Source organism: Stenotrophomonas sp. 22385, assembly GCF_052045085.1.
Taxonomy (GTDB): Bacteria; Pseudomonadota; Gammaproteobacteria; order Xanthomonadales; family Xanthomonadaceae; genus Stenotrophomonas.
On the sequence record NZ_JBQEOG010000002.1, the window covers coordinates 56446 to 283366 of the forward strand.

Here is a 226921-nt window from a genome sequence, read left to right on the forward strand (position 1 = left end):
CGACCGCGCGCTTGCCCGCCTCGCGCTCAGCCTGAACGACTCAGGCAACTGGCCGCCGCCGGAACCGGTGTTGGCCAAACTCCGCCTGCTCGCCATCACCAGCGACTTCGCCCTCGACACCCTGTGCCGGCAGCCGGCGCTTCTGTCGCAATTGACCCAAACCGACTGCCCGCCGCTGCCGCTCCCGGAACTGGATCCGCTGCAGCCGGCCGACTGGCCCGCGCGCCTGCGCCGCTACCGCACCGCCTGTTCCACCCGGCTGATCTGGCGCGACCTCGACGGCCTGGACGACGTGCCCGCCACCCTGGCTGGCGCCACCCGCCTGGCCGAGGAATGCCTGGGCCTGGGTCTGGCGGCGCTGGAGCAGGAATTCGCCACCCGCCACGGCGTGGTCCGTGCCGCCGATGGCAGCGCCCAGCAGCTGGTGGTGTTCGGCCTGGGCAAGCTGGGCGGTGGCGAACTCAACTTCAGTTCGGACGTGGACCTGGTCTACGCCTACCCGCAGGGCGGCGAATCCGATGGCCCGCGCCCGCTCGCCGCCGAGGAGTACTTCGCCCGGCTCGGCCAGCGCCTGGCGCGCCTGCTCGACGAAACCACCGTGGACGGCTTCAGCCACCGCGTCGACCTGCGCCTGCGCCCGTTTGGCAGCGCCGGCCGCGTAGCGCTGTCGTTTGCCGGCATGGACCAGTACTTCCAGCGCGAAGGCCGCGACTGGGAACGCTATGCCTGGCTGAAGGCGCGCGCCGTGGCCGGCGACATCGCCGCCGGTGAAGCCTGGCTGCAGACGCTGCGCCCGTTCGTCTACCGCCGCTACCTCGATTTCACCGCGCTCGATGGCCTGCGCGAAATGAAGGCGGCCATCACCGCCGAAGTCTCGCGCCGCGACATGTTCGACGACATCAAGCGCGGTCCCGGCGGCATCCGCGAAATCGAATTCCTGTCGCAGGCCCTGCAGCTCATCCGCGGTGGCCGCGAAGCCAGCCTGCGAGAGCGCCGCCTGCTGCATGCGCTGCCCGCGCTGGTCGCCTGCGGCCAGATGGCAGCGGAAGATGGCGCAGACCTGCTGCACGCCTATGGCTTCCTGCGCCGCCTGGAAAACCGCCTGCAGATGCTGCGCGATGCCCAGACCCACGCGCTGCCCGCCGACCCCACCGACCGCCTGCGCATCGCCTGCGGCCTGGGCTACGCCTACTGGGACGCGCTGCTGGCCGCACTCGATGTACAGCGCGACCGGGTGAGTACCGAATTCGCCGCACTGCTCGCCCCGCGCGCCGGCCAGGCCGCCCCCGATGCACTGGCCAATTACTGGCGCGGCCTGCCCGACAGCGGCGATGCCGAGGTGCTGGCCAACGCCGGCTTCCACGATCCCAACGGCGCCGACCAGTCGCTGCGCGACTTCGCCCAATCGCTCGGCGTGAAGTCGCTCAGCGACAACGCCCGCGCACGCCTCGACCGCGTGCTGCCCGCGCTGCTGCATGCGGCCACCCGCTCACCGCACCCGGACGCCGCGCTCAAGCGCGTGCTCGGCCTGCTGCAGGCCATCCTGCGCCGTACCAGCTACCTCGCGCTGCTCGACGAACAGCCCAGCGCACTCGCACGGCTGGTGGACGTGCTCGCCCGCAGCGCGCTGCTGGCCGAACGCATCGCCGCCTACCCGTTGCTGCTGGACGAACTGCTGGACGTGCGCGTGTCCGGCCCGATGCCCGACGCCGCCGCCATGCAGGCCGAGTGCGATGCCGCGCTGGCTGTGGACGACCCCGAAGCCGCGCTGCGCCTGCTCAATGAAACCCGGCTTGCGCTGAGCTTCCGCATGGCCCTGGCCACGCTGGACGGCCGCCAGCGCGCCGTGGACAGCACCCGTCAGCTGGCCCAGCTCGCGCAGGCGGTGGTGGTCACCGTACTGGCAATGGCCGATGCGGACATGCGCCGCGCGCACGGCGAAGTGCCGGGCGGCCGGTTCGCCATCATCGGCTACGGCAGCCTGGGCGGGTTGGAACTGGGCTTCGGCTCGGACCTGGACCTGGTCTTCCTGCACGACCACCCGGCCGACCAGGACAGCAGCAACGGCGCCCGCCCGCTCGACCCGGGCCGCTGGTATGCGCGCTTGGCGCAGAAGGTGATGGCACTGCTGGGCGCGGTCACCGCCGCTGGCCGCCTGTACGACATCGACGTGCGCCTTCGCCCGGATGGCGGCAAAGGCTCGCTGGTGTCCTCGCTGGCCAGCTACACCGAATACCAGCGCGAGCGTGCGTGGACCTGGGAACACCAGGCCTTGGTGCGCGCACGTGGCATCGCCGGTGATGCCAGCCTGCTGGCCGATTTCGAACGGATCCGCGCTGCCACGCTGGCGCGCCCGCGCGAACGCGACGTGCTGTACGCCGATGTGGTGAAGATGCGTGGCCGCATGCGCACCGAACTGGACCGCAGCGATGCCGCGCGCTGGGATTTGAAGCAGGGCGCCGGTGGCATCGTGGACCTGGAGTTCCTGCTGCAGACCGGCGTACTGGACAGCGCCGGCACGCACCCGCAGGTGCTGGAGCCGCGCGACACGCCCAGCCTGATCGACCAGCTGGCTGCCATCGCATGGCTGCCGGGTGGCACACGCGACGCGCTGCACGAAGCGCACGCCGCGCTGCTGGACGTGGGCTTGGCCTGCACGCTGGACAGAAGGCCGCGCCTGGCGGTCCTGACCCCCGCGTTGGAAGAAGCCCAACGCGTAATCACCGCCACCTGCGAAGCAGCAGCGCTACCCTTCGGAACGGTCGGTTCCCAAACCACCACCGATACCGGTGCAACGTTCGGTAACGCATGACCTCGAACAAAAACAAACGCCGTCCCCGCCGATGTTCATGCCACAACCGAACGCGGGCAACGTAACGGCGGTCGATTGGGATGCGACCCTACGCCGTGCGCGGCGCCATCTTCCACAACAACGCGCGGAACGGCGCCAGCAAAAACACACCGATCGCCAGCTTCACCGTCAGGTCGCCCGCCGCCCAGCTCACCCACGGCAGACTCGAGCCGGCAAACGCGATGCTCCAGAAAATCGTCGTATCCAACGTCGCACTGCACGTGGTCGCCACCATCGGCGCGCGCCACCAGTGCCCCCGGCGCAGCCGGTCGAACACGGTGATATCCAGCAGCTGCGCGGCAATGAACGCCAGGCACGATGCCACCGCAATGCGCGGCGTCGCAATCCAGATCGACAACAGCACCGCCAGCGCAAACCCCGCCCACGCCACCCGCCGCGCCGCCGCCGGGCCAAACCGGCGGTTGATCAGGTTGCTCACCAGGAACGCCACCGGGTAGCTGAAAGCGCCCCAGGTCAGCCAATCGTTGATCGGGTACTGCACCAGTACGTTCGAGCCCAGCACCACCGCGCCCATGGCCAGCACCGCCAGCAGCAGCGAGCGCAGGGTCAACGGGGCAAACACAATGGCAGGGCGCGCGGTCATGGCGGCGGATTATCCCGGCTTGGGGCGACCACAGCCACCCCGCGCCGGTTCACTTACCAGCGTTCGCTCAGGTTGCTGGCCGCCGCATCGGTGGTGGGCAGGAACGCCAGCTGCGTGCCCTGCGCATCGGCCACCATCCACCCAGCACCGGCCTCGGTGGGCGTGAAGGCCAGCACATCACCGGCTTTCAGCGCCTGTGCGGGGTTGTCGTCGCGCGCAGGCCACTGCACCACGGCCAGGTCGGCGGGGGCCTCGGGGTTCTTCAGGGCCACCTGGTAAGCGCCGTCAGCCTGGCGCTCCACCTTCTCAACAGTGAGCGGCGGCAACGGGCCGGCTTTCGCCCCGGCAGCGCCGGCGCCCTTATCCTTGGCCGCACTGCGCCGCTCCGAACCCTTGGCCGAGCCCTTGAAGCCCGCCGCCGTCAGCCAGATTGGCGCGGTGACCACCGCGATGCTCACATACGCGCTCAGCGCCGCGTAGCTCACCGACTGCTGGCTCGGGGTGAAGTTCTGCGCACCGGCCTGCGGTGCTGCAATGGCCACGCCCAGGGCCACCGCCAGAATCGAATAACGCTTCATGCCAACTCCTTCTGCAAAGGGAAAAATGCTTACGGCTTCGGCGCCGCCATCCCGGCCACCGGCACGTGCGCCACGCTCAGTTCCTGCGCCAGCGCCTTGCGCCGCTGCAGGAAATCGAACACCGATTCCACCGTCACCACCGAATAGTCGCCGGAAATGCGCTCACTGGCCGGGTGGTCGGTGGTGGCTGCATTGGCCGAGAAGAAGCGCGCGCCCAGGCGCTTGCCCACCCCGATGTGCAGCGAGCTCGGCTGGTAGCGCTGTTCCTTCAGCCACGCCTGCACCTGCGCACGGCGCACCAGCAGCGTGCCATCGCGCGATTGCGCCATCGCCGCCGCCAGCACTTCCAGCACCCACTGGTTGGAGTTCTGGTATTCAACGCTGAAGGGGTAGGCCACCACGCTGTAGCGCGGCTCATGCAACGCCTTGGCCTGGATGCCTGGCGCGGTGAGCATGGCCTTCAACGCCGCGCGCACCGCAGGCGTGGGCACGCCCACGCGCAGATCGGTATGCGTGCCGGTTTCGCCGATGAAGTTGCTCAGGCCTTCATGGAACAGCGAAGACTGCGGCGACTTGCAGTGGTTCAACAGATGCACCGCGCGCCAGCGGCCATCGCTTTCGCGCACCGCGAAGGCCAGGTGGCTGTGGCGCAGGCCGTACCTGCTGAGGTCCTGGCCGCCGCGCGCGATGATCACCACATCCACGTCGTCGAGCGCTTCCAGTGTTTCATCGGCGCGCTGGGCCACATCGAACATCGAAGCGAGCGCAGCCGGGGTAGGGTGGCGCTCCATGCATTCGGGCTGTTGGGATTGCGCGAACGCCGCAGGCGCGGCCAGCAACAACGCCGCGCACAGCAATGTCGGCAGCGCGATGCGCTTCAACGGCGGGTGCTCAGGCAATCCGGGGCAGGGCAGATCCATTGCGATTCAGTCTCCAGCGGTACGGGGCCGCGTCGGCATCATAGCGGTATCAGGCCGTGTGCCGACTAACAGTCGGCGCTACCGGGTTCATGCCGACTTATACGCTGCGTTACCGGCTCAACTCCCGCGCACAAGGCTCGCTAACCGGCGCCGGCTGATCCTCGGGCGGCCACCGCTCCTTCTTCTGCTCATCCGTGCGCGGCGGCTGGTTCCGGTACGCGGTGAGCTCCTTATGGCAGCTCCACGACAGCGCATCCTGCCCGGCAGGCATGCTCGAACACCCCGCCATCAACGCAACCATCAACGCCGCTACAGCACTGCGCATACGCACGCTCCTTCCCTGGTGAACCCCGAATCTAACGGCATCACCGCCGCATCGGTAGCCAAGCGCCCATCGCCGTTAAGCCGGGATACCCAAAGCCCCGCGCACCTGCGCGGCAATCCGCCCGGTCTCGCGAAGCGGCTCGATCGGCCCGGGATAACCCCAATCCAACCAGCGCTCCTGCAACCGCCCGCGTGCGCGCAGCGCCTGCTGGAACTGCACCATCCGCCCCTGCGCCTGCTGTTCGAGCGCTACCGCCACCGGCAGCCGCGTGCCGCACGCTTCAGACAGCAGGTTCACCGAATCGGGCGATACCACGATGCGGTCGGCCCAGCCCAGCAGCCCCGCATACGGGTTCACCCCATCGCCGCCATCGCCCCAGATCACCCCGGGCACATCGGCGAATGCGCTGCGCAGCGCGCCCACCAGCGCCGGCGGCGTGCGCCGCGAGGTGGTGGCCAGCAGGCTGCCGCCCTCGGCGCGCAGCTGCTCGGCCAGCTGCTGGAACACCTTCACCATGTCCGGCTCATGCCACGGCGCGTGCGCGGTGGGCCCGCCCACCAGCAGCGCGGTGCGCGGGCCGGGCAGGTCGCCGAAGTGGGCAAAGGCCGCGCGGCCCACCGTGAGCCAGTCATCGTCCACCGGGTTCAGGCTGCCCAGCAGGGTCAGTACGTTGCCGCCACGCAGGGCATCGTGTTCGGGCACCACCAGCAGGTCCCAATGGCGCGTGCCCAGGCGCGGGTCCAGGATCTGCACCACCTTGCTGCCGCGCCGGCGCAGCTCGCGCAGCGCGCCGGCGGCCTGGCGGCCACAGCCCACCGCCAGCTCGGGCGGCTGCGCGGTCAATGTCGCGAAGGCCTCGCCAAAGCCCTGGGCCATGCCCGGCAGCCAGCGCGGCGCCACCCATTTCCAGGGCGCGCGCGGCAGCAGCACCAGCGGGCGATGCACCCCCAGCTTCAATGCCGTGGCCAGGGCCACTGCCTGCCGCACATTGCCGGCACGGCCGTCAGTGATCGTCCAGGGCGGACTCCATCGTTTCACGTGTGGCATTAATTCGTTTCAGCCAAGCTGGGTGTTGCAACAGTCGCGACACTCTACACTGCCAGCCTTCGCCGACCGCGCAGTGCCCCGTAAAGGTAGCGCACGGCGTGCGGGATTCCTTCTTCATCCAACGTGTTCTTCTGGAGGCTTCATGTCCGACGTGCTCAACGATGCTGCGCTTGACCAGTTGTTCCGTACCGCCCGTACCCAGAACGCTTTCCTCGACAAGCCGGTCGAAGACAGCCAGCTGAAGGCGCTGTACGAACTGCTGAAGTGGGGCCCCACGGCCGCCAACGGCAGCCCGGCGCGTTTCGTGTTCGTGAAGTCGCCCGAAGCCAAGGCCAAGCTCGCCCCCGCGCTGTCCGAAGGCAACCACGACAAGACCCTGGCCGCCCCGGTCACCGTCATCATCGGCTTCGACGAAGACTTCCACGAAAAGCTGCCGTACCTGTTCCCGCATACCGATGCCAAGGCATGGTTCGACGGCCCGCGTGAAGGCCGCCATGAATCGGCGTTCCGCAACAGCAGCCTGCAGGGCGCCTACCTGATCCTGGCCGCCCGCGCGCTGGGCCTGGATGCCGGCCCGATGTCCGGTTTCGACCCGGCCAAGGTGGACGAGGCCTTCTTCAAGGGCACCGCCATCAAGTCGAATTTCCTGGTCAATCTGGGTTACGGTGATTCTTCGGGCCTGTTCCCGCGGCTGCCTCGCCTGGCCTTCGACGAAGCTGCCCGCATCGAATAAGCGTTTCCGCCGGATGTGGCCCGTCCGTGCGGACGGGTTGTTTCCTTACTTTTCCCTTTTTCCCTACGAATTCGAGAGAGAACCGACATGACCGTGACCCGCAAACTGCTCCTGCCGCTGGCCCTGACCCTGGCCATCGCCGCCTGCTCCAAGCCGGCTGAAGAAACCGCCGCCCCGGCCGCCGACGCGACCCCGGCTGCTGCCGCCACCACCCCGGCCGCCGAAACCGCTGCCCCGGCCGCTGCCGCCCCGGCCGCTGAAGCCATCCAGATCGCCTCGGGTACCTACAAGCTCGACCCGAGCCACACCGACGTGCTGGCCCAGTGGAGCCACTTCGGCTTCTCGCACCCCACCGCGCACTTCGGCAGCGCCGAAGGCACCCTGGTGTACGACGCCGCCGACGTGACCAAGTCCACCGTGGAAGTGAAGCTGCCACTGAGCGGCCTCAACAGCTTCACCGCCAAGTTCGACGAGCACCTGCGCAGCGGCGATTTCTTCGACGCCGCCAAGTTCCCGGCCGCCACCTTCAAGAGCACCAAGGTTGAAGCCGCGGGCACCAACAAGCTCACCGTGACCGGCGACCTCACCATCAAGGACATCACCAAGCCGGTGACCCTGGATGTGACCGTCAACGCCGGCGGCGAGCACCCGATGGCCAAGGTTCCGGCCGCCGGCTTCGACGCCACCACCACCATCAAGCGCAGCGATTTCGGCGTGGGTGCATACGCCCCGAACGTGAGCGATGAAGTGAACATCCGCATCACCACCGAAGCCACCGGCGAAAAGCCGGCTGCGTAAGCGGTAACGATGTTGAACGCAGAAATCCCGCCGAAAGGCGGGATTTTTGTTTGTGCCCAATGCTCGACGGGGTGCAGCATTGGTAGGGTCGGTTCCCAAACGACTGCACGTAACGGTGCAACGTTCGGTAACGCATGACCTGTGCCGAAGCAAAAGCCGTCCCCGCCGATATTCATGCCCCAATCGAACGCGGATGATTCCACGGCGGTGGTGCTCCTCCGCGTCCTGCGGCCGCACCACTCGTGCATCCATGCACATCGTCGATCGTGATGCGACCCTACCGCCCTGCGTGCCACACGTTATTGGCGCGGGTGCATGGCGCCCGCGCCCACGGCGTTACGCCGTGGCGATCTTCGCCAACCAACCCGTGGCGAAATCCGTTGGCAGCCGGCGTGCCGGGGCGGTCAACCCGCTCTCGCGCAGGAACGCGTGCGTGGCCTGGGCGAAATTCTGGCGGGCAATCAGCGCCGTCTGCTTCACCGCGCCCTGCTGCTTGCGCAGCTGCACGATCTGCAGGCTCGGCTTTCCGGGCAACGCGTACTTCTGGTAACGGCGCAGCTCGTCGGCCACCAGGGTGATATCGGCGTTGGCCTGCAGCAGCGCCAGCTGGGCGCGGGCCAGCGGCAGCACCGCCTCGCGCATGGGCACGGTGGCCTGCGGGGCGATGTCGGCCAGGGTGGCGTCCAGCGTGGCATCGGCGCGCTCCAGGCGCGCGATCAGGTCGGCCAGTGCCGAAAGAGAAGCTGCTTGCATCGAAAGGCACCGGCCCAAAACGCGATTGTCGCATGGCGGGGGTCACGACCAACGGTCGTGACCTACCGGGCGGTTGGGATTGCGGAGGTCACGACCAACGGTCGTGACCTACCGGGAGGGGCGGGGTCACGACCCTCGGTCGTGATCCACCGGGGTGCATCCGCGGTAGCGCACGACCGTTGGTCGTGCGGCGCGAGGGAACTCAATCCCCCTCGTGCTCCGGATGCGCCTTCCAATACCCCTTCGAGCGGATCCACTCCTTCGGCGCCCCCAGATGCCCCTCCACGTACTTGCGCATCATCCGCGCCCGGCGCGATTCGGTGGCGATCCAGTAGAACGTATCGCCCTCCGGCTCCTCGAAATCGGTCAGCACGTCCTCCAGCAGGGTGCTGGTGGCCGCATCAAACCCGTTGCGCTCCAGCCACGACACCCGGATGCGTTCATCCTCCGGCAGCTCCTGGCGGTCATCCGCTTCCGGAATCTCGATGTACACATCCGCCCGGGCGCCTTCCGGCAACGTCTCCAGCCAGCGCCCAATGGCCGGCAGCGCGGTTTCATCGCCAAACAGCACATAGGTATCGAAGTCATCGGCGGTGATATGCGAGCCACGCGGCCCACCCACGGCAATAGCATCGCCGGCCATGGCATTGGCCGCCCAGCGCGACGCCACGCCATCGCCGTGCATCACGAAGTCGATGGCCAGCTCGTTGGCCTCCAGGTCCCACCAGCGCGGGGTGTAATCGCGGGCGGGCGAGGGCTCCTGGCCTTCCGGGTAGCGCGGGCCGTCCGGGGTCATGGTGGGCACCACGAACTGGCCTTGCGCATTCGGGAAGAACAGCTTCACGTGGTCATCCGGCGAAGGCGACTCAAAGCCTTCCAGCGCCTCACCGCCCACGATCACCCGGCGCATGCACGGGCTGATTTCCTCGGTGCGCAGCACCTGCAGTGGGCGGAACTTCACGGTGTGGCGCACCAACTTGTTTTCATGCAGAGCCATGGCGATGTACCTGTTTCAAAGCCGCCGCAGCGGCGTAGGGGGAAAGACCTGGCTGGCGAAACGCGGGCGGGGTCGAACAAGGGGAAGAACGGTTCAGCGGCCCTGCGCGCGTATCTGCGCAGCGGCCTCACGCAGCGCCTGGGCCACCGCCACCGCGTTGTCGTCCTGCCAACGGGCGTGGTGGAGGCCCAGCGCCTGCTTCAGCTCGCGCATCGCATCGCGCACCACGGGCGGCAGGTTGGCCTTGGCGATCGAGCGCGCGCTGTGGCGCACCCGGTGCAGCGCCGCGTCCACCTCCTCGCGCTGGGCCGCCAGCTCGGCCTGGCCCAGTGCGGTGAGCTGGTAGCGCTTGCGCCCGGCCTCTTCCAGCGCGCTCACCCAGCCAGCGGCCTCGAACTGCGCCAGCACCGGGTAGATCGAGCCCGCGCTGGGGGTGTACACCCGCACGAACATCTCACTGATGCACTGGATCAGCTCATAGCCATGGCGCGGCTGCGCCGCCAGCAGCGACAGCACCAGCAGGCGCAGGTCGCCACGGCTGAGCGGGCGGGAGGTCAGCGGACGGGCAGGGCCATCCAGATCACGGGGAGCGGTCATTTCGATATATCGAATGAAGTGCGCAAACGATATATCGAAAACCCCAGCCGGTGTAGAGCCACGCCCTGCGTGGCTGCGCAACGGTTCAGCAAACCGGTGCCCCAGGATGGACCGCGCGCAGCCAAGCAGGGCGTGGCCCAACCCCAAGCCGGCCACCACAACGCTTCGTCCCCCAGGTAGAACACTCCGCACGTTCCACGCCCACCATGACAGCGCTAGCCAACGCAGGCGCCTTGAAACCGCCCGTGGAACCCCCTCAAGACAGCACACCACTGTCGCCTCATGTCCCCAAGACACAACCGCACCCACTCCATACGCACCCGTAGCGAAGTAAGCAAACCCATTGGTGCGCTACACTTTGCGGCTAGAAATCTAAAACAGTCGCGCGCGTGCGTGCGGTCATGGGAGCGCTAATGAACTGGTTGAACGAGGTGCTGAACAACGACCCGAATCCTGTGGAAACCCAGGAATGGATCGAGTCGCTGAAGGCCGTTATTGATGTCGAGGGCCCTGAGCGCGCGCATCAGCTGTTGGAAGGCATGGTGGAACTGACCCGTCGTTCGGGTGCTTACCTGCCGTTCTCTCCCACCACCGAGTACGTGAACACCATCGCGCCGAACCTGGAAGCCAAGAGCCCGGGCAACGCCGAACTGGAATGGCGCATTCGTTCCATCATCCGTTGGAACGCCATGGCCACCGTGGTGCGCGCCAACCGCAAGCCGGGCGACCTGGGCGGCCACATCGCCAGCTTCGCTTCCGGTGCCACCCTGTACGACGTGGGCTTCAACCACTTCTGGCGCGCCCCCAGCGACAACCACCCCGGCGACCTGCTCTTCATCCAGGGCCACAGCGCCCCGGGCATCTATGCGCGTTCGTTCCTCGAAGGCCGCATCGACGAGCAGCAGCTGGACAAGTTCCGCATGGAAGTGGACGGCGGTGGCCTTTCCAGCTACCCGCACCCGTGGCTGATGCCCGATTACTGGCAGACCCCCACCGTGTCGATGGGCCTGGGCCCGCTGGCCGCCATCTACCAGGCGCAGTTCCTGCGTTACCTGGAAAACCGTGGCCTGATCGAAAAGAGCGACCGCAAGGTGTGGTGCTTCATCGGCGACGGCGAATCGGACGAACCGGAAACCCTGGGCGCCATCGCGCTGGCCGGCCGTGAAGGCCTGGACAACCTGATCTTCGTGGTGAACTGCAACCTGCAGCGCCTCGATGGCCCGGTGCGCGGCAACGGCAAGATCATCCAGGAACTGGAAGGCGTGTTCCGTGGCGGCGGCTGGAATGTCATCAAGCTGCTGTGGGGCGGTTACTGGGATGCCCTGCTGGCCAAGGACACCAACGGTGTGCTGCGCAAGCTGATGATGGAAACCGTCGACGGCGAATACCAGAACTGCAAGGCCTTCGGCGGCGCGTACACGCGCGAGCATTTCTTCGGCAAGTACCCGGAAACCGCCGCCATGGTGGCCGGTCTTTCCGACGACGACATCTGGCGCCTCAACCGCGGTGGCCACGACCCGCACAAGGTGTACGCCGCCTACCACGAGGCCGTGAACACCAAGGGCATGCCCACCGTGATCCTGGCCAAGACGGTCAAGGGCTACGGCATGGGCAGCGCCGGTGAAGCGCTCAACCCGACCCACCAGACCAAGAAGCTGGACGACGAAGCGGTCAAGCACTTCCGCGACCGCTTCAACATTCCGGTGACGGATGCGCAGCTGGCCGATGGCCAGGTGCCGTTCTACCACCCGGGCCCGGATTCGCCGGAAGTGAAGTACCTGCAGGAGCGTCGCGCCGCACTGGGCGGTTACCTGCCGCAGCGCCGCCGCAAGGCCACCAAGAGCTTCAACGCACCGAAGCTGGAAACCTACGAACGCCTGCTCAAGAGCAGCGGCGAGCGCAGCTACTCCACCACCATGGCCTTCGTGCAGAGCCTGAACATCACCCTGCGCGACAAGGAACTGGGCCCGCACATCGTGCCGATCGTGGCCGACGAAGCCCGTACCTTCGGCATGGAAGGCCTGTTCCGCCAGATCGGCATCTACGCCCCGTTCGGCCAGAAGTACAAGCCGGTCGACGCCGACCAGCTCATGTTCTACCGCGAAGACCAGAGCGGCCAGGTGCTGCAGCAGGGCATCAGCGAGCCGGGCGCCATCAGCTCCTGGATGGCCGCCGGTACCAGCTACTCGGTTTCCAACGTGCCGATGCTGCCGTTCTACATCTACTACAGCATGTTCGGCTTCCAGCGCGTGGGCGACATTGCCTGGCAGGCCGCCGACATGCGTACCCGCGGCTTCCTGCTCGGCGGCACCGCCGGCCGCACCACTCTCAACGGCGAAGGCCTGCAGCACGAAGATGGCCACAGCCATCTGGCCGCTGGCGGCATTCCGAACGTGCGCAGCTATGACCCCACCTTCGGCTTCGAAGTCACGGTCATCCTGCAGCACGGCACCAAGCGGATGATGGAAGACCAGGTAGACGAGTACTACTACCTGACCCTGATGAACGAAAACTACACCCACCCGGAAATGCCGGAAGGTGCGGCCGAAGGCATCGTCAAGGGCATGTACCTGCTCACCGACGCCGGCAAGCCGAAGAAGGGCGAGCTGCGCGTGCAGCTGATGGGTTCGGGCACCATCCTGCGCGAAGCCATTGAAGCGGCCGCGCTGCTGGAGAAGGACTTCGGCGTCACCGCCGATATCTGGAGCTGCCCCAGCTACAACGAACTGCGCCGCGATGGTTTCGACGCCGAACGTTGGAACCGCCTGCACCCGGAAGAGCCGCAGCGTAAGGCCTACGTGACCGAGCTGCTGGAAGACCGCCAGGGCCCGGTGATTGCCGCAACCGACTATGTGCGTGCGTATGCGGACCAGATCCGCGCGTTCGTGCCGGCCACGTTCACCGTGCTGGGCACCGATGGCTTCGGCCGTTCGGATACCCGTGCGAACCTGCGTCGCTTCTTCGAAGTGGACCGGTACTACATCGCGCACGCCGCGATTGCGGCACTGGCCAAGGACGGGAAGATGACCGGGAAGGATGTGGCCCGGGCTATCAAGCAGTACAAGATTGATCCTGAGAAGGCTAATCCTGTCGGGGTTTGATCCCCATACGGCTGGGCAGCAACATTAGAGGGGCGGGCCGCAAGGTCCGCCTCTTTTTTTGGCCAGCAAAGCACGCATGGCACATCCTAACACCTGTTAATAGAGTTGAAGCGTGCGTGAAATAAGTGGTATATAGCCGAAGACGGCGGCCCACGTTAAGTGTCTTCAAGCCATCTCTCAACTCAAGACAATATCCAAAGCTCATTCAGTGCTTCGAACTAAGGGTTTTGCGCGAGACGTCGTCCCGCACGTGCACAGTCATAGCTATGGATGGCAGGTCACACTTATCAATAGGAGGATTCGAAGCCAAATAGCAGGATACGTCTAAAGGGGCGTGACCCGTAACGCTTCGCTTCGAGCAAGTGCCGCTAAGAGTCTCGCCCGCAGTGATTGAAGCAAAAATCGTCAACTTTGATGGAACAGGTGGGGGAAGTTATGGATATGGATATGCCTCAAGCGTTGCAGCCTCTGCGCGCAAAGTGTCGTTCTTACTCAGACTTAAGCCGGTTTCTAATAACGCGAACTAGTGAGGTCCCAAACTTTACGCTGTTGTTAGGTGCTGGATGTTCCGTTACGTCAGGGGTGAGAAGCGCTTCCCAGCTCACTGCTATATGGAAGGGCGAGTTGTATCGCTCAAGCCACGCAGGGGTGACGGAATTCTCAGATGCGGATGTGAAGCAATACTTGACCAAGGAAGAGTCGAGTTGGTACATCTCCACTAAGGAATACTCAAGTCTGTTCGAGCGACGTTTTGATCTTCCTCGGCAGCGAAGAATGTTCATTGAGGCAGAGGTCGCTGACAAGTCTCCCAGCATTGGCTACGCTTATCTGGTGAGGCTAATTGAAAATGGATACTTCAACACTGTTTTCACCACAAACTTCGATGATCTGATCAACGAGGCATTCTTCAGATTCTCGGACATGCGTCCAATTGTTTGCGCACACGACTCGTCGGTCGGAAGCGTTAGCGTTACATCTAAGCGACCGAAGATCATCAAGTTGCACGGAGACTATCTCTTCGACGACATCAAATCGACGGTGCGCGAGACGGAGTCTCTGGAAGAAAATACGAAGCGAAAGTTCATTGAGTTCAGCCGCGAGCACGGACTGATTGTTGCAGGCTACTCAGGCGCTGACCGCTCGATCATGGACGTACTTAGCCACCTTCTTCGGAGCGAGGAGTACTTCCGTCACGGCATCTATTGGTGTCTTCGAAAGGGTGATGAGCCCAGCGAAGAGCTACTCAAGCTTCTGTGGCGCGATCGTGTGTACTTCGTTATCGTTGATGGATTCGACGAGCTGATGGCGCAGTTGCACGGCGATGCTATTGGCGACAGTTTGCCGGTCGAGACCAACCTCATCTCAGACAAGCCGCGAAAGATAATTAGCGCGTTCTGTGAAAGTAAGGAGCTGGCACTTTCTAGTTCGAGCATCATTGTAAGAGACATTGAAAGACTCAAGCGAGCATTTGACCGGGAGAAGCTGCTGGATGCAATCAGGAGCGCCTCTGATCGAGAATCGCAAGCTGCCGTAAAGCCTGCCAGCAGAATGACCGACAGCGAAGTGGGTTGCTTGATTTCGGTTAAGCAATTCATTTCATCGGGTGACTACGAGTCAGCCCGGAAGCGGCTTCTTGTGGCGGTTCGCGATGCATCAAGCTGGCAGGCAAAAGAGGAGTTCTTGGCACTCTCTGCCAAGAATGAGGAGTCGAGTGGCGATAGAGCAGCAGCATGCCACTTCCTCGATGAGCTCATGAAATCTGATCCTAAGGAAGAATCATGGCCAATCTGGAAGTCATCCATGCTCAGGACCGAATCAGAGCGGTTAGCGATGATCGACCTCGCGCTCCAGATCGACCCATTTAGCTCGGATGCTTGGAACGAGAAGGCGAAGCTGCTCATAGATAGATTGGATTCTGGGTTCGATAGGGCGTCGGATATTCACGAATCGATCAAGACTTGCTTGTCGACTGCCGTGCGGCTTGATCCATCAGTCGATGCGGATGCCTGGACGACATACCGTCATTATCTTGTGAAGGCTGTTAAGGAAGGAGGGCAGGGTAAGGAAGAGTTGGATAGATTGGTCAGTGCCGGTCTGGAGCAATCTCCGAGGGCGATCAAGGTTTTGGCTGCGCTAATGGATTCCATTTCAGCTCGGGACGCCAAGCCGGCGCGCGCGGACGTAGATGCATTTATTGACCGGGTCAAGGCGGCGAGAGAGGCTGCAAACCGGCACTCGGTTCTTGCCTATGAGCTTCTTTTGTTGGATGCCTATGACAAGTTCGACCGTCATAACGAGTTGGCGGAGAAGATCGGTGATCTTTCACAGAACGCTGTCTACATGAAAAGCAGAAACTTCCTCTATAGGCGTGCCAAGCACAATTTGAAGAGGAATTCTGACTTGGTTTCCGCTGTTGACGACATGAACGTTGCAGTGAGCATGAATGGCGATGCAGTGCACGTGCTTTGGCTGGCCGACGTGCTCAAGTACTCGGGAGATTTGAGCGCCCTAGAGAAGCTCGCGGAATCGAAGTCTACTGTGCTGACGCCGATTGAACGGCTGGAAGTGCAGGGTAAGATCTGCGAGGCGCGTAAAGACTTTAAAGCGTATCTGGACGTAGTAAGGGCTATAAATTCATTTAAGCCTTACGAGACAATTGTGGGGGTGGTAGAGGAGTCTCATGCGCTTCTTCTCTGTGGGAATCACAGCATGGCAGAGGTAATGTGCAAGGCGGCATTAGAGAAGATCAGCTACAGCACTGCCAGTCCTGCGCTGATTATCAATTACGAGCTTTCAAGAAAGCGCTGTGGCTCTAAGCCAAATGGCGGGAGACTTGGCAAGCTAGTTGAGGCGTCCGATGACGCTAAAGCCGTAGCGTGCGCGCTATACCTACTTGACGACATTGAAGCAGCGAGAGGCAAATTCGCGAAGTTGCTAGAAGAAGATGGAGAATTGATCTACGTCATCTCGGAATGGGCAATTTTCCAGGACTCTAGGGGTCGCGACTTCCTAAAGTCCTGCGTCCCCGACATTCAGAGAGAAGTCATGAATAGGAATGCTGCGTAGGGCTATCACGGTCTTAGCTGGGAGGCTGGGCTCATGGTGTCAACTGGGCCCAGTCCTTTTCCAAAGGGTGACAGCTTTCTTGATCAGTGCCAGAACATGGTGCCGCCAATATCAGTGGTGCACCAGACCGTGGGGTTGGGGTTAGGGCATCCTCAGCTACCAAAGCAAGAGAGCTTAGTCGGCCCTACCACACGCACAGAGCTCAGTGTATCTACAGTTGGTATCTGTCCACTGCGAATGTGTCGGTTGCGGTACCAGCGAGCGGTCTACCACCTAGCTTCTCGTAGCTAGATCCTGCGAGCGAGGGAGCGACGCAGATCCGCATCGTGGATGGTTGGACGCCGACGAGGTTAAGGTCAAAGAGGAACGTCCGCCCCAGCAGAAGGCCGTTAGAGACGACGTTGGTCTCCTTTCCCATGTAGCGATGGATGTGGGCTGCTTCAAGGACGTCGACCACCCCGCAACCCGTCATCGCGCATTTGCTCCCATAAGCCTCCAGTAGGGCGGCCCGAAACTCTCCTTGACCCTGGCGCTGCTCGATGGATCTAAGGACCCGATCTCTCTCATCTTCGACTTTTTCTGGAAGGAAGAATCCAGACGCATCATCGAGCTGACGCAGCTCTTCTAGTCGCGTCAAGGTGGCGGGAGGGACATCCGTGGGCGGCCCAATCTTCAGCAGTTTGATTGGTGTCCCAGTGACCTCTGGCCCAACATTCTTCGCGGGCTTCAGGCCGTCAATCCAGTCATCGTTGAGTTCGTGCAAGACATGCGAAATTTTCTGCATCCGGTATTCCCAGGCCCCAGGACTACGACCGTGTTCGCGGGCGAGGTCGCGGTAGAGCCGCGTCTTGTTCATCTTCAATCCTTCAGCCGTACGTACCTGCATCCAACGGTACGCCCCAACAGCGGCAGCAAGCTGCTCGTGGGTCCAATCGTCCGTGCCGCCTTCCTCTCGCCCTGTGCGAATCGCCGATTCGATGGGATGAGAGTATGCCGTAGGCGACGACCTGTGTCGCAATCCGCCCGTTAGGTGGTGCGCCCCAATCCCGGGCTCGGCCAGAACGCGTCAATCCGGCACATAACGTAGTCTTGCCCGTAGGCCAACGCAGCATCATCAGGCGGTAGATCCGCGTACCAGGACAACTCTCTCTCATCCATTCCTGCCTCCGCATGATCGATGGCGAAGAAGCCCAGCATCGCCTCATCAAACTCCCGCAGCCAGTCAGCGTCGATACGATTCATTTTTTCTACTGCCCTCTCCGCGATTTCCATAGATTGCGTGCACGCTATCCCAAATATTGAGACCGTAGCGAGCCGTTTACGTCAACTGTTAGGCAGCGCCTACCAAACAGCTGAAATCAACAGGAACAAGCGATTTCCCATCCGCTGACCACTCCAGCAGAGTGGTGACCGGAGCGTAGAAACTCCTCTAGAGAGAAAATGTTGGACGTACCTTTGTCGGGAGGGTGGCTAATACAACACCCCCTGTGGAAATACGCCCGCCGGCACTCTCTAGACGGTTTCTAACCTCCCGACCCCCTCGCCATCCCGGCGAGGGGCGATCCTTACAGGAGGTCCAACATGCAAACGCACTGGGACGACACGTCCTTCGATGAACTGCCCTCACGCCGGCGCGCGCGCCGGGCACATCTCTCCGGCACCGCAAAGCCTGCAGCCTGCTCGCCACCGCCCGAGTTCCACGAGGAGCTGAAGGTGCCCTACCTGAAGATCCGCGGCCGCTGGCTGCGGCAGATGGGCTTCAACGTGGGCCGCAAGCTGCAGATCGAAGCCTGCGCTGGGGTGATCACCATCAAGCTGCTGGGCCCGCCAGCGGTGGAAGACCCCCGGGTGCCCCGATTCGTGGAGCGCACGATCTACCACGGTGAGATCAATTCCGAGTCGGGGCAGTTCGTCCCCGAGGACGTGATCCAATGAAGAAGCAGGTGTACATGAGGGTGAAGCTGGACCCCGATCTACGCCGCGCGTTTCAGCTTTCGGCGTGGCGTAGCGAGCGTTCGCCTACGAACGTGCTGCGGTCGTTGATCCAGGACTGCGTGAACCTGGATCGGAGCGCCCAAGGCGTTGATCTCTACGTTTGGGGGGATTCGTTCCCCGGTGGGGAGCGAAGTACCGAAGGGGCAGGGCAGGCCCCGCTGAGCGGGTGGCGGGCCGGCCTGCGCCACCGGCCCTGATGGGTAATTCCGCGAAGCCATGTGCACGTGGCTTCCGGAGGGATGTTCGCCTCACCCCATTCGCATGCTGCGGGCTTCCAGTTCCTGCTGGTTCTGCTGCGTGCGCTGTTCGGTCTGCATGGCCAAGGCCTGCCGTTCCTGAGCAGCTTCATCCAGCCGCTGCAGCGATTGCTCCACCGGCGTCTGCACGGCGGTTTCAGTGGCCATGGCAGCGCGCTGCTGTGCCGGGTCATGCAGGTTGCCCTGCACCACGAACACGTTGCGGCCGGCCGCACCCTCTGCGGTGGCTTGGCTCAGTACCACGTGGTCAGCCCGGTCCAGCTTGTTCTCCACGGCCAGCGCGGTGAGGCTGGCGGTCAGCCGTTCGCTGGTTTCATCGAAGCTGCGCCCGTGTTTGGCGTCCAGCGCGGCCACGTGTTCGCGTATCTGCTGGTAGAGCGGGTAGTGCGCATCGCCGGGGCGCAGTGCCAGGCGGGTGTTCGGGTCCTGGCCGTGCAGGTCGTTGAGCACCACCTTCGGGGTTTCAATGCGCTGCCGGTACGGGTCGTCGGGGTGGAAGTGGGTTGCCTTCTCCTCGCGCTCCAGGCGGACCTCGCGGGTATCGTTCAGGCCTTCCAGCACGCGTGGGTTGCGTTCCTGCATGGGGAAGCCGCCTTCGGTGTGGTGCGACCAGGTGCCGGCCTTCGGGTCATACACGTGGTACGAGCTGCGTATGCCAATGACGTTGGGGTTGGTGCTGGGCAGCGACTGGTCGGCCATGCTCAGCTCATACACACCCAGCTTGGCTACGTAGGCGGTGGCCTGGCCCCACGGCATGGCGTCGTAGGCATGGCCGGCGGTGTTCCAGGCCCGCGCGGTGCCCCGGTAATCGTTGTTGAGCATTTCCTTCCAGACGTTCTCGGCGGCGTCTTCGCTCAGGTTCTTGCGGGTGGCTTCCAGCAGGATGCGCGGGGTCCAGCAGTTCGGGTCCAACCCGTGCTGGACGAATGCTTTGTCATGGGCAACCTGCACGTCGCGGCCGGGCAGGTTGAGTGCCAGGTCTGGCCTGCGTGCACCCATCCAGTACTCGCGGCGCTCAAGGTCCCGGTCGAGCAGGGTCTGGCCGAAGTCCTCCCACTGGCGCTCTGTCAGCGTGCGGTTCTGCAGCCTGGGGTTGCGGTCGTGCTGGTCGCTGGCCTCGAGCTGGGCATACGCGTTGGCGACCTGGCCGGGCAGGTTGTCGTTTCGCACCACGCCCAGTGCCAGCAGGCCATAGCCGTCGGAGCCTTCCTTCTGTGCCAGGTAGTTCCAGTACAGCTCCCGGTTCCCCTTGGAGGCGTACTGCTGCAGGATTTCGATGTCCTTCTGATTCAAGCCGCTCATGCGTTGTTCCTCCTGAACATTCCTGGGTTACCGGACCTTGTACTTTGCCAGCGCCGCGCCGGTAGCTTCTTCCATGGCCTGCCAGTCCTTCAGCAGCACGCGTGGGTAAAACAGGGTTATGCCCAGGTTGTCGTTGGAGTCCACGAAGTAGTGGGTGCAGCTTGAAACCTTGACTGACTCATCGGGCACCAGTCTGTCGCCCTGGATCGCCAGGCCCTCGTTCCCACCCTCAGGCTGATCGCACTTGATGAAGGTGGCCAGCTGCCCATTGGCGGCGCGGGCGATGTACCACTCGTCTTCTTTGCGCGGGTTACGGGTAACGGGCTCGCCAAACTGCTTCTGGTACTCCTTGCCGAACAGCGCCATGCGCTCCTCGTCGATGGCGTAGGGAGTGAGGCCGAACCGCTCGGCACCCGCCTTACGCAGATCCAGTCGCCGGCGCGGGTCGTTGCGGTTGACCGAGCCTGCTTCAGTGGTGGCTTCGGTGTCGCTCAGCCGGGGCAGCAGCTCTGATGCGGAGACCGCATCGAGGTAGTCGATTGAAGCGGTGACCGTGCGGTAGTGGTCTTCCATGCTGCGCGTGGGACGGTCGCCGGGAGCGGCTGCCTGCAGTCCGGGCCAGATGAAGCTCAACGCAATGCCGCCGCCCACCGATGGGCCAATCTGGTCATCGTAGAAGTTGGCCGGGAAAGCGTAGCGGTGCGGGCCGAGCTGGGCCACTACCGGCGCGGTGGTGTAGGTGTAGCCATCCACCGTGCGGCTCTGGCTGGCGTCTTCAGACATGGCAGGTTCCTTGTTTCCCTTCTCCGTGGGTGGGACCTTGGCGCAGGCGCTGGCGCTCAGGGCGACGGCGAGTGCAACTGTGAGGCACCGGCCGGATGACATCACGCTCATGGGCCATTCCATTGCAGTGGTTGGGGTCAACTATAGGGAATGTGGTGTCAACGGGAGAGGAATGGGGGCGGTTTCGCTTGCCAAGCATGGCCGCTAAGCGAACCAGCGGCGACGCCCTCGCTATGATTCTTGGTGTGTGGTTTTCGTCGGCGGGTTGTTCGCACAGGCACGGCTCACCCAACGTTGTATGCATTCAGCACGCCGAGCGCGGCAGCTTCGATGGCCTTCCAGTCCTTCAGGAACACCCGGGGATAGGAGAGGGTCACCGAAAGGTTGTTGTCGGCATCTACGAACTGATGGGTGCAGCCGGAGACCGGGACACTTTCGTCGATCTCAATCTGGTCGCCCTTCAGCGTCAGTGAGTCGCGCCCGTCCTGGAGCTTGTCGCACTTGATGAAGGTTGCCAGCTCGCCGCCAGGGGCACGTGCGATATACCAGTCGCTTTCCACGTTGGTGTTGCGCTTGGCTGGCATGCCGGTCTGCTTTTCGTACGCCTGGGCGAACTCAACCATCCGCGCTTCATCAATGGCGTAGGGCGTCAGCCCGAACTGTTCGGCGCCCGGGGTGCGCATGTCCAACCGGCGGCGCGGATCCTTGCGGTAGGCCGAGCCTTCCTCGCTGGTGGCGTCGGTGCTGGTCATGCGGCCCAGCAGCTCCGTGATCGGCACGCCGTCGATGTAGTCCACCGACATGGACATTGCGCGGTGGTGGTCGGCCATGGAGCGGGTGCCGCGCGTGCCCGGGGGGGCTGCCTTGAGCCCGGGCCACATCAGGGTCAGGCCAACGCCGCCGCCAATGGCCGGGCCAATCTGGTCATCGTAGAAGTTGGCCGGGAACGCGTAGCGGTGCGGGCCGAGCTGGGCCACTACCGGCGCGGTGGTGTATGTGTAGCCATCCACCGTGCGGCTCTGGCTGGCGTCTTCAGACATGGCAGGTTCCTTGTTTCCCTTCTCCGTGGGTGGGACCTTGGCGCAGGCGCTGGCGCTCAGGGCGACGGCGAGTGCAACTGTGAGGCACCGGCCGGATGACATCACGCTCATGGGCCATTCCATTGCAGTGGTTGGGGTCAACTATAGGGAATGCTGCGTCAACGGGACAGGAATGGAGCGCGCGCGTGGCTACACCACCAATGCCTTTTTGGCGGTCGATCCGTTTGTGGTCTTTGGGGCCAGGCTCACCTCCCAGTGGCCATTGGAGCCCTTACTAGCTTTGAGATCGGAATACGTGTTCACCATTTTCGCCATCGTGGAGTGACCATAGGCATTCGGCTTGAAGGTAGGTCGAGTGCGTCGTATCTCATCCACCAGCGCGTTCAACGTCACCCGGCCATTGGGGAAGGACGGCAACAGCGTCTCTACTGCCTTCACCACGAATGGCGGGCTGTGCTTCGGGAGGGGGCTGGCCGCTGGAGCCTTCTTCGACGCCTGCTTCTTGGCCTTCGCCACGGGTGCAACGGTGGGCTTGGCCACCACGTCGGCAACCTTTTCTACGGGCTTCGCTACGGGCTTTGCTACCGGCGTCCACTCAAAGAACTGATCGCACGCCTTTCGGAGTGCTTCCGGGCTATTGGCCGCGCCCGCAATGTAGACAGTTGCACCACGTTCCCTGAGCTTGCGGCACAGGTAGGCGAAGTCGCTGTCACCGGTGACCAGGCAGAAGGTCTGTGCACGTTTGTCCAGCAGCAGCTCAAGCGCGTCCAGCGACAAGGCAATGTCGGTGCTGTTCTTCCTGGGTGCGTAGGGGTACTGCAGGCAGCTGGTAAACGACTGCCGGACCAGAACCTGTTCCCAGCCCTTGTTGATGGTGTTCGGGTTGCCGTAGCCCCTGCGAACCGTCACCCGCCCTGCCTGTGCGGCTCGCTGCAGCGCGAACTCGGCGATCTCCGGCGGCACGTTGTCGCAATCAATCAGGAGGGCGACAGACGCTTCCTGGGTGGGGAGGGCCATGGCAGTTCCTTGTGCTGGGCCGGGGTGCCGGTAGGCTAACTATAGGCAATTCCTCAGCCCATGCGCATCGCCAGGGACTGCGTTTCCCGCACCCGGGTGTCCTGTTCCTGCTGCTGCGCCTGGGCCAGAACCTGCTGCTGGCGCTCCTGGCCTGCCTCCTCCAGCCGCTGCAGCGATTGCTCCACTGGCGTCTGCACGGCCACATCCGTGGGCATGGAGGCGCGGCGGTGCGCCGGGTCGGCCAGGTCGCCCTGCACCACGAACACATTGCGCCCGGCCGGGCTGTCGGCGGTCTGGTGGCTCAGCAGCACGTGGTCGGCGCGCTCCAGCCCGTTCTGGCGGGCCAGTGCCACCACGCTGGCGGTAAGCCGTTCGCTGTTCTCATCCGGGGCGCGGCCCTGTCTGGCGTCGATGGCGGCCACGCCTTCGCGTACCTGCTGCACCAGTGCGTAGTCCGCATGGCCCGGGCCGATGTCGGCCAGGCGGGTGGGGGCTTGCTGCCGCTCCCCCGGCGTGCCGTCTAGCGAGGCCGTGAACGGGCTGCGGGTGATGGTGCGGTACGGGTCATCCTCGTGAAACTGGGTGGCCTTCTGCTGGCGCTCCAGGCGCACGGCGCGGGCGTCGTTGAGTTCGGCAATGCGGCTGGGGTTGGTCTCTTCCCGCATGGAAACGTGGCCGCCGCCGGTGCTGACGTTCGCCCACTTCTGGTCCGCTTCGAAGTACATGGCGTAGTGGCTGTTGCCGCCAATGACGTTGGGGTCCACGGCCGAACGGCCTTCGAGGAACTGGGTGGCCTCAATGGCGGTGAGCTTGGCCAAGTACTTGCCTCCCTCCGCCGCGCCCATCTGGGCAAACGTGTCGTAGCTGGTCTTGCCGACGCGGACTGCGCCTGCGTAGCCGTTATCCAGCATGTTGGCCCAGATCTGCTCAACCTTTTCGGGGCCGCTGTTCTCACGCGCGGCCTGGAGCAGCACGCGGGGCGTCCAGCAGTTGGGGTCCAGCCGGTGCTCCACGAAGGCCTGGTCATGTGCCAGCATGACGTCCTTGCCGGGCAGGTTCAGTGCCAGGTCGCCGCGCCCGGCCTGCAGTTGCTGCGAACGCAGTTCCAGGTCCTTCTTCAGCAGCGTCTGGCCGAAATTTTCCCATTCGCGCTCGCTCAGGCTGGCGTTGGCGAACTGCGAGCCCGAATCGCCCTGGCTTGATGCGTGTGACTGGGCATAGCTGTTGGCCACCCGGCCGGGCAGGCTGTCGTTGCGCACCACGCCGAGCGCCAGCGTTCCGTAACCATCGGCGCCGGGCAGTTGGGAGAGGTAGTTCCAGTACAGCTCGCGGTTGCCGGTGGTGGCGTAATGCCCGAGCACGCGCAGGTTGTCTGCAGTCAATCCACTCATGGAAAACTCCTGTATCTATCGGGACTACTTGACCTTGGAGCGGTTCAAGACATCCCGTACGGCCACTTCCATGGCCTTCCAGTCTTTGAGGAACACACGGTTGTAGTGGAGGCTGATTGACAGGCTGTTTTCGGTATCCACGATGTAGTGGGTGCAGCTGGCAACCGTCCTTGAATCGGTGTTGACGACCTCGCTGCCGTTGATCTGCAGCCCGTCCTCGCGATGCTTGCGGCTGTCGCACTTGATGAAGGTACTGAGCTGGCCGGCTGCGTCGCGGCCGATGTACCAGTCATCTTCATATGCTGGGTTGCGGGGATGCGGAGCGCCATGTTTGGCCTCATAGGCGCGCGCATACTCGGCCATCAGCGCTTCGTCGATGGCATAGGGGGTCAGCCCCAGCTGCTCGGGTTGGGCAACGCGCAGATCGAGCCGCTTGGAAGGGTCACTGCGCTCCAATGAGCCTTCCACGGTGATGGCGTCGTTGCTCACCTGGCGCTGCAGCAGGCTCTCGATCGGCACCCGGTCGATGTGGTCAACCAGGATCCGGATCTCCTTGCGGAAATCATTGGTGCGGGGGTTGGCACGGGCGCCCGGCGGCGTGGGTTTCATGTCCGGCCATTCGATGACCAGGCTGACACCCTCGCCGGGCCACGGTGCGATCTGGCTGTCCAGGTAGTTGGCGGGAATGCGGAAGGTATTCGGCCCCAGCTTCACGTCCACCGGTGCATCGGTGTAGGTGTGGCCGTTGAGGGTGCGACCGGTTTCTGTTGCTTCCGACATGTTCGAAGTCCCTTTGTGTTCGGTGGGCGGCGTCCGTGCGCAGGCGCTGGCGCTCAGGGCGACGGCGAGTGCAACTGTCAGGCACCGGCCGGATGACATCACGCTCATGGGCCATTCCATTGCAGTGGTTGGGGTCAACTATAGGGAATGCTGCGTCAACGGGACAGGAATGGGGTGCTTGAGGCTGCCCTTCCGTGGTATTCAACCGCTGTAGCCGCGATGGCAAAGGGAGCCATGCACCATGGATGGAAGAGCCAGACTCTGGTTGGCGGTTGGCACGGTCGCCGTGCTGGCGGGAGTAGCGCTGTGGCCGGTGGTTCCAGCGACGCAGCGTGACGCACCGGGAAAGGCAGCTCAGGCGGCACAGGTGCCCGCTGCGGCCGAAGTGCGCGCCCATGGAACCGTAGCCCGTCCCAGCCACGCCCGCCCTGCCGAAGTAGACCGGGTAAAGGCCTTCGAAGACCTGAAGCAGCGGGCCAAGGCGGGTGATGCCGTGGCCCAGCGCCTGTTGGCCGATACCTATGAAGGCTGCTACTTCGTCAATATCGACCGCGACAAGTTCATGGGCAGTCTCGACTTCAACAAGCAGATGATCAGGCCACCCGCCCAGCTCTCTGTGCTGGAGCAGGTAGCGGACGAACGTTTTGCACAATGCGGGGCAGTGGACGGTGGCGCCATCGTGCCGATGCAGCTCGTGACGGGCTGGTACGCGCAGGCCGCCGAAAATGGTGACCTGGCTGCCCGGCTGATGGACAACGCGTTCAAGCGGAAGAGGCTGGATACGGCTGAAGCTGCCGAGCAGCTTGAAGAGGTATTGGGCTCCAATGATCCAGCGGCCGTGTTTGCCATGGGCAGCACGTTGCACAGCAACTACCCCGCCAGCGCGGAAGGCCCGGCGGCGGGCTTGATGACCGGGGAGCACGCCGGCGAGGCATGGTTGGTGGCCGGCTGCCGCATGGGGTACGACTGCGGGCCTACCGGCAAACTGATGGGAACGCTTTGCCTGATTCAGAACGCCTGTACGGGAGAGGACTTCGAGTCCTACCTCAAGCGGGAGATGATGAACGAAGCGCAGCGAAGGGACCTGGAGCGCAGGGTGACGGAGATACTGCGGTTGATCGAGGGGTAACCCTCGCGCCGTCGTCCACTGCGCTCAGCTGTTCAACGCCAGCCCCATCGGCGGCCACAGCGGATTCATCCGGTCCAGGTCGTAATCATTGCCGAAGGCCAGCGCCGCCTCACGCGGCTCCAGGTCGTAGTAGCTCACCAGCAGCTGCTCATCCATGCCGGCGTCGCTGTGGTTGATGGCATACAACCCGAGCATGGCCTGGTCGAACTCTTCCAGCCAATCAAGGTCGATCTTGTTCATGTTGATCCTCCGAAGCGGATCGCAGGATCGCGCACGGGCGTCTCATGGCGTGGGACGGAAGAATCCAGCCGCCGGCCACCCCTGTTAAGATGTCCGGGCCAGCCAGCCTTCCCACGTCATTCGACCGTGTGGTTGGCCGCTCCTCCCAGCGGCCACGCGAGCCAGGATCCTTCCTCTGCCTCTCACAAGGACGCTCGCATGCACCCTCGTTCCCTGTTCCGTTCGGCCGCCCTGGCGCTGGCCATCAGCCTGACCCTTGGCGCCCCGTCTGCCTTTGCCGCTGAAAAGGCCGCAACCACCGCCGCCGCTTCCTCCGTTCAGCGCGCCGCCGTTGCCCAAGGCCTGTACGAGCTGGCCTTCAGCCCTACCCAGAACGCGCTGTTCGTGGCCTCCTCCGGCGGCTTCGGCGATGCCGCCGGCCCGGCCCAGGTGCTGCGCCTGAACCCGGATTCGCTGGCGGTGGAAGCCAGGATCCCGCTGGAGCGCAAAGCCTTCGGCGTGGTGCTCGATGACGCCCACAACCGCCTGTACGTGGGCAACACCGTGGATACCTCGGTGACCGTGGTCGACACCGCCTCCAACAAGGCCGTGGGCATCGTGCAGCTGATGGAGAAGAAGGTCGGCAAGGATGGCAAGGCCGGTTACACCCACGACCTGCGCGAGCTGGTGGTGGATTCCCCGAACAACCGCCTGTACGTCACCGGCCACTCCGGCGAAGGCAGCGTGCTGTTCGTAGTGGACACCCAGTCGCTGAAGCTGATCAACACCATTCCGGGCCTGGGCAACGCCAAGGCGCCCGGCCTGACCCTGGATGCCGCCAACAAGCGCGTGCTTACCTCCAACCTGTTGGGTGAAGTGGTTACCGTGGGAACCGAAACCGGCAAGGTGGAACAGCGCTTCAACATCAGCGCCGAGCAGCCGATGAACCTGGCGCTGGACCCGAGCGGCAAGCGCCTGTTCGTGACCGACCAGGGCCTGGAGATGATCCGCAAGTACCAGGCCAGCAGCATTCCGGGCTTCGTCTCCAAGCACCCGGGCCAGCGCGTGCTGGTGCTGGACCCGGCCACCGGCAAGGAACTGGCCAGCATCGCCACCGACGCCGGCCCGCTGGGCCTGCTGCTGGACGCACCGCGCAAGCGCCTGTACGTGACCAACCGCGAAGCGGGCACGGTGACGGCGTATGACAGCGAGAGCTACAAGAAGGTGGGCACCTATGACGTGCCGACGCACCCGAACAGTTTGGCGCTGGATGCGAAGAAGAACGTCCTGTACGTGACCATCAAGAATGGCGACAAGGACGAGAAGGGGAGTGAGGAGTCTGTGGCGCGGATTGCGCTGTAAGGGCCGACCGTTCGCGGCATATCAAGTCGTAACATGATTTTTTGCTGTAACACGCGCTGCGTTACAGCGAAATTTCATGTTACGACCCAGGAGCCGAGAACCGGAGTGCTGCCTGACGTTGGAAGCGGGCACGCTGCGGCTGGTTGATCCCGCAGGAGCGGGTGGCTTCGTTTCTGGTCATGCCGCAACCGGTTGGTGCACTGCTGCGTGCAGTCGACTGGGGTGCGACCCTACCGGTTGGATGCCACCGCGTGACATTGGGATTGTGCGCGCAGCCAATTGCGTGCTGTTTGCTCGGCATCCGCTGCGTTGCTCACAGTGACATCCGGCTGCAGCTTCCCGCCATCGCCTTTGAGGTTCCGGTCAACTGACACCGAGCCTGTGAGCAACAGAATGCTGCCGTCCGGCAGACGCGTCGGAACGTTGGCCGTGGAGTATCCAGCGCTGGGCTGCCCGAAGCTGCGTGTGGCAGGGCGACCCCTGAACGCCAATGCCACTGCTTCACCGGAACTGGCAGTCTTTGGACCGATAAGCACCGCTACCGGTGGAGCAGGGTGGCGCAGGGAGTACGCCGGAGAATCCAATGCCACGGGGGCCCGCTCATCCAGCAGCACCAGACCAGAATCGATGCTCCAGATCTGGTGCTCGGGCCCACCGACAAATGCGCCGATCACCTCTCGATGCTTTGGATCCGTGGACAGCAGCGGTGCTATGCCGACCAGCATGGGCCACATGTTGCCGCCTTGGTTCTGGCGAAGATCCACGATCCAACCGCAGCGATCTCGCTCATCCTCCTTTCGGAGCTGAGACTGCAACTGTCGCGCGAAGGCGAGTCGCTGCTGGTCCCGGACCGCTGGGGACGCTGTGGAGCTTTCCTTGAACGCGGAAATGGAGATCCATCCGATGGGGTCGGCTTCATCTGTGCGGACGGGCCCTTGACCGGAGGTCGCTTCCCGCCCGTGTGGACGTTGTCCCTCTTCAGCGCGTGCGATGCGCTTCATGCCTCCAGATGGACTGGACACCTGCGATTCGCGGATCCAGCGGCCGTGGTTGCCTGTGCTGCTTGCGATCAGCTGGTCCAGGATCTTGTCGGCCTCGGCGGTTCCGCTGGCTTGTTGTATCTGTTGGCGCGCGGCGGGCCAATCGATCTTGTCCCGGTAGAGGGCGCGTTGTTCCAGGAGCTGCAGGATGCTTTCGCGTACGTCAGGCCATGCGGAAGCACTGGGAGGAGTGGCTGCGATTGCTGTGAGAATGCTTCCTGCTGCTAGGGCTGCGCTGGCGCCCAGCACTGCTAGTCCTTTAGCCGTTGCCACGTGTTGCTCTCCGTATTTTCTGAAACGTTGGCGCCTTCGTTTGGGGTCATGCCGTAATCGATTGTTGCACACTGGTACGTGCAGTCGACTGGGGTGCGACTCTACCAGAGCGTCAGGCGCCCGGTGTGGGCGCCCGACAATGCATGCGCTGAAAGCGCTGCGTTGCGACTTTAATCTTACCGTGTGGCGCTCAGGCGTTTACATCCACCACCAAACGCCCGCGCACCTTGCCTTCCAGGAATGCCGGGAAGATCTCCAGCACGTCCTTCAGGCCAATCACTTCCACGGTGCTGGCGAGCTTGCCCAGGTCCAGATCGGTCGCCAGTCGCTTCCAGGCTTCTTCGCGCACGTTGTGCGGCGCCTGCACCGAATCGATACCGGCCAAGGTCACGTTGCGCAGGATGAAGGGCAGCACCGACGTGGTCAGGTCATCGCCCTGCGCCAGCCCGGCCGCGGCCACCACCCCGCGATACCTGGTCTGCGCCAGCGCGTTGGCCAGCGTGTGGCTGCCGGCCACATCCACCACGCCCGCCCAGCGCTCGGCATCCAGCCCACGCGTGCGCGGGGCGGCCAGCGTGGCGCGGTCGATGAGCTCGGCGGCGCCCAGGTCCTTCAGGTACTGCGCGTGCTCCGGCCGGCCGGTGGAGGCCACCACGCGGTAGCCCAGCTTGGACAGTATGGCCACGGCGATGGAGCCCACGCCGCCGTTGGCGCCGGTCACCAGGATGTCACCGTGCTCGGGCTTCACCCCGCCGTGTTCGAGCGCCAGCACGCACAGCATGGCGGTGTAGCCGGCTGTGCCGATGGCCATGGCGTCCTTGCTGCTGATGCTGTCGGGCAGCTTCACCAGCCACTGCCCGGGCACGCGCGCGCGCTGGGCCAGGCCGCCGTGGTGGGTCTGGCTGAGGCCGTAGCCGTTGAGCACCACGCGCTCGCCCGCGCGGAAGCCTGCGTGGCTGGATTCGAGCACGGTGCCGGCCAGGTCGATGCCGGGAATCATCGGGAAGCTGCGGATGATCGGCGAGCGGTTGGTCATCGCCAGTGAGTCTTTGTAGTTCAGCGTGGAGTAGTCCACCTGCACCAGCACATCGCCTTCGTGCAGGTCCGCTTCGTCAAAGCTCACCAGCGTGGTGGATACCTGGCCATCGTCTTTGCGGGCCAGCAGGGCATTGAATTTCATGGGCGTACATCACCTTGGGGGGACATCAGCTGCATGCTATGGTCGTGCCGTGGATGTCACAAGAACTATGCTTTTCCATAGGTACTACGTTTTTCAGGAGTATCCCGTAATGGCACGGCGCGTATATGGCAAAACCGGCTGCAGCGTAGAGGCTACGCTTTCGGTCATGGGCGGCACGTGGAAGCCGGTGATCCTGTTCTACCTGGTGTCCGGCACCAAACGCTTCATGGAGCTGACCCGGCTGATTCCCAACGCAACCCAATCGATGTTGACCAGCCAGCTCCGCGAGCTGGAGGCCGATGGCGTGGTGGTGCGGCACGTTTATCCGGAGGTGCCGCCGAAGGTGGAGTACCGGCTTTCGGAGCTTGGGCAGACGCTGGTGCCGGTGTTGCTGGCGATGCGGGATTGGGGGACGGCGTACAAGAGGAAGAACCGGGAGCAGGCGGCGAAGGGGGCCGATGGCGACGCGGCTGAACTGTGACGTGGCTCAAGCTGTGAGTAGGGCTTTTCCTATTCTTCAGCGTAGCCGCGTGCCCCAGACTACGAAGGCTGGATCAGCCGGATCAGGAACAGACATGACCACGATGCTTCGGGCCACCCGATCGATGCTGTTGAGCGCCGCAACGCTGCTTGCGCTTGCCGGCCTTGCCGCGTGCGGGCGGGAGGCGGATACCGCCAAGCCCAGCCTGGAGGTCAACAAGGAGAACCCTGCGATGCGAACCGAAGTTCCGCTTACCCGACCGATTGCGTTGGACGAGGCCGGCGAGGTGGTGAATGTAGAGTTCGAACTTCCACCGCCCGGGCCCAATGCCTCACCGGACTTGATGTTGGGCATGCGGTTGGTCAGGCCGGATGCCGAGTCCGGGACAGCACTTTCCATGCGCCTGGTGGAGGCAGAGATCGCTGCCAAGGTGAATCTGATCCGCATTGAGGACGGTGCAATCAAGAGGGTGCCCCTGACAAGGGATGCCCCGAATCTTCGTGGCAGCTTTCAGGTCTCCCCTGACGGAGTGGTACCTGGCTTGACCATGTCGGGGGTTGACCCCTCACTGCTGCACAGTGCAGGCCTTGTTGATGCAGCTGTCTACTACGACGTGCTTCAGTTTGCTTACGCAGAGAACATCCAGCCCGGGCACTACCGTCTCACCGTTGAGTTGACCGGCGATCACCCGGAGTTTCGCGGCGAATCGGCTGAGCTGCTTGTCGCTTACTTCAAGAAGGCGAAGTGACCCATGAGCAAGGACGCACCCTATACCGTTACCGTATACGTGGCCGCCCCCGGGACGCCGCTGGCCGGAGGAGGAACATCAGCCGCAGGCCACATGTATCTGTCGGTTGAGCACGGCGAGTGGTCACGCAGTTACGGCTTCGCACCGATCAAGCACGGCGCTACCAGCGGCCCTGGGGCGATCACCAACCGCGACAGCCTGGATTACCAGAATCCTTTCTACGCCCGGACGATGGAGATCACCAAGGAACAGTTTGATCGGATCGTTGAGTACGGCAAGAACCCGTCCAAGCATGGCTTCAGCATGGAGTACGGCGGACTGTCCAACAGCTGCATCGATTTTACCTGGGGTGCACTCAATCACGCCGGCCTGCACCGTCAAACAAAATCGGGTCAGGATCTGGGCTTCGAGGGCGCGATCAAACCGCTGAATAACAAGCGTGAGATCGAGAGCATTCCGGATCCCATCCCCGGCAGCAAGCTCAACACCGAGATCAACAACGACCTGCCGAAGCGGTCGCTCCTGCAGCGCCTGATCTCCGAAAATGATTCGTACGAAGGCATCAGGGGCGACCCCATGCTGTCACAGATCCAGGAGAAGGTGGCGGAACTGGACGCGGCCAACGGCCGAACCTTCGACCCCACCAGTGAGCGTGTCAGCGCAAGCCTGTATGTGCTCGCCAAGGAAAATGGCCTGTCCCGCGTGGACCACGTGATCCTCAGCGAGCGCACCCCGAATGCGACGGCCGCGGAGCACATCTTCGTCGTACAGGGCGAGCGCTACGACCCCGGGCATCTGCGCGCATCCATGCCCACCGCACAGGCGGCGCAGACCCCGCTTGAAGCTTCGTTGGAACGGGGCGAACAGCTGGCCAATGCCAACCATCAGACCCAGCAGCTGGTGGCCCAAGCCGAACAGACCCAATCTCAGGAGCGTGAGGCAGCGGTTCGGCGGATGGGGTGATTTCCCGCCCGTTACGTCCGCTTCCGCACATACCGCGCCCGGCCTTCGCCATGCACCACGCTAAGCGCATTCACCTGTCCACGCGCATCGCGATGGAACTCAATCTGCAGCCCATCGATATCCGGTGATACGAACCGGTTCGGGGTGAGCGGCAGCAGCTGGCCGTCGCGCGGGGTGCCGGCCATGCCCACCCGCACTTCGCCGTTGGCTACCTTGACCTGCAGCGCGGGAATGTCGAAGAAATCGGCGAGGGCGCGGCGCTGGTCCATGGGAATGGTGTCGTCACGCTCGAACACGCCGGCGTAGTCGGCGTAGCGGGCATCGCGCAGGTCCAGCGCCACGGTGCGCACCGGTGGGTTCACGCCACGGCCGAGGGCATCGCTGAGGGCGTTGCGGATCTCGGCGGCCAGCTCGGCGCCGTTCTCGCCGTTGGTGAGGATGACAAAGCCATCGCCGGTTTCCAGATAGCCTTCGATCCACGCGCGGTAGCTGTCGTTGGAGCCGCCGTGATGGAAGATGCGGGTCTGCCCGGCACCGTCCAGGCGCGGGCCCAGGCCGTGCCAGCTGGGCGAGACCTCGCTCATCATGTCCGTGGCGATCGCGCGCGGCAGGAAGCTGCCCTCGCCCCGATAGCTGGCGGTGAGCGCGGCCACGAAGGCGGCCAGGTCGTTGGCGCTGGTCCACAGGCCCGAGGCGCCCTGCTCGGGGAATGACTGCCAGCCGCGCGGCAGGGCGGTGAGCGTGCCGTCGGCGTCGTGGGCCTTGGCGATGTTGCCAGTGCCCGGCTGCGCGTCGCTGTAGCGGCTGCGCTGCATGCCCAGCGGCGCGAAGACCTGCGCGCGGGCGATGGTATCCAGCGGCTGCCCGGTGGCATCTTCCAGCACCTGCTGCTCCACCATCACGCCGCCACCGGAATAGTCGCCTCGCTCGCCGGGTGTGTGGACCAGTCGCACGGGTTTGTTCTTTGCAGGGGCAATGCCGTCGAGGGTCTGCAGCAGGGTGGGCAGCGGCTCGCCCGGCAGGTAGTCAGCGAAGCCATGCACGCCCAGCCCACTGGTGTGCGACATGAGCATGCGAAGGGTGAGTTGCGGGGCGGGTACGGTGTCGGTGGCCGGCACCTTCCAGCTGCGCAGGTAGGTGGCGATGTCTTGATCCAGGGCGAGCTTGCCGTCGGCGGCCAGGCGCAGCGTGGTGGCGGCGGTAACGACCTTGCTTACCGAGCCGACCGAAAACAGGGTGTCAGCGTCGACTGCGCTGGCGGTACCTGCTTCGCGGGTGCCGTAGCCGGCGCTGTGCACCAGCTTGCCATCGCGCAGCACGGCGATGGCCACGCCGGGCACGTGGTGCTGGGCCATGCGCGCCTGCAGGGACCAGTGTGGAAGTGCGGCACCGGGTTGCAGTACGGTGGCGCGCAGCCCGTTGCCGAGTGCGGCTTCGATCGCGGGATCCTTGCGATCGGCAGCGAACGCCGGTGCGGTGAGCAACAGCGCCATCGCGCTGCACAGGGTGCGTGCCAGCAGTGACGAAGCGGCGCGGCGGCGAGCGGCGGCGGTGAAGGGGGAGGTGGGGGCGTAATCCATGCGGGGCCTCTCGGGGTTGGGCTGCGTGAAGCGGAGGCGTGCGCGTGCACGCCGTGGGGTAACGGTTGGATCGGGGGCAGCAGTGAGCCAACGGTGGCCGTGGTTGGCCACCGGGTGGGTGTGATGCAGGAGGGCGCGCTGTGCGCCGGTGGAATGTAGCTTAGCGGCGGGCGGTGACCGCGCCGCGTTGCACGAGGTAATCGCGCACGCGCGGGTTGCGCGCCTGGTTGAGCGGGGAGCGCCACTGGCCGGCATCGGCCACCACGCCCAGGTTGACGTCAGCGCCGTGGTCGATGAGGAAGGCCACGGTATTGACGTCCCCGGAGCGGGCGGCGTTGATCAGCGGGGTTTCATCGAAGGGCACGATGCGGTTGACGTCGGCACCGGCAGCCACGAGGCGTTCCACCACCGGCAGATGACCCCGGCGCGCGGCGGCGATGAGCGGGTTGCCGTCGCCGATGGCGTGCAGGTTGGGCTGGGCGCCCAGCGCGAGCAACGCGTCGACGGCGCCAAGCTGGCCGTTGCGTGCGGCGGTGATCAGGGCGGTGCCTTCGCCACCCACCGGGGTATCTACGGCGACGCCTGCGTTGATCAACTGCTGCACCTGTGCCACATCGCCTTCAGCTGCGGCGTCGATCAGACGCCGTTCCTGCGGCGACACGCTGTGCTCGGGTTCGTCATCCATGATCCGCATCGGCGCGGTGCCCAATCGCGGGGTGGCGGCGACGGTGACGCTGATGTGCGCTGCAAGGGCGAGCACGCACAGCGCGCTCCACAGCAGTCGGGTGGCCCAGGCGGTGCGGGCGGTGTCCAGGCGCAGCAGGCTGTCGATGCGTTGGGACAGGCCACTGCGGCTGCCGGACATGGCAACGGCCAGCGGTGCGTTGCCACGCGTGTTGCGGAGCAGGCCGTTGATGCCGGTGAGCAGCGAGTTGGCGTAGCCGCTGCCGCTGCCGCTGAGTGCGGCGGCGCGGGTGTCGCAGGCGATTTCGCGGGCCAGGTCCACGCGCTTGCCGAGCAGGTGCAGGAACGGGTTCCACCAATAGATGGCGAGCAGCACGCGTTGGGCGGCTGCTACCCACAGGTCATTGCGCTGGATGTGGGCGGCTTCGTGGAGCAGCAGGTCGCGCAGAGCGATGGGGGACAGCGTGCCGGCGAGATGCGTTGGCACCAGGATGCGCGGGGAGACCAGGCCTACGACCATGGGGCCGGAGGCGGTGTCGGAGAGGGCGACGGTGGCATGGTAGGGCAGGTCGCGGCCAAGCAGGGCGTTGAGGTGCGGGGCGCGGTGGGAGCTGCGGTGCAGGCGGGCCGCTTGGCCGATGCCGCGCAGGAGTTGCAGCAGGGCGTAGGTGGTGCCGAGGAGCCAGAGCAGGGCGGTTGCGTTCAAGGCAACTGCGGTGGGCGAAGGGAACGAATGTTGTTGCGTTTCCGTGGGCCGACCAACGGTCGGCGCTACCCGGGCGTCGGGCGATGTCAGGGCCGATGCGGCGGCCGTCGCCGTTGCCGTGGTTGCCTGACGCCCCGGCGTTGCTGAGGGCAGCAGGACCAACATCGGGGAGATCGCGGCCAGTGCGAAGGCAGCGCAGAGCAGCCAGGAGCGGGCTTCGGCGCTGAGGCGGCTGCGGGCGAGCACCAGTGTGGCCAGCGCGAACAGCAGGGCGCTGTGCCAGAGATGCTGCACGGCGAAGGTGGCGAGGACTTGGGTCCAGTGCACGGTCATTTCGGCTTCCCCGGTTTGGCGGCGTCGTCCACGCGCTTCTGCAGCGCCTGCAGTTCGTCCATGTCCATGTCGTGTTCTTCGATCAGGTGCTGGGCCAGCACGCTGGGTGAATCGTTGAAGAACGATTTGAGCAGGTTTTCCAGCGCCTGCTTGCGCGCCTCGCTCCGGCTGATGGCGGCGCTGTAGATGAAGGCGCGGCCTTCGGCGCGATGGTGCACCAGGCCCTTCTTGTCCAGCACTTTGAACATGGTGAGGACGGTGGTGTAGGCCACCGGTTTTTTCTTCGACAACTCGTCGGCCACCTCACGCACGGAGGCTTCCTTCTTCTTCCACAAGACCTCGAGGATGCGGCGCTCGGAATCGGTGAGCGTCGGCGAAGGGGGGCGGGCCATGGGCTGTCTACTGGTTTATTAGTTGATGGCTTGCATCCTGCTCCCGGCGGGCGTGAAGTGTCAACTATGTAATTAGTAATGGGCGGGTGGTGCAGGACGGCCCCGGTGCATGTGCAGGCCATGTCATCGCAGTGGCGGAATTGTTCACGGGCACGGTGCGGAAGTTTCTCTATGGTCATCCTTCATTCGCGCTACAAAGGTACTTACGATGACTGCACCCCGCGTTCGCCTGCACGTTGAAGATTCCGGTGGTACCGGCCGCCCTGTTGTGCTCATCCATGGCTGGCCGTTGTCGGCCGAATCGTGGGAGGCGCAGGTGCCTGTGCTGAAGGCCGCTGGTTATCGGGTAGTTGCCTATGATCGCCGCGGTTTTGGGCGTTCGGACAAGCCTGCCGATGGCTATGAGTACGACACGCTGGCCGATGATCTGGCCGGTGTGATCAACGACCTGGACCTGCGCGATGCCACGCTGGTGGGCTTCTCGATGGGAGGTGGCGAGGTGGCGCGTTACATCGCCCGGCACGGCGAGGAGCGGCTGCATAGCGTGGTGTTTGCGGCGGCCGTTCCGCCTTATCTGCTCAAGACCGCTGATAACCCCGAGGGGCCGCTTACCGAAGAGAAAGCCGAACAGATGCGGTTGGGGCTGGAGAACCACCGCGATACGTTCTTCGATGGGTTCACCAAGGACTTCTTCAGCGCCAAGGGTGTGTTGAAGGTCAGTGAAAAGCAGCGGCAGGAGGCGATTGCGCTGTGTGAGCAGTCCGACCAGACCGCTGCGCTGGGGTGCATGAAGGCGTTTGGGACTACCGATTTCCGCGAGGATCTGAAGAAGGTGACTGTGCCTACGCTGGTGCTGCATGGTGATAGCGATGGGACGGTGCCGTTCGAAGGTTCGGGAAAGCGGACGCATGCTGCCATTGCCGGTAGTACGGTGGTGGTGCTTGAGGATGCGCCGCATGGGTGTAATGCGAGTCATCCTGAGCAGTTCAATGCGGCGTTGGTGGAGTTCCTGGCGCGGTAAGATTTCGGCTTCGATCAGCCACGCAGGGCGTGGCTCCACGCGTCTATGGGAATTGCCGTGAAGAAGAGCACGACGCCGCCTTGGAAGAAGCCCAGTCCGAAGAAGGCCGGAAAAGGGCAGCCGCTGTCCGCGTCGCAGAAGGATGCGGCGCGGCAGCGGGCCGAAGAGAATGGGCGCGCCTATCCCAATCTGGTCGATAACATGTGGGCAGCAAAGCTGCCTCGGGGCGACTGATTCATCGAACGATGCGGTGGCGATCCACCGCATCGCGCTTGGTATGCCGGTCAGCGCAGGGCGTCTTTCGCTTCGCTCAGTGCCTGGTCGGCACGCATGAAGACCGCAGTGTTGGATTCGGCCGTGGTGGTTGAGGCTGCGCCGCGCAGCAGGGTAGCGCCGGCGTTTTCCTGGAGATTGCGGGCGACCTGGTTGAACCTTGCCAGCGTGTCGCCGGGCTCGCTGGTGCCGAGCACGGCAATGAACTCACCGCTGCCGGTGACACGGTTGATGCTGTCGCCGCGGGCAGTGTCCACGCACTGTTCCAGCGCATGGTCCAGCTGCTGCAGCTGGCGTTCCAGCATGCGCTCACCGAGACGCTGGGCCAGCTCGGACAGGTTCTGCAGTTCCAGAATGACCACGGTGTAGGCACCTGCAGCGTCTGGGGCACTAGCGGCTTCTTCCGCTACGCCATGGTCCAGGATGGCTGCCACCTGCTGCTCGCGTTCGCGGCTGCGGCCTTCCATCAGGGTCATGGTCAGGCGGGCCAGCGCCTGCAGGGCCTCGCGCTGGGTCGCGTTGAGCTCGCGCGGGTTGAGGTCCACCACGCACACGCTGCCTACGGCGGCGCCGCTTTCGGTCACCAGGGGCATGCCAGCGTAGAAGCGGGCGCCGAGGTCCTTGAGCATGGGGTTGTCGGCGAAGCGGGCGTCCTGCGAGAGGTCACCCACTTCCATCAGTTGCGTGGGCTGGCGGATGGCGTGGTCGCACACGGCCACGTTGCGCTCGGTCTGGATGCCTTCCAGCCCGGTGCGGGCCTTGAACCACTGGCGGTCGCGGTCGATCAGGGTCACCAGCGCCATTGGCGTGCCGCAGACGGCGGCGGCGACTTTGACGATGTCGTCATAGGCGGGTTCGGGCAGGCTGCCGACGATGTGCAGTGCATCGAGCGCACGCTGGCGTTCGGCTTCGTCGACAGTGGCGGTGCTCTGGGTCATGCAGTTACCTGTGGCGCGTGGAACCAGACAATAGCGTAGGCCAGCCGCAGCGGCGCTGGGTTAAGCCGGGGTGGACGCGGGTCGAACGGTTCACCCACGCGTGCGGTGGGTGCGTTTCAGCGCTTGACCGCGAGCACGCCATCCAGCGCCAGTTCGGCCTTGAAGCCGGCCTTCTCCAGTCGCTTGGCCACTTCACGCGGCACGTCGCGGCCACTGGTGAGCTTGTTGGGTGCGCCGGTGTAATGGAACATGCGCCCGCCCTTGCGGATCACCCGCGCCAGCTGGTCGTAGAACACCTGCGAGTACAGCTCGCCGGCGATGCCGAAGCGCGGCGGGTCATGCAGGATGGCATCCACCGAGCTGCTTTCCAGCGCCTCAATGGCCTGCGACACATCGCCCTGGGTGAGCGAGAGCCGGCCGCCGCTGCTGGGCGCATCCGGGTCGGGCGACCACGGGTTGAGCGTCCGCAGCCACAGCACATCGGGGTTCTTCTCGAACGATTGGATGCGGGTGACCCCGGCTTCCAGGCAGCAGGCGGCGAAGTAGCCCAGCCCGCCGCAGGTATCGAGCACCGTTTTGCCGGCCGGGGCAACCAGTGCCACCTTGCGGCGCGCATCCTCGTAGGGTGACACCTGCGCGCTGGGCAGCATCTTGATGCCGTCGATCTCGAAGGTGGGCGCGTCCCACTCGGTGGGCACCAGCTTGATCAGCGCCGAGCCGAACCGCGATACCGCCAGGAACTCCTCGCCATCCCAGTAGTACAGGGTGCGGTCCTTGGTCTTGCCCGGGTAGGCATAGGTTTCGCCCTTCCACTGCCAGGTTTCCGCGCCCAGCGTGGCCGTGCCGGTGGAGCGTGCCAGATCGAGCGAGCCGGTCCACTCGGTGGCGCCGGCATCACGGGCGCGGACCAGGGTTTCGGCAAGGAGGCGGGTGAGCAGGGGGCCGGTGTAGTGCGTCACGGGATCAGGGCGGACCGCGCTGCGGGGCAGCCGGCCGACGGGCAGGAAGGGGTGGGCATCGTAACCGAGATGGCCGCCGGGCTGGTTCACGCAGGTCTAGAATGCGGCCATGACTCCCTCGATCCGTACCACGTTGCGCCTGTTTGCCGGCAGTCCCGCGTTGCTGCTGGTGGCGTGCGCCGTGCCGGGCGGTGGGTCGCCACCGGTTGCGATAGACAACGTGCGCTCGGTGGAGATCCAGTACCAGTACAGCGGCTGGAGCCGTGCCGACGAAGTCCACCGGCTGCAGCGCAGTGGGAGCCAACGTGCGTTTACCCGTACCTCGAAGGTGGAAACGGCCGAAGGCGTGCAGACCACTCAGGCTACGGTCCCGGCGCAGCGGGTGGGCGAGCTCGTGTGGGCGCTGTCGGCGCGTCCTTGGCCGCGCGAGCGGGCGGTGCAGGTAGTGGCACGCCGGGTGCCGGCGGCGTGGATGATGGAGAACGCGTTGATCTCCGCACGCGGTAACGTGCCCGGCTGTGACACGGAAGAGGAGATCCGCAACCGCATGTTTCCGCATCTGAGTGGTGCTGCGTTGCGTACCCAGTTGGATGCTTACTACCGGGGGATGCCGTGGACAGACGATTACCCCGGGATGCGGGTGGTGATCTCGTTCCGCCATGGGCCTGACCGGGTGATCTCCTCGAAATCGCAGGCGCTGCTCATGCTGCCATGGACGCTGGGTGAGCTGCCTGTGCCGGGACCCGCGAACGCGGGCCCGCACAGCTGGTCGGTGCCTGTCAGTGACGCGCTGCGCCGGCTGCTGCCGAGCACCTCGCAGGCTGCCCAGCGGTTGGCGATGGACGCCGACATCCATCTTGCGTCGATGGTGGCTGCTGCGGCGGAGCAGGAATGTGTGAAGGAGCTGGCTGGCGCGCGCGCTGCGCCCTGAGCATGCCCCAGCCTGACGCCTGGTCAGGTGTCACGCCGACACGGCCGCACGCACTGCCCTGATCGTTCGCATCCGCGCAGATTTGCACACTGCGCGCATGGCTACTGAACACCTCTCCTGGCAACCCGGCAGCGCGTACTTCTTCAGCGCGCATCTTCGTGATCGCTACAGTCGCCTGCTGGTGGAGCACGCGCAGGTACTGGGGCTGGCATTCCGGGTAGCGCAGCAGGCGCGGCCGTTCCGGATCAATGCCATCGTGGTGCTGCCCGATCATCTGCATGGGGTATGGACCTTGCCGGATGGGGACGAAGACGGCCACCGGCGATGGCTGCAGATCCAGGCAGTGTTCGACCGCCAGCTTCCGGGCCACCCACCCCGCGCTATGGTGCGCCGTGACCGCACGGTTCGTCCGCTCTGGCACACCGACTTCCGCGAACGTCGTCTGCTCGACGCTGAGGACGTGCAGCGCCACATCGCCTACGTGCACAGCTATCCCGTGCAGCACGGGTTCGTGCGCGAGGCCTGCCAGTGGCCCTACAGCTCCATCCACCGCCGCTGCGCCAGGGAGGGCGGGCCATGCTGAAGTACGGGCGGGCCGTGCCGTGCGGCGTGCGTTGGATGGTGGGAGGCCGACTCGGATGGCTGGCGCGTCCTGTGCGCTGGGATTCGCGCCGCCGTATGCCGCTACCGGGTGTGGCCGTGCAGCGAGGGCGTACGTGGCGTTGGCCTGCTGCGCCCGTGCAGGCAGGCTCCACTGCCAGCGCGGGCCGGCCGTACAGGGGAGCGGGAGCACGGCGGCACATGCGCCGCTACGTGCGGAAGTCACACCGGGGTTTGGTGCGGTGGGGATCCGCACCGACGAGGAAACCCCGGCGGCAACTGCATATCCGTGGTTCGCCGCAGGGCTGCGCCGCCAGCAATGCCGCCCCCCCTCGTAGCAATTGGCACCTCGTGATCCGATATGTAGCTTGAATCGTGAGTTGGAGTTTAATCGGAAACTTCGATGCCCAATGCATCAATAGCCGCGCAGTGGCACAAAAGCTGTTGAGGAGGAGCGGGAGAATAGGTCGTCAACTTTCAAGAGGGTTCTCCATGAAGAACTTGAGTCTTGCACTCCTGGCGCTGGCCAGCTGTGCTGCATCAGCCGCAGCAGCGACAAATAATCAGGGTTACTCCGATCACGTGGAGTTTGACAGAGCAGGTTTCCCCGTAACGGTCCGTACGAGTGAAGCGCCTGACCTGAAGGGGGGCAAGATGCGAATCGAGCAGCGCCTTGATGCCATCGATGCAGAGTCGTTCGTCTACGACTATCATTCGCAAAGCGCGGAAACCAAAAAATATCACCGCGAGTTTTGTGCGGAGCGCGGCATGGAACCAGCGATGGATGGCGATTCTGTACTTTCCAATGCTGTCAGTGGTTGGGTTTGTCGTAAGGACATGACAGTGCCTTCGGGCCAGGAGCATGAAGCCGGCAGCACCAGCAGCCTTGAGTCGTCGAAGGCAGTTGATTACGTCGTTGTGAGAGCGCCGTCCGGCACAGTCAGAGTTGGTGACAACTTTTATGCAGAAGGTCAGGCCAGGGCGCAGAGTAGCCGAGCGGGTGCGCTCAATACGACCGTCGTCGTCGACAATCGTTGTCGACACAATCGAGTGGAGCACCATGGGGGACCGTTCTCCACCCAGTTCTTCATTGGGGTGAACTGTATTATCGACCAAGCCCGCTCTGTACCAACGCGCATGGAAGCCTGCATTCCAGATCAATGCGGACAAGCGTCAGGCTCGGTGACGGCGCGATAGAGCCTGAATGGGCCGGTGGTTGTGTGCATTGTACTAGCCACCGTGCCTTATCGATTCAGGAGCACTGGACTGGGAACACCGGGCCAGCACCGATCAGGACCAGCGCCATGTAGTCGCTGTCCTTGTCCTTGCCCTTGAGGGTGGCGCCTGGGTTGAAGTGGAAGATGCCGAAGCCGCCGGTGGGGCGCACCAGCGCCTTGTCGATCTGGTCGGCGTCATCCTTGAAGAAGCGGGCGATATCGGCGCGCGAGGAGAGCTGCAGCGGCGTGGTGTCGCGCTGCCATTGCTCGTCGCGGTTGAAGGAGACGAAGTACTGCCCCTGCTGCTGTTCGATGCGGAATTCGGCCGGCTTGCGGGGGTGGGTGGCGAAGCAGCCCAGCAGCGGGTCGGAAGAGAACACACCGGCGGTGTTGTCATGGTTGCGGCAGGCTGAGAGCAGCAACAGGCTGGGCAGCAGAAGCAGGAATGGCAAAGAGCGCATGGCGGATCCCCCCCAGGGACAGGTTTGCCGGCATCGTGAGCCTTTGCCTGCGCAGGCGGTGTGTACGCGCTGCGTTGGGTGTACGGTTGGGGAGACCTACGGAGCAAGTCCATGCCACAACCCACTTCCCCATCGCTGCACAACCGTGTCGATTCCCCTGGTGCAGGCCGACGGTGGCCGCTGCTTGGCACCGCCAGCTGGCTGGTTGCGCCCGCGATCCTCGCGGCGGCCTATGCGGTAGCGCAGGCAGCACCGGAGATGGGGCGGCTGCTGGTCGGAAGTGCCGGGGTGGCGGTGGGTGTGCTGGCGTCGTCGGTACTGGGCCTGCTGCTGACCATCGGCTCGCGCGTACGCCGCGAGCGCTGGCCATGGGTGGGCATTGTAGGCGCGGTCATCAGCGCGCTGCCGCTGCTGTTGTTCCTCGCAGGAATGTTGTTCCGGCTGTAATCTCGGCTTCGCCACGTAGGGCCACGCCTTGCGTGGCTGGATTGTTCGCAGGCCAAGGGTGCCCGACGGTCCAGCCAGGCAAGGACGTAGCTCTACCAAGTAGAGGAGACACCTTACTCATGCGACGATTTCTCTTGATTGAACCGGTCAATCAATCGTTCACCAGCGATTGAAAACTGGATATTTGTAAGTGGTCTTAGGAGATCCAGAGCACAGACCTGGCGATCGAGCCACGCGAATCTAGCGACTCCTATCGCTACAGATTGTCTTTCTATGAAGAAACGCATGTACTTGATGATCGCATTGGTCGTCCCGTTCTCTCTGCACGCGATGGATCAGCCCAAGTTTCAGGACAGAATGGAGTTCGACGCCTCCGGAGGCCGGGTCATTGTGCGAAGTGCACTCTGGCCTGATTCGAAACAGAGCATGGTGGGAATCGAACAGCGCCTCCAGGTCAACGCTGATGGAAACCTTCGATACGAGTTCGAAGAGCAGGATGAAAGGACGAAGGCCTACCATCGGGCGTACTGCGCAGCTTCTGGTCTTTACCCGTTCGTTGATGGCGAAGTCATCTTTACCCCCGAAGCCGCCGGGTGGCACTGCAGCAAAGACCAGCTGCACGGTACTGGAGCACCACTCCCCGCGGAACCTTCCAGCGGCGCAATACTGGCTGACAGAGTTGAGAGGGGCAGATTTGGCAACGAACTGGTAGTGAGAACAAGTGCGCTCGATGACTTGCGCGGTGGGGTAATACACGTTGAACAGCGACTAGAACGCGTCGGTACCGCCAACTATAGATACAGGTACGAAGACCAGAGTGAGGGAACCAGAAAGTATCACTGGGCGTACTGTGAGGCATTGGGAATGGAACCGGACCAGGAAGGTGAAACCACCTTTGAAGGCGCGTCCAGTGCATGGGTATGCGGACAGACGACCGGGGAGAAGGCGCTGGACGCCGTGATTGCTACTGCACCGTCCGGGTCAGTTCCCTCAGGGACGAATTTCGCCGCCCACGGCCATGTAAAGTTTCGGAGCAGTCAGGCGGGAGCTGCCAGGGCGTTCATGGTGGTCGACAACCGCTGTCGTGTTGACTGGGTCCGCAACTTTGGCAGTGCCTTCAGCGACCAACGTTTCATGGGCGTAGCCTGCCTCGCACACGATTCCCGATTTCTTGCGACACGCCTCGATGCCTGTGTCCCCAGGGTGTGCGGGTATGACACAGGCACCATAGCAGTGCGCCCCTAGTGTTAAGCGTGGCCCGCTCGTATCGCTCAATGACGGTGGCGGCGCCAGGCGTTCCAGATGTGGGTGGTGGCGAGGAGCAGGCTGCCGGCTACCGTCATGGGGGTTTCGGCATCGTGGCTCGGCCAGCCTGCTGCACCTGCCAATAGCAGCAGGAGGCCTGCCGCTGCGGTCACGCCGGCCACGGCCGGCAGCGGCTGCTGGCGGTGGGCGCGCCATAGCGCGAAGCCGGTGGTCGGGGCGGCGATGGCCACGAACACGATGTGTATCCACTCCGCTTCGGCCCATACCCCCATCAGCGGCAGGGCGGCGGCGAGCAGCGGCAGGGCCAGGCAGTGCAGCAGGCACAGGCTGGAAAGGGCGATGGCGCTGGCGTCGAGCAGGGCGTTGGTGGTCTTCATGGGGGGAAGGGGTCTGGAACGGCGGATGTTATATAGTAACATTTAAGTCCACTTCCACGCTTTCGCCACCATGACCGCCTCTGCCACCTCTTTCGACTCCCGCCTGCCGGTTACAGTGCTGTCCGGTTTCCTTGGCGCGGGCAAGACCACCCTGCTCAACCAGCTGCTGCGCAACCGCGAGGGGCTGCGGGTGGCGGTGATCGTCAACGACATGAGCGAAATCAACATCGATGCGCAGCTGGTGCGCGGCGGCGGGGCGGCACTGAGCCGCACCGAGGAAACCCTGGTGGAGTTCAGCAATGGCTGCATCTGCTGCACGCTGCGCGATGACCTGCTGCAGGAGGTGAAGCGGCTGGCGTCCGAAGGGCGCTACGACTACCTGCTGATCGAATCGACCGGCATCGCCGAGCCGTTGCCGGTGGCCGCCACGTTCTCTGTGCGCGATGACGCCGGGTTCTGCCTCAACGACATCGCGCGGCTGGATACGCTGGTGACGGTTGTGGATGGGCAGAACTTCCTGCGGGATTTCAGCAGCAACGCGCTGCTGGCCGACCGAGGCCAGCAGGCCGGGGCGGACGACACGCGCGGGGTGGTGGACCTGCTGGCCGAGCAGATCGAGTTCGCCAACGTGATCGTGGTGAGCAAGGCCGATCTGGTGGACGATGACCTGCTGCAGCAGACGCTGGCGGTGCTGCGCGCGATGAACCGCGATGCGCGGCTGCTGCTGTCGCGCAACGGTGATGTACCCGCGCATGAGCTGTTGGATACGCGCCGCTTTGATTTCGTGCGCGCGCAGCTGGCGCCGGGTTGGATGCAGGCGCTGCGCGGCGAGCACACGCCGGAAACCGAGGAGTACGGCATCACCAGCTTCGTGTATCGCGCGCGCAGGCCTTTCCATCCGCAGCGGTTTGCGCACCTGCTGGAGCACGGGTTGGGCAGCGTGATCCGCAGCAAGGGCTTCTTCTGGCTGGCCAACCGCATGGACTGGGTGGGCGAGCTGTCCAGCGTGGGTGCGGCCACGCGCACCCAGGCGGCAGGTTTCTGGTACGCGGCGCGGGAGCGGGTAGAGGCCGGGCTGGAAGACACGGTGCCGTTGTTGCCGCCGCCACGCGTGCCGTACACCGATGTGGGCTGGGTACGGCAGCAGGCCGGGTGCTGGACCGCGCCCCTGCCCGGCGTGCATGAGGTCGCCGATGCCGGCGAGTACCAGGCCATGCGCCGGATCTGGCACCCGTGGTGGGGCGATCGCCGCCAGGAGCTGGCGGTGATCGGCGTGGGGCTGGATGAGCAGGCGGTGCGTGCCGAGTTGGATGCGTGCCTGCTGGATGACGGCGAGATGCAGGCAGGCCCGATGTTGTGGCAGCTGTTGCCGGAGGCATTTCCCGCTTGGGCGCGTGCTTGAGGTACGCGACTACAGCAGCTGCAACTGCCACCCCTCCTCGCCGGCATCCAGATGATGGGTCAGCTGTACCGCATCCAGCAGTGCCTGGTCGTGCGAGACGACCACCACGCTGCCGCGGTACTGGTTGAGCATCTGTTCCAGCGCGGCCAGCGAAGCCAGGTCCAGGTGGTTGCCGGGCTCGTCGAGCAGCAGTAGCTGCGGCGGGACGTCCGCATACAGCACGGCGGCAAGCGCGGCCTTGACCCGTTCGCCACCGCTCAGGCTGGCCAACGGGCGCAGGCTGCGCTCGGCATCCAGGCCAAGCAGGGTCAGCTGGGTGCGCAGGGTGCCCTCGCTGGCCATCGGGTTCGCGCGCTGCAACAGCTGCAGCGCGGACTCCTGCGCGGGCAGCGAGCACAGGGTCTGGTCAAGCAGGGCGACGCTTGCCGCGCGCTTGACCTGCCCACGGAGCGGCGGCACTTCACCGGCCAGCACGCGAAGCAAGGTGGACTTGCCACTGCCGTTACGGCCACGCACGCCGATGCGGTCGCCGCGCTGGAGGTGCAGGGTGATGTGCTGCCAGGGCGCCTGCACCCACGGCAGGTGCACGTTGCCAAGCGTGGCGACCTGCTGCGGACCGGGCGCGGCCAGGCTGGGCCCGAGCATCGCAATCGGGGTGGCCTCCTCCAGCCCCGCTGCCGCCTCCCGTACCCGGCTGTCCGCCGCCGCGCGCCGTTCAAGCTGCTGCGTCTGCAGCCGGCCGGCGCTGTTTTCGGCGCGGTTCTTCATGCCGCCTAGCAGGATCGGTGCCTGGTTGGCGGCGCGGGCATCGCGCTGGGCGCGTGATTGGCGGTGTGCCTGCCGCTCGCGCTGTTCGCGCACTGCGGCCTGTTCCTGCCGGCGCTCGCGCTTGCGCAGGGCCAGCTCGGCTTCGGCGCTGGCCTGTTCGGCCTGCTTCTGCCCGGCGTACAGGTCGTAGTTGCCGCCGTAGCTGCGCAACCCGCCGGGCGTGAGTTCGACAATGCGCTGCATCTCCCGCAGCAGTGCGCGGTCGTGGCTGATGACGATCAGCCCGCCACGCCACTGCGCCAGCGCCTCGATCAGCCGGGTTCGATGTGTGCTGTCGAGGTGGTTGCTGGGCTCGTCCAGCACCAGTGCATCTGCGTCTGATAGCAGGGCACCGGCCAACGCCACCTGCATGGCCTGCCCGCCGCTGAGGGTGGCGGCCGGTTGCGCGGGATCCAGTGCGGGCAGGCCAAGCCGCTGCCATTGTGCCTGCAACTGCTCGCGCAGGGTCCAGCGTTCGCCCACCACGGCGAAGTCGCGCGGGTCCACGCTGCCGGCTTCGATCCGGTCCAGTGCATCCAACTGCGGCGCCACGCCCGCCAGGTCGGCGATGCGGCCGGGCAGCACGCCACTGTGCTGGGCGAGCAGGTGTACGCGGCCTTGCCGCTGGATGTGCCCGCTGCTGGGCTGCAGCTGCCCGGCCAGCAGGCGGCCGAGCACGCTCTTGCCCACCCCATTGCGACCAACCAGGCCGGTGGGGGTGGTATCGAACGAAGCAGAAAGCTCGGGGAACAGCCCACGCCCATCGGGCAGGGTGAATGTCACGCGGTCGAGCGTGAGGGTGAATGCGGTCATGCGACCTCCAGCAATGCCAAGGACTCCCCCTGCGAACAGGGCGGGAAGGAGACTGGCCGTCAAACGACGGCGGCATTACTGGCGCATGCAGGCACACCTCATTACGGGGACGGCTGAATGCCGTGCGCCCATTATAGGACGGCTTTCCAACCCGCCGATGAATCCGCTAGTCGGTGATGCTGTTGGGGTTCTGCATGTCTTCCGGTGCCTTCCCATACTGCGTACGTCGCTGCTCATGGAAAGCAATGAACTCCGGCCCCGGCAGCGGCCGCGAGAACAGCCAGCCCTGCCCGAATTCCACCTGCCGCGACTGCAGATAGGCGAGCTGGGCGGACGTCTCGATGCCCTCGGCCACGGTGAACAGCCCCAGCGTCTTCGCCATGTCGATGATGTGCGAGGTGACCGGGCTGGTCACGCTGTGGGTGCCGATGGAATCAATGAACGACTTGTCGATCTTCAACGCGTCCAGCGGCAGCTGCTGCAGGTACTGCAGGCTGGAGTAACCCACGCCGAAATCGTCGATGGCCACGCAGTGCCCGGCGCGCCGGGCGGCGGCAAGTGACGTGCGTGCCCCCTGGATATCGAGGAAGCCACGTTCTGTCGCTTCCAGCCAGATCTGCTGCGGGTGGATGCCGCTGCCGACCAGTTTGCTGGACAACACCTTCAGCGCCCGCCCGCTGCTGACATCGCCGGCAGACAGATTGATGGCGATATGCGCACTGCGGTCGTGGATGAGCAGCTCGCGCATGTCGCTGATCACCAGATCCATCACGTGGTCGGTGAGCGCTTCAATCAGGCCGGTTTCTTCGGCAACCGGGATGAACAGATCCGGGCGCACCTGGGTGCCGTCTGCGCGCGACCAGCGCACCAGCGCTTCGGCGCCTACGCAGATGCCGGTGTCCAGTTCGATGATGGGCTGGTAATCCATGCGGAACTCGCGGCGACGCACCGCGCTGGCCAGTTCGTTGCGCAGCGACAGGCGGCGGCGCGAGAGCCAGATGCCGGCCACGGTGGCAAGTACCGCGCCCACCACGCCCAAGGGCACCAGCTGCCAGAACTGCTGCTGGAAGGCGGCCATCAGACCGATGCGCGGGGCGAGGGCGATGGCCAGCCATTCCTGGTCCTGCGCGCTGACAAACAGCGTGCGGGCAGTGTGCCCGTTGTGCGGTTCGCGCAGCAGACGCTGCAGCAGTTCCGGGTCGGCCATCGGTTGCTGGGCGATCAGCCGGCCATCGGGGGTCGCCACGGCCAGCCGCACGTTCGGTTCGGCGATGACGTCCACGAACCGGGACGGGTCCACGAGGATGTCGTGGCGGCCCAGCTGCAGCGAGAGCAGCGACGCGGCACCATCGCCGGCGACCGGCCGCACGCCCAGGGTGATGGAGGCGCCATCCGCAGTGATGTGGTCCGGGGTGGGTTCGGGCACCAGGTCTTCGACCATGCCCCAGGAGGTGCAGCGCAGCCGGCCTTCCTCGAAGTAGCCCACCTGTTCGGCCGAGGTCGTGCCCAGCGCCAGGCTGCGCATCAGCTTCAGATGTTCGGGTGAGCAGCCGGGCAGCTGGGCCTGATTGAGCTTGCGCAGGGCCAGCAGACCGGCCTCGTAGGCGCGGTGGGCACGCTGCAGGGTACGTTCGGCGGTGCGCTCGAGACGGTCGGTTTCGGTCACCTGAGCGCGGCTCCAGCTGATGTAGACCAGCGCGGCCACGGGCAGGAGGGCCCCCAGAAGGGCGGCAAGCGCGATGGCGGCGATGGTGCTGGCGCGCTTCAAGCGGACCTCTCTGCCGGTGGGGCGTGGGTTGAGTCCTATATGACCATCTCGAACGATGGTTTGGAACAGGGCTTCACGTAGATTCCTGTCGGGTTTTCCCCAGTGTCCGTATCAGGCCGCGTGAAGGGGGTGAAGCCGTCGGTGGATTCACCTGCAGTTCGCACCCCGGGCCGGATGATCGCGCCACCCCTCGATCTGGCCGCCCCCGGTGGCCCCGGAGCCATGAAGCCTCTGCTGCCTGCCGTGCTGGCCCTGTTGCCGCTGCTGTTGCCCGGCACGGCGGCCGCGCGCACGGTGTACCGCTGTGTGCAGAACAACACGGTGAGCCTGGCCACGGCGCCCGAACCGGGTTCGAAGTGCAAGGCGCAGCAGATCGACGATAACGCGGTGCAGGCTCCCAACCTGTGGGGCAACATGGGGGTGTTCAGCGGCACCCTGTATGAGCGCGAGCAGGACGGGCAGCTGGTCTACTCCACGCGCAACCTGCCCGGCTCCCGGGTGTTCCTGAAATTCACCGTGGCCACCCCGCCAGGCGAACCGGCGCACGAAGGGCTGGGCAAGGTCGGCGCGCCGCAGCTCAGCCGGCATGCGAAGCAGTTCAAGGCGGCGGCAAAGGCCACCGGGGTGGACGACGCCTGGCTGCGCGCGATTGCCCATGCCGAAAGCGGCTTCGATGCCGGTGCGGTGTCGCCCAAGGGCGCGCAGGGCGTGATGCAGCTGATGCCCGATACCGCCACCGAACTGGGCGTGTCCGATCCGCTGTCCGCCGAGCAGTCGATCAATGGCGGCGCGCGCTACCTGAAGGCGCTGCTGGCGCGCTACAAGGGCGACCGTACGCTGGCGGCGGCCGCCTACAATGCGGGCATCGGTGCGGTGACCCGCTACAAGGGCGTGCCGCCGTACGCCGAAACGCTGGCCTACGTGGAGAAGGTGGGCACGCTGTACGCACGCTACCGCGAGGCGATGGGGTTCAAGGCGGAAACCCCGGCGCGATAGCCGGGGAACCGCACGTCACTCGTTGTAGAGCGGGTAGCTTTCGACCCGGCCGACACGGCGTATCGCCTTCTTGACGTCGGCACGCTGCGCAAACTGTTCCCAGCGTGCATTGGACTCGATATCACCCGGCAACAGCGGCGACATGCGGGTGTCCTGCAGCTCCAGCAGCGCGGTACCGCGTTCCATCGGGTCGTCCAGGCGTGCGGTCAGTGCCGCCACCGCTTCGTCCAGGCGGTTGTCGGCCACCAGCCCGGCCATGTAGTGGGCGGCGTCCGCTTCCCGCGCAGCAAACAGCGCATCGCGCGCTTCCTGCGCAGCGGCTTCATCCTTGAGCTGCAGCGCGGCCAGCAGTTGCACCAGCTGCCGGGCACCTTCGCCGAGCGCGTTGAGGTGCTGCAGGTCCTCGACCTGCTGCCGGGCCATCGACGGGCGGTGCAGGCCGATGTACAGCACGGCCAGGCCCAGTGGCTGGTTGGCAAGGCCGCTCTGCGAGGTCATGCGCACGGCAAGCTGCTGGGTTTCCACCGCATCATCGATCTGGCCCAGCTGCTGCTGCGCACGCGAGCGCAGGTCCAGCAGCCAGCCGATCGACTCCACCTCTTCCGGGGCGGGCACGGTGGTGGCGTTGGGTGCGAAATCGGCCAGCCATTGGGTCATGCCGATCACTTCCTGCGGCTTGCCGGCCACCAGCAGCGAGTAGGCCAGCTCCACGGCCACCTCATCCAGCGCCGGCGCCAGCATGCTCTGCACGCGCAGGCGGTCGATATGCCGTTGCGCCGACGCCACCGGATCGAAGCGGGGATCGGTGCGCGGCAGGTAGCGGTCGAAGCGCTTGTCGCTGCGCAGGGTGATCAATGCCAGCGGCTGGTCGATCCGCTCCAGCGTGGCGCGCACCTTGTCGCGCTGCCCGGCTTCGACCTGCAGCGTGGCCAGGGTGACCCACAGTGCGGCCGGATCGATGTCGTCGTTCTTCCAGTTGCGGTCGAACAGCGCCTGCAGCAGGTCCAGCCGGGTCGCTGGGGTGTCCTTCAGGAGCAGGTCCAGCTGCCAGACCATGTCCTTGTGCAGGTCCGGCACGCCGTCGGTATCGTCGAGCGCACGGATGATATTGCGCGCCGAGGCTTCCACTTCGTTGTCGACCAGCTGGCCGCTGGCCAGCAGCAAGCGTGCGGTGGCGTTGCCCGGATGGATCGACAGTGCGGTGTTCAGACGCTGCGCGGCCAGCGCGTCCTGCCGTTGCAGCCCGGCCACCCTCGCCGCGGCCAGCCACACGTCACTGCGTTGCTCGGCGTCCAGCTGTGCGAGGCGTGGATCGGCAAGCAGGCGTTCGAAAGCGAGGGACGCCCCCAAGCTGTCGCCGCGGTCGCTCTGTTCGCCAGCCGCTGCCACTTCGGCCTGGAAGCCAGCGTCTGCGGCAGGCGCGGTACCGGCAGCGGCATCCACAGTGCCATGCGCGGCCGCGTGTGCGTCGGCCATCGGCAGGGCGAACAGCGACAGCAGCAGGGCAATCAAGGTGCGGGTAGGGCAACTCATGCGGTGGATCCTTCCTTGGCGTAAGCCTCGATTGAAACCGGAACCCGGCATCCACACAAGTCGATCCGGATACACGCAGGGTTTGCAGGCAGGCGGCGAGCGGCTAAGGTCGTGGCCGGAACGGGCAGCAGGCAAGGACAGCGATGACGCGCGCACGATGGGTACTGGTGGCGCTGGTGGGCGTGGCGGTGGCAGCGGCACTGGCGTGGACCTTCGTACGCGAACCGGCCGCACCGGCTCCGCCGCCGGGCCCGGTGGCCACGGTGCTGGGCTGGACCCCGCAGGTCAGCCTGCTGGCCGGTGACGGCGTGGGCGGGCTGCGCGATGGCGCAGCGGCGAAGGCGCGGTTTGCCGATCCCTACGGCGTCGCGGTGGATGTGCACGGCGTGCTGCACGTAGCCGATGCCGGCGACAACAACCGCATCCGCCGCGTGTTTCCCGATGGGCGGGTGGACACGCTGGCCGGGCAGGGCGAGGGCTGGCGCGATGGCCCGGCGCTGCAGGCGCAGTTCAATACACCGTCGGGCATTGCACTGGATGCGGCCGGCAACGTGTTCGTGGCCGACACCGGCAACCATGTAATCCGCCGGATCGGCACCGATGGCGTGGTCAGTACGATTGCCGGTGATGGCACCCCTGGTTACGCCGATGGACCGGCCGCACAGGCGCGCTTTGATGGGCCGATGGGCGTGGCGGTGGATGCCGGTGGCCGGGTGTTCGTGGCCGATACCTGGAACGACCGTATCCGCGTGATCGAGCCAGATGGCCACGTGCGTACGCTGGCCGGCGGTGATGCGCCGGGCAACGTGGACGGTGCAGGGGTGGGCGCGCGGCTGGATACGCCGGTAGCACTGGCGTTGGATTCGCACGGCAACCTGCTGATCGCCGACCTGCTCAACGGCGCGATCCGCCGGCTGGCGCCGAACGGCACGCTGGATACGCTGCTGGCGCGCGGCAGCCTGCTCAACGGACCGCTGGCGCTGGCGGTGACCCACGATGACGTGGTGTACGTGAGCGATGTCGACGGCAAGGTGGTGCAACTGTCGGCGCTGGGCCATGTGGTGGACCTCACCGGTGCGTCGGCGCAGCCGCGCTTCTCGCGGCCGAGCGGGCTGGCGCTGGATGCCGAAGGCGGGCTGTACGTCTCCGATGCGGCGTCGTACCGGGTGCACCGCCTGCGTGCGCTGGCGGCCGGCGCCACGCCGGCGCCGGCATTGATTGGCCCGGCCGCCGATGCCGCGCTGCCCGACACAGGCGGGCGCTGGCCGCTGGCGCCGCAGCTGGGCTGGCATGAGGTGGTGGGCACGCTGGGCGAAGTGCGCGGCAACTTCAGCGGCGAGAGTCGCCACCACCTGCACGACGGCTTCGATATCCGTGGCGATGTGGGGCAGACGGTGCTGGCGATGACCGATGCGAAGGTGAGCAGCCCGTTCCCGAGCTGGTCGGTGGGCGGGCAGGCCGAAGGGCTGTCGCTGGATCGGCTGCGCTACATCCACATGAAGGTGGGCCGCGATGCGCGTGACCGTGCGTTCGACGCGCGCTGGCCGCAGCTGCGCGACCTGGACGGCAAGCTGGAGCGGGTACGCGTTCGCCGGGGAACGCGCTTCAAGGCCGGTGAGCCGCTGGGCAGCATCAACCGCATGGCGCACGTGCACCTGAGCGTCGGCGCCGGTGGCTTCCAGCGCAATGCGGTGGCGCTGGGCTTCGTGGGCTACGCCGACAGCTTCGCGCCACGTATTACAGACGTCGCGGTGCTGGATGACCTTGACCAGCCCATCAAGGCCGGGGCGAACGGGCGTGTGCCGGTTCCGCGCGTGGGGCCCGGCGTACAGATCGTGGTGGAGGCGTGGGACCAGGTGGACAACAACCTGCCGCGGCGGCGCTTGGGGGCGTACCAAGTGGGGTATCAGATCCTGGATGCGGCTGGCACGCCGCTGGCCGGGTACGAGCAGCCGCGCTTCAACATCGTGTTCAACCGCATGCCGCGCGAGGACAGCGCCACGGTAGTGGCGTATGCGCCAGACAGCGGGATCACCGTACACGGCAGTGCGGTGACGCGGTTCCGCTACCTGGTGACCAATACCGTGCGCGACGGGTTGGTGGAAACCGGGCGCTGGCAGCCGGAGGCGTTGCCAGCGGGGGATTACATCATTCGCGGGAGTGCCCGGGATTACAGCGGGAATGAGGCGATTGGGCAGCGCGAGTTGAAGGTTACCGTGTTGCCGTAATTACCAGGCAACAGCGTGGGTTGCACTGGGCGATGCGTTAAAGCGATTGCGCGATGTGCGTGCAGTCGTTTGGGAACCGACCCTACCAGGAGCGCCGTCTACGTGCAGGGCGTCAGGCGCCTACGCGGCGGCGTTCGGCTTCGAAATCGGCTACGGGGCGAACCTCTATGCTGCCGTAACGGGACCACGGGAATGCCTGGGCGATGCGCAGCGCTTCGTCGTGGTCGCGGGCGTTGATGAGGTTGAACCCGGCGAGCAGTTCGCGGGTTTCGGCGAACGGGCCGTCGGTGATGCGGGCATTGGACCCGCGCGTGCGCAGGGTGCGCGCCCGGGCAACCGGCTCCAGCTGTTGCGAAGCGACCAGCGTGCCTTCGGCCTTGAGCTTGTCAGCGTGCTGGATGCAGCCGCGCATCATGGCGTCGTATTCCTCGGCGGGTACGTCCCGGATCAGGGCTTCGTCGATATAGATCAGCAGCAGGAATTGCATGGCCGGCGCACCGCGGGGCAGGGGATGCCCATGATGCCCCAGCCTGCGCTGCAGGCCTGTTGCAGTGCAGCGGCCGGGGCCTGTTCATGGCCGTGGCCGTCACCTTCTGGCGGCATCGGAATTTTTTTTGGCAGGCATGTCGATTTCCGTTCCACTGGGGCGTCGTAACCAGTGAAGGGCCCGCCAACCGGGCCGACAACGAGGACAAGCCGATGAAAGTCATGGTGATCGTGAAGGCGACCGAGGCGACCGAAGCCGGGGTGCTGCCCACCGAGGAACACTTCAAGGCGATGGGCGCCTTCAACGAGGAACTGGTCAATGCCGGCATCATGCTGGCCGGCGACGGCCTGCGCCCCAGTCGCCACGGCCGCCGGGTGGCCTATACCGGCGCGGCGCCGCAGGTGATCGATGGGCCATTCGCCGAAACCCGCGAGCTGGTGGCCGGGTTCTGGCTGTGGCAGGTGCGCTCGGTGGATGAAGCCACCGAATGGCTCAAACGCGCCCCGTTCCTGCCCGGCGACGTGGTGGAGATCCGCCCGTTCTACACCGAGGAAGATTTTGGCGAGGTTTTCACCCCGGAATTACGTGCGCAGGAACAGCGTCTGCGCGAGCGGATCGGCCAGGCCGACTGACCCACCCCCGTGCTTTTCAGGAGATTCCCATGAAACTGATTCCCTTCCTTGGCTTCAGCGGCCAGACCCACGAAGCCATGGCTTTCTATGCCCAGGTGCTGGGTGGCAAGGTCACCTCGGAAACGAAATACAGCGACATGCCGCCCAGCGACATGGAAGGCTGCGGCGACAACGCCGGCCCGGCCGATCCGAACCTGATCGCGCACAGCCAGCTGGAAGTGGGCAGCGCGATTCTGATGGCCGCTGACGGCCCGTCGTCCTCGAATGGGGGCGGCACTACGATCAACATCGAAGTTGAGACCGAGCAAGAAGCCGAGCGTGTGTTCGAGGCGCTGGCCGAAGGCGGGACGGTAACGTTTCCCATCGGGGAAACGTTCTGGGCCAGGCGCTGGGGCATGTTGGTGGACCGCTACGGCAAGCCGTGGATGGTCAACTGCATGAAAGCGTATTGATCCTGCCCCCACCCGATAGCGCCGGCCGTTGGCCGGCAGAACGCCAAACGATTGCAAGGACCCTGCAATGACCGATACACCCCAGATGATTTTCGTGAACCTGCCTGTCCGTGACCTGGAAAAGAGCAAGGCGTTCTTCACCGCGCTCGGCTTCACGCCCAACCTGACCTACACCGACGACAAGGCCGCCTCCTTCAACATCAGCGACACCATCATGCTGATGCTGCTGGTGGAGCCGTTCTTCGCCACCTTCATCAATCGACCCATCGCCGATGCCCGCAAGCAGGCGCAGGTGATCCTCGCGTTGTCGTCGCCCAGCCGCCCGGCCGTGGATGCCACCCTGGAAAAGGTACTGGCCGCCGGCGGCAGCGAACCGACCCCGGCGCGCGATTACGGCTTCATGTACCAGCGCAGCTTCGAGGACCTGGATGGCCACCTGTGGGAAGTGGCATACATGGATGGCGAACCCGGCTGATGCCCGCTGCCGCGCCGCCGCTTGTGCGGCGCGGTAACCGATGCTCTCATTCGCCGCATGGAAGCAGCGCTGACACAACGACTGGATACCCTCTGGCGCATGGAGTCGCCGGCGCTGATCGCACGCCTGGCGCGGATGCTGGGCGGCGATATCGGGCGTGCCGAAGAACTGGCCCAGGACACCTGGCTGGCCGCGCTGGAGCGCTGGCCCACCCAGGGCGTCCCGGATAATCCGGGAGCGTGGCTGATGACCACTGCACGCAATCGTGCCATCGACGTGCTGCGCCAGCACCAGCGGGTGGCCGGCCAGCATGCGCAATGGGGCAGCGAGCTGGAACCGCAGCCCTTGCCGCTGCCCGATGACAGCGACGCCCTGCAGGACGACATTGGCGATGACCTGCTGCGGCTGATGTTCGTGGCCTGCCACCCGGTGCTGTCGGCCGATGCACGGGTGGCATTGACCCTGCGCCTGCTGGGCGGGCTGACCACCGATGAAATCGCGCGCGCGTTCCTGCAGCCCGAACCGACCATTGCCCAGCGCATCGTGCGCGCCAAGCGCACGCTGGCCGACAGGCAGGTGCCGTTCGAGGTGCCGCGCCAGGCGGCGTTGCCGGAGCGGCTCGGCTCGGTGCTGGCGGTGGTGTACCTGATCTTCAACGAAGGCTATGCGGCCAGCAGCGGCGATGACTGGATGCGCCCGGCGCTGTGCGAGGAAGCCCTGCGGCTGGGCCGGGTGCTGCAGCAGCGCCTGCCGACCTGGCCGCAGGTGCACGGCCTGCTCGCATTGATGGAACTGCAGGCTTCGCGCGCGGCCGCGCGCGTGGACGCGCACGGCAACCCGATCCTGCTGCCCGACCAGGACCGCAGCCGCTGGGACCACCTGCAGGTGGCACGCGGCCAGGCGGCATTGCAGCAGGCCGTGGCGCTGGGTGGGGCCGATGATGGCTACGTGCTGCAGGCGTCCATTGCCGACTGCCATGCGCGCGCACGCCACGTCGACGCGACCGACTGGGCGCGCATGGCCGCGCTGTATGCGCGGTTGGCGGAAGTACAACCGTCACCGGTGGTGGAGCTCAACCGTGCCGTGGCGGTATCCCGTGCGGAAGGGGCGGCAGCGGCATGGCCCTTGGTAGAGCAGCTGGCCGATGATCCCCGGTTGCGGGACTATGCGCCGCTGGCGGCAGTGCAGGGTGACCTTTTGTCGCAGATGGGCCGTCATGCAGAAGCGGCCGATGCCTTCGCGCGGGCGGCGCGGCTTACTCCCAACGCGCGTGAACGCGCGCTGTTGCAGGCGCGGGCCGCGCGGCTGCAACCGGGCTGACACAATTTTCCGCTTGCCGGAAATCTGAACAGGCACTATGGTGGCGCCTCACAAAAGTGACCAGGCGCCTTGCCGGGTCCGTTCGAGAAGGATTGCGGGACGATGGTTTCAGGGAAGAAGCGTACGCGCGCGCGTAGCGCGTGGCTGTTGTTGTGCGGGTTCGTCTTGGTGGGCACTGCCACCTTCGCCACCGCCGCCCAGGCCGCCGACAAATCGCAGCAGGCCTATTGGGCCGGTTTTGCCTATACCGCCGACCAGAGCGCCGTGGAGGCCAGCACCCCGCGTGCGGCCGCCGTGCTCAAGGCGCGTGGCCTGGCGCCGCTCAACCAGGCCCTGTGGGCGCGGCTGCAGGCACAGCGTCCGGCCAGCCTCGAACTGATTGACCAGCCGCTGGCGATGCTCGATGGCACCACCAGCGCCACGGTGCTGGCCACCGCGCTGGACCGCGAGCTGGTCTCGATCGAACCGATCGGTGGCCAGTACAAGGTGCTGGTGGAAGTGGCGCTGCAGGCGCTGTTCTTCGATTTCCGCGAACGCCAGGTGGTGGCGTCGTACCCGATCACCCTGCAGCGCATCGACGTGATGGAGTTCCTGCCGGACGAGGACGACATCGACGCGATCGTCGCCGATCTGCTGTACGGCAGGGCCGCCACCGGCCTGCCGCAGGTGCTGGCCGATACGCTGGCCAAGGCGCAGCTGCCAGCCGCGTCCACGCGCCGCCTGCAGGTGGGCGAAGTGACCTTGTCCGACGCAGTGCGCGCCAAGCTGCCCGACGCGGTGGATGAAAAGGTGCTGCGCGCCACGCTGGCCCACGAACTGTCCAAGACGTTGTCGTCCAACACCGGCATTGGCCTGCTGCCGCCGGCCACCGGCCAGGCGATCGGCGGGGCGATGGCCGCGCGCTTTGCCGACGGCAAGGTGTACCAGTTGAAGATCCCCGAGCCGGATTACGTGGTGAAGCTGCGCCTGGATGCGCTGAAAAACGGTGTGGTCAATGAAACCCCGGCAATGAAGACGATGCTGTTCGGCGCGTTCTTCCAGGCCACGGTGGTGGAGCCGTTCTCGGGCAAGGTGTTCTTCGACCAGCCGCTGCGCAAGGGCGCCACCAAGGTGGTGCCGTCGACCCAGTGGCACGTTGACCAGTGGTCGGCCAGCTACGAAACCACCCTGGCCGGCCTGGACGCCTTCGCCGGCGCCGCCGCCAAGCGCGCGGATTCGAAAGCATGGCTGGGCGAACAGAAGCCCGGCGGCAAGCCGTTGCAGCAACAGACCCAAGCCCTCCAGGAGTTGATCACCTCATGCCGTTGATTCGTGCCGTACTGCTGATTCTCATTGCACTGATGGTTGCCGCGCCGGTGTCGGCGCAGACCGCCAGTTCCCGTGGCACCGGTTCGGCCAGCTATGGCCTGCGCCTGAGTGCCGATACCCGCGCCCAGGCCCTGAACAAGGCCAAGGTCAACGCACTGGAGGCGTACATCGCCGAATCCGGTGCGGCCAAGCTGCGCCTGTTCGAAGACCGCCGCGCCGAGTTCATCGGCGAAATCGACCGCTATGTGCTGTCGGCCGTGCCGCTGTCGGATACCGAGGACAAGAAGGCCAAGACCTACACCGTCAGCATCCGCGCCGAAATCAACGCCACCCTGCTGCAGACCAAGCTGGATGCCGGCTCGGCCACCGCCGGGGCGCGTGGCAACGAGCGTTCGTTGCTGACCTTCCTGTTCATGGCGCGCTCGCAGGACACCGTGCAGTCGTTCCAGGACAAGGAATACCGCCGCGTCGACGCCAGCCAGAGCTACGACGAGAAGACCCGCGAAGGCGACAGCTTCCGTGGCAACTCCGTAAGCACCAATGGCAGCATCAACCAGAACGCATCGGTGTCGATCACCTCCGGTGGCAGCACCACCGCGCGCAGCGACAACATCAGCTGGAAGGTGGCCAACGCCAACGAAGTGAACACCGCCATGACCGGCGCCTTCAGCGCGGCCGGCTATGAGGTGGTGGAAGCGGAATACGTGGAAGGTGAATCGCGTGGCCTGCTGAGCATCGAGCGCATCCGCAAGGACTTCAGCACCGGCAACGACCTGTCGGCCGCCACCCTGCGTGACACCGCCAACGGCATCAAGGCCGCCAACATTCCGTACCTGGCCGTGGGCACCCTGGACGTGGGCATGCGCGATCGTGATCCGGTCAGCGGCAACACCCGCGTGTTCGTCACCGTCACCGGCAAGGTGCTGGACGTGAGCGGCCGCTTCCCGAAGACCGTGTCGTCGGTGGGCCCGGTGCAGTTCTCCGGTACCGGTCCGAACGAGACCGTGGCCCGCACCAATGCGCTGCAGATCGCCGCCGAAAAGGGCGCGCAGCAGATGATCAACGAATTGAACGTCAAGGCCGTGCGTTAAGGCGTACCGACCAACGGTCGGTACCTGCCGGTTTGCGCCAACATTTTCCAACAAGGACACACCATGATCCGCAAGACCCTCATCGCACTGGCCATCGCCACCACCTTCGCCGCCCCGGCGCACGCTCAGTTCGGCAAGCTGAAGGACCTGGCTGGCGGCGGCAACAGCACCGCAGCCGCCTCGGCAGGCGCCCCGGACGAAGCCGCGCAGGAAGCGCTGGTGCGTCGCTTCGTCGCCTCGCAGTCGCATTCGATCGACGCGCAGACCTCTTTTGCCAAGGCCTTCGGCCTGGCCGAGCAGGTAAAGCTGCTGGAAGCCGAGCGCATGGCGCTGTCGTCCGGCTCGGTCAACGTGGACCAGATGAAGAAGTCGGTCTCGGTCAGCGAAGCCGCCCAGGCCGCGATCGACGAGCGCGTGGCCGCGCAGCCGGAGCTGAGCGCTGAATCCAAGCAGCACTACACCACCGGCCTGGTGGCGCTGGTCGCGTCGGCTGCCGAAGGCCAGAAGCTGAGCGGTGAAGCCAGCAACTTCGCCAATGGCATGAAGAACCTGAGCGGCACCCAGCTGGTCACGGTGGGCCGCAAGTTGGCTGCCGGTGCGTGGGTGGCCAAGGAATCGCCGGGCTACCTGAAGGGCCTGTACTCCTCCTCGAAGGCCGCACTGACCTTCGCCCGCGCCGCCAAGATCAAAGTGCCGGGCAACGCCGAGTCGATGCTCGACAGCCTGTAATAGAAGGAAACGCCGCGCATGCAGACCTCATACCGACTGTTGAGCCTGGCCCTCACCGCTACCCTGCTTGCCGCCTGCGGCAAGCAGGAGGCACCGGTGGAGACCACGGCGCCGAAGGCCGAATCCAGGCTGGATGCACCGGCTGAAAAGCCGCTGCGCGATGCACCGGATTTCGGCGGCACCACCCAGGTGGCGCGCGAAGCCGAGGGAATCGGCAGCACGCCGGAGCTGGCAGTGCTGGCAGCGCTGCAGTCGGCGGTGGCACAGGTCAATGGCGTGCGTGTCGCCAGCCAGATGCAGAGCCTGCGTGCGGGCCTGCATGTGGACGTGGATGGGGAACACGTCGGCGATATCCGCGCCGACGCGTTTTCCCAGCAGATGATTGCCGCCTCCCAAGGGGCGGTGCTGGGCTACGAAATCCTCTCGCAGGAAGAAGTCAGCCAGCTGGATGAAGAAGTGATTGCCCGCGTGCGCGCCAGCGACGCCGGCTACAGTTATTCGGCGTCTGCCTCGGCCAGTGGCTCGGCGCAGGCGCAGGCCGAGGCAAGCGGGGGCGGCGGTTCGGCCTCGGCAAGCATCAAGGAAAGCTACAAGGAACAGGCCAGCGTGGACGCCAAGCGGGGCGCGCAGTCGTTCGAGTCCGATGTCAGCCGCCGCACCATGCGCAGCTACTGGAAGGTGCGCGTGCGCGCCGACATCGCCAAGTACCGTGCCCCGGACGAGCAGGGCCGGCCGAAGATCGTGGTGGCCCAGCCGCACGTGCGCAGCGGCACCTACGCCGTCGGCGATGGCCGCGTGGCCAGCGATGAAGTGGCCGCGGCCATTCGTGCGCGCCTGAACGACACGCTGACCCAGACCAAGCGCTTCATCGTGCTGGACCGTGAGTTCGGCGAGGAGATGCAGGCCGAGATCGACCACATCAACAGCGGCAACGTGCGGCTGCAGGACACCGCGCGGCTGGGCCAGCAGCTGGCCACGGACCTGATCCTGATTCCGACCATCGAACGCTTCGAGTACCCGCGCAGCGTGCGCAACCTGCGCATGTCCGACCGTCAGGTCACCTCGTATTCGGGCGGTGGGCGCATCACCCTGCGCCTGATCAACGCCACCACCGGTGAGGTGGTGATGTCCGACAGCTTCGACCACCAGCTGGCCTCGACGGGCCCGAGCACCCTGCCGCGCGTGGTGGATGGCAAGGGCATGGCGGCGGCGATGATGGATTCGCTGTCCGGGCAGATCGGCACGGCGATCATCACCGAGATCTTCCCGGTGTCGGTGGTGGCCATGACCGGTGACCAGGTGGTGCTGAGCCAGGGCGGCGAATCGCTCAAGCCCGGCCAGCGCTGGCAGGCGGTGATGCTGGGCGAGGAACTGAAAGACCCGCAGACCGGGCGTTCGCTGGGCCGCAATGAAAGCCCGTGCTGCACGATCCGGGTGGACCGCGTGGCGGCGCAGACCTCCTACGGCACCATCGAAGGCGGCGCGGACCTGGGCGGGGCGAACTTCAAGCCGGGTGCGATCGAGCTGCGCCAGTTGGCCGGTGCGGCGAAGCCGACGGCTGCGGCGGCGACCGCAGCGAACGGGGGGGGCGCGGCCAAGCCGAAGCCGGCGCCGGCGCGCGCGGCTGCACCGAAGGCGGCTGCGCCGGCGGAAGATCCGAACTGGTGATTCTGTCGGGGGCTCACGACCAACGGTCGTGAGCTACCACGGATGGCACCTGGACCACGGATGGCACCCGGAAACGGGAATGGCGGCTGCCCTGCCGGTAGCGCACGACCGTTGGTCGTGCGGCGGCCCACGGCCGGCGCCCTTCGGGAATGGGTATCATCGAACGATGATGTCCCTGCCCCGGAGTAAGCAATGAAGCGAGTGGTTTTGAGCGTGCTGGCACTGTCGGTGTCCAGCGCCCTGATGGCGGCGACGCCGAAATTCGATGGCGCGCGGATCTCCGCCGACGTCAAGGAACTGGCCTCCGACGCCTATGAAGGCCGCTCGCCCGCCACGGCCGGCGAAGCGAAAACCATCGCCTTCCTCAGCAAACAGTTCGCGGCCGCCGGCCTGCAGCCGGGCGGCGACCTGAAGGACGGCAAGCGTCTGTGGACCCAGGCCGTGCCGCTGCTCAAGGGCGATATCGTCGGCGCCCCCAGCCTGGCGCTGTCCAGCAAGGGCAAGCCGCAGTCGCTTACCCAGGGCCAGGAAATCGCCGTGCGCGCAGCCATGAACGGTGCCTCCGAGGTCGACATCCAGAACGCCCCGCTGGTGTTCCTGGGCTACGGCGTGAACGCACCCGAGCGCAACTGGAACGACTTCAAGGACGTGGACCTGAAGGGCAAGATCGCCGTGGTGCTGATCAACGACCCGGACTTCGAAACCGGCGAAGGCGACTTCGACGGCAAGGGCATGACCTACTACGGCCGCTGGACCTACAAGTACGAAGAGGGCGCCCGCCAGGGCGCGCTGGGCGTGCTGATCGTGCACGAAACCGCGCCGGCCTCCTACGGCTGGGCCACGGTTGCCGGCTCCAACACCAACACCATGTTCGACGTGGTCCGCGACAACCCGGCCGAGGCGCACCCGCTGCTGGAAGGCTGGATCCAGCGCGACCTGGCGGTGGACCTGTTCAAGCGTGCCGGCCAGGACTTCGAGGCGCTCAAGAAGCAGGCGCAGCGCCGCGACTTCAAGCCGGTGGAGCTGAAGGGCGAAACCTTCTCGGCCAAGTACGCGGTGAAGACCGAGGTGATCACCTCGCACAACGTGGCCGCGCGCCTGGAAGGCAGCAAGCACCCGGATGAAACCGTGGTGTACAGCGCGCACTGGGACCACATCGGGGTGGGCAAGCCGGATGCGAACGGCGACACCATCTTCAACGGCGCGCTGGACAATGCCAGCGGCACCGCCTCGCTGGTGGAACTGGCCCGTGGCTTCGCCAAGGGCAAGCGCCCGGAGCGCTCGGTGCTGTTCCTGGCCGTGACCGCCGAAGAGAAGGGCCTGCTCGGTTCGGAATATTACGCCAGCCACCCGCTGTACCCGCTGGCCAAGACCGTGGCGGTGATCAACATGGACGGCATGGCGCCGTTCGGCCCGTCGCGTGATTTCGGCATCTACGGCTCGGCCAAGCTGGAACTGCTGGACCAGCTGAAGGACGTGGCCCAGGGCTGGGACATCCGCTACACGCCGGACCCGAAGCCGGAAGCCGGCCTGTTCTTCCGTTCCGATCACTTCCCGTTCGCCAAGCGCGGCGTACCGGCGGTGTCCTACTCGGCCGGCCAGGACTGGGTGGACGGCGGCGTGGCCGCAGGCAAGGCGGCCTCGGACGACTACACCGCCAAGCGCTACCACCAGCAGGGCGACGAGTGGCAGCCGGATTGGAAGTTCGCTGGCGCCGCCCGCGATCTGGAAGTGCTGTACACGCTCGGCAATCAGCTGGCCAATTCCCGCAGCTGGCCGAACTGGAGCGATGACTCCCAGTTCCGCGCACCACGCGACGCGTCGGCCGCCGACCGTAAATGATCGAAGCCACCCCGCCGGCGCTGCCGGCGGGGAATGCGGCGCCGCAATGCTGCCGGCGCGGAACGGGTAGTGCCGACTGTTACTGAAGATTCCTCCTTCACCACCGTTTTCAGGGCTTTCGTCGCATCCCGCTTGTTCCCCCGGGCGGCAGGGCTATCCTCACACCATCCCATCGTGAAGACGCCGCCGTGTTTGCCAGCCTTTCCCTGATTCTCCGTATTCTGGTGGCCTGGGCCGCGGCGATCGTCGTGGCCGGGTTCGTGTGGAGTGGCTTCTTCCACGGCATGGATGAAGGCCCGGGCTGGGTGTTCGGACTGCTGGCGCTGTTCCTGATGATCACCGCGCTGGGCAGCTGCATCACCCACCTGCGTCGCGTCTCGACCCTGGCCGGGCACTTGGACGCGGCCACCCTGTCCAGCCGCCAGCGGCGCCAGATCGAACTGCCCATGGATGCCGGCGAGGCCTTCAGCCTGGTCGAACAGGCGATCAAGGAACTGCCGCGCGTGGAAGACATCGAAAGCGCCGCCGGCAGTCTGCAGGTACGTGCCTACGTGCGCCGCGTGGACCCTTACAACGGTCGCCCGCCGTCGCGCTGGAACCTGCCTGCGCGGCTGGCGATCAAGCGCAACAGCGTGCTCGCCACGGTGACCCCGGGGCAGGGCACCAGCAGCGTGACGCTGGTGTTTGAACCCGATGCCGGGGTATGGGCCGACCTGCTGGCGGTGGATGAAGGCAGCAACTACGAGAACGCCGAAGCGGTCAGCCGCGCGATCACCCGCCGGGTGTCCGAACAGCGCCGCGACGAGCAGGCCGCAGCCGAACAGACCGCCACCGAAAAGGAACTGTCGGTAGCCCGTTTGAACCTGCTGCATGCGCAGGTGGAGCCGCACTTCCTCTACAACACGCTGGCCAACGCGCAGGTACTGACCCGCACCGACCCGCCGCGCGCCGATCAGATGCTGGGGCACCTGATCCAGTACCTGCGCAGTTCACTGCCGAGCGTGGACGAATCGATGTCCACCCTGGGCGTAGAGCTGGAGCGCACCAAGGCCTACCTGGAGATCCTGAAAATCCGGATGGGCGCGCGGCTGGCGCTGCAGGTGGACGTGCCGCCGGCGCTGGAAACCCTGCCGCTGCCGTCCATGGCGCTGCAGACCCTGGTCGAGAACGCGATCAAGCACGGGCTGGAACCCAAGCCGGGCGGCGGCACGGTGTGGATCATCGCGCGCGCGTTCGATGACCACGTCACCCTGACCGTGGCCGATGACGGTCTGGGCTTCGGCCAGGGCAGCAGCGGTACCGGTATTGGCCTGAAGAACCTGCGCGAACGGCTGCGCCTGACCTGCGGCGAACGCGCCGGCGTGGCCATCGTGTCCAACTTCCCCAGCGGCGTGGCGGCAACGATCACCCTGCCGCGCGATGCACGCGAGGCGATCCATGCTGCTTGATGCCCTCATTGCCGAAGACGAACACCTGCTGCGCCAGTCGCTGGTGGCCCAACTGCAGCGCTTGTGGCCGGAACTGCGGCTGGTTGCCGAATGCGAGGACGGCGCCAGCGCGCTGGAACGGCTGGCCGAACTGAAACCGGACCTGGCCCTGCTCGACATCCGCATGCCGGGCATCAGCGGCATTGAAGTGGCGCGCGCGCTGCCCGAGATCAGCCCACGCACGCAGGTGGTGTTCGTGACCGCCTACGACCAGTACGCGATCGATGCGTTCGAGCAGGGTGCGATGGACTACCTGCTCAAGCCGGTCAGCGATGAGCGCCTGCTGGCCACGCGCGAGCGCATCCTCGCGCGCATGCAGCTGGGACGGCCGGACAACGCCATGCTGGAACAGCTGCTGCAGCGCCTGGGCCAGCAGCCGGGGATGCACTCGAACGCACCGCCGCTGGCGTGGATCACCGCCAGCAATGGCCGTGATACACAGCTGATCATGCTCGAAGACGTGGTCTATTTCCGCGCCGACAGCAAGTACACCACGGTGGTGACCGAGGCCGGCGAGAGCCTGCTGCGCACCCCGCTGCGCGAACTGCTGGACGTGCTGGACCCGCAGCGGTTCCGCCAGATCCACCGCTCCACCATCGTCAACATGAAGGCGGTGGCCGCGGTCAGCCGCGACGACAGCGGCCGTGGCCAGCTACGCCTGAAGCAGCGGCCCGAAGTGCTCAACGTGAGCCAGCCGTTCATGAGCCTGTTCCGCGGCATGTAGAAAAACAATGCCACCGTGTTCGCGCACGGTGGCATTGGGATCCCCCTGGACCTCGTGGGGTCAGAAAGCCGGTTGCAGGTGCAGGTTCTGGCCGGGGTCGGGTTCGCCGATGTGGTTGAGCTGGCCGACCAGTTCCGAATGCTGCTTCATGCGCCCGATCTCACGCATGATGCGGATGTCTTCGTGGCGCAGCTCGCGCCTGGCGGTGACCGCCTGCTTGTAATCGAGCACTTCCGGGTAAAGCTGGGCCATGTCCAGCGCTTCGGCCACGCATTCCACCGTATCGGCATCGGAGGTGATCCGCGCGCGGCTGTTGAACGCCTTCATCCAGCGCTCGAAACCGGCGGTGTGGTCGAACATGTTGGCCATGAACCAGATTACGAACAGGATCGAGACCCACGAGCCGAACACGATCACCACGCGGGTGAAGGTGATATGGAAGTCGTCCTTCCACAGGTAGTTGGCGATCAGGCCGAGGATCAGCAGCGAGGCCGCCTGCCAGCCGACGATGGACGCCATGAGCCATTGGCCCTTGGCCTTGGCCAGGGTGGCCACTTCTTCGCGGATCTGCTGCTCACTCTTGTTGCGCCAATGCGCGACCTGCTTTTCGAACGGGCTGCCGTAGAGCTCGTTGTCCTGGAGCAGTAAACCCAAACCTTTGAACAAAGCGATCATCACGGGCTCCTTCGGGAACGTGCAGCGGCGCATTTGGACGGACGGTGAGGCGGCTTCAGTTCTAGCACTTTCATTTCGCTTGGCAATGGGCAGTGCGACAAAACGCCGCAGGGGGGGTTAACTGAATAGGGCGGCCGCAAACTTTTTGCGCGATGCATCATTAAAAACTTCCCGAAAAACCGAAAAACCAGCCCCGTTTTCTGCTGCACCCGCACAATTCAAAGGCGGGGAGGCCCGGGCGCGTGGCCCAGGCGTCGTAGATCACGCAGAATTGACGCAACCGCGCAGGATCGCGGCCCTTTCGACCCCCTGGAAGCCCCCTGATGTCGTCACTGCTGCACCGTCTTACCGCCCCTGCCACCGTGCCGATCCGGCGCTGGGTGCTGGGCGCCTTTCCGCGCGGGCAAAGCGGCATCGATTACGACCATCCGCTGGGCGACCCGGGCTGGTTCGGGCCGGACAGTGTTACCTGGCGGGTGCATGCCGAGTTTCCGGGGATGCTGGCCGGTGGGCTGTGCGCGCTGATGCTGCAGACCCTGCACCCGCTGGCGCTGGCCGGGGTGTACGACCATTCCAACTTTCGCGATGACCTGGTGGGGCGGCTGCGGCGGACCACGGCGTTCGTGGCGTGCACCAGCTACGGGCCCACGGGCGAGGTTGAAGCGCTGGTGGCGAAGGTGAAGCGCATCCACGCGCGGGTGCGTGGGCAGACCCCGGACGGGCAGGCGTACTCCGCTGACGATCCTGCACTGCTCACCTGGGTGCATGTGACCGAGGCGTACGGGTTCCTGCAGGGCTACCGGCGGTATTGCCGGGACGTGCCCGCGGAGATGGCGGACCGCTACTACGATGAGTACCGGCGCGTGGCTGAAGCGTTGGGTGCCACCGGGGTACCGGCATCGGAAGCGGATGTTGCGGCATATTTCGCACAGCAACGCACGATGCTCCGTTTCGACACACGCTCGCGCGAAGTGCTGGAGGTGCTGTCAAGCATCCGCCTGCCCGTACCGATGGCGGGGCTGTCGCGCGAACTGTTCCTCGGCGCCGGTGCCGCACTGCTTCCCGAGTGGGCCACCACGATGCTGGAACGCACGCCGCTGCAACGCACCCAGGCACGCGCCTCGGCGCGCTTGCTGCAGGGCATGTCGCCGCTGTTCCGCCGCGCGCTGCAGGATGGCGTGGCGGCACGTGCCTGCGCACGCGTCGGCGTGCCAGCAGGCACGCTCGCCCATTGGTGAACCGGAACGCATCGGCGTTGGGATCAATGACTCATCGGTGCACGGATCAATGACGCATCTCAACGTCATGCGTCACCGCGCCGATCATTGTTATCGGCAGTCGTTTGGGAAACGGGCGCCGAAGCGCCCGTCTTTGTCACCACACCTTGACCCGCTTTTCCGGGGCCAGGTACAGCTTCTGCCCTTCCTTCACCTCGAACGCGGGGTACCACGCGTCCAGGTTGCGCACGGTGAGCGCGCGGAACTGGCCAGGCGCGTGCACGTTGGTCAGCAGCGAATTGCGCAGGGCCTGCTCGCGCGCCTTGCTCCGCCATGCCTGGGCGAAGCCCAGGAAGAAACGCTGGTCCGGGGTGAAGCCTTCCAGGGTCTGGCCGGGCTTGCCCTGCAGCGACAGCTGGTAGGCGTCGTAGGCCGTGGCCAGACCGGCCACGTCGGCGATGTTCTCGCCCAGCGTCAGGCGGCCGTTCACCGACACGCCCGGGAACGGCTGGTAGCTGCTGAACTGCGCAGCCAGTGCATCGCCGGCGGCGTTGAACTTCTTCAGGTCTTCGGCCGTCCACCAGTTGTGCAGCCTGCCGGTTTCATCGAACAGCGCACCGGCGTTGTCGAAGCCGTGGCTGATCTCGTGGCCGATCACCGCACCGATCGCGCCGTAGTTCACGGCATCATCAGCGGCCCCGTCGAAGAACGGGGGCTGCAGGATCGCGGCCGGGAACACCAGGCGGTTTTCCAGCGGCACGTTCATCGCGTTGATGGTCTGCGGCAGCATCGCCCATTCGCTGTGGTCCACCGGCTGGCCCAGCTTGGCCAGGTTGCGGCGGTATTCGAACAGGCCGGCGCGTTCGGCGTTGCCCAGCGCATCGTCGCGCTTCACTTCCAGGCCGGTGTAGTCGCGCCACTTGTCCGGGTAGCCCATGCCCACGGTGAGACCCTCGACCTTGGCCTTGGCGTGTGCCTTGGTTTCCGGCGACATCCATTCCAGCGCGTCGATGCGCTTGGCGAAGGCGGCGATGATGTTCTTTGCCATCTCATCGGCGCGCGCCTTGGTGGCCGGGTCGAAGTGCTTGTCGACATACAGCTTGCCGATCGCTTCGCCCACGGCGCTGTTGCTCTCATCCACCGCACGCTTCCAGCGCTCGCTCTGCTGCGGGGTGCCATTGAGGGTGGTGCCGTGGAAGGCGAAACGCGCATCGGCCAGTGCCTTGGGCAGGTACGGCGCGGCGCGGTCCAGCGCGTGGAAGGTCAGGTAGTCCTTCCACACATCCAGCGGTTCGGTGGCGACCAGGCGCGAAATACCGGCCACCGCCTTGGGCTGCCACACGATGAAGTCGTCCTGCTTGTCCAGGCCGGCGGCGGCCAGGAACGCGGCCCAGTCCATGCCCGGCGCCTTGGCGCTCAGGTCGGCCTGCTTCCACGCGTTGGCACCCTTGGCCACGTCGTTGGTTTCTTCCTGGGTGGCGTGCGCCTGGGCGATGCGGGTCTCCAGCGCCAGGATGCGCTGCGCCTTGGCGGCCGGGTCGGCCACGCCGGCCAGCTGCAGCACCTGGGCGATATAGGCCTGGTACTGCTTGCGGATCTCGGCCATGCGGCCGCCCTGCAGGTAGAAGTCACGGTCGGGCAGGCCCAGGCCCCCCTGCACCAGGTACGGCGCGTTGCGATCGGGCTGCAGCAGATCCACCGAGACCCAGGTGCCGAACAGGCGGTCGGTGTAGAAGTTGGTGGCGTTGAGCAGGTCGACGTCGGCGCGCAGGGTGCCGCCCAGGGCGGTGGCCAGCGCGGCCTTGTCGCCGATGCCGCCGATGGCGTCCAGCTCGGGCTTGATCGCGCCCATGCCGCGCGATTCGATTCCGGCCTCATCCATGAAGGCGGCGTAATAGTCGCCGATCAGCTTGGTTTCACCGCTGGCCTGGGTATCGGCGGCGGCGCCTTCGAGGATGGCGCGGGTGTCGGCCAGGGTTTTCTCGGAAATGACGTTGAAGCTGCCGTAGCTGGAACGGTCGGCCGGGATTTCGGTGTTCTTGACCCAGCTGCCGTTGGCGAAGCCGAAGAAGTCATCGCCGGCGGCGACACTGCGGTCCATGCCGGCGGTATCGAAGCCGAAGCTGCCCAGTTGCGGCTTGGGTGCGGCGGGCGGGGCGGCGGCATCGGCGGCGGGCGGGGCGGTCGGCGCGGCCGCATCGCGGTCGCAGGCGGCCAGGCCCAGCGACAGGCTGGCGGCGATGGCAAGCATCAGGGTGGGGCGGCGCAGCTTGGACATGAACTTCTCAGGCGACGGGGAAACGCCAAGTCTAATCCGCGGCCCGGCCCTGGAACCGGCCGGATCTGGCGGGAATTGTGGCCGCATTCGGCTCCGTCAACATGTGACGGCTATCGCACCCCTTCCCGCGCCGGGCGGGCTGGTGCATGCTGGGGTCACGGCGCTGGGCCAAGGCCTTGCCCGTGGGAAACGGGCAAGACAGACGTCAAGAAACTGCGACGTCGGCCGCTCAGGTTTGGGGAAACCAGGAAGCGTTTACATGAAGTCAGGCCGTCACCGGGGTAGAGGTATGCGATGCCCGCATTGAGCCAGCCCATGGCGCGGCCGCTGCGGACGATCGTGTGGCTGGGCATCGGCCTGGGCCTGCTGCTGGGCGCCGGCCTGGTGGTGATGCTGCTCAATGATTACCAGCGCCGGCTGGAGGCCGCGCAGCGGCAGAGCACGGCGCTGGCCACCGGTTCGCAGCGCCTGCTGCGGCTGGAGCTGCGCAACCTGGAACGCGCCATGCGCGGCATCGCCGCCGACGGCGCGCAGCTGTTCGAGCGCGTGCCGGCGCAGGCGCCAGACCTGCTCGACGACGCCATCGATGGCGTGCTGCAGCGGCATGCCGAGCTGGAAAGCATCGTGGTGGTGGACCAGTTCGGCCGCGCCCTGACCAGCGGCAGTGGCGATCTGACCCTGCCCCTGTGGGCGGTGGAGCCGCATCGCGGTGCAGAAAGCCTGCTGTACCTGGGTCCCCCGCAGGACCTGGGCATGCGCCGCTGGGTGCTGCCGCTGGCGCTGCGCATGGGCGAGGACCGTTGGCTGCTCAGCCGGCTGCATACCAGTGAACTGCAGTCGATCATCAGCGGGCTGGATATCGGGCTGCGTGGCGTGCTCTCCATCAGTGATGTCGGCGGCCATGTGCTGGCGCGCAGCCCCGACAACGACGGCCTGACCGGCCAACAGTTCAAGCTGCAGCGGCGCGACCTGGTAGGCAGCGACTCGGTGCTGCCTCTGGGCGTTGAAAACAGTCCCATCGACAAGGTCGAGCGCATCACCACCCTTACCACCCTGGCCGAGTACCCGCTGGCGGTGTACGCCGGGCTGGGCCGGCAGGACGTGCTGGCGCCGTGGTGGCCTTACGTGCAGGCCTCGATCGGCCTGTACCTGCTGTACTGGGGTGCGTTCGCGCTGGTCTACACCAGCCTGCGCCGCGCCACCCGCCGCCAGGATGCGATGAGCGAGGAACTGCGCACCGGCCATGCCGAACTGCGCATGGCCCACCAGGTCGGCAAGATCTGCACCTGGACGGTGGACGAGGATGCCTCGGTGCTGCGTTGGTCGCCGCTGGCGCGCGATGTATTCGGCATCCACCTGGATTCGCTGCCGGTGGCCGAATTCTTCAACCGCGTCCACCACGAGGATGTGCAGCGGCTGCAGGCCGCGTTCGACGATGCGTTCGCCGGCAACGGCGTGCTCGACGAGATGTTCCGCATCGTGCTGCCCGGTGGCACCACGCATTGGGTGTCCGCGCGCGGCCAGCAGGTGGGCGCCAGCGACCGCGAGCGGCGCATGATCGGTGCCCTTACCGACGTGAGTGAGCGGGTCCAGGCGCTGGCGCGCGCGCAGCAGGCCGAGCGCCAGTTCCGCCTGCTGTTCGACCGCAACCCGGCGCCGTTCTGGGTGTTCGACCCGGACACGCTGCGCTTCCTGGAAGTGAACGAAGCGGCGGTCCGTCAATACGGTTACAGCCGCGACGAATTCCTGGCAATGAGCATCCTCGATATCCGCCCGCGCGAAGGCTGGGAGGAAATCCGCGGGGCGATCGCCAATGCCGCCAACGGCGACCTGCAGGATGCCAAGGTGCGCCTGCACCGGCGCAAGGATGGCACCGTGTTCGAAGTGCGTGCGCACCTGGCGCGGCTGGACTTCGACGGGCGCCAGGCCTGCCTTGTACTGGCCGAAGACATCAGCGACCGCATGGCCTATGAGCGCGACCTGGCCTACCATGCTACCCACAACCCGGCCACCGGCCTGCTCAACACCCGGGCGCTGGCCGCGCAGCTGGACGAGGAAGGCGGCAGCTATACCATCGCCTATGTGCAGTTCCGTGGCCTGCAGCTGGTGGCCGACACGCTGGGCCGCGAAGTGGGCGAGGTGGTGCTGCAGGCCATGGCCAAGCGCCTGGGCGGGCTGGGGGTGCGCTATGGCTTGCTGGCATTCCAGCCTGCCGAGGATTTCATCTTCGCCATCCGCGACGACCACGAGCGCCAGACCGCGCTGGATACGCTGGTGCAGACGGTATCCGAACCTGTGCGTGGGCAGGACTGGCTGCATCAGTTCGAGCCGCGCATTGGCGTGGCGGTGAAGTTCGACGGCGATGTGGTCAGCGCCGAGCAGGTGATCGGCATGGCTGCACAGGCCGCGCATGCCGCGCGTGACGAGGGCAGCGTGATTGCCTGGTTCGACAGCGCGGTGAGTTCGCGGCTGGCTGACCGGCTGCGCCTGGCCGGGCGCATCCACAGTGCGATCGATGCCGAATTCGCGCTGTATTTCCAGCCGATCTGCCACGCCAGCGACGGCAGCCCGGCCGCGCTGGAGGCCCTGCTGCGTTGGCCGCAGGCGGATGGAAGCTTCATTCCGCCGGGCGAGTTCATCCAGCTGTGCGAAGACACCGGGTTGATCCTGGCGCTGGGTCGCTGGGTGATCCGCGAAGCAGCGCGGGCGCAGCGGCAGCTGGTGGATGCCGGCTGGAACCTGCCGATCGCGGTGAACGTATCTGCGGTGCAGTTCTTCAACAGCGACCTGGTGGCCGAGTTCAGCCGCGCCAGCCAGGAGTTCGGGCTGGCGCGCGGGGCGCTGCACGTGGAGCTCACCGAAAGCAGCCTGATGCGCAAACCCGGCCAGGCCAAGCAGACCATGCAGCGCATGCACGAGCAGGGCATCTGCATTTCGCTGGATGATTTCGGCACCGGTTATTCGAACATGTCCTACCTGCAGCACCTGCCGCTGGATATCCTGAAAATCGACCGCAGCTTCGTGGCCGATGTGGAAACCAATCCGCGCAACGCCTCGATCTGCCGCGCGCTGTTGTCACTGGGCCACAGCATGGGCCTGACCGTGATCGCCGAGGGCGTGGAAACCCCGGGCCAGTACGAGTGGCTGGCGGCGCACGGCTGCGACCAGGTGCAGGGCTTCCTGCTGGGTCGCCCCGCGCCGCTGCTCGATGTGATCGGGCGGTTGGAGCTGGCCGCAGTGTGAAGGCGCTTGTTCCGTATGTGGAACTAATATCTGTTTTTTTTGGCAATTTAACTTCACTGATATTGGCAATAGGCTGACCTTCTGGATTCCCGGAGCTCCGCCATGAACCGCCTGCCGTCGCTGTACATCTCCCATGGTTCGCCGATGACCGCCCTGACTCCCGGGCTGGTGGGCGTGCGCCTGGCCGAGCTGGCCGCGCAGCTGCCGCGCCCGCGCGCGATCGTGATGGCCTCGGCGCATTGGCTGACCCGCCAGCCGGTGGTGGGTGGGCACCCGCAACCGCCGACGATCCATGATTTCGGTGGCTTCCCGCAGGCATTGTTCGACCTGCAGTACCCGGCGCCAGGCGACCCCGCCCTGGCCGGGGAGGTCGCGCAGCGGCTGGCCGCGGCCGGACTGCCTGCCGCGGTGGACCCGACCCGTGGGCTCGACCACGGCGCGTGGGTACCGCTGCGCCTGCTCTACCCGCAGGCCGACATCCCGGTGGTGCCGCTGGCGCTGCAGCCGCTGCAGGGCCCTGCCCACCAGTTCGCGCTGGGCCGCGCGCTGGCACCGCTGCGCGGGCAGGGCGTGCTGCTGATCGGCTCGGGCAGCATCACCCATAACCTGCACGATTTCCGCGAGTACCAGCGCGGCGGCGAAGCGCCGTACGTGCGCCCCTTCATCGAATGGGTGGAGCAGCGCCTGCAGGCCAACGACAGCGCCGCGCTGCTCGACTACCGCCGGCAGGCGCCGCATGCCGAACGCGCGCACCCCAGCGACGAGCACTTCCAGCCGCTGCATTTCGCCCTCGGCGCGGCCGGCGGTGACGTGCTGGGTGCGCAGCGCATCGATGCCGGTATCGATGCGGGCATGCTGGCGATGGACATCTACCGCTTCGATGGCGAGGCGGCCTGACGTCGCCGCTGTAGGGCGCGGTTCGGGGTGGGTGTGGTAATTTTTTTCCAGGCTCTCTGGAAAATGCATGCATACGATTGAAGTCGTCCTGGCGATGCTGGTGGCGGTTGTTGCCAGCGGCTACCTGGTCCGCGTACTGCCGTTGTCGTTGCCGCTGCCGCTGGTCCAGATCGGCCTGGGCGCGGTGATTGCGGGGGTGTTCAACCGCGGGCACGCGCTGGAACCGGAGATGTTCTTCCTGCTGTTCCTGCCGCCGCTGCTGTTTCTGGATGGCTGGCGCATTCCCAAACAAGGCCTGTTCCGCGACAAGGGCGTGATCCTGGAGCTGGCGTTCGGGCTGGTGGTGTTCACCGTGATCGGCGCCGGCCTGCTGATCCACTGGATGATTCCGGTGATGCCGCTGGCGGTGGCCTTCGCGCTGGCGGCGATCATTTCGCCGACCGACCCGGTGGCGGTCAGCTCGATTGCTTCGCGCGCGCCGATTCCCAAGCGGCTGATGCACATCCTGGAAGGCGAATCGCTGTTGAACGATGCGTCCGGCCTGGTCTGCTTCCGCTTCGCGGTGGCCGCGGTGATGACCGGTACGTTCTCGCTGGCCACGGCCTCGGTGACCTTCCTGTGGGTGGCGGCGGCCGGCCTGGCGATCGGCGTGGCGGTGACGCTGGGCGTGTCCACCTTCCAGCGCTGGCTGTGGCGGCGCTTCGGTGAAGAGCCGGGCGCGGCGTTGCTGGTGAACCTGCTGATTCCGTTCGCGGCCTACCTGCTGGCCGAAGAAGCCAACGCCTCGGGCATTCTCTCGGCGGTGGCCGCCGGCATCACCATGAGCTACGTGGAGCTCACCGGGCGGGTGTCGGGCAGCATGCGCGTGCAGCGCATGGCGGTGTGGAACATGCTGCAGTTCTCCTTCAACGGCATCATGTTCGTGCTGCTGGGCGAGCAGCTGCCGGGCATCGTGGAACGCGCCATGACCACGGTGAGCGAAAGCGGGCACCACAGTGCCTGGTGGCTGCTGGTGTACGTGGTGGTGATCAACCTGGCGCTGGTGCTGCTGCGCCTGGCCTGGGTGTGGTTGTCGCTGCGCTGGAGCCTGCTGCGTGCGAAGCATCGCGGTGAAGCGCGGCAGGGAACCTCCTGGCGGATCGTAGTGGCCACGTCGCTGGCCGGCGTACGCGGTGCCATCACGCTGGCCGGTGTGCTGACGCTTCCGCTGTTCCTGCCGGATGGCAGTGCGTTTCCGGCGCGCGACCTGGTGATCTTCCTGGCCGCGGCGGTGATCCTGGTATCGCTGGTGGGTGCCAGCGTGGCGTTGCCGCGCCTGCTCAAGGGGCTGGAGCTGCCGGCCGATTCGGGCGAGCGCAAGGAAGAAGACCTGGCGCGGCGATTGGCCTCCAAGGCCGCACTGGCCGGGGTGGAGCGCATGCGCCAGCAGCTGGTGCAGAACCAGACCACCGACAACGTGCAGCTGTACAACGATGCGGCCTCACGGGTGAGCCTGCTGTACCAGCGCAACCTGGAAAAAGACCAGGGCCCGGATGCGGATCCGGAAAAGGTAAAGCGCATGGAGCAGGGGTACCGCCAGCTGCGCAGTGCCGGTTTGACCGCCGAGCGCGAAGAACTGTTCCGGTTGACCCGGCGCGGGCGGATTTCCGACGAGATCTCGCGCAGGCTGATCCGCAACCTGGACCTGCTGGAAACCCGGCAAAGGGATTGACGGCGCAGCCGTCAATCCCGGGTCGCAACCGACCGTGGGTCGGTTGAGTGATTATTCCGGCTTCTGGTCGAGGTAATACGCCACCACGGTGCCCTTGACCTTGATGGTCATCGGGTTGCCACGGCGGTCGCGGGCCTTGCCAGCCTGCACGCGGATCCAGCCTTCGCTGACCGAATACTCTTCAACGTTGTCGCGCTCGACATCGTTGAAGCGGATGCCTACGCCGCGCTCCAGCGCCGCGGCATCGTGGAAGGGGCTGGCCGGGTTGATCGCCAGGTGGTCGGGAGGGGTATCGCTCATGGTCATTGGATGCTGACAGCCACCACGGCCATCTTCAGGCGCACAGGATAACCGTAGGGTGGCCGTGGCAGAATGCCTGCCTGTCTCCAGGAATACCGGCCATGCCCGACAACAGCGACTATTTCGACTTCGAAGAAGACGAACGCGATTTCGACGAAGACGATTTCGAGGCCCGGATCTGGAATCTGTTCGTGCTGATCAACCCGGGCGATGAAGAGCTGGGCCTGCAGCAGTTCAACCGCTGGCGCGAGGCGCTGCTCGAGAATGGCGAGGAAATCGACGAGGACGCCGACTGGCTGCCGCCGTTGATGACCGCCATTGCCTGGCAGTCCGGCTTTGAGGTGGAGCGTGAGGACACCGATGCGCTGGTGTCGGCGGTGAACGAACTGGCCGCGCGCTGGAACCTGCAGCTGGATTGGGGTGGCGACCTGGACGACGAGGATTTTGCCGCGGATGTGGACGCGCCGAAGCTGATGGGCACCGCTTACGACCGCCTGCGCGAGCACAACTACTCGCTGTGGAGCGTGGATACCGGCAATGGTGGGCTGGCCGGCTGGATGGCGCTGCAGCGCGATGATGACGCCATGCTGGCGCTGTGTTCGCTGCTGGGGGTGGAAGTGCGGCCGGGGTCGGATCCGTTCTGATTCACCCGAGCAACGGTCGGGTGCTACCCGTGGAGTGCGACCGGCGGGGGCGTTACGCGGTGTATTGCGATCTGGCGTTGGCGATGACGGCTTTGACCAGGTCCCGATCCGTGTGCCGGGAGATGGCGGTCGCGCCCAGCGCGATGGCCTGCAGGCGCAGGGGCGCGGGGACGTCGTAGTGGGCGCCGCTGCGGCGGTTCTGGAACGCCCGCCGCGGAATCCCGAGCTGCGCCGCCATGGCGTGCAGCTCGGGCAGGGTGTCGGCCATCAGATGCGCCCAGCGCTCGCCGCGCCAGGGGTGGACCGCATCATCGATATAGACCGTCACCGGGTGGCCGTGGCTCAGGCCTGCGGCTTGTCGTCGCTGGCGGCCGGGGTGGCCTCGGCGGCGTCGGCAGCCGGTTCAGCGGCCTCGGCGTCTTCGGCGGTGGGTTCAGCGTCCTGGCCTTCTTCGCCTTCCACGCCTTCGAACTCGGAGACCAGCTGGCTCAGGTACTCGTCGGCGGTCTTGCCTTCATCGGCGGCCAGGTCGTCGATCAGCTGCTGCAGCTGGGTCGAGTACTCCAGGGTGACCTTGCGGCCCTCCTTCTCCTGCACGTTGGAGAGGTGCTTGAGCATGGCCAGCATCGGCACCGGGTTGTCGGCGTTGCCCATGGTCTGGCCGCCGATGGCCAGCAGCCATTCGGTGCCCTGCAGCCCGATCGCGGCGACCACCTGGCCTTCCTCGTTGGTCAGCACGGCGTGGTTCTGCACCGGCTGCTGGGCGTTGAGGCGGTTGATCGGGCGCTTGGGCTGGAGCTTCTTGCGCTTGTCGCGCTTGGCCTTGGACTGCTTGGACATGGAATCGGTCTGTCTGGAGGAGAAAGACCGCCATTGTAATGGGGGATCGGTGGGGATGCTGGGAAGGCCCGTTCGCGCGAACGGGGATGCCGCGATTTTCGGGTAGGTAACGACCGTTGGTCGTTACCCTCTGGGCCGTCAGGGCGAGGCGGAGGCCGGCGCTGCGGCCGGGGCCGGGACGCCCTGGGCCGCCTGGATGTCGGCGTCGTGGACGGTGGGCGACAGCGCCACTTCCTGGCCCGAACCGGCCAGGGCGGCGGCTTCGGCGGCCTTGGTCATCACCACGATGCTGATGCGGCGGTTGATCGGGTTGTCCGGCTGAGTCTTGTCGAACAGCACCGACGAGGACAACCCGACCACGCGGGTGACCTTGTCCTCGGCCATGCCGCCATCGAGCAGCGCACGCCGGGCGGCGTTGGCGCGGTCGGCGCTGAGCTCCCAGTTGCTGTAGCCGTGTGCGGCGTTGTAGGCCGTGGTGTCGGTGTGGCCGGTGATGCTGATCCGGTTCGGCACGTGATTGATGAACTGCGAAAGCTCGCCGAGGATGTCGCGGGTGTAGGTTTTCAGCGCCGCGCTGCCCATGTCGAACATCGGCCGGTTCTGCTTGTCCACGATCTGGATGCGCAGGCCTTCCGGGGTCAGGTCCAGCAGCAGCTGGTCCTTGAAGGGTTCCAGCGCCTGGCTTTTGCTGATCGCTTCTTCCAGTTCCTGCTTGAGCACTTCCAGCTGCTTCTTTTCCCGCTCGCGCTCGTCTTCCTGCGGCACCGGGCGTTCGGCCTGCTGGTTCTGGAAGGGGTCGTTGCTGTTGCCGCGCGAGACATCAGTGGCGCCGCCCAGTTTGATCATCGACGTGCTGGCGCCGCCCGGGCCGGCCATGCCCGGCGCGGGCGTGGGGCTCTGCCCGGTGAGCGGGCTGGGGTTGCGGAAATACTCGGAAATGGAGGCACGCTCGGGTTTGGTGGTGGCCGCCATCAGCCACAGCACCAGGAAGAACGCCATCATGGCGGTCACGAAGTCGGCATAGGCCACTTTCCAGGCGCCACCATGGTGCGCGCCGTGGCCGCCCTTCTTGACCCGGCGAACGATGACGGTGGGTTTGTTCTCGGCCATGGCGCTGCCTTACTTGACCGTCTTGAGATGTTGTTCGAATTCGCTGAAACCCGGGCGCACGTTGGACGGCAGGGTCTTGCGGGCGAACTCCAGCGCGATCTTCGGGTTGTAGCCGCGCAGGCAGGCCAGCAGCGCGGTCTTGACCGATTCGTAGATGCGGCTGTCCTGCTCGGCGCGCGCTTCCACCGCCGCGGCCAGTGGACTGACGAAGCCATAGGCCAGCAGGATGCCCAGGAAGGTACCGACCAGCGCGCCGGCCACGTGTGCGCCCACTTCGGTGATTTCGCCGCCGATCGAGCCCATGGTGATCACGATGCCCAGCACCGCGGCCACGATGCCGAAACCGGGCAGGCCGTCGGACACCTTGTTGAGCACGGCCGAGGGCTGCATCGCTTCGGCGTGGTGCTTTTCCAGCTCCATTTCCAGCAACGGTTCAAGCTCGTGCGGTTCGATGTTGCTGCCGATCATCAGGCGCAGGCAATCGGTGATGAAGTCCACCAGGTGGTGGTCGGCCTGCACCTTGGGGTAGTTGGCGAAAATGGCGCTCTCGCCCGGGCGTTCGACATGGTCTTCGAGCGCCATGAAGCCCTCGCGACGCGCCTTGTTCAGCAGTTCGTAGAGCAGGCTCAGCACATCGATGTAGTCCTGCTGCTTGTAACGCGGGCCCTTGAACACGCCCACCGTGGCCTGCAGGGTCTGCTTGACGGTCTTGACCGGGGTGCCGACCAGGAACGCGCCCAGCGCCGCGCCACCGATGATGACCAGCTCATAGGGCTGCCACAGCGCGCCGAGCTTGCCGTGCGCGCCGACATAGCCGCCGAGCACGCTGAGGATGACGATCAGGAAGCCAACAATGATGAGCATGGGGCGGACGCGGCGGTGGGGGATATCACCATGTCGGCCTGGCGCGCGCGTTCTGAAGGGGGGCGTGGTCGGACGTCACACTTTTGGCTGGCGCGTCATACCCACCAACGGTGGGTATCTAGCAAGGAGCCGGCCCGGATGTGACCCGGGCGCGGGGCCGGCCTGGCGCGGTAGGTGCCCACCGTTGGTGGGCACGCGGTCTGCGCGGGCTCAACCCGCTGGCTGGGCCTCGGCGCCACCGCGCTGCAGCGGATCCGGATACGGCTGACCGTTGGCGGTGAACTGCAGCGAGACCGAATTCAGGCAGTGCCGCTCGCCGGTCGGTGGCGGGCCGTCCGGGAAGACGTGGCCAAGATGGCTGTCACAGCGGGCGCACACGATTTCAGTTCGCACCATGCCATGACTGACATCACGGATTTCGCGCACATGGGCCGGGTCGAACGGGGCGAAGAAGCTCGGCCAGCCGGTGGCGGAGTCGAACTTCGTGCTGGAACGGAACAGCGGAAGGCCACACAGGCGGCAGCCGTAGACGCCGTCCTGCTTGTTATCCAGGAATACCCCGCAGAACGGGGCTTCAGTGCCGTGCTGGAGCAGGACGCGGCGCTCGTCGGCGCTGAGCCCGTCTACGAGGGCGGCGCGTTGGGCGTCGCTGGGCGGGGAGAGATCGAATGCGGTCATGGGCAGTCCTCGTGGGGATGACAGGAAAATGGGGGCGGCCGCCGCCGGGGGCAAGCGCTGACGACATTCATGGTGCTGACACGCACGGGGGCGCAGGGTGAACGCATGTTCCCTCGTGAGTCTGCCGCCATGAAACGTTTCTTCTGGGGTGCCGTGTCGCTGGCCGTGCTGGTGCCGTTGGGCGCAGCCGCACAGATGCCCGCGCCCCGCAAACCCACCGAGACCCGTCCGGTCACCACCCCCGTGCCCGCGCAGGCGCCGATGCCTGCACCGGTGAAAACCCCGGCGCAGACCACGCAGCAGCTGCGCACCCACCCGATCCAGAGCCAGGGACCGGCGCAGGTGGTACCGCCAGCACCGCCGGCCACCACTGCCCCACCCAAGGTGTATGACCGCCACGGTCGCATCGTGCCGGGCATGAAGCAGGCCGGCCCGAACCGCGTGCTGGACACCCGCACCGGGCGCTACTACGACGCGGTGCCGACCGGCGATGGCCAGCGCATCAAACCCTGATGCATGAACGTTTTACAACCGATGCCCGCAGTCATCGGTGTCAACGCCGCAGCTCACTGCAATTTCGCCTGCGATTAACTGCTTTTCGCCGAGTCTGTACGTGCGCCGCAACAGCGCGCATCCCCAAGCTAAGAAGGTGCAGTCATGGCTAATCAGCAGAAGGGCAATCCCGGCAAGATGCCGCAGGAACAGCAGGGCCAGCAGAACCAGAAATCCGGCCAGCAGAACCAGCAGCAATGGGATCAGCAGAACCAGAAAGGTGGCAAACAGCAGGACCAGCGCCACCAGGACCAGAAACAGCAGCGTTGATGCCTCTGGTCGGCAGCTACACGGGCGGTGCGCGCAAGCGCGCCGCCTTTTGCGTTTGGCGGGTCAGTCCGGGATGGGCAGGGTCAGCGTTTCCTTGACCTCTTCCATCACGATGTAGCTCTTGGATTCGCGCACGTGCGGCAGGGTCAGCAGGGTGCTGCCCAGCAGCTTGCGGTAGGACGCCATTTCGCTGATGCGCGCCTTGAGCAGGTAATCGAAATCGCCCGATACCAGGTGGCATTCCAGCACGTTGGGCAGCTTCAGCGCCGCGCGGCGGAATTCCTCGAAGATGTCGCCGGACTTGTAGGCCAGGCTGATCTCCACGAACACCAGCAGGCTGGCCTTGAGGTACTGCGGGTCCAGCCGCGCGTAGTAGCCGGTGATGGCGCCATCGCGTTCCAACCGCCTTACCCGCTCGGTGCATGGGGTGGTGGAGAGCCCCACGCGCTCGCCCAGCTCGGTGAAGGAAATGCGGCCTTCATCCTGCAGGATCCGCAGGATCCTGCGGTCGATCTTGTCCAGCTCGCGGGCACGTGCGGCCATGGTGTCAGCTCCCCCGGGGTGTTGGCGCGACAATAACCTGCCTGAGGCGCCAAAAACAGCAAAATTGCTTGGTTTGGCCGGAATATACTTCCTCAATTATGGTCCCGGCACGCGCCAGTGCAGGGAATGATCGGGTTGGAGAGGTCTCATGCGCGTTCTAGTCCTTGGCAGTGGGGTAATCGGCACGACCAGTGCCTGGTACCTGCGGCAGGCCGGGTTTGAAGTCACGGTGGTGGACCGCCAGCCCGGCCCGGCGCTGGAAACCAGCTTTGCCAACGCCGGCCAGCTGTCGTTTGGCTATACCTCGCCGTGGGCCGCGCCGGGCGTGCCGCTCAAGGCAGTGAAGTGGCTGTTCTCCGAACACGCGCCGCTGGCGATCCGCCCCGGGCTGGACCTGAACCAGTACCGCTGGCTGGCCCAGATGCTGCGCAACTGCACCCACGAACGCTACGCCATCAACAAGGCGCGCATGGTGCGCATGTCCGAATACAGCCGCGACTGCCTCAATGAGCTGCGCGCGCAGACCGGCATCGAATTCGAAGGCCGCGACCTGGGCACCACCCAGCTGTTCCGCACCCAGCAGCAGCTGGATGCCTCGGCGCAGGACATCGAAGTGCTCGCGCAGTACGGCGTTCCGTATGAAGTGCTGGACCGCGCCGGCATCATCGCCCACGAACCGGCGCTGGCCAGCGTGGCCGACAAACTGGTGGGCGCGCTGTGGCTGCCGCGCGACCAGACCGGCGACTGCCAGCTGTTCACCCGCCGCCTGGCCCGGATGGCGATGGATGCCGGAGTGGAATTCCGCTTCGACCAGGATATCGCCGGTCTTGAAACCGACGGCGACCGCATCACCGGCGTACGCATCGACGGCAAGGTTGAAACCGCCGACCGCTACGTGGTGGCGCTGGGCAGCTATTCACCGTCGCTGGTGGCCCCGCTGGGCATGCACCTGCCGGTGTACCCGCTGAAGGGCTACTCGCTGACCCTGCCGATCACCCAGGCAGCGATGGCGCCGACCTCGACCATCCTGGACGAGAGCTACAAGGTGGCGGTAACCCGCTTCGACGACCGCATCCGCGTCGGCGGCATGGCCGAAGTGGGCGGGTTCGACCTGTCGCTGTCGCCGCGCCGCCGCGCCACCCTGGAAAAGGTGGTGGGCGACCTGTACCCGGACGGCGGCGACCTGTCGCGCGCCGAGTTCTGGACCGGGCTGCGCCCGGCCACCCCGGACGGCACGCCGGTGATCGGCGCCACCCCGTACCGCAACCTGTTCCTCAACACCGGCCACGGCACGCTTGGCTGGACCATGGCCTGCGGCTCGGGCCGCTACCTGGCCGACCTGATGAGCGCGCGCCAGCCGCAGATCAGCACCGAAGGCCTGGACATCTTCCGTTACGGCGGCCACACCGCCGCTTCCGTCCAACACAGTGAACCGAACGCATGCGCCCAGCCCGCGCGTTGATCGACCTGGAGGCGTTGCGCTCCAACTTCCGCCTCGCCCGTGAACTGGCCGGTGGCCGCAAAACCCTGGCCGCGGTGAAGGCCGATGCCTACGGCCACGGTGCGGTGGCCTGCGCGCGGGCGCTGGATGGGGAAGCGGACGCGTTCGGGGTGGCCTGCATCGAAGAAGCGCTGGAACTGCGCGCGGCCGGCATCACCTCGCCGATCCTGCTGCTGGAGGGGTTCTTCGACGCCGACGAACTGCCGCTGATCGTGCAGCACGACCTGTGGTTCGCGGTGGCCGCGCCGTGGCAGGTGGACGCGGTGGAGGCGTTCCGGACCGATGCCACTCTGCAGATCTGGTTGAAGCTGGACAGCGGCATGCACCGCCTGGGCCTGGCCCCGGCCGAGTTCCGCGCCGCGCATGCGCGGTTGTCCGCGCTGCCGCAGGTGGCGCCGATGGTGTTGATGAGCCACATGGCCCGCGCCGACGAATTGGACAGCCCGCGCACGCGCGAACAGGCCGATTTGTTCGCCGCCACCATCGACGGCCTGGCCGGCGAAACCAGCCTGTGCAATTCCCCGGCGCTGCTGGGCTGGCCGGACGTGCGCAGCGACTGGGTGCGCCCGGGCCTGATGCTGTACGGGGCCAACCCGTTGCAGAAGCACAACGCCTTCACCGAGCGCCTGCGCCCGGTGATGACCATGCAATCGAAGATCTTCGCCATCCGCGAAATCGCCGCCGGGGAACCGGTCGGCTATGGCGCGCGCTTCGTGGCCGAACGTCCCACCCGGGTGGGCGTGGTGGCGCTGGGCTATGCCGACGGTTACCCGCAGTTCGCGCCGAACGGCACTCCGGTACAGATCGATGGCCAGCCCGGCCACCTGATTGGCCGCGTCTCGATGGACATGCTCACCGTTGACCTGACCGACCTGCCGCACGCCGGGGTGGGCAGCACGGTCACCCTGTGGGGCGAGGCGCCGCGCCTGGACGTGCTGGCCCCGCTGTGCAATGTCAGTGCCTACCAGTTGCCCTGCGCGGTGAAGCGCGTGGCGCGGGTGCTCAGCGGCGCGTAGGCGTCAGCAGCTTGCGCAGCCAGTCGTCCAGCATCTGTTCCTCGTAGCGGAGCGGATCGCTGTTGCTGCGCAGGCCGACGCCATTCTGCAGGTAGTTCAGGCCGACCAGCTTGACGTCCTTGCCCTCCTGCAGCACGCGGCCACCTGCATCACGCAGGGTGAAGTCGAGGGTGATCCGCGGCGGATAGACGTCGCGCATGATCCGGATGTCGTTGGCGCGTGGACCGTGCTGGGGCTCGAAGTCGCCCGCCCGCTTGATGTCGGTGAACCGCACCTCCAGCGTCTGGCCCGGGGGCAGGCGCTTGACGGCGCTTTTGCGCAGCGCCTCGGCCAACTGGTACACCCAGTTGCCGCTTTGGGCCTCGAAACGGTTGGAACTGCTGCGTATTTCCGTGAACTGGGCCGGGTCGGTCCAGCTCACCTGCACCGGGCTGTCGCCGCTCAGGGCGCGCGGTGCGTCGGGGGCGGTCACCGTGCGCGGTCCGGCGGTTGCACACGCCGCCACAAGCAGCATGACGCAGCTGAGAGCACCAGCCAACAAGGGTTTGCGGTTCATGGCGTTGCCTCGGTCGGGGTTGCGGAAAGAGGGTGACCCGCAGTGTGATCCTGATGACGGGCGGGAACAATTGCCTATGGCGATCCCCAGCATCGGCGGTGGGAACGAATTCACTTACGTCAAATCCCTACCCCGTGCTTGACGCTACGAATACGCGGTCTGGAAGATGCTGTATTCCTCCGTTCCGCCAGTTGCCCCTCTTGACGCCCTTGCCCAGCCTGCCTGCCTCCACCCTGGAACGCGCCCCGTTTGCGGCCCCGGCCTCGGATCCTTCGCTGCATCGCGCGGTACTGGAAGGCCTGAGCGCGGGTTTCTGCATCATCGAGGTCCTTATCGAGGACGGCGTCGGGGTGGATTACCGTTTCCTGGAAGTCAATGACGCCTTCGAGCGCAACACCGGCCTGGAGCGCGCCTCCGGCCGGCTGATGAGCGAACTGCAGCCGGCGCACGAACCGGAGTGGTACCGCGTCTACGGCGAGATCGCGCTGACCGGGCGTTCCCAGAAGTTCGAACTGGAAGCGCGCGCGCTGGGCCGCTGGTACGCGGTCGAAGCGATGCGGGTAGGCCAGGCGCATGAGCGGCGGGTTGCGGTGCTGTTTTTCGATATCACCAACCGCAAGCAGATCGAAGTGGAGCTGGCCGAGAGCGAGGCGCGCTTCAGCGCCCTGGCCGATGGCCTGCCCATGCCCGTATGGGTGTTGGACGAGCGCGGCCATGCGCGTTTCGTCAACAGCGCGTTTACCGAATTCTTTGGTGGTGACGAACAGCGCGTGCCTGAAGATGTCTGGCGTGGCGTGGTCCACCCCGATGATGTTCCCGTGTTCGACTACGAACTGCAGGCTGCGCTGAAGGCGCAGCGTTCCATGCAGGTGCTGGTGCGCGGGCTGCGTGCCGATGGCCAGTGGCGCTGGCTGGAAATGAACGCCCAGCCGCGTTTCTCGCGCATGGGCCGCTTCATCGGCCTGGCCGGCAGCAGCACCGACGTCACCGACCGCCGCGAAATCGAAATGGCGCGCGAGGAACTGCTGCAGTCCGAGCGCGCCGCGCGCAATGCCGCCGAAAGCATGGCGCGGCTGAAGGATGAATTCCTGGCCACGCTGTCGCACGAGCTGCGCACCCCGCTGACCACCATCCTGGGCTGGAGCGAACTGCTGCTGCAGCGCGTTGACAGCACCAGCCCGCTGTTCAAGGGCCTGGGCGTGATTGCCAACAGCGCCATGGCGCAGAAGCGGCTGATCTCGGACATGCTGGACCTGAGCAGCATGCTGCTGGGCAAGGTGCAGCTGGAAGTGGAAGTGCTGGACCTGCGCACCCAGCTCACCGAAGCCATGCGCGCCCAGGAGCTGGTCGCCGAAGGCAAGGCGCTGGATACCCGGCTGGTCATGCCCGACGAACCGGCGCTGGTGCTGGGTGATGCCACCCGCCTGCAGCAGGTGCTGTGGAACCTGCTCAGCAACGCCATCAAATTCACGCCTGCCGCCGGCTCGGTCACTGTTACCCTCGACACCGACGGTGATCACTGGACGATTACCGTGGCCGACTCGGGCGACGGCATCGCGCCGGAGTTCCTGCGCCACCTGTTCAGCCGCTTCCGCCAGGCCGATGGCACCACCACCCGCCGCCACGGCGGGCTGGGCCTGGGGCTGGCGATCGTGCAGCAGCTGGTGGAACTGCACGGCGGCACGGTCACCGCCAACAGCGAAGGGCAGGGCAAGGGCGCGGAATTCACCGTGCAGCTGCCGCGCTACCAGCCGCAGGCCGATGGTCGGCCCCTACGCGAAGTGTTCAGTGGCCCGATCCGCGAGCAGCTGATCGAGCCGTACCCGCTCAAGGGCCTGCGCCTGCTGGCAGTCGAAGACCAGCCCGAAGTGCTGGAATACCTGCGCCGGTTGCTGGAAGAGCAGGGCGCACAGGTCACTGCGGCGGCCTCGGCCGGCGAAGCGCTCGCGCTGCTGGATGCAGGCGGGCACGAGAAAGTGGACGTGCTGCTGACCGACATCGGCATGCCCGGCATGGACGGCTATGGGCTGGTCAGCACGTTGCGCCAGGATTTCGGGCTCGATGCCAATGCCCTGCCGATCGTGGCGGTTACCGCGCTGGCCCGCGCCGACGACCGCAAGCGCGCGTTGGCCTCTGGATTCCAGGAACACGTGGCCAAGCCCTATTCGGTTGCCCAGCTGGTGTCGGCCGTACGCACGGTGCTGGCCAACCGGCAGTGACCGGTAACTCAACGCCGGGCCAGGGTTCCCTGGAGAGCCGCTCCCGGCGTGGCTGACGTAACACATCACCGTTCCAGGAGACCCGCATGTCCCGCACCGCCCCCCGCATCCACACCGACCCGGCAGACATCGCCGCCCTTGAATCCCTGCTGCCCCAGCTGAAAGGCCAGACCCAGGTCGAAATTACGCTGAAGGACGGCAATCGCCTGCTGGGCACGGTGGCGGTACAACCCACCGTGCAGCAATACCGCGACGCGGGCGAGAATGAAGGGAGCAACGGCCAGCTGCGGCTGGACGACCTGGACACCCCGGCGCAGCACCACACGGTGTGGCTGGATGAGATCAGCGCGATCCGCGAGCTGCCGCCGGTGGAATGAGGTTCCGGGCCCTGCCGGGCCTGGCCCGGCACGCGCGGTACCTCAATGCGTGAATGTCTCCGGCTCGGCGTCGAAGCGGCGCGCGTAGGCGCGCTCATCTGCAATCCGGGCTACTTCGTCGTCGGCCAGCCCAGGTGCACCGTACACCGCATAGGCCACCGCGCCATCGGGAAGTTTGCCCACCTGATGCAAGCGGTACCTTGAATGCCCACCCCCGGTGTCCTCGGGGTAATGCACCGGCGGCTGTGTGACCTCAAGATCCATTTCGCTGTTGTCGACCACGCCACCGACGAACAATGCGCGCATGAGCATGAGCTACCTCCGTTGCGAATGAGCCTTCACCCTGACCGACTGTGTGTTGCGATGGCATCAAGGCAGCGTTGAATAAACGCAAATCGGCCGCTGAGCGGGCCGGTTCGGCCGAAACGGTAGAATGGCGGTCTCTTTTCAAGATGTGCCCCCATGGCTGCCCAGCACGACGCCCCCCTGGAAACCCTGTTCCTGCCGTTCGGCGGCGCGCTGACCTGGCCGGCCGGCCCGGTGCTGTTCCTGCGGGCCCGCGATGGCTGGCCGCTGCGCGGGCACGCCCAGCCGGGCCAGCTGGTCTGCGAGCAGAGCTTCCGCCCGTTCGCCGATGCGCTGGAAGCCAGCGGCTGGACCGTGCGCGACGAGCAGCAGCTGGCCGATGACGGCACCCGCTACGCGGTGGTGCTGGTGCTGCCGCCGCGCCAGCGTGAAGAAGCCCGCGCGCTGTTTGCCCGCGCGCTGGCGCTGGCCGCCCCGGGCGGCATCGTGGTGGCCTGCCAGCACAACAATGAAGGCGCGCGCTCCGGCGAAGGCGATCTGCAGCAGTTGGCCGGGCTGGGCGGCAAGATGACCAAGAACCACTGCCGGGTGTACTGGACCGCGCCGCTGGACGGCCAGCACGACGCGGCGCTGGCCCAGCGCTGGGCCGCGCTGGACGCGCCGCGCGCGATCCTGGGCGGGCGCTTCCAGAGCCGCCCGGGCATCTTCGCCTGGGACCGTATCGACCCGGCCTCGGCGCTGCTGGTGGAACAGCTGCCGGCGGATCTGGCCGGGCGTGGCGCGGACCTGGGCGCCGGCTTCGGCTACCTCTCCAGCGAAGTGCTGCAGCGCTGCCCGCAGGTGAGTGCGCTGGACCTGTTCGAAGCCGAGGGCCGGGCGCTGGCGTTGGCCAAGGTCAACCTGCAGGCGCTGGGCAAGCCGGCCACGCTGGGCTTCCACTGGCAGGACGTCACCGCCGGCATCGAGGCGCAGTACGACTTCATCGTCACCAACCCGCCGTTCCACACCCCCTCGCGGGCCGACCGTCCGGACATCGGCCAGCGCTTCATCGCCGTGGCCGCGCAGGCGCTGCGCCCGGGCGGGCGGATGTGGCTGGTGGCCAACCGCCACCTGCCGTACGAGCAGATCCTCAACGAAAGCTTCGGCCAGGTGCGCGTGGCTGCAGAACGCGACGGCTTCAAGCTGATCGAGGCGACCAAGGCCAGCAAGAGCGCCACCCCTGTCAGGGCCCCCCGCAGCGACGAGCCGAAGTGGGGCCGCGGAGGTCGCCCATGAAGCTGGTGAAGTTGCTGGCCAACCTGGGTTACGGCAGCCGCAAGCAGGTGCAGGGGATGTTCCGCGAGGGCCTCATCACGGATGCGGAGGGCGAGGTGCTGTATGCCGATGACCAGGTGCCGCACGAGGCGATCCGGGTCGAGGGCGAACCGCTGGATCCGCCGCAGGGGCTGACCCTGATGTTGCACAAGCCGCGTGACTACACCTGTTCAACCAAGGACAAGGGCCGGCTGATCTACGACCTGCTGCCGCCGCGTTTCCGCGAGCGTTCGCCGGTGCTGTCGTCGGTGGGCCGGCTCGACCGTGACACCAGCGGCCTGCTGCTGATGACCGACGACGGCGCCCTGCTGCACCGGATCGTGTCGCCGAAATCGCGGCTGGACAAGGCCTACCAGGTGACCCTGGCCGAAGACCTGCGCGGCGATGAAGTGGCCCGTTTTGCCAGCGGTTCGCTGATGCTGGAAGCCGACGACAAGCCGCTGTTGCCGGCGGAACTGCACGTGCGTTCGGCGCGCGAGGCCGAACTGGTGCTGCACGAAGGGCGCTACCACCAGGCCCGGCGCATGTTCGCCGCAGTGGGCAACCACGTGCAGGCGCTGCACCGCAGCCGCATCGGCGGGCTGTCGCTGGGCGACCTGCCCGAGGGCGAGTGGCGCACGCTGGATGCGACGGACCTGGAAACGCTGTTTACCGGGCATCTGGCCGACGCGACATGACCGCCATCGCCGCACTGCCGTTCCTGCCCGAGGCGGTCATCTTCGACATGGATGGCCTGATGATCGACAGCGAGCGGGTTTCGCTGGCGTGCTGGTCGCAGGCGGCGGGGGAGCAGGCGCTGCCGTTTTCCGATGATTTCTGGCTGGGCATGGTCGGGCTGGGTGACCGCGACTGCGAGCAGCGGTTGCTGCAGCACATCAGCGCAGACGAGGTGGCCGCACTGTTCGCGCGCTGCCACGATCTGTACGAGGAGCGCACACAGCAGGGCCTGCCACTGCGGCCGGGCATCGTGGAGATCCTGCAGCTGCTGCAGGCGCATGACATTCCGCGTGCGGTGGCGACCTCCACGCGGCAGCCGCGCGCCTCGCGCAAGCTTGCCGCAACCGGCTTGCTGGCCTACTTCGACCATGTGGTGACCAGCAGTGACGTGGCCCATCCCAAGCCGGCGCCGGACATCTACCTGTTGGCCGCGCAGAAGCTCGGCAAGGACCCGTCACGCTGCCTGGCGCTGGAAGATTCCCCGGCCGGCATCCGTGCAGCGGTCAGCGCGGGCATGACTGCGATCCAGGTGCCGGACCTGGTGCACCCGGACGAGGCGCTGCGCGCGCTGGGCCACCGCATCGTCAATTCGCTGCGCGACGCGCACGCGCTGCTGGTGCCGTTGCTGAAATGAAAAACCCGGCGCATGGCCGGGTTTTTCATGTCGATGCCGCGCGCAATCACACCCGCCCGAACACCAGCGCTGCGTTGGTGCCGCCGAAGCCGAAGCTGTTGGACATCACCGTGTTCAACTGCACGTCCTGGCTTTCGCGCACGATCGGGAAACCTTCCACCGCCGGGTCCAGTTCGCCGATGTTGGCCGAACCGGCGATGAAGCCGTCGCGCATCATCAGCAGGCAGTAGATCGCCTCGTGCACGCTGGCCGCACCCAGCGAGTGGCCCGACAGCGCCTTGGTCGAGGACAGCGGCGGAATCGCGTCACCGAACACTTCGCGTACCGCCTTCAGTTCGGTGACATCGCCCAGCGGGGTCGAGGTGCCGTGCGTGTTGAGGTAGTCGATCGGGCCGCTGAGGTTCTGCATCGCCATGTTCATGCAGCGCACCGCGCCTTCGCCGGACGGGGCGACCATGTCGGCACCATCTGAGGTGACGCCGTAGCCCACCAGCTCGGCGTAGATGCGTGCACCGCGTGCCACGGCGTGGTCGTAATCTTCCAGCACCAGCATGCCGCCGCCGCCGGCGATGACGAAGCCGTCGCGGTCCTTGTCGTAGGGGCGCGATGCGGTGGCCGGGGTGTCGTTGAAGCGGGTCGACAACGCGCCCATTGCATCGAACATCACGCTCATCGACCAGTGCAGGTCTTCGCCACCACCGGCGAACATCACGTCCTGCGCGCCGTGCCGGATCAGGTCGGCGGCGGCGCCGATGCAGTGCGCGGAGGTGGCGCACGCGGCCGACAGCGAGTAGCTCAGGCCCTTGATCTGGAAGGCGGTGGCCAGGCAGGCCGAGACGGTGGAGCACATCGTGCGCGGCACCATGTACGGGCCGACCTTGCGCACGCCACGCGCGCGCAGGATATCGGCCGATTCGACCTGCCACTGGCTGGAGCCGCCGCCGGAGCCGGCGATCAGGCCGGTACGCGGGTTGGCTACCTGTGCCGGGTCCAGGCCGGCATCGGCGATGGCGTCGCGCATGGCGATGTAGGCGTAGGCCGAAGCATCGCTCATGAAGCGCTTGAGCTTGCGGTCGATCTGCGCATCCAGGTCCAGCTCGATGTTGCCGCCGACATGGCTGCGCAGGCCGGCTTCGGCGTGGTCGGGAAGATTGCGGATGCCGGCGCGGCCTTCACGCAGTGCGGTGGACACCGTGTCCAGATCGTTGCCCAGGCACGAGGTGATGCCCATTCCGGTAATGACGACGCGACGCATCAGAAGTTCTCGGTGGAAGTGAACAGACCTACGCGGAGGTCTTTGGCGGTATAGATTTCGCGGCCATCAACCAGCATGCGGGCATCGGACTGCGCCATGACCAGCTTGCGGTTGATGACGCGGGTGATGTCGATTTCGTAGGTCACAAGCTTGGCGTCGGGCAGCACCTGGCCGGTGAACTTCACTTCACCGCAGCCGAGTGCGCGACCACGTCCGGGCGCGCCCAGCCAGGTGAGGTAGAACCCGGTGAGCTGCCACATCGCGTCCAGGCCCAGGCAACCGGGCATCACCGGGTCGCCGATGAAATGGCAGCCGAAGAACCACAGGTCAGGGCGGATATCCAGTTCCGCGCGCACGTAGCCTTTGCCATGTGGACCGCCGTCATCGCGGATGTCGGTGATGCGATCGAACATCAGCATCGGGTCATTGGGCAGGCGACCGCTGCCCGGCCCGAACAGTTCGCCGCGGGCACTGGCCAGCAGCTGTTCGCGCGAGAACGCGTTGAGACGAGTCATGGAAAACGCAATCCTGAAGATGAAGGGCGGCGGTTTGTTGCCGTTGAAAGCACCCAAGAGTGCAGAGTAATTTCCATTCAATCAAACGTTTTAACCGTACGCTGGCGTAGTGTTTTCAGCTTGAAAAACGCATGTCCTTGTTATGAAAAGACCATACCCAGGCGTGTGGCTGTAATCTTGTTCATCTGTACCTGCCGCTTGAGCCCTTGAGTCGCCGCCGTGTCCGCACAACGCAAGATCATCCACGTCGACATGGACGCGTTCTACGCGTCGGTGGAGCAGCGCGACAATCCGTCGCTGCGGGGGCTGCCGGTGGTGGTGGCGTGGAAGGGGGCGCGTTCGGTGGTGTGCGCGGCGTCGTACGAGGCGCGGGTGTTCGGGATCCGTTCGGCGATGCCGGCGATCCGCGCGGAGCGGCTGTGCCCGGACGCGGTGTTCGTGCCGCCGGATTTTGTGCGTTACAAGGCGGTGTCGCGGCAGGTGCGGGAGATTTTCCTGCGGCATACGGATCTGGTGGAGCCGTTGTCGCTGGATGAGGCGTACCTGGATGTGACGGTGCACAAGGGCGGGATGACGGTGGCGACGGAGATCGCGACGCTGATCCGCACGCAGATCCGGGAGGAGACGCAGTTGACGGCATCGGCGGGTATCGCGCCGAACAAGTTCCTGGCGAAGATTGCGTCGGACTGGCGCAAGCCGGACGGGCAGTTCGTGGTGCCGCCGCACCGGATCGAGCAGTTCCTGACGCCGCTGCCGGTGAAGCGGGTACCGGGGGTGGGCAAGGTGATGGAGGGCAAGCTGGCCGAGCTTGGCATCGTGACGGTGGGCGATCTGCGTGGGGTACGGCTGGAGGAGCTGGAAGGGCGCTTCGGCAGTTTCGGTGCGAGTCTGTACCGGCGTGCGCGCGGTATCGATGAGCGTGCGGTGGAACCGGACCAGCCGGTGCAGTCGATTTCGTCGGAGGACACGTTCGCGGAGGATCTGCCGCTGGAGGCGCTGGAGCCGGCGATCGTGGAGCTGGCGGGCAAGACGTGGAACGCGACGCGCAAGACGGACCGGGTGGGGCACACGGTGGTGTTGAAGTTGAAGACGTCGCAGTTCAGGATCATCACGCGCAGCTTCACGCCGGAATCGCCGCCGGAATCGCTGGAGGAGTTGCGCGATATCGCGCTTGCATTGCGTGCGCGCGTGGACCTGCCGGCGGAGACGCGTTATCGGTTGGTGGGGGTTGGGCTGGGTGGGTTCCGCGAGCGCGAGCCGGTCAACCAGATGGGGTTGTTCGACTGAAGCAACAGCAACAGCAGCAGCAACAGCCAGGTTTCATTGCTCCGGGTAGCGGGCCGGCGCGTGCGGGTTGGCGGGACACGCCGTGAACCCATCCTTGGGGGCTTGTAGAAAACATCCATGTTTTCTACAGTCCCGCCAACCACCCCCCGCCGGCCCGCCCAAGCAGGGCTGGCACCCAATGAAACATCAGCGCAACGGTGCATTGACACCGACTGGGGGCGGCAACTTGAACGCACTGTTCTCACGTCGGCGGGACCACGGTAGGGTCGCATCCCAATCGACCGCCGATGGCAATGCAACGCGCGGTGGGGCATGAACTAACCCCCGGGGCCGCGTGCCACCGCCCTTGATCAATACGCCACGGTCGCAATCGTCCGCACGTACTGCGGCTTTTCGATCTCACTCACGAACGCATCGGCGTAATCGGCGTAACTGATCCGGCTGTGGCCATCGGCTCCGACCAGGAACTGCCTGGCCTGCGTGCGGAAACCACCCTTCTGCGGCCCCGGGCCAATCTCGGCCGCCGGCGAATAGAACGTCCAGTCCAGGTCATCCACCTTCTGCAGCAGGTTGAACGCCTCACGTGCAGCCAGGGCGACCGGCTTGTACGCATCCGGGAAGCCTTCGGTATCGACCAGCTGTACGCCGGGGGCGACTTCCAGGGTGCCGGCACCACCCACCATCAGGAAGCGCGGCACGCCGGCCTGGCGGACGGCTTTGACCAGTTCGGCGGTGACGGTGGTGACGGTGGACGGTTCGTCACCCGGGCGCGGGCCGAAGGCGCTGGCGAGGACGTCGTGGCCGGCGATCACCGCGGCCAGGGCGTCGGTGTCGTCGAGGGCGGCGACGGCGAGCTGGGCGCCGTCGAGTTCGGCGGGCAGGTCGCTGTCGCGGCGGACGATGGCGGTGACCTGGTGGCCGCGGGCCAGGGCCTGGCGGGTGATTTCACGGCCGATGTTGCCGGTGGCACCGACGAGGGCGATCTTCATGGGGCGGGGTCCGTTGTGGGAGGAAGACCAGCATATGCGCCTGAAAGCGGACGAAAAACCGCGTATAACGGCCTAATTTGTTGCGCGGATCGATCAAATGGACCGGCTGACGGCGATGCAGGTGTTCGTGGAGGTGGCCGAGCGTGGCAGCCTGACTGCCGCGGCGGAGGCCTTGGACATGTCGCGGGCGATGGTGACGCGCTATCTGGCAGAGGTGGAAACGTGGCTGGGGGCGCGGCTGCTGCACCGGACCACGCGGCGGATCAGCCTGACCGGGCCGGGGGAGGCGGCGCTGCTGCGGTTCCGGCAGATGCTGGCCATTGGTGATGAGCTGCAGGGCGAGGTGGCCAGTGACAATCCGGAGCCGCATGGGCTGTTGCGGGTCACGGCGAGTGTGTCGTTCGGGCAGCTGCACCTGGCGGCGGCGGTGGCCGAATTCGTGCGGCGGCATCCGCTGACGCGGGTGGAGCTGCTGCTGGTGGACCGGGTGGTGAACCTGGTGGAGGAGCGGGTGGATGTGGCGGTGCGGATTTCGCGGGCGATCGATCCTGGCCTGATCGCGCGGTGGCTGGCGCCGTGCCGGTCGGTGCTGTGCGCGGCGCCTTCGTATCTGGCGGAGCGGGGCACGCCGGCAAGTGCCGATGCGTTGGCCGGGCACAACTGTCTTACCCATCATTACGTGGGGAAGAGCGTGTGGCAGCTGCAGCGGCAGGGGCGTGCGATTTCGGTGGCGGTGGGGGGCAACATCAGTGCCAACGAGGCATCGCTGCTGCTGGAGGCGGTGCGGGCGGGGGCAGGCATTGCGATGTTGCCGACGTACCAGATCGCGCCGTTGCTGCGCTCGGGTGAACTGGTGGAGGTGTTGCCGGAGTATCAGGTGGAGGAGATGGGCATCCATGCGGTGTATGCGTCGCGGCGGCAGTTGCCGGCGGTGATGCGCAGCTTCCTGGATTTCCTGGTGGAGCGGTTTGCGGGGGAGGAGTTCCTGGCGCGGATCTGATCCCGCGTGGTGCCGGGCTGCACGCAGCCATGCAGGGCATGGCTCTACAATCAGCAGCCCCACATGTTGTAGAAGCGATCCTTTCCCTTGACGTATCCCTACCCGCTGGTGATCTTTGATCTGGACGGCACGCTGGTCGACAGCGCGGCCGATATCGCCGAGGCGCTCAATCGCACGCTGGAAGACTGGCAGCTGTCGCGCGTGCCCGAAGCGACCGTGCTGACCTGGATCGGCGATGGCGTGCGCCGGCTGGTGGAGCAGGCCTTCGCCGCTGCACGCAGTGACATCGACCTGGATCGGGTCATGCCCGGTTTCATGCGCCATTACGAGGAATGCCTGCTGCGCAGCCCGCGATTGTTCGATGGGGTGGTGCCGGCGCTGCAGATGCTGCGCGAGCGCGAGGTGGTGATGGCGATCTGCACCAACAAGCCGTCGGCGCTGGTGGCGCCGCTGCTGGCGCACCTGGGAGTGCAGGACTTCTTCGCGATGGTGCTGGGCGGTGATTCACTGCCCGAGCGCAAGCCCAGTGGCGTGCCGCTGCGGCATATCGCCGAGGCGTTCAAGGTCGCGCCGGGTGCGGCGTTGATGGTGGGGGATTCGATCACCGATTACCGCGCCGCGGTGGATGCGGGCATGCCGGTCGCGCTGGTGCGCTATGGGTATCCGCGTGGGTTGGATCTGGAGACGGTGGAGGCAGTGGCAGTTGTTGATGATCTGCGGGCGTTGCCGGGGTTATAGGGCGACCGGAGGGAAGTGCCGACCAACGGTCGACACCTACCACCAGACACTCCACGCGGTAGGGCACGACCGTTGGTCGTGCCCCACGCCATCTCACTTCGGCTGGTAACGCACGCTCAGGCGGTACTCGCGGCCCGGCTGGTTGTACCAGGCCACCGTTTCGTAGTCGCGGTCGAATACGTTGCTGACCCGGCCCAGCAACGACCAGTCGCGGCCGAGTGCGTATTCCAGGCGCAGGTCCAGGGTGCCGTAGCCGGCCAGGCGCACGCTGTTGTCGGCGTTGTCGTAGCGCTTGCCGGCGCCGAACGCGGTGATACCGGCGCGGAAGCCACCGAAGCGCCGGTCGATGTCCAGGCGTGCGGTGTCCTGCGCGCGGCGGGCCAGCCAGTTGTCGAACTGGGTGCTGCCATCGGTGCGGTTGCGCGGGTCGGTGTAGCTCAGCTGTGCGCTCAGGTCAAACCCGGCCACGGTGAGCGAACCGGTCAGCTCGGCGCCGCGGATGCGCGCCTTTTCCACCTGCGACATCATGAAGGTGGTGGCGTCGTAGGTGATCAGGTCGTCGATGCGGGTTTCATACACATCCAGGCCCCAGCGCCAGCTGTCGCCCTGCTGGGCGACGCCAACGTTGGCACTTCTGGACTTCTCCGGGTCCAGCCCGGGCACGCCGCTCCACGGGTCGTACAGGTCGCTGAAGGTCGGTGCCTTGAACGCGGTGCCATAGCTGGCGTTGAGGCGGAAGCCGCGGGCCAGTTCCATGCCCCAGCCGAGGCTGCCGGTGGTGTGGTTGCCGAACTGTTCGTTGTCGTCATTGCGCACGCTGGCCTGCAGGTGCTGCGCGCCGAAGCGACCCTGGTACTGCACGAACACGCCGGTGTTGTCGCGGCTGTCCACCAGGTAGCCGGCACTGCTGCCGTCGAGGTTGTCCTGGCTCCAGTCCACGCCGGCACTGAGCAGCTGGCCCTCAGCCAGGCCGACGTCGGCCTGCACCGAGGCGCTGTCGCGGTGGGTCTGCGCGGCGCCCAGCCAGGTGTCGCCGTTGTAGTTGTCCGACTCGTTGTCGGCACGGCCGACGTTGGCGGTCAGGGTGAAGCGCTCGCCCGGCGTGTAGCGGACCTTGCCGCCCAGCACCTGCTGCAGCGTTTCGGAGTAGTTGTAGTAACCGTCGTAGTGGTTCTCGCCTTCGGCGCGCAGCGCGGTGCCTTCCACGTTCAGCGTGTCGGTGAGCGTGTAGCCGCCGCGCAGGCTCATCGACAGGTTGCGGTAGCCGTCGCGGTCGGGCTCGTTGGCGCCGCAGCCGGCGAACGTGACCGGGTCACCGTTGCAGGAATTGATGCCGTCGGTGTGCTGGTAGGCGATATCCGTACCGAACCAGCCGCGCGCGCCGGTGCCACCGAAGCCGCCGCTGGCTTCACGCAGGCCGTTGCTGCCGCCGCCCAGCTGCAGGTGCGGTGCGAAGTCGCCGGCATTGCGGCGGGTGAAGATCTGGATCACGCCGCCGATTGCATCCGCGCCGTACAGGCTGGATTGCGGCCCGCGCACGATTTCCACGCGCTCGATCTGCGCCAGCGGCAGGTCCTGCAGCATGGCCAGGCCGAGGTCGCCGGTGTTGATGCGCACGCCATCGACCAGCACCAGGGTGTGGGCCGAATTGGTGCCGCGCAGGAACAGCGAGCTCTGCTTGCCCAGCCCGCCGCTGTTGTTGAGGTTGATGCCGGCGCGCCCGCGCAGCAGGTCCTGCAGCGACGGCGCCTGGCTGCGCTCGATCTCCGCGCGGTCGATTACCTGCGCCGGCGAGATGCTGTCCTGCAGGGCGATCGGGGTACGGGTGGCGGTGACCAGCACCTGGTCCAGCGCGGTGGCGTCGTCCTGTGCGGCGGCCACACCGGGCAGCGCCGACAGCACGGCAAGGGAAAGAAGGCGGAACTGCAGTTTCATCGTTGACTCCAGGCACCGCGCACGCCCGCGCGGCAAGGGGGTGGGAGGCGGTCAACGGAGGCAGGGACGGTGGGCAGGCGCAGGCACGGCGCCGCTTGCCGCCGCCATGCCCGCCGCATCGCAACCAGTCGTCTTCCAGGCCGGTCTCCGGGCTCGCGGGCCGATGGCGGACCATCGCGCCAGGCGCCTTCCCATGCTTGCGCACAGTGGCATGTTGCCTGGCTTCCACGCTTACCGTTGCGGGGGCAGCGCCGGAATGGCAGCAGGCAGGACCTGTTGCGTCACCGGCTTCCCGTTTCAACCTGCCGGCTTGCGCCGCAGGTCACCTGAAAGTGGGCGCAGTGTAGAGCAAAGCCCGGCAGCCGGCGCAGTGCGGCCAGGGCCGTGGCGGTGCCAGCGGTTAGAATGCGCCTCGCTTTTTGACGTGGTTGCAGCACCTATGATCCTGGACCTGATCCGGCACGCGGCCACTGGCCGCGACGCCTACCTGGATGGGCGTACCGATCCGCCGCTGAACGTGCAGGGCACTGATCTGATCTGCGCGCGCTACGCCGACCTGCAGTGGCAGCGCGTGCTCAGTTCACCGCGCCGGCGTGCGCTGGATACCGCCGATGCGCTGGCGCTGCCGCGCGGACTGGAGGTGATCGCGGACGAGGAGTGGGAAGAGCTGGATTTCGGCGACTGGGACGGCCAGCCGCTGGATGCACTGCCAATGCAGGCGCTGCAGGCGTTCCACCTGGACCCGCATGCGAACCCGCCACCGCATGGCGAAAGCTGGGCGCACTTCGAGCGCCGCATCGCACGCGCGTTGCACCGCCTGCTGGATGAGGCCGACCCGGTGCCCACGCTGGTGGTCAGTCATGGTGGCCCGCTGCGGATGGTGCTGTCGCAGGTGTGCGGCCTGCCGATGGCGATGTGCTGGGCGCTGCGGATCGACCACGGTACACGGCTGCAGCTGCGGGTGGAGCGGGAAGATGGAGAATTGTGGGGCGAGCTGCTGGAGTTGCGTAGAGCCACGCCCTGCGTGGCTGCGTGAACTTGGCACCGCGCGCAGCCACGCAACCAGGCGTGTTCCGTGCCGATGCGGCCAGCCACAGTCGCGTGGCGACGCGTTGGACGAAATGGCGCCCGACGTTCACTCGGCGCGGCGTGGCTCTACGTCCGGTCCTCGTTGTCCAACTCGAAGGGTGCTTCGTCGCCTTCGTCATCGTTGGCCACGGTGCGGTCATACACCGGGCCCGAGGCCGGCGGCGCCTTCTTCAGCGGCTTGTCGGCGATGATCGCATCGTATTCGGCCACCAGTTCGGCGCGGCGCGCTTCGGGCAGTTCCTGCCAGTGGCAGTCCTGCAGCGCACCCTCCAGCGAATAGAGCAGGTTGAGGCTGGGTTTGAAGCCGGCGCGGCGGACCTTCACGAACGCGCCTACCGAACCGGCCGCGGCCAGGTCTTCGGCGGTGCGCAGACCGACCTGGCGCAGCCAGGCGGCGCTCTTGGGGCCGATGTTGCGCAGCTTGGTGCTCATCCCAGCGCCTCGACGAACACGGCGGCAATGGCTTCCAGGCCAGCCTGGTCGTCGGCATCGAAGCGGGCCAGCACCGGGCTGTCCAGGTCGAATACCCCGATCAGGGTGTCGCCCTGCACCAGCGGCACCACCAGTTCCGAGCGCGAGGCCGAATCGCAGGCGATGTGGCCCGGGAACGCATCCACGTCCTCGATGCGCTGGGTCACCCGCTGCGAGGCGGCCGCGCCGCACACGCCCTTGTCCAGCGGAATGCGCACGCAGGCGGGCAGGCCCTGGAACGGCCCGACGACCAGCTCGGTGCCATCGAAGAAGTAGAAGCCCACCCAGTTCAGCTGCGGCAGGGCGTGGTAGACCAGCGCCGACAGGTTGGCGGCATTGGCGATGCGGTCGCGTTCACCGTGCACCAGGGCGCGGGCCTGGGCCAGCAGCTGGCCGTACTGTTCCGGCTTGCTGCCGGTAAGCGTGGAAGTATCGAACATGGCCGCAGTCTAGCAAGCGCGGCCGCCGGCCGGACCCACCGTCGGCGGAACGCTGATAATGGAAGTCCCTGTCCATCGGTGCGGCCATGTCATCCCTTTCCTCCCCGCCTGCCGCCTTCTACGTCACCGGTACCGATACCGGCATCGGCAAGACCTTCAGCAGCTGCGCCCTGCTGCATGCGCTGCGCCAGCGCGGGCGCAGCGCGGTGGGCATGAAGCCGGTGGCCAGCGGCTGCGAACAGACCGCCCAAGGGCTGCGCAACGAAGACGCCATCGCCCTGCTGGCCGCCAGCGACCCGGCCCCGGCATATGCCGACCTCAATCCCTACGCGCTGCCGCTGCCGCTGGCCCCGGAGCTGGCCGCCGCCGCGGCCGGGGTGACCCTGTCGCTGGGGCCGATCGAAGCGGCGTTCGAGCGCCTGCGCGCGCAGGCCGACACCGTGGTGGTGGAAGGCGTGGGCGGCTGGCTGGCGCCGTTGTCGACCACGCTCGACCAGTCCCACCTGGTGCAGGCCCTGCAGTTGCCAGTGGTGATGGTGGTCGGGCTGCGGCTGGGCTGTCTCAACCATGCGCGGCTGACCGCGCAGGCGATCACCGCCAGCGGTGGGACCTGCATCGGCTGGATCGCCAACGACGTGGACCCCCGCATGGAGCGCATTGACGACAACGTGGCGCTGCTGCGCGCGCGCCTGCCGTTGCCGTTCTGGGGCCGGCTGCCGTACGCACCGGGCGGCGATCCTGCACTGCTGGCCCGGCACCTGCTGGGCTGAGCGTCAGCCGCGTGCCTGCGCCAGCAGGGCGGTGGCCAGCCGGCCGACGCTGGCAATGGCATCCACGTAGCGTGTATCCAGGTCCTGGCAGCACGACAGCCGCAGACAGTGCCGGTAGCGTGCGCCGCGCGAGTACACCTGGCCGGGCATGAACACCACGCCCTCGGCCAGGGCCTGTTCGAACAGCACGCTGCTGTCCACGCCCGCCGGAAGTTCGATCCACAGCAGGAAGCCGCCGCTGGGCTGGGTTGCCAGGGTGCCCGGCGGGAAGTGCTGGGCGACCAGGGCGCGCACGCGGCTGACCTGCTCGCGGTAGAGCCGGCGCAGCCCGCGCAGGTGGTGTTCGTAACTGCCCGCTTCCAGGAATGCGGCGACCGCCTCGCCCAGCAGTTGCGATTCGGCGCCGGTGGACTGGAACTTGAGCAGCTGGATGTCGGCGGCGAAACGCCCGCCATCGAGCCAGCCAATCCGGTAATCCGGGGCGAGCGTCTTGGAGAAGCCGTTGACCACGATCACCCAGCCGTCTTCATCGAACGCTTTCAGCAGCGGCGCCAGCGGTTCCTGGTACTGCAGTTCGGCATACACCGCATCTTCGATCAGCGGCACCTGGTACTGGTGCACCAGCGCGGCCAGGCGTTGCTTGGCCGCTACCGGCATGGTGCAGCCCAGCGGGTTGTGCACGCTGGGCATCGCGACGATGGCGGCCAGCGCACCGGCCTGCAGCTGGGCGTCCACCGCATCCACGTCCAACCCCTCGCGCGGGTCGGTGGGCAGTTCGATCGCCTTCAGGCCCAGGTTGGCCAGCAACGGGTACAGGTTGAAGTAGGACGGCGCCTCGATGCCGACCGCGTCGCCCGGCCGGGTCACCGCGCGCAGCGCCAGCTGCAGCGCTTCCATCGCGCCATGGGTGAGCACCAGCCGCTCCACCGTGGTGTGCAGGCCCAGCCGCGGGCCGCGCCGCACGATCTGCTCCAGCAGCCGCCTGGCCCCATTCGGGCGCGCGTAGGTGCGCACCATGGCCGGCGTGCGCCGCAGCACCTGCGCGGTGGCGCGGGCCAGGCGGGCGGCGGGGTAGAAGCGCTCGCCGCGCGGGCCGGCAAACGCCAGGTCGACGATGCCCGGTTGCCGCTGCGCGTCCAGCACGCGCGCCATCATCAGCTGCTGGGCCTGGGTGGTGGCCAGGGCTGGGGCGTGGCGCAGCGAACGGGTGGGTTCGGGCAGGCGCGCGCTGACCACGAAGCCGGCCTTGGGCCGCGGCATCACCAGGCCGGCGTCCTCAAGCTGCCGGTAGGCGGCGATCACCGTGTTCAAGCTGAGCTGGCGCTGCGCCGCCAGCCCGCGCAGCGACGGCAGCCGCGCACCGGCCGGCAGGCGGCCGCTGTGGATGGCATCGGCCATTTCGTCGGCCAGCGATTGGTAGAGGTTGGCGGCCATGCAATCTGTAACCATGAGGGTCGCCAGTATGGTGCGCTGTACCCTGGATGCCCTGCAACCTGGCGTTCCTACGGCGAAGACCGGCCAACGGTCGGCCTCCACCGCCGTCCCCAACGGCTACCTCGCTGACAACGTCGACACCAATCGCGGCTTCTCGCGGTACAGCTGCGGGTACATGCGTTGCAGCGCCGCCACCTTGGGCTGGTCGTTGATGCGGATATACAGCGACTCCGGGTGCAGCGTCAGGTAGTTCTGGTGGTAACCCTCGGCCGCCACGAACGGCTTGCCGCCGTCGACCGTGGTCACCACCGGTGCCGCATAGGCGCGCGCCTTCTGCAGCTGCGCGATGTAGGCGCGGGTGGCATCCCGCTGCGCCGCGTCGTCGGCATACACCGCCGAGCGGTACTGCGTGCCCCGGTCCGGTCCCTGGCGGTTGAGCTGGGTGGGATCATGCACGACCGAGAAGAACACCTGCATCAACTGGCCGTAGCTCACCTGGCTGGGATCGTAGGTGACCTGCACCGCTTCGGCATGGCCGGTACCGCCGCCACTCACGCGCGCGTAGTTCGCATCGGCCCGCTGCCCACCGATGTAGCCCGACACTGCGTTGTCCACGCCCTTGATGTGCTGGAACACGCCCTGCACGCCCCAGAAGCAGCCGCCGGCGAACACCACCTGCGCGCGCTTGCCCGGCAGCCTGGGATCGGCCGCGCCGGTCGGCGCCGGTACCGCCACCACTGCTTCGGCCGGCGCGGCATACGCGGGCCGGTCCAGGCTGACCACGGCGCTGATGGTCAGCGCGGCAATGGCCGCGGCGATGCCGCCGGCCACCAGTTTGTCGAGGGAAACCCGCATGGTCGTCTCCTGGTTCAACCAAAGGTGAAGGCATAGGCGTGCACACCGGGATCAAGGAACTCGATCTCGAAGGTCCGCTCGCCCACATCGCCGGATTGGCGGATCAACTGGTACAGGCGGTGTTCGCTGACCGTGCCGGTGCCATCGGCGCCGACGTCGCCACCGGCGGAGGCACCGGGTGGCTGGCCATCGATGCGCACGCGGTACCGCACCGGCTTTCCATCCGCGCCCGGCGCCAGCACCAGGTGCAGGTCGCGCGCATGGAAGCGGAACGCGATGCGGCCGCCGGCGCGCTGCAGCTGCGCGTCTTCGTCGCCCACCGTCCAGCGTCCGTCCAGCGCCCACTGGTTCAGCGCAAAGGTCGGCGGCAGCGCGTAATCGGCGGGCTGGTCGCGGCGCTGCCCGCCGGGCGAGGCGAAGTTCTCCGCCCTTGCGTACCCGAGGTAGGTCTCCGGCGATTTGAGGTTGGACATGTCGGCCTGCAGCTCCACCCCGGCGCGCGGCGCGCTGGCGGCCATCGCCATGGCCTGGGCCGGTTCGTCGGGCAGATTGGCGCCGGCTTCGCGCAGCAGCTGGCGGATGATCCGTTCGGACTGCGCGTAGTTGCCTTCACCGAAGTGATGCGCACGGATGCGGCCCTGCGCGTCTATGAAGTAGTGTGCCGGCCAGTAGCGGTTGTTGAAGCCGCGCCAGATCGCGAACTCGTTGTCGATCGCCACCGGGTAGTCGATCTTCAGTTCCTTCACCGCGCGCTGCACGTTGCCCAGGTTGCGCTCGAAGGCGAACTCCGGGGCATGCACGCCGATCACCACCAGGCCCTGGTCGCGGTAGCGCTGTTCCCACTCACGCACGTAGGGCAGGGCGCGCAGGCAGTTGATGCAGGAATAGGTCCAGAAGTCGACCAGCACCACCTTGCCACGCAGGCCTTCGGCGGTCAGTGGCGGGCTGTTGAGCCAACCGGTGGCGCCGTCCAGCGAGGGCAGGGTGCCTTCCACCGGAAGCTCGGCACCGGCGGGCGCATCGGCAGCGCGCATCATCATCGCCGGGCCGGTCCCGGGCGCCTGTCCCGGCAGGGCATCCAACAGGCCCTGTTCCAGCCGCGCAGTGCTGACCGACGACAAGCGGGTGAGCACACCGGTGTCCCAGCCCATCGCAATGGCCACCACCGCCAACAGCGCGGCCACGCCCAGTGCACGGCGGATCCACTCACCGGCGCCCAGGCGCTGCTTGAGCGCGGTGAACACGCGCCCACCAATCCAGATCGCCAAGGCCAGCGATGTGGCCGCGCCCAGCGCATAGGCCAGCAGCAGCCCGCTGGTGCCTGCGCTGGCACCCTGCAATGCCGCGCCGGTGAGGATCAGCCCAAGGATCGGGCCGGCGCACGGCGCCCACAGCAGGCCGGTGGCCACGCCGATCAACAGCGAAGTGCCCACGCCACCGCGCCCGGCGTCGGCGGCCCTGTCGGCAGACGCACTGAGCCGCGCGCCCAGCCGCTGGAACGGCGACAACAGGCGGTCGGCCAGCGCCGGCCACAACAGCGCCAGCGCGAACAGCGCCATCACCACCAGCGCGATCCAGCGCCCGATCTGGTTGGCCTGCGCTACCCACTGGCTGCCCACCGCCGCCAGGCTGGCCACCACCGCGAACATCAGCGCCATGCCGATCAACAGCGGCAGGCCACTGCGCAGGAATGGGCGGTCGGAGCGGGCGAACACGAACGGTAGCACCGGCAGGATGCACGGGCTGAGAATGGTCAACACGCCGCCCAGGTAGGCAAGGACAAGCAGAATCATCGAACGTTCCTTATCGGGGTAGGGCCGGGCCCCGCCCGGCTGCTTCATCGGCGTTACGTGCGGTTGGGTATCCGCACGCGTGTCTCTTCGTCAGCGGCGACGAAATTCATCGCCACCCCGTTCATGCAGTAACGCAGCCCGGTCGGCCGCGGGCCGTCATCGAACACATGGCCCAGGTGCCCACCACAGCGCCGGCAGTGCGCTTCCACGCGCAGCATGCCCAGCGTGGTATCGCGGTCCTCGCCAACGGCGTCGTGCAGCGGCGCCCAGAAACTGGGCCAGCCGGTGCCGCTGTCGAACTTGGTGGAGGAGGAGAACAACGGCAGCGCGCAGCCGGCGCAGGTGAAGGTGCCGCGCCGGTGTTCCTTGTTGAGCGGGCTGCTGAAAGGGCGCTCGGTGCTTTGCCGGCGCAGCACCGCGTATTGCGCGGGGGTCAGTTGTTCACGCCACTGCGCATCGGTGCGCATCACCTCGAAGCGGCGCGTGGGGGCAGTGGCGGCAGGGGCCGGACCACTGCAGGCGGTCAAACCGAACAGGCCGGCCGCGGCGCCGATGGCGCCCATGCCGAGCAGTCTGCGACGGGTACAACGCATGGCGATCTCCCGGTCTGGAAACGATGGGGCCATGCTGCGCCCACGCCGGTCAACGAATCCTCACGCAGGGTTAAATTTTCCGTGACACATTCAGGCCCGGATCTGGCCACAATGCGTTCATCTTCCCGCCGCCCGTCCCGTGCCAATGAGCAGTGCCAAGCGCGTCCTGATCGTCGAAGACGATGTCCACATCGCCAACCTGCTGCGCATGCACCTGCGTGACGAAGGCTATGAGGTCACCCACGCGGCCACCGGCGACGAAGGCCTGGCGCTGCTAGAGGCGCAGCCGTGGAGCGCGCTGGTGCTGGACCTGATGCTGCCCGGCGTGGACGGGTTGGAAATCTGCCGGCGTGCGCGTGGCATGGCGCGCTACACCCCGATCATCATCACCAGTGCCCGCGCCAGCGAAGTGCACCGTATCCTGGGGCTGGAACTGGGCGCAGACGACTACCTGGCCAAACCATTCTCCATGCTGGAGCTGGTGGCGCGGGTCAAGGCGCTGCTGCGCCGGGTGGAAGCAATGGCGCAGAACGCGCGCATCGATGCCGGCGAACTGGCCGTGGCCGGGCTGCGCATCGACCCGGTGGCGCGCACCGCGCAGGTGGACGGGCGCGCACTGGAACTGACCCCGCGCGAGTTCGACCTGCTGTACTTCTTCGCCCGCCACCCCGGCCAGGTGTATTCGCGCATGGACCTGCTCAACCAGGTGTGGGGCTATCAGCACGATGGCTACGAGCACACGGTGAATACCCACATCAACCGGCTGCGCAACAAGATTGAGCGCGATCCGGCCTCGCCGCAGCGCATCCAGACCGTGTGGGGCCGTGGCTACAAGCTGGTCGATGGCAGCGAAGGTGCAGCGGCATGATCCGGTTATCGTTGTCGCAGCGCTTGTCCGTGGCGTTCTTCGCGCTGCTGCTGGTGTGCTGCGGCGCGCTCATGGCGATCCAGATGCGCAGCACCAGCCTGCACGAACAGGAAACCGTGCAGCGGCTGTCGCGCGGGCTGGCCGAACACATCGCGCGCAGTGGCGAGCTGATGGACGGAGGCGGCATGCGCACAGGCGAGGTGCGCGCGCTATTCGGCAAGCTGATGGCAGTCAATCCCAGCGTGGAGGTGTACCTGCTGGACGACCAGGGCCGCATCCTTGGTCACGATGCGCCCACCGGCCACCTCAAGCGCGACCGCGTGGACCTGGCACCGGTGCAGGCGCTGCTGCGCGATGAGCCGCTGCCGATCCTCGGTGACGACCCGCGCAGCGAACGCGGGCGCAAGGTGTTCAATGCCGCGCCGCTGTTCGTGCAGGGGCGCCAGGCGGGCTACATCTATGTGGTGCTGGTGGGCGAACAGCGCGAGGCGCTGGCGGCCAACATCGCGGCCAACGCCACGCTGCGCACCACGCTGTGGTCGTTGGCGATCGTGGCCGGCATCGGCCTGCTGGCCGGCGCGGTGGCATTCCGCTGGGTGACCCGGCCGCTGCGCCAGCTGACCCGCCGCGTGCAGTCGTTCGACGTGGACGCCGCGGCGCCGGCCCAGGCCCTGCCACCCACGCCGCTGCGCGCCGGTGAGCGCGATGAGCTGGCAATCCTGCAGCACAGTTTCGGGCACATGGGCCAGCGCCTGGGCGAACAGTGGCAGCAGCTGCGCCAGCAGGACCTGCAGCGGCGTGAGCTGGTGGCCAACATCTCGCATGATCTGCGCACGCCGTTGTCGTCGCTGCACGGCTATCTGGAAACGCTGGCGTTGAAAGACGCCACGCTCAGCGCGGAAGAGCGGCAGCGTTACCTCGGCATCGCGCTGTCCCAGAGCCACAAGGTCGGCCGGCTGGCCCAGGCGCTGTTCGAACTGGCGCGGCTGGAACATGGTGGGGTGGTGCTGGACCGCCAGGCGTTCTCGCTGCCGGACCTGGTGCAGGATGTGTTCCAGAAATTCGAGCTGGCCGCGCAGGCCCGCCGGCAGACGCTGGCGGCGGACATTCCGCCCGGCCTACCCGCGGTGGACGCGGACCTGGCGTTGATCGAGCGGGTGCTGACCAACCTGCTGGACAATGCCATCCGGCACACCCCCGAAGGCGGCCGCATCACGGTGACGCTGCAGGCCGCGCAGGGCGAGGTGCAGGTCAGCGTGGCCGACACCGGCCCTGGCATTCCGGCGGCGCGGCGCGAGGACCTGTTCCACACGCCCCCGGCGTTTGGCAGCCAGCGCCCCGACAGCGGTGGGCTGGGCCTGCTGATCGTGCACCGCATCCTGCAGCTGCACCAGCGTGACATCCAGTTGCTGGACAGCCGCGAGGGCGCGCTGTTCGTGTTCTCGCTGCCGGCGGCGCGGGTGGTCTGACCCGGCCCTGCCCAAGGTCATGGCGACCACCGGCACTGGGGCGCCCGTTGCTGGCAGGATGCAATGCATTCAACACCCGCCGGGAGCAAGTACATGGCCACCGCACAGGAGTCCCGCCACCGCCGGTCTGCGCTGATCCTGCTGATGCTCGCGTTCGGCATCGCAGGTCATGTATCGGCCGCCAACGAATGCCCGGACACCTCGGCGCTGGAACCGGCCCGCGCGGTGGTCCGCGATCTGCAGCGGATCACCACGCCAAACGGCATCCAGGAGCAGTACGCTACCCCGATCGGCGGGGTGAAGCAGTGGCTGACGATCCGTGGTGAGGACCGCGACAACCCGGTGATCCTGTTCGTGCACGGTGGCCCGGCCAGCCCGGTGACACCCAGCATGTGGCAGTTCCAGCGGCCGCTGGAGGAATACTTCACGGTGGTGGACTGGGACCAGCGCGGTGCGGGCAAGACCTACGCGGAGGCGTCGCCGGACGTGATCGCGCCGACGCTGACCATCGAACGCTACGTGGACGATGCCATCGAAGTGGCTGAACACCTGCGCACGCACCTGGGCCAGCGCAAGGTGATCCTGATGGCGCACAGCTGGGGCACGATCGTGGCGATGCAGGCGGCGCTGAAGCGGCCGGACCTGTTCCACGCGTACGTGGGGATCGGGCAGATCATCAACCAGGTGGAAAACGAGAAGATCAGTTTCGATTACGGCCTGGCGCAGGCGAAGGCACACGGCAATGCCAAGGCGGTGGCCGAACTGGAAGCGATCGCGCCCTACCCGGGCAACACGCCGATCACGCGCGAGCGGATCATCACCGCACGCACGTGGCCGCAGTACTACGGCGGGCTGACGGCGTATCGGGACGATTCGAAGTACTACTTCGGCGCGGCCAGGCTCTCACCGGACTACACGGACGCGGACCGCTGCAGCATCGACAAGGGCAGCGTGCTGTCGCTGGGCCCGCTGCTGCCGCAGATGCTGAAGGTGAATTTCAACCCGATCACCCGCTTCCCGATCCCGGTGGTGATGTTCATGGGCCGCCACGACTACACCACGCCCACCGCGCCGACCGAGCGCTGGCTGAACACCGTGCAGGCGCCCTACAAGCAGGGCGTATGGTTCGAACATTCGGCGCACATGGCGCCGTGGGAAGAACCCGGCAAAACCCTGTTGAGCCTCGTCCAGATCGTCCGCCCCTTGGCGCGATAATGGGCTCTGGTAGGTTCGGTTCCCAAACGAACGCACGCGCCGCATATCGGCGCGGTAACGCATGACCCATGCCGAAGACAAAAAAAAGACCCGACAGAGGGAGGGTTCTGTCGGGTCTTGGGATTGCGTGGGGGGAGGGACCCACGCAAATTCTGCTTGATGCAATGCAGCATACGCCGATCTTGGTGCATTGCAACAATAAATTGCCGAAGCGGTCCTGGTTAGACTAAATCCGTTCAGGGACAATGGGTTGGGGCCAGATCTCAGCCGCGGTAACGGCAGCCCGAGGTGCAGGTTTCATGCACCGTCACCTCGCTCAGCGCCGGCAGGGCGGGCTTGAGCTCGTTCCAGATCCAGATCGCCAGGCGTTCGCTGGTCGGGTTTTCCAGGCCGGGGATGTCGTTGAGGTAATGGTGGTCCAGGCGGTCGTAGATCGGCTGGAAGGCCGCTTTGACGTCGCCGAAATCCATGATCCAGCCGGTGTGTTCGCCCGGCTCGCCCTCGACCTTCAGCTCCACCCGGAACGAATGGCCGTGCAGGCGCGCGCACTTGTGGCCCGCCGGCACGTTGGGCAGGTGGTGGGCCGCTTCGAGGGTAAAGACTTTGAAGATTTCCATGGGTCCATTGTACGGCCATCCAACAAAAACATATCCATCCGGATGAAGAGATTTTACTTTTCGTTATATCCGCATGAAGCGATGTTATTGGCTCGTCAAGCCCTTGGCATGGACTACTGCGGAACTCGTCGTCCACCACCCCCATAGAGTTCATGCCCAAGCACACCCTTCTTGTGGCGGCCCTTTCCGCCGCCCTGGCTACGCCTTTGCCTGCGTTTGCCCTCGACGCCGGCGCTGGCACCGATGCCAGCCCCGAAGCCGCCGCCAGCGGCGAAAGCACCACCCTTGCCGCGGTGCGCGTTACCGGCTCCAACATCAAGCGCACTGACACCGCGACGGCCAACCCGGTGCAGGTGATCGGCCGCCAGGAAATTGAAGCCACCGGCAAGGCCACCGTGGCCGACCTGCTGCGCTCCATCTCGGCCAACACCGGCAACGCCAACAACGAAACCACCAACAACGGCTGGGCCTCGGGTTCGGCCGGCATCGGCCTGCGTGGCCTGTCGCAGAAGAACACCCTGGTGCTGCTCAACGGCCGCCGCCTGGCCAACTACGGCTTCCCGGCCGGCGGGTTGTCCGACACCTTCGTCAACCTCAACGCGCTGCCGATGGTTGCCGTGGAGCGTATCGAAGTGCTCAAGGACGGCGCTTCGGCCGTGTACGGCTCCGACGCCGTGGCCGGGGTGGTCAACATCATCACCCGGCAGGGCTTCGAGGGGGCCGAACTGGGCGGCAGCGTCGGCACCGCCGACCAGGGCGGCCTGGACGAGCAGAACCTGAAGTTCATCGGCGGCATCGGCGACCTGGAGGCCGATGGCTACAACATCCTGGTCAGCCTGGAAGGCTACAACCGCGAGCGCCTGGACCAGGACCAGCGCGACCTCACCAGGTCCGGCATCTACACCGACAAGCCCGGCGGCCGCTGGAACGGCTGGTCGGCCAAGGGCGCGCGCTTCCTGGTCAACGGCACGTCCGTGCCCATGCTCGACGCCAACGGCCAGTGCCCGGAAAACACCACGCTGGTACCCAGTGCGCCGATCGACGGCCTGCCTGGAAACACCTGCGGCTTCAACCTTGCCCCGTACACCACACTGATTCCCTCGACCAAGCGCTACCAGGCCTACGTCAACGGCACCTTCAAGGTGAACGACAACGTCGAAGCGTTCGGCGAAGTGATCTACAGCGAGATCAAGGGCGTGTCCTGGTTCGGCAGCAGCCCGTTCTTCACCCTGGAAAGCGGCCGCTTCGCGCTCAACGCCGATACCGGGCTGGCCGAGCCGGTGTCGTCCAACCTGCCGGCAAGCAGCCCGTTCAATCCGTACGGCCGCGCGATCCCGATCGAGTACACCTTCTTCAACCTCGGCCCGACCATCAAGACCAACCGGTCCACTGCATACCGCGGCGTGTTCGGCCTGCGCGGCAGCCTGCAGGACTGGGACTGGGAAGTGGGCGCGTTCGGCGCACGCAGCAGCGAGCGCGAAACCGTCTCCGGCGGCTTCGCCAACCGCTGGACCCTCGCCGATGCGCTGGCCACCGGCAGCTACAACCTGCTTGATCCGTCGGCCACCCCGCAGTCGGTCATCAATGGCATCAACCTGAGCACGCTGCGCCCGGCCGAGTCCGTGCTGCAGGGCGTGGACGCCAAGATCTCCGGCGGCCTGGGCAGCACCTGGGCCGGCCCGATCGGCTTCGCAGCCGGGCTGGAATGGCGCCGCGAAAAGCTGGATTCGGAAAACCCGTGGCAGATCGACGCGGGCCTGCAGATCCGCCCGGCCATCGCCGAAGTGCATGGCGAGCGCAAGGTCACCGCCGCCTACGCCGAAGTGAACGTGCCGCTGGCCGAGCGCCTGGAGGTGCAGGCCGCCGCGCGTGCCGACCATTACAGTGACTTCGGCGATGCGTTCTCGCCCAAGTTGAGCCTGCGCTGGCAGCCGTTCGACATCCTGCTGGTGCGCGCCGCCGCATCGAAGGGCTTCCGTGCGCCATCGCTGTCGGAGAATTCCAACAGCACCAGCATCGCCTACGGCAGCGTGATCGACCCGCGCGACCCCGACGTGCCCGGTTCGCGGCAGAACCCGACCTTCTTCACCGTCGGCAACAGCGACCTGAAGCCGGAGCGCACCAAAAGCTACAACCTGGGCGTGGTGCTGTCGCCGTGGTCCAACACCAGCCTGAGCGTGGATTACTACCGCATCGAACTGGAAAACCTGGTCGGCACCAACAACACGCAGACCCTGGTCACCAACGATGTGCCCGGCGCGGTCACCCGCGATGAGCGCGGCAAGCTGCTGGCGGTGTTCAACCGCTACCAGAACCTGAGCGAGCTCAAGACCTCCGGCTTCGACGTGGAACTGCGCCAGCGCTTCCCGACCGAAGCGGCCGGTGACTTCTCGCTGTCCACCGCCTTCACCCACGTGCGCGACTACAGCCGCCCCACCGTGGTCGGCGGCCCGCTGGTGGATTACGCCGGCAGCAACCTGGGCGCCACCCTGCCCAAGAACAAGGCCACCACCACGCTGGACTGGAGCTACGCCGATTTCCGTACCGCGCTGACCTGGTACTACACCAGCGGCTACGACCAGAAGGCCAGCGCCGCCGCCACGGCGGTGCAGGACCGGGTTGATTCCTACAGCCAGTTCGATCTGTACCTGGCCTACACCGGGCTGGAGAAGCTGACCCTGTACGCGAAGATCCAGAACCTGGCCGATGAGGAACCGCCGTACGACGCCTCCTTCCCGGGCATCCGCGCGCCGTACGACTTCAGCCAGTACGACCTGCGCGGCCGCTACTTCACCGTCGGCTTCGATTACCGCTTCTAAGAGGGGTTTGCTGTGTCCTTGTTCCAAGGTTTGTCGCGCCCCATCACCTGGCTGGTGGGGTCGCTGTGGCTGCTGGCCGCGCCGGCGTTCGCACAGAGCGCCTATTTCTTCCCGCAGGGCGGTGATTTCGATCCGGCCATTCCCACCCCGCAGCAGTTCCTGGGCTACGAGATCGGCAGCCGCTACACCCGGCACGACCAGCTGGTGGCGTACTTCAACGAACTGGCCAGACACTCGGACAAGATCAAGGTCGAGCAGATCGGCACCAGTTACGAAGGCCGCCCGCTGCTGATCGCCACCGTCACCTCGGCGCAGAACCAGCAGCAGCTGGAAACCCTGCGCCGCCAGCACGTCACCCTGGCCGACCCAACGCAGCCGCTGTCGGCCGCCGGCAACAGCCCGGTGGTGGTGTGGCTGGGCTACAGCGTGCACGGCAATGAAACCTCCAGTGGCGAAGCGGCGCTGCTCACCGCGTACTACCTGGTGGCCAACCGGAATGCCGATACGGCCAAGTGGCTGCAGCAGGCGGTGGTGCTGTTCGACCCGGCGCAGAACCCGGACGGCCGCGACCGCGCGGCCAGCTGGCACAACGCCTATGCCTCCTCGCCGGCCTCGCCCGATCCGGCCGACAAGGAGCACGTGGAGCCGTTCCCGCAGGGACGCACCAACCACTACTTCACCGACCTCAACCGCGATTGGCTGGCCCTGACCCAGCAGGACACGCGCCCGAAGATCGCCTACTTCCATCAGTGGTACCCCAACGTCCAGATCGATTTCCACGAGATGGGCAAGGACAGCACCTACTACTTCGAACCGTCGCCGGCGAGCATGCACAGCCCGCTGCTGCCGGCCTCGTCATACGAATTCAACAAGACCCTGGCCAAGTACCACGCGCAGGCGCTGGATGCGCTGGGCTCGCTGTACTACACCGGTGAGAACTTCGACAACTTCTCGCCGGTGTACGGCTCGACCTATCCGGATTTCCACGGCGCGGTCGGCGTCACGGTGGAACAGGCCAGTTCGCGCGGCCGGGTGCAGGAATCGGCCAACGGCCTGCTGACCTTCCCGTTCACCATCCGCAACCAGGTCGCCACCGGTCTGGGCACCGTGCGCGGTGCAGTGACCGAGCGTGACGGGCTGCTCAAGCTGCAGAAGGAATTCTTCCAGTCCGCGCTCAAGCAGGCCAACCAGCAGCCGGTAAAGGCCTTCGTGTTCGGCGATGCCAAAGACCCGGGCCTGACCCGGCGCCTGCTCGACCTGCTGCTGCAGCACAAGATCACCGTGCAGGCGTTGCCCAAGCCGCTTACCGTGGACGGCCAGCGTTTCGAGCCGGGCAGCGCCTACGTGGTACCCACCGCGCAGCCACAGTTCCGCCTGGTGCATTCGATCTTTGCCGAGACCCCGCCAATCAAGGGCGACGTGTTCTACGGCAGCACCTCCTATGCGATCGCACCGGCCTACGGCGTGGCGTTCGCCGGCAGCCGCAGCCGGGTCGACGCGGGCGAGCGCATCGCCAGCCTGCCGGCCACGCAGGGCGGGGTGAGTGGTGGCCGGGCCGGCTATGCCTACGTGTTCGATTGGCGCGACTACAACGCCAGCCGCGCGCTGTACGCGCTGCAGGCCAAGGGCGTGCTGACCCGCGCCGCGTTCCAGTCCTTCACCGCAGACACCGCGTCCGGTGAGCAGGCGTTCGCGCGCGGCAGCGTGGTGATTCCGGTAGCCGGGCAGACACTGGCGGGTGACGCGCTGCTGGCCGCCGTGGAGGAAGCGGCGCGCAGCAGTGGCGTGCAGGTGCATGCAGTGGCCAGTGGGCAGAGTCGCAGCGGCATCGACCTCGGCAGTGACAGCGTCAAAGCGCTGCGCAGGCCGGCGGTGGCGCTGGTGATGGGCGAGGGCGTGAGCGCCACCGAGATCGGGTCGGCGTGGTTCCTGCTCGACCAGCAGGTGCAGCTGCCGGCCAGCAAGCTCGACCCGGCGCAGCTGGGCAAGGTCAACCTGGACCGCTACACCACCATCGTGCTGTCCGGCGGTACCTACACGGGCGTGGATGCCGCGGCGGTGGCCGCACTCAAGCGCTGGATCAACGCCGGCGGTTCGCTGGTGACCTACGGTACGGCGGCCAAGTGGGCGATCGAGCAGAAACTTGCCGATGAAGCGCTGGGCGCCGAAGAGAAGGAGCCCGACAGCGCCCGCCGTGCGTTCGGCGACCAGCGCGACATCGCCGCCATCGAGCGGGTCAGCGGCAACATCCTCAGTGCCGATGTGGATACCAGCCATCCGCTGGGCTTTGGCCTGCCGCGCACGCAGCTGTCGATCAACAAGGAAAACGGGATCAGCTTCAAGCCCAGCCGCAACGCGTTCTCCACCGTGGTGCGCATCGATGAAACGCCGCGGGTGAATGGTTATCTGTCCGAGAGCAACCGCAGCCGCGTGGCCGGTGCCGCGTGGCTGCTGGTGTCGCCGCAGGGGCAGGGCAACGTGGTGCTGTTCGCCGACGACCCGGCGCACCGCAAGTACTGGCACGGCACCGAGCGGCTGCTGTTGAACGCGGTGTTCTTCGGCAACCTGTTGAACCCGACCAAGCCTAGAGGCTGAGCCATCGTAGAGCCACGGCAAACCGGCAACAAAAAAGGGCGACGCAATGCGTCGCCCTTTTTCATTGTGCGATCCGCGAACGGATCAGGCCGGCCGGCCACCGCCGCCCTGGCTGCGGCCGCCACCGCCACGGCGCTGGCCCGACGGCGCACCACCGCGCGGCGCGCCATTGCCAGCACCGCGGCTTGCACCGCGGCCGGCACCGTCACGCTGGCCGCCGGTCTTGGCACCGGCGTGGGCGTGGCGCGGGGCCTCGCCGTGCGGACGGCGTGCGTGCTTGCGCGGCGAACGATCGCCACCCGGCACTTCGGCCTTGCCCGGCGCGCTGTTGCCCCAGCGGATCGGGGTCTGCGGCTCGAAGCCGGGCACGTCGCGGATGTCCATGTCCTTGTCCAGCAGGCGCACGATCTGGCGCAGCAGCTTGGCCTCGTCCTGCGCCACCAGCGAAATCGCCTGGCCGGTCGAGCCGTTGCGGCCGGTACGGCCGATGCGGTGCACGTAATCCTCGGCCACCATCGGCAGGTCATAGTTGATGACCTTCGGCAGCTCGTTGATGTCGATACCGCGCGCGGCGATGTCGGTGGCCACCAGCACGGTCACGCGGCCGGCCTTGAAGTCGCCCAGCGCACGCAGGCGCTGGCCCTGGCTCTTGTTGCCGTGGATCGCGGCGGTCTTGATGCCCGACTTCTCCAGGAACGTGGCCAGCTTGTCGCAGCCGTGCTTGGTACGGCCGAACACCAGGGTCTGCTCGCGGCTGTCCTGGGCCAGCAGGTGCAGCAGCAGCTCGCGCTTGCGCGCGCCATCGACCGGGTGCACGCGGTGGGTGATGGTTTCCGCCACGGTGTTCTTCGGGGTGACCTGGATCTGCGCCGGATCGCGCATGAACTCCAGCGCCAGCTGCTTGATGCTCTCTTCGAAGGTTGCCGAGAACAGCAGGGTTTGGCGGTTCTGGCGCGGCAGCTTGGCCAGGATCTTCTTGATCGACGGCAGGAAGCCCATGTCCAGCATGCGGTCGGCTTCGTCCAGCACCAGGATCTCGATGCCCGACAGGTCGACGCTGCGACGCTCCAGGTGGTCGATCAGGCGGCCCGGGCAGGCCACCAGCAGGTCCACGCCACGGCGCAGCACGTCGAACTGGTTGCCCATGCCAACGCCACCGTAGATGCAGGCGCTGGGAATGCGCAGGTACTTGCTGTAGCCGCGCAGGCTGTCATGCACCTGGGTGGCCAGCTCGCGGGTCGGCGCCAGCACCAGCGCACGCGGCTTGCGCGGGCCGTTCACGGCCTGCGGGTTGGTGCCCAGGTGCTGCAGCAGCGGCAGGCCGAACGCGGCGGTCTTGCCGGTACCGGTCTGCGCGCCGGCCAGCAGGTCGCGGCCTTCCAGCGCCAGCGGAATCGCCTGCTCCTGGATCGGGGTCGGGTTTTCATAGCCCTGCTCGGACAACGCGCGCAGCAGGAACGGGGCAAGGCCCAGGTTTTCAAAAGACATCGGGTGGAAGCTCCAAAGACAAAGTAACGCCAGGCCGAATGGCCGGACGCGAGGCAGATCGTTGTGATCGGCTGACTCGGAGCGTTCCCGTGAACCGCGCTGCGAGAATTGGGTGCAGCCCACGCGGTGCGCAGACTGGAATGCATGACGAATGGCGTCGGAGTGGGGGCGGGCGAGGGACGGTAATCCCGATCGCCGGCGATCCCGAAGGGAAACGGACGGCCGCTGCAGACAATGGGAGTATAGAAGAAATCATGCGCTGCATCAATTTTCCCCATTCAGCTTCGTAGAGCCACGCCCTGCGTGGCTGCGCGCCAGTTCGGGGTCATGAAGGTCTGACGGGTGGCTTCGGCCGTTGCTGAACGTCGGAAGGGAAAAGCGCCACCTCCTGGTTTGGCGGCTCCGGACGCTTGGGCCGCGCTGCGCGCGGTCTCCACGCAGGGCGTGGATCTACGCGGCCTTTGCACGGGCGCGAGGATAATCCGGCGCAGCATCAACCGGACGATGACAGGGTACGGCGACCTTCTGGATCGTTTATCGTGGTTTCGTGCCGCATCGCAGCTTTGGTGGCACCTCGCATTTGGTTACACTCGAAACCTATTTCCTGCGATCCCGGATATTCCACCCATGAAGCTTGGTTCTTTGAAGGAAGGCGGCCGCGACGGCACCCTGATCGTGGTCTCGCGCGACCTGCGCCACGGCGTGCGCGCCACCGGGATCGCCGCCACCCTGCAGCAGGCGCTGGAAGACTGGAGCCACCTGGCGCCGCGCCTGAACGCCCTGTCCGAATCGCTCAATGACGGCAGCGCCGACGGCGTGTTCGACATCGACCTGCAGGCGCTGGCCGCACCGCTGCCGCGTGCCTACGAATTCGTCGACGGCAGCGCCTACCTGCCGCATGTCGAGCGCGTGCGCCGCGCGCGTGGCGCCGAGGTGCCGGACAGCTTCTACACCGACCCGCTGATGTACCAGGCCACCAGCGCCGGCTTCCATGGCCCGCGCGATGCGGTCAAGGTGATCAGCGAGGACTACGGCATCGACCTGGAAGCCGAGCTGGTAGTGATCACCGATGACGTGCCGATGGCGGTTACCCCGGAGCAGGCCGCCGGTCACATCCAGCTGGTCGGTCTTGTCAACGACGTCTCGCTGCGCAACCTGATCCCGGGCGAGCTGGCCAAGGGCTTTGGCTTCCTGCAGTCCAAGCCGCGCTCGGCGCTGTCGCCGGTGTTCGTCACCCCCGACGAGCTGGGCGACGCCTGGCAGGACAGCAAGGTGCACCTGCCGCTGGTCACCCACGTCAACGGCGCCTGGTTCGGCGCGCCCGAGGCCGGCGTGGACATGCAGTTCAACTTCGCCCAGCTGATCGCGCACGCAGCCAAGACCCGCCCGCTGGGCGCCGGTGCCATCGTGGGCTCGGGCACGATTGCCAACGAGGACACCAGCAAGGGCGCCTCCTGCTTTGCCGAACAGCGCACCGTGGAAACCCTGCGCGACGGCAAGCCGAGCACGCCGTTCATGTCCTTCGGCGACGTGGTCCGCATCGAGATGTTCAACGCGGCCGGCGAAAGCATCTTCGGCGCCATCGAACAGCGCATCGAACAGGCGACACGGCCCTGAACACCTCGGCCGACCGCATCGAGCTGTTCAGCTACTGGCGCTCCAGCGCCGCCTACCGCGTGCGCATCGGCCTGAATCTGAAGGGCCTGGAGCACCAGATCACCCCGGTGCACCTGGTCCGCGACGGTGGCCAGCAGCACAGCGAAGGCTACGCCGCGCTCAACCCGCAGGAACTGGTGCCCACCCTGTGCCACGGTGAACGGGTGCTGCACCAGTCGATGGCGATCCTGGAGTACCTCGACGAGGTGTTCCCGGAGCCACCGCTGCTGCCCGACGATGCGCCGGGCCGCGCCCGCGTGCGCGCGCTGGCGCAGCTGGTGGCCTGCGACCTGCACCCGCTCAACAACCTGCGCGTGATGCAGTTCTTCAGCGATACCTGGCACGTGCCGCAGACCGAGCGTGAGGACTGGACCAAGCACTGGATGCAGGTCAGCTTCGACGCGATGGAACGGCTGCTGGTCGAATCGGTGGATACCGGCCGCTTCTGCCACGGCGATACACCGACCCTGGCCGACTGCTGCCTGGTGCCGCAGTTGTACAACGCCCGCCGCTTCAACGTGGATCTGGGCCCGTACCCGACCCTGGTGCGGATCGACCAGGCGTGCCTGGCGTTGCCAGCGTTCGATGCGGCGCGGCCGGAGGTTCAGGCCGACGCATCACCCTGAAACCGGGTACCGACCAACGGTCGGTACCTACCCCGCGGGCGACCAACGGTCGGTATGAACCCGGGTGGGACGACCCGCGATCCCCGATCGGTAGGTATCGACCGTTGGTCGATACCCCCGTCAATCAAAACCCGTGCGTGATCGCCGCCGGGGTTGCCGCCGAATAATCGGCGTACGGATCGTGCTCGCCGCTGCCGCCTTCGGACAGGCGGAACTTCAGGGCCAGGCCATCGCGCGAATCGGCCGCACGCAGCGCCTCTTCCTGCTCGATGATGCCGCCCTTGGCCATGCGGAACAGGCACTGGTCGAAGCTCTCCATGCCTTCTTCCAGCGAAGCCTCCATCGCCGGCTTGATCTCGTGCACCTGGCCGCGGCGCAGCAGGTCGCGGATCATCGGCGTGTTGATCAACACTTCCGTGGCCGGCAGCCGGCGCCCGTCCTGGCCCTTGACCAGGCGCTGGGAAATCACCGCGCGCAGGTTCAGCGAGAGGTTCATCAGCACGTTGCGGTGCGCGCTCTCGGGGAAGAAGTTCAGGATGCGCTCGATGGTCTGGTCGGCGTTGTTGGAGTGCAGCGTGGCCAGGCACAGGTGGCCGGTCTCGGCGAAGGCGATGGCCGCCTCCATCGTTTCCGAGTCCAGGATTTCGCCGATCAGGATCACGTCCGGCGCTTCACGCATCGCGTTCTTCAGCGCGTTGTGGAAGGCATGGGTATCCAGCCCGACCTCGCGCTGGTTGACGATCGACATCTTGTGCTTGTGCAGGTACTCGATCGGGTCCTCGATGGTGAGGATGTGCCCGGTCGTGGTGCTGTTGCGGTGGTCGATCATCGATGCCAGCGAGGTCGACTTGCCCGAACCGGTCGAGCCCACCACCAGCACCAGCCCGCGCGGGGTCATGATGACGTCCTTCAGGACCTGGGGCAGGTTGAGCTCTTCGATGCTGGGAATCTTGCTGCGGATGGCACGGATCACCATGCCCACCTCACCGCGCTGCTTGAACACGTTGACGCGGAAGCGCCCCGCATCCGGCAGGGCGATGGCCATGTTGAGCTCTAGGTCGCGCTCGAACTGGGGCACCTGGCCCTCGTCCATCAGCGAATAGGCGATCTTCTTGACCATCCCGGGCGGCAGCCCGGTATTCCCCAGCGGGTACAGCTTGCCCTCGATCTTGATGTACACCGGGGCACCGGTGGTCAAGAACATGTCCGAAGCGTTCTTTTCGGTCATCAGCTTCAGGAAATAGCCGATATCCATGCGAAATGTTTCCCCAACAATCGGCGACATGCCATTGCAAGCACGCCGCAGGCTTCCGACAATGGCCGCGCACCTTCTTCAGGCGAACGGCACCCCCAATGAATCCTAGCTTCGCACAAATGCGGCGTACCCCGTATGTAGTTTTGACGAGTTGCGTGATGGCGTGCGCATTCGCACTGGCCGGGCCGGCCCTGGCCCAGGACGGCGCGCTCGAACTCATGCAGGCCCGCCAGGCCGTGGACAAGGCCACCCAGGCCGACGCCGACCAGTACGCCCCGGACCTGATCGCCGTGGCCCGCCAGGGCCTGGAACAGGCCCAGGCCGCTGCCAGCGACCGCCGCGAGCGAAAGAACGCCCCGGCCCTGGCCGCGCGCGCCACCGCCGATGCCGACCTGGCCCGCGCCCGCAGCGAGGAGGCCACCGCCACCGCCCAGCTGCAGCTGCGCCGCAACGAGGTGACCCAGCTCGAACGCCAGCTCGCCGCCGGGGAGGACCGCCGATGAAGGCTGCCGCCCTGCGCATGTCGCCCCTGCTGCTCGCCATCGGCCTGGCCGTTTCGCCGCTGGCCGGTGCCGCCGAAGACCCGGCCGTGGCCCAGCTCACCCAGCGCCTGATGGCGATCCAGGCCAACCCGGACACCGCCGAACTGGCCGCCTATGAGCGCCTGCAGGCCCAGCAGGCCATCGCCGCGCTGGCGGATGCCAAGCGCCGCGACCTCGACCAGGCCCGCTACCTGGCCGACCGCCGGGTCGAAATTGCCGAAACCAGCGTGCGTGCCGCCCTGGCCAAGCGTGAAGTGAGCCAGCTCGAACGCACCCGCAGCGACCTGCTGATCGAAGCCAGCCGCCGCGATGCCCAGCGTGCCCGCCAGGAAAGCGAGCGGCTGCGCGTGCAGGCCCAGATCCAGGCCGAAGAAGCCGAACGCCTGCGCCTGGCCGCCGAAACCGAAGCGCTGGCCCGCCAGGACGCCGAAACCGCCCTGACCAGCGTGGCCGGCAAGCAGACCGCCCGCCTCAGCGCGGCCCAGCAGAACGCGGCCAAGCTGGCCCGCGAAGAAGCCGAGCTGGTCTCGGGCAACAAGCTGCCCGGCTCGAAGTTCGACAGCCGTGGTGAAGTGTTCACCTTCGCCGGCGACGCCTTCGCCAGTGGCAAGGGCACGCTCTCGGGCGGCGCGAAGGGCCAGGCCAAGGCGCTGGCCGAGTACCTGAACATCGGCAAGAAGGGTCGGGTCCGCATCGAGGCCTACGACGCCGCCGCCGGAGTAGGGCAGCAGCGCGCCGAAGCCCTGCGCGATGCCCTGGTGGGGGCCGGCGTCAGCGCCAGCCGCCTGCAGGTCAGCGGCAAGAAGGCGGCGGCCACCAAGGCCCGCTCGGCCGAGGTCATCATCGCCCCGTGATCGAAGGTGTCATGACCAACGGTCATGACCTGCCTGGTTGCCTCTGCCATGACCAACGGTCATGACCTACCCGGTTGCATCTATCGGTAGGTCACGACCGTTGGTCGTGACTGCGTCAGAATGACGCAACCTGCTGTTTTTGTTTAAATTTCGTTGAAGTGCGTGTTCAGCCTGAACCCCGACTGGCGTGCACCGGTGATTTCAAACGAAACCCTTGAACCCGTCCTTGGGCAGGCGTAGGGTCGATTGTCCGGGTAGCCTTCCGCGACCCGGACGATTGGAGGGCCGGGCCGATGCATCGAGGGCACGAACCAGAGCAGTCTGCAGGCCGGGCAACCCCGGTCGTGCGCCTGGGTTCTGCCGTGATCGCGGTGGATGCCGGCGCTCCTCCCGAAGCAACGCCCCGTGCCTTACCGGCCGGGGCGTTCTTGTTTGTGCTGTACACGCAATAGGAGGTTCATCATGTTTGAAGGTCAGCCCCAGAGTGAAATCGACGCACGCCGCCAGCGTGATCCGGAATTCAAGGCGCTTTACGAACGGCACCAGAAGTTGAACAAGAAGTGTATGGATGCCGAATTGGGCGTACTTCCGATAGATGGTGTAACTCTGGGCCAGATGAAGCGTGAGAAGCTGTATGCCAAGCAGAAGCTGGAACGGCTGTACTCCTCCCCCCTGAATTGACGTTCCCCCTGTGCCGGCCAACGGTCGGCACCTGCCGCTGAACCTGCCGGCCCTGGCCGGCACCGCCAAACGCCGCGGGCGGCGTCCGTCTCCTCGTCGACGGGCGCCGTCCGCGTCGCTCTTTTGGGGCCAGACACGCATGGCGTGTCTGTACCATCTGTCGGATAATCGGGGGTCCGGCCGCCCTGCGGCGCGAATCGATGTGACCCGATGGCAATCCACTCCTCCGTACTCGAACTCATTGGCAAGACCCCGATCGTCAAGGCCCAGCGCCTGGACACCGGTGTCTGCGAGCTGTATCTGAAGCTCGAAAGCGCCAATCCCGGAGGATCCATCAAGGACCGCATCGGCCTGTCGATGATCGAAGCCGCTGAAAAGCGTGGCGATCTCAAGCCAGGTGCGACGCTGGTGGAAGGCACTGCCGGCAATACCGGCCTGGGCCTGGCCCTGGTCGCCCAGCAGAAGGGCTACAAGCTCATCCTGGTGGTGCCGGACAAGATGAGCCGCGAGAAGATCTTCAACCTCAAGGCGATGGGCGCCGAAGTGCGCCTGACCCGTTCGGACGTGGCCAAGGGCCACCCGGAGTACTACCAGGACATGGCCAAGCGCGTGGCCGAGGAAACCCCCGGCGCGTACTTCATCAACCAGTTCGGCAACCCGGACAACCCGGCCGCTCATGAATTCGGCACCGGCCCGGAGATCCTCGAGCAGATGGGGGGCGACCTGGACGCCATCGTGTTCGGCTGCGGCAGCTCCGGCACCATGACCGGCCTGTCGCGCGCCTTCGCCACCCTGTCGCCGAAGACCGAGCTGGTACTGGCCGACCCGGTCGGCTCGATCCTGGCCGAATACATCAATGACGGCGTGCTCAACGACAAGTCGGGCAGCTGGCTGGTGGAAGGCATCGGCGAGGACTTCCTGCCCTCGATCGCCGATTTCAGCCGGGTCACCAAGGCCTATGCCATCACCGACGCCGAAAGCTTCCACACCGCCCGCGAGCTGCTGGGCAAGGAAGGCGTGCTCGGCGGGTCGTCCACCGGCACCCTGCTGGCAGCTGCCCTGAAGTACTGCAAGGAGCAGACCACCCCCAAGAAGGTGCTGGTGCTGGTCTGCGACACCGGTAACAAGTACCTCTCCAAGATGTACAACGACTACTGGATGCTGGACAACGGCTTCCTGGAGCGCCCGCAGACCGGCGACCTGCGCGACCTGATCCTCCGCCCGTATGGCCAGCGCGACACTGTCGTAATCGGCCCGAACGACCTGCTGACCACCGCTTACCAGCGCATGAAGCTGTATGACGTGTCGCAGTTGCCGGTGATGGATGGCGACCAGCTGGTCGGCATCGTCGACGAAAGCGACGTGCTGCTGCACGTGTATGGGGACGAGTCGAGGTTCCGGGACAAGGTCTCCACCGCCATGGTCAGCAAGCTGGACCGGCTGGACGTGAAATCGCCGATTGAAGCGCTGCTGCCGGTGTTTGACCGCGGCCAGGTGGCCATCATCATGGATGCTGGCAGCTTCCTTGGGTTGATTACGCGGATCGATCTGCTGAATTACCTGCGTCGTCGCGTTCAATAACGGCGCGATCGCCGATTTTAGCGCTGAATCCATGTTTATCAGCGTCAACGGCTGATTAAGCCCCCGCTGATAGACTTCCGCTCCATTTAAAGTGGGCCCCGATTGGGGCTCTCAATCGCTGGGAACCCCCATGTCCGATTCTGCAGCCTCCGGGCACTCCAAGCGCCAGCTCGCCCTGGCCACGCTGGCCATCCATGGCGGCCAGTCGCCCGACCCGAGCACCGGCGCGGTGATGCCGCCGATCTATGCGACCTCCACCTACGCCCAGTCCAGCCCGGGCGAACACCAGGGCTTCGAGTACTCGCGCACCCACAACCCGACCCGCTTCGCCTATGAGCGCTGCGTGGCCTCGCTGGAGGGCGGCAGCCGCGGCTACGCCTTCGCCTCGGGCATGGCCGCCACCTCCACCGTGATGGAACTGCTGGACGCCGGCAGCCACGTGGTGGCAATGGATGACATCTATGGCGGCACCTTCCGCCTGTTCGAGCGCGTGCGCAAGCGCACGGCCGGGCTGCAGTTCGGCTTTGTGGACCTGACCGACCTGGCCGCCTTCGAAGCGGCGATCACCCCGCAGACGAAGATGGTCTGGATCGAAACTCCGACCAACCCGATGCTGAAGATCGTGGACATTGCCGCGGTCGCCGCCATCGCCAAGCGCCATGGTCTGATCGTGGTGGTGGACAACACGTTTGCTTCGCCGATGCTGCAGCGGCCGCTGCTGATGGGCGCGGATATTGTGCTGCACTCCGCCACCAAGTACCTCAATGGGCACTCGGACATGGTCGGTGGCATGATTGTGGTGGGCGACAACGCGCCGCTGGCCGAACAGATGGCATTCCTGCAGAACTCCATCGGCGCGGTGCAGGGGCCATTCGACAGCTTCCTGGCCCTGCGTGGCCTGAAGACCCTGCCGCTGCGCATGAAGGCCCATTGCGCGAATGCACTGGCGCTGGCGCGCTGGTTGCACACCCATCCTGCAGTCGAGACGGTCATCTACCCAGGACTGCCAACACACCCGCAACACGAGTTGGCGACGCACCAGATGAAGGGCTATGGCGGAATCGTTTCGATTGTGCTCAAGGGCGGGTATGAAGCCGCCAAGCGCTTCTGCGAGGCGACCGAGCTGTTTACCCTGGCCGAATCGCTCGGCGGGGTGGAAAGCCTTGTCAACCATCCTGCGGTGATGACGCACGCGTCCATTCCGGTGGAGCGCCGCAATCAGTTGGGCATCAGCGATGCACTCGTGCGGTTGAGTGTAGGCGTTGAAGATCTGGGGGATCTGCAGGTGGATTTGGAGCGCGCGCTGGAGGCCGCCGCCGTATGATGGGTCGACGCATCGAATTGATGCTGAGCCTTACCGGCCGGGACATCAAGAAGAAGTACAAGGACTCGCTGCTCGGCGCGTTGTGGGGCGTACTCGTCCCGCTCATCATGCTGGCCATCTACACCGTCATCTTTTCTACGATCTTCAGTGCCAAGTGGAAGGGCATCGAGACCCACACCAAGGTCGACTACGCAGTCCTGCTGTTCATCGGGCTGATTGTCTACAACTTCTTTGCCGAGTCGCTGACGCGGGCGCCGAGCGCCGTGCTCAGCAATCCGAACCTGGTCAAGAAGGTAGTGTTTCCGCTGGAAGTGCTGCCACCGGTGGTTGTGTTGTCTTCGCTTTACAACGCGGGCGTGGCGACGATCGCGTTGATTGCCTTCCTTGTCTTCAGTAGTTTCGGACTGCATTGGCAGATTGTGCTGTTGCCAATCCTGATTCTGCCGATGCTGGCTCTGACCATGGGCGTGACCTATCTGTTCGCTTCCCTGGGCGTGTTCTTCCGCGATGTGGACCAAATCGCCGGCTTGCTCGCGCGGGTGCTGCAGTACCTCACGCCTGTGCTGTACCCGTCGATTATTTTCCCAGAGACAATTGGTAACTGGATGCGCCTGAGCCCCCTGGCCGTGTATGTCGAGCAGACGCGCGCTTTGATCGTCACTGGAACGCTGCCGGACTGGGGTTCTTACAGCTGGGCAGTGGCGTGGTCGCTGGCTATCTTCTTCTTTGGTTACTGGTGGTTCCAGCGGACCCGGAGGGCCTTCGCAGATGTCGTCTGAAGATCTCGTCATCGATATCGAAAGTGTCAGCAAGGTCTTCAACATTTTCGAGAAGCCATCTGACCGCCTGCTGCAAATGTTGCTGCCGCGGCTTGGTCGCGTGCTGCCAGGGAAGGGGGAGTGGTCATCGCGCCAGCGCGGGCGGGAGTTCTGGGCCCTGCGCGACGTCAGCCTGAAGGTAAAACGCGGCGATGCCGTAGGCATCATCGGTCGCAACGGTTCGGGTAAGTCGACGCTGCTGCAGGTAATTGCCGGCACGTTGGCCCCGACCACCGGCCGGGCGCAGGTAAATGGGCGCATTGCGGCCCTGCTCGAGCTGGGTAGTGGTTTCAATCCTGACTTCACAGGGCGCGAGAACGTCATCCTCAACGGGATGATCCTCGGCCTGTCAGAGCGCGAGGTGCTGCAGAAGTTCGACGCCATCGCAGCATTTGCCGATATCGGCAACTTCATTGACCAGCCGGTACGGACCTACTCCAGCGGCATGATGCTTCGGCTCGCCTTTGCGGTGCAGACGCAGGTCGAACCGGACATCCTGATCGTCGACGAGGCACTGGCGGTTGGCGATGCGCTGTTCCAGAAGCGTTGCTTCCAGCAGATGGAAGCCTTGCGCGCGAATGGGTGCACGCTGCTGCTGGTCTCGCATGACCAGGAATCGATCCGGACGCTGACTGACCACGCCATTCTCCTGCGCGATGGTACCGTACGCGCGGCGGGACCCTCTTCGGAAGTGGTGCTGGAGTACCGCAAGCAGCTGCATGACGACGAACGCGACTACTACGCTTCCATTAGTGCGCAACACCTGCAGCACGCGCAGAAGATTGTTGAAGCCCAGGCTACAGTCGAAGATGCTGGCGAAGTGCCTGTGCATGAAGGCTCGCCCGTGCTTGGCGTTCGTAGCGACAAGCTTTCCTTCGGGGACTATGACTGCGTCGTCGAACGGGTGCGGGTATTCGATGGAGAGGGTGACGAGTGCGCGTATTTCCTCCCCCGCGAGCGCGTGGTGATCGAGGTCACCGCGCGACCGATCCGCGACATGGACAAGCTCAACGTCAACGTGCGCCTGCGCAACAAGGAAGGGGTGAAGCTGTATTCCTGGGGAACGCTCAACCAGGACGTGAGTGAGTGGGCCGAGGCAGGCAAGGACCATCCTGGGATCTGGGGAACCACCTTCCGCGCCGACGAGCCGTTCGTGGTTCGCTTTGAGTTCGATTGCGCGTTGGGCGTGAACTTCTATGAAGTCCAGGTCTCGGTGTCCGAGGAGCTCGAGCGCTTCGGCGGCGCCCAGCGGATGCTGCACTGGCGCGACGAAGCGGCCTTCTTCCAGGTGGGTATGCGGCAGAAGGAATACACCTTTGGTGGCGTCAGTGACCTGCGCATGCGCGCGGTGATCGCTGAAGCCGAATGAATCAGGAAGGCCCCGCAATGGATATGAACCTTTCGCTTGATCGGTCCGCTCTCACCCCGGCCGTTATCCGTGTGGCCGTGGCAAGGCTGATCGCCTGGCTCCCTCTCGGTCCAGTGACCGTCCGGGGCGATGTGACACCTGAGCTTCTGCGCGCGCTGCGCCAGTCCGGCGTCCCCGTGCAGGACGGCACCGATTGCGTGAGCGCCGCCGGTATTGTAGTCGTGGAGCATGTCGACGCCGAGCAGGCCGGTGAGCGCCTGAAAGAGTTGCTGGCGGGTCTGGCCGGTCCTGTATGTCTGCTGGTGGTGGGCGCCGCCGCAGCTGCCGGGGATAGGGCGTTCTGGGAAGCTGCCGTCATCAAGGCGGAGTGGCGCAAGCATCCGCTCAACGAACGCGTCGCGCCGTATGGTGAGCTGGATCGGGTCACCGGGCTTCTGATGACATCCTTCGAACGTGTTCCTGAGCGGGCGCTCGCCGTGTATCCGCTCAAGGCCCTGGAAGAGGAACGCGACCTGCATACGGACATGACCCGCGAGCCGGGCCGTCGTTCCGATGCGCACATGACCCGCTACGCGCAGGCCGCCCAGTTCATCCGTGCGGGTGACCGTGTCATCGACGTTGCATGCGGGCTTGGCTACGGCTCATATCAGCTGGCCCATAACAGTCGGGCCTCGTCCTTTACCGGCCTGGATGCCAGCGAATATGCCGTGGACTATGCCAACCTGAATTTTGCGCCGGCCTCGCCTACTCCGATGGCGTTCGTGGTCGGGGATGCGCAGAACCTGTCGGCCATGGCCGATGGTTCGGCAGACTTCGCGGTATCGGTGGAGACACTGGAGCATCTGCCACAGCCGGATCTGCTGCTCGCAGAATTGCACCGGGTGCTGTCGCCGCAGGGACGGGTGTACGCCAGCGTGCCCAACGACTGGTCCGACGAAACCGGCGAAGACCCCAACCCGTTCCACTTCCATGTGTACGACTGGGCGCGCTTGACAGCGCAGTTCCAACGCAATGGTTTCGTCATCGAGAAGGCGTGGCTTCAGGATGCCGGCGGTGGACAGAAACGGCACCTGGCGGCGCGTTCGATGCTGGAGATCGACCCCTCCGTCGGCCCGGCCTGCGATGGTGAATGGCTGCTGGTATTGGCTCGCAAGGCCGGTGCGCCGCAGCAGACCGTTGATGCTCCTCTGGCACGGGCCGGCGCCCTGCTGGCGCAAGGTCGTCGGCGCGCTGCATTGGCGGAACTGGAGGCGGAGTTCAATGCGGCTGACCCGCTGCACAGGGCGCAGGCGCGTGCGTTTGCAGCCATGATGGCCGCGGCAGAAGGTGCCGTGGATACGGCTGTCGGCCATTGGAATGAAGTGCAGGCGAATGCAAGGGATGCGCTCCGAGATCCCTCCTCGGAGGGGGAGGCGGCCGGCTTGTTGCACCTTGCAACCCGTCAGCTGGACATCGCCCGGGACCCGAGTCCCGGCGCGCTTCATCGGCAGTTGCAGACGCACGCCTTGCTCCCGTGCGTCATCCCCGACGCAGAAATCGCGTTGCTTTCCGACTATGAGGACCGTGCCGTCGTCTCCGGTCCAGCGGAAGGCGCTGAGCGGATCAACATCGCTGCAAAGGATGTGCGCCAGTTGATGGACGCAAAGGCATGGCTGGATGGAAAGTTCCATGAACACATGCAGCGGATAGTGGAGCTCGAGCGCTACACCGCAGAGCTCGAGACGGCCCGCCTCTGGCTTGACGGGCAGTATCACGGCTTGACCGCCGAGGTACAGCGCTTGAACGAGGCGTTGCACCCTGCCCCTGCCGCGCCCTCCGACGGATCCCTGTGATCTCAGCCATGAGCGCCCTTGGTGCATCTGACGGAACTGCCGTCCTGCTTCCCCCGTTGGCTGCAGCTGAACTGGCGGACTACTGCCTGCGCGCGACCGGTCCTGGTCATGTGCAGTTGATCGGCGCCGAGCTTGGCACCCTGGAATCACCTTTCAGGCTGGCCGGGTGCGAAGTCGTGTCCTCGGAGAGCGGCACGGCTCTTTCAGTCCCAAGCGTGGCAATCGCTTGGATCACCTCGGCCAACGACCATGCAATGGTGTGGGGCTGGGAGCTGGATACGCTGATGGTGGTCGCGCCCTCAAAGCACTCAGCTGAAGCTGACATCTGGGTAGCGCGGGCAGCAGAGCAGGGTTGGCGGCAGCACCCGGCGGCCTTCGTGATATCAAGTGCGACGCAGGACCTGAGCGTCAGGCTCTTGGCGCGCCATGGTGTTGAGGTCAGTGATCCAGAGTCGTTGCAGAGCGCCAACTATCACGGTCTGGCAGCAGCACTCGTGCATCCTGGCGACGCAGTTGTGGCCCTGGACGCGGCGAAGGGCGGTCTTTGGCGAATTCTTCTGCAGCACTCGCGCTGCAGGTGGCTGGGCGTTCCAGGCGGTGGTGCGCAATCAGCAATCGAGCCAGGTCTCGAATGGCTGGAAGACACAACCTTGAAGTCCATCCCCAAGCCGGTTGATCTGATGGTCATGCGCTTGTCGGATAACCAGAGCCGGTGGCGCGAAGAGATCCAAGACAGGCAGGCGCCGCTGGGTCGAGGCGGGCGGATGGTGATCATGGTGCCGGCGGTCCTTGCCGAATCAGCGCAGCAGCCTGCGCTGCACGCCGCGCTGCAGCAGCATGGGCTGGCCATTGACCGTGTCTGGAAGCCAGGCGACCCGGCGCAGTTCGGCGCATCGCACTTTGACGAGATTGCGCGTGATTCCGCTGACCAGCTTGCTATCGACTCTGGAAACTTCGCCAGCGACGTTGGCCTCGTATTGCTGGCGGCGAAGGTTGAAGGCCCCGGTCGCGAGCAGAACTCCGCGATGGGCGCACCGAACATCATCGCGTTCCAGCGGGATTACCTGGATGCGAGCCTTGTCGGGCTCATCGTGGCGGCCGGGTTGCGCTTGGAATCTGCTGGCTTGCGGCGCCAGATTGCACGCAGGGCAATGCTGGAGACGCCCTCTGAGTCGGCTGACTATGGGGCGGCAGTCTGCGTGCTGCTGTACGACCCTGTCGCAGTCGAGGGCGATGGCCGCGCCGAGCTGCTTGCTGCGGCCCGGCGTTACCTCGAGGGGCCAGCGGTAAATCCGACTGCGCTGCGCTGGCAGGTCTCCCTCGCATTTGCCTCCGCGTTGCTGCACCAGAGCAGTGGAGAGTTGCAGCAGGCAGCAGAGCTCTACGCCCGGGTGCTTGCTTTCGACGTTCTGTCGTTCAGTCCGTTGCTGGGCACGAAGACCACAGCGGCAGCTGTTCGCCTGGGATGGATCCAGTTTGCAGATGGCAATCTCGCGGCGGCCAGGCAGTCGTGGGCTCGGGGCTTGGAGGAGGCTCGGCGTCTGACGTCGCAGCCAGATTGGACCGAGGTTGTTGGCAATCCGGAAGCTCCTGAAACGTTTGCGATGCCCGAGTTCGCCGCGGTCATGGACGAGGCAGGATGCCTGGCGTCGGCTTTGCGGCTTACGGCAGAATCACCGCTGCGCCCGGGGTTGGCCTGGCAATGGGCCAACCGCTCGTGGCGTATGCAGTTGGAGCAGGCACGCATGGAGCTGCAACGTCGTGAGCAGTGGCACACTGACCTGCAGCACGCCAAGGATTGGTTGGACAGTCAGTACCACCAGCTGAATACCGAGCTCGTTCGTCGTGAGCAGGTAATCCAGGAGCTGGATTCCCAGAAGCAGGCCTTGGCGACGGATAACAACGGCGTGCGCGCAGCGTACCGACTTGCCCATCTGCATGCTGTCATGGAGAAAGCCACCCTCACGCAGCATCTGCACGCCTCGCAGGAAGAGCAAGCGCGCCTGTCCAGTGAACATCAGCGCCTGGTCGATGCAAATGAGCGGCTGATCGGCGCTCATCAGGAGCTTACCGATGCCTACTACAGCCTGACAGACACCCACCAGCAGCTGATCGGTACCCACCAGCAGCTGATCAGCACCCATCAAGAGTTGATCGGAGCTGCGCAGCACCTCAGTGCTGCCACGGGTGCAATCATGGGCAGTCGAGACCCCGGCCCGCTCCCGGCGGAAGCAATCGCCGGAGAGATGTCGCGGCTCGCGTCAGCCCTCAACCGCCTGCCGATGAAGACGCTGGTGCGGACCCTGCTGCGTGCCCTTGCCGCCGCGCTGGGCAGGAAGGAAGGTCATGGCTCCTGAGCTGACTGCCGTCATCACTTTCCACCGGGAGGGCGTGCTGGCCCACGCTGCCCTGCGCAGTTACCTGCTTTCCTGCGCAAAGGCGCGGGAAATGGGCATTTTCATGGAAGTCGTGCTGGTGCTCGACACCGCTGATGATGAAACCATTTCCATTGTCTGCGATCACCCTGACCTTGTTGGCGACGAGATCGTCGTGCGGACGGACGTTGCCGACTCAGCCCAGGCCCGGAACCTTGGCATCGCACAGTCGAGCGGGAAGTTCGTGTGTACGCTCGATGGCGATGACCTTGTCAGCCGTGACTACTTCCAGCGCCATGTCGAGTTCGCACGTACCGCCAGCGAGCGGACGATTCTGCATGCCCAGGTGGTGGTCAGCTTTGGCATGGACCATCGCTATAGCTGGCAGATTGACCAGCGCACCATGCCGTTTTCCAAGGACATGCTGATCTCCGAGAACCCGTGGGTCAGCGCGGTCTTCGCGCGCCGGGAGGTTTTCCAGGAGATTCCCTATGTGCCCTGCTTCCCCCACAAGACCGGATTCGGATACGAGGACTGGCATTGGAACTGCCAAAGCGTGGCAGCGGGATATGAACATGTTGCCGTGCCAGGCACCGCCTACTTCTATCGGCTGAAACAGTCGGGTTCGATCAACACCGTCAACAGCGCACTGAAGGCGGTAATGCCGCCATCCGCGCTGTTCGGCCCATGGGAGCTGCCGTGATTCGCCGGCTGTCGGGCCTTGTGCGCAGGGTCAGTTTCCGTCAGTTGCTCGAGAATCCGCGCGCGGAGCTTGGACGTATCCTCGGCTGGGTCGGGCGCCGCCTCGAGCGCGCCGCCTCGTCTGTGAGCTACGGAAATCCTGACATGCCTGCGTGGCTGAAAGCCGAGGTGGTCGCCTTGGCCAGCATCGAGCCGGATCTTCTCGGCGAGCGACGCGACACCAGCCATTACCATCACTACGGTATTCCCCTCATCGTGCGGCCGGGCGAACTCTATCGGAAAATGGTGGAGGAGGTGGGCAGCCGCCGTCCCAGCCACGTGTTGATCGTGCCCTGGCTGGTTCGGGGAGGCGCCGACCGGGGCGCGCTTTACCACCTACAGGCCTGGGCGGAGGAACTTCCCACAGGTGCGGTGCTGCTGATCGTCACGGAGCCCGTGAGCTCGCCTTGGTTGGAACGAGTACCGAGCGGGGTGAATGTGCTCAACTTCGGTCACATCGTTGGCAGCATGGCATTGGAAGGCAAGGTGCAGCTGCTGACGAGGCTGCTGGTACAGATGGGGCCTTCCGTCATTCACAACATCAATTCGCGGGTTGCATGGGAGGCCTTCTGCCGGCATGGATTGGCGCTCAAGCAACGCTCCCGCCTGTTCGCTTCGCTCTTCTGCGACGACCAGGATGAACACGGCGTGCCGATAGGCTATGCACGGAGCTACCTGCGCCGGTGCTACCCGCAGCTGTACCGTGTGTTCTGCGACAACACGGTGGCTCCGGAAACGTGGGCGCTGGAACTGGGCGTGCCGCGCGACTTGTTCAGGGTTCTTCGTTTCCCGTATGACCTCAGCGTCGTGCCGAAAATGGATCCGTTCGAGACACCTGGGTGCCCACGCGTACTTTGGGCGGGTCGATTCGAGCGGCAGAAGCGCCCCGACATCCTGCTCGCCATTGCCAAGGCAATGCCAGCGGTAGGATTCGATGTTCACGGCGTAGCGGACCTTGGTTTCCGCCACCCGGCGATCGACGCCCTGCGAATACTCCCCAATGTCAATCTGCACGGACCATTCGCTCGATTCGAGGAGATTGTCACTGCCGATCATGTTGCCTTCCTCTTCACCACGTCATGGGAGGGGTTGCCTACCATGCTCCTTGATGCCGCCGCCGCGGGCGTACCCATTGTCGCTCCGGCGGTGGGCGGTATCGTTGACCTGATCGAGCCCGAGTGGCTCGTTAAAGACCCTGAAGACGTAGGTGCGTTCATGGGACGCCTGCAGGAGCTTATTGCCCAACCCTCCTTGCGCCGGTCCCGCCGGCAGCAGCAATATGTCGCGCTGTCACGCGCCGGCGGGTGGGAAGACTTTGTCTCCGCCGTGAAAGGGGTTGGAGGGTACATCCACGGGCCAGCAGAAGGGCTCGACACACTTAATCAACAAGGAAGCGCACCGTGATCATTGGACGGGGGCTGGTCGCAAACGCGTTCGCCAGCGAGTGGCAGCATGATGAGACAACCATGATCGTAGCTGCCGGCGTCTCAAATTCCGCCGAAACTGCTCCCGAGGCCTTCGCCCGCGAGGAGGCGATGCTGGATGACGTTCTGTCCGGCCAGGCCGTGCAGCGTGTCATTTACTTCGGCAGTTGTGCTGTGGGCAATCCTGCCGAGCGTCAGACACCCTACCTGCTGCATAAAGCACGGATGGAAGCGCGGGTCCTGGCAGATCCACGCGGACGAGTTTTCCGACTTCCGCAAGTGGTTGGTGATGGCGGCAACCCGCATACGTTGACCAACTTCCTGTGCGCCCGCATTGAGTCTGGAGAAACCTTCGACATCTGGGCGCGCGCTGAGCGCAACCTCATCGATATCGAGGACGTGGCCTTGTTGGGAACACACGTCCTCCGTCACCCGGCGGGCTACCCACCCGTGATGTCACTTGCCGATGTCCAGTCGACAAACATGCTCGCCATCGTTCGCGGCATGGAGCAGGTGCTCGGCAGGCGGGGCAACTACCGGGTGCTCGACCAGGGGGTGGCCTTTCCGATCGATACCAGGGACTGCCAGCGCGCCGCGCTGGCCTGTGGCGTCCCGCTGGGGGACGGCTACCTTCAGCAGCTGCTGGGTAAGTACTATGCCGGCCGGGGCATACCCAAGCCCACCGCGGGAACCTGACCACCTGCCGGGCAGGCTGAGCAGCCTGTTCAGCGACCCCGTGCGGTATCCGGTCAAATCATTAACCCAGCCGCACAGCGGGCAAGTATCATCAACACGTGGTCGACGGCAACCCAGTTGGCTTTGGCAGTAACCCTGAATTTTGGTGGCGCAGAATGAATGCGAAGAGCAAGCGACGCGTGAAAATGGCGTTGAGCCGCAGGAGCGGAGAATGAGTGTGCCGGTACTTAGTGCGATCGTGACCTTTCACGGGGAAGGCATCCTTGCGCATACGTCGCTGCGTTCCTACGCTTTGTCCCGTGCTGTGGCGCGCCGGGAGGGCGTTGAGGTGCAACTGGTGCTGGTCCTCGACCGTGCCGATCCGCAGACCCGCGCGTTCGTGGTCGGACATCCTGATCTGGACGGCAGTGAAACCATCGTCGAGACCCAGGTTGGCGACCTTGCCCTTGCGCGCAACGCTGGTGTGGCCGCCAGTCGCGCGGACTACATCTGCACGCTCGACGGAGATGACCTGATCTCCACCGGCTATTTTCTGATGCACCTGAAAGAGGCATCACGTCTGGATGGACGCTTTATTCTTCATCCTGAAATGGTGTTGAGTTTTGGAATGTACAGCGCCTACAACTGGCAGGTTGACCAGTCCGGCAGTTACTACGATGAACGCGCGCTGCTTACGGTCAATCCGTGGATCAGCGCTGCGTTTTCCACTCGCGAACTGTACGAGACCATTCCCTATGCGGCGTGCTATCCCCGCCAGACCGGGTTCGGTTACGAAGACTGGTATTGGAACTGCGAGACCATTGCCCGGGGGGTGGTCCATCGACTGGCGTGGGGCTCGGCCTATTTTTACCGGCGCAAGTGGTACGGGTCGCTCAACGAAGCGAGCCATGCGATGAAGACGGTGATCCCGCGGACCTCGCTGTTCGCGCTTGGCCGCGCCCGTGGTGAGGAGCAGAGCCGTGCTTGACCGTTGGACGCACAACCGCTGGATACGCAATCGTTACACGCGCCCGCTTGCTCGCATGGCCAGGCGCCTGTTCGCGCTCCTGTTCGGCCCTGACAGCCAGCCTGCCGTCCTGGGATCTGCGCCATCTGGCGGGGCTCCAGCCATGCCTGCGTGGCTGCAGCAGGAGATGATCACCTTGGCCGCGTTGGAGCCGGAGCTGCTGCCACCGGGTACGGACATCAGTCGTTATGCCTTTTACTCGGTTCCGATGGACGTCGCTCCAGGCGACGCCTACGCACATCTAGCTGATGCCATTGGTACTGAACCGTTCAGTCACGTTCTGCTTGTTCCGTGGTTGAAGCAGGGCGGCGCAGACCGCGGCATTCTTTATCACGCCCGCGCCATTGCCGAGAGCGACCCGGGCGCGCGAATCCTGGTAGTGAGCACGGAGGATTCGGCTTCACCGTGGGCTTCGCGGCTCCCGACACAGGCCGTTCACGTGGATTTCGGCCGAATTGCCGCTGCTCTGGATTTCAACAAGCAGGTTGCAGTGATGGCGCGCTTGTTGGTGCAGCTGCGGGCGCCCGTTGTACATCTGGTCAATTCCCGCGTGGGCTGGGAGGCCATTCTTCGGCATGGCCTGGCCCTTACGCAGCACTCGCGCCTCTACGCATCGATCTTCTGCGACGACTATGACCTTCGAATGAACCCTGTCGGATACGCGCGCGACTACCTGCGCTACTGCTATCCGTACCTGTCGACCGTGATCTGCGACAACTCCCGTTATCCTGAGATATGGACGAGGGAGCTGGGCGTGCCCGCGTCGCTGTTTACCGTGTTGCCATTCCCATATGACGGACAGCTTCCGCAGCAATCGAGAACCGCGCTGACTGCACCTGGGGCTGATCGAGTGCTCTGGGCGGGGCGGCTGGATCGCCAGAAGCGACCTGATCTGCTTGCTGCCATCGCCGCACGCATGCCCGGCACGCATTTTGACGTGTATGGGGCTCAAGTCATGTCAGGAGCGGCAGCACAGGATCTTGAAGCGCTCAGGTCGCTTCCCAATGTTACGCTGCATGGCGAGTTCCAGCGGTTGGAAGCTGTGGCCGACTCCAGCCACTTTGCTTACCTGCATACCACTGCGTGGGAGGGCACACCGACGATACTGTTCGATGTTGCGGCCGCGCGCCTGCCAATCTGCGCGCCGGCTGTGGGTGGGATTGTTGATTTCCTGCAATCGCAGGACCTGATCGAACGGCCGGACGACATTGATGCGTTCGTGCGGCGCCTGGAGCAGTTGCGTGGTTCCGCCGCGCTGCGTGACGAACTTGTCCACCGGCAGATTGAGTCGCTCGTACACGGTCGCCAGTGGTCCCGTTTCAATGGTGATTTGCAGGCGTTGGAAGGCTACCTCGTGTCCAAGCACCACACCGTCGCCGACAGCGCTGTTGGCTACGCCTGACGCCCATAAAGGACGCGCAATGAAGGTAATGGTTACCGGCGGTGCCGGCTTTGTCGGATCGCATACAGTCGTTGAACTGATCGCAGCCGGCCACTATGTTCAGGTGGTGGAGAATTTCTGCAACAGCGAACGGTGGATTGTTGAGCGAATCGAACGCATCACGGGCGTGCCGCTTGCCCTTGATGAGCTGGACATCCGTGATCGTGACGCGCTGCGGGCCAGCATGGAACGTTTCCGGCCAGATGCCGTGATCCATTTCGCCGCATTGAAGTCCGTCTCTGAAAGCACGCAGCTGCCTGCCAGCTACTACGACGTCAACGTGGGCGGTACGGCAACGCTGCTCGACGTAATGCAGGAATTCGACTGCAACCGGATCGTGTTCAGTTCTTCGGCGACCGTATACGGTCAACCCGAAGCATGCCCGGTTGCCGAGAGCGCCGCCGTTGGGCCGGCTACGCCGTATGGGCGGACCAAACTGGTTGGCGAATGGCTGATCCGTGATTGCGTGGCTGCCCCCGGCGCCTCGCTTGGTGCGGCCATCCTGCGCTATTTCAATCCCGTCGGTGCCCACCCCAGCGGTCTCATTGGTGAGTTGCCTCGAGGTGTGCCCAACAATCTTGCGCCGTACATTACCCAAACCGCCGCAGGCCAGCGTGACTACATCCGTGTGTTTGGAGACGACTATGCCACGCCCGACGGCACGGGCGTGCGGGACTATGTACATGTGGTTGATCTTGCCAAAGCACACGTTGCCGCGCTCGATGCACTTGCCAGCAGCGACCAGCGTGAACTTACCCTCAATCTCGGGACAGGCCGCGGCTACTCGGTGCTCGAGCTGATCGAAACCTTCTCGTCGGTCGTGGGCAGGCCTATCCCCTATGAGCGGCAGGGACGACGCGCAGGTGACATCGGGGAATGCTGGGCGGATCCGTCGCGGGCCAACGCAGTTCTGGGCTGGCGAGCGGAGAAGACCTTGCTGGAGATCTGCGAAGACGCCTGGCGTTGGCAGCAGGCATCCGCACTGCCGCATGATTGAAGTGCTTGGGGCTGTGGACCCTCCGCAGCCCCGTACTCAGTGCCTGGGTGAGACGCGAAAGACCCAGAAATTCATCACAACAAACACGATGATGGGGACCGCGATGGCAGAAAACAGGATGCCCCAGCGGTAGTCGAGCTGCGCCTGGGAAACAACGGCCATGCCCCCAGCGGAAAGGGCGATGTTGAGTCCATGCACTACCAGGAACTTGCCCGACTCGCGGGCGACCTCGCCGTTGGAGCCGAACGTAAAGTACTTATGGGCAAGAAAGTTCGGTGCCAACAGCACCAGGTAGGCCGCGACGGTCGCAAGTACGGGATGCATTCCGCTCTTCTCAACCATCAGCCAGGTCAATCCGGCAAACAGAACCGTGCTGGTTCCCCCGACGGCGCCAAAGCGGACCAGTTTCCAGAACAACTGCTTGGCTGTATCTGAATTCACTGCCCCGAATCCGAAGTGCCATCGACGCGCTCGGCAATTGAATACTGAGTCGGCGTAGTGAAATTGAGAAGAATGCGGCCGACATACTCTCCGATGGCGCCAAGTGCTAGCAGCTGTACGCCGCCCATTATCAGGATGGCCACGATCAGAGAAGACCAGCCGACCGCGACATTGGGGTCCAGCAGCTTGTGTACCACAATGACGGCAGCAAACACGAAGCCCGCCGCTGAGATTGCCATGCCTGAGAGCGAGGCCATACGCAGGGGCGCGACCGAGAAGCTGGTCGCCATTTTCAGCCACAACGAAATGGACTTCTTCAGGCTGTATCCCGAGGCTCCATCTTCGCGGGCGTGGTGCCCCACGGTCCGCGTAGCAATACGCGAGGTGGCTGACAGGATCAGGCCGTCGAGATAGATTGCGGGACCCTTGAACGCGACCACCTCGTCGCGCACGCCGCGCTTCATCGCCTTGAAGGGAGATAGATAGAGGCCCTTAGGCTTTTCCAGAAGCCAAGTGGCCACCAGGTCGTTGAAGCGGCTGCCAAGAATTTTCCACGCCGCGTGCTTACGCCCGTGGAACGCGCCGTAACAAACGTCGTGATCGGCATCGAGCGCGTCTACCAGGGTGGGGATGTCCGCTGGGGCGTGCTGCAAATCATCATCCATCGTGACGATCACTCGCCCGCGGCACTCGCGCAGGCCAGCGAAGATAGCCATGTGCTGGCCGACATTCTTGCGCAGATTCAGCGCCCTGACCCAGGAATGGGTTCGGGCCAGCTGGCTGGCCACTTCCCAGGAACCATCGGGACTGCGATCGTTGACCAGGATCAGCTCCAGCGAGAAACGTCCCCCGATGGCCGCGTCAATCGCGGCAACCAGCGCAGCCAGCGTCTTCTCGCTACGGTAGGCGGGCACGACGATCGAGAGATCGATCAGGCCTGCCGGGTCGTCGGTTGGTACGTTGTTGGCCATGGCCGGTCCATTCTGGAGGAAGATTCACTCAGTCAGGTAGTATAGGGCCGCAGCCCAGCCCGTGCACTGCCGGGGCCTCAGCGCAGGGGCGTGCGCAAAAGGATAGTTTCGGCCGTTCGGGCCAGCAGCCGCATCAGCGGAAAAAAGAGGTGTGATCTTGGAGTCGCTGAAGCACTACTGCGAAATGGCGTTCGACCGCTGGGACAGGAACTACGTTCTGTACGCCCTGCTGATTCTCCTCGGAATGTACGGTCTCGGTCAGCTCACTGCGCCGTACATTGCGCACGACGACTACGACTGGCTCCTGAAGGGGTTCGACCAAGGTTTTGAGAGCCCTTTCAGCAAGGCGGGGTCTGAGGGGCGCTGGGGTAATTTTGCTTGGTCCCAGATCAGTCACTACCTGAATGGATATTCCGCATTCGGGTTGTACCTGGTTCTGTTCTCCATGCTGTGCCTTGCCCTGGCCCGGGTGGTGTCGCCACGCGCAGGTGTGTTTGCCGCGCTTCTGTTCTTCCTGGCACCCATGACGGCAGATACGGCCAAGTGGCCGGTAACACAGGTCACCGGTGTGATGGTGACCCTGCTGGGTTGTGTTGCTCTACTACGCGTGCATGACGACGGCCGCCGGCGCCTGGTCGTGTTCATGTCAGTGGTCGCAGGCTTTCTTTTCTATCCTTCTTTTGGGCCCTTGTTCCTGCTGATGTACGCCGCCGCATGTTCGGCCACCAGGCGCAGCGCCCTGCTGGGCGCTGCCGTATATGTGTTGGCATTCGTGGTTGCTGTCGTGCTGGTTTTTTCCCTCAACTACGCCTTCCATGGATACTTCGGCATCAAGCCTGCTGCTTGGCGCGAGGCCACGCCTCTCTTGGAGGGTGGTTCCCTGCAAGGCAACGTCACTCGGTACCTCGCATACTTCGGCTTGCTGAGAGATATCTGGCCCGCGCTGATCGCGGGTGGAATCGCATTCGTAGCGTGCTTCCGCAATGGAGTAAGAGCGCGCAACTGCATGGTCGCGTTAATGTACGGGGCAATGTTGATGGCAATGGACGCCACCCTGTCCATCCTGTCAGGCGTCGGCCTGCCTCTGCGATCCACGTTGTGGGTGTGGTTGCTTGTGTGCATGCCCGTCATCTTCCTGGTGCACGAGCGCCGCACGATCATCCTGGGGCTGTTGCTTTCCCTCCCGATTGCCTTCGTTGGGATCAGTGGCTGGAACTCGGCATTCTCAAATACGCGCACCGTATTCCCAGCAATGAACTCGTTGGGGAACGCGCTGACCCGCGTTCAGGCTGCCAACGCCGGTGAGTACGATGACGTAATCATGTTTGGCGACGTCCACGCCAATTCCACACTTGCATGGCTGCATGGCAATCGAGCATTGCGCAACTATCTCTACAAGGAGTTCGGCGTGTATACGAGGCCGTGTGAGGAAAGCCTGTGCGAGAGGATCCTGGCTGAACTCCAGCAACGGCCGGAGAACCCCGAATGGATCATCGTCGACAGGCATCTGGTCTGGGTACTTTCCCCTCAGCGCGACAACGGATACTGAGCCTGACCCATGAACGCATGACAATGACGGCGTTCGCCAAGCCGTCCACCGCTTCAGGCCTACATCAGATCACCATCGGTCGAATCGTCGCGGCGATCGCGCCGTCCCCGACCCACGAAACGGTGTGTGATGGTATCCCGTCATGGCCGACGGGAGGTTTTACCAAAGTCGTGGGGTCGGACGAAGCGTTGGCTTGCCTATGAAAAAGGCCGGGCTCAAACGGCAGCCCGGCCTCACATCGCGATCGGGGCAGGCTATTACAGCGCCGCTTCCAGTTCCGGCAACAGCGTGAACAGATCCCCCACCAACCCGATATCGGCAATCTCGAAGATCGGCGAATCCGGATCCTTGTTGATCGCGACGATGGTGCCGGCGTCCTTGATCCCGGTCAGGTGCTGGATGGCGCCGCTGATTCCCACCGCCACGTACAGCTCAGGGGCGATGATCTTGCCGGTCTGGCCGACCTGCAGGTCGCTGGGCACATAGCCGGCGTCCACGGCGGCGCGCGAGGCACCCACGGCGGCACCCAGCTTGTCGGCCAGCTGGAAGATCACCTTGAAGTTCTCTTCCGAGCCCACGCCACGGCCGCCGGAGACCACGCGCTTGGCGCTCTGGAGGTCCGGGCGGTCGGTCGCACCGGCGGCCAGGCCGACGAAGCGGGTGTGGGTCGGCAGGGCCGCGTCCACATTGGCGGCTTCAACCGGGGCGCTGCCACCCTTGGCCGCTTCCGGCCAGGAGGCCGCACGCACGGTGGCCACCACGATCTGGTCGGCCGGCACGTCCACGGTGATGATCGCGTTGCCCGCGTAGATCGGGCGCTTGAAGCTGTGGCTGCCTTCCACGGTCATCAGGTCCGACACCTGGTTCACGCCCAGCAGGGCGGCCACGCACGGCATCAGGTCCTTGCCGAAGGTGGTCGAGGGGCCGAACACATGGGTGTAGCCCTTGGCCAGCTGCGCGATCTGCGGGGCCAGCACCTGGGCCAGCGCCTGTGCGTTGGCCGGGTTGGCCACGGTCAGGACCTTGGTCACGCCGTCCAGTTCTGCGGCCTGGGCGGCCACGGCTGCCGGGTCGGCGGCCAGCACCAGCACGTCGATGCTGGCGCCGCTGATGGCGGCGGCAGCGCTCACGGTCTTGGCGGTGGCGGCGTTGAGCTTGCCGTCGTGGTGCTCGGCAACAACGAGGATCTTGGTCATTACAGCAACCCCTTCTGCTTGAGTGCGGCAACCAGTTCGGCCGCGTCCTTGACCATCACGCCCTTGCTGCGCTTGGACGGCGCGGCGTACTGGGTGGTCTTGAAGGTATCGGCGGCTTCAACGCCGAGGTCGGCCAGCTGGAGGGTCTCCAGCGGCTTGGCCTTGGCCTTCATGATGTCGGGCAGCTTGATGAAGCGCGGCTCGTTCAGGCGCAGGTCGGTGGTGACCACGGCCGGCAGGTCCACTTCCAGCGTTTCCAGGCCGGCGTCGACCTCGCGGGTGACCGTAGCCTTGCCATCGGCGATATCCAGCTTGCTGGCGAAGGTCGCCTGCGGGCGGCCCCACAGCGTGGCCAGCATCTGGCCGGTCTGGTTGGCATCGTCGTCGATGGCCTGCTTGCCCAGGATCACCAGGTCCGGCTGTTCCTTCTCGACCAGCTTGAGCAGGGTGCGCGCGGCGGTCAGCGGCTGGATGGCCTGGTCGGTGACCACGTGGATGGCACGGTTGGCGCCCATGGCCAGACCGTTGCGCAGGTGGGCCTGGGCATCAGCCGGGGCGATGGTGGCGACGATCACCTCGGTGGCGACGCCCTTGTCGCGCAGGCGCAGGGCTTCTTCCAGGGCGATTTCATCAAAGGGGTTGGGGGACAGCTTGACGCCGTCGGTGACCACGCCGGAACCGTCCGGCTTGACCTGAATGCGGACGTTGTAGTCCACCACGCGCTTATACGCGACGAGGATTTTCATCTGGTGCGGGATCCTTGGTAGTGCCGGCCGCTGGCCGGCTCGCAATAGCTGGAAACGTCCGGCCCTGCGCAAGCTGCCGGTTCGGGGGGTGGGACAGGGATTCTAACTGTCCGCGCGCCACCATGCGAATGCGTATGGATATGTTGCGCTGCGGCACTTGAGGGCACTTCTACCGCCCTCATTCATCTGCCAAACGAGGTCGTGAAGACCGACCCGATGTATGCTGTCGCGCTGAATCGCGGAGCCGCCAGGCCCCCGCAGGACGAACCTCGAACAGGAGAAAGGTAGTGCCCACATGGCTTGTCACCGGCGGTGCCGGATTCATTGGCGGTAACTTTGTGCTGGAAGCCGTCGCCAAGGGCGTGCGCGTCATCAATCTCGATGCGCTGACCTACGCCGGTAACCTGAAGACGCTGGCCCCGCTGGAGGGCAATCCGGATCACGTTTTCGTGCACGGCGACATCGGCGACCGCGAGCTGGTCGCCCGCCTGCTGGCCGAACACCAGCCCGACGCAGTGCTGAACTTCGCCGCCGAAAGCCATGTGGACCGCTCGATCGACGGCCCCGGCGCCTTCATCCAGACCAACGTCGTGGGCACCCTGGGCCTGCTGGAGGCCGTGCGCGACTATTGGAAGGCGCTGCGGGCCGACAAGGGCGAGGCCTTCCGCTTCCTGCATGTCTCCACCGACGAGGTGTACGGCACCTTGGGCGAGACCGGCAAGTTCAGTGAAACCACCCCGTATGCGCCCAACTCGCCGTACTCGGCGTCCAAGGCGGCTTCGGACCATCTGGTGCGTGCGTTCCACCACACCTATGGGCTGCCGGTACTGACCACCAACTGCTCCAACAACTATGGCCCGTACCACTTCCCGGAAAAGCTTATTCCGCTGGTGATCGCCAAGGCGCTGGCCGGCGAGCCGCTGCCGGTGTACGGCGACGGCAAGCAGGTCCGCGACTGGCTGTTCGTGTCCGACCACTGCGAAGCGATCCGTACCGTGCTGGCCAAGGGCAAAGTTGGCGAAACCTACAACGTGGGCGGCAATTCCGAGAAGGAGAACATTGAAGTGGTGCACGCCATCTGCGCGCTGCTCGATGCCCGTCGACCGCGCGAGGATGGCCAGCCGCGCAGCAGCCAGATCACCTACGTGGCCGACCGCCCGGGGCATGACCGCCGTTATGCCATCGACGCATCCAAACTGAAGGACCAGCTGGGCTGGGAGCCCAAACACACCTTCGACCAGGGCATTGCCTTCACTGTCGACTGGTATCTCGACAACCAGGAATGGGTCAACGGCGTGCTGGACGGCAGCTATCGTCTGCAGCGCATCGGCACCGCCGCCTGAATCAGGAAACCACACATGACCCAGCGTAAAGGCATCATTCTCGCCGGCGGTTCGGGCACGCGCCTGTACCCGATCACCAAGGGCGTCAGCAAGCAGCTGCTGCCGGTGTACGACAAGCCGATGATCTATTACCCGCTCAGCGTGCTTATGCTGGCTGGCATACGCGACGTGCTGATCATCAACACCCCCCACGAGCAGGCGTTGTTCCAGACCCTGCTGGGCGATGGCTCGCAGTGGGGCATGAACATTGAGTACGCCGTGCAGCCCAGCCCCGATGGGCTGGCCCAGGCCTATCTCATTGGCAAGGACTTCGTGGGCGGTAAGCCAAGCTGCCTGGTGCTGGGCGACAACATCTTCCACGGCCATGGCCTGCGCGAAGTGCTGCGCAACGCAGATGAGCGCGACACCGGCGCAACCGTATTCGGCTATTGGGTGAACGACCCGGAACGCTACGGTGTGGCCGAGTTCGACAAGGCCGGCAAGGTCATCGATCTGGTCGAAAAGCCTGCAAAGCCGCGGTCGAACTATGCTGTCACCGGCCTGTACTTCTACGACGGCAACGCCAGCGACTACGCCGCCGAGTTGAAGCCGTCCCCGCGCGGCGAGTTGGAGATCACGGATCTCAATCAGCGCTATCTGCGTGAAGGCAACCTGCACCTGGAAGCATTGGGGCGCGGTTATGCGTGGCTGGATACTGGCACGCACCAGTCTCTTCTCGAGGCGTCCAACTTCATCGAAACCATTCAGACCCGTCAGGGCCTGCAGGTGTGCTGCCCAGAGGAAATCGCGTTCGGCCGTGGCTGGATCAACGCAGAGCAGCTTGAGGCATTGGCTGCACCGCTGATCAAGAATGGTTACGGCCAGTACCTGCACACCCTGGCGCAGCGCGGAATCGTTCCTTGAAGCTGATTCCCACCGCACTGCCTGGGTGCCTGGTGATCGAACCGGCGTTGTTCGGCGATTCCCGTGGTTTCTTCTATGAAACCTGGAACGCCGAACGCTTCGGCGAACACGGATTGCCGACGCGGTTCGTGCAGAGCAACGTGTCAAGTTCTGCCAAGGGCGTATTGCGTGGGCTGCACTACCAGTGGCCGCGTCCCCAGGGCAAGCTGGTCAGCGTGCTGGAAGGCGAGGTGTATGACGTGGCTGTGGATGTCCGCCGCGGCTCGCCGACCTTTGGACGCTGGGCTTCGGTGGTGCTGAGTGCCGAGAACAGAAAGCAGTTCTGGATACCAGAAGGTTTCGCGCATGGTTTCGCGGTCCTGTCCGAGCGTGCCCTGTTCAACTATCTGTGCACTGATGTGTATGTGAAAGAGGCGGACGCCGGCATCCGTTGGAACGATGCTGATATCGCGGTGGACTGGCCAATCAGCGCGCCGACGCTGTCGGCCAAGGATGAGACGGCTCCTTTCCTCAAGGAGATTGGCGAAGACCGCCTGCCGGTTTACGCGCCTTGAGTCGATCCGCCACCGTGCTTGTTTTCGGCGGCAATGGTCAGCTCGGTCGGGAGCTGGTCCGGGCGCTTTCTCCGCTGGGGAACGTCGTGGCGACCACGCGCAGTGGCCGCCTTGTCGATGGTACCGCCTGCGAGACCGCCGACTTCGGGCAACCCGACACGTTGGCCGATGTGCTGGACCGTGTTCGTCCGGACTTCGTCGTGAATGCGGCAGCGTATACGGCTGTAGACCGCGCAGAAGACGAAACCGTAGTCGCATGGCGCGTCAACGCTGAAGCGCCTGGCGCGATCGCGCGTTGGTGTGCGACGGCCGGCGTGCCTTTGGTTCACTACTCGACGGATTACGTGTTCAACGGTCAAAGCTCGCGCCCGTATCGAGAAGACGATGCCACTGCACCGCTTGGCGTGTATGGCCAAAGCAAGCTGGCCGGTGAGGATGCGGTGCGAGCGGCCGGCGGCCGCCATATGATTTTCCGCACTGCATGGGTGTACGCCTCGCACAGCGCCAACTTCCTGCGCACCATGCTGCGTGTCGGCGCCGAGCGCGATGTGCTGCGCGTGGTGGCCGACCAGGTAGGAACGCCAACCCCGGCCGCGCTGATTGCCGACGTGACCGCGCAGGTGCTGCAGCACCCGGGCGCTTTGTCAGGTACCTGGCACCTTACTGCGGAGGGCGAAACCAGCTGGCATGGTTTTGCCGAGGCAATTTTTGCCGAGGCGGTTGCCGCAGGGAAACTGGCGCGTGCGCCGACGGTAGAAGCGATCACCACCGCCGAGTATCCGACCCCGGCCAAGCGACCTGCGTATTCGCACCTGGACGTGTCCAAGATCCAGTCGGATTTCGGTATTGTGCTGCCCAGTTGGCAGGACGGGTTGAAGCGTGTGATTGCTGAGATTTGAGTGGCCGCAGCCACGCAGGGCGTGGCTCTACGCATACAAAAAACCCGGCATCGCCGGGTTTTTTGTTGGGCGTGCACCAGTGGCTCAGCTGCGGCCGTAGGTGTCCTCGAACCGCACAATGTCATCCTCGCCAAGGTAGCTCCCCGACTGCACTTCAATCAGTTCCAGCGGCATCTTGCCCGGATTGCGCAGCCGATGGGTCACCCCCAGCGGAATGTAGGTGCTCTGGTTTTCACCCAGCAGGATCACCTCATCACCACGGGTAACCTCGGCGGTGCCACTGACCACCACCCAGTGCTCGGCGCGATGGTGGTGCATCTGCAGGCTCAGCGTGCCGCCGGGCTTTACCGTGATGCGCTTGACCTGGAACCGCTCGCCGTTGTCGATCGAATCGTACGCGCCCCACGGCCGGTACACCTTGCGGTGCCAGGTGGCTTCCGGGCGTTGGTCTGCCTTGAGCCGTGCCACCACCTGCTTGATCTCCTGCATGCGGTCGCTGCGGCCCACCATCACCGCATCATCGGTCTCCACCACGATCACGTCATCCAGCCCCACCAGTGCGATCAGGCGCTCGCCGTAGGCATAGGTGTTGCGGCAATCGATGGCGATGACATCGCCATGGTGGGCGTTGCCATCGGCGTCCTGTTCCGATACATCGCGCAGCGCGGTCCACGAACCGACGTCGTTCCAGCCCGCGTCCAGCGGTACCACCACGGCATCGGCGGTCTTCTCCATCACGGCGTAGTCGATGGAATCAGCCGGCACGGCGGCGAAGGCCTCCTTGTCCAGGCGGGTGAAGTCCGTATCGCGTCGCGCCAGCTGCCACGCATTGCGGCTGGCAGCCAGCATGGCCGGCTGGAAGCGTTCCAGCTCGGCCAGGTAGCGCGACGCCTTGAACAGGAACATGCCGCTGTTCCAGAAATATTCGCCGGATTGCACGTACTGCAGGGCGGTATCGGCATCGGGCTTTTCGACAAAGCGATCCACCGCGCGCACCGCATCGCCGGACGAAGCCTTGATGTAGCCGTAGCCGGTCTCCGGCCCGGTGGGCACGATGCCGAAGGTGACCAGCTTGCCGTCGCGGGCGGCAGGCAGTGCACGCACCACCGCGGCACGGAAGGCGGCTTCGTCGGCAATCACATGGTCAGACGGCAGCACCAGCAGGATCGGGTCGCCCTCTTCCAGCGTGGCTTCCAGCGCGGCCACGGCGATCGCCGGCGCCGTGTTGCGCCCAACCGGTTCCAGCAGGATCGCCTGCGGCTGCACACCCAGCTGTTGAAGCTGCTCGGCCGCTACGAAGCGGTGCTCCTCGTTGGCCACCACCAGCGGCGCGCGCCCGGCAATGGGCGCCACCCGCTGCCAGGTGGCCTGCAGCATGGTCTGCTCACCGGCCAGCGCCAGGAACTGCTTGGGATAGGCCTCGCGCGAAAGCGGCCACAGCCGGGTACCGGAGCCGCCGGACAGGATCACCGGAAGGATGTCGTTCATCGGGCCGGGCCTCAGGATGCCTTGAGCAACTGGGAAATCTCATCAGTGCGCTGCTGCAGCAGGGCGGCATCTCCGCGCGCCTCAACGTTCAGCCGCAGCAGCGGCTCGGTGTTGGAGCTGCGCAGGTTGAAGCGCCACTGGCCGAAGTCGGCGCTGATGCCGTCGGTGTGGTCAAGCGTGGGCCCGTGCGAAGCGAAGTGCTCCATCACCCGTGCCACAGCCGTTTTGGCATCACTGACCTTGAAGTTGATCTCGCCACTGCACGGGAACTTCTGCATGCGCTCTTCGACCAGTTCGGCCAGCGAAAGCCCGGTCTCGGACACCAGCGCGGCGATCAGCAGCCACGGGATCATGCCGGAGTCGGCGTAGGCGAATTCGCGGAAATAATGGTGCGCGCTCATCTCGCCGCCGTACACGGCGTCTTCTGCCCGCATCTTTTCCTTGATGAAGGCGTGTCCGCTCTTGCACAGCACGGCCTGGCCACCGGCTTCCTCCACCATTTCAACGGTGTTCCACAGCAGGCGCGGATCGTGGACGACCTTGCCGCCCGGCTGGCGGGCGAGGATGGCCTTGGCCAGCAGGCCGACCAGATAATAGCCTTCGATGAAACGGCCGGTATGGTCGAAGAAGAAGCAGCGGTCGAAGTCGCCGTCCCAGGCGATACCGAAGTCCGCACCGTGTTCGAGTACGGCCTGCGCGGTGAGCTCGCGGTTCTCGATCAGCAGCGGATTGGGAATGCCGTTGGGGAAGCTGCCATCGGGCTCATGGGCAATGCGCACGAACTCGAAGGGGAGGTGCGGGGCCAGCAGGTCCACGATGGTGCCGGCGCCGCCATTGCCCGCGTTGACCACCAGCTTCAGCGGCTTGAGCGCGGCGCGGTCAACGTAGCTGAGCAGGTGCTCGATGTAGGCGCTCTTGTCCGTATGCGACTGGATACCCGCCTTGGGCTCCACGGCAGTTGCGGTGTCCGCCTCGACCGCGTCGGAGATTGCGAACAGGCCGGTGTCCGAGCTGATCGGCCGGGCCTGCTGCTTGACCAGCTTCATCCCGTTGTAATCCATCGGGTTGTGGCTGGCGGTGACCATGACCCCGCCGGCGGCATTCAGGTGGTCGACCTGGAAGTACACCTCTTCGGTACCGCACAGGCCGATGTCCAGCACCTCGCGCCCGGCGCCGCGCAGGCCAGCGGCCAGGGCGTCCTGCAGGGCCGGGCTGGTAAGGCGGACATCGTGGCCCACCACCACCGTGCCGGGCTCCAGCTGGGCCGCCAGCGCCACGCCGATCTTCCGCGCCATATCTTCATTCAGCTCGTCCGGCACGCGGCCGCGGATGTCATACGCCTTGAATGCGGGGAGGGTCATCGAAAGTCCTATCCATAAGTCAGTGGGCAAGTTTAGCTGCTGTCATGTATGGGAAGCGTTTTCAACCCCGATGACCGTTTAGCCGGGGGCGGCGACCGGCAATGGCTACAATGGCGGCTTACATCAACGAGGTGAGGGCGTAGATGAGCAAGTCCCCAGACAACGGCGGCCGGCGCGGCAAGCGCTACGCCAGCGCCGCCGAGGCGCTGCAGGGCGCGGTGGCCGATGGCCAGACCCTGGCGGTCGGCGGCTTCGGCCTGTGCGGCATTCCCGAGGCGCTGATCGCCGCGCTCCGTGATACCGGGGTGAAAGGCCTGACCGTGATCTCCAACAACGCCGGCGTGGACGGCTTTGGCCTGGGCCAGCTGCTGGAAACCCGGCAGATCAAGAAGATGATTTCGTCCTACGTGGGCGAGAACAAGGAATTCGAACGCCAGTACCTGGCCGGCGAGCTGGAGCTGGAATTCAACCCGCAGGGCACCCTGGCCGAGCGCCTGCGCGCCGGCGGTGCGGGCATTCCCGCCTTCTTCACCGCCACCGGCTACGGCACCGTGGTGGCCGAGGGCAAGGAAACCCGCGAGTTCGACGGCAAGCACTACGTGATGGAAACCGCGCTGCGCGCCGACGTGGCGCTGGTCAAGGCGTGGAAGGCCGACGAGGCCGGCAACCTGGTGTTCCGCAAGACCGCGCGCAACTTCAACCCGGCCTGTGCGATGGCCGGCAGGCTGTGCGTGGTGGAAGTGGAAGAAGTGGTGCCGGTGGGCAGCATCGACCCGGACCAGGTGCACCTGCCGGGCATCTACGTGCATCGCATCGTGCACAACCCCACCCCTGAAAAACGCATCGAACAGCGCACCGTGCGTGCGGAGGGCAACTGACATGGCATGGACCCGCGATGAAATGGCGCAGCGCGCCGCCCGCGAACTGACCGATGGTGCCTATGTGAACCTCGGTATCGGCCTGCCGACCCTGGTGGCCAACCACATTCCGGACGGCGTGGATGTGTGGCTGCAGTCCGAGAACGGCCTGCTGGGCATCGGCCCGTTCCCGACCGAAGCGGAAGTGGATGCGGACCTGATCAATGCCGGCAAGCAGACCGTGACCGCGCGGGCCGGTGCCAGCTACTTCGGCAGCCACGACAGCTTCGCGATGATCCGCGGCGGCCACGTCAACCTGGCCATCCTGGGCGCCATGCAGGTCACCGACAAGGGTGACCTGGCCAACTGGATGGTGCCGGGCAAGATGGTCAAGGGCATGGGCGGCGCCATGGACCTGGTGGCCGGCGTGCAGCGCGTGGTGGTGCTGATGGAGCACACCGCCAAGAATGGCGAGCACAAAATCCTGCCGGAGTGCACCCTGCCGCTGACCGGCGTGGGCGTGGTGGACCGCATCATCACCGACCTGGCGGTGTTCGACGTCACCGATAGCGGCCTGAAGCTGGTGGAAGCCGCGCCTGGCGTGAGCAGCGATGAGTTGAAGGAAAAAACCGGCGTCAGCTTCAGCTGAGGCGTCGCAACCTGCCGGCTTGCGCCGGCAGGTTGGCGTCAGCCGGTCAACCCGCCTGCATCTTTCACACGTGCACCGGTGTGGCGCACAACGGAGGGGAGCAGGGCGATGACTGCTTTGTTCTGTGTACCGGCACCGCTATCGAAAAACGAGCGCGGCAGGTGCGCATCCAACAGGGGCCTCAGGGCCGAAAGCCGCACCCAGAAGGAACCAGTGGCCTCCTCGTTCTCATGCTCGGCGATGGCCGGCCCCAGCCCCAGCCTGACGCGCAGTGCACCCAGGTCGCGGTCGCTGACGGTGGCCGGCGCCGCTGCCCGTGATCCTGCGATGATCATGCCCAGATCGGGCTCGTTGACGAACGCACGGAAGGCATTGCTGGCGCAGCCGGGCGCCAGCAGGTGGGGGGCGCCTGCAAAAAGATTGAGCAGCAGCTGTTCGCCCTCCGTATAGAGCCGCTCAGCGACCTGCAGGAAGGGCAGCACATCGCTGCCCTGTGTAGCAGCGGTCTCGATCTCGGCTATCAGCGAAGTCTGCTGCACCGCCTCTTCCATGGCGGAACGCAGGCCGTCGGTGGTGGCGATGACGATCCGCCAGTCCAGGCCCGCGCTGCCAAGCGCGCTCAGTTGCCGCGTCACCATGCCGGCATCGCGCGCGTGGATCAGCACACAGGGGCGGCCCGGAGCACGTTTCGCCGTCGGCGCACGCAACGCCTGCCGGGTGGCCTCCAGGTACGCATGGCCCAGACGCAGGTCCGGCTCCAGCACCGCGCCCTCGGCCCACTCGTTCCAAGCGTTGATGAAGACCAGCCGCTGCCCGGCAGGTACCGGCGCGAGGCGTTGATGGATCGTGGTGGCGAGCCAGTCGCGGTAACCGCGCGGTGACGCATGCAGGTACACCCGGCCGCGACCTGAGCGGCGTGCCTCGTTGTCCCAGCCTGGGTTGACCCCGGGATACAACGGGTACTCCGGCAGCGGGCGTGCGGCGATCTCGCTGGCCAGTTCTCGCCAATCACGCACGTCACCGTGGAAATCCGGGTTGATCAGGTACTGGTCGGCGGTCAGCGACCGCGGATTGCTCATGTTCGGCGGGAACTCGACCGCCGCGTCGAAATCGATATCGCGCGGATCCGGACGTTCAAAGCCCTGTACGTACGCCAAGTGGATTTCGCCGATGTCGTGCTCACGGCACCACTGGCGCCAGCGCTGCGCGGTGGCGCGCGCGTCGGGCAGCAGATGCGGCCGGTAAACCAGCAGCATCGGCTTGCCCTCCACCTTCAGCGCACGGCGGTCGCGCAGGTAGTCGGCCACGTGCGCGATGAAGGCAATATCGTCCTCGGCGCTGTGCTGCTGGCCGATCAGGATGTCATCTCCGCGCCCGTCCCAGCGCCGGGCCCAGTTCTCATTGGCCCAGCACAGGCAGAACGGCATCTCGATGCTGTCGTCCGCCAGCCACTGGCGCAGTGGCGACTCCAGCAGCGTAGTGCCGCTGAACCAGTAGTAGTAGAAGCAGAACGCGCCAATGCCGTACTCCTGCGCCAGGCTGGCCTGCTCGCGCATGATCTGCGGGTTGCGCAGGTCGTAGAAGCCCAGGTCGGCCGGCAAGCGCGGTTGCACGTGGCCCTCGAACTGGGGCAGGGCGCGGGTGACGTTGCGCCATTCGGTGAAGCCCTTGCCCCACCACGCATCGTTCTGTTCGATGGGGTGGAACTGGGGTAGGTAGAACGCGACCAGCGTGGCAGGCAGTACCTGCGGCAGCGCCTCCGATCGATAGGGGACATGGCCGATGGCCGGCTCGTCGGCGCGGACCAGCGGGCGCCGGGCATTGTCGCCACCCGTGGCCTCAATCCTGCCGCGCGGCGGAGGCGGTACCCAGTCCGAGTGCCGGTCCAGGAAGCGGCTGCGCAGGCGGTCGCGCTGCCCTTCTGACAGGGGCAGCGCCCGGAAGCCGGTACGCAGGGCGAGATAGACCGCTGCGCGCAGCCTGTCCTTCAGGGTGGTCATGAACGGCAGACCCCGGTCAGGGCGAACGCGGGAACGGGCATGAGGGCTCCAAGACAACGGCAATGGCCGTCATTCTGGGCGTTGGACGGTGCAGCGGCAATGCAGGGCCACGCCCTTGAGTCGTCCAGCGTCAATGCCGCGCCCCTTGCGGGGGTAGGGCGACGCCGGACGTCGCTGCTCCCGTCAGCGCCCGGAATATATTCGCCGGTGCGTGCGCCTGACCGGCCGAAGCTGGACAGATACCGCCGGCTCCGCAGCACGCAGCAGAATGGCGCCGTCATACACCTCCACCGTCAATCGGGTTCCGGGCGCAATGCCCGCCTCGCACATCCACATCCCGCGCAGCTTGATGCAGGGGATGATGGGGTCGCCGCGCTGGGGCGTCTCGTCGTTGTAGATCAGCGAACCAACCAGCACCCGCTTGGGCTTGTGCCAGCCGAGGTGTGTGCGAGGGGTGGGGCGGATGGACGCATCGTTGTCATGAGAATGCATGGTGGCTCTCCGGATTGTCTCCCTCGCCGGGATGGCGAGGGAGCCGGGAGGCTGAAAACCGTGCAACGAACGGTGTGACGTATTCCCCATGCGGGTGTTGTATTTAGTCACCCTCCCGACGTGGAGGACCAGCAGTTCGTTACGGAGTTTTCAGACTCCAGTGCTCACCATGCGGACACGTTGACGATAGCGGAAGTTGATTGTCTCTGTTGATTTGCACCGGTTCGATGACGGCATCAATCGCCATGTCGTGATTGGGTCATGCGTCGTGGAATGCGTTGCGTGGCAACGTTTATGCAAAATGGGACGTGGTTAACATCGCGGCGGATGTCCCAGTTTCGCGGTGTGCCCTGGTGCAATATCTGATGGCGTTTATGGCATTGGTTGCGCCATTTCGCGCGTGGCCGGCGCGGTTTCGATTTGGGGTCATGCGTTACAGGGTGTTGTCCGGATACGGGCGGTCGTTTGGGAACCGACCCTACCGGTGCGTTTCATACGGATGGGGACCGACCGTGCGGTAGGGTCGCATCCCAATCGACCGCCATTGCATCGTCCGCGTCCGGTAATGGCATGAACATCGGCGGGAAAGGCCTTTCGCGGATGCGCCTGCATGCAGCGATCACCCGCGCAGGCCGAATGCTAGAATTTCGGGCTTGGCTGAACCTGGAATGCTGCCGTGATCAAACCCGGGAAGGGAAACCCCTCCGCCTTACAACGCTGGCTGATCGGTCTGCTGATCGGCGCGGCGCTGGTGGTGGGCTTGCGTGGTATCGCCAAGGATGTCGACTTCAACGGAGCGCTGCTGCGCCAGGCCTTCGTTGCCGACGCCGGCTGGGCCGAATCGGTACCGCCCGAGGTGGTGGAGGCCCGCGAGCTGCTCCGCCACGAGCAGAGTGGCGCGCCGATCGCCCTGGCGTCCGGTCTCTGGGAGGACCCCCTGGTGCGCGAACGCCTGTGGGACGGGCTGTACCCCCGCCGTATCCACTGGGCTGACAAGGGCCTGATGCTCTGGCGCACGCCAGGACCCCAGCAGCCCAACTGCACCGAAATCGCAAGGAGTGAGCGCATTGTTCTCGTTGACTGCCACTGACGGTGGCGCGCGCCCCGCGCTGGGCATGCTGGCCGGCGTGCTGCTCTGCTATGCCTTCGCCGCCTTTGGCTGGGTAGGGCTGCCGGCCCAGATCGCCTTCATCGCCGTGCTCGCCTGCGCGCTCTGGTCGCTGCTGGCCCTGCGCGATGGCCGCGCGGCGTGGATGCTGGGCATCGTGGCGGTGCTGCTGGTGCTGGCGCTGGGCAGCCCCACCGATGAGTGGGACCCGCGCTCGATCTGGATGCTGCACGCCAAGCGGATCTACCTGGAAAACTCGCTGTATGCCCAGCTGGACGGCTATGCCAACTTCAGCCACAACGATTACCCCTCGCTGCTGCCGCTGTGGTCGGCCACGGCGGCCAAGCTGGTGGGCCACTGGAATGAGATCTTCCCCAAGGCCGCTGCCACGCTCCTGCTCCTGCCCCCGCTGCTGCTGATCGCGCGCTCCCTGCGCACGTGGTGGGCGGCCGGTCTGGTCGCGGCGGCGGTACTGGAAGTGGGCGGGCGCTATCTGGTCGATGGCTACATGGACGCGTTCCTGGCGGTCTACGCCGTCGCCGCCCTCGCCATGGCGCTCCAGCCGCGAGGCGGCAACGGCGAGAGTGCGTGGTTCAACCTCGCCGCCTACGCGGCGCTGTCGGCGGTGCTGACGCTGATCAAGAACGAAGGCGCGGTGCTGGCCATTCTGGTGGCCGTGGTCGCGGTGGCAACTGTCCTCCTGCGCGACCGCCGCGTGCCCTGGACGCTGCTGGCGGCTTTCGCCGTGTCGATGCTGCCGCTGGTGGCGTGGAAGCTGGCCGTAGCCGGCGCCAACCTGGGCAACGACCTGGCCCAGAGTGACCTGAAGGGCCAGCTGCTGGCCCGGCTGCCCGACCTGGCACCGACCGTGCTGATCCTGAAGGCCCTGCTGCGCAGTGCCGTGTGGGTGCCGCTGGTGCTGCTGCTGGTACTGTGGGCGCGCACCTGGCGTACGCCTGCTGCCCGGGCCGCACTGCTGGTCGCCGTAGGCTACTTCGGTGTGCTGTTCGCCGTGTACCTGAGCACCCCGCACGACCTGGTCTGGCACCTGGCCACCAGTGCCAAGCGCGTGGCGCTGCCGGTGCAGCTGCTGTTGATGTATGCGCTGCTGGTGGTAATGGACCAGTGGAGAAGGGCGGACCCGCCGCACGCCGCAGGAGAACGGAATGCTTGAGTCCAACGAGTCGTTCGTGGTGGTGACCCCGGTCTACGAGGACCACCTGGCCTCGACCCGGTTGTTTACCGAGCTGGCACGCCTGTACGGCGACCGCGTGTTCGTGGTGGCCGTGGACGACGGCTCGATCCGCGAACCGGTGCAGCCGTTCCAGCTGTCCAGCGCCGGGGTGAGCGGGGTGGTGCTGAAGCTGCGCCGCAATGTCGGCCACCAGAAGGCCATCGCGATCGGGCTGGGCTACGTTGAAGAGAACCTGCCGGATGCCAAGCGCGTGGTGGTGATGGATTCCGATGGCGAGGACCTTCCCGAAACCATCGCCACGCTGCTGGACGCAGTGCGCGACGACACCGTGGATGTGGCAGTGGCACGGCGCCGGAGTCGGGTGGAAACGCTGCGCTTCCGCGCGTTCTATGTGGTCTACAAGTTCATTTTCCAGCTGCTAACCGGGCGCACCATCAGCTTCGGCAACTTCATGGCGATCAAGGTCAGTGCGCTGCACCGGCTCAACGCGATGCACGAGGTCTGGACCCATGTGGCGGCCGGACTGATCGCCAGCAAGCTGCGCCTGGCGGTGTGCCCGATCGACCGTGGGCCGCGCTACGCCGGGCAGAGCAAGATGAACTTCGTGGGGCTCACCCTGCATGGCTTCCGAGCGCTGATGGTGTTTGCCGAGGACGTGCTGGTCCGCGTGGGCCTGATGTGCGTGCTGGTTTCTTCGGCCTCCATCGTGCTGGCCGTGGTGGCCACCCTGCTCAAGCTGGCCGGCTATGCCACCCCGGGCTGGTTCTCGATGGCGCTGGGCGTGCTGTTCCTGGTGTTCCTGCAGACCGGTACGCTGACCCTGATGACGCTGATGCTCAGTGGCATCGTGCGCGGCACCATCCAGAAGCCGGGGGCCTACCGTGAGTACCTGGCGGGTGTCGTCGAAGTGTCGGCCGATGTCGCGCGGCGCTGAACTCCGCCAGCTGCTGCGGTACGTCATCAACGGGCTGGTGGCCACCGGCGTGCACTTCGCGGTGCTGACCCTGCTGGTGGAAGTGGTGCACGTGCGCTCCAAGGGCGTGGCCAACCTGCTGGCCGCGGCGGTGGCCATCGTGGCTTCCTTCCTGGGCAACCGCTACTTCGTGTTTGCCGCCACCCAGGCCCGCGCCAGCGGCCAGTTGTGGCGGTTCGTGCTGCTGTATGCGGCCATTGCGCTGCTGAACGGCGGGCTGATGGCGCTATGGTCGGATCTGCTGAAGTTCGACTACCGCGTGGGCTTCGTACTGATCAGCATCATCCAGTTCATCCTTTCATTCCTGGGCAACCGCCTGCTGGTATTCAAGCCATGAAAACCCTGCGCAACGCACTGCTGCTGACCATCGTCTACGTGGTGCTGCTGCTGGGCATCCATCTCCTGCACGTGCGCTTCTTTGCCGTGGACGTGGTGTTCTACGCGGCGATCGGCGATGCGCTGCTGGCGGCGGTGCTGACCGGTCTGTTGCTGCTGGTGCCTGCGCTGCGGCGCTTCACCGTTACCGAGAAAGTGCTGCTGATCGCGGTATGGCTGCTGGGCGGTTATTCCTTCGCGATTTCAGTGCCTACCGTGATCGACCGTTCACTGTCGTTCTACATCCTTGAAAAGCTGGACCAGCGTGGCGGCGGCATCCGCCAGGATGCCTTCCAGGACGTGTTCACCAGGGAATACATGGTGGAACATCGGCTGGTGGACGTGCGGCTGACCGAACAGGAAAGCTCGGGCACGGTGCGCATCGAGCACGGCTGCGTGCTGCTCACCGACAAGGGCCGCCGTGTAGCGGCCATGAGCCGCTTCTACCGCCAGCACTTCCTGCCAAAGCAGCGCCTGTTGCTTGGCAAATACTCCGACGACCTGACCGACCCGTTCCGCCACAGCCGCCAGGACGTCACTTACCAGTGCCACTGATCAGGCGGCTGCGGTAGAGTCGGTTCCCAAACGACCGCACGTAACGGCTCATCGCCCGGGAGCGCATGACGCCAGATCCGAGCGATCTCTCAGCCGCTCAACAATCCATCAAAATAGGCAATCGTCCGCCGAAGACCGTCTTCGAGCTTCACCTGCGGCTCCCAGCCGCCCAACCGGCTCTTGGCCAACGTGATATCCGGCTGGCGCTGCATCGGGTCATCCTGCGGCAGCGGCTTGAACACCAGCTTGGAGCCTGAGTTGGTCAACGCGATCACCGCTTCGGCCAGCTCGCGGATGGTCATCTCTGCCGGGTTGCCCAGGTTGCAGGGCCCGGTGAAATCCTTGTCGGTGTCCATCAGCCGGATGAACCCTTCAATCAGATCATCCACGTAGCAGAACGAACGCGTCTGCTGGCCCTCGCCGTAAATGGTGATGTTCTCGCCGCGCAGCGCCTGCACGATGAAATTGGACACCACGCGCCCATCATTGGGGTGCATGCGCGGGCCATAGGTGTTGAAGATGCGCGCCACCTTGATGTCCAGCCCGTGCTGGCGGTGGTAGTCGAAGAACAGGGTCTCGGCGCAGCGCTTGCCTTCGTCGTAGCAGGAGCGCGGCCCGATCGGGTTGACGTTGCCCCAGTACTCTTCGCGCTGCGGGTGCACGCTCGGGTCGCCGTAGACTTCGCTGGTGGACGCCTGGAAGATCCGGCAGTCCAGCCGCTTGGCCAGGCCCAGCAGGTTGATCGCCCCGTGCACCGAGGTCTTGGTGGTCTGCACCGGGTCGTGGCTGTAGTGGATCGGCGAGGCCGGGCATGCCAGGTTCCAGATCTGGTCGACCTCGATGTACAGCGGGAAGGTCACGTCGTGGCGCAGGAACTCGAAGTTCGGGTTGCCCAGCAGGTGCGCGATGTTGCGCTTGGTGCCGGTGAACAGGTTGTCGGCGCAGACCACTTCGTGGCCCTGGTCGAGCAGGCGCTCGATCAGGTGCGAGCCGAGGAACCCGGCACCACCGGTGACCAGGATGCGCTTGCTGCTGTCATGACTTCTCATTGCGGGTTCTCTGCCGGTAGGCGGCGGGGTGCTTGCCGCCGGTCACGCTGGGGGAACGCCGATTGTAGGCGGCTGGGTGCGTGCGGCATAGCGAGAGTTCGGCTGCGGAGCAGCGGATGTCGGTCTGGGGTCATGCGTTACCGGATGTGGAGCCGCCGCGTGCGGTCGTTCGGGAACCGACCCTACGTCGCCGTGCAAGCTGGTGCCCGCGGTAGGGTCGCATCCCAATCGACCGCCATTTCACTGCCCGCGCCCGGTAACGGCATGAAAATCAGGGGAAACGGCGCCCACCGGGCGCATGCGGGCCGTTCAGCGCCATGCTAGCGTTCCACCATGGACCTCCACCTTCCCGATGCCCAGGTGCACTGGCACCGCCACTGGCTGCCCACCGACGCGGCCGATGCGCTGCAGCGGCAGCTGCGCGGCGAGGTGCCGTGGGAGGTGCACAGAATCAAGATGTTCGGCCGGCAGGTGGATTCGCCGCGGCTGAGCTGCTGGATGGGTGATCCTGCAGCGCGCTACCGCTATTCGGGTACCGACTTCGTGCCACATGCCTGGCACCCGGCATTGGTTCCGCTGCGCGATGCGTTGTCGGATTTCTGCGGGCAGCCGTTCAACAGCGTGCTGCTCAACTGCTACCGCGACAATGACGATGGCATGGGCTGGCACAGCGACAACGAGCCCGAGCTTGGGCCTACGCCCCTGATTGCGTCATTGAGCCTGGGTGCAGCGCGGCGGTTCCTGCTGCGGCGTCGCGATGATCATGCACGCAAGGCGGAAGTCACCCTCGGCCATGGCGATCTGCTGGTGATGGGCGGACGCACCCAGACCTTCTATCAGCACGCATTACCGAAAAGCGCCCGGCCATTGGCCGAACGCATCAACCTGACCTTCCGTTGGATCAACGCAGCCGCGTCGGAATAACCGCAGCCGTCCTGCTGTCGGCCTGGCCGGTCACCAGCGTCCAGCCCACCAGCTCGGTGGTCACCGCCTGCAGGCCCTTCTCGAATGCCTGCGCCACATCGGCGGTGCTGGTGCTGGGCACCGGTTGTTCCTGGCGGAAGGTGCGGTCGGCCACTACGCGCTGGTCGATGACATGGATCAGCTTGGCGTTGATCTCGATCAGCGCGGTCGGCGTGGCCTGGCCGCGGTAATCGGATTCAAAGCGACGCACATCCAGCGCCAGCTTGTAGTCGGCACGGATGCCGGTGGTGGCGCGGGCCACGCCGGCAATGCGGCCGGAATCCTCGAAGGCGCGCACCAGCGCATCGTCGACCATGTCGGTGGCCGGCTGCGCCCAGCTCACGCCCTTGTAGACCTCCAGCTCGCCGGGGTTGGGGCGAACGTTGATGCGCGGGCTGTCGACCACGCGCGCGGCGGTCGGCTTGACCAGCACCAGCTGCCAGTCGACCTTCGGCCACGACGGATCCGGCTGGATGCGCACCACCGGCGAATAGATGGTGACCTGGCTGCGTTCGCCGCCGCCAAGCAACGAAGAGCAGGCGCCCAGCGCGATCATCAGTGCCGCCGGAAGCAGCAGGCGGGGGAGGGAGGCGGGCAGGAGAGGGAAGCGGCTCATTTGGGTTCGAACTCCTTCGGCGCGTCGCGGCCGAGCAGATAGCGGGCCGGGTTGTTGTCCAGTTTGTCGCTGACCCGGCGCAGGTCGCGGATCAGCCCGCGCAGTTCGGTCAGGGTCGGGCCCAGCTGGGCCAGGCCGTCGTTGGCGAAGCTGTTGATGGCCGCACGGTTCTCGCCCAGGATCGAATCGGCACTTCCGGCGGCCGAATCGAGCTTGGTCAGGGTGGTTTCCAGCTTGTCCAGGATCGGCGGCAGCTGCTGCACGAGGTTCGTGTCCAGGCGCTGGATGGTGCCGTTGGTGGTCTTGAGGGTGTCGTCCAGGCTGCGCGCGGCATCGCGCGCGCTGAGCAGCAGTGCCTGGGTGCCCTGGTCACGATCGGCCAGGCCGCCGCTGATGGTTTCCAGGTTGGCCAGGGTGGCGTTGATGCTGGCCACGTTGCGGTCGCTCAATACCTGGTCCATGCGCTCGACGATGCGGTTGGCCACGTCGGTGATGTTCTGCAGTGCCGACGGGGTGGTCGGAATGATCGGCGCCGGGTCCTTGTTCACCGCAGTCAGCGCCTGCGCCTGGGGCGTGCCGCCGCTGAGCTGGATGATCGACGGCCCGGTCAGGCTGGTGATGGCCAGCTTGGCGCGGGTGTCGGTCTTGACCGGGGTGTTGGAGTTCAGGCGGATCCGCGCAACCACCTGGCGCGGGTCATCCGGCACCAGGTTCAGTTCGGTGATCGAGCCGACCGCGATGCCGTTGTACTGCACCGGGCTGCCCACCGACAGGCCGGTCACGGCCTCGCGGAACACCACGCGGTATTCGGTCCAGGTGCGGTCGGAGGAGTACTTGGCCGCCCACAACCCGAAGGCCAGCAATGCCAGCCCCACGATCAGGGTGAACGCGCCGATCAGTACGTAATTGGCTTTGGTTTCCATGGCTTACTCGCTCTTCTGCTTGGCAGCGCGTGCAGCACGCGCGCGCGGTCCGTGGAAATATTCCTGGATCCACGGATGCTCCAGTTGTTCGATCTCAGGCAACGGCGCGTTGGCGATCACCTTGTGGTCGGCCAGCACGGCCACTCTGTCGCAGATGGCATACAGCGTGTCCAGGTCGTGGGTGATCAGCAGCACGGTCAGGCCGAGTGCTTCCTGCAGGGTCTTGATCAGGCGGTCGAATGCGGCCGCGCCGATCGGGTCCAGCCCGGCGGTGGGCTCGTCCAGGAACAGCAGCGGCGGGTCCAGCGCCAACGCGCGGGCCAGGCCGGCGCGCTTGCGCATGCCGCCGGACAGCTGCGAGGGCAGTTTATTGATCGCATCGGCCGGCAGGCCGGCCAGCTTCACCTTCAGCAACGCCAGTTCGTAATGCCAACGCTCGGGCAGTTCGCCGTGGTGTTCCTTCAGCGGCACCTGCACGTTCTCGCCCACGGTCATGGACGAAAACAGTGCGCCATCCTGGAACAGCACGCCGGTGTTGCGCTCGATGTGCAGGCGGTCGGCACGATTGTCCGAACGTGCATCCACGCCCAGCACTTCGATCTGTCCTTCATCGGGCCGGCGCAGCCCGAGGATGCTGCGCATCAGCACCGATTTGCCGGTGCCCGAGCCGCCGACCACGCCCAGGATCTCGCCGCGGCGCACGTCCAGGTCCAGGCCGTCGTGCACGGTCTGGGTGCCGAAGCGGTTGGTCAACCCGCGCACGCGGATGGCGAGCCCGGACGCGTCGTCCAGGTCGGGGCGGGTATCTTCTTCGGGGGCGGCCGTGGTCATCATCACCAATCCATGTGCATGAACCACAACGCGGCAAACGCGTCGATGATGATCACCAGCGAGATGGTCTGCACCACGCTGGAGGTGGTGCGCTCGCCCACCGACTGCGCGGTGCCTTCCACCTTCAGCCCTTCCAGGCAGCCGATCAGGCCGATCACGGCGGCAAACACCGGCGCCTTGGACAGGCCCACCAGCATGTGCCGCACTTCAATGGTCTCGTGCAGGCGCGCCAGGTACATCTGCGGCGGAATATCCAGATCGAATGCGCCCACGGTGACGCCGCCGGCCAGGCCGGCGATCATCGCCACGAAGGTCAGCAGCGGCAGGGTGATCAGCAGCGCGATCAGCCGCGGCAGCACCAGCAGGTCGACCGGGTCCAGGCCCAGGGTCTGGATGGCGTCGATTTCCTCGCGCGCCTTCATCGAGCCGATCTGCGCGGTGAAGGCGCTGGCGGTGCGGCCGGCCAGCACGATGGCGGTAAGCAGCACGGCGAACTCGCGCAGGAAGGCGATGCTGACCAGTTCCACCACGTAGATCTCGGCGCCGAAGTCGCGCAGGATCGTCGAGCCGAGGAAGGCGATCACCGCGCCCACCAGGTAGGACAGCAGGGCCACCAGCGGCACCGCGTCCAGCCCGACCTGCTCCATATGGTGCACGGTCGCGGTCAGTCGGAAACGACGCGGCTCGCGCAGCAGGCGGCTGCCTTTGACCAGGTTCTCGCCCAGGAAGCTGGCCAGCGCCACGATGTTGTGGCCGGTGGCGTGCACGCTGCGGCCCAGCCGCTCCAGCGCGGCCAGCACGCCGAAGTCGCGCTTGGCCTTGGGGCGGTCGTCGGCCACTTCTTCGATGGTGCAGACCAGCGCGCGGTGGTCTTCGCGGAACGTCAGTGCATCCTCGGCCAGGTCGGCACGATGGGCCACGCGCAGCACCTGCAGCACGCCGGCCGAATCCAGCTGGGTGATGCCGCTGGCATCGATGCCGGTGACCTTCTCCGGCGCCGCGCGCAGCACTTCGGCCGCGTCCAGCGCGGTGCGCAACGTCCACTGGCCGGACAACCGGATGAGACCGGGGTCCTGTGGATCCTGTTCGAGTTTGGGGGTCTGGTCTGGCGTCATGGGGCGTCCTCCACGCAGCATAACCTGTCTGCGTGGACGGCAAGTGTGTGCGCGCCCCGACATCAGGTAATACTACGCCGCATGTCTGCAGACGCACCCGCCATTGCCACCCCTCCCGCCACCTACGCACAGCGGGTGGCCTTCGTGTCCGAGATCGCCGGACGGCTGCACAGCTACGGCACGACGGCCCAGCGGCTGGAGGCGGCGGTGGTTGCACTGTCGCAGCGGCTGGACCTGGACTGCGAGCCCTGGTCGAACCCGACCGGGCTGATCCTGAGCTTCAGCGACCCGACCAAGGCCATCGGTTCGTCGGACATCACGCGCGTGATCCGGCTGGCACCGGGCGAAAACGACCTGCACAAGCTCAGCATCGCCGACCAGATCACCGAGGCGGTGTCAAACGGCACGATGAGCATCGCGCAGGGGCATACCGCGCTGCGACAACTGGACAAGGACCCGGGCCGGCGCGGCAAGATCCGCATGATCCTGTCCTACAGCCTGGGCGCGGCCGGCGTGGCCGGGCTGTGGAAGCTGCCGTGGCTGGATATCGCCACGGCCGGGGTGATCGGGCTGCTGATCGGGCTGATGACGCTCATCACCGACCGCCGTCCGGCCAGCCGCGAGGCCAGCGAGGCCCTGGCCGCGCTGCTGGCGGGCACCGTGGCGGCGCTGGTGGCGTCGTTCGTGGGCGCGCTCAACCTCAACACGGTAATCATCGCCTCGCTGGTGGTCATGCTGCCCGGCATGTCGCTGACCAACGCGGTCAACGAGCTGGCCAGCCAGCACTGGGTATCGGGGACGGCACGCTTCGCCGGCGCGATCACCACCATCCTGAAGTTGACGGTGGGCGCGGTGATCGCCGTGACGCTCTCGGGCATTGTCGGGCTGGATCCGCTGGTGCGCGCGTCGCGGCCACAGGCGGACTGGGTGGAATGGAGTGCGCTGCTGGTGGCGGCGTTTGCGTTCGCGATGCTGTTCAAGGCCAACCGCCGCGATTACCCGTGGGTGATCGCCGCCTCGGTGGCCGGTTACGCGATCTCCAAGTTTGCCGGCCAGGCCTGGGGCCTGCCAGCCGGCATTTTCATGTCGGCCATGATCATGACCGCGGCGGGCAACCTGTTCGGCCGCATCGTGCAGCGCCCGGGCGCGATCATCCGCCTGCCCGGCATCATCATGCTGGTGCCGGGCAGTACCAGCCTGCGCGGCGTGCTCACCCTGGTGCAGCAGCAGGACATGAGCGCCGGCCAGACCGTGCTGATGACCGTGCTCAACGTGGTCATGGCACTGGTGGCGGGACTGTTGTTCGGCAACCTGCTGGTACCGGCACGAAAGAATCTGTGAGTTTCTGAGAGATTCGAAACGATCAATGACGTCGCACGATGCATGGCAAAAAAAACGCCGGCATCCAGGCCGGCGTTTCGAAACGAGCGCGATCAGCGGTTCGCTTATTTCTTGATCAGGAACTCTTCCAGCTTCTTGCCCTTGGTGGTGTGGGCTGCCAGCCAGCGCGGCTGCTTGCCGCGGCCGGTCCAGGTTTCCTTGGGGTTGGCTGGGTTGCGGTATTTCGGGGCGACCTTGCCGAGCTTGCGCACGGCCTTGGCGGGTGCGGCTTTGGCGACCTTGCCGGGGCGGCCGCGGGTGGGGGGCGCAACGCCTGCTACTTCTTCCAGGGTGTATCCGTTTGCCTTGGCCAACTTGGTCAGCTGTGCGCGGACCTTGGTGATGGCCGGGCGCTTGGCGACGATCGTCTGCTGCTTCTTGGCGTTCTTGATCAGTGCGCCCAGCTCTTTGGCGGACAAGCCACTCAGGTCAATACTCATCAACTGCTCCGGAATCTAAAAATAGAAGGACGGGGTTGAGCCAGTCCTTGGCGCGGCAACAGCATACATTCTCATTTCTGGAATGCACAGCGCGAAGAATTAATCAATGGAAACGGGACAATAAAATGCCGGGATGTTTCACCCGGCACCGTCATCACTTCGCCAGCCTGGCCATCAACGCGTCGCGATCAAGGCTTTCGGCTTCACTGGCGCTGCGCGCGCGGTACTCGAACGTGCCGGCGGCCAGGCCACGTTCGGACACCACCACCCGGTGCGGCACGCCGATCAGCTCCATATCGGCGAACATCGACCCGGGGCGCAGCCCACGGTCATCCAGTGCCGCGTCCAGGCCAGCCGCCTGCAGCTGGCCCAGCAGTTCGACCGCGGCGTTGGCCACGCCCTCGTCCTGCTTGGGATTGATCACGCACACCACCACCTGCCACGGCGCCATCGCGTCGGGCCAGATAATGCCGGCGTCGTCATGGTTCTGTTCGATGGCCGCGGCAACGATGCGCGAGATACCGATGCCGTAGCAGCCCATCGCCATCACCGCGGCCTTGCCGTTTTCGTCCAGCACGGTGGCATTCAGCGCCTGGGCATACTGGCGGCCAAGCTGGAACACGTGGCCCACTTCGATGCCGCGTGCCACGCGCAGCTCGCCACCATCGGCGGCGCGGTCGCCTTCCTTTGCATTGCGGATGTCGGCCACTTCCGGCTCGGGCAGGTCACGGCCCCAGTTGACACCGGCAATATGGAAGCCGGCTTCGTTGGCACCGATGACGAAATCGGCCATCGCGGCGACGTCTCGATCGGCCACGATGCGGATCGGTCTGGCCGGGTTGAGCGGGCCCAGGAAGCCCGGTTCGCTGCCCAGGTGCGTGGCGATTTCCGCCTCGCCGGCCATGCGGTAGCCCTGCAGGCCGTCGACCTTGCCCAGCTTGATCTCGTTGACCTCGTGGTCGCCACGCACCAGCGCCAGCACGAAGCCGGCCTCGGTCATGATCGCGATCGACTTGACGGTACGCTCCAGGCCCAGGCCGAGCAGGGCGGCCACCGCCTCGCAGGTCTTCTGGGTGGGCGTTTCCACCTTGCGCAACGTTTCGCTGGCGGCCGGGCGCGGGCCCGGGGCAGCGGCGACGGCTGCTTCCATGTTGGCCGCGTAATCGGACCCGGTGGAGAACACCAGTGCGTCTTCGCCGGAGTCGGCGATGACGTGGAACTCCTGCGAGGCATCGCCGCCGATCGCGCCGGAATCGGCCTGCACCATGCGGAAGTCCAGGCCCAGGCGGGTGAACACGCGGGCGTAGGCGGCCTTCATGTTCTCGTACTCACGCACCAGGCACGCATCGTCGAGGTGGAAGGAATAGGCATCCTTCATCAGGAACTCGCGCGCGCGCATCACGCCGAAGCGCGGGCGGATCTCGTCGCGGAACTTGGTCTGGATCTGGAAGAAGTTCACCGGCAGCTGCTTGTAGCTGTTGAGTTCCTGGCGCGCGAAATCGGCGGCGGCCTCTTCAGCGGTGGGGCTGTAGCAGAACACCTGCTCCTTGCGGTCCTTGATCTTGAGCAGCTGCGGGCCGAATTTTTCCCAGCGCCCGGTGGCCTCCCACAGGTCCTTGGGCTGGAGGGTCGGCACCTGGAATTCAATGGCGCCGGCACGCTCCATTTCCTCGCGCACGATGCGCTCGACCTTGCGCAGCACGCGCAGGCCCAGCGGCGACCAGATATAGAGTCCCGAGGCCAGCTTGCGGATCATGCCCGCACGCAGCATCAGCCGGTGGCTGGTGAGCTCGGCGTCGCCGGGGGTTTCCTTGGTGGTGTGCAGGTGGAACTGGGAGAGGCGCATCGTCGGCTTCGCTGAACGGCGGAAAGCCTACATTTTGCCAGCACGGCTGGCAAAATGTAGGCGGGCATTCACGTCGTTGCCAGCCCGACCGCCAACGTGCCCAATTCGGGCCCGGGGGGCGTATCGACCAACGGTCGATACCTGCCGACGCCGGGGTCGACCAACGGTCGATACCTGCCGACGCCGTGGTCGACCGACGGTCGATACCTGCCGGGTAGCACACGACCGTTGGTCGTGTGGTCAGGCCGCCGGCTTGCAGTAGGCCTTGATGCCCGCTTCGGCCAGCCCCTTCTGGCTCTGGCGCTGGGTGTCGTCCAGCGGGGAATCGGGCTTGCCGTCGCCATCGGTGTCCTGCAGCACCGCGCCCTTGCCGTTGAGCAGGGCCAGGTTGTTGCGGGCGGTCGTGCAGTCGGCCGATTCGGCCGGTGCGGCCTTTGCCTGCGGCGTGCCGCCGACCGGGTCCCGGTTCTGGATCTGGCGCTGTTCGGCGGTCCGGCCGGCGGGCGGCTTCTCCGAATACTGGGTCACGCCGTTGGCGTCCTTCCACTTGTAGACGGTTCCAGCGCTGGCCGGGGCGCTGGCGAGCAGCAGCAGGCAGCACACGAGGGGCAGGGCACGCATGGCAACTCCGGGCAGCGGGGACAGAGGCGCGATTGCAGCATTCCCGCTCCATGCTGGCAAGCCTCCCCCCAAACCGGGCCGCAGCCACTAAACTGGCGGCATGGATCAGATGAAACCCCCGCCGCGCTCGCGCAGCATCTATTTGCTGCCCAACCTGTTCACCACTGCGGGCCTGTTCGCCGGGTTCTACGCGATCATCGCGGCGGCCAACGGCGATTTCGTCAATGCCGCCATCGCCGTGTTCGTGGCAGCGGTCATGGACGGCCTGGATGGGCGGGTGGCGCGCCTGACCGGCACCAGCAGCGAGTTCGGCGTGCAGTACGACTCGCTGGCCGACCTGGTCAGCTTCGGCATGGCCCCGGCGCTGGTGATGTACCACTGGTCGCTGTCGTGGCTGAAATTCGACGACCCCATCCTCGGCCGGGTCGGCTGGGCGGTGGCGTTCCTGTATGCCGCCTGCGCCGCGCTGCGCCTGGCCCGCTTCAACACCCAGGTCAGCGTGGTCGACAAGCGCTGGTTCATCGGCCTGGCCAGCCCGGCCGCGGCCGGACTGATGATGTCGTTCGTGTGGGCCTTCGCCGACGGCACGCTGGGCTGGGACGGCAATGAACTGCGCTACGTGGCGCTGGGCGTGACCCTGGTGGCGGCGCTGCTGATGGTCAGCCGGATCCGTTTCTGGAGCTTCAAGGGCAGCGGCGAGAAAGGCCCGCGTGCCGATCGCGTGCCGTTCCTGGCGTTGGCGCTGGTGCCGATCGCCATTGCCATCATGGTCATCGACCTGCCGCGCGTGCTGTTTGCGGTCGGGGTGATCTATGCCCTGTCCGGTCCGGTCAGCTGGCTGTGGCAGCGTACCCGCAAGCCGGTCGAGCCCGCCGCGTGAGCAGCCCGGCCGACCCGTCCCTGTGGACCCCGGCGCAGCAGTCCTGGCTGCAGGCGATGGGCTACACGGTGTTCGTGGACGGCAACGTGGAGATGGCCGGTCCGGAGACGGGGATCGACCTGGGCATGGCCGAGGCTGTTGCGGCACCGCCCCCGCAGACCCAGCCGGCACCTGCGCGTCGCTCCGCGCCAACCCGCATTGACGAGCCGGCACCTGCCGTCGCGCCCCGCGAACGCGCCAGCGGCGCGCGCCGCGCGGCAGTGCGCATGCCCGACCGCCTGCAGATCGCACTGCTGCGCGCGTCCGGCTGCAACCCGGCCGAGCCGGAAACGCAGGCGCTGATGGCCGGCTGGAAGCTGGATGAACTGCGTGGCAATGCCGCGGCCAAGCGCGCGCTGTGGCCGCAGCTGAGGGCACTGCGCAAGCGGGGCCGCGGGTGAGCGCGGTCAGTTCGGCGCGCCCGATGTCGCTGCGCGCGCTGCGCGAGGCCGACCTGGATGCGGTGATGGAAATCGAACTGCGCGGCTACCCGTTCCCGTGGACGCGGGGCATCTTCGTTGATTGCCTGCGTGCCGGTTACCCCGCGCTGGCGCTGGACGATGATGGCGTGCTGGTCGGCTATGGCGTGCTCAGCATCGCCGCCGACGAAGCGCACGTGCTCAATGTCTGTATCGATCCGGCGTGCCAGGCCCGTGGCCTGGGCCGGCGGCTGTTCCGCGCGCTGGTGAAGCTGGCGCGCGAGCATGGCGCGCAGCGGGTATTCCTGGAAGTGCGCCCGTCCAACACGCCGGCGGTGGCGCTGTACCACAGCGAGGGCTTCAACGAGATCGGCCGCCGCCCGCGCTATTACCCGGCCCGTGATGGGCGCGAAGACGCGCTGGTGATGGCGATCGAACTGGTCGACGACGACATCCAGACGATGCCGCCGTTGTAAGGGCAGCCACGCAGGGTGTGGCTCTACGATCATGTCGTCAATCAACCGCAAGCCGCCGGGCCACCGGCGGTAGGGTCGCATCCCTATCGACCACCTCTGCACTGCCCGCGTTCGGTTGCGGCATGAACATTGGCGGGGAAGGCGTTTCGCCGGTCAGCGTCCATGCGTCAAAGGGCCGATCCCGGCACCCCGCGGTAGCAGGCGACCGTTGGTCGCCTGTCCGGAAGCCGATTGACAGGCTCTACAGCTTCGCGCGCTGCGCGACCAGGCCTTCCAGCTGCGCGGTCCAGTCGACCAGGCGCACGCGCTCCTGCTCGATCACCGCCGCCGGCACCTTGTCGGTGAACTTGGACAGCTTGGTGGCGCTCTTTTCCTTCTCCGCCTCCACCCGCGCGATTTCCTTGTCCAGGCGCGCGCGTTCGGCGCCCAGATCGACCAGGCCTTCCAGCGGCACCAGCAGCTTCAGCTCGCCCACGATCGCGGTAGCGGCCGGCGGCGTTTCCGCATCGGCAGCCAACCACTCGATGCGCTCCAGCTTGAGCAGGAACGACAGCGACGAAGTGAAGCGGGCCACGCGGTTGCGGTCATCCCCGCTGCCCCCCTGCAGCAGCAGGCCAACCTGCTTGGCCGGCGGCACGTTCAGTTCGCTGCGCACGCGGCGCAGCGCACTGACCATGGACTTCAGCCACTCCACATCGGCCTCGGCCTGCACGAAATCACCCGCGAACTCCGCAGCGGTCGGGTAGGCGCGCAGCGAAATGGTGTCGCCGTCGATGCCCAGGCGTGGCGCAACCTGGCGCCACAGCTGTTCGGTCACGAACGGGGTGAGCGGGTGCAGCAGGCGCAGCAGCGCTTCCAGCACGTACAGCAGGGTGTGGCGGGTGCTGGCCGCGTCCTCGGCGTTGTCGCCATTGAGGGCCGGCTTGGTGAGTTCCAGGAACCAGTCGCAGAATTCGTTCCAGGCGAACTCGTACAGTGCCTGCGCCAGCAGGTCGAAGCGGTAGTTGGCGAAGTGCGCCTGCGCCTCGGCCGACACCGCTGCCAGCCGCGCCAGGATCCAGCGCTCGGCATCGGTGCGCGGCTGCGGCACGCCGCTGAACTGCGCGCCTTCGGTGTTCATGAGGGTGAAACGGCTGGCATTCCACAGCTTGTTGCAGAAGTTCTTGTAGCCCTCGGCGCGGCTCATGTCGAACTTGATGTCACGGCCATGGGTGGCCAGCGCGGCGATGGTGAAGCGCAGCGCGTCGGCACCGTGGGCGATGATGCCGTCGGGGAAGTCCTTGCGGGTGGCCTTCTCGATCTTCGGCGCGTCCTTGGGCTTCATCAGCCCGGTGGTGCGCTTGGCGACCAGGTCGTCGATGGAGATGCCGTCGATGATGTCCAGCGGGTCGAGCACGTTGCCCTTGGACTTGGACATCTTCTGGCCCTGCGCATCGCGGATCAGGCCGGTGATGTAGACGTCCTTGAACGGGATCTTCCCGGTGAAGCTGTCGGTGGCCATGATCATGCGGGCCACCCAGAAGAAGATGATGTCAAAGCCGGTGATCAGCACCGACGACGGCAGGTAGCGCTCGAAACCGCGCTCGGCCATCGCCTGCGCGTTCGGCCAGCCCAGGGTGGAGAACGGCCACAGCTGCGAGGAGAACCAGGTTTCCAGCACGTCGCTGTCCTGGCGCAGCACCACGTCAGCGCCCAGCTGGGCGCGCGCGCGCGCGTCGGCTTCATCGCGGCCGACGTAGCAGGTGCCGGCGTCGTCGAACCACGCCGGAATGCGGTGGCCCCACCACAGCTGGCGGCTGATGCACCAGTCCTGGATGTTCTCCATCCAGTGGCGGTAGGTGTTGATCCAGTTGGCCGGGACGAACTGGATGGAACCGTTCTCGACCAGCTCCAGGCCGCGCTTGGCCAGCACGTCCATCTTCACGAACCACTGGTCGGTCAGGTACGGCTCGATCACCTGGCCGGTACGGTCGCCGCGCGGTACCTGCAGCTTGTGCGCCTTGGTTTCGACCAGGATGCCCAGTTCTTCCAGCTCGGCCAGCACCACCCTGCGCGCTTCGTAGCGATCCAGCCCGCGGTACCTTTCCGGGGCGTTGTCGTTGATCGCCGCCACCGGGGTGAACAGGTTGATCATCGGCAGGTCGTGGCGCAGGCCTACCTGGTAATCGTTGAAATCGTGCGCCGGGGTGACCTTGACCACGCCGGTGCCGAACTCGCGGTCGACGTAATCGTCGGCGATCACCGGGATCTCGCGGTCGGTCAGTGGCAGCTTCACCATCCTGCCGATCAGGTGCGCATAGCGTTCGTCCTCCGGGTGCACCATCACGGCGGTGTCGCCGAGCATGGTCTCCGGGCGGGTAGTGGCGACGGTGAGGCTGCCGCTGCCATCGGCCAGCGGATAGCTGATCGACCACAGGAAGCCGTCTTCCTCCACGCTTTCCACTTCCAGGTCGGAAATGGCGGTCTTCAGCACCGGGTCCCAGTTGACCAGCCGCTGGCCACGGTAGATCAGGCCCTGCTCATGCCAGCGCAGGAACGCTTCGACCACCGCTTCGGATGGCTGCGGGTCCATGGTGAAGGTGCTGCGCGACCAGTCCGCCGAGGTGCCCATGCGGCGCATCTGGCGCTCGATGATGTCGCCCGACTGCGCCTTCCATTCCCACACCTTTTCGATGAAACCGTCGCGGCCCAGCGAATCGCGGCTCTCGCCATTGCCGGCCAGCGCCAGGTTGCGCGACACCACCATTTCGGTGGCGATGCCGGCGTGGTCGGTGCCCACCTGCCACAACGTGTCGTAGCCGCGCATGCGGTGGTAGCGCACCAGCGCATCCATCAGGGTCTGCTGGAAGGCATGGCCCATGTGCAGCGTGCCGGTCACGTTCGGCGGCGGCAGCAGGATGGTGTACGGCTCGCCCTTGCCGGACGGCTTGAAGTGCCCGGCCTTCTCCCAGAAGTCGTACAGCTCCGTTTCGAAGGTCTTGGGGTCGTAGCTGGAGGCAAGTTGGGTCATGCGGGGGCAACCAGGAGGCAATCAGTAAAGGATCAGGGCGCCGGCCGGCCCGATCAAGGGCGCCGGCACGGGCTTACATGTCGTACTTGTTCAGCTCGAAATCCAGCGCCTTGTACTGGCGCCAGCGCTCGCGCAGCGGCTCGCGGGCTTCCGGGTCGGCCGGCACCACTTCCAGCACCCGGTCGCAGGCGCCGAGGTAGGGGTCGTCGCGCAGGTTGATCACCAGCGGGCGCGATGGGGCGTCGGTACCGGGCGCGGCGATCAGCACCAGCGCCTCTTCCTCATCCACGTCTTCACCGGCAATCTGGTGCGGAATATAGGCATCGTCGTCGAACGACCACAGCAGCTCGTCCAGCTCCTCGGCCTGGGCGGTGTCGCGCGCCAGCACCAGGGTGGAAAGCCCCGCATCGTTGGCCTTGCGGGCCAGCTCGCAGACCAGGCGCAGCGGCTCGGTCAGGAAGCGGGGCTTGGCGATCAGGTAGAAGTCAGCCCGCGACATGGGCGCGGCCGACCTGGTCGAGCAGCCACTGGGTCAGCAGGCCGACCGGACGGCCGGTGGCCATGCCGCGCTTGCCTTCATCGCTGGCCACGCCGGCGATGTCCAGGTGCGCCCAGCGCTGGCCTTCGGTGAAGCGCGACAGGAAGCAGCCGGCGGTGATGGCGCCGGCCCAGCGGCCGCCGATGTTGTAGACGTCGGCAAAGCTGGAATCCAGCATCGGCTGGTACTCGTCCCACAGCGGCAGGCGCCAGGCGCGGTCGAACACGTGCTCGCCGGCGGCCAGCAGTTCGTTGGCCAGGTCGTCATGCTTGGTCATCAGGCCGGCGGTCTGGTGGCCCAGGGCGACCAGGCAGGCACCGGTCAGGGTGGCCACGTCGACCAGCGCGGCCGGCTCGAAGCGCTGCGCGTAGGTCAGCGCGTCGCACAGGATCAGGCGGCCTTCGGCGTCGGTGTTGCCCACTTCGATGGTCTTGCCCGACATCGAGGTGATCACATCCGACGGGCGGTAGGCATTGCCGTCGATGGCGTTTTCCACCGCCGGGACCACCACCACCAGGTTCAGCGGCAGCTTCGCGGTGACGGCCGCGACAAAGGTGCCGATGACGTTGGCGCCACCGCACATGTCGTACTTCATCTCTTCGATGCCGCCCTGGGTCTTCAGGTTCACGCCGCCGGTGTCGAAGGTGATGCCCTTGCCCACCAGCACGTACGGCTTGGCGTCGCCGCCGTTGTTCCACTTCAGCACCACCAGGCGCGGGCGGTTGGCCGAGCCACGGGCCACCGCCAGCAGCGAGCCCATGCCGAGCGCTTCCATCTGCGTCTCGTCCAGGATCTCCGCTTCGGCACCGGCATGGGCCTTGGCGAAGGCCACCGAGGATTCAGCCAGGTAGGCCGGGGTGCACAGGTTCGGCGGCAGGTTGCCCAGCTCGCGGGCGTGCTGCACGCCGGCGGCGATCGCCCGGCCCTGGGTCAGAGCCTGCTCGTCGGTACCGGTGATGGCCAGCGTGGCCAGGCCCGGGGCCTCGGCCTTCTTCGTGCCCAGGGTGGCCGTGTAGCGGTAGGCGGCGTGATCGGCGCTGATCACGGCCTGGCGGATGTTCCAGCCGGCATCGCGGCCCTTGACCTCGATCTCGGCCAGGGTGAACAGCGCGTGGCGGATGGCCCCGCTCTTCAATGCGCGGCTGGCGTCGCCCACCGCCTTGAGGTACTGGGGCACGCCGAACTTGGCCGGCTCACCCAGCCCGACCACCAGCACGCGCGCGGCTTTCACGCCGGCCACGTCATGCAGCAGGGTGGTGGCGCCGGTCTTGCCGCTGACATCGCCGCGGGCGACCAGGGCGGTCAGACGGCCGCCCGAGGCGGCGTCCAGGGCCTGTGCCGCCGGGCTCAGGGTCTGGTCGGCGTAGGCGCCAACGATGACGCAGTCGACCTCGGCCGAGGCCGGGGCAGCGTGGTTCAGGGTGAATTCCAGGGCCATTGATCAGATTCCGTTGGCAAATACGTACAATCGCGAGCTGTTTACGTCCCGTCAGTAGACTGGGCAACCACGCGAACGAATCCGAGAGTTTAAACCACCGCCCCATGTCGAAGCTCGATCGCTATCTCCTGCGTGATTTCGTCCAGAGTTTTCTGGCCACCCTGATCGTATTGCTGGTGGTAAGCGTGGGCGGCGTGCTGGTGGACATCCTCGGCAACATCGCCGATGGCCGCCTGCCTGCCCGCCTGCTGTTCTCCCAGCTCGGCCTGCAGTTCATCGTCTACATGCCGCTGATCCTGCCGCTGGCGCTGATGCTGGGCCTCCTGCTGGCCACGGCGCGGCTGTACCGGGACTCGGAAATGGCGGTCCTGACCGCCATCGGGGTCGGGCCCCGGCGGCTGCTGCGCCCGGTGCTGATGATGGTGCTGCCGGTGGTGGGGCTGATCGCGCTGTGCTCGCTGTGGCTGGGCCCCTGGGCGGACCGGACAAGCGAGCAGATGATTGAAGACGCCAACAAGAGCCTGGTCATGGCCGGGCTGGAGTCGGGCAAGTTCACCATGCTGCCCAATGGCGGGGTGGTCTACCTGTCCTCGGTCTCGGCCGACGGCAGCGGGCTGGGGCGGATCTTCGTCCAGCGCAGCCGGGGCGACCGGATCGAGGTGGTGTCGGCCGCAAGCGGCAAGATGTTCTTCGAGGGCGACCGCCAGCGCTATCTGCAGCTCGATGACGGCCACCAGATCGAGGGCCCGGCCAACGGCGCGCTGGATTACCGGCTGATGACCTTCGTCCGCAACGATGTTGCGCTGCCTGATGGCGCCATCACCCGCGATGACAATGATCCCGAGCTGCTGCCGACCAGCCGCCTGTTCGGCGATGCCCGGCCGGAGGCGCAGGCGCAGCTGCACTCGCGCATCACGCCTCCGCTCATCGCCCTGGCGTTTGCGTTGATGACCCTGCCACTGGCGCGCAGTTCGCCGCGCCAGCAGCGGTACGGAAGGATGATGTTTGCCTTCCTTGCCTACATGGTCGGCATGAACCTGATGTTCATTGGTACCCGATGGATCGCTGACGGCAAGATACCAGCGACCTTCGGCCTGTGGTGGTTGAGCCTGCCGTTGCTGGCGCTGGCCATCTGGATGTATCTGCGCGACGGCAGACTCTCGCGCCCGCGGAGGACCGCATGAAGCTTCATCCGATGCGGTTTGATTTCTACCTGGGCCGGGCGGTGTTCGGCACCGTTCTGCTGACCTGGGCCGTGCTGGTGGGCCTGGACGTGGTCATGGCCTTCTCCGGCGAGTTCAAGGACGTTGGCAAGGGCGGCTATACGCTCGGCCACGCGGCGGCCTGGGTGCTGTACACGGTGCCGCGCCGCGCCTACACCTTCTTCCCCACTGCGGCCGTGATCGGTTCGCTGATGGGTCTGGGCCAGCTGGCGGCCACCTCCGAGCTCACCGCGCTGCGCGCGCTGGGACTGTCGCGCAAGCGGCTCAGCGCCTCGGTCGCAATCGCGTTGTCCCTGATGACGGCGGTGATGGTGTTGAGCGGCGAGACGCTGGCGCCCTGGGCGCAGAATCGTGCCGACAACATCAAGGCCAGTGCGAAGTCGGGGCAGAGCCTGTCTGCATCGCGATACTCGGGGGTATGGGTGCGCGAAGGCGACACGTTCCTCACCGCGACCAGTGGCGAAGAGCAGCTGCTGCCCGGTGGCGGGACGCGGCTGGTGCTCAGCGACGTGAGCCTGTATCAGATCGCACCTGACGGAAAAATCGCGTCGGTGACCCATGCCGGCACCGTCGAACACACGGCCGATGGGTGGACCCTGAACAAGGTTCGCCGCGATACCTTCGGCGAGCGTTCGGCCACCCGTACCACTGCGGAAACCGAAAAGTGGGATTCCAAGCTGGATGCGGGCGCGCTGGCCTCGGGCTTCTCCAAGCCGCGCAACCTGGCCGCGCGCGACCTGCGCACCAGCATCGAGTACCGCAAGCGCAACGGGCTGGACGCGCGCGATTACGAGGACATCTACTGGAGCCGCTGGTTCTATCCCCTGAACGTACTGGCGCTGTGCCTGGCCGCGGTCCCGTTCGCGTTCGGTTCACTGCGCAGCGGTGGCATGGGCAAGCGCCTGTTCCTGGGCATCCTGTTCGCGCTGGGCTTCTGGCTGCTGCAGCTGTTCTTCGGGCGCATGGCCGGTGCGTTGAAGTTCGATTACCGCATCGCCTACGCGTTGCCACCGATCGTGATGCTGGTGGTGTCGGGAATGCTGTTCCGGCGCAAATCCGGGTAACCCCCGGCGGCGGGCGACGGGTAGGGGCGGTTCCCAAACGACTGCCGATAACGGTGATCGGCCCTTTGACGCAGGGCCCGTGATCGAAGAAGCGCGGTTACCGCTTGGGCAGCCGCTGCATACGCGTATCGGACATCCGGTCATGCCACGTCAGTCGCTGGCGGTCGATCAACGCCCACCACAGTCCCAGGCCGCCCAGCAGCACCGACACCGTACCCACCGCATAACGCAGCCACAGCTGCCGCCGCGTGGGCGCGGTGCCGTCGGCGCCCACCACCTGCAACCGCCACGGCCGCATCCCCAGCGTCTGGCCACCGCGCCGCCAGCTTTCGACGGCATACACCCCGGTCACCATCCAGCAGCACCCCCACAACACCCACTGCAGCGGGCTGAACGGCGCGATGTTCTCGCGCGCAGCGTGGCCGGTGGCGTAGCCGGCGGTAAACAGCGCGCCGACCAGCATCCACAGTGCCAGCGCCGGGAAGAAGTCGTAGAGCAGTGCGAGCAGCCGCCACAACAGCTGTGAGGCAGGCCGGGTAGTGTCGGTGGTGACGGCGGTAGGTGCGCTCATGGGCCGAGCATACCTGCGCCTGACGTCCGTTTGGCGGGTCGCCACCGGCCCGCCTGTATCCTGTGCGCATGGCCGATACCTTCACCCCCGCCGCGCGCCGCCAGCTGGTGCAGCACCTGCCCGAGCTGCGCGAGGACGACAATGCGCTGATCCAGCGCTTCCTGGATGCGGTCTGGGCCGAACAGGGCCTGGCCCGCGCCAGCCTGGACAGCTACCGGCGTGACCTGGAGGGACTGGCGCGCTGGCGCAACGGAACTGGCGGCGGGCTGGCCGGGATCGACCGCGCCGGCCTGTTCGAGTACCTCGCATGGCGCGCGCGCCACGGCTGGTCGCCGCGCAGCAACGCGCGGCTGCTGTCGGCGCTGCGCGCGTTCTTTGCCGATGCGCTGCGGCGCGGCCAGCGCAGCGAAGACCCCAGCGCGCTGCTGGATCCGCCGCGGCTGCCGCGGCTGCTGCCCAAGGCGCTGGCCGAAAGCCAGATAGACGCGCTGCTGGCAGCGCCGGAGGTGGCACAACCGCTGGGCCTGCGCGACCGCGCCATGCTCGAACTGATGTATGCCGCCGGGCTGCGCGTGAGCGAACTGGTGGAGCTGCCGGCCAATGCGGTGAACCTGCGCCAGGGCGTGCTGCGGGTCACCGGCAAGGGCAGCAAGGAACGGCTGGTGCCGCTGGGCGAGGAGTCCCAGCACTGGCTGGAGCGCTACCTGCGCGAAGCACGCCCGCAGCTGGCTGGCACGCGTTCCGTGCCCGCCGCGCGCGACGGCGAGGTGCCGCTGTTCCTTGAGCCGTCACTGCACCCGCTGAGCCGCCAGCAGTTCTGGGGTCTGGTGAAGAAATACGCCGTGCTGGCCGGGATCGATCCGGTGCGGATCAGCCCGCACGGGTTGCGCCATAGTTTCGCCACCCACCTGCTCAACCGCGGCGCCGACCTGCGCGCGCTGCAGATGCTGCTGGGGCACAGTTCGCTGTCCACCACCCAGATCTACACGCTCGTGGCGCGCGAACACCTGCAGAAGCTGCATGCCAGACATCACCCGCGCGGCTAGGCGCGCAGGGTGATTCAGGCATGGCTTTCAGAGGGGTCGGCAAGCGCCCACCCCTCTGTCGATGTCGTGCAGCAGCTGACGTCGTCCGATTCTGCCCCGCAGTCGTAGTCGCTGTCGCAGTCGCTCTCCGAGCTGGACCCCGCATCGGCCAGCATCGCCCGCTCCCACCATGCGTCCCGGGCATCCTGGCGTGACACGCGGCTTGGCGACGAAGAAGCGACGCTGAAGCGGCGCGCGGGATTCTCGATGCCGGCCACCCAGCCCTCGGGGTGCAGCGGCGGCGTTGGCGTGGGCGCCGGCGCCACTAATGCCTCGAACACCTTCAGCAACGCGGCTTGGCGGCCGTGTCCTACCGCAGGTGCCTGTGCATGCAGATGCTCCAACGCGGCGCGCTGCAGGTGTGCGGCGCGCTCCGGGTCGTTCTTGCCGGCGGCGGTCGCGAGCCGGAACGCGGCAGCAAAGTCGGCGATGTTGTCCAGCTCGCCGTTCCAGAACAGGGTGGCCAGTGCTGCGCGAGCGCGGGCAGTCACCGCGTCCGGGCAGAGCAATGCCTGCAACGACTTCGCACGCGCGCCCGTGTTGGATACCCAGCGAGGCCGCAGGCCGCCGCAGCTCTGCAGTATGTGTTCAAGACGACGGCTGCGATCGGCCACGCGCTGGGACGGCATGAGTTTTTCGCGCAACCCGGCCAGGCGCGACGCGCGCTGGACCAGCTGGGACGTGGTGAGCTGACCGTTCCAGAAGCGGCGGCATAGTCGCGTCTCGCTGTTCTGGAGGCTTTCCATGGCGCGGATGAAGTGGGTGCCGCTCTCGCTGCCGGCCGCCAGTGCCACGCGTGCGGAGGTGCGGCCCAGGAGGTGGGCCTTGATCGAAAGCGAGATCGAAGGGGGAACGTGCACGTGGAGAGAACAGGGGGAGGAGGGTCCACCAGCGTGCATTGGCCGACCGGCGGACACTTTCACGATTCGCTCTGCTGATCCAGCCAGGGCCCGCGCTGCCGCCGCCGCGACATCGCAATCGGAGGCGCTGTGCGAGAATCAGCGGATCTTCTCTCGTGGAACTGCAGATGCTTCGAGTCCTCACCGTGGCCCTGTTCGGGGCGCTCAGCCTGACCGCCTGCGCCCAGCCGGCCCCGCCGGCCGCCAAGCCTGGCGCCAAGCCGGCGAGCAACGCCGCGCCGGCCAATGCCAATGCCGACCAGACCGTGCGCAGCGCGCTGGCCGGCCTGGACCCGAAGTTCAAGCCCGACTACATCGGCGAGGCGCCGTTCCCGGGCTTCCGCGAAGTGCTGGTGGGCGGGCAGGTGCTGTACGTGTCCGACGACGGTCGCTACCTGATGCAGTCCCAGCCGTATGACATCCAGAACCGCGCCCCGGCCAGCAGCGCCGGGCTGCTGGCGTACCGCAGGCAACTGCTGGACAAGGTGCCGCGGGGTGAGCGCATCGTGTTCGCCGCGGCCAACCCCAAGCACACCCTCACCGTGTTCACCGACATCGAATGTGGGTACTGCCGCAAGCTGCACCAGGACCTTCCCGAGCTGAACCGCATGGGCATCACCGTGGAGTATCTGGCCTTCCCGCGCATGGGCCCGGGCAGCAAGGACTTCACCGACATGATTTCGGTCTGGTGCGCGAGCGACCGCCGCAAGGCGCTGACCAACGCCAAGCAGGGCCAGCCGGTGACGCCGAAGAACTGCACCAGCCCGGTGGCCATGCAGTACAACCTCGGCCAACAGGTGGGCGTCAGCGGCACCCCGGCGGTCTTCGCCGCCGACGGTACCCAGCTGGGCGGCTACGTGCCGCCGGCGCAGCTGCTCAAGGCGCTGGAGCGTCAGGCGCGCTGACCACCCGATGCCCCGGATCGAACCATCTGGGGCATCTGCGCTGCTTCAACGGGCCTCGATGTCCGGGATTCAGGAACGCCTTGCGATCACCGCCAGTCGTGTCCCAGGTCGGTGTCGCTATCGTTGCCGGAATCCTCCCCGCCCGAGCCCCCGTTGAAGGAATAGCGCTTTTCCAGCGAGGTCAAACTGTCCCGGAGAATTGCTTCTGCGGGAGTCAGATACACGGCACCGGACTTGTCCGGCACCTCGATAACCGTACCCTGCCGCCTCGTCCCTTCCTTCTGGATAGCTTGGAACAGGCTGGCAACGTTCGCATCGACGGAGTGACTGACAACCGCATGCCCGTAGACGGGAGCGGGCGGAACTGCCGGTATGCCAGGCACCTCAGCAGCCGCGTGTGGTCTCTCGAACAGGCGCGCGAACTGCGCCATCTGCTCATCCTCATCCCGGAAGCGCTTGTCAGCGGCCTCCAGTTCTTCCGCAGTCAGCTCATCCCATTCGTCCTCGGATCCGCTGTCGCCTGATGACGCGATGGAGGCTTGGTCACTGATGTTGCCACTGTCGTAATGCTCCATAAGACTGCTGCTGTCACTCTCGTAGTCCGGGGCGGGAGTGTGTGTGCCGAGCTGCGGTCTTGGAATGGTGAAACTGATCGGACCCTCGGCGCTGCCGTGCTGGTGATGAGGGGTGGCAGAACGCCAGAGATCAACCTGCGGTCTGGGGATGGTGTACCTGAGAGGGGTGTCCTCAAGGACCGAGCTGCCGTTCCGCGGCTGGATCCCGTCTGGGTGATCCAACGTCATTTCGGACGGCGCCATGTTGTCTGAATCGCTCGCGTTGGCGAACGCCATCGACTGCAGAAGATCGCCGTTCAACGCTTCAGGAGCATCGCGCTGCGTGACGGCGTCGGATTCCCCAAACAGGTCCAGCGCGTCGCCCATGAAGTCCACGGACTCGCGATCATAAACCGGGGAATGGAAGGCATGGCGCTGGGCGATGGATATCACTTCGCTGCCTCCGTTGTGTCCAGAGTTGACGAATGAGCCACGGGCCGATGCCACCGATACCCCTTCGCTTGGCTCCCGCTCGCCGAACATGGTGTTGCTGTCCAGTTCCGCATTGATCAACGCGCTTGCCTGGCGATTGAGGTCGGTCATTGCGTCAAAAGGGCCGTGAACGGCCTTTGGCTGCATCACCATCTTGGGATGCAGTTCTCTGCCATCGTGGGGAACGCGGATTCGAGGGCTGTCGGGCGCTGGCGGGCGTCCGCTCCGGGGAGGTGCGCCGAAGCCGTGGTGCAGCCAACTGGTGTTGGATCTCAGTCCGGCACGTTTCGCCAGCACCGGTGCCATGCTCGGCTCACGGCGCGCCATCGGGTTGGAAACTGATACGGGAACGCAGTGTCGACGTTGCGTCTGGCCGCGACCTCCATCGGACACGCGCAGGGCATCCGCTGTACTGGCGGGGTGCGCCCCTGCCCAGGTGCCGGTGTTCCTCAACGATTGAATGTCCTCGCGCGAAATTCGCTTCAACTTGAGCTGGTCTTTCGCAGCCTGGTTGCCGAGTGCAGCGCCAACGCGCAGTAGTGCGGTGGGAATACGCATGGGTGCAATGCGCCGTCAAGAATGGATGGCCATTATTTGGCGGCTGGCGCGGGGTACTTTCATAAAATACTCACGCGCACTTCGCCGGGCGATTCCCGTTCAGCCGGCAAGGCTCTTCTTGAGCGAACCCAGGCGCGCGCGAGTGCCTGCCGAGGAATTGACGTGCTCGGTTCTGAGGTAGTGGAGGGAATGGACAGCAGGCAATCAACACGCTCAAGGGAGCGCTGCGTCGTCATGAGCTTGGGGCGGGGCGCCCGTGCGGGTGTGCCAGTTGCGTTGCGCATTCGCGATCTGGATCTCTTCGCGTGCGAAGCGTTCGTCGAACTCTCTCTGCTCCTCCGGCGTGTACTGGACATCGTCCAGGTCGCTGCCCCAGACATCCTCGTCGGATTCGCAGGCTGCCGGTGGAGGAACTGGCCGCCCGGGCGACGGGGCGGGGGCGGAAGACAATGTGGGCGACACGGTCCCCCGTCCGTTCTCGATCGTGGTCAACACGATATCGGGGCCAGGTGTGAAACGCGTCATTCGCGGCGGCACCGGCGGCGGTGTGCGGTAGGGCGGTGAGGATTGGATTCGTCCGGACATGTGCATCCCGTGTCGGTAGTGAGCCGTTGCCGGGAGGAGTGTGTGGACTGCCTGCATCTGCCGCTTTCAGATTGCGCTCATCCGCCATGAAGCACGCCCGGGGCCAGCGGCCCCGGGCGCGCATGACTTACTTCAACCCATTGCTGATGGTGTTCACCAGCGTGCCCTGGGTGTCATCGCCGCTGAACTCCCAGAAGAACGCGCCGCCCAGTCCCTGGGTTTTCACGTACCCCATCTTCTCGGTCACCATGGCCGGCGTGTCGAAACTCCAGAACGTGGTGCCGTTGTAGCTCCAGGTGGCCCGCGCATTTGCATCGGTGTAGATCGGATGGTTGAGGTTCTTCAACACCTTCCAGTCTTCAATACCGGCTTCGTAGGTGCCGGGCGCCGCGCTGCCGCTCTGGTACAGGCCATTGTTGACGTTGGGCACGTTGGTCCAGCCACGGCCGTAGAAGCCGATGCCCAGGTTGAGCTTGCTGGCCGGCACGCCGCGGGCGAGGAAGGCTTCCATCGCGTCGTTGCTGTTGTACAGCTTCGTGTCACCGGTGGAGGGGTCGGCCGGCGAGTCGAACAGCGCCGAATGGTGGCCGGTGATCGGATCGAACGCGCCGTGGAAGTCGTACGTCATGACGTTGATGAAATCCAGGTACGGGTGATACGCCGCAGGATCGGTCACGCGGATCTTGTCGATGCCCGCGCCTACCGCCACGGTCAGCAGCAGGCCCGGGCGCACCGCATCAAGCTGGCGGCGGAATTCGGCCATCAGCGCGGTGAAGTTGGCGTTGTCGGCCGGGGTCCCGCAGGCGATGCCGCACGCCACCGGGTACTCCCAATCGATGTCGATGCCGTCGAAGACGCCCGCTGCCGCGCCGACACCACCGGCACCATCGGTCACCGGCAGGTTGCCCTTGATGTAGGCGTCGATGCACGAGGCCACGAAGGCCTGGCGATTGGCCGGCTGCGCCGCGCTGGAGAAACCGCGCGACCAGGTCCAGCCCCCCAGCGAGATCAGCACTTTGACGTTCGGGTGCTTGGCTTTGAGCTGCTTGAGCTGGTTCCAGTTGCCACGCAGCGGCTGGTCCCAGGTATCGGCACTGCCGCTGACGCTTTCACCCGCCTGGAAGGCCTTGGTGTAGTCGGCGAACGCATCCCCGCCGGCACCGGTGTTCGGGTCCGAAGGTTGGGTGATGCCCACTTCGCAGCGGTTGTTCCGCACGTTGCCGAAGGCGTAGTTGATGTGGGTCAGCTTGCTGGCCGAGCCGCTGGTGTCGATGTTCTTGACCCGGTAGTTGCGCCCATAGATGCCCCACTGGGTGAAGTAGCCGATGACGCGCTTGTTGCCGCCACCGCCGCCGCCAGCGGATGTGGTCACGCTGATCGACGCGCTGCGGGCCGAGGCGTTGCCGGCGTTGTCGCGGGCGCGCACGGTGTAGGTGTAGCTGGTGCTGGCGGTGAGGCCGCCATCGGTGTACTGCGTGGCGCTGGGTGAGCCCACCAGGCTGCCATTGCGGTAGACGTCGTAACCGGCCACGCCGCTGCCACCGCTGTTGTCGCTGGCGGCGTTCCAGGCCAGGTTGACCGTGGTGGCGGTCTTCGAGGGCGAGGCCAGCCCGCCGGGCACGCTGGGCGGGGTGGTGTCGTTGCTGGCCGCATTGACCGTGACGCTGACCGTGGCCGACGAGGTCACGGCATTGTTGTTGTCGGTGGCCACTGCCTTGAAGGTGTGGGCGCCGGCCGACGCATTGGTCCAGCTGACGCTGTAGGGCGCGCTGGTGTCGATGCCCAGCGAAGTGCCGCCGCGGAAGAATTCGACCTTGCTCACGCTGCCGTCGGCATCGCTGGCGTTGGCGCTGACGGTGATGGTGCTGCCGGCGCTGAAGCTGGCGCCGTTGGCCGGCGAGGTCAGACTGACGCTGGGCGGCTGGTTGCTGCCGCCGCTGTCGCAGGCGCCCAGGTTGGTGTAGTAAGGCGCGCCGGCCGGGTGGTCGGGCGGGGCGTTCCAGATGTCCTGGTTGGCCCGGTACAGCACCCCACCCTTCTGCAGGGTGCTGCCGGCCAGATAGATCACATTGCCGTTCCACTCCGGCACGCCGGTACAGCTGGCGGCCAGTGCCAGGCCGGGGCTCAGGGCCGCCGAACCCAGCGCCAGGGCCAGCAGCCAGCGGCGGTGGCGGGCGGGGGAGCGGGGAGATAACGATGTCACCGTACTGCGCGCAATCGGGTCAGCCATGTCGTACTCCGATCAGGTGGTGGGCGCTGGGCGGCAGGGTGCCGACCAGCGTTGCAGCAGGTCCGGGGCCGGTGAGAGAGGCCGGCAACAGCAGAGGGGGCGGACGCGGGCCCGCCCAGCGGCGCGCCGGGCGAGTGGTGGCAACGTTGTCATGGATTGCCCGTCCATTCCGTGCGCCAGTGCACCGTTCGAGGCGTCCGCGGTTTTGCCCGGACCGGCGGCAGGCGGGGCCGGACCGGGCAGCGGGCCGTCGGGATCGGTACAATAGTGGGCCCCGTCTCCAACCACGGTTCCCCGGACATGATGGTCCTCGAGGGCGCATCCGCCCTGTCGCCGTTCCGCCGCGAACGTCTTGAATCCCGCCTGCAGTCCCTGGCCGCCGACCTGCGCATCACCGGCGCCTGGCACGTGTACTTCATCCAGACCGAGGGCGATGCCGCTCCGGACCCGGCGATCCTGAGCCGGATCCTGGAAGCCCAGCCCGCGCTGGCGCCGCAGCAGGCCGGGGCGATCACCCGCTTCGTGGTGCCGCGCCTGGGCACGCTGTCGCCGTGGTCGAGCAAGGCCACCGAACTGGTGCGTGGCGCCGGGCAGCCGATCCGCCGGGTGGAACGTGGCCTGCGTATCGACCTGGCCGGCTGGCCGGCCGATGCGACCGCCCGCGAGGCAGTAATCCGCGCCCTGCACGACCCGATGACCCAGTCGGTGCTGGATGAGGCCAGCCAGGCCCAGGCGCTGTTCACCGCGCCGGCCCGTGGCGAGCTGGAGCGGGTGGCGCTGGAAGACCTGGAAGCGGCCAACCGCCGGCTCGGCCTGGCCATGGCCCAGGACGAGATCGACTACCTGCGCCAGCGCTTCGGCGACCTCGGCCGCAAGCCGTCGGACGTGGAACTGATGATGTTCGCGCAGGCCAATTCCGAGCACTGCCGGCACAAGATCTTCAATGCCACCTGGACCATCGATGGTGCCGACCAGGCCCATTCGCTGTTCCGCATGATCAAGAACACCCACCAGCACACCCCGCAGCACACGCTCAGCGCATACAGCGACAACGCGGCAGTGGTGGCCGGCTTCCCGGCGGCGCGTTACCGCCCGGACCCGGCTACCGGTGAGTACCGCAGCGAAGCGGTGGTCGATTCGGCGTTCTGCATCAAGGTGGAAACCCACAACCACCCGACCGCGATTGCCCCGTTCCCGGGCGCGTCCACCGGCGCCGGCGGCGAGATCCGCGATGAAGGTGCCACCGGCCGCGGCGGCAAGCCCAAGGCCGGGCTGACCGGTTTCTCGGTCTCGCACCTGCGCATCCCGACCCTGCCGCAGCCGTGGGAAGCGCCGCGCGCGCTGAACCCGCGCATGGCGCCAGCGCTGGACATCATGCTGGAGGGCCCGCTCGGCGGCGCCGCGTTCAACAACGAGTTCGGCCGTCCCAACCTGCTGGGCTACTTCCGCAGCTTCGAGCTGCCCGAAGGCGAAGGCCTGACCCGTGCCTACGACAAGCCGATCATGCTGGCCGGTGGCCTGGGTGCGATCGACCAGGTCCAGGTCGAAAAGCTGAAGCTGCAGCCGGGCGATGCGGTGATCGTGCTCGGCGGCCCGGCCATGCTGATCGGCCTGGGCGGCGGTGCGGCCAGTTCGGTGGCCTCCGGCGAAAGCGCCGAGGACCTGGATTTCGCCAGCGTGCAGCGCGACAACCCGGAAATGGAGCGTCGTTGCCAGGAAGTGATCGACCGCTGCGTCGCGCTCGGCCTGGACAACCCGATCCGCTGGTTCCATGACGTCGGCGCCGGTGGCCTGTCCAACGCGATTCCGGAACTGCTGCACGACTCCGGCGTGGGCGGCGTGATCGACCTGGGCAAGGTGCCCACCGATGACCCGTCGCTGTCGCCGATGCAGTTGTGGTGCAACGAATCGCAGGAGCGCTACGTGCTTGGCGTGCCGCAGGCGCGCCTGGCCGAGTTTGCCGCGCTGTGCGCACGCGAACGCTGCCCGTTCGCCGCGGTCGGCGTGGCCACGGCCGAGGAACGCCTGGTGGTCGCCTACGGTGCCACCGTTGCCAACATCCCGGCCGATGCCCCGATCGACTTGCCGATGGACGTGCTGTTCGGCAAGCCGCCGAAGATGCACCGCGACACCGCGCACCCGCCGGCGCCGCGTTGGCCGGCGCTGAAGACCGGTGGCCTGGACCTGCACGAGGCCGGCCTGCGTGTGCTGGCGCACCCGTCGGTGGCCTCGAAGAACTTCCTGGTCACCATCGGCGACCGCAGCGTGGGTGGGCTGACCGCGCGCGAACAGATGATCGGCCCGTGGCAGCTGCCGCTGGCCGACGTCGCCATCACCCTGGCCGGCTTCGATACGCTGGCCGGTGAAGCGATGGCGATCGGCGAACGCACACCGTTGGCGCTGCTGGATGCGGCCGCCTCTGCGCGCATGGCGGTGGGCGAAGCGATCACCAATCTGTGCGCCGCTCCGGTCGATGCGCTGGACACGGTGAAGCTGTCTGCGAACTGGATGGCCGCAGCCGGCCACAACGGCGAAGACGCGCTGCTGTACGACGCGGTGCGCGCAGTGGGCATGGAACTGTGCCCGCAGCTGGAGCTGAGCATCCCGGTCGGCAAGGACTCGCTCTCCATGCAGGCGCAGTGGCACGATGCCGGCACGGCGCACAAATCGGTGTCGCCGGTGTCGTTGGTGATCAGTGCGTTCGCGCCGGTGGCCGATGTCAGCACCCAGCTGACCCCGTTGCTGGACCGCGACGCTGACAGCGAGCTGTGGCTGATCGGCCTGGGCGCCGGCAAGCAGCGCCTGGGCGGTTCGATCCTGGCCCAGGTGCACGCCGACCACAGCGCGCTGCCGGCGTTTGCCGGGGCCGTGCCCGACCTGGATGACCCGCAGCGCCTGCGCGCGTTCTTCGAACTGATCCGCGATGCACGCCAGTCCGGCCTGCTGCTGGCGTACCACGACCGCAGCGATGGCGGCGCGTTTGCCGCGCTGTGCGAAATGGCCTTTGCCTCGCGCCAGGGCCTGGACATCACCCTGGACGCGTGGGGCGATGACCCGTTCCGCAGCCTGTTCAACGAAGAGCTGGGCGCGGTGGTGCAGATCGCGCGCGAAGATCGCGCGGCATTCGCCGACCTGGTCGAGCGCCATGCACTGACCGAATGCGCACAGCGCATCGCGCGCCCGACCACCGCGCCGGTGGTGCGCGTCTCGCTTCAGGGCGAAAGCCTGGTGGAGTGGCGCTGGGAAGCGCTGTTCGATGCCTGGTGGTCGGTCACCCACGCCATGCAGAAGCTGCGCGACAACCCGGAGAATGCCGACCAGGAGCACGCCATCGCGCGCAGCTTCACCGCGCCGGGCCTGAAGCCGAAGCTCAGCTTCGATCTGAATGACGACGTGGCAGCGCCGTTCATCAACACCGGCGCGCGTCCGCGGGTGGCGGTGCTGCGCGAGCAGGGCGTCAATGGCCAGATCGAGATGGCCAACATCTTCGAACGTGCCGGCTTCCGCAGCGTGGACGTGCACATGAGCGACCTCATTGCCGGCCGGGTGGACCTGGCCGACTTCACCGGCCTGGCCGCCTGTGGCGGGTTCAGCTACGGCGACGTGCTTGGCGCAGGCCGCGGGTGGGCCACCTCGGTACTGGAGCGCAGCGCGCTGCGTGATGCCTTCGCCGCGTTCTTCGCCCGCCAGGACAGCTTCGCGCTGGGCGTGTGCAACGGGTGCCAGATGATGAGCCAGCTCAAGGACATCATCCCCGGCGCAGAGCACTGGCCGCAGTTCCGCCGCAACCGCAGCGAGCAGTTCGAAGCCCGTACCGCACTGCTGGAGGTGGTCGAATCGCCGTCGATCCTGTTGCGTGGGATGGCCGGTTCGCGCCTGCCAGTGGCAGTGGCGCACGGCGAAGGCCAGGCGGTGTTCGCCAACGCCGTTGACCAGGCCGCCGCCCGGGTTTCGCTGCGTTACATCGATGGCGACGGCAACGTCGCCACCCAGTATCCGCTGAACCCGAACGGGTCGCCCGACGGCATCACCGGCCTGACCACCACTGATGGCCGCGTTACGATCATGATGCCGCACCCGGAGCGGACCCCGCGTGCGGTGAACCTCAGCTGGCGCCCGACCGATTGGAACGGCGACTCGCCGTGGCTGCGGATGTTCCGCAACGCAAGAGTATGGTGCGGCTGACGCAATGTGATGAAGTAGTGAAAGCTGCGTGAAAAAACCGCCGGACAACCGGCGGTTTTTTTTTGCGTGCCGCCTCAACCTGTGACGAAGCAACAAGTTACATCGCGTTACAGGAGTGAATTCGCGTGATGATGATCGCTCACATTGAACTAACAAAACGCGCTCATGAAGCGTCGAATCTGTGACGGATCTCGCGTTCGAACAATTTCTGACGTCAAAGTCTTGACGTTAACAAAACCCTGCGTTAACACTGAGTTCTCAGTTTGCAATCGTTCAGTTCGGAATCAACCGCAAGGATGGCGAGTTCTCTGTTCGTTGATCGCGCCGTAAGCGCGCCATCCGGCACAACGCAGTAAATCAAGCGGAAAACGCCCTCAGGGGACGTTGGGCCACGCGGCCTGGCGTTGGCGTCGCTTTGCCCAAAACCAGCCAACCAGGAGTCGCATCGATGAATCGGATTTATCGCAAGGTCTGGAACAAAGCATTGGGGCAGATGGTCGTTGCCTCCGAACTCGCCAGCAGCCAGACCCCGGGCGTGGTCATCGACCGGCGGCGATCTTCCGACACGCGAGGTGGCGCGGTGCTCTCGGCCGCCATCGCGTTGACGCTTGGATTGGGCATGACCGGTGCCATCTCCGACGCGCATGCGCAGTCGGTGGAAGTGGGCGGCAACGCCAACTGTGTGGTGCTCAACAGCAATGTGATCGACAGCTGCGTGGTGGACGGCAACGCGACCGCCTCGGGCGCCAACGCCGTGGCCATCGGCAGCAACAGCACCGCCTCTGCAGCCAACAGCGTGGCGCTCGGCGCCGGCTCACGCGCCGCACGCGCCAACACCGTTTCGGTCGGTGATGCCGGCAAAGAGCGCCAGGTCACCAACGTTGCGGCGGGGACGGCGGCCACCGATGCAGTGAACAAGGCGCAGCTGGATACCGTCGCCGCCACGGCTGCCAGCGCGACGCGCTACTTCAAGGCCGATGGCGAAAACAGCGACAGTGACGCCGCCCGCATCGACGGTGAAGGCGCACTGGCGGCCGGCGCCGCGGCCAACGCCGATGGCGACGGCGCCACCGCACTGGGCCGCAACAGCCAGGCACTGGCCAACGCTACGACGGCGGTCGGCAGCGACGCCGTTGCCGCCGGCCTGGGTGGCAGCGCGTTCGGGCAGAACAGTCTGGCCATCGGCGATGCGACGGTGGCGGTAGGGCAGAGCGCGATGGCATTCGGGCTGGGTGATGTAGCGCTCGGTGCCTCCGCCTTCGCCGCCAGCGAGAACGGCGCGGCAACGGCCATTGGCGGCCTGGCCGAAGCCAGTGCCGATGGTGCGACTGCCATTGGTGGTGGCGCGTTGGCGATCGGCGCGGGCAGCACCTCGCTCGGCCGCGGCGCTGGCAGTGGCGGCGAAGCCTCGATTGCGGTGGGGGCGTTTAGCACGGCGGTTGCCGATTTCAGCGCCGCGCTCGGCTCCAACTCCGCAGCCGTGGCGGTCGGCAGCGTCGCACTGGGTGCCGGCTCCTACGCCGATCGCGTGGATACGGTCTCGGTCGGCAACAACAACGGCCTGGAGCGGCAGATCACCCACGTCGCCGCCGGCACCGAAGCCGGTGATGCGGTAAACAAGGCCCAGCTGGACGAAGTGGGCGAGGTGGCAGGCACCACGGCGAAGTACGTGCAGGTCACCGGCAGCGCCGACAGCGACGCGGGTGCGTTTGCCGACGGCGACAACGCCACCGCCGTGGGCGAAGCCACCAATGCACTTGGCACCGGCACCACCGCGCTTGGCAGCGGCGCGAACGCGGTGGCGCAGAATGCGACCGCCGTGGGCTACAACGCGCTGGCCAGCGGCCAGAACAGCGCGGCCTTCGGCACCAACGCGCAGGCCAACGGCCCCGGCAGCGTTGCCGTCGGCGGCGCCGCCGTCGATGAAGAGGGCAACCCGCTGATCACCAACGGTGGCGTGCCGGTCGATACCGGCGCTACCAGTGCCGGCGTCGGGGGTACCGCCGTTGGTGCGAGCGCTGAAGCGTCCGGTTTCGCGGCGTCGTCGTACGGCGTCGGCGCGTACGCAGCCGGTGCACAGTCCTCCGCCTTCGGTGCGGTGGCCAACGCCACCGGCGATTACGCCACCGCCGTGGGCACCCAGAGCGTGGCCGCCGGCACCAGCAGCACCGCCGTCGGCGGCCCGGCCGACCTGATTCCAGGACTGGGCTTCTTCGTGCAGACCCAGGCCAGTGGCGAGGCGGCCACGGCCGTTGGTGCCGGCGCGATCGCCAGCGGCGATTACGCAGTGGCCAACGGCACGCTCAGCGAAGCGTCCGGCACCGAAGCCACTGCCGTGGGCTACTTCGCCTACGCCCCGGGCGAAGGCGCCTCCGCACTCGGCGCGGAAAGCTGGGCCAGCGGTGAACTGAGCACGGCCGTCGGCTTCTACAGCACCGCACGCGGTGCCAACAGCGTTGCCCTCGGTGCCAACTCCACGGCCGTGCGCGACAACACGGTGTCGGTCGGCGATGTCGGCAACGAACGCCAGATCACCCACGTTGCCGCCGGCAGCGAGGACACCGACGCGGTCAACAAGGCGCAGCTGGACGCGGTCGCCGCGACGGCCGACGCGACCGCCTACCGGTTCAAGGCCAATTCCTCGCAGGACAGCGACGTGGGCGCCTTCGCCGATGGCGATGGCGCGCTGGCCGCAGGCGAGGCCAGCAATGCCATCGGGTCCGGTGCCACCTCGGTGGGCAACGGTGCCTCCGCAGTGGGCGATGACACGGTGGCCGTGGGCCGCAACGTCGCCGCCACCGGCAACGGCAGCGTCGCCATCGGTGGCGTGGGCCAGGCCTATGACCAGTACAACTCGCCGATCGTCGATGCCGACGGCAATGCGGTGACGGTCGGTACCACCGCCGCGCAGGATGCCGTCGCCGTCGGTGCGGGCGCGCAGGCCACCGGCGCGCTCAGCAACGCCTACGGCAGCGGCGCACAGGCCACGGGCGACAACAGCCTGGCGCAGGGCTACAAGTCGCGCGCCACCGGCGAGTACAGCGTTGCGCAGGGCGACAACGCCTTCGCCAGCGGCAGCGAAAGCACCGCCACCGGCGCCTATGCATGGGCTACCAGCGACGGCGCCACCGCGTTCGGTTCCAGCGCGTGGGCCACCGACGCCAATGCCACTGCGGTGGGCTATGCGGCGTGGGCCGATGGCAGCGGTGCCACGTCGGTCGGCTACAACAGCTGGGCGCGTGGCAACAGCGCCACCGCACTCGGCCGTGGCGCGTTCGGGTACGGCGACAACAGCGTCGCTGTGGGTTACCAGGCACTGGGCAACAGCATCAACACCATCGCCATCGGCACCAACGTGGTGGCCGGCGGTGAAAGCGCGATCGGCATCGGTGCCGGCAGCAACGCCAGTGCCGCCAACGCGGTGGCGCTGGGCGCCGGCGCACGCGCCGACCGTGCCTACACGGTGTCGGTCGGCAACGACGACCAGCAGCGCCAGATCACCCAGGTCGCCGCCGGTACCGAAGGCACCGATGCCGTGAACGTGGATCAGCTCACGGCCGCCACGGAGAGGTTCCAGGCCACGGGTGATGGCGTTGCCGTGGCCGGTGGCGAGGAAAGCGTGGCCGCCGGTTCCAACGCGGCCACCGATGGCGATTACGCCACGGCAGTGGGTTCCAGCAGCTTCGCCAGCGGCACCGGCGCTTCTGCAGTCGGTAGTGGTGCGTTCGCGCTCGCCGATGGAGCCACCGCTGTTGGTTTGAATGCGCTGGCCAGCGCAGGCAATGCCACGGCCACCGGCGCAGATGCGCAGGCCACCGCCGAATACGCTACCGCCACTGGTGCCGAAAGCCTGGCGTCGGGCGAGCAGAGCACCGCCAACGGTGCGGCCAGCATCTCCTCCGGCGCAGGCAGCCTCGCCAGCGGCGCGCTGTCCGAAGCCGCCGGTGAAGAATCGGTGGCGCTCGGCTACTACAGCACCGCCAGCGGCTCGGGCGCCACGGCGGTCGGCGCGGAAAGCGTGGTCAGCGGCACGCTGTCGGCGGGCTACGGCTTCGCCTCGGAAGCCACCGCCGGCTACACCACCGCGATCGGCGGTTACGCGGCAGCCACCGCCTTCAACGCCACCGCGCTGGGCAGCTTTGCCCAGGCCACCGGCTCCAACAGCGTGGCGCTCGGCGGGGACGCCGAAGCCAGCGGCGCGTACAGCACCGCCACCGGCCAGGGCAGCCTGGCCAGCGGCACCAACAGCGTGGCCATCGGTGGCGCGCTGTTCGGCCTGCTGCCGACCGAAGCCTCCGGCAACTACTCCACCGCTGTGGGCGGTGGTGCATGGTCGCCCGGCTTGAACAGCACCGCACTGGGCAATGCCGCCACCTCCGAAGGCGAGAACAGCGTAGCGCTCGGTGCGGATTCCATCGCTGACCGGGATGACAGCGTGTCGGTCGGCAGTGCCGGCAGCGAACGCCAGATCACCAACGTGGCCGCCGGTACCGAAGGCACCGATGCGGTGAACCTTGATCAGCTCAACGCGGTCGCCGATACCGCGGCCACCACCAGCAGGTACTTCCAGGCCAGCGGCAGCGATGCCAGCGATGCCGGTGCGTTCGTCGACGGCGACGACGCGCTGGCGGCCGGTGAAGCCAGCAATGCCATCGGCAATGGTGCCACCGCGTTGGGTGCAGGCAGCACGGTGGTGGCCAACGAAGCCACCGCCGTCGGCTTCAACGCCACTGCCACCGCAGACAATGCCGTGGCGGTGGGCAGCAATGCCGCCAGCACCGGCGCAGGTGCGGTTGCAGTGGGTGACCTGAGCACCGCCAGTGGCGGCGCGGCCATCGCCATTGGCGGCGGTGCGCTGTCGCAGGGCTTCGGGGCGGTCGCCATCGGCGCCGGTTCGGAAGCCAGTGGCCTGGCCTCCACCGCCGTCGGGTACGGCGCGTGGGCGCTGGGCCGCGAAGCCACCGCCATCGGCAACTTCGCCACCGCCGACGGCTGGGCGGCCAGTGCGTTTGGTGCAGGCGCCACGGCTGCCTTCTTCGGCACCGCGATCGGTACCTACAGCTATGCGGACGAAGTAGCCACCGCAGTGGGCCAGGGCACGCGCGCCAACGTAGCCGGTGCCGCGTTCGGCGTGCAGGCCAATGCCGGCGAGTACGGCGTGGCGCTGGGCAACAACGCGGCCACCGCACAGAACGGCGTGGCGGTGGGCTTCAACGCCTTGGCCGGTGCCGACGCCAACAGCGCAAGCCAGGGCATCCAGACCACGGCCATCGGCAGTGAAGCCTGGGCCACCGAAGACGGTGCCACCGTGGTCGGCTATAACAGCTACGCGCAGGCGCTGAACTCGACCGTCGTGGGCAGCAACACCTGGACCACCAAGGACGCCGAAAACAGTGTCGCGCTCGGCGCCGGCACGCTGGCCGACCGTGCCAACACGGTGTCGGTGGGCGCGGCCGAAGCCTGGACCGATGCGGCCGGCGTGGTGCATGACGCCATCGATCGCCAGATCACCAACGTGGGGGCCGGTACCGAAGACACCGATGCAGTGAACGTGGCACAGCTGAAGGAAGTGGCTGCGGTGGCTGAAACCACCAGCAAGTACTTCCAGGCCAGCGGCAGCGACGACAGCGATGCCGGTGCCTATGTCGAAGGCGACAACGCACTGGCGGCGGGTGAAGCGTCCAATGCGATCGGCGATGGCGCCAGTGCACTCGGCAGCGGTGCCAACGCGCTGGCCAACAACGCCACCGCCATCGGCTTCAACGCGCTCGCCAGCGCAGAAGGTGCGGCGGCGCTGGGCAGCGAGGCCCAGGCGACCGGCGAAAACAGCGTGGCCATCGGCAACGGTGCCGCCGCCACCGAGATCGGTGCCAGCGCTGTGGGCGCAGGTGCGCAGGCCTCTGGTGCGTACAGCACGGCCGGCGGCAGTGAAGCCATCGCGTCGGGCCAGCAGGCCACCGCCAACGGTTTCCGTTCCACGGCGTCTGAAGCCGGTGCGTCGGCGTTCGGTGGCTACAGTGAAGCCACGGGCGAATTGTCGTCGGCACTGGGTTACGGCGCGGTTGCGTCCAATGCCTACGCCACCGCCGTCGGCGCAGCGGCTACCGCCTCCGGTGCCAGCGCGGTTGCGGTGGGTGAGTTCAGTGAAGCCACCGGCGACGAAAGTGTCGCCGTTGGCGGCAGCACGTTCTTCGGCTTCATCCCCGCGCGCGCGTCGGGCACCGGGGCCTCGGCCTTTGGTGCGGGTGCCTGGGCCACCGACGACTACGCCACCGCCGTCGGCTGGAATGCGTGGGCCGATGCGGCCAGCGCCACCGCGCTGGGTGAAAGCGCAACGGCCACCGGCGTGAACAGCGTCGCCCTGGGCGCAGGCTCCAGCGCGGACCGCGATAACAGCGTCTCGGTAGGCACCGCCACCGCGCAGCGGCAGATCACCAACGTGGCCGAAGGCACCGAAGGCACCGACGCGGTCAATCTCGACCAGCTCAACGCCGTGGCCGACACCGCCGAGGAAACCAACCGCTACTTCAAGGCCTCCGGCAGCGGCAACGGCGATGACGTGGGCAGCTACGTCGATGGCACCTACGCCACCGCCGCAGGCGAAGCGTCCAACGCGTTCGGCACCGGTGCGTCGGCCTACGGCAGCGGTTCGCTGGCGTCGGGTCGCTATGCGTCGGCGTCGGGCTACAACGCCTCGGCCACCGCCGATTCGGCCACCGCCATCGGTGGTTCGCTGTACTACGAAGATGCCAACGGCAACGTGCTGCTGGACAAGGCAACTGCTGCCAGCGGCACCGGCGCCACTGCACTGGGTGCCGGCGCGCAGGCCGCCGGCGCGTTCAGCACCGCCAGCGGTGCCGGCGCTTCCTCGGCCGGGGTGCAGTCGTCGGCCTTCGGCTACAGCGCCGAAGCCGGCAGCGACTACAGCACCGCTGTCGGCGCGTTCAGTGCCGCCAGCGGGGTGCGTACCACCGCGCTGGGCTACGGCGCCGAAGCCAGCGGCGATTACGCTTCTGCGTTCGGCTGGGGCAGTACCGCCTCGGGCGCGTACGGTATCGCCATCGGCAACAGCGCCCAGGCCAGCGGGGCCAACAGCTTCGCCGGCGGCGCCAGTGCCTGGGCAACGGCCGCACAGACCACCGCCGTGGGGCAGCTGGCCTGGGCCACTTCGGCGGGCTCCACGGCCATCGGCCAGGACAGCTACGCCTACAGCGGCATCAACGCCACCGCGCTGGGCAAGAGCGCCTGGGCCAGCGGCACCGGCAGCGTGGCGCTGGGCGCGGGCTCGCGTGCCACGGAAGCCAATGTGGTGTCGGTCGGTGGCGGCAACGGCACCACCGGTCCGGCGACGCGCCGCATCACCAACGTCGGTGCGGCGGTAAACGCCAATGACGCGGTCAACAAGGCACAGCTGGACAGCGTGGCTGCCACCGCAGATGCGGTTGGCCAGCGCTTCCAGGCCAGCGGCAGCGGCGTTGCCACGGCAAGCGGTACCGATGCGCTGGCGGCCGGTTCCGGCGCCACCGCCAGTGGCACCCGCAGCAGCGCGCTGGGCAGCGCGGCAACCGCCTCGGCCACCGGCGCGACGGCCGTGGGCGCCGATGCCTCGGCACGCGGCGACAACAGCACGGTGCTCGGCCGTCTGGCCTCGACCAATGCGACCAATGGCGTGGCCATCGGCAACGGTGCGTTCGTCAGCAATGGCGCCAACGGCATCGCCATCGGCGCCAGTGCCGGCGCATCCGGAGCCAATTCGGTGGCACTGGGCGCGGGCTCGCGTGCGGTGGAAGCCAACGTGGTTTCAGTTGGCGGCGGCAACGGCACCGATTCGCCGGCCACCCGCCGCATCGTCAACGTCGCGGCCGGGCGTGTCGCGGCCGGCAGTACCGATGCAGTCACCGGCGGCCAGCTCAACACCACCAACCAGCGCGTGGGCGCAGTGGAAACCCGGGTGGGTGACATCGACGACCGCATCGGCTCGGTGGAGAACGTCACCGCCAATGCGCTGACCTACGACAACAGCAGCCGCGATACGCTCACGCTGTCCGGTCTGGACGGCACCACGCTGGACAACGTCGCCACCGGTTCGATCGCCAGCGGCAGCCGCCAGGCCGTCAACGGCGGCCAGCTGTTCCAGGCGCTGACCGATACCGCCAGTTTCCTCGGCGGCGGCGCCAGCGTCGGCATGCAGGGCGTGTTCGTCGCGCCCAACTACGTGATCCAGGGCACCACCTACAACAACGTGGGTGATGCGCTGGGCGCGCTGGATGCCAAGGTCAGCGACCTCGACCAGCGTGTGGCCGGTGGCGGCAGCACCGTGGCGCGCGCGCGCACCGCGTCGGCGTCCACCGCCCGCGTTGCCGACGCTCCCGAAGCGGCCGAGACGGCAGCGACCACGGCCGCCAGCACCGACAGCACCGCCAGCGCTGATACCGCGCGCGTGGCCAGCGCCGATGCGCCGGTCGTGCAGGGCACGCCGACCGCCGCCAGTGTCGGCGCCCCGCAGCCGGTGGCGGCGGTGGCGCCGGTCACGTCGGTGGCGATGGGTGAGGGGGCCGTTGCCAGCGGGGCCTCGGCCACCGCGATCGGGCAGGGGGCCAGCGCCACGGCCGCCAACTCGGTCGCGCTGGGCCAGGGCTCGGTGGCCGACCGCGCCGACACGGTTTCGGTGGGTGCCGTCGGTGCCGAACGCCAGGTGACCAACGTTGCCGCCGGCAGTGCCGCCACCGATGCGGTCAACAAGGGCCAGCTCGATGGTGGCGTCGCTGCGGCCAACAGCTACACCGATCAGCGCTACAGCGCGATGGCCGACACCTTCGACATCTACAAGGGGGAAATCGATGAACGCCTGCGCCATCAGGATCGCCGCATTGATCGCCAGGGCGCGATGAACGCCGCGATGCTCAACATGGCCACCAGTGCCGCCGGCATCCGCACGCAGAACCGCGTCGGCGTCGGTGTCGGCTTCCAGAGCGGCGAATCGGCGTTGTCGCTGGGTTACCAGCGGGCGCTCAGCGAACGCGCCACCGTCACCGTCGGCGGTGCGTTCAGCAGCGATGACAGCTCGGTCGGCGTCGGCGCCGGCTTCGGCTGGTAAGCAAAGCAATGCAAGGCCTGAGGGGGCGGGTCACGGGAACCCTGGCCAGGGCCGGCCGGGGTTTCCGCATGGAGTGTTGGCCTGAACAGTCGTTTGATCCATGACCTTGAAGAGGATTACACCGTGACCAAGAAGCAGAACCTTCGCATCAACGTGCTGGCAGCCGCCGTGCTGTCGCTGTCCGTGGGCGCCAGCGCCTATGCCGCCGGTTTGCCGGTCAAGGAGCCCGCGCGCCAGGCCAGCACCGCCCAACAGGGTTCCGAACGCATCATCGTCAAGTACCGCACCGGCACCGCTGCTGCCTCCGACCGCTCGGCCAAGCTGGCCGCAGTGACCTCGGCGGTCTCGCGCGCCAGCCTCGGCGCCACCACTGCGCGTGCCGCGGCAGCCAGCCCGCAGGTGCTGCGTCGGCTCGGCACCGGTGCCGATGTGATCCGCCTGCAGGGCAAGCTCAGCCAGGCCGACCTGCAGAAAGTGCTGAAGGAAATCCAGGCCGATCCGTCGGTCCAGTACGCCGCAGCCGACGTCAAGCTGCAGCGCGCGGACGTACGCGTCAAGGAAACCCCGCAGCTGGTGCCCAATGACCAGTACTACGCGCAGTACCAGTGGCACCTCCACAGCGCCACCGGCGGTGTCAATGCGCCGGCTGCGTGGGACGTGGCCCAGGGCGAGGGCATCGTGGTGGCCGTGCTCGATACCGGCATCCTGCCGCAGCACCCGGACTTCGCCGCTGGCACCCTGCTGGAAGGCTACGACTTCATCAGCGATGCCGAAACCTCGCGCCGTCCCACCGATGAACGCGTGCCCGGCGCGCTGGATTACGGCGACTGGGTAGAGAACGACAACGAGTGCTACGCCGGCTCGCTCGCTGAAGACAGCTCCTGGCACGGTACCCACGTGTCGGGTACGGTCGCCGAGGCGACCAACAACGCGGTCGGCATGGCTGGCCTGGCCTACAAGGCCAAGGTGCTGCCGGTGCGCGTGCTCGGCAAGTGCGGTGGCTACCTGTCCGACATCGCCGATGCGATCACCTGGGCCTCCGGTGGCACCGTAGCCGGCGTGCCCGCCAACCCGAACCCGGCCGAAGTGATCAATATGAGCCTGGGCGGCGGCGGTGCCTGCGACCCGGCCTACCAGGACGCGATCAACGGCGCCGTGTCGCGCGGCACCACCGTGGTGGTGGCGGCCGGCAACCAGGCCTCCAATGCCTCCGGCTACCGTCCGGCCAGCTGCGCCAACGTGATCGCCGTGGGTGCCACACGCATCACCGGTGGTATCGCCTCGTACTCCAACTTCGGCGCGGCGGTGGACCTGTCCGGTCCGGGCGGCGGTGGCGGCGTGGATGGCAACCCGGGCGGCTACGTCTGGCAGGCCGGCTACAACGGCCTGACCACCCCGACCTCCGGCGCCTACAGCTACATGGGCATGGGCGGCACCTCGATGGCGTCGCCGCACGTGGCCGCCGTGGCCGCGCTGGTGCAGGGCGCGCTGGCCTCGGCCGGCAAGGACCCGCTGACCCCGGCGCAGCTGGAGACCCTGCTCAAGCAGAGCGCACGCAAATTCCCGGTGACCATCCCGGCGGCTACCCCGATCGGCAGCGGCATCGTCGATGCCAAGGCCGCGCTGGACAAGGCCCTGGAAGAACCGTGCACGGTCGACTGCGCGCCGGAAGCGACGCCGCTCACCAACCGCGTGGCGGTCAGCGGCCTGACCGGTGCCGGCGGCAGCGAAACGCTGTACAGCTTCGAAGCGGCCGCGGGCAAGACACTGAGCTTCCTCACCTACGGTGGCAGCGGCAACGTATCGTTGTACGTCAGCGCCGGCGCCGAGCCGACCGCGACCGACTTCGATGCCAAGTCCGCGCGTCCGGGCAACAGCGAAACCGTGCGCTTCACCGCGCCGGTGGCGGGTACCTACTACATCAAGCTGGTGGGTGAATCGGCTTACAGCAACGTGAGCATCCAGGCCGTCCAGTAACGGTCGGCACTGCCTGCGGGAGCCCGTCATGTGACGGGCTCCCGTTTTTCATTGGCCACCACCGCATGTGGCATCACGGCGAACTGCTAAAGTCTGCGGGTCGCCAGGAGAGCTTTCGTGAATGCGGTAACCCACGATCTTGCTGAAGAGTCAGCCATGGATGCGGAAGGCCGCATCGTGGCGCTGTTGCTACGCAACGGCCGGCTGAAGGAGGCCGACCTGGCGCGCGCCCGGCCGCTGCAGCGCGAAGCCGGTGGCAGCCTGCTGCCGCTGCTGGTGCGGCTGGGCCTGGTGTCCGAACGCGACCATGCACAGGCCTGTGCCGAGGTGCTGGCGCTGCCGCTGATGGAGGGCAAGGGCGTGCCCGAAGCGCCCCCCGAATCCCTGATCGACGCGCTGCCGCTGTCGCTGCGCTTCCTCAAACAATTCCACGCCTGCCCGCTGGCGCTGCACGACGGCGTGCTCGACCTGTGGCTGAGCGATCCGCAGGAGTCGTACACCGCCGATGCGGTGCGGCTGGCAATGGCGGTGCCGGTGCGCCTGCACGTGGGCCTGCGTTCGGAGATCGATGACGTCATCGAACGCTGGTTCGGCCAGGGCCGCAGCGCGATGGGCGCGATCATCGAAACCGCCGACGGCGAAGGCAGCGTGGTCGACGATATCGAGCATCTGCGCGACCTGGCTTCGGAAGCCCCGGTGATCCGCCTGGTCAACCTGGTGATCCAGCGTGCGGTGGAACTGCGCGCGTCGGACATCCACATCGAACCGTTCGAAAACCGGTTGAAGGTGCGCTATCGCGTCGATGGCGTGCTGATCGAAGGCGAAAGTCCGCCGGCCAACCTCACCGCAGCCGTGATCAGCCGCATCAAGATCATGGCGCGGTTGAACATCGCCGAGCGCCGGTTGCCGCAGGATGGCCGCATCATGCTGCGGGTGCAGGGCAAGGAACTGGACCTGCGCGTGAGTACCGTGCCGACCGCGCACGGCGAGAGCGTGGTGATGCGCCTGCTCGATCGCGACACCGTGGTGTTCGATTTCCACCGGCTCGGCTTTACCGATGCATTCCTGCCGCAGTTCCGGAAGGTGCTCGAGCAGCCGCACGGCATCCTGCTGGTCACCGGCCCCACCGGCTCGGGCAAGACCACCACCCTGTACACGGCACTGAGCCAGCTCAATACCGCCGATGTAAAGATCATCACGGTCGAGGATCCGGTCGAATACCAGATCGAAGGCATCAACCAGATCCAGGCCAAGCCGCAGATCGGGCTGGACTTCGCCAACGCGCTGCGCAGCATCGTCCGCCAGGACCCGGACATCATCATGATCGGTGAAATGCGCGACCTGGAAACCGCGCGCATTGCGATCCAGTCCGCGCTGACCGGCCACCTGGTGCTGTCCACGCTGCACACCAACAACGCCGCCGGTGGCATCACCCGCCTGCTCGACATGGGCGTGGAGGATTACCTGCTTACCTCCACCATCAACGGCATCCTGGCCCAGCGCCTGGTGCGCCGGCTGGAGCCCCAGCACGCGCTGCGCTACCTGGCCTCGCCGGAGGAGATCGAGAAGTTCGGGCTGCGCCGCCTGCAGCCGGAAGGCGACATCTACCTGTACCGCGCGCAGCCCTCGGCGATCGCGCCGACCGGTTATCTGGGGCGCACCACCATCATGGAATTCCTGGTGATGAACGATGAGCTGCGGCGCGCGGTGATGCGCCGCGCCGGCATGGGTGAAGTGGAACAGATTGCCCGTGCCGCCGGCATGCGCACCATGTACGAGGATGGCCTGGCCAAGGCATTGATGGGCCATACCACGCTTGAGGAAGTGCTGCGCGTGACCGAGGAAAGCTGAGCATGCCGCAGTACCGCTACAAGGCCCTCAACGCGCACGGCGAGCTGTTCGACGGCCAGATGGACGCCGCCAGCGAAGCCGATGTGGCCGCGAAGCTGCAGGACCAGGGCCATCTGCCGATGGAAGCGCGGCTCGCGAGCGAGGGCGGTGCGGGCGGGACCGCATGGACGGCACTGTTGCGGCGCAAGCCGTTCGACGGGGCCGCGCTGGTGCAGTTCACCCAGCAGCTGGCCACGCTGCTCGGTGCCGGCCAGCCGCTGGACCGCGCGCTGACCATTCTGCTCGAGCTGCCTGAAGACGAACGCAGCCGGCGGGTGATCACCGACATCCGCGACGTGGTGCGCGGCGGTGCCGCGCTCTCCACCGCGCTGGAACGCCAGCACGGGCTGTTTTCACGGCTGTACGTCAACATGGTGCGCGCCGGTGAAGCCGGTGGCAGCCTGCACGACACGCTGCAGCGGCTCGCCGATTACCTGGAGCGCAGCCAGGAGCTGAAGGGCAGGGTGATCAACGCGCTGATCTACCCGGCGATCCTGCTGGCGGTGGTTGGCGGGGCGCTGCTGTTCCTGCTGGGCTATGTGGTACCGCAGTTCGCGCAGATGTATGAAAGCCTGGATGTGGCCCTGCCCTGGTTTACCCAGTGGGTGCTCAGTGCCGGACTGCTGGTGCGCGAGGGCTGGCTGGCGATGATCGTGGTGCCGGCGCTGGCGCTGCTGGTGATCGAACGCAAGCTGCGCCAGCCCGCGGCGCGGTTGGCGCTGGATGGCTGGCTGCTGCAGCGCAGGGCCATCGGCGGGCTGGTGGCCAAACTGGAAACCGCGCGGTTGGCACGCACGCTGGGCACCCTGCTGCGCAACGGCGTGCCGTTGCTGGCCGGCCTGGGCATCGCGCGCAATGTACTGGGCAACCGCGCGCTGGCCGCCGATGTGGACGCGGCCAGCGACGAGGTCAAGAACGGCAATGGCCTGTCCGCGTCGCTGGCCAAGGGCAAGCGCTTCCCACGCCTGGCGCTGCAGATGATCCAGGTCGGCGAGGAATCCGGCGCGCTGGATGTCATGCTGCTCAAGACCGCCGATACCTTCGAACAGGAAACCGCACGCGCGATCGATCGGCTGTTGTCGGCACTGGTGCCAGTGATCACCCTGGTGCTGGCCTCGGTGGTCGGCCTGGTGATCGTGGCCGTGCTGGTGCCGCTGTACGACCTCACCAATGCCATCGGCTGACCGCCATGGCGTCCGTTACGACATGCTGCAAGGAGCTTCCATGATCCACCGTCGCAAACAGGTCCGCATTTCTTCGCCACGCAACCAGTCGGGCATGAGCCTGCTGGAAATCATCATCGTCATCGTGTTGATCGGCGCGGTGCTTACCCTGGTCGGCAGCCGCGTGCTCGGCGGCGCCGATCGTGGCAAGGCCAACATTGCCAAGTCGCAGGTCCAGACCATGGCCGGGAAGATCGAGAACTACCAGCTTGATACCGGCAAGCTGCCGGCCAAGCTGGACGATCTGGTCACCCAGCCGGGCGGCAGCAACGGCTGGCTGGGTCCGTATGCCAAGGCCAGCGAGCTGAACGATCCGTGGGGCAACGCACTGGAATACCGCGCACCAGGCGAAGGCCAGCCCTTCGACCTGATCAGCCTGGGCAAGGATGGCAAGGTCGGCGGCAGCAGCTACGACGCGGACATCAAGTACGAGTAAGCGCGCGTGCGTACGCCCACCGCGACGTGCCGCACCCGCCCCTCTCGCGCCCTGTCGCGACGGCACGCCGTGCATGGCGTTTCGCTGCTGGAAATGCTGCTGGTGGTGGCCCTGATCGCGATCATCGGGGTGATCACCGCCACCGCCATGAACGGCGGCATCGACGGCATGCGGCTGCGCAATGCCGGCAAGGAAGTCGCCAGCCAACTGCGCTACACGCGCACCCAGGCCATCGCCACCGGTGAACGCCAGCGCTTCCTGATCGATCCGCAGGCACGCACCTGGGAAGCCGCCAATGGCCGCCACGGCAGCCTGCCTGATGCGCTCGACGTCCATTTCCGCGGTGCCGGCCAGGTGGCCGGAGTGGCCAGTGGCAAGGGCGGCATCGCGTTCCATCCCGACGGCGGTTCCAGCGGCGGCACGATCGAACTGGGCGTGCGTGATGCACTGTGGCGCATCGACGTGAGCTGGATCACCGGCGAGGTGCGCTCCGGCCCGGTGCGGGGCGCGCCATGAAACGCCAGCGCGGCTATTCGCTGCTGGAAGTGATCGTCGCCTTCGCGCTGCTGGCGCTGGCGCTGACGCTGCTGCTGGGCAGTCTTTCCGGGGCCGCACGCCAGGTGCACAACGCCGACCTGCGCACCCGCGCGATGCTGCACGCGCAGTCGCTGCTGGCCGCGAGCGGTATCGAGCAGCCGTTGCAGGAAGGGCGGTCGCAGGGCGACTGGGAAGACGGCCGCTACCGCTGGGAGCTGCAGGTGGAACCGTATGTCGATGCACGCGCGAGTGCGCTGCCGCAGGGCGCCATGAACGCCGTGAGCGGGCCGACGCTGGCGCAGCTGACCCTGCAGGTGCGCTGGGGCGAGGGCGATGGTGAACGCCTGCAGTGGCGTTCGCTGCGGTTGTTGCCGGACACGCCGGAGGCGGCGAGATGAGCCGGCGCGGCGCCCGCGGCTTCACCCTGATCGAAGTACTGCTGGCCACCGTGCTGCTGGTCGGTGGGCTGGCGCTGGCCTTCGCCACCGTGCGCTCGGCGATGAACATCGCCCAGCGTGGCGAACGCGTGGCCGCGCAGAATGAGCGCATGCGCGCGGTGGAAGGCTTCCTGCGCCGTCGCCTGAGCATGGCGCTGCCGACCGCCGCCGAGCCGCCCGATCCCACCCGCGAACCCCTGTATTTCCGGGGCGAGCCGCAGCGCATGCTGTTCGTCTCCGAACTGCCGGGGTATCTCGGCCGCGGCGGGCCCTACGTGCATGAGCTGCAGGTCAACCGCAACGGCGATGCGCTGCGGTTGGAGGTGGCCCTCACCCTGGTGCACAACGGCGAGCGCATCGACGAAACCCCGCCGCGTGCGCCGGAACTGCTGGCCGACGCGCTGCGCGAGGTCGCGTTCCGGTATCGCGGCATCGACCCGCGCAATGGCCAGCTGGGCGAGTGGCAGACGCGCTGGGATGACACCCGGCGGCTGCCGCTGCTGGTGGAGATCCGCATCGTGCCGCAGCAGGGCCCGGCGTGGCCGCCGATGGTGGCGGCGTTGTCGCAGTCGCGCGGGCCGCGCTCGTGAGGCGCGCGCGTGGTGCGGCGCTGGTGCTGGTGCTGTGGCTGATCGCGCTGCTCACTGCCGTGGTCGGCGCGTTCGCGCTCAGCGCGCGCATCGAACACCTGCAGCAGCGGGTGATCGGTGACGATGCGATCGGCCAGGAGTACGCGCGCGCTGGGCTTGAGTACGCCCTGTTCCGCCTGCGTCCCTCGGCGCTGCAACCGCCGTGGCAGGCCGACGGCCGTCGCTACCGCTGGACCTTCGATGGGCGCCGGATCGACCTGCGGATCATCGACGAGAACGGCAAGATCAACCTCAACCTGGCCGATACCGCCTTGCTGACCGCGTTCCTGCGCGCGCTGGACGTGGAACCCGCGCGCGCGCAGCAGCTGGCGGGCGCCATCGCCGACTGGCGCGATCCCGACAGCCTCAAACAGCCCGGTGGCGGTGCCGAGACGGCTGACTACCAGGCCGCAGGCGTGCCTTATGGCGCGCGCAACGGGCGTTTTGAGACGCTCGGCGAGCTGCAGCGGGTGTTGGGCATGGACGCCGACCTGTATGAACGGATGGAACCGATGCTGACCCTGTACAGTCGGCAGTCGCGCCCGGATCCGCGGTTCGCGGCCGGGCCGGTGTTGAACGCGCTCGGGCTGGATGCCGAGCGCCTGCTGGCCGAACGCGAGCGGGCCGAAGCGGCCGGCGACGAAAACGTGACCGGCGCGCTTGCCAGTGGCAGCGGCACCTATAGTATCGAGAGCCGCGCTCTGGACGAACGCGGACGGGTTTCGGTGTTGCGTGCGGTAGTGCGCATGGGCGCGGCAGGCACGCCGGGAACGACTTACACGGTACTTCGCTGGGAACAGGGAATGGCAGCACGATGACGGCATGGCGGGACAGTCTGGCGCAGGCACGGGGACGGTTCGCGCCCGGCGTGGGCAATGGCCTGCGCTGGTGGCGGCGTTCGCTGCTGGCGTGGCTGCCACTGCGCTGGCAGTGGGCCATGGGCTGGTCGCGCTCGCGCCTGCTGCTGTCGCGGCACGCCGAACAGCTGGTGCTGCGCCGCGACACCGCCGCCCAGCTGCAGGCCGTGGCCGAACTGCCGTGGCCGACCGCGCCGGCCGACCTGGAACGGGTGCTGGATGCGCGCCTGCGCGCGCTGCCACGGCACTGGGTGCTGCCGGCCGCCGCCGTGCTGCGCCGCCCGCTGCGCCTGCCGGCGGCCGCCGCACCGCGCCTGCGCGATGTGGTGGGCTTCGAGATCGACCGGCAGACCCCGTTCGAGGCCAGCCAGGTCCATTACGACGTACGCGAACTGGACACCTTGCCCGACGGGCAGCTGCAGGTGGAGCTGGTGGTCATTCCGCGCCAGGCGCTGGAGCAGTGGTCGCAGCAGGCCGGCAGCTGGGCGCAGCAGCTGGCCGGCGTGGATGCCGATGACGGTACCGGGCAGCCGCTGGGCGTGAACCTGCTGCCGCCGACCCAGCGACGGGTCACCCACGACCCGATGCGGCGCTGGAACCTGCTGCTCGCCGTCGCCACGGTGGTACTGCTGGCCTTGGCCGGCACCCAGTTGCTGGACAACCGCCAGGCGGCCGCCGATCGCCTGCGCGAGCAGGTCGATGCCGCCGCACACGACGCGCGCCGCGTGGCGGCGCAGCGCCAGCAGCTGCAGGAGCTGGTCGACGGCGCTGCGTTCCTGGAGGCCAAGCGTGCCGAACATGCCAGCACCGTGGAGCTGTGGAACGAACTGACCCGGCTGCTGCCCGATGGCACCTACCTGGAAAAGCTTTCTGTTGAAGGCAACACGCTGCAGCTCATCGGGCTGAGCCGTGAGGCCTCGCAGCTGGTGTCGCTGCTGCAGGATTCACCGCTGTGGCGCAAGGTCAACCTGACCGGCGTGCTGCAGGCCGATGGCGGCGCCGCCGGCCGTGACCGCTTCACCCTCACTGCCGAACTGCAGCCGTTGCCGGGTGCCCCGGCCGCCGCCACGCCTGCTCCGGAGGTTGCCGATGGCAATGCCGCCAACACGCCGTGACCGCTGGCTGGCACTGGCGTTGCTGCTGGCGGTGATCACGCTGGCCTACCTGCTGCTGGTGCACCCGTGGTTCACCCGGCCGCTGCTGGACATCAACCAGGGCATTGCCGGGCTGCAGGAACGCGAGCAGCGCGTGCAGGCCCAGCTGCAGCAGCGTAGGCAGGTGCAGCAGCGCCTGCAGCAGGTGCAGACGGCACTGGAAGGACGCCCGGGCTTCCTGCGCGAGCCCACCGCCGAATCAGCCGCGGCCGCGTTGTCGAGCCGGCTGCAGGATGCGGTCGCGTCGGCCAGCCCCGGCAACCGCAGCTGCACCATCAGCAACCGCTCGCCGCTGACCGACACCGCGCGCGATGCGCAGTTCCCGCGCGTGGCCCTGCAGGTCCGCCTGCGCTGTGGCGTGCCGGAAATGGCCGCAGTGCTGCACACGCTGGAAACCGGCAGCCCGCGCCTGTTCGTGAACAACCTCAACCTGCTGGCGCAGCGGTTCCAGGCCTCGCCCAACGAGACCGGCACCGGCCTGGACGTGTCGTTCGAACTGGTCGGCTACCTCCGACCCGGTGCAGGCAACGAGGCTGCCGCCGCGCCGCTCGTGCCGGCCCCCGAACCTGCGCCGGCAGGGCTGGAACCCATGGGGTCGGCCATGGCGGCGCCGACCGACCCCGGCACGGCCGAACCGGTCGAGGAGGGCGCCAATGAAGATTGAGCTGGCCCCCCTGAGAAGCTGGTGGCTGGGCGGCGTGGCCGCCTGGGCGGCCGCGATCTGGATTGCCACGCTGTTCGGCGCGGGCGGACGCATCGCCCCGGCCGGTGCCGGCGACCGGGCCGCACCGCCGCTGCCGACCCTGGCCGCGGCCGCGCCGGAGCGCATCGCCTCGGCCGAGGCCTACGCCGCCATCGGCGCGCGGCCGCTGTTCGCCGAAGACCGCAAGCCGCGCCCGTACCTGCTGGGCGGCAGCGAGCCCGGCAGCAGCGCGAGCGCGGTGACCCTCACCGGGGTGCTGCTCACCTCCGAATTCGGCATGGCCATCCTCACCACCGACCAGAAGCAGTCGCTCCGCCTGCGCCTTAACGGCGATGCGGTCAATGGCTGGCAGCTGCTTGCACTGGAGCCGCGCAGTGCCACCGTCACCGGTCCCGGCGGCACCCAGACACTGGAACTGGTGACCTTCAGCGGGCAGGGCGGCGAACCGCCTACCGTGCTGGGCACCGCGGCCGGCGCTGCGCAGGCCAACGGCGCGCGCCCGCCGGCTCCCGCGCCGCTGCAGAACGCGGGCCGCGGCCCCACAACGAACTTCACCGGCGCGCCGCCGCCGGCGGCGCAGGCAGCGGCGGAAGCCGCCGCCAATGCAGCCGCTGAAGCCGCAGCCGCAGCGCGGAAACCGGCCGCGCAGGGTCCAAGCGAAGAACAGATGCAGGCCATCCGCGCCCGCATCCAGGCGCGTCGCCAGCAATTGCAGCAGCAACAGTCGCAGCAGCCGCCCGCAGGCGGCTCCGGCCAAACCAAATAGAGTGAAAGCATGACATTGCGTCTTTTCTCCCTGTCGTTCGCCGTGGCCCTGCTTGCAGGCTGCGCCTCCGTACCCGGTCCCGAGGTGCGGCGTGATGCGGTTCTTGATGGCAAGCACCAGGTGGTGGCCGGTGACGGCTCGCGCGACGGCGTGGACGCGCAGCCGCTGAACGCCGACGGCGCGCCGCAGCCGGTGATCCGCCGCGGCAGCGGCACCATGATCAACCGCAGTGCCGCCGCGGCACCGTCGCCCGCGCTGGCGCAGGCCAGCACCGGCACCGCCACCTTCAACTTCGAAGGCGAGTCGGTGCACGCGGTGGTCAAGGCGATCCTGGGCGACATGCTGGGCCAGAACTACGTGATCGCGCCGGGCGTGCAGGGCACCGTGACCCTGGCCACGCCCAAGCCGGTGTCCTCGGCCCAGGCCTTGAACCTGCTGGAAATGGTGCTGGGCTGGAACAACGCGCGCATGGTCTACAGCGGCGGCCGCTACAACATCGTCGCCGCCGACCAGGCATTGGCCGGCACGGTAGCACCGAGCACCGCGCCGGCGGCCAATGCGCGCGGGTTCGAAGTGCGCGTCATCCCGCTGCAGTACATCTCCGCCACTGAAATGAAGAAGGTGCTGGAGCCTTACGCGCGCCCGAACGCGATCGTCAACGTCGACAGCGGCCGCAACGTGATCACCCTCGGCGGCACCCGCAGCGAACTGGAAAACTACCTGCGCACGGTCGAGATCTTCGATGTGGACTGGCTGTCGGGCATGTCGGTGGGCGTGTTCCCGATCCAGACCGGCAAGGCCGAGCAGGTCGCGGCCGATCTCGAAAAGGTGTTCGGCGAAGAGAGCAAGACCCCCAGCGCCGGCATGTTCCGCTTCCTGCCGCTGGAAAATGCCAACGCGGTGCTGGTGATCACGCCGCAGGCACGCTATCTGGACCAGATCCAGCAGTGGCTGGAACGCATCGACACGGCCGGCGGCAGCGCCAGGCTGTTCTCCTACGAACTGCGCTATGTCAAAGCCAAGGACCTGGCCGAGCGCCTGGCCGAAGCCTTTGCCAGCGAAAACAGCCGCAGCGGGCGCGGCGGTGGCGGTTCTCTTGCACCGGGTGCGATCACCCAGGAGCTGGGCAGCCGCGACGGCACCAGTGGCAACAGCCTCAACAGCACCGGCAGCACGGGTACCTCCCGCACCGGCGGCATGGGCGATGGCACCATGAGCCTGCCGCAGCGCCAGCCGGGCAACGCCAGTTTCAACCTGGAAATCCAGGGCGATACGGTCGGCGTATCGGCGGTGGAGGAAACCAACACCTTGCTGGTTCGGTCCACCCCGCAGGCGTGGCGTTCGATCCGCGAAGTCATCGAGAAGCTCGACGTGATGCCGATGCAGGTACACATCGAAGCGCAGGTGGCCGAAGTGGCCCTGACCGGTGACCTTGCCTACGGCGTGAACTGGTTCTTCGAACAGGCGGTGGCCACCGGCAAGACCGAAAGCGGCATCGACCTGCCCAGCGCACTGGGTCGTTCGATCTGGGGCAGCATTTCCGGCCGTGTGGGTGACAACGGGCTGGGCTGGACCTTCCTGGGCAAGAACGCCGCTGCGGTGGTCACCGCGCTGGACAAGGTGAGCAACCTGCGGCTGCTGCAGACCCCGTCCATCTTCGTGCGCAACAACGCCGAAGCCACGCTCAACGTCGGCACCCAGATCCCGATCAACTCCGTATCGGTCAACACCGGCGTGGGCGGCGACAACACCTACAGCCAGGTGCAGTACCTGGACACCGGCGTGATCCTGAAAGTGCGCCCGCGCATCACCCGCGATGGCGTGGTGTTCCTGGACATCGTGCAGGAAGTCAGCTCGGCCGGCGCCATTCCGTCCGGCTGCGATCCCACCCGCACCACCTGCAACCCGCCCATCAACACCCGCAAGATCTCCACCGAAGCGGCGGTGCAGAGCGGCGACACCATCATGCTGGCCGGCCTGATCACCAATTCCGACGAGAACGGCGCCAACGGCGTGCCGGGCCTGAGCCGGATCCCCGTGATCGGCGCGCTGTTCGGCAGGAAGACCCAGAATACCGACCGCTCCGAAGTGATCGTGCTGCTCACTCCGACCATCGTGCGCAACGCGCAGGAGTCGAGGAACCTTACCGACGAGTACAGCAACCGCTTCCGTGCCATGGAACCGTTCCCGTCCCGCCCCAAGCGCTGAGTCCTGTTACGCTGCGGCCACGACGCCGCACACAGGGGGACGGATGGGAACGATCGTGTTGCTGCCGATCGGAGTCGATGACAGCGCGCTGGACCGCTGCCTGGCCGCGCTGGATGCGGGCACGCCGGCGCGGACGCCGGTGTGGCTGGCCGACGATGGCCAGGCCGGGCCGCGCGCGCAGGCGGTGATCGAGCACTGGCTGGAAAGCACCCCGCTGCGGGCCGAATACACCCGCCGCGCCCGCGCGATCGGCGAAGTGGCGCACCTGGATGAAATGCTGCGCGCCTGCGAAGGCGGGGACGTGGTGGTGCTGGCGCCCGATGCGGCGCCCGCGCCGGGCTGGCTGCAGCAGCTGGAAGCCTGCTTTGCGCGGGATGCCTCGATCGGCTCGGCCACGCCGTGGTGCAATGCAGGTGAAACGGCGGCCTGGCCACGGCTGGGCGAGATCAACCCGGTGCCGGACGATCTGTCCGCGGTGGCGCAGGCGTGCGCCGCACTGCCCACGCTGGACCCGGAACTGCCTTCGGCGGTGACCCACGCGGTCTTGCTGCGTGCCAACGCGCGACGCAGGGCCGGCGGCCTGGACGTGCACAGCTATGGCTCGTGGAACGCGGCGTTGATCGACCTGAGCCTGCGGATGGCCGGCCTGGGTTGGCGCAACGCGCTGTGCGCCAATGCGTATGTCGCGCGCGACGGTGAGGCGCAGGCGTACGACGGCGACCTGGAGGCGCTGGGGACGCGTTGGCCGACCTGGCAGCCACGGTTGGCCGGTTTCCTGATGGGCGATCCATTGCTGCAGGTCAGGCAGGACCTGCAGCGCCTGCACCAGCAGGCGATAATGCCCCGGTCGCAGGGCGATCTGTTCGGATCGCCCGCCGCACCCGCTCCGGAGCCGCCTGTTTGAATCCCTGCATTGCCGTCATCATCGTCAGCTACCAGAGTGCCAGCACCCTGGACGCCTGCCTGACGCGGCTGCGCGCGGCCGACGAAGTCGCCGAGATCCGCGTGGTCGACAACAATTCCGACGACGGCACGCTGGAGATCGTGCAGCGCCACGCCACGGCAGACCTGCGCGTGCGTTTCATCGCCAACCCCGACAACCCGGGCTTCGCCGCCGCCAACAACCAGGGCGTGGCCGACAGCCAGGCGCCGTGGCTGGCCTTCATCAACCCCGACCTGATGGTCGAAGCCGGCACGCTGGCACAGCTGCGCGCCCGCGGTGAGGCGTTGGGCGATTGCGTGCTGGGCGTGGAGCAGGTGGACGAGCAGGGCCAGCCCGATGCGGCGGTGCGCCGCCGCGATCCCGATTTCGGCGCCATGCTGCGCCACCCGGGGCAGGGCGCGAAGCTGGCCATTCCGGCCGACCCGTCGCAGGTGCTGCAGGGGGTGCCGGCGCTGTCCGGGGCGCTGCTGCTGATGCCGCGTACGCTGTTCGACCGCATCGGCGGCTGGGATGCCGGCTACCGCCTGCATGCCGAAGACCTGGACCTGTGCCGCCGCGCACGCGAGGCCGGCGCGGTGGTGGCCATCGCCAACGACCTGCGGGTGGTGCACGTGCGCGGTGTATCCAGCCGCTCGCGGCCGTTCTTCGTGGAATGGCACAAGCACCGTGGCCTGTGGCGCTACTTCCGCCGGTTCGAGGCGCCCCGGCGCAACCTGCTGGTGCAGGCCGCGGTATGGGGCGCGATCTGGGCGCACGCCGCGGCCCAGATCCCGCGGTTGCTCCGCAACCGCTGAGGCGCGTACCGACCAACGGTCGGTACCTGCCGGGGCGTGGGCATGATCCCGGGTGTCACTGAGGCGCGGCGCCGTAGGTACCGACCGTTGGTCGGTACATGCGGGCAGGCGCATAATCCGGGCATGATCATCCAGTCCCTGCTCGACACCGACCTGTACAAATTCACCATGATGCAGGCGGTGCTGCACCAGCACCCCGGCGCGCAGGTCCAGTACCGGTTCAAGTGCCGCACGCCGGGCATTGACCTGGCCCGCTTCATCGACCAGATCAACGCCGAAATCGACCACCTGTGCCAGCTGCGCTTCAGCACCGAAGAGCTGGACTACATGCGTGGGCTGCGTTTCGTGAAGCCGGACTTCGCCGATTTCCTCGGCCTGTTCCACCTGGACCGCAAGTACATCGACCTGCGTCCGTCGCAGGCCGTCCCGGGCGAGATCGAGCTGGACATCACCGGGCCATGGCTGCACACCATCCTGTTTGAAGTGCCGCTGCTGGCGATCATCAACGAAGTCTGGTTCCGCAACACCAGTACCCCGGACTTCGCCGAAGGCGAGCGCCGCCTGCAGGCCAAGACCGCGCTGCTGCGCGATACGCCCGGCTTCGAGCTGTGCCGCATTGCCGACTACGGCAGCCGCCGCCGCTACTCGCGGGACTGGCACGCACGCATGCTGCCGATGATGCGCGATGCGCTGGGCGAGCAGTTCGTGGGTACCAGCAACGTGCATTTTGCGCGCCTGTACGGCATGACTCCGCACGGCACCATGGCGCATGAGTACCTTCAGGCCTTCCAGGCGCTTGGCCCGCGGCTGCGCGATTCGCAGGTGGCGGCACTGGAATCGTGGGCGCGCGAATATCGCGGCGACCTCGGCATCGCGCTGTCCGACGTGGTCGGGCTGGACGCGTTCCTGCGCGATTTCGACATGTATTTCTGCAAGCTGTTCGATGGCGTGCGCCATGATTCGGGCGACCCCTTCAGCTGGGGCGACCGCATGCTGGCGCACTTCAAGGAGCGCCGCGTGGACCCGCGCAGCAAGGTGCTGGTGTTCAGCGACGGGCTCAACATCGAAAAAGTGATGCGCCTGTTCGATTACTTCCGTGGCCGCTGCCAGGTCGCGTTCGGGGTGGGCACCCACCTCACCAACGACCTGGGCCCGACCCCGCTCAACATCGTGATCAAGATGGTCCGCTGCAATGGCCAGCCGGTGGCCAAGCTGAGCGATTCGCCGGGCAAGAGCATGTGCGACGACCCGGGCTACCTGGCGTACCTGCGCCAAGTATTCGAACTTCCGCCGGAATAGCGTAACGACCAACGGTCGTTACCTACCGCCGATGACGCATTGACCGTGTACGGATCAACGGTCGTTACCTACTCCAACGCGTACCGGGCAACGAACAAGGCGGCAACCAACCACACGGCCGGATGCACTTCCCGCCACCGCCCGGTACCGGCCTTCAGCACCGCATAGGCAATGAACCCGAACGCCAACCCGTTGGCGATCGAATACGTAAACGGCATCGCCAGCGCACACAGCGCTGCCGGCACCGATTCGGTCAGGTCATTCCATTCCACATCCACCAGCTCACGCAGCATCAGACCGGCCACGAACAGCAGCGCCGGCGCGGTGGCATAGCCGGGCACCATGCCGGCCAGCGGCGAGAACAGCAGCGCGGCCAGGAACAACGCGGCCACCACCAGCGCGGTGAGTCCGGTGCGGCCACCGGCCTGCACGCCGGAGGCGCTTTCGGCGAAGGCGGTGGTGCTGCTGGTGCCCAGCAGTGAGCCGGCGACGATGGCGGTGCTGTCGGCCAGCAGCGCACGCCCAAACCGCTTCTGCGCACCGGGCAGCTTGAGCAGGCCGGCACGGCCGACCACGCCATACAAGGTGCCGGTGGCATCAAACACTTCGACGAGCACGAACACCAGCACCACCTGCAGCAGCACGGCGATGGGCGCGCCGCCGTCGTGGTGCAGCAGGCCGGGCAGGTCCAGTTGCAGGAAGGTGGGCGCCAGGCTGGGCGGCAGCGAGATCACGCCCTGGTACTGCACGGCGCCCAGCAGCCAGGCGGCGCCGGTGACCGCGAGAATGCCGATCAGGATGGCACCGCGCACGCGCCGTGCTTCGAGGATGGCAATCAGCAGGAAGCCGGCCAGGGCCAGCAGCGGCGGGGCGGCATTGAGCGGGCCAAGCGCGACCAGGGTGTCGGGGTTGGCGATGATCACGCCGGACTTCTGCAGGGCGATGATGGCCAGGAACAGGCCGATGCCAGCCACGATCGAGGCGCGCAGCGAGGCAGGAATACCGGCCACCAGCCAGGCGCGCACGCCGGTCAGCGACAGCGCCAGGAACACCAGGCCGGAGATGAACACGGCGGCCAATGCCTGTTGCCACGGCAGGCCGGCGGCACCAACGACGGTGAAGGCGAAGAACGCATTCAAGCCCATGCCGGGGGCCATGCCCACGGGGAAGTTGGCGGCGAACGCCATCACCAGCGAGCCCAGCGCGGCGGCCAGGCAGGTGGCGACGAACACGGCGCCGGGATCCATGCCGGTGGTGGACAGGATGTCGGGATTGACGAAGACGATGTAGGACATCGTCAGGAACGTGGTCAGCCCGGCCAGCAGCTCGGTGCGCACGGTGGTGCCGTGCTGTTTGAGCTGGAACAGGTTTTCAAGCAGTTTCATGGTGGGGGTCCATGGGTGTTGGCAGCTTTCGAGGGAGGCCGGCGGCCTCCCTGCGCGCAGCAATGAAACGCTGCCGCTGACCTTGCGCCACGACCAACGGTCGTGGCCTACCACAATGCAAAACGGCCGCGCGAGCGCGGCCGTTTTCGCTTTTCTTATTTCAGCGCCTTGAAGCGCAGGCGCTTCGGGGCGGCGTCGTCGCCCATGCGGCGGCGCTTGTCTTCTTCGTATTCGCGGTAGTTGCCCTGGAAGAACTCCACGTGCGAATCGCCTTCGAACGCCAGGATGTGGGTCGCGATGCGATCCAGGAACCAGCGGTCATGCGAAATGACGAACGTGTTGCCCGGGAACTCCAGCAGTGCATCTTCCAGCGCACGCAGGGTTTCGATGTCCAGATCGTTCGACGGTTCGTCGAGCAGCAGCACGTTGCCACCCTGCAGCAGCGTCTTGGCCATGTGCAGGCGGCCACGCTCACCACCGGACAGCGAGCCGACCAGCTTCTGCTGGTCCTGGCCCTTGAAGTTGAAGCGGCCGATGTAGGCGCGCGACTGGATCTCGATGCCGTTGATGTTGAGGATGTCCAGGCCGCCGGCGATTTCCTGGAAGACGTTGTGGTTGCCTTCCAGCGCGTCGCGGCTCTGGTCCACGTAGGACAGCTTGACGGTCGGACCGACCACGATCTCGCCGGAATCCGGCTTCTCCTGGCCCGTGATCATCTTGAACAGGGTCGACTTGCCGGCACCGTTGGGACCGATGATGCCCACGATCGCGCCGGCCGGGACCAGGAAGCTCAGTTCGTCGAACAGCAGGCGGTCGCCGAACTTCTTGGACACGTTCTTGAACTCCATCACCGAATTGCCCAGGCGCTCGCCCGGCGGGATGAAGATTTCATTGGTTTCGTTGCGCTTCTGGTAATCGACCGACTGCAGCTCTTCCAGGCGGGCCAGACGGGCCTTGCCCTTGGTGCGGCCGCCCTTGGCGTTCTGGCGCGACCACTCCAGTTCCTTCTGGATCGCCTTCTGGCGCGACTTTTCCTGGTTGTCTTCCTGCTTCAGGCGCTCGTCCTTCTGCATCAGCCAGTCGGTGTAGTTGCCCTTCCACGGAATGCCGCGGCCGCGGTCCAGTTCCAGGATCCATTCGGCGGCGTTGTCCAGGAAGTAGCGGTCATGGGTGACGGCCACCACGGTGCCGGTGTAGCGCGCCAGGAACTGTTCCAGCCATTCCACCGACTCGGCGTCGAGGTGGTTGGTCGGTTCGTCGAGCAGCAGCATGTCCGGCTTCTGCAGCAGCAGGCGGCACAGCGCCACGCGGCGCTTTTCACCACCGGACAGCTTGCCCACGATGGCATCCCACGGCGGCAGGCGCAGCGCATCGGCGGCCACGTCCAGCTGGTTTTCCAGGGTGTGCGAATCGCCGGCGGCCAGGATCGCCTCGAGGCGCTCCTGTTCCTTGGCCAGCTTGTCGAAATCGGCACCTTCTTCGGCATAGGCCAGATACACCGCGTCCAGCGCGGCCTGGGCCTGCAGCACCTCGCCCACGCCTTCCTCGACCGCTTCGCGCACGGTCTTGGTCGGGTCCAGCTCCGGTTCCTGGGCCAGGTAGCCGACCTTGATACCGGGCTGCGGGCGGGCTTCGCCCTCGAAGTCGGTGTCCACGCCGGCCATGATCTTCAGCACCGTGGACTTGCCGGCGCCGTTCAGGCCCAGCAGGCCGATCTTGGCACCCGGGAAGAACGACAGCGAGATGTCCTTGATGATCTGCCGCTTGGGCGGGACCACCTTGCTGACTTTGTTCATCGTGTAGATGTATTGCGAGGACATGAGCTCTCCGAAGACGCGACCCTGCGCCCGTTCCGTCAGGAACAAGCACAGATGAAAAGGGATGACGCCAATTATAGCCGGAAGCGCCGGCCACCGCCGGGCGGGCCGTCGGGCGGGGCTTGCCGCTGCCTGAATGGGTCGTCAAGCTGCCTGGAATGGAAACCGTTTCCAGCCGGAAACCGTTCAGACGACGTCAGCATGATGGAGCCATCACTCCACCAAGCGAGGCCAGTCATGCGTATGAATCGAATTGTGGTCGGGACCGTTGCCTCGCTGCTTGCCTTGGGCAGCATCGCCCCGGCGTTCGCCGACGACCATCGCGGCCGCGGCCACGACCGCCACCACGACGATCGTCACGACCGTCGCCACGACCGCCACGACTGGCGCGACGACCACCGCCGTGAAGCCCGCCACGATCGCCGCTACTACGACAACCGTGGCTACTACCGCCCGGCACCGCCGCCGCGCGTGGTCTACCGCCCGGCCCCCGGCCGGGGCTATGGCTGGGCACGCGGTCACCGCTACAACGAGTACTACCGGGGCCCGGTCTACGTGGTCAACGACTACAGCCGCTACTCGGTGCGCCGTCCACCGCGTGACCACCATTGGATCCGAGACGACCGTGGCAACCTGCTTCTGGTCGCCATCGCCACCGGCATCATCGCCGACTACGTGATCAACAACCGGTAAGCCCGGAACGCAACATCCCGAAACGAAGAAGCGCGCCCCAGGGCGCGCTTCTTCGTTCTACAGAGCGAAACAGCCGGTCAGAACGCCACCGACCAGTCCAGCTGCGCGCCCACATCGCGCTGGCCGTCACCCTCACGCCCCTGCATCTGCAGCGACAGCCGGCTGTTGGCGCTGGGGCTCACCGCCACACCCAGCTGGGCCAGCACGCTGCTGCGTGCCAGCAGTGCACCGGCAATGGTGAAGTCCTGCGTACCGCCGACGAAGCGCGCGGTGGTGGTGGGCAGACGGTCGCCATCGGCGTACTGCCAGCCCACGCGCGCGGTCAGCACGGCGCGGTCCTGCAGGCCCCCGCTGATGTCCCAGTCGGCCTTCAGCGCGGCCAGGCCGGTGCGGTACCGGCTGTCGGCCGCACCCAGGCGCAGCGCGCTGTCGCCGCCGCGTTCCTGCCCGCCATCGCTTTCCAGCCGTACCTGGGCCAGTTCGATTTCCGGGGTCAGCTGCAGGCGCGGACCGCCGAAGGACCAGCCGGCGCGCACGAACGCGGTGGTGCCGGTGGCGTCCTCGCGGGCCAGCAGCTCCTCGCTGAAGGTCGTACCCACCTGCGCGGTGCGGGTGGTGTCGGTGCGGTAGTCGGCCCGGGTCACGCCGCCGCGCAGGCTCAGGCCCTGCCAGCGGTAGCTGGCGTACACGCCGTACTCGGTCGCATCGGTCTCAGCCACCGCCGCACGCTCGCGCAGGCGGTTGTCCAGCTGCTGCTGGCCAGCGGCCACGCCCAGTTCCAGCGTGTCACCCAGCTGCCAGCCGGCACCGGCCATCAGGCCGTGCTGCTGGACGCGGGTGGCCGCATTCTGCGCGCTCGCATCGGTACGCATCTGCCCACCGCTGCCGGCCACCCAGGCCTGCACACCCGGCGCGATGTCACCGCTGATCGCGCGGCCATCCAGGTGGCGGTCGATCCCATCGTGCAGGAAGCGGTTCTGCAGCAGCGCGCCACGCGTGGCCGCATGCACTTCACCAGACAGGCTGTCGAAGGCCGGTACCACCTGCGGCACTTCCAGGCGCACCACCGCGTCGTACACCGCGTTGCCATCGCCCAGCGCTTCCACGGCGGTCGCCACTTCGCGCTGGTTGTCATTGACCACCACCTCGGGGAACGCCAGTTCCACCTCGGGCAGCGCGATGTCGTTACGCGCCATGGTCAGGTACACGTTGTTGGTGTCATAGCTCAGGGTGGGATCGAGGAAGGCGAAGTTGCTGGTCACACCGGCAAACGTGCCGTCCACGCCGTCACCGGCAGTGAGCACGGTGTAGCGCGTGGACACCTGCCAGTCGCCGGCCGCGGCCACCGCCACGGTGCCCGCGCCGCCCAGCGAGGCGATGCCGGCCACGTCCACCCGATCGCTGCGGCCATCGGCGGCCACGTCCACCGAGAAGGTGGCGCTCGGGTCGAACAGCAGGTCGCCTCGGATCGACAACCGGCCGATACCGCCGCTGACGCGGCTGCCCGGCGAGAGCACGCTGCCGCCCAGCAGCTGCACGCTGCCCAGGCTGCCGTTGCCGGCCAGCAGCGCACTGTTGTCCAGCTGCACCCAACCGCCCAGCGCGCCCTCCACTGCCAGCATGCCGCCGTTGACCACGGTGGTGCCGGTGAAGCCGCTGCTGTCGCCGGTGAGGGTCAGGAAGTGGCGGCCCTGGCGCAGGGTGCCTTCGCCGCTGAACTGACCGGCGTAGGTCAGCACGCGGGTGGTGTCGATCTGGAGCGTGCCGGCGCCGTCAATCTGCACGTCGCCGCCGTTGAGCGCATTGCCGGTCACGCGCAGGGTGCCGTCCTCGACACGGGTGAGGCCGCCGGTGGTGCCACCGCCCAGGGTCAGGGTGCCGCCATCGCGCTTGACCAGCGTGCTGCTGCTGTTGCCGCTGACATTGCCGGACAAGGTGGCGCTTTCACCGGTGGCTACCGCCACAGCGACTTCGCCCTGCAGCTGTACCGAATTGTTGAGGGCCACTGCATCGCCCAAGGCCAGGGTGGTGCCGTCGGCCATGCCCAGCCAGCCACCGCCCAGCGCGGCGCCGTTGGCCAGGGTCACGCTGCCTTCGTCGACCAGCAGCGCGCTGTTCCAGCCGGTGCTGTCGCCACGCAGCGTCAGCGTGCCGCTGCCGGTCTTGTGCAGTTTGCCCGGACCGGTGAAAGCGCGCGAGGTGGTCAGGCTGCCGTCGACCTCCACGTCGAACGTGGCGTCGGCGCTCAGCAGTACGGCCGTGTCGACCGACAGCGCGGTGCCGGTGCGCAGGGTGCCGCCGGCCATATCGAAGCGGGAGGCACCTTGGCCGTCGGACAGCACGGCGCTTGCGGTGCCGGTGCCCACGGCGAGCACCGCATCCTGCCCTACGGTCAGGGTGCCGCTGCTGCCCGCATTGCGGGCCAGGAGGATGTCGCCGGCGATGTCGGCGCTGGCGCCATCGGCAACCGTGAAGGTGGCTTGGCCCGATTCGCCCACGCTCAGCGAGCTGCTGCTCCAGCTGGAGCCCGCGCCCGTCACCCCGATGGTTCCCTGGCCTTGGGCGGAATCCCCCACCAGCACGTTGCCCAACGCGACCGTGCCGCCGTTGGAGATGTCGAGGTTACCCACGCCGGCGTTGCCCACCCGCGTGGTGCCGCCGGTCTGTTCGACGCGGGCCCCGGCGCCGGACACCAGCAGGTCACCCCGTGAGCGATCGCTGGCCGAGATGGCGCCATTACCGACCGCCAGGTCGCCCTGGATGTCCAGGCGGGCACCGTCGAGAACCTTGACCGTCGCCTTGCCCAGCTCACCGATGCTGAGCGCGCCGGTGTTCAGCCACTGGCTGCCCGCACCGGAGATTTCCGCTGACGCGTCGCCGGTGCGGGCCACGCCCAGCACCGCCGCCGCGCTGCTCAGCTGCCCGCCATCGAGCACCTGCAGCGTGCCGTAGCCCACATTGGCGATCCTCAGGGTGCCGCCGGTGGTGAACTGCGCATCGGCACCGTTGACCACCAGCACGCCGGTGCCATTGACACCGGCGCCCAGCTCGACATCGTTGGCGACTGCCACGGTGCCGCCGTTGTCGACATCCACCCGGCCCCAGCCGCTGGCGCCCAGGGTCAGCGAGGCCGCCTCCAGGCGCGAGCCCACGCCGGTCGCCCGCGCGGTGCCCACGCCGCTGGAGGCCATGCCCAGCGTGGTGGCGCCAAAACCGGCGCTGGCGCCGTCGGACACTTCAATGGCGCCCACGCCCGCGTTGCCCACGACCGTCTGGCCGCTGGTCTGCACGAAGCGGGCATCGGCACCGGACACAACCAGGTCACCACGCGAGCGCAGGCTGGCGGACAGCGCCTGGTTGCCCAGATACAGGTTGCCGCGCACCTCGGCGCTGGCGCCATCGAGCACCTTCACGGTGCCCTTGCCGTACTCACCGATGTTGAGCACACCGGTGTTCAGCCAGCGGCTGCCGGCACCGGAGATCTCGGCGACGCCCACGCCGGTGCGGGTGTTGCCGACGTAGCCGGTCACGCTGGTCATCTGGGCACCATCGAACACCTTGACGGTGCCGTTGCCTTCATTGCCCAGGAGCAGGGTCCGACCACTGGTGAAACGCGAGGTGGCACCACTGACGTTGACCAGACCGGTGCCGGTAGGGCCCGCGCCGACATAGGCGTCGGTACCGATGGCCAGGGTGCCGCCGTTGTCGACGTCGACCTGGCCATTGCCCAGGTGGCCGACGCCGATGGTGGTCAGCGCGTTCCAGGTCGAGCCGGCGCCGGAGATGAGGATGCGGCCGTCGGCCGTGGAGGCGGTCCCCGCGCGATCACCGGTGCCGACGAAGATGGTGGCCGAGGTCAGCTGGCCGCCGCCGAGGATCGACAGGTTGCCGCGGCTGGTATAGCCGACGTGGATATGGTTGGTGCGCTCCCCGGTAAGGGTGACGTCGGCGGTACGGTTGCCATCGATGTAGGCGGCCACCGAGCCGCTGGTCGGCTCGCCGGCTTCCCAGTTGCCGGCGTTGTCCCAGCGGGTGTCGAGGGTGCCGCGGAACTCGTTCCAGCCGTTGAGGCCGGCGAAGGCGGACGGCGCGGCGCAGGCCAGCGCGATGCCGGCAACCAGCGGCGCCACGCGCGGCGCGCGCCGGTCGATGCGGCGGGTGGCACGGCCGCCACGGGCGAACTCGGACACTACCTGAAGGCACTTCAGCGCGTGATTGAAGACCACGCGATATACATGATTCACAGCCAACCCCCGTTTTTATGAAAGCGATTCCCTGAGGGGGCGATAACGGCCGGCGGATGAACGTCTTTAGGGTATTGGATCGATTAATCTGAACAATTCAAGGAACAGTGTCTCAGTTCAGATTTTTGGCCGGATCTACGCGCCCGGGCGCAATCCCGCCCTTCGGCACGGGCCAGCCCCGGCCGCCGGCCTTACAATGGAAGGCTGTCGTTCCCCTCACCCTGTCTGGAGTAAGCGATGTTCCCGCGTGACGTCCGCATCGAAACCTACGATCCCGAACTGGCCAAGGCCATCGCTGCCGAAACCCAGCGCCAGGAAGACCACGTCGAGCTGATCGCCAGCGAGAACTACACCAGCCCGGCGGTGATGGAAGCCCAGGGCAGCCAGTTGACCAACAAGTACGCCGAAGGCTACCCGGGCAAGCGCTACTACGGTGGCTGCGAATACGTGGATATCGCCGAGCAGCTGGCGATCGACCGGCTCAAGCAGCTGTTCGATGCCGACTATGCCAACGTGCAGCCGCATAGCGGTTCGCAGGCCAACCAGGCGGTGTACTTCGCGCTGCTGCAGCCGGGCGACACCATTCTGGGCATGAGCCTGGCCCACGGCGGCCACCTCACCCACGGTGCCAAGGTCAACGCCTCGGGCAAGCTGTTCAACGCGGTGCAGTACGGGGTGAACGAGCAGGGCCTGATCGACTATGACGAGGTCGAGCGCCTGGCCCTGGAGCACAAGCCGAAGATGGTGGTGGCCGGTTTCTCGGCGTATTCGCAGGTCGTGGACTGGGCGCGCTTCCGCGCCATCGCCGACAAGGTCGGTGCCTACCTGTTCGTGGACATGGCCCACGTGGCCGGCCTGGTCGCCGCCGGCGTCTACCCCAGCCCGCTGCCGCACGCGCATGTGGTCACCTCCACCACCCACAAGACCCTGCGCGGCCCGCGTGGCGGCATCATCATCGCCAAGGGCGCCGGCGAAGAGATCGAAAAGAAGCTGCAGTCGATCGTGTTCCCGGGCATCCAGGGCGGCCCGTTGATGCACGTCATCGCCGCCAAGGCCGTGGCCTTCAAGGAAGCGCTGGAGCCGGGGTTCAAGGCCTACCAGCAGCAGGTGGTGAAGAACGCCCAGGCGATGGCCACCACGCTCATCGGGCGCGGCTACAAGATCGTCTCTGGTGGCACCGAGAACCACCTGATGCTGGTCGACATGATCGGCAAGGACGTCTCCGGCAAGGATGCGGAAGCCGCGCTGGGCAAGGCCCACATCACGGTCAACAAGAACTCGGTACCCAACGACCCGCGCTCGCCGTTCGTGACCTCCGGCCTGCGTCTGGGCACGCCGGCGGTGACCACCCGCGGTTACCAGGAAGCGGACTGCGTGGAACTGGCGGGCTGGATCGCCGACGTGCTCGACGCCCCGGCTGATGAGGCGGTGATCGCCCGCGTGCGCGATGCGGTCAGCGCGCAGTGCCGCAAGTACCCGGTCTACGGCTGATGCATGAAACCCTGCAGCGGCGCCTGTACATCGCGCAGGCGCTGCTGCTGGGCGTGCCCGCGCTGGTCGCCGGTGGCGGCGTGGCCGGGCTGGCGTTGTACGTCTTTTTCGACCGCCACGGCTATATGGCCAATCGTGAGGGCCTGTTCCTGCTGACCTGGGCCTTGGCCGGCGTGTGTGGGCTGCTGGGCTGGGCCTGGTTGAGCGTGGTGTACCTGCGCAGCGGGCGCGCCGCCCTGCGCAGCACCGGCATGCTGCCGTGGGTCGGGCTGGGGTTGGGCGTGGTGGCCGCGCTGGGCGTAGTCGCCCTGGTCGCATACAACTCGCTTTCCGGCAGCTCGTGGCGGGTGCTGGGCTATCTCGTGGTGGGGCCGCCGCTGCTGGTCAGCAGCGCGCATCTGCTCTGGCTGCGGGCGGTACCGGCGGCTGTCAGCGAATCCTGATCGACATCCCGATTTGTACGCTGGGGTCTTCTCAGGTACCGTTGCGACGCTGCCGTGACCACGGCATGACGTTTTTCTGATGCAAGGCGTTCCATGTACTGTCCGTTCTGCCAGCATGCCGATACCCGGGTGATCGACTCGCGCGTCTCCGAAGACGGTGCGACGATCCGCCGTCGGCGTGAATGCGAGGCGTGCAGTGAGCGCTTCAGCACGTTGGAAACCATCGAATTGAAGCTGCCGGCGATCGTCAAGAGCGACGGCAGCCGCGAAGCGTTCGACGTACGCAAGCTGCGGGTCGGCTTCGACCGCGCGCTGCAGAAACGCCCGGTGCCCGAAGACAAGATCGAACTGGCGGTGCGCGCGGTGATGCAGCAGCTGCGCATGTGCGGTGAACGCGAGATCCCGTCGATCAAGGTCGGCGAGTTCGTGATGAACGAACTGCGCAAGCTCGACCACGTGGCTTATGTGCGGTTTGCATCGGTGTACCGCAGCTTCGAGGACGTGGCCGATTTCCGCGAGGAAATCGAAAAGCTTGAACGCGAGCTGCCGTCCAGTACCGAACAGCTGCAGCTGCTGGGCGATGTGATCGCCCTGACCAAGAAGAAGAAAGGGTAGGGCGGGGCTCTGCCCCGCTGCATTACCATCAGGTAATGACCACCTTCACCACCCTCGATCACCTGCACATGGCGCGCGCGCTGCGCCTGGCCGAACGCGGCATGTTCACCGCCCGTCCCAACCCAATGGTGGGTTGCGTCATCGCGCACGGCGACCGGGTGGTCGGCGAGGGCTGGCACCAGCGCACCGGTGGCCCGCACGCCGAAGTGTTCGCGCTGCGCCAGGCCGGCGACGAGGCGCGCGGCGCCACCGCCTACGTGACCCTGGAACCCTGCGCGCATCACGGGCGCACCCCGCCGTGCGCGCTGGCATTGATCGAGGCCGGCGTAGCGAGGGTGGTGGCCGCCATGCGCGACCCGTTCCCCAAGGTGGATGGCGGCGGCTTCGTGCTGCTGCGCGAGGCGGGCATCGAGGTGGCCGAAGGCTTGATGGCGGCGCAGGCGCGCGAACTCAATCACGGCTTCCTGTCGCGCGTTGAGCGTGGCCGTCCGTGGCTGCGGGTCAAGCTGGCCGCCAGCCTGGACGGCCGCACGGCCATGGCCGACGGCACCTCGAAGTGGATTACCGGCGCCGCAGCACGTGAGGATGTACAGCACTGGCGCGCCCGTGCCGGCGCGATCCTGACCGGCGCCGACACCGTGCTGGCCGATGACCCGCAGTTGACCGTACGTCTGACGGACACCGAAGTGATGGCGCCGCTGCGCGTAGTACTGGATTCCCGCCTGCGCTCACTGGAACGTGCCCGGGTCCGGGAAGGTGGGGCGCCGACGATCTACCTGCACGACGCCGCCGTGAGCCCTCCCGTTGCGGCCGATGCCGAGTTCGCGCGCGTGCCCAGCCACAATGGCCGGCTCGATCTGGGAGCAGTGCTGACCCTGCTGGCGGATCGCGGCATCAACGAAGTGCACACGGAAGCAGGCGCCACCCTATGCGGCGCGCTGCTGGCCGGCGACTGGGTGGACGAACTGCTGCTCTACCAGGCGCCGACCCTGCTTGGCGAGCACGGCCGGCCGTTGCTGGGCGGGCTGGGCATCCACGCCATGGAACAGCAGCGTCGGCTGCGGCTGGTTGACCAGCGTCAGGTAGGCGACGACCTGCGCTTGCTGCTGCGGCCCCACTGACAGGTTGCGCTGCCGAACGCAGAATCAATCGACTCGCGCGAATCGATGGGCAATAAAAAACGGGCCCCTTGCGGGGCCCGTCGATCATGGCGCGGGTTAGCGCTGCCCGATCAGTAACTCAGAAGCTGGCGCGCACGCCGACCGAGTACTGGGTGATGTCGTCGAAGTACTGGACTTCGCCGATCAGGCCCCAGTTGCGGTTGAAGCTGACCTGGCCGCCCAGGGTGCCGATCCACTCGCCGTCCATGTCGCTGCCGTCGATGTAGCCGGCCTTCAGCCAGGCTTCGGTCGCGCGCGAGGGCTTGCCACGCAGGCCCAGCGAACCACGGCCGGCATTGGTGTGCACCTTTTCGGTTTCGCTGAACGTGCCGTCATCGAACTTGATTTCGTTGTTGATGCGCATCCAGGCGATGTCGGCGGTGAAGTCCAGGCGGTCGGAGAACGGCATGTGGTAGCCGATGCCTGCCTCCGGCTGGTCGATGGTGTTCTTGATGCGGTATTCGCCGATGCTGTCTTCCAGGTGGTAGGTCTTGGAAACAGTGCTGTAGCCGCCGAACACGTACACCTGCTCGGCAATGGCGAAGGAACCACGGAGGAAGCCACCGTCCAGCTTGGGGTTGCTGCCGGGATTGCTGACCTGCAGCTGGGTCCAGCCGCCTTCAACATAGGTGTAGCTCATGGCATCGGCAGCAGAGGCGGCCATCGGAGCGGCGGCCAGCAGGGCGGCGGCCAGGACGAGCATCTTGCGCATCAGAATTCCTTGGAGAGTGAGGTCCATTTCAGCCGGTCCGTCGTGGGCGGCAGGGCGGCGATCTTCGCCGCGCGGGGCGCATCTTAACAAATTGTTTACAGAAAGCGAGCGCTCAGCCTGCGCTGCTACAATGGCGGGGCCGGTTCGCCGGTATACAAACGTCTTCAGGGCGGGGTGCGATTCCCCACCGGCGGTAGGTGCGCAAGCACGAGCCCGCGAGCGCTTCCGGCCCCGCCGGAAGGTCAGCAGATCCGGTCCGATGCCGGAGCCGACGGTATAGTCCGGATGAAAGAAGACGGTGCTACAGGGCCTGCATGGCCCTGCGCCCGCCTGTTTGCCTTGCGGCGTTTTTCGCTCACTTTTCGCGGAGAACGTTAGTGTTTACTGGAATCATCACCGGCGTCGGCCATCTGGCCGCGCGCGATCCCCTCGGCGGCGATGTCCGCTTCACCTTCCATGTCGGCAGCCTGCCGTTCGAGCACGTGCAGCTGGGCGAGAGCATTGCCATCAACGGTGTGTGCCTGACCGTCATCGCCTTCGACGAGACCTCGTTCCAGGCCGATGCCTCGACCGAGACGCTGGGCCTGACCACGCTTGGCCAGCTGGCCCCGGGCGCGGTGATCAACCTG

The 226921-nt window shown here is 66.4% G+C and carries 197 protein-coding genes, 1 pseudogene and 2 riboswitches (2 of these 200 running past the window's edge); of the genes and pseudogenes, 117 read left to right on the top strand and 81 right to left on the bottom strand.

What is annotated here, in order from left to right; genetic code table 11:
- Nucleotides 1-2812 carry the 3' portion of a bifunctional [glutamate--ammonia ligase]-adenylyl-L-tyrosine phosphorylase/[glutamate--ammonia-ligase] adenylyltransferase gene (gene glnE, locus ACTJI4_RS04710; protein ID WP_440868847.1) on the top strand. The gene continues 47 nt to the left of window position 1, outside the view, so only the last 2812 of its 2859 coding nucleotides appear in the window; its start codon lies beyond the left edge, outside the window; the stop codon is at nucleotides 2810-2812.
- 88 nt (nucleotides 2813-2900) lie between these two features.
- Here the strand turns inward: glnE and ACTJI4_RS04715 are convergent, their stop codons facing one another.
- The 4 genes from ACTJI4_RS04715 to ACTJI4_RS04730 all read right to left on the bottom strand — a co-directional run bounded on the left by ACTJI4_RS04715 (nucleotide 2901) and on the right by ACTJI4_RS04730 (nucleotide 6325).
- Nucleotides 2901-3455, bottom strand: a complete 555-nt coding sequence (locus ACTJI4_RS04715; RefSeq protein ID WP_440868664.1) for a queuosine precursor transporter — start codon at nucleotides 3453-3455, stop codon at nucleotides 2901-2903.
- 53 nt (nucleotides 3456-3508) lie between these two features.
- Nucleotides 3509-4033, bottom strand: a complete 525-nt coding sequence (locus tag ACTJI4_RS04720; RefSeq protein WP_392919785.1) for a hypothetical protein — start codon at nucleotides 4031-4033, stop codon at nucleotides 3509-3511.
- 29 nt (nucleotides 4034-4062) lie between these two features.
- On the bottom strand, nucleotides 4063-4953 hold the full coding sequence (locus tag ACTJI4_RS04725; protein WP_440868665.1) for a DUF2145 domain-containing protein: 891 nt from the start codon (nucleotides 4951-4953) through the stop codon (nucleotides 4063-4065).
- A 400-nt stretch (nucleotides 4954-5353) separates the two neighbouring features.
- Nucleotides 5354-6325 (bottom strand): mitochondrial fission ELM1 family protein, encoded by a 972-nt coding sequence (locus ACTJI4_RS04730; protein WP_440868666.1) that lies wholly within the window; start codon nucleotides 6323-6325, stop codon nucleotides 5354-5356.
- A gap of 142 nt (nucleotides 6326-6467) precedes the next feature.
- Between ACTJI4_RS04730 and ACTJI4_RS04735 the strand changes: the two genes are divergently transcribed.
- A complete protein-coding gene (locus ACTJI4_RS04735; protein WP_392919773.1) occupies nucleotides 6468-7058 on the top strand; it encodes a malonic semialdehyde reductase in 591 nt (196 codons plus the stop codon).
- An 87-nt stretch (nucleotides 7059-7145) separates the two neighbouring features.
- Nucleotides 7146-7856, top strand: coding sequence for a YceI family protein (locus ACTJI4_RS04740; protein WP_392919769.1), 711 nt, complete (start codon nucleotides 7146-7148; stop codon nucleotides 7854-7856).
- Nucleotides 7857-8192: 336 nt separating this feature from the next.
- Here the strand turns inward: ACTJI4_RS04740 and ACTJI4_RS04745 are convergent, their stop codons facing one another.
- The 3 genes from ACTJI4_RS04745 to ACTJI4_RS04755 all read right to left on the bottom strand — a co-directional run bounded on the left by ACTJI4_RS04745 (nucleotide 8193) and on the right by ACTJI4_RS04755 (nucleotide 10203).
- Nucleotides 8193-8609 (bottom strand): hypothetical protein, encoded by a 417-nt coding sequence (locus ACTJI4_RS04745; protein WP_440868667.1) that lies wholly within the window; start codon nucleotides 8607-8609, stop codon nucleotides 8193-8195.
- 202 nt (nucleotides 8610-8811) lie between these two features.
- On the bottom strand, nucleotides 8812-9606 hold the full coding sequence (locus tag ACTJI4_RS04750) for a siderophore-interacting protein (RefSeq protein WP_440868668.1): 795 nt from the start codon (nucleotides 9604-9606) through the stop codon (nucleotides 8812-8814).
- Nucleotides 9607-9699: 93 nt separating this feature from the next.
- On the bottom strand, nucleotides 9700-10203 hold the full coding sequence (locus ACTJI4_RS04755; protein WP_068848838.1) for a PadR family transcriptional regulator: 504 nt from the start codon (nucleotides 10201-10203) through the stop codon (nucleotides 9700-9702).
- 413 nt (nucleotides 10204-10616) lie between these two features.
- Here ACTJI4_RS04755 and aceE point away from each other — a divergent pair, with 413 nt between their 5' ends.
- Nucleotides 10617-13304 carry a pyruvate dehydrogenase (acetyl-transferring), homodimeric type gene (gene aceE / locus ACTJI4_RS04760; RefSeq protein WP_392919758.1) on the top strand — a complete coding sequence of 896 codons (2688 nt, stop codon included), beginning with the start codon at nucleotides 10617-10619 and terminating at the stop codon, nucleotides 13302-13304.
- A 684-nt stretch (nucleotides 13305-13988) separates the two neighbouring features.
- Complete coding sequence (locus tag ACTJI4_RS04765; protein ID WP_440868669.1) at nucleotides 13989-16370, top strand: SIR2 family protein; 2382 nt, start codon at nucleotides 13989-13991, stop codon at nucleotides 16368-16370.
- A 211-nt stretch (nucleotides 16371-16581) separates the two neighbouring features.
- Here the strand turns inward: ACTJI4_RS04765 and ACTJI4_RS04770 are convergent, their stop codons facing one another.
- Both ACTJI4_RS04770 and ACTJI4_RS04775 read right to left on the bottom strand, forming a co-directional pair.
- Nucleotides 16582-17226 carry an HNH endonuclease gene (locus ACTJI4_RS04770; RefSeq protein WP_440868670.1) on the bottom strand — a complete coding sequence of 215 codons (645 nt, stop codon included), beginning with the start codon at nucleotides 17224-17226 and terminating at the stop codon, nucleotides 16582-16584.
- Nucleotides 17227-17396: 170 nt separating this feature from the next.
- The gene (locus ACTJI4_RS04775) at nucleotides 17397-17612 is read right to left on the bottom strand and encodes a hypothetical protein (RefSeq protein ID WP_440868671.1); all 216 of its coding nucleotides are present in this window, start codon (nucleotides 17610-17612) and stop codon (nucleotides 17397-17399) included.
- A gap of 339 nt (nucleotides 17613-17951) precedes the next feature.
- Between ACTJI4_RS04775 and ACTJI4_RS04780 the strand changes: the two genes are divergently transcribed.
- Complete coding sequence (locus ACTJI4_RS04780; protein WP_440868672.1) at nucleotides 17952-18305, top strand: SymE family type I addiction module toxin; 354 nt, start codon at nucleotides 17952-17954, stop codon at nucleotides 18303-18305.
- A 308-nt stretch (nucleotides 18306-18613) separates the two neighbouring features.
- Here the strand turns inward: ACTJI4_RS04780 and ACTJI4_RS04785 are convergent, their stop codons facing one another.
- The 6 genes from ACTJI4_RS04785 to ACTJI4_RS04810 all read right to left on the bottom strand — a co-directional run bounded on the left by ACTJI4_RS04785 (nucleotide 18614) and on the right by ACTJI4_RS04810 (nucleotide 25043).
- Entirely contained in the window at nucleotides 18614-19924 is a 1311-nt protein-coding gene (locus ACTJI4_RS04785) for an XVIPCD domain-containing protein (protein WP_440868673.1), read from the bottom strand.
- Between the two features lie 27 nt (nucleotides 19925-19951).
- On the bottom strand, nucleotides 19952-20707 hold the full coding sequence (locus tag ACTJI4_RS04790) for a hypothetical protein (protein ID WP_440868674.1): 756 nt from the start codon (nucleotides 20705-20707) through the stop codon (nucleotides 19952-19954).
- A 284-nt stretch (nucleotides 20708-20991) separates the two neighbouring features.
- Entirely contained in the window at nucleotides 20992-21747 is a 756-nt protein-coding gene (locus tag ACTJI4_RS04795) for a hypothetical protein (RefSeq protein WP_440868675.1), read from the bottom strand.
- Between the two features lie 189 nt (nucleotides 21748-21936).
- Nucleotides 21937-22764, bottom strand: coding sequence for an NYN domain-containing protein (locus ACTJI4_RS04800; protein ID WP_440868676.1), 828 nt, complete (start codon nucleotides 22762-22764; stop codon nucleotides 21937-21939).
- 53 nt (nucleotides 22765-22817) lie between these two features.
- Nucleotides 22818-24155, bottom strand: a complete 1338-nt coding sequence (locus tag ACTJI4_RS04805; RefSeq protein ID WP_440868677.1) for a Smlt3024 family type IV secretion system effector — start codon at nucleotides 24153-24155, stop codon at nucleotides 22818-22820.
- A 24-nt stretch (nucleotides 24156-24179) separates the two neighbouring features.
- Nucleotides 24180-25043: a Smlt3025 familytype IV secretion system inhibitor gene (locus ACTJI4_RS04810; RefSeq protein ID WP_440868678.1), complete on the bottom strand. Its 864-nt coding sequence runs from the start codon at nucleotides 25041-25043 to the stop codon at nucleotides 24180-24182.
- Nucleotides 25044-25302: 259 nt separating this feature from the next.
- Between ACTJI4_RS04810 and ACTJI4_RS04815 the strand changes: the two genes are divergently transcribed.
- Nucleotides 25303-26064 (top strand): hypothetical protein, encoded by a 762-nt coding sequence (locus ACTJI4_RS04815; protein ID WP_440868679.1) that lies wholly within the window; start codon nucleotides 25303-25305, stop codon nucleotides 26062-26064.
- Between the two features lie 24 nt (nucleotides 26065-26088).
- Here ACTJI4_RS04815 and ACTJI4_RS04820 read toward each other — a convergent pair whose 3' ends face one another.
- A complete protein-coding gene (locus ACTJI4_RS04820; protein ID WP_083214053.1) occupies nucleotides 26089-26304 on the bottom strand; it encodes a hypothetical protein in 216 nt (71 codons plus the stop codon).
- 198 nt (nucleotides 26305-26502) lie between these two features.
- Here ACTJI4_RS04820 and ACTJI4_RS04825 point away from each other — a divergent pair, with 198 nt between their 5' ends.
- Entirely contained in the window at nucleotides 26503-27645 is a 1143-nt protein-coding gene (locus ACTJI4_RS04825; RefSeq protein WP_440868680.1) for a YncE family protein, read from the top strand.
- 230 nt (nucleotides 27646-27875) lie between these two features.
- Here the strand turns inward: ACTJI4_RS04825 and ACTJI4_RS04830 are convergent, their stop codons facing one another.
- Entirely contained in the window at nucleotides 27876-28934 is a 1059-nt protein-coding gene (locus ACTJI4_RS04830; RefSeq protein WP_440868681.1) for a S41 family peptidase, read from the bottom strand.
- A gap of 214 nt (nucleotides 28935-29148) precedes the next feature.
- Entirely contained in the window at nucleotides 29149-30138 is a 990-nt protein-coding gene (gene acuI / locus ACTJI4_RS04835; RefSeq protein ID WP_440868682.1) for an acrylyl-CoA reductase (NADPH), read from the bottom strand.
- Between the two features lie 109 nt (nucleotides 30139-30247).
- Here acuI and ACTJI4_RS04840 point away from each other — a divergent pair, with 109 nt between their 5' ends.
- The 3 genes from ACTJI4_RS04840 (at nucleotide 30248) to ACTJI4_RS04850 (ending at nucleotide 32330) form a co-directional block, all read left to right on the top strand.
- Nucleotides 30248-30619: a winged helix-turn-helix transcriptional regulator gene (locus ACTJI4_RS04840; protein WP_440868683.1), complete on the top strand. Its 372-nt coding sequence runs from the start codon at nucleotides 30248-30250 to the stop codon at nucleotides 30617-30619.
- A 94-nt stretch (nucleotides 30620-30713) separates the two neighbouring features.
- Nucleotides 30714-31367, top strand: coding sequence for a hypothetical protein (locus ACTJI4_RS04845; protein WP_440868684.1), 654 nt, complete (start codon nucleotides 30714-30716; stop codon nucleotides 31365-31367).
- A 3-nt stretch (nucleotides 31368-31370) separates the two neighbouring features.
- The gene (locus ACTJI4_RS04850; RefSeq protein ID WP_440868685.1) at nucleotides 31371-32330 is read left to right on the top strand and encodes an XVIPCD domain-containing protein; all 960 of its coding nucleotides are present in this window, start codon (nucleotides 31371-31373) and stop codon (nucleotides 32328-32330) included.
- Nucleotides 32331-32341: 11 nt separating this feature from the next.
- Here ACTJI4_RS04850 and ACTJI4_RS04855 read toward each other — a convergent pair whose 3' ends face one another.
- From ACTJI4_RS04855 to ACTJI4_RS04865, 3 genes are all read right to left on the bottom strand, one after another.
- Nucleotides 32342-33910, bottom strand: a complete 1569-nt coding sequence (locus tag ACTJI4_RS04855) for a serine hydrolase domain-containing protein (RefSeq protein WP_440868686.1) — start codon at nucleotides 33908-33910, stop codon at nucleotides 32342-32344.
- A 160-nt stretch (nucleotides 33911-34070) separates the two neighbouring features.
- Nucleotides 34071-35633, bottom strand: a complete 1563-nt coding sequence (locus ACTJI4_RS04860) for an ankyrin repeat domain-containing protein (RefSeq protein ID WP_440868687.1) — start codon at nucleotides 35631-35633, stop codon at nucleotides 34071-34073.
- Entirely contained in the window at nucleotides 35630-36025 is a 396-nt protein-coding gene (locus tag ACTJI4_RS04865) for a BlaI/MecI/CopY family transcriptional regulator (RefSeq protein ID WP_440868688.1), read from the bottom strand. The genes ACTJI4_RS04860 and ACTJI4_RS04865 overlap by 4 nt, the downstream gene beginning before the upstream one ends.
- A gap of 208 nt (nucleotides 36026-36233) precedes the next feature.
- On the opposite strand from ACTJI4_RS04865, the gene ACTJI4_RS04870 reads away from it, so the two are divergent.
- Together ACTJI4_RS04870 and ACTJI4_RS04875 are read left to right on the top strand one after the other, a co-directional pair.
- On the top strand, nucleotides 36234-37046 hold the full coding sequence (locus ACTJI4_RS04870) for an alpha/beta fold hydrolase (RefSeq protein ID WP_440868689.1): 813 nt from the start codon (nucleotides 36234-36236) through the stop codon (nucleotides 37044-37046).
- 57 nt (nucleotides 37047-37103) lie between these two features.
- Nucleotides 37104-37280: a hypothetical protein gene (locus ACTJI4_RS04875; RefSeq protein WP_392919695.1), complete on the top strand. Its 177-nt coding sequence runs from the start codon at nucleotides 37104-37106 to the stop codon at nucleotides 37278-37280.
- 50 nt (nucleotides 37281-37330) lie between these two features.
- Here the strand turns inward: ACTJI4_RS04875 and ACTJI4_RS04880 are convergent, their stop codons facing one another.
- Both ACTJI4_RS04880 and ACTJI4_RS04885 read right to left on the bottom strand, forming a co-directional pair.
- Nucleotides 37331-38257: a GAF domain-containing protein gene (locus ACTJI4_RS04880; RefSeq protein WP_440868690.1), complete on the bottom strand. Its 927-nt coding sequence runs from the start codon at nucleotides 38255-38257 to the stop codon at nucleotides 37331-37333.
- 116 nt (nucleotides 38258-38373) lie between these two features.
- Complete coding sequence (locus ACTJI4_RS04885) at nucleotides 38374-39216, bottom strand: class I SAM-dependent methyltransferase (protein WP_440868691.1); 843 nt, start codon at nucleotides 39214-39216, stop codon at nucleotides 38374-38376.
- 109 nt (nucleotides 39217-39325) lie between these two features.
- Here ACTJI4_RS04885 and ACTJI4_RS04890 point away from each other — a divergent pair, with 109 nt between their 5' ends.
- From ACTJI4_RS04890 to ACTJI4_RS04900, 3 genes are all read left to right on the top strand, one after another.
- Complete coding sequence (locus ACTJI4_RS04890; protein ID WP_440868692.1) at nucleotides 39326-40147, top strand: hypothetical protein; 822 nt, start codon at nucleotides 39326-39328, stop codon at nucleotides 40145-40147.
- A gap of 97 nt (nucleotides 40148-40244) precedes the next feature.
- Nucleotides 40245-40730, top strand: a complete 486-nt coding sequence (locus ACTJI4_RS04895) for an REP-associated tyrosine transposase (RefSeq protein WP_440868693.1) — start codon at nucleotides 40245-40247, stop codon at nucleotides 40728-40730.
- A 509-nt stretch (nucleotides 40731-41239) separates the two neighbouring features.
- Nucleotides 41240-41944, top strand: coding sequence for a hypothetical protein (locus ACTJI4_RS04900; RefSeq protein ID WP_392919683.1), 705 nt, complete (start codon nucleotides 41240-41242; stop codon nucleotides 41942-41944).
- A gap of 55 nt (nucleotides 41945-41999) precedes the next feature.
- Here ACTJI4_RS04900 and ACTJI4_RS04905 read toward each other — a convergent pair whose 3' ends face one another.
- Complete coding sequence (locus tag ACTJI4_RS04905) at nucleotides 42000-42425, bottom strand: hypothetical protein (protein ID WP_392919680.1); 426 nt, start codon at nucleotides 42423-42425, stop codon at nucleotides 42000-42002.
- A 111-nt stretch (nucleotides 42426-42536) separates the two neighbouring features.
- On the opposite strand from ACTJI4_RS04905, the gene ACTJI4_RS04910 reads away from it, so the two are divergent.
- Nucleotides 42537-42872, top strand: coding sequence for a hypothetical protein (locus ACTJI4_RS04910; RefSeq protein ID WP_440868694.1), 336 nt, complete (start codon nucleotides 42537-42539; stop codon nucleotides 42870-42872).
- A gap of 285 nt (nucleotides 42873-43157) precedes the next feature.
- Nucleotides 43158-44117: a hypothetical protein gene (locus ACTJI4_RS04915; RefSeq protein WP_440868695.1), complete on the top strand. Its 960-nt coding sequence runs from the start codon at nucleotides 43158-43160 to the stop codon at nucleotides 44115-44117.
- Between the two features lie 26 nt (nucleotides 44118-44143).
- Here the strand turns inward: ACTJI4_RS04915 and ACTJI4_RS04920 are convergent, their stop codons facing one another.
- Entirely contained in the window at nucleotides 44144-44515 is a 372-nt protein-coding gene (locus tag ACTJI4_RS04920) for a MerC family mercury resistance protein (protein ID WP_392919671.1), read from the bottom strand.
- A gap of 70 nt (nucleotides 44516-44585) precedes the next feature.
- Between ACTJI4_RS04920 and ACTJI4_RS04925 the strand changes: the two genes are divergently transcribed.
- On the top strand, nucleotides 44586-45917 hold the full coding sequence (locus ACTJI4_RS04925; protein WP_440868696.1) for a GTP-binding protein: 1332 nt from the start codon (nucleotides 44586-44588) through the stop codon (nucleotides 45915-45917).
- 9 nt (nucleotides 45918-45926) lie between these two features.
- Here ACTJI4_RS04925 and ACTJI4_RS04930 read toward each other — a convergent pair whose 3' ends face one another.
- Both ACTJI4_RS04930 and ACTJI4_RS04935 read right to left on the bottom strand, forming a co-directional pair.
- Complete coding sequence (locus ACTJI4_RS04930) at nucleotides 45927-47537, bottom strand: ABC-F family ATP-binding cassette domain-containing protein (protein WP_440868697.1); 1611 nt, start codon at nucleotides 47535-47537, stop codon at nucleotides 45927-45929.
- Between the two features lie 166 nt (nucleotides 47538-47703).
- Nucleotides 47704-49305: an EAL domain-containing protein gene (locus ACTJI4_RS04935; RefSeq protein ID WP_392919662.1), complete on the bottom strand. Its 1602-nt coding sequence runs from the start codon at nucleotides 49303-49305 to the stop codon at nucleotides 47704-47706.
- A 222-nt stretch (nucleotides 49306-49527) separates the two neighbouring features.
- On the opposite strand from ACTJI4_RS04935, the gene ACTJI4_RS04940 reads away from it, so the two are divergent.
- Nucleotides 49528-50301: a lytic transglycosylase domain-containing protein gene (locus ACTJI4_RS04940; RefSeq protein ID WP_440868698.1), complete on the top strand. Its 774-nt coding sequence runs from the start codon at nucleotides 49528-49530 to the stop codon at nucleotides 50299-50301.
- Nucleotides 50302-50316: 15 nt separating this feature from the next.
- Here ACTJI4_RS04940 and ACTJI4_RS04945 read toward each other — a convergent pair whose 3' ends face one another.
- A complete protein-coding gene (locus ACTJI4_RS04945) occupies nucleotides 50317-51834 on the bottom strand; it encodes a hypothetical protein (protein WP_440868699.1) in 1518 nt (505 codons plus the stop codon).
- A 143-nt stretch (nucleotides 51835-51977) separates the two neighbouring features.
- Between ACTJI4_RS04945 and ACTJI4_RS04950 the strand changes: the two genes are divergently transcribed.
- The gene (locus ACTJI4_RS04950; protein WP_440868700.1) at nucleotides 51978-54062 is read left to right on the top strand and encodes an NHL repeat-containing protein; all 2085 of its coding nucleotides are present in this window, start codon (nucleotides 51978-51980) and stop codon (nucleotides 54060-54062) included.
- A gap of 112 nt (nucleotides 54063-54174) precedes the next feature.
- Here ACTJI4_RS04950 and ACTJI4_RS04955 read toward each other — a convergent pair whose 3' ends face one another.
- Nucleotides 54175-54549: a YciI family protein gene (locus ACTJI4_RS04955; RefSeq protein WP_440868701.1), complete on the bottom strand. Its 375-nt coding sequence runs from the start codon at nucleotides 54547-54549 to the stop codon at nucleotides 54175-54177.
- Nucleotides 54550-54761: 212 nt separating this feature from the next.
- Between ACTJI4_RS04955 and ACTJI4_RS04960 the strand changes: the two genes are divergently transcribed.
- From ACTJI4_RS04960 to ACTJI4_RS05010, 11 genes are all read left to right on the top strand, one after another.
- Nucleotides 54762-55181 (top strand): YciI family protein, encoded by a 420-nt coding sequence (locus ACTJI4_RS04960; RefSeq protein ID WP_440868702.1) that lies wholly within the window; start codon nucleotides 54762-54764, stop codon nucleotides 55179-55181.
- Between the two features lie 29 nt (nucleotides 55182-55210).
- Nucleotides 55211-55633 carry a VOC family protein gene (locus ACTJI4_RS04965; RefSeq protein ID WP_440868703.1) on the top strand — a complete coding sequence of 141 codons (423 nt, stop codon included), beginning with the start codon at nucleotides 55211-55213 and terminating at the stop codon, nucleotides 55631-55633.
- A gap of 67 nt (nucleotides 55634-55700) precedes the next feature.
- Nucleotides 55701-56108 (top strand): VOC family protein, encoded by a 408-nt coding sequence (locus ACTJI4_RS04970; protein WP_440868704.1) that lies wholly within the window; start codon nucleotides 55701-55703, stop codon nucleotides 56106-56108.
- Nucleotides 56109-56165: 57 nt separating this feature from the next.
- Nucleotides 56166-57428 carry an RNA polymerase sigma factor gene (locus ACTJI4_RS04975; protein WP_440868705.1) on the top strand — a complete coding sequence of 421 codons (1263 nt, stop codon included), beginning with the start codon at nucleotides 56166-56168 and terminating at the stop codon, nucleotides 57426-57428.
- A 102-nt stretch (nucleotides 57429-57530) separates the two neighbouring features.
- Nucleotides 57531-58736, top strand: coding sequence for a hypothetical protein (locus tag ACTJI4_RS04980; protein ID WP_440868706.1), 1206 nt, complete (start codon nucleotides 57531-57533; stop codon nucleotides 58734-58736).
- Nucleotides 58727-59827 (top strand): hypothetical protein, encoded by a 1101-nt coding sequence (locus tag ACTJI4_RS04985; protein ID WP_392919632.1) that lies wholly within the window; start codon nucleotides 58727-58729, stop codon nucleotides 59825-59827. Before ACTJI4_RS04980 ends, ACTJI4_RS04985 begins: the two co-directional genes overlap by 10 nt.
- 63 nt (nucleotides 59828-59890) lie before the next feature.
- Nucleotides 59891-60556 carry a hypothetical protein gene (locus tag ACTJI4_RS04990; RefSeq protein WP_392919629.1) on the top strand — a complete coding sequence of 222 codons (666 nt, stop codon included), beginning with the start codon at nucleotides 59891-59893 and terminating at the stop codon, nucleotides 60554-60556.
- Nucleotides 60557-60574: 18 nt separating this feature from the next.
- Complete coding sequence (locus tag ACTJI4_RS04995; protein ID WP_440868707.1) at nucleotides 60575-62224, top strand: CsgG/HfaB family protein; 1650 nt, start codon at nucleotides 60575-60577, stop codon at nucleotides 62222-62224.
- Between the two features lie 192 nt (nucleotides 62225-62416).
- Nucleotides 62417-64066, top strand: a complete 1650-nt coding sequence (locus ACTJI4_RS05000) for a M28 family metallopeptidase (RefSeq protein WP_440868708.1) — start codon at nucleotides 62417-62419, stop codon at nucleotides 64064-64066.
- Nucleotides 64067-64254: 188 nt separating this feature from the next.
- Nucleotides 64255-65514 (top strand): sensor histidine kinase, encoded by a 1260-nt coding sequence (locus ACTJI4_RS05005; RefSeq protein WP_440868709.1) that lies wholly within the window; start codon nucleotides 64255-64257, stop codon nucleotides 65512-65514.
- A complete protein-coding gene (locus tag ACTJI4_RS05010; protein WP_392919618.1) occupies nucleotides 65504-66277 on the top strand; it encodes a LytR/AlgR family response regulator transcription factor in 774 nt (257 codons plus the stop codon). Before ACTJI4_RS05005 ends, ACTJI4_RS05010 begins: the two co-directional genes overlap by 11 nt.
- 60 nt (nucleotides 66278-66337) lie before the next feature.
- Here the strand turns inward: ACTJI4_RS05010 and ACTJI4_RS05015 are convergent, their stop codons facing one another.
- The gene (locus ACTJI4_RS05015) at nucleotides 66338-66952 is read right to left on the bottom strand and encodes a hypothetical protein (protein WP_392919615.1); all 615 of its coding nucleotides are present in this window, start codon (nucleotides 66950-66952) and stop codon (nucleotides 66338-66340) included.
- A gap of 323 nt (nucleotides 66953-67275) precedes the next feature.
- On the opposite strand from ACTJI4_RS05015, the gene ACTJI4_RS05020 reads away from it, so the two are divergent.
- The gene (locus ACTJI4_RS05020; protein WP_440868710.1) at nucleotides 67276-68190 is read left to right on the top strand and encodes an oxygenase MpaB family protein; all 915 of its coding nucleotides are present in this window, start codon (nucleotides 67276-67278) and stop codon (nucleotides 68188-68190) included.
- A gap of 136 nt (nucleotides 68191-68326) precedes the next feature.
- Here the strand turns inward: ACTJI4_RS05020 and ACTJI4_RS05025 are convergent, their stop codons facing one another.
- Complete coding sequence (locus ACTJI4_RS05025) at nucleotides 68327-70447, bottom strand: M13 family metallopeptidase (protein ID WP_440868711.1); 2121 nt, start codon at nucleotides 70445-70447, stop codon at nucleotides 68327-68329.
- A gap of 294 nt (nucleotides 70448-70741) precedes the next feature.
- Here ACTJI4_RS05025 and ACTJI4_RS05030 point away from each other — a divergent pair, with 294 nt between their 5' ends.
- The 3 genes from ACTJI4_RS05030 to ACTJI4_RS05040 all read left to right on the top strand — a co-directional run bounded on the left by ACTJI4_RS05030 (nucleotide 70742) and on the right by ACTJI4_RS05040 (nucleotide 76298).
- Nucleotides 70742-73690, top strand: coding sequence for a bifunctional diguanylate cyclase/phosphodiesterase (locus ACTJI4_RS05030; protein WP_440868712.1), 2949 nt, complete (start codon nucleotides 70742-70744; stop codon nucleotides 73688-73690).
- 102 nt (nucleotides 73691-73792) lie between these two features.
- Nucleotides 73793-74587, top strand: a complete 795-nt coding sequence (locus ACTJI4_RS05035; RefSeq protein ID WP_440868713.1) for a DODA-type extradiol aromatic ring-opening family dioxygenase — start codon at nucleotides 73793-73795, stop codon at nucleotides 74585-74587.
- Between the two features lie 67 nt (nucleotides 74588-74654).
- Nucleotides 74655-76298, top strand: coding sequence for a Na+/H+ antiporter (locus ACTJI4_RS05040; protein ID WP_440868714.1), 1644 nt, complete (start codon nucleotides 74655-74657; stop codon nucleotides 76296-76298).
- Between the two features lie 51 nt (nucleotides 76299-76349).
- Here ACTJI4_RS05040 and ACTJI4_RS05045 read toward each other — a convergent pair whose 3' ends face one another.
- The gene (locus ACTJI4_RS05045; RefSeq protein ID WP_214904994.1) at nucleotides 76350-76598 is read right to left on the bottom strand and encodes a DUF3297 family protein; all 249 of its coding nucleotides are present in this window, start codon (nucleotides 76596-76598) and stop codon (nucleotides 76350-76352) included.
- Between the two features lie 101 nt (nucleotides 76599-76699).
- Between ACTJI4_RS05045 and ACTJI4_RS05050 the strand changes: the two genes are divergently transcribed.
- Complete coding sequence (locus tag ACTJI4_RS05050; RefSeq protein WP_392919596.1) at nucleotides 76700-77242, top strand: DUF6630 family protein; 543 nt, start codon at nucleotides 76700-76702, stop codon at nucleotides 77240-77242.
- A gap of 52 nt (nucleotides 77243-77294) precedes the next feature.
- Here the strand turns inward: ACTJI4_RS05050 and ACTJI4_RS05055 are convergent, their stop codons facing one another.
- The 5 genes from ACTJI4_RS05055 to msrB (ACTJI4_RS05075) all read right to left on the bottom strand — a co-directional run bounded on the left by ACTJI4_RS05055 (nucleotide 77295) and on the right by msrB (ACTJI4_RS05075) (nucleotide 80734).
- Nucleotides 77295-77570 (bottom strand): DUF4031 domain-containing protein, encoded by a 276-nt coding sequence (locus ACTJI4_RS05055; protein ID WP_440868715.1) that lies wholly within the window; start codon nucleotides 77568-77570, stop codon nucleotides 77295-77297.
- 14 nt (nucleotides 77571-77584) lie between these two features.
- The gene (locus ACTJI4_RS05060; RefSeq protein WP_392919591.1) at nucleotides 77585-78082 is read right to left on the bottom strand and encodes a hypothetical protein; all 498 of its coding nucleotides are present in this window, start codon (nucleotides 78080-78082) and stop codon (nucleotides 77585-77587) included.
- Nucleotides 78083-78220: 138 nt separating this feature from the next.
- Nucleotides 78221-79192: a flagellar motor protein MotB gene (motB, locus tag ACTJI4_RS05065; protein WP_392919588.1), complete on the bottom strand. Its 972-nt coding sequence runs from the start codon at nucleotides 79190-79192 to the stop codon at nucleotides 78221-78223.
- Between the two features lie 9 nt (nucleotides 79193-79201).
- The gene (motA, locus tag ACTJI4_RS05070) at nucleotides 79202-80056 is read right to left on the bottom strand and encodes a flagellar motor stator protein MotA (protein ID WP_392919585.1); all 855 of its coding nucleotides are present in this window, start codon (nucleotides 80054-80056) and stop codon (nucleotides 79202-79204) included.
- Nucleotides 80057-80266: 210 nt separating this feature from the next.
- Nucleotides 80267-80734, bottom strand: a complete 468-nt coding sequence (gene msrB, locus ACTJI4_RS05075; RefSeq protein ID WP_440868716.1) for a peptide-methionine (R)-S-oxide reductase MsrB — start codon at nucleotides 80732-80734, stop codon at nucleotides 80267-80269.
- A 129-nt stretch (nucleotides 80735-80863) separates the two neighbouring features.
- Between msrB (ACTJI4_RS05075) and ACTJI4_RS05080 the strand changes: the two genes are divergently transcribed.
- Together ACTJI4_RS05080 and ACTJI4_RS05085 are read left to right on the top strand one after the other, a co-directional pair.
- The gene (locus ACTJI4_RS05080) at nucleotides 80864-81247 is read left to right on the top strand and encodes a classical arabinogalactan protein 4 (protein ID WP_392919580.1); all 384 of its coding nucleotides are present in this window, start codon (nucleotides 80864-80866) and stop codon (nucleotides 81245-81247) included.
- A 144-nt stretch (nucleotides 81248-81391) separates the two neighbouring features.
- Complete coding sequence (locus ACTJI4_RS05085) at nucleotides 81392-81556, top strand: lana protein (protein ID WP_068848964.1); 165 nt, start codon at nucleotides 81392-81394, stop codon at nucleotides 81554-81556.
- Between the two features lie 63 nt (nucleotides 81557-81619).
- Here ACTJI4_RS05085 and ACTJI4_RS05090 read toward each other — a convergent pair whose 3' ends face one another.
- Nucleotides 81620-82099 carry an Lrp/AsnC ligand binding domain-containing protein gene (locus ACTJI4_RS05090; protein WP_392919575.1) on the bottom strand — a complete coding sequence of 160 codons (480 nt, stop codon included), beginning with the start codon at nucleotides 82097-82099 and terminating at the stop codon, nucleotides 81620-81622.
- Between the two features lie 148 nt (nucleotides 82100-82247).
- On the opposite strand from ACTJI4_RS05090, the gene ACTJI4_RS05095 reads away from it, so the two are divergent.
- Together ACTJI4_RS05095 and alr are read left to right on the top strand one after the other, a co-directional pair.
- Nucleotides 82248-83561, top strand: a complete 1314-nt coding sequence (locus ACTJI4_RS05095) for a D-amino acid dehydrogenase (protein WP_440868717.1) — start codon at nucleotides 82248-82250, stop codon at nucleotides 83559-83561.
- Nucleotides 83540-84616, top strand: coding sequence for an alanine racemase (gene alr, locus ACTJI4_RS05100; protein ID WP_392919569.1), 1077 nt, complete (start codon nucleotides 83540-83542; stop codon nucleotides 84614-84616). The genes ACTJI4_RS05095 and alr overlap by 22 nt, the downstream gene beginning before the upstream one ends.
- On the opposite strand, the gene ACTJI4_RS05105 is transcribed toward alr, so the two are convergent.
- Nucleotides 84603-85172 (bottom strand): DUF3016 domain-containing protein, encoded by a 570-nt coding sequence (locus tag ACTJI4_RS05105; RefSeq protein ID WP_440868718.1) that lies wholly within the window; start codon nucleotides 85170-85172, stop codon nucleotides 84603-84605. The two genes, alr and ACTJI4_RS05105, sit on opposite strands and share 14 nt — an antisense overlap.
- Before the next feature lie 233 nt (nucleotides 85173-85405).
- Here ACTJI4_RS05105 and ACTJI4_RS05110 point away from each other — a divergent pair, with 233 nt between their 5' ends.
- Nucleotides 85406-87391 (top strand): ATP-binding protein, encoded by a 1986-nt coding sequence (locus ACTJI4_RS05110; protein ID WP_392919948.1) that lies wholly within the window; start codon nucleotides 85406-85408, stop codon nucleotides 87389-87391.
- Between the two features lie 86 nt (nucleotides 87392-87477).
- On the top strand, nucleotides 87478-87768 hold the full coding sequence (locus tag ACTJI4_RS05115) for a DUF3247 family protein (RefSeq protein WP_392919564.1): 291 nt from the start codon (nucleotides 87478-87480) through the stop codon (nucleotides 87766-87768).
- Nucleotides 87769-87810: 42 nt separating this feature from the next.
- Here the strand turns inward: ACTJI4_RS05115 and ACTJI4_RS05120 are convergent, their stop codons facing one another.
- On the bottom strand, nucleotides 87811-88074 hold the full coding sequence (locus tag ACTJI4_RS05120) for a hypothetical protein (RefSeq protein ID WP_392919945.1): 264 nt from the start codon (nucleotides 88072-88074) through the stop codon (nucleotides 87811-87813).
- A 156-nt stretch (nucleotides 88075-88230) separates the two neighbouring features.
- On the opposite strand from ACTJI4_RS05120, the gene ACTJI4_RS05125 reads away from it, so the two are divergent.
- Genes ACTJI4_RS05125 through ACTJI4_RS05135 form a run of 3 tightly spaced genes read left to right on the top strand, consistent with a single transcriptional unit; the run spans nucleotide 88231 to nucleotide 90739 of the window.
- A complete protein-coding gene (locus ACTJI4_RS05125; protein WP_392919562.1) occupies nucleotides 88231-89349 on the top strand; it encodes a class I SAM-dependent methyltransferase in 1119 nt (372 codons plus the stop codon).
- Entirely contained in the window at nucleotides 89346-90065 is a 720-nt protein-coding gene (locus ACTJI4_RS05130) for a pseudouridine synthase (protein ID WP_440868719.1), read from the top strand. The genes ACTJI4_RS05125 and ACTJI4_RS05130 overlap by 4 nt, the downstream gene beginning before the upstream one ends.
- Nucleotides 90062-90739, top strand: a complete 678-nt coding sequence (locus ACTJI4_RS05135) for an HAD family hydrolase (RefSeq protein WP_392919556.1) — start codon at nucleotides 90062-90064, stop codon at nucleotides 90737-90739. Before ACTJI4_RS05130 ends, ACTJI4_RS05135 begins: the two co-directional genes overlap by 4 nt.
- Before the next feature lie 46 nt (nucleotides 90740-90785).
- Here the strand turns inward: ACTJI4_RS05135 and fabB are convergent, their stop codons facing one another.
- Nucleotides 90786-91994, bottom strand: coding sequence for a beta-ketoacyl-ACP synthase I (fabB, locus tag ACTJI4_RS05140; protein ID WP_440868720.1), 1209 nt, complete (start codon nucleotides 91992-91994; stop codon nucleotides 90786-90788).
- Nucleotides 91994-92509 carry a 3-hydroxyacyl-[acyl-carrier-protein] dehydratase FabA gene (gene fabA, locus ACTJI4_RS05145; protein ID WP_093535600.1) on the bottom strand — a complete coding sequence of 172 codons (516 nt, stop codon included), beginning with the start codon at nucleotides 92507-92509 and terminating at the stop codon, nucleotides 91994-91996. The genes fabB and fabA overlap by 1 nt, the downstream gene beginning before the upstream one ends.
- Before the next feature lie 219 nt (nucleotides 92510-92728).
- On the opposite strand from fabA, the gene dinB reads away from it, so the two are divergent.
- Complete coding sequence (gene dinB, locus ACTJI4_RS05150; RefSeq protein WP_440868721.1) at nucleotides 92729-93796, top strand: DNA polymerase IV; 1068 nt, start codon at nucleotides 92729-92731, stop codon at nucleotides 93794-93796.
- Nucleotides 93797-94146: 350 nt separating this feature from the next.
- On the opposite strand, the gene ACTJI4_RS05155 is transcribed toward dinB, so the two are convergent.
- Nucleotides 94147-94785, bottom strand: coding sequence for an NAD(P)-dependent oxidoreductase (locus ACTJI4_RS05155; protein ID WP_440868722.1), 639 nt, complete (start codon nucleotides 94783-94785; stop codon nucleotides 94147-94149).
- 97 nt (nucleotides 94786-94882) lie between these two features.
- On the opposite strand from ACTJI4_RS05155, the gene ACTJI4_RS05160 reads away from it, so the two are divergent.
- Both ACTJI4_RS05160 and gph read left to right on the top strand, forming a co-directional pair.
- A complete protein-coding gene (locus ACTJI4_RS05160; protein ID WP_440868723.1) occupies nucleotides 94883-95785 on the top strand; it encodes a LysR family transcriptional regulator in 903 nt (300 codons plus the stop codon).
- Nucleotides 95786-95872: 87 nt separating this feature from the next.
- Nucleotides 95873-96523, top strand: coding sequence for a phosphoglycolate phosphatase (gene gph, locus ACTJI4_RS05165; protein WP_392919541.1), 651 nt, complete (start codon nucleotides 95873-95875; stop codon nucleotides 96521-96523).
- Between the two features lie 93 nt (nucleotides 96524-96616).
- On the opposite strand, the gene btuB is transcribed toward gph, so the two are convergent.
- On the bottom strand, nucleotides 96617-98458 hold the full coding sequence (gene btuB / locus ACTJI4_RS05170) for a TonB-dependent vitamin B12 receptor (protein WP_440868724.1): 1842 nt from the start codon (nucleotides 98456-98458) through the stop codon (nucleotides 96617-96619).
- A gap of 121 nt (nucleotides 98459-98579) precedes the next feature.
- Nucleotides 98580-98803: riboswitch (cobalamin riboswitch) on the bottom strand.
- Between the two features lie 94 nt (nucleotides 98804-98897).
- On the opposite strand from btuB, the gene ACTJI4_RS05175 reads away from it, so the two are divergent.
- The gene (locus tag ACTJI4_RS05175) at nucleotides 98898-99494 is read left to right on the top strand and encodes a histidine phosphatase family protein (protein ID WP_440868725.1); all 597 of its coding nucleotides are present in this window, start codon (nucleotides 98898-98900) and stop codon (nucleotides 99492-99494) included.
- Between the two features lie 119 nt (nucleotides 99495-99613).
- On the opposite strand, the gene ACTJI4_RS05180 is transcribed toward ACTJI4_RS05175, so the two are convergent.
- Nucleotides 99614-99979, bottom strand: a complete 366-nt coding sequence (locus ACTJI4_RS05180; RefSeq protein WP_282248177.1) for a TfoX/Sxy family protein — start codon at nucleotides 99977-99979, stop codon at nucleotides 99614-99616.
- Nucleotides 99976-100458 carry a GAF domain-containing protein gene (locus ACTJI4_RS05185; RefSeq protein WP_392919531.1) on the bottom strand — a complete coding sequence of 161 codons (483 nt, stop codon included), beginning with the start codon at nucleotides 100456-100458 and terminating at the stop codon, nucleotides 99976-99978. Before ACTJI4_RS05185 ends, ACTJI4_RS05180 begins: the two co-directional genes overlap by 4 nt.
- Nucleotides 100459-100544: 86 nt before the next feature.
- Here ACTJI4_RS05185 and bioD point away from each other — a divergent pair, with 86 nt between their 5' ends.
- Nucleotides 100545-101228 (top strand): dethiobiotin synthase, encoded by a 684-nt coding sequence (gene bioD / locus ACTJI4_RS05190; RefSeq protein ID WP_440868726.1) that lies wholly within the window; start codon nucleotides 100545-100547, stop codon nucleotides 101226-101228.
- A gap of 3 nt (nucleotides 101229-101231) precedes the next feature.
- Here bioD and ACTJI4_RS05195 read toward each other — a convergent pair whose 3' ends face one another.
- The 4 genes from ACTJI4_RS05195 to msrB (ACTJI4_RS05210) form a co-directional block, all read right to left on the bottom strand.
- Nucleotides 101232-102662, bottom strand: coding sequence for a PLP-dependent aminotransferase family protein (locus ACTJI4_RS05195; RefSeq protein WP_440868727.1), 1431 nt, complete (start codon nucleotides 102660-102662; stop codon nucleotides 101232-101234).
- A gap of 117 nt (nucleotides 102663-102779) precedes the next feature.
- Nucleotides 102780-103517 carry a peptide-methionine (S)-S-oxide reductase MsrA gene (msrA, locus tag ACTJI4_RS05200; protein WP_440868728.1) on the bottom strand — a complete coding sequence of 246 codons (738 nt, stop codon included), beginning with the start codon at nucleotides 103515-103517 and terminating at the stop codon, nucleotides 102780-102782.
- Nucleotides 103518-103531: 14 nt separating this feature from the next.
- Entirely contained in the window at nucleotides 103532-105310 is a 1779-nt protein-coding gene (locus ACTJI4_RS05205; RefSeq protein WP_440868729.1) for a cytochrome c biogenesis protein DipZ, read from the bottom strand.
- A gap of 53 nt (nucleotides 105311-105363) precedes the next feature.
- Complete coding sequence (gene msrB / locus ACTJI4_RS05210; RefSeq protein WP_392919518.1) at nucleotides 105364-105903, bottom strand: peptide-methionine (R)-S-oxide reductase MsrB; 540 nt, start codon at nucleotides 105901-105903, stop codon at nucleotides 105364-105366.
- A 145-nt stretch (nucleotides 105904-106048) separates the two neighbouring features.
- Between msrB (ACTJI4_RS05210) and ACTJI4_RS05215 the strand changes: the two genes are divergently transcribed.
- The 3 genes from ACTJI4_RS05215 (at nucleotide 106049) to ACTJI4_RS05225 (ending at nucleotide 109455) form a co-directional block, all read left to right on the top strand.
- Nucleotides 106049-106771, top strand: a complete 723-nt coding sequence (locus ACTJI4_RS05215) for a response regulator transcription factor (RefSeq protein WP_392919515.1) — start codon at nucleotides 106049-106051, stop codon at nucleotides 106769-106771.
- Nucleotides 106768-108240, top strand: coding sequence for a sensor histidine kinase (locus ACTJI4_RS05220; RefSeq protein ID WP_440868730.1), 1473 nt, complete (start codon nucleotides 106768-106770; stop codon nucleotides 108238-108240). Before ACTJI4_RS05215 ends, ACTJI4_RS05220 begins: the two co-directional genes overlap by 4 nt.
- A gap of 93 nt (nucleotides 108241-108333) precedes the next feature.
- The gene (locus ACTJI4_RS05225; protein WP_440868731.1) at nucleotides 108334-109455 is read left to right on the top strand and encodes an alpha/beta fold hydrolase; all 1122 of its coding nucleotides are present in this window, start codon (nucleotides 108334-108336) and stop codon (nucleotides 109453-109455) included.
- 263 nt (nucleotides 109456-109718) lie between these two features.
- Here the strand turns inward: ACTJI4_RS05225 and queD are convergent, their stop codons facing one another.
- Nucleotides 109719-110072: a 6-carboxytetrahydropterin synthase QueD gene (gene queD, locus ACTJI4_RS05230; RefSeq protein WP_068849013.1), complete on the bottom strand. Its 354-nt coding sequence runs from the start codon at nucleotides 110070-110072 to the stop codon at nucleotides 109719-109721.
- Between the two features lie 152 nt (nucleotides 110073-110224).
- Here queD and ACTJI4_RS05235 point away from each other — a divergent pair, with 152 nt between their 5' ends.
- Together ACTJI4_RS05235 and ACTJI4_RS05240 are read left to right on the top strand one after the other, a co-directional pair.
- Nucleotides 110225-112891, top strand: a complete 2667-nt coding sequence (locus tag ACTJI4_RS05235; RefSeq protein ID WP_440868732.1) for a TonB-dependent receptor — start codon at nucleotides 110225-110227, stop codon at nucleotides 112889-112891.
- 30 nt (nucleotides 112892-112921) lie between these two features.
- On the top strand, nucleotides 112922-115486 hold the full coding sequence (locus ACTJI4_RS05240; protein WP_440868733.1) for a M14 family zinc carboxypeptidase: 2565 nt from the start codon (nucleotides 112922-112924) through the stop codon (nucleotides 115484-115486).
- A gap of 84 nt (nucleotides 115487-115570) precedes the next feature.
- Here the strand turns inward: ACTJI4_RS05240 and ACTJI4_RS05245 are convergent, their stop codons facing one another.
- The gene (locus ACTJI4_RS05245; protein ID WP_392919502.1) at nucleotides 115571-116974 is read right to left on the bottom strand and encodes a DEAD/DEAH box helicase; all 1404 of its coding nucleotides are present in this window, start codon (nucleotides 116972-116974) and stop codon (nucleotides 115571-115573) included.
- Between the two features lie 627 nt (nucleotides 116975-117601).
- Between ACTJI4_RS05245 and ACTJI4_RS05250 the strand changes: the two genes are divergently transcribed.
- Both ACTJI4_RS05250 and maiA read left to right on the top strand, forming a co-directional pair.
- A complete protein-coding gene (locus ACTJI4_RS05250) occupies nucleotides 117602-118591 on the top strand; it encodes a fumarylacetoacetate hydrolase family protein (RefSeq protein WP_392919499.1) in 990 nt (329 codons plus the stop codon).
- Entirely contained in the window at nucleotides 118588-119256 is a 669-nt protein-coding gene (maiA, locus tag ACTJI4_RS05255) for a maleylacetoacetate isomerase (RefSeq protein ID WP_440868848.1), read from the top strand. The genes ACTJI4_RS05250 and maiA overlap by 4 nt, the downstream gene beginning before the upstream one ends.
- 124 nt (nucleotides 119257-119380) lie before the next feature.
- On the opposite strand, the gene ACTJI4_RS05260 is transcribed toward maiA, so the two are convergent.
- The gene (locus ACTJI4_RS05260; protein WP_068849022.1) at nucleotides 119381-120511 is read right to left on the bottom strand and encodes a PilT/PilU family type 4a pilus ATPase; all 1131 of its coding nucleotides are present in this window, start codon (nucleotides 120509-120511) and stop codon (nucleotides 119381-119383) included.
- 98 nt (nucleotides 120512-120609) lie between these two features.
- On the opposite strand from ACTJI4_RS05260, the gene ACTJI4_RS05265 reads away from it, so the two are divergent.
- From ACTJI4_RS05265 to galE, 15 genes are all read left to right on the top strand, one after another.
- The gene (locus ACTJI4_RS05265) at nucleotides 120610-121014 is read left to right on the top strand and encodes a DUF4398 domain-containing protein (RefSeq protein WP_392919495.1); all 405 of its coding nucleotides are present in this window, start codon (nucleotides 120610-120612) and stop codon (nucleotides 121012-121014) included.
- The gene (locus ACTJI4_RS05270; RefSeq protein WP_392919492.1) at nucleotides 121011-121907 is read left to right on the top strand and encodes a hypothetical protein; all 897 of its coding nucleotides are present in this window, start codon (nucleotides 121011-121013) and stop codon (nucleotides 121905-121907) included. Before ACTJI4_RS05265 ends, ACTJI4_RS05270 begins: the two co-directional genes overlap by 4 nt.
- Nucleotides 121908-122369: 462 nt before the next feature.
- Nucleotides 122370-122588 carry a YdcH family protein gene (locus ACTJI4_RS05275; RefSeq protein ID WP_282245428.1) on the top strand — a complete coding sequence of 73 codons (219 nt, stop codon included), beginning with the start codon at nucleotides 122370-122372 and terminating at the stop codon, nucleotides 122586-122588.
- 210 nt (nucleotides 122589-122798) lie between these two features.
- Nucleotides 122799-124169 carry a pyridoxal-phosphate dependent enzyme gene (locus ACTJI4_RS05280; RefSeq protein ID WP_440868734.1) on the top strand — a complete coding sequence of 457 codons (1371 nt, stop codon included), beginning with the start codon at nucleotides 122799-122801 and terminating at the stop codon, nucleotides 124167-124169.
- Nucleotides 124170-124299: 130 nt separating this feature from the next.
- Complete coding sequence (locus ACTJI4_RS05285; RefSeq protein WP_440868735.1) at nucleotides 124300-125493, top strand: cystathionine gamma-synthase; 1194 nt, start codon at nucleotides 124300-124302, stop codon at nucleotides 125491-125493.
- Nucleotides 125493-126272, top strand: a complete 780-nt coding sequence (locus ACTJI4_RS05290) for an ABC transporter permease (protein WP_440868736.1) — start codon at nucleotides 125493-125495, stop codon at nucleotides 126270-126272. Before ACTJI4_RS05285 ends, ACTJI4_RS05290 begins: the two co-directional genes overlap by 1 nt.
- On the top strand, nucleotides 126262-127680 hold the full coding sequence (locus ACTJI4_RS05295; RefSeq protein WP_440868737.1) for an ABC transporter ATP-binding protein: 1419 nt from the start codon (nucleotides 126262-126264) through the stop codon (nucleotides 127678-127680). Before ACTJI4_RS05290 ends, ACTJI4_RS05295 begins: the two co-directional genes overlap by 11 nt.
- Nucleotides 127681-127697: 17 nt before the next feature.
- A complete protein-coding gene (locus ACTJI4_RS05300; protein WP_440868738.1) occupies nucleotides 127698-129512 on the top strand; it encodes a class I SAM-dependent methyltransferase in 1815 nt (604 codons plus the stop codon).
- 8 nt (nucleotides 129513-129520) lie between these two features.
- On the top strand, nucleotides 129521-131869 hold the full coding sequence (locus ACTJI4_RS05305) for a hypothetical protein (protein ID WP_440868739.1): 2349 nt from the start codon (nucleotides 129521-129523) through the stop codon (nucleotides 131867-131869).
- Nucleotides 131859-132590: a glycosyltransferase family 2 protein gene (locus ACTJI4_RS05310; RefSeq protein WP_440868740.1), complete on the top strand. Its 732-nt coding sequence runs from the start codon at nucleotides 131859-131861 to the stop codon at nucleotides 132588-132590. Before ACTJI4_RS05305 ends, ACTJI4_RS05310 begins: the two co-directional genes overlap by 11 nt.
- Nucleotides 132575-134032, top strand: a complete 1458-nt coding sequence (locus tag ACTJI4_RS05315) for a glycosyltransferase family 4 protein (RefSeq protein WP_440868741.1) — start codon at nucleotides 132575-132577, stop codon at nucleotides 134030-134032. The genes ACTJI4_RS05310 and ACTJI4_RS05315 overlap by 16 nt, the downstream gene beginning before the upstream one ends.
- Complete coding sequence (locus ACTJI4_RS05320; RefSeq protein WP_440868742.1) at nucleotides 134029-134748, top strand: NAD-dependent epimerase/dehydratase family protein; 720 nt, start codon at nucleotides 134029-134031, stop codon at nucleotides 134746-134748. Before ACTJI4_RS05315 ends, ACTJI4_RS05320 begins: the two co-directional genes overlap by 4 nt.
- Before the next feature lie 211 nt (nucleotides 134749-134959).
- Nucleotides 134960-135715 carry a glycosyltransferase gene (locus tag ACTJI4_RS05325; RefSeq protein ID WP_440868743.1) on the top strand — a complete coding sequence of 252 codons (756 nt, stop codon included), beginning with the start codon at nucleotides 134960-134962 and terminating at the stop codon, nucleotides 135713-135715.
- A 166-nt stretch (nucleotides 135716-135881) separates the two neighbouring features.
- Nucleotides 135882-137156, top strand: a complete 1275-nt coding sequence (locus ACTJI4_RS05330) for a glycosyltransferase (RefSeq protein WP_440868744.1) — start codon at nucleotides 135882-135884, stop codon at nucleotides 137154-137156.
- Nucleotides 137157-137175: 19 nt separating this feature from the next.
- The gene (gene galE / locus ACTJI4_RS05335; RefSeq protein WP_440868745.1) at nucleotides 137176-138192 is read left to right on the top strand and encodes a UDP-glucose 4-epimerase GalE; all 1017 of its coding nucleotides are present in this window, start codon (nucleotides 137176-137178) and stop codon (nucleotides 138190-138192) included.
- Between the two features lie 36 nt (nucleotides 138193-138228).
- Here galE and ACTJI4_RS05340 read toward each other — a convergent pair whose 3' ends face one another.
- Together ACTJI4_RS05340 and ACTJI4_RS05345 are read right to left on the bottom strand one after the other, a co-directional pair.
- Nucleotides 138229-138633: a GtrA family protein gene (locus ACTJI4_RS05340; protein ID WP_440868746.1), complete on the bottom strand. Its 405-nt coding sequence runs from the start codon at nucleotides 138631-138633 to the stop codon at nucleotides 138229-138231.
- The gene (locus tag ACTJI4_RS05345) at nucleotides 138630-139604 is read right to left on the bottom strand and encodes a glycosyltransferase family 2 protein (protein ID WP_440868747.1); all 975 of its coding nucleotides are present in this window, start codon (nucleotides 139602-139604) and stop codon (nucleotides 138630-138632) included. The genes ACTJI4_RS05340 and ACTJI4_RS05345 overlap by 4 nt, the downstream gene beginning before the upstream one ends.
- A gap of 157 nt (nucleotides 139605-139761) precedes the next feature.
- Here ACTJI4_RS05345 and ACTJI4_RS05350 point away from each other — a divergent pair, with 157 nt between their 5' ends.
- On the top strand, nucleotides 139762-141153 hold the full coding sequence (locus ACTJI4_RS05350; protein ID WP_440868748.1) for a hypothetical protein: 1392 nt from the start codon (nucleotides 139762-139764) through the stop codon (nucleotides 141151-141153).
- Between the two features lie 257 nt (nucleotides 141154-141410).
- On the opposite strand, the gene ACTJI4_RS05355 is transcribed toward ACTJI4_RS05350, so the two are convergent.
- Together ACTJI4_RS05355 and ACTJI4_RS05360 are read right to left on the bottom strand one after the other, a co-directional pair.
- Nucleotides 141411-142349, bottom strand: coding sequence for an electron transfer flavoprotein subunit alpha/FixB family protein (locus ACTJI4_RS05355; protein WP_392919440.1), 939 nt, complete (start codon nucleotides 142347-142349; stop codon nucleotides 141411-141413).
- Complete coding sequence (locus ACTJI4_RS05360; protein WP_440868749.1) at nucleotides 142349-143095, bottom strand: electron transfer flavoprotein subunit beta/FixA family protein; 747 nt, start codon at nucleotides 143093-143095, stop codon at nucleotides 142349-142351. The genes ACTJI4_RS05355 and ACTJI4_RS05360 overlap by 1 nt, the downstream gene beginning before the upstream one ends.
- Nucleotides 143096-143382: 287 nt before the next feature.
- On the opposite strand from ACTJI4_RS05360, the gene rfbB reads away from it, so the two are divergent.
- Genes rfbB through rfbD form a run of 4 tightly spaced genes read left to right on the top strand, consistent with a single transcriptional unit; the run spans nucleotide 143383 to nucleotide 146794 of the window.
- Nucleotides 143383-144438, top strand: coding sequence for a dTDP-glucose 4,6-dehydratase (gene rfbB, locus ACTJI4_RS05365; protein ID WP_440868750.1), 1056 nt, complete (start codon nucleotides 143383-143385; stop codon nucleotides 144436-144438).
- A gap of 15 nt (nucleotides 144439-144453) precedes the next feature.
- Entirely contained in the window at nucleotides 144454-145341 is an 888-nt protein-coding gene (rfbA, locus tag ACTJI4_RS05370) for a glucose-1-phosphate thymidylyltransferase RfbA (RefSeq protein ID WP_440868751.1), read from the top strand.
- On the top strand, nucleotides 145338-145895 hold the full coding sequence (rfbC, locus tag ACTJI4_RS05375) for a dTDP-4-dehydrorhamnose 3,5-epimerase (protein ID WP_440868752.1): 558 nt from the start codon (nucleotides 145338-145340) through the stop codon (nucleotides 145893-145895). The genes rfbA and rfbC overlap by 4 nt, the downstream gene beginning before the upstream one ends.
- Complete coding sequence (rfbD, locus tag ACTJI4_RS05380) at nucleotides 145892-146794, top strand: dTDP-4-dehydrorhamnose reductase (RefSeq protein ID WP_440868753.1); 903 nt, start codon at nucleotides 145892-145894, stop codon at nucleotides 146792-146794. Before rfbC ends, rfbD begins: the two co-directional genes overlap by 4 nt.
- An 84-nt stretch (nucleotides 146795-146878) precedes the next feature.
- Here rfbD and ACTJI4_RS05385 read toward each other — a convergent pair whose 3' ends face one another.
- The gene (locus ACTJI4_RS05385; protein WP_440868754.1) at nucleotides 146879-148282 is read right to left on the bottom strand and encodes a mannose-1-phosphate guanylyltransferase/mannose-6-phosphate isomerase; all 1404 of its coding nucleotides are present in this window, start codon (nucleotides 148280-148282) and stop codon (nucleotides 146879-146881) included.
- An 11-nt stretch (nucleotides 148283-148293) separates the two neighbouring features.
- On the bottom strand, nucleotides 148294-149643 hold the full coding sequence (locus ACTJI4_RS05390; RefSeq protein WP_440868755.1) for a phosphomannomutase: 1350 nt from the start codon (nucleotides 149641-149643) through the stop codon (nucleotides 148294-148296).
- A 143-nt stretch (nucleotides 149644-149786) separates the two neighbouring features.
- Here ACTJI4_RS05390 and ACTJI4_RS05395 point away from each other — a divergent pair, with 143 nt between their 5' ends.
- Both ACTJI4_RS05395 and ACTJI4_RS05400 read left to right on the top strand, forming a co-directional pair.
- On the top strand, nucleotides 149787-150521 hold the full coding sequence (locus ACTJI4_RS05395; protein WP_093536194.1) for a CoA transferase subunit A: 735 nt from the start codon (nucleotides 149787-149789) through the stop codon (nucleotides 150519-150521).
- A 1-nt stretch (nucleotide 150522) separates the two neighbouring features.
- The gene (locus tag ACTJI4_RS05400; protein ID WP_440868756.1) at nucleotides 150523-151149 is read left to right on the top strand and encodes a CoA transferase subunit B; all 627 of its coding nucleotides are present in this window, start codon (nucleotides 150523-150525) and stop codon (nucleotides 151147-151149) included.
- 38 nt (nucleotides 151150-151187) lie between these two features.
- Here ACTJI4_RS05400 and ACTJI4_RS05405 read toward each other — a convergent pair whose 3' ends face one another.
- On the bottom strand, nucleotides 151188-153149 hold the full coding sequence (locus tag ACTJI4_RS05405) for a glycoside hydrolase family 99-like domain-containing protein (RefSeq protein WP_440868757.1): 1962 nt from the start codon (nucleotides 153147-153149) through the stop codon (nucleotides 151188-151190).
- A 183-nt stretch (nucleotides 153150-153332) separates the two neighbouring features.
- Nucleotides 153333-153641, bottom strand: coding sequence for a SymE family type I addiction module toxin (locus ACTJI4_RS05410; protein ID WP_440868758.1), 309 nt, complete (start codon nucleotides 153639-153641; stop codon nucleotides 153333-153335).
- Nucleotides 153642-154317: 676 nt separating this feature from the next.
- On the opposite strand from ACTJI4_RS05410, the gene ACTJI4_RS05415 reads away from it, so the two are divergent.
- From ACTJI4_RS05415 to ACTJI4_RS05435, 5 genes are read left to right on the top strand one after another with little or no spacing between them, the layout of a single operon-like run.
- On the top strand, nucleotides 154318-154731 hold the full coding sequence (locus tag ACTJI4_RS05415) for a hypothetical protein (RefSeq protein ID WP_440868759.1): 414 nt from the start codon (nucleotides 154318-154320) through the stop codon (nucleotides 154729-154731).
- Nucleotides 154709-155923, top strand: a complete 1215-nt coding sequence (locus ACTJI4_RS05420; protein WP_440868760.1) for a hypothetical protein — start codon at nucleotides 154709-154711, stop codon at nucleotides 155921-155923. Before ACTJI4_RS05415 ends, ACTJI4_RS05420 begins: the two co-directional genes overlap by 23 nt.
- Nucleotides 155916-156878 (top strand): glycosyltransferase, encoded by a 963-nt coding sequence (locus ACTJI4_RS05425; protein WP_440868761.1) that lies wholly within the window; start codon nucleotides 155916-155918, stop codon nucleotides 156876-156878. Before ACTJI4_RS05420 ends, ACTJI4_RS05425 begins: the two co-directional genes overlap by 8 nt.
- Nucleotides 156862-157254 carry a GtrA family protein gene (locus tag ACTJI4_RS05430; protein ID WP_440868762.1) on the top strand — a complete coding sequence of 131 codons (393 nt, stop codon included), beginning with the start codon at nucleotides 156862-156864 and terminating at the stop codon, nucleotides 157252-157254. Before ACTJI4_RS05425 ends, ACTJI4_RS05430 begins: the two co-directional genes overlap by 17 nt.
- Complete coding sequence (locus tag ACTJI4_RS05435; protein ID WP_440868763.1) at nucleotides 157251-157847, top strand: hypothetical protein; 597 nt, start codon at nucleotides 157251-157253, stop codon at nucleotides 157845-157847. The genes ACTJI4_RS05430 and ACTJI4_RS05435 overlap by 4 nt, the downstream gene beginning before the upstream one ends.
- An 89-nt stretch (nucleotides 157848-157936) precedes the next feature.
- Here ACTJI4_RS05435 and ACTJI4_RS05440 read toward each other — a convergent pair whose 3' ends face one another.
- A complete protein-coding gene (locus ACTJI4_RS05440) occupies nucleotides 157937-158896 on the bottom strand; it encodes a UDP-glucuronic acid decarboxylase family protein (protein ID WP_392919387.1) in 960 nt (319 codons plus the stop codon).
- Nucleotides 158897-159229: 333 nt separating this feature from the next.
- On the opposite strand from ACTJI4_RS05440, the gene ACTJI4_RS05445 reads away from it, so the two are divergent.
- Nucleotides 159230-159820, top strand: coding sequence for an alpha-ketoglutarate-dependent dioxygenase AlkB family protein (locus ACTJI4_RS05445; protein ID WP_392919383.1), 591 nt, complete (start codon nucleotides 159230-159232; stop codon nucleotides 159818-159820).
- Here the strand turns inward: ACTJI4_RS05445 and ACTJI4_RS05450 are convergent.
- From ACTJI4_RS05450 to ACTJI4_RS05465, 4 genes are read right to left on the bottom strand one after another with little or no spacing between them, the layout of a single operon-like run.
- Nucleotides 159798-160475, bottom strand: coding sequence for an ABC-type transport auxiliary lipoprotein family protein (locus tag ACTJI4_RS05450; RefSeq protein ID WP_392919380.1), 678 nt, complete (start codon nucleotides 160473-160475; stop codon nucleotides 159798-159800). The genes ACTJI4_RS05445 and ACTJI4_RS05450 overlap by 23 nt on opposite strands.
- On the bottom strand, nucleotides 160472-161398 hold the full coding sequence (locus ACTJI4_RS05455) for an MlaD family protein (RefSeq protein WP_392919377.1): 927 nt from the start codon (nucleotides 161396-161398) through the stop codon (nucleotides 160472-160474). Before ACTJI4_RS05455 ends, ACTJI4_RS05450 begins: the two co-directional genes overlap by 4 nt.
- Nucleotides 161399-161401: 3 nt before the next feature.
- Nucleotides 161402-162232, bottom strand: coding sequence for an ABC transporter ATP-binding protein (locus ACTJI4_RS05460; RefSeq protein WP_392919374.1), 831 nt, complete (start codon nucleotides 162230-162232; stop codon nucleotides 161402-161404).
- Nucleotides 162232-163344, bottom strand: a complete 1113-nt coding sequence (locus ACTJI4_RS05465) for an ABC transporter permease (RefSeq protein WP_392919371.1) — start codon at nucleotides 163342-163344, stop codon at nucleotides 162232-162234. Before ACTJI4_RS05465 ends, ACTJI4_RS05460 begins: the two co-directional genes overlap by 1 nt.
- An 81-nt stretch (nucleotides 163345-163425) precedes the next feature.
- Here ACTJI4_RS05465 and ACTJI4_RS05470 point away from each other — a divergent pair, with 81 nt between their 5' ends.
- A complete protein-coding gene (locus ACTJI4_RS05470) occupies nucleotides 163426-164685 on the top strand; it encodes a threonine/serine ThrE exporter family protein (RefSeq protein WP_392919368.1) in 1260 nt (419 codons plus the stop codon).
- 107 nt (nucleotides 164686-164792) lie between these two features.
- Here ACTJI4_RS05470 and ACTJI4_RS05475 read toward each other — a convergent pair.
- The 3 genes and pseudogenes from ACTJI4_RS05475 to ACTJI4_RS05485 all read right to left on the bottom strand — a co-directional run.
- Nucleotides 164793-165164, bottom strand: a pseudogene (locus ACTJI4_RS05475) (H-NS histone family protein); the annotation flags it as partial.
- Between the two features lie 154 nt (nucleotides 165165-165318).
- Nucleotides 165319-167010 carry a proline--tRNA ligase gene (locus ACTJI4_RS05480; RefSeq protein ID WP_392919365.1) on the bottom strand — a complete coding sequence of 564 codons (1692 nt, stop codon included), beginning with the start codon at nucleotides 167008-167010 and terminating at the stop codon, nucleotides 165319-165321.
- 240 nt (nucleotides 167011-167250) lie between these two features.
- A complete protein-coding gene (locus ACTJI4_RS05485) occupies nucleotides 167251-167631 on the bottom strand; it encodes a DUF4124 domain-containing protein (protein WP_392919362.1) in 381 nt (126 codons plus the stop codon).
- 100 nt (nucleotides 167632-167731) lie between these two features.
- Between ACTJI4_RS05485 and pssA the strand changes: the two genes are divergently transcribed.
- From pssA to rimI, 3 genes are read left to right on the top strand one after another with little or no spacing between them, the layout of a single operon-like run.
- Nucleotides 167732-168511, top strand: coding sequence for a CDP-diacylglycerol--serine O-phosphatidyltransferase (gene pssA / locus ACTJI4_RS05490; protein ID WP_392919359.1), 780 nt, complete (start codon nucleotides 167732-167734; stop codon nucleotides 168509-168511).
- Nucleotides 168508-168951, top strand: coding sequence for a hypothetical protein (locus ACTJI4_RS05495; RefSeq protein ID WP_440868764.1), 444 nt, complete (start codon nucleotides 168508-168510; stop codon nucleotides 168949-168951). Before pssA ends, ACTJI4_RS05495 begins: the two co-directional genes overlap by 4 nt.
- On the top strand, nucleotides 168948-169445 hold the full coding sequence (rimI, locus tag ACTJI4_RS05500; protein ID WP_392919354.1) for a ribosomal protein S18-alanine N-acetyltransferase: 498 nt from the start codon (nucleotides 168948-168950) through the stop codon (nucleotides 169443-169445). The genes ACTJI4_RS05495 and rimI overlap by 4 nt, the downstream gene beginning before the upstream one ends.
- Nucleotides 169446-169686: 241 nt before the next feature.
- On the opposite strand, the gene ACTJI4_RS05505 is transcribed toward rimI, so the two are convergent.
- The 3 genes from ACTJI4_RS05505 to ACTJI4_RS05515 form a co-directional block, all read right to left on the bottom strand.
- Entirely contained in the window at nucleotides 169687-172455 is a 2769-nt protein-coding gene (locus ACTJI4_RS05505) for a valine--tRNA ligase (RefSeq protein WP_440868765.1), read from the bottom strand.
- Between the two features lie 73 nt (nucleotides 172456-172528).
- Nucleotides 172529-172954 (bottom strand): DNA polymerase III subunit chi, encoded by a 426-nt coding sequence (locus ACTJI4_RS05510; RefSeq protein ID WP_440868766.1) that lies wholly within the window; start codon nucleotides 172952-172954, stop codon nucleotides 172529-172531.
- Nucleotides 172941-174431: a leucyl aminopeptidase gene (locus ACTJI4_RS05515; RefSeq protein WP_440868767.1), complete on the bottom strand. Its 1491-nt coding sequence runs from the start codon at nucleotides 174429-174431 to the stop codon at nucleotides 172941-172943. The genes ACTJI4_RS05510 and ACTJI4_RS05515 overlap by 14 nt, the downstream gene beginning before the upstream one ends.
- Nucleotides 174432-174535: 104 nt before the next feature.
- Between ACTJI4_RS05515 and lptF the strand changes: the two genes are divergently transcribed.
- Complete coding sequence (gene lptF, locus ACTJI4_RS05520; RefSeq protein WP_392919343.1) at nucleotides 174536-175615, top strand: LPS export ABC transporter permease LptF; 1080 nt, start codon at nucleotides 174536-174538, stop codon at nucleotides 175613-175615.
- Entirely contained in the window at nucleotides 175612-176718 is a 1107-nt protein-coding gene (gene lptG / locus ACTJI4_RS05525) for an LPS export ABC transporter permease LptG (RefSeq protein ID WP_392919340.1), read from the top strand. Before lptF ends, lptG begins: the two co-directional genes overlap by 4 nt.
- Before the next feature lie 97 nt (nucleotides 176719-176815).
- Here the strand turns inward: lptG and ACTJI4_RS05530 are convergent, their stop codons facing one another.
- Nucleotides 176816-177289 carry an RDD family protein gene (locus ACTJI4_RS05530; protein WP_440868768.1) on the bottom strand — a complete coding sequence of 158 codons (474 nt, stop codon included), beginning with the start codon at nucleotides 177287-177289 and terminating at the stop codon, nucleotides 176816-176818.
- A gap of 68 nt (nucleotides 177290-177357) precedes the next feature.
- Between ACTJI4_RS05530 and xerD the strand changes: the two genes are divergently transcribed.
- Nucleotides 177358-178335, top strand: a complete 978-nt coding sequence (xerD, locus tag ACTJI4_RS05535; RefSeq protein ID WP_440868769.1) for a site-specific tyrosine recombinase XerD — start codon at nucleotides 177358-177360, stop codon at nucleotides 178333-178335.
- Nucleotides 178336-178349: 14 nt separating this feature from the next.
- On the opposite strand, the gene ACTJI4_RS05540 is transcribed toward xerD, so the two are convergent.
- Nucleotides 178350-179234: a hypothetical protein gene (locus ACTJI4_RS05540; protein WP_440868770.1), complete on the bottom strand. Its 885-nt coding sequence runs from the start codon at nucleotides 179232-179234 to the stop codon at nucleotides 178350-178352.
- Nucleotides 179235-179401: 167 nt separating this feature from the next.
- On the opposite strand from ACTJI4_RS05540, the gene ACTJI4_RS05545 reads away from it, so the two are divergent.
- Nucleotides 179402-180178, top strand: a complete 777-nt coding sequence (locus ACTJI4_RS05545) for a DsbC family protein (protein ID WP_440868771.1) — start codon at nucleotides 179402-179404, stop codon at nucleotides 180176-180178.
- Between the two features lie 86 nt (nucleotides 180179-180264).
- Here the strand turns inward: ACTJI4_RS05545 and ACTJI4_RS05550 are convergent, their stop codons facing one another.
- The 3 genes from ACTJI4_RS05550 to ACTJI4_RS05560 form a co-directional block, all read right to left on the bottom strand.
- Nucleotides 180265-181782 (bottom strand): hypothetical protein, encoded by a 1518-nt coding sequence (locus tag ACTJI4_RS05550; protein WP_440868772.1) that lies wholly within the window; start codon nucleotides 181780-181782, stop codon nucleotides 180265-180267.
- A 213-nt stretch (nucleotides 181783-181995) separates the two neighbouring features.
- Complete coding sequence (locus ACTJI4_RS05555; RefSeq protein ID WP_440868773.1) at nucleotides 181996-182307, bottom strand: hypothetical protein; 312 nt, start codon at nucleotides 182305-182307, stop codon at nucleotides 181996-181998.
- Nucleotides 182308-182494: 187 nt separating this feature from the next.
- Nucleotides 182495-184597, bottom strand: coding sequence for a glycosyl hydrolase family 18 protein (locus tag ACTJI4_RS05560; RefSeq protein ID WP_440868774.1), 2103 nt, complete (start codon nucleotides 184595-184597; stop codon nucleotides 182495-182497).
- A 300-nt stretch (nucleotides 184598-184897) separates the two neighbouring features.
- On the opposite strand from ACTJI4_RS05560, the gene purL reads away from it, so the two are divergent.
- The 17 genes from purL (at nucleotide 184898) to pncB (ending at nucleotide 213732) form a co-directional block, all read left to right on the top strand.
- Nucleotides 184898-188782 carry a phosphoribosylformylglycinamidine synthase gene (gene purL / locus ACTJI4_RS05565; protein ID WP_440868775.1) on the top strand — a complete coding sequence of 1295 codons (3885 nt, stop codon included), beginning with the start codon at nucleotides 184898-184900 and terminating at the stop codon, nucleotides 188780-188782.
- Between the two features lie 448 nt (nucleotides 188783-189230).
- Entirely contained in the window at nucleotides 189231-197879 is an 8649-nt protein-coding gene (locus ACTJI4_RS05570) for an ESPR-type extended signal peptide-containing protein (RefSeq protein WP_440868776.1), read from the top strand.
- Between the two features lie 123 nt (nucleotides 197880-198002).
- Nucleotides 198003-199856, top strand: coding sequence for a S8 family peptidase (locus ACTJI4_RS05575; RefSeq protein ID WP_440868777.1), 1854 nt, complete (start codon nucleotides 198003-198005; stop codon nucleotides 199854-199856).
- A 117-nt stretch (nucleotides 199857-199973) separates the two neighbouring features.
- Nucleotides 199974-201707, top strand: a complete 1734-nt coding sequence (gene gspE / locus ACTJI4_RS05580; protein WP_440868778.1) for a type II secretion system ATPase GspE — start codon at nucleotides 199974-199976, stop codon at nucleotides 201705-201707.
- 2 nt (nucleotides 201708-201709) lie between these two features.
- Nucleotides 201710-202930 (top strand): type II secretion system protein XpsF, encoded by a 1221-nt coding sequence (gene xpsF, locus ACTJI4_RS05585; protein ID WP_392919303.1) that lies wholly within the window; start codon nucleotides 201710-201712, stop codon nucleotides 202928-202930.
- Between the two features lie 40 nt (nucleotides 202931-202970).
- The gene (gene gspG, locus ACTJI4_RS05590) at nucleotides 202971-203405 is read left to right on the top strand and encodes a type II secretion system major pseudopilin GspG (protein WP_392919300.1); all 435 of its coding nucleotides are present in this window, start codon (nucleotides 202971-202973) and stop codon (nucleotides 203403-203405) included.
- Between the two features lie 93 nt (nucleotides 203406-203498).
- The gene (gene xpsH / locus ACTJI4_RS05595) at nucleotides 203499-203921 is read left to right on the top strand and encodes a type II secretion system protein XpsH (protein ID WP_440868849.1); all 423 of its coding nucleotides are present in this window, start codon (nucleotides 203499-203501) and stop codon (nucleotides 203919-203921) included.
- Nucleotides 203918-204340, top strand: a complete 423-nt coding sequence (gene xpsI / locus ACTJI4_RS05600; RefSeq protein ID WP_440868779.1) for a type II secretion system protein XpsI — start codon at nucleotides 203918-203920, stop codon at nucleotides 204338-204340. Before xpsH ends, xpsI begins: the two co-directional genes overlap by 4 nt.
- Nucleotides 204337-204969, top strand: coding sequence for a type II secretion system protein J (locus ACTJI4_RS05605; protein ID WP_440868780.1), 633 nt, complete (start codon nucleotides 204337-204339; stop codon nucleotides 204967-204969). Before xpsI ends, ACTJI4_RS05605 begins: the two co-directional genes overlap by 4 nt.
- Nucleotides 204966-205826, top strand: a complete 861-nt coding sequence (locus ACTJI4_RS05610; RefSeq protein ID WP_440868781.1) for a general secretion pathway protein GspK — start codon at nucleotides 204966-204968, stop codon at nucleotides 205824-205826. Before ACTJI4_RS05605 ends, ACTJI4_RS05610 begins: the two co-directional genes overlap by 4 nt.
- Nucleotides 205823-206980, top strand: coding sequence for a PilN domain-containing protein (locus tag ACTJI4_RS05615; protein WP_440868782.1), 1158 nt, complete (start codon nucleotides 205823-205825; stop codon nucleotides 206978-206980). Before ACTJI4_RS05610 ends, ACTJI4_RS05615 begins: the two co-directional genes overlap by 4 nt.
- Nucleotides 206955-207683, top strand: coding sequence for a type II secretion system protein GspM (gene gspM / locus ACTJI4_RS05620; RefSeq protein ID WP_440868783.1), 729 nt, complete (start codon nucleotides 206955-206957; stop codon nucleotides 207681-207683). Before ACTJI4_RS05615 ends, gspM begins: the two co-directional genes overlap by 26 nt.
- A complete protein-coding gene (locus tag ACTJI4_RS05625; protein ID WP_440868784.1) occupies nucleotides 207673-208488 on the top strand; it encodes a hypothetical protein in 816 nt (271 codons plus the stop codon). Before gspM ends, ACTJI4_RS05625 begins: the two co-directional genes overlap by 11 nt.
- 9 nt (nucleotides 208489-208497) lie before the next feature.
- Nucleotides 208498-210696 carry a type II secretion system secretin GspD gene (gspD, locus tag ACTJI4_RS05630; RefSeq protein ID WP_392919280.1) on the top strand — a complete coding sequence of 733 codons (2199 nt, stop codon included), beginning with the start codon at nucleotides 208498-208500 and terminating at the stop codon, nucleotides 210694-210696.
- A gap of 43 nt (nucleotides 210697-210739) precedes the next feature.
- A complete protein-coding gene (locus ACTJI4_RS05635) occupies nucleotides 210740-211600 on the top strand; it encodes a glycosyltransferase family 2 protein (protein ID WP_392919277.1) in 861 nt (286 codons plus the stop codon).
- Entirely contained in the window at nucleotides 211597-212433 is an 837-nt protein-coding gene (locus ACTJI4_RS05640) for a glycosyltransferase family 2 protein (protein WP_440868785.1), read from the top strand. The genes ACTJI4_RS05635 and ACTJI4_RS05640 overlap by 4 nt, the downstream gene beginning before the upstream one ends.
- A 123-nt stretch (nucleotides 212434-212556) precedes the next feature.
- Nucleotides 212557-213732: a nicotinate phosphoribosyltransferase gene (gene pncB / locus ACTJI4_RS05645; RefSeq protein WP_440868786.1), complete on the top strand. Its 1176-nt coding sequence runs from the start codon at nucleotides 212557-212559 to the stop codon at nucleotides 213730-213732.
- Nucleotides 213733-213800: 68 nt separating this feature from the next.
- Here pncB and ACTJI4_RS05650 read toward each other — a convergent pair whose 3' ends face one another.
- Both ACTJI4_RS05650 and ettA read right to left on the bottom strand, forming a co-directional pair.
- The gene (locus ACTJI4_RS05650) at nucleotides 213801-215117 is read right to left on the bottom strand and encodes an NCS2 family permease (RefSeq protein WP_440868787.1); all 1317 of its coding nucleotides are present in this window, start codon (nucleotides 215115-215117) and stop codon (nucleotides 213801-213803) included.
- 155 nt (nucleotides 215118-215272) lie between these two features.
- Nucleotides 215273-216937: an energy-dependent translational throttle protein EttA gene (ettA, locus tag ACTJI4_RS05655; RefSeq protein WP_392919264.1), complete on the bottom strand. Its 1665-nt coding sequence runs from the start codon at nucleotides 216935-216937 to the stop codon at nucleotides 215273-215275.
- A gap of 234 nt (nucleotides 216938-217171) precedes the next feature.
- Between ettA and ACTJI4_RS05660 the strand changes: the two genes are divergently transcribed.
- Complete coding sequence (locus ACTJI4_RS05660; RefSeq protein ID WP_392919261.1) at nucleotides 217172-217627, top strand: RcnB family protein; 456 nt, start codon at nucleotides 217172-217174, stop codon at nucleotides 217625-217627.
- Nucleotides 217628-217704: 77 nt separating this feature from the next.
- Here the strand turns inward: ACTJI4_RS05660 and ACTJI4_RS05665 are convergent, their stop codons facing one another.
- A complete protein-coding gene (locus ACTJI4_RS05665) occupies nucleotides 217705-221871 on the bottom strand; it encodes an autotransporter domain-containing protein (RefSeq protein WP_440868788.1) in 4167 nt (1388 codons plus the stop codon).
- Between the two features lie 237 nt (nucleotides 221872-222108).
- Here ACTJI4_RS05665 and glyA point away from each other — a divergent pair, with 237 nt between their 5' ends.
- From glyA to ribD, 4 genes are all read left to right on the top strand, one after another.
- The gene (gene glyA / locus ACTJI4_RS05670; RefSeq protein ID WP_440868789.1) at nucleotides 222109-223362 is read left to right on the top strand and encodes a serine hydroxymethyltransferase; all 1254 of its coding nucleotides are present in this window, start codon (nucleotides 222109-222111) and stop codon (nucleotides 223360-223362) included.
- On the top strand, nucleotides 223362-223805 hold the full coding sequence (locus ACTJI4_RS05675) for a hypothetical protein (protein ID WP_440868790.1): 444 nt from the start codon (nucleotides 223362-223364) through the stop codon (nucleotides 223803-223805). The genes glyA and ACTJI4_RS05675 overlap by 1 nt, the downstream gene beginning before the upstream one ends.
- Nucleotides 223806-223898: 93 nt before the next feature.
- Nucleotides 223899-224420, top strand: a complete 522-nt coding sequence (gene nrdR, locus ACTJI4_RS05680; RefSeq protein WP_392919253.1) for a transcriptional regulator NrdR — start codon at nucleotides 223899-223901, stop codon at nucleotides 224418-224420.
- Nucleotides 224421-224455: 35 nt separating this feature from the next.
- Nucleotides 224456-225541, top strand: coding sequence for a bifunctional diaminohydroxyphosphoribosylaminopyrimidine deaminase/5-amino-6-(5-phosphoribosylamino)uracil reductase RibD (ribD, locus tag ACTJI4_RS05685; protein WP_440868791.1), 1086 nt, complete (start codon nucleotides 224456-224458; stop codon nucleotides 225539-225541).
- A 118-nt stretch (nucleotides 225542-225659) separates the two neighbouring features.
- On the opposite strand, the gene ACTJI4_RS05690 is transcribed toward ribD, so the two are convergent.
- Nucleotides 225660-226292: an outer membrane beta-barrel protein gene (locus ACTJI4_RS05690; RefSeq protein WP_392919247.1), complete on the bottom strand. Its 633-nt coding sequence runs from the start codon at nucleotides 226290-226292 to the stop codon at nucleotides 225660-225662.
- A 156-nt stretch (nucleotides 226293-226448) separates the two neighbouring features.
- Nucleotides 226449-226593: riboswitch (FMN riboswitch) on the top strand.
- A 76-nt stretch (nucleotides 226594-226669) separates the two neighbouring features.
- On the opposite strand from ACTJI4_RS05690, the gene ACTJI4_RS05695 reads away from it, so the two are divergent.
- Nucleotides 226670-226921, top strand: the beginning of a protein-coding gene (locus ACTJI4_RS05695; RefSeq protein ID WP_392919244.1) for a riboflavin synthase. It continues 360 nt past the right edge of the window; 252 of the gene's 612 nt are visible here — the first part of the coding sequence; its start codon is at nucleotides 226670-226672; its stop codon lies off the right edge, out of view.

What these genes read in the sequence shown, in the direction of transcription:
- ACTJI4_RS04715 (WP_440868664.1), bottom strand. Translation starts at nt 3,455, where the DNA reads ATGACCGCGCGCCCTGCCATTGTGTTTGCCCCGTTGACCCTGCGCTCG.
- ACTJI4_RS04720 (WP_392919785.1), bottom strand. Translation starts at nt 4,033, where the DNA reads ATGAAGCGTTATTCGATTCTGGCGGTGGCCCTGGGCGTGGCCATTGCA.
- ACTJI4_RS04725 (WP_440868665.1), bottom strand. Translation starts at nt 4,953, where the DNA reads ATGGATCTGCCCTGCCCCGGATTGCCTGAGCACCCGCCGTTGAAGCGC.
- ACTJI4_RS04730 (WP_440868666.1), bottom strand. Translation starts at nt 6,325, where the DNA reads ATGCCACACGTGAAACGATGGAGTCCGCCCTGGACGATCACTGACGGC.
- ACTJI4_RS04735 (WP_392919773.1), top strand. Translation starts at nt 6,468, where the DNA reads ATGTCCGACGTGCTCAACGATGCTGCGCTTGACCAGTTGTTCCGTACC.
- ACTJI4_RS04740 (WP_392919769.1), top strand. Translation starts at nt 7,146, where the DNA reads ATGACCGTGACCCGCAAACTGCTCCTGCCGCTGGCCCTGACCCTGGCC.
- ACTJI4_RS04745 (WP_440868667.1), bottom strand. Translation starts at nt 8,609, where the DNA reads ATGCAAGCAGCTTCTCTTTCGGCACTGGCCGACCTGATCGCGCGCCTG.
- ACTJI4_RS04750 (WP_440868668.1), bottom strand. Translation starts at nt 9,606, where the DNA reads ATGGCTCTGCATGAAAACAAGTTGGTGCGCCACACCGTGAAGTTCCGC.
- ACTJI4_RS04755 (WP_068848838.1), bottom strand. Translation starts at nt 10,203, where the DNA reads ATGACCGCTCCCCGTGATCTGGATGGCCCTGCCCGTCCGCTGACCTCC.
- aceE (WP_392919758.1), top strand. Translation starts at nt 10,617, where the DNA reads ATGAACTGGTTGAACGAGGTGCTGAACAACGACCCGAATCCTGTGGAA.
- ACTJI4_RS04770 (WP_440868670.1), bottom strand. Translation starts at nt 17,226, where the DNA reads ATGAACAAGACGCGGCTCTACCGCGACCTCGCCCGCGAACACGGTCGT.
- ACTJI4_RS04775 (WP_440868671.1), bottom strand. Translation starts at nt 17,612, where the DNA reads ATGAATCGTATCGACGCTGACTGGCTGCGGGAGTTTGATGAGGCGATG.
- ACTJI4_RS04780 (WP_440868672.1), top strand. Translation starts at nt 17,952, where the DNA reads ATGCAAACGCACTGGGACGACACGTCCTTCGATGAACTGCCCTCACGC.
- ACTJI4_RS04785 (WP_440868673.1), bottom strand. Translation starts at nt 19,924, where the DNA reads ATGAGCGGCTTGAATCAGAAGGACATCGAAATCCTGCAGCAGTACGCC.
- ACTJI4_RS04790 (WP_440868674.1), bottom strand. Translation starts at nt 20,707, where the DNA reads ATGTCTGAAGACGCCAGCCAGAGCCGCACGGTGGATGGCTACACCTAC.
- ACTJI4_RS04795 (WP_440868675.1), bottom strand. Translation starts at nt 21,747, where the DNA reads ATGTCTGAAGACGCCAGCCAGAGCCGCACGGTGGATGGCTACACATAC.
- ACTJI4_RS04800 (WP_440868676.1), bottom strand. Translation starts at nt 22,764, where the DNA reads ATGGCCCTCCCCACCCAGGAAGCGTCTGTCGCCCTCCTGATTGATTGC.
- ACTJI4_RS04805 (WP_440868677.1), bottom strand. Translation starts at nt 24,155, where the DNA reads ATGAGTGGATTGACTGCAGACAACCTGCGCGTGCTCGGGCATTACGCC.
- ACTJI4_RS04810 (WP_440868678.1), bottom strand. Translation starts at nt 25,043, where the DNA reads ATGAGCGTGATGTCATCCGGCCGGTGCCTGACAGTTGCACTCGCCGTC.
- ACTJI4_RS04820 (WP_083214053.1), bottom strand. Translation starts at nt 26,304, where the DNA reads ATGAACAAGATCGACCTTGATTGGCTGGAAGAGTTCGACCAGGCCATG.
- ACTJI4_RS04825 (WP_440868680.1), top strand. Translation starts at nt 26,503, where the DNA reads ATGCACCCTCGTTCCCTGTTCCGTTCGGCCGCCCTGGCGCTGGCCATC.
- acuI (WP_440868682.1), bottom strand. Translation starts at nt 30,138, where the DNA reads ATGAAATTCAATGCCCTGCTGGCCCGCAAAGACGATGGCCAGGTATCC.
- ACTJI4_RS04840 (WP_440868683.1), top strand. Translation starts at nt 30,248, where the DNA reads ATGGCACGGCGCGTATATGGCAAAACCGGCTGCAGCGTAGAGGCTACG.
- ACTJI4_RS04845 (WP_440868684.1), top strand. Translation starts at nt 30,714, where the DNA reads ATGACCACGATGCTTCGGGCCACCCGATCGATGCTGTTGAGCGCCGCA.
- ACTJI4_RS04850 (WP_440868685.1), top strand. Translation starts at nt 31,371, where the DNA reads ATGAGCAAGGACGCACCCTATACCGTTACCGTATACGTGGCCGCCCCC.
- ACTJI4_RS04855 (WP_440868686.1), bottom strand. Translation starts at nt 33,910, where the DNA reads ATGGATTACGCCCCCACCTCCCCCTTCACCGCCGCCGCTCGCCGCCGC.
- ACTJI4_RS04860 (WP_440868687.1), bottom strand. Translation starts at nt 35,633, where the DNA reads ATGACCGTGCACTGGACCCAAGTCCTCGCCACCTTCGCCGTGCAGCAT.
- ACTJI4_RS04865 (WP_440868688.1), bottom strand. Translation starts at nt 36,025, where the DNA reads ATGGCCCGCCCCCCTTCGCCGACGCTCACCGATTCCGAGCGCCGCATC.
- ACTJI4_RS04870 (WP_440868689.1), top strand. Translation starts at nt 36,234, where the DNA reads ATGACTGCACCCCGCGTTCGCCTGCACGTTGAAGATTCCGGTGGTACC.
- ACTJI4_RS04880 (WP_440868690.1), bottom strand. Translation starts at nt 38,257, where the DNA reads ATGACCCAGAGCACCGCCACTGTCGACGAAGCCGAACGCCAGCGTGCG.
- ACTJI4_RS04890 (WP_440868692.1), top strand. Translation starts at nt 39,326, where the DNA reads ATGACTCCCTCGATCCGTACCACGTTGCGCCTGTTTGCCGGCAGTCCC.
- ACTJI4_RS04895 (WP_440868693.1), top strand. Translation starts at nt 40,245, where the DNA reads ATGGCTACTGAACACCTCTCCTGGCAACCCGGCAGCGCGTACTTCTTC.
- ACTJI4_RS04900 (WP_392919683.1), top strand. Translation starts at nt 41,240, where the DNA reads ATGAAGAACTTGAGTCTTGCACTCCTGGCGCTGGCCAGCTGTGCTGCA.
- ACTJI4_RS04905 (WP_392919680.1), bottom strand. Translation starts at nt 42,425, where the DNA reads ATGCGCTCTTTGCCATTCCTGCTTCTGCTGCCCAGCCTGTTGCTGCTC.
- ACTJI4_RS04910 (WP_440868694.1), top strand. Translation starts at nt 42,537, where the DNA reads ATGCCACAACCCACTTCCCCATCGCTGCACAACCGTGTCGATTCCCCT.
- ACTJI4_RS04915 (WP_440868695.1), top strand. Translation starts at nt 43,158, where the DNA reads ATGTACTTGATGATCGCATTGGTCGTCCCGTTCTCTCTGCACGCGATG.
- ACTJI4_RS04920 (WP_392919671.1), bottom strand. Translation starts at nt 44,515, where the DNA reads ATGAAGACCACCAACGCCCTGCTCGACGCCAGCGCCATCGCCCTTTCC.
- ACTJI4_RS04925 (WP_440868696.1), top strand. Translation starts at nt 44,586, where the DNA reads ATGACCGCCTCTGCCACCTCTTTCGACTCCCGCCTGCCGGTTACAGTG.
- ACTJI4_RS04930 (WP_440868697.1), bottom strand. Translation starts at nt 47,537, where the DNA reads ATGACCGCATTCACCCTCACGCTCGACCGCGTGACATTCACCCTGCCC.
- ACTJI4_RS04940 (WP_440868698.1), top strand. Translation starts at nt 49,528, where the DNA reads ATGAAGCCTCTGCTGCCTGCCGTGCTGGCCCTGTTGCCGCTGCTGTTG.
- ACTJI4_RS04945 (WP_440868699.1), bottom strand. Translation starts at nt 51,834, where the DNA reads ATGAGTTGCCCTACCCGCACCTTGATTGCCCTGCTGCTGTCGCTGTTC.
- ACTJI4_RS04950 (WP_440868700.1), top strand. Translation starts at nt 51,978, where the DNA reads ATGACGCGCGCACGATGGGTACTGGTGGCGCTGGTGGGCGTGGCGGTG.
- ACTJI4_RS04955 (WP_440868701.1), bottom strand. Translation starts at nt 54,549, where the DNA reads ATGCAATTCCTGCTGCTGATCTATATCGACGAAGCCCTGATCCGGGAC.
- ACTJI4_RS04960 (WP_440868702.1), top strand. Translation starts at nt 54,762, where the DNA reads ATGAAAGTCATGGTGATCGTGAAGGCGACCGAGGCGACCGAAGCCGGG.
- ACTJI4_RS04965 (WP_440868703.1), top strand. Translation starts at nt 55,211, where the DNA reads ATGAAACTGATTCCCTTCCTTGGCTTCAGCGGCCAGACCCACGAAGCC.
- ACTJI4_RS04970 (WP_440868704.1), top strand. Translation starts at nt 55,701, where the DNA reads ATGACCGATACACCCCAGATGATTTTCGTGAACCTGCCTGTCCGTGAC.
- ACTJI4_RS04975 (WP_440868705.1), top strand. Translation starts at nt 56,166, where the DNA reads ATGGAAGCAGCGCTGACACAACGACTGGATACCCTCTGGCGCATGGAG.
- ACTJI4_RS04980 (WP_440868706.1), top strand. Translation starts at nt 57,531, where the DNA reads ATGGTTTCAGGGAAGAAGCGTACGCGCGCGCGTAGCGCGTGGCTGTTG.
- ACTJI4_RS04985 (WP_392919632.1), top strand. Translation starts at nt 58,727, where the DNA reads ATGCCGTTGATTCGTGCCGTACTGCTGATTCTCATTGCACTGATGGTT.
- ACTJI4_RS04990 (WP_392919629.1), top strand. Translation starts at nt 59,891, where the DNA reads ATGATCCGCAAGACCCTCATCGCACTGGCCATCGCCACCACCTTCGCC.
- ACTJI4_RS04995 (WP_440868707.1), top strand. Translation starts at nt 60,575, where the DNA reads ATGCAGACCTCATACCGACTGTTGAGCCTGGCCCTCACCGCTACCCTG.
- ACTJI4_RS05000 (WP_440868708.1), top strand. Translation starts at nt 62,417, where the DNA reads ATGAAGCGAGTGGTTTTGAGCGTGCTGGCACTGTCGGTGTCCAGCGCC.
- ACTJI4_RS05010 (WP_392919618.1), top strand. Translation starts at nt 65,504, where the DNA reads ATGCTGCTTGATGCCCTCATTGCCGAAGACGAACACCTGCTGCGCCAG.
- ACTJI4_RS05015 (WP_392919615.1), bottom strand. Translation starts at nt 66,952, where the DNA reads ATGATCGCTTTGTTCAAAGGTTTGGGTTTACTGCTCCAGGACAACGAG.
- ACTJI4_RS05020 (WP_440868710.1), top strand. Translation starts at nt 67,276, where the DNA reads ATGTCGTCACTGCTGCACCGTCTTACCGCCCCTGCCACCGTGCCGATC.
- ACTJI4_RS05025 (WP_440868711.1), bottom strand. Translation starts at nt 70,447, where the DNA reads ATGTCCAAGCTGCGCCGCCCCACCCTGATGCTTGCCATCGCCGCCAGC.
- ACTJI4_RS05030 (WP_440868712.1), top strand. Translation starts at nt 70,742, where the DNA reads ATGCCCGCATTGAGCCAGCCCATGGCGCGGCCGCTGCGGACGATCGTG.
- ACTJI4_RS05035 (WP_440868713.1), top strand. Translation starts at nt 73,793, where the DNA reads ATGAACCGCCTGCCGTCGCTGTACATCTCCCATGGTTCGCCGATGACC.
- ACTJI4_RS05040 (WP_440868714.1), top strand. Translation starts at nt 74,655, where the DNA reads ATGCATACGATTGAAGTCGTCCTGGCGATGCTGGTGGCGGTTGTTGCC.
- ACTJI4_RS05045 (WP_214904994.1), bottom strand. Translation starts at nt 76,598, where the DNA reads ATGAGCGATACCCCTCCCGACCACCTGGCGATCAACCCGGCCAGCCCC.
- ACTJI4_RS05050 (WP_392919596.1), top strand. Translation starts at nt 76,700, where the DNA reads ATGCCCGACAACAGCGACTATTTCGACTTCGAAGAAGACGAACGCGAT.
- ACTJI4_RS05060 (WP_392919591.1), bottom strand. Translation starts at nt 78,082, where the DNA reads ATGTCCAAGCAGTCCAAGGCCAAGCGCGACAAGCGCAAGAAGCTCCAG.
- motB (WP_392919588.1), bottom strand. Translation starts at nt 79,192, where the DNA reads ATGGCCGAGAACAAACCCACCGTCATCGTTCGCCGGGTCAAGAAGGGC.
- motA (WP_392919585.1), bottom strand. Translation starts at nt 80,056, where the DNA reads ATGCTCATCATTGTTGGCTTCCTGATCGTCATCCTCAGCGTGCTCGGC.
- msrB (WP_440868716.1), bottom strand. Translation starts at nt 80,734, where the DNA reads ATGACCGCATTCGATCTCTCCCCGCCCAGCGACGCCCAACGCGCCGCC.
- ACTJI4_RS05080 (WP_392919580.1), top strand. Translation starts at nt 80,864, where the DNA reads ATGAAACGTTTCTTCTGGGGTGCCGTGTCGCTGGCCGTGCTGGTGCCG.
- ACTJI4_RS05085 (WP_068848964.1), top strand. Translation starts at nt 81,392, where the DNA reads ATGGCTAATCAGCAGAAGGGCAATCCCGGCAAGATGCCGCAGGAACAG.
- ACTJI4_RS05090 (WP_392919575.1), bottom strand. Translation starts at nt 82,099, where the DNA reads ATGGCCGCACGTGCCCGCGAGCTGGACAAGATCGACCGCAGGATCCTG.
- ACTJI4_RS05095 (WP_440868717.1), top strand. Translation starts at nt 82,248, where the DNA reads ATGCGCGTTCTAGTCCTTGGCAGTGGGGTAATCGGCACGACCAGTGCC.
- alr (WP_392919569.1), top strand. Translation starts at nt 83,540, where the DNA reads ATGCGCCCAGCCCGCGCGTTGATCGACCTGGAGGCGTTGCGCTCCAAC.
- ACTJI4_RS05105 (WP_440868718.1), bottom strand. Translation starts at nt 85,172, where the DNA reads ATGAACCGCAAACCCTTGTTGGCTGGTGCTCTCAGCTGCGTCATGCTG.
- ACTJI4_RS05115 (WP_392919564.1), top strand. Translation starts at nt 87,478, where the DNA reads ATGTCCCGCACCGCCCCCCGCATCCACACCGACCCGGCAGACATCGCC.
- ACTJI4_RS05120 (WP_392919945.1), bottom strand. Translation starts at nt 88,074, where the DNA reads ATGCGCGCATTGTTCGTCGGTGGCGTGGTCGACAACAGCGAAATGGAT.
- ACTJI4_RS05125 (WP_392919562.1), top strand. Translation starts at nt 88,231, where the DNA reads ATGGCTGCCCAGCACGACGCCCCCCTGGAAACCCTGTTCCTGCCGTTC.
- ACTJI4_RS05130 (WP_440868719.1), top strand. Translation starts at nt 89,346, where the DNA reads ATGAAGCTGGTGAAGTTGCTGGCCAACCTGGGTTACGGCAGCCGCAAG.
- ACTJI4_RS05135 (WP_392919556.1), top strand. Translation starts at nt 90,062, where the DNA reads ATGACCGCCATCGCCGCACTGCCGTTCCTGCCCGAGGCGGTCATCTTC.
- fabB (WP_440868720.1), bottom strand. Translation starts at nt 91,994, where the DNA reads ATGCGTCGCGTCGTCATTACCGGAATGGGCATCACCTCGTGCCTGGGC.
- fabA (WP_093535600.1), bottom strand. Translation starts at nt 92,509, where the DNA reads ATGACTCGTCTCAACGCGTTCTCGCGCGAACAGCTGCTGGCCAGTGCC.
- ACTJI4_RS05155 (WP_440868722.1), bottom strand. Translation starts at nt 94,785, where the DNA reads ATGAAGATCGCCCTCGTCGGTGCCACCGGCAACATCGGCCGTGAAATC.
- ACTJI4_RS05160 (WP_440868723.1), top strand. Translation starts at nt 94,883, where the DNA reads ATGGACCGGCTGACGGCGATGCAGGTGTTCGTGGAGGTGGCCGAGCGT.
- btuB (WP_440868724.1), bottom strand. Translation starts at nt 98,458, where the DNA reads ATGAAACTGCAGTTCCGCCTTCTTTCCCTTGCCGTGCTGTCGGCGCTG.
- ACTJI4_RS05175 (WP_440868725.1), top strand. Translation starts at nt 98,898, where the DNA reads ATGATCCTGGACCTGATCCGGCACGCGGCCACTGGCCGCGACGCCTAC.
- ACTJI4_RS05180 (WP_282248177.1), bottom strand. Translation starts at nt 99,979, where the DNA reads ATGAGCACCAAGCTGCGCAACATCGGCCCCAAGAGCGCCGCCTGGCTG.
- ACTJI4_RS05185 (WP_392919531.1), bottom strand. Translation starts at nt 100,458, where the DNA reads ATGTTCGATACTTCCACGCTTACCGGCAGCAAGCCGGAACAGTACGGC.
- bioD (WP_440868726.1), top strand. Translation starts at nt 100,545, where the DNA reads ATGTCATCCCTTTCCTCCCCGCCTGCCGCCTTCTACGTCACCGGTACC.
- ACTJI4_RS05195 (WP_440868727.1), bottom strand. Translation starts at nt 102,662, where the DNA reads ATGGCCGCCAACCTCTACCAATCGCTGGCCGACGAAATGGCCGATGCC.
- msrA (WP_440868728.1), bottom strand. Translation starts at nt 103,517, where the DNA reads ATGCGGGTTTCCCTCGACAAACTGGTGGCCGGCGGCATCGCCGCGGCC.
- ACTJI4_RS05205 (WP_440868729.1), bottom strand. Translation starts at nt 105,310, where the DNA reads ATGATTCTGCTTGTCCTTGCCTACCTGGGCGGCGTGTTGACCATTCTC.
- msrB (WP_392919518.1), bottom strand. Translation starts at nt 105,903, where the DNA reads ATGCGTTGTACCCGTCGCAGACTGCTCGGCATGGGCGCCATCGGCGCC.
- ACTJI4_RS05215 (WP_392919515.1), top strand. Translation starts at nt 106,049, where the DNA reads ATGAGCAGTGCCAAGCGCGTCCTGATCGTCGAAGACGATGTCCACATC.
- ACTJI4_RS05220 (WP_440868730.1), top strand. Translation starts at nt 106,768, where the DNA reads ATGATCCGGTTATCGTTGTCGCAGCGCTTGTCCGTGGCGTTCTTCGCG.
- ACTJI4_RS05225 (WP_440868731.1), top strand. Translation starts at nt 108,334, where the DNA reads ATGGCCACCGCACAGGAGTCCCGCCACCGCCGGTCTGCGCTGATCCTG.
- queD (WP_068849013.1), bottom strand. Translation starts at nt 110,072, where the DNA reads ATGGAAATCTTCAAAGTCTTTACCCTCGAAGCGGCCCACCACCTGCCC.
- ACTJI4_RS05235 (WP_440868732.1), top strand. Translation starts at nt 110,225, where the DNA reads ATGCCCAAGCACACCCTTCTTGTGGCGGCCCTTTCCGCCGCCCTGGCT.
- ACTJI4_RS05245 (WP_392919502.1), bottom strand. Translation starts at nt 116,974, where the DNA reads ATGTCTTTTGAAAACCTGGGCCTTGCCCCGTTCCTGCTGCGCGCGTTG.
- ACTJI4_RS05250 (WP_392919499.1), top strand. Translation starts at nt 117,602, where the DNA reads ATGAAGCTTGGTTCTTTGAAGGAAGGCGGCCGCGACGGCACCCTGATC.
- ACTJI4_RS05260 (WP_068849022.1), bottom strand. Translation starts at nt 120,511, where the DNA reads ATGGATATCGGCTATTTCCTGAAGCTGATGACCGAAAAGAACGCTTCG.
- ACTJI4_RS05265 (WP_392919495.1), top strand. Translation starts at nt 120,610, where the DNA reads ATGAATCCTAGCTTCGCACAAATGCGGCGTACCCCGTATGTAGTTTTG.
- ACTJI4_RS05270 (WP_392919492.1), top strand. Translation starts at nt 121,011, where the DNA reads ATGAAGGCTGCCGCCCTGCGCATGTCGCCCCTGCTGCTCGCCATCGGC.
- ACTJI4_RS05275 (WP_282245428.1), top strand. Translation starts at nt 122,370, where the DNA reads ATGTTTGAAGGTCAGCCCCAGAGTGAAATCGACGCACGCCGCCAGCGT.
- ACTJI4_RS05280 (WP_440868734.1), top strand. Translation starts at nt 122,799, where the DNA reads ATGGCAATCCACTCCTCCGTACTCGAACTCATTGGCAAGACCCCGATC.
- ACTJI4_RS05285 (WP_440868735.1), top strand. Translation starts at nt 124,300, where the DNA reads ATGTCCGATTCTGCAGCCTCCGGGCACTCCAAGCGCCAGCTCGCCCTG.
- ACTJI4_RS05290 (WP_440868736.1), top strand. Translation starts at nt 125,493, where the DNA reads ATGGGTCGACGCATCGAATTGATGCTGAGCCTTACCGGCCGGGACATC.
- ACTJI4_RS05295 (WP_440868737.1), top strand. Translation starts at nt 126,262, where the DNA reads ATGTCGTCTGAAGATCTCGTCATCGATATCGAAAGTGTCAGCAAGGTC.
- ACTJI4_RS05300 (WP_440868738.1), top strand. Translation starts at nt 127,698, where the DNA reads ATGGATATGAACCTTTCGCTTGATCGGTCCGCTCTCACCCCGGCCGTT.
- ACTJI4_RS05305 (WP_440868739.1), top strand. Translation starts at nt 129,521, where the DNA reads ATGAGCGCCCTTGGTGCATCTGACGGAACTGCCGTCCTGCTTCCCCCG.
- ACTJI4_RS05310 (WP_440868740.1), top strand. Translation starts at nt 131,859, where the DNA reads ATGGCTCCTGAGCTGACTGCCGTCATCACTTTCCACCGGGAGGGCGTG.
- ACTJI4_RS05315 (WP_440868741.1), top strand. Translation starts at nt 132,575, where the DNA reads ATGGGAGCTGCCGTGATTCGCCGGCTGTCGGGCCTTGTGCGCAGGGTC.
- ACTJI4_RS05325 (WP_440868743.1), top strand. Translation starts at nt 134,960, where the DNA reads ATGAGTGTGCCGGTACTTAGTGCGATCGTGACCTTTCACGGGGAAGGC.
- ACTJI4_RS05330 (WP_440868744.1), top strand. Translation starts at nt 135,882, where the DNA reads ATGATCACCTTGGCCGCGTTGGAGCCGGAGCTGCTGCCACCGGGTACG.
- galE (WP_440868745.1), top strand. Translation starts at nt 137,176, where the DNA reads ATGAAGGTAATGGTTACCGGCGGTGCCGGCTTTGTCGGATCGCATACA.
- ACTJI4_RS05345 (WP_440868747.1), bottom strand. Translation starts at nt 139,604, where the DNA reads ATGGCCAACAACGTACCAACCGACGACCCGGCAGGCCTGATCGATCTC.
- ACTJI4_RS05355 (WP_392919440.1), bottom strand. Translation starts at nt 142,349, where the DNA reads ATGACCAAGATCCTCGTTGTTGCCGAGCACCACGACGGCAAGCTCAAC.
- ACTJI4_RS05360 (WP_440868749.1), bottom strand. Translation starts at nt 143,095, where the DNA reads ATGAAAATCCTCGTCGCGTATAAGCGCGTGGTGGACTACAACGTCCGC.
- rfbA (WP_440868751.1), top strand. Translation starts at nt 144,454, where the DNA reads ATGACCCAGCGTAAAGGCATCATTCTCGCCGGCGGTTCGGGCACGCGC.
- ACTJI4_RS05385 (WP_440868754.1), bottom strand. Translation starts at nt 148,282, where the DNA reads ATGAACGACATCCTTCCGGTGATCCTGTCCGGCGGCTCCGGTACCCGG.
- ACTJI4_RS05390 (WP_440868755.1), bottom strand. Translation starts at nt 149,643, where the DNA reads ATGACCCTCCCCGCATTCAAGGCGTATGACATCCGCGGCCGCGTGCCG.
- ACTJI4_RS05395 (WP_093536194.1), top strand. Translation starts at nt 149,787, where the DNA reads ATGAGCAAGTCCCCAGACAACGGCGGCCGGCGCGGCAAGCGCTACGCC.
- ACTJI4_RS05400 (WP_440868756.1), top strand. Translation starts at nt 150,523, where the DNA reads ATGGCATGGACCCGCGATGAAATGGCGCAGCGCGCCGCCCGCGAACTG.
- ACTJI4_RS05405 (WP_440868757.1), bottom strand. Translation starts at nt 153,149, where the DNA reads ATGACCACCCTGAAGGACAGGCTGCGCGCAGCGGTCTATCTCGCCCTG.
- ACTJI4_RS05410 (WP_440868758.1), bottom strand. Translation starts at nt 153,641, where the DNA reads ATGCATTCTCATGACAACGATGCGTCCATCCGCCCCACCCCTCGCACA.
- ACTJI4_RS05425 (WP_440868761.1), top strand. Translation starts at nt 155,916, where the DNA reads ATGCTTGAGTCCAACGAGTCGTTCGTGGTGGTGACCCCGGTCTACGAG.
- ACTJI4_RS05430 (WP_440868762.1), top strand. Translation starts at nt 156,862, where the DNA reads ATGTCGCGCGGCGCTGAACTCCGCCAGCTGCTGCGGTACGTCATCAAC.
- ACTJI4_RS05435 (WP_440868763.1), top strand. Translation starts at nt 157,251, where the DNA reads ATGAAAACCCTGCGCAACGCACTGCTGCTGACCATCGTCTACGTGGTG.
- ACTJI4_RS05440 (WP_392919387.1), bottom strand. Translation starts at nt 158,896, where the DNA reads ATGAGAAGTCATGACAGCAGCAAGCGCATCCTGGTCACCGGTGGTGCC.
- ACTJI4_RS05445 (WP_392919383.1), top strand. Translation starts at nt 159,230, where the DNA reads ATGGACCTCCACCTTCCCGATGCCCAGGTGCACTGGCACCGCCACTGG.
- ACTJI4_RS05450 (WP_392919380.1), bottom strand. Translation starts at nt 160,475, where the DNA reads ATGAGCCGCTTCCCTCTCCTGCCCGCCTCCCTCCCCCGCCTGCTGCTT.
- ACTJI4_RS05455 (WP_392919377.1), bottom strand. Translation starts at nt 161,398, where the DNA reads ATGGAAACCAAAGCCAATTACGTACTGATCGGCGCGTTCACCCTGATC.
- ACTJI4_RS05460 (WP_392919374.1), bottom strand. Translation starts at nt 162,232, where the DNA reads ATGATGACCACGGCCGCCCCCGAAGAAGATACCCGCCCCGACCTGGAC.
- ACTJI4_RS05465 (WP_392919371.1), bottom strand. Translation starts at nt 163,344, where the DNA reads ATGACGCCAGACCAGACCCCCAAACTCGAACAGGATCCACAGGACCCC.
- ACTJI4_RS05470 (WP_392919368.1), top strand. Translation starts at nt 163,426, where the DNA reads ATGTCTGCAGACGCACCCGCCATTGCCACCCCTCCCGCCACCTACGCA.
- ACTJI4_RS05480 (WP_392919365.1), bottom strand. Translation starts at nt 167,010, where the DNA reads ATGCGCCTCTCCCAGTTCCACCTGCACACCACCAAGGAAACCCCCGGC.
- ACTJI4_RS05485 (WP_392919362.1), bottom strand. Translation starts at nt 167,631, where the DNA reads ATGCGTGCCCTGCCCCTCGTGTGCTGCCTGCTGCTGCTCGCCAGCGCC.
- pssA (WP_392919359.1), top strand. Translation starts at nt 167,732, where the DNA reads ATGGATCAGATGAAACCCCCGCCGCGCTCGCGCAGCATCTATTTGCTG.
- ACTJI4_RS05505 (WP_440868765.1), bottom strand. Translation starts at nt 172,455, where the DNA reads ATGACCCAACTTGCCTCCAGCTACGACCCCAAGACCTTCGAAACGGAG.
- ACTJI4_RS05510 (WP_440868766.1), bottom strand. Translation starts at nt 172,954, where the DNA reads ATGTCGCGGGCTGACTTCTACCTGATCGCCAAGCCCCGCTTCCTGACC.
- ACTJI4_RS05515 (WP_440868767.1), bottom strand. Translation starts at nt 174,431, where the DNA reads ATGGCCCTGGAATTCACCCTGAACCACGCTGCCCCGGCCTCGGCCGAG.
- lptF (WP_392919343.1), top strand. Translation starts at nt 174,536, where the DNA reads ATGTCGAAGCTCGATCGCTATCTCCTGCGTGATTTCGTCCAGAGTTTT.
- lptG (WP_392919340.1), top strand. Translation starts at nt 175,612, where the DNA reads ATGAAGCTTCATCCGATGCGGTTTGATTTCTACCTGGGCCGGGCGGTG.
- ACTJI4_RS05530 (WP_440868768.1), bottom strand. Translation starts at nt 177,289, where the DNA reads ATGAGCGCACCTACCGCCGTCACCACCGACACTACCCGGCCTGCCTCA.
- xerD (WP_440868769.1), top strand. Translation starts at nt 177,358, where the DNA reads ATGGCCGATACCTTCACCCCCGCCGCGCGCCGCCAGCTGGTGCAGCAC.
- ACTJI4_RS05545 (WP_440868771.1), top strand. Translation starts at nt 179,402, where the DNA reads ATGCTTCGAGTCCTCACCGTGGCCCTGTTCGGGGCGCTCAGCCTGACC.
- ACTJI4_RS05550 (WP_440868772.1), bottom strand. Translation starts at nt 181,782, where the DNA reads ATGCGTATTCCCACCGCACTACTGCGCGTTGGCGCTGCACTCGGCAAC.
- ACTJI4_RS05555 (WP_440868773.1), bottom strand. Translation starts at nt 182,307, where the DNA reads ATGACGCGTTTCACACCTGGCCCCGATATCGTGTTGACCACGATCGAG.
- ACTJI4_RS05560 (WP_440868774.1), bottom strand. Translation starts at nt 184,597, where the DNA reads ATGGCTGACCCGATTGCGCGCAGTACGGTGACATCGTTATCTCCCCGC.
- purL (WP_440868775.1), top strand. Translation starts at nt 184,898, where the DNA reads ATGATGGTCCTCGAGGGCGCATCCGCCCTGTCGCCGTTCCGCCGCGAA.
- ACTJI4_RS05570 (WP_440868776.1), top strand. Translation starts at nt 189,231, where the DNA reads ATGAATCGGATTTATCGCAAGGTCTGGAACAAAGCATTGGGGCAGATG.
- xpsF (WP_392919303.1), top strand. Translation starts at nt 201,710, where the DNA reads ATGCCGCAGTACCGCTACAAGGCCCTCAACGCGCACGGCGAGCTGTTC.
- gspG (WP_392919300.1), top strand. Translation starts at nt 202,971, where the DNA reads ATGATCCACCGTCGCAAACAGGTCCGCATTTCTTCGCCACGCAACCAG.
- xpsH (WP_440868849.1), top strand. Translation starts at nt 203,499, where the DNA reads ATGCTGCTGGTGGTGGCCCTGATCGCGATCATCGGGGTGATCACCGCC.
- xpsI (WP_440868779.1), top strand. Translation starts at nt 203,918, where the DNA reads ATGAAACGCCAGCGCGGCTATTCGCTGCTGGAAGTGATCGTCGCCTTC.
- ACTJI4_RS05605 (WP_440868780.1), top strand. Translation starts at nt 204,337, where the DNA reads ATGAGCCGGCGCGGCGCCCGCGGCTTCACCCTGATCGAAGTACTGCTG.
- ACTJI4_RS05615 (WP_440868782.1), top strand. Translation starts at nt 205,823, where the DNA reads ATGACGGCATGGCGGGACAGTCTGGCGCAGGCACGGGGACGGTTCGCG.
- gspM (WP_440868783.1), top strand. Translation starts at nt 206,955, where the DNA reads ATGGCAATGCCGCCAACACGCCGTGACCGCTGGCTGGCACTGGCGTTG.
- ACTJI4_RS05625 (WP_440868784.1), top strand. Translation starts at nt 207,673, where the DNA reads ATGAAGATTGAGCTGGCCCCCCTGAGAAGCTGGTGGCTGGGCGGCGTG.
- gspD (WP_392919280.1), top strand. Translation starts at nt 208,498, where the DNA reads ATGACATTGCGTCTTTTCTCCCTGTCGTTCGCCGTGGCCCTGCTTGCA.
- ACTJI4_RS05635 (WP_392919277.1), top strand. Translation starts at nt 210,740, where the DNA reads ATGGGAACGATCGTGTTGCTGCCGATCGGAGTCGATGACAGCGCGCTG.
- pncB (WP_440868786.1), top strand. Translation starts at nt 212,557, where the DNA reads ATGATCATCCAGTCCCTGCTCGACACCGACCTGTACAAATTCACCATG.
- ACTJI4_RS05650 (WP_440868787.1), bottom strand. Translation starts at nt 215,117, where the DNA reads ATGAAACTGCTTGAAAACCTGTTCCAGCTCAAACAGCACGGCACCACC.
- ettA (WP_392919264.1), bottom strand. Translation starts at nt 216,937, where the DNA reads ATGTCCTCGCAATACATCTACACGATGAACAAAGTCAGCAAGGTGGTC.
- ACTJI4_RS05660 (WP_392919261.1), top strand. Translation starts at nt 217,172, where the DNA reads ATGCGTATGAATCGAATTGTGGTCGGGACCGTTGCCTCGCTGCTTGCC.
- glyA (WP_440868789.1), top strand. Translation starts at nt 222,109, where the DNA reads ATGTTCCCGCGTGACGTCCGCATCGAAACCTACGATCCCGAACTGGCC.
- ACTJI4_RS05675 (WP_440868790.1), top strand. Translation starts at nt 223,362, where the DNA reads ATGCATGAAACCCTGCAGCGGCGCCTGTACATCGCGCAGGCGCTGCTG.
- nrdR (WP_392919253.1), top strand. Translation starts at nt 223,899, where the DNA reads ATGTACTGTCCGTTCTGCCAGCATGCCGATACCCGGGTGATCGACTCG.
- ribD (WP_440868791.1), top strand. Translation starts at nt 224,456, where the DNA reads ATGACCACCTTCACCACCCTCGATCACCTGCACATGGCGCGCGCGCTG.
- ACTJI4_RS05690 (WP_392919247.1), bottom strand. Translation starts at nt 226,292, where the DNA reads ATGCGCAAGATGCTCGTCCTGGCCGCCGCCCTGCTGGCCGCCGCTCCG.